We start from the raw sequence: 230686 nt of genomic DNA, 5'->3' as shown, positions 1-230686 counted from the left end.
TACGGCCCTGAATTGCTGCGCTTCAAGGATCGCCACGGTCGCGACTTCTGCGCCGGCCCGACCCACGAAGAAGTCATTACCGACCTGATGCGCAATGAGCTGAGCAGCTACAAACAGCTGCCGATCAACCTGTATCAGATCCAGACCAAATTCCGCGACGAAATCCGCCCACGCTTCGGTTTGATGCGCGGCCGTGAGTTCATCATGAAGGATGCCTATTCGTTCCACGCTGACCAGGCATCGCTGCAGATCACCTACGACCGCATGCACCAGGCGTACTGCAACGTGTTCACCCGCCTGGGTCTGAAATTCCGTCCGGTTGAAGCCGACAACGGCTCAATCGGTGGCGCCGGCTCCCACGAATTCCACGTGCTGGCCGAATCCGGCGAAGACGACATCGTCTTCAGCAACGGTTCCGATTACGCCGCGAACATCGAGAAAGCCGAAGCCGTGCCGCGTGAAACCTCCCGCGCCGCGCCAAGCGAAGAGCTGCGCCTGGTCGACACGCCGAACGCCAAAACCATTGCGCAACTGGTCGACGGCTTCAATCTGCCGATCGAAAAGACCATCAAGACGCTGGTGGTGCACGCTGAAGAGCAAGGCAAACTGATTGCCCTGATCATCCGTGGCGACCACGAGCTGAACGAAATCAAGGCCGCCAACCAGCCTGGCGTTGCCAGCCCGCTGGTCATGGCTTCCGAAGCCGAACTGCGCGACGCCATTGGCGCCGGCGCCGGCTCCCTTGGCCCGCTGAACCTGCCACTGCCGATCATCATCGACCGTTCCGTCGAGCTGATGAGCGACTTCGGCATCGGCGCCAACATCGACGATAAGCACTATTTCGGCGTGAACTGGGAGCGTGATCTGCCGGTTCCGACCGTTGCCGACCTGCGCAATGTCGTGGCCGGTGATCCGAGCCCTGACGGCAAAGGCACCCTGGAAATCAAGCGCGGCATCGAAGTCGGGCACATCTTCCAGCTGGGCAACAAATACAGCAAAGCGATGAAGTGCGAAGTGCTGGGCGACAACGGCAAGCCGGTCACCCTCGAAATGGGCTGCTACGGTATTGGCGTGTCTCGCGTGGTGGCTGCCGCCATTGAACAGAACAACGACCAGAACGGGATTATCTGGAGCGACGCTCTGGCTCCGTTCCAGGTTGCCCTGGTTCCGCTGCGCTACGAAACCGAACAGGTTCGCGACGCCACCGACAAGCTCTATGCAGAACTGACTGCCGCGGGCTTCGACGTGCTGCTGGACGACCGCGACAAAAAAACCAGCCCGGGCATCAAGTTCGCGGACATGGAGCTGATCGGCATTCCACACCGGATCGTGGTCAGTGACCGTGGCCTCGCCGACGGCAATCTGGAATACAAGAGCCGCACCGAGGCCGAGGCGCAAGCGCTGCCGGTCGCTGATGTGTTGTCTTTCCTCCAGGCCCGTATCCGCCGCTGACACCAGATAGAGACGTCATGTTCAAGCGAAACACCTTAGGCCTCGGTGGCACCGCCCTGTGCGGCGCCCTGCTGGTCAGCGGCTGTGCCAATCAGATGTCACAACGCAGCGAGCACGAGGAACGGGTCGAGCGCAAATTGCTCGATCACAGCCTGCAGATCGATGTCGGCGAGCCCAAGGTGCTTGAGCTGCCGCAACGTCGGGTGAAAATCCACGAGCAGAAGACCTTCGAAGTCACCGAGTTCGAAGTCACGCGTCACTACGATCGCTACACGCCTTACCAACCCTGGCGGGAGGTCTACGAGATTCCGCTGGGCGCGGTGGCAGTGGTGGCCGGTGTCGGTGCGAACGTGGTCAACGTGTTCGCCCTCGGCAATCTGTCCGACAGCGTGACGAAGGATTGGCTCAGCTATGGTTTCGCCGGGCTCAACCCGTTCATGAACGTGCAGTCCCATGGTCGGGCGCAACAGAACCTGGCGGGCATCGACGAAGTCCAGCGCGACAAGCGCACGGAATACTCGAGCCTGCCGTGGAGCGAGCGTCCGGTGCAAGTCAAGGCCGGCAAGAACACCTTCGAGTTGAGCACCGACCGTAACGGCGTGTTGCGCTTGAACCTGCTGGACAGCCCTTTCGCTGAACATGATCTCAGTCATCTGGGCAAGCTGCAGATCAGTGTCGAGGACAACAAGGACGATGCGCACACCGACTCGTCCCTGGCGATCAGCAGCACGTTGCGTGGCAAACTGCTCGAAGCGCATGGGCTGATTTACGACGACCTCGAAGACGACGAAGTGAGCCAGTGGGTACACCGGGTCAAACGTCTGTCGGAACTGGGTCTGGAAGAAGAAGCCAGTGAGCTGGAACAGAGCCTGATCGAACTGACCCGCAACGATCCCGAGCTGCAGACCGAATTCCTCAAGTCATTGACCAAGGATGCCGGGCGACTGGTGGCGGATCCGGGGCAGAACTAAACGCTTAAAAGCATCGCGGGCAAGTCGGATCGCCGCATCGCCGCTCCCACAAGGACGATGCAGTACCTGTGGGAGCGGCGGTGCGGCGATCCGACTTGCCCGCGATGACGCCATTACATTCACTGCAAAACTACCGCTCAAACAACTCCATCTGCTCAAACCCACCCCGCAAATCCTCCAGCCTCACCCCAATCCCCAACAACCGCACCGGTTTCCCGCCCCGGTTGAAGGCCTGGGTCAGCAGCAACTGATAACTCCCCAGATCCCGCCCCGCCCCGGCCTGCTCCAACGTAGTCTGGGTAAAGTCATGAAATTTCACTTTGACGAACGGCTTGCCCGGGCGATAGCTGCTGTCGATCCGTGCCATGCGGCTATTCAGGGACTCCAGCAACTCGGGCAATTTATCCAGACAGCTCACCAAATCAGGCAAGTCCACGTCGTAGGTATTTTCGACGCTGATCGACTGCCGGCGACTGTCGTTGTGCACCAACCGCTCGTCAATCCCACGCGCCAGGCTCCAGAGTCGCTCGCCGAAGCTGCCGAATTCGCGCACCAGCGCCAACTTGTCCCATTCGCGCAAATGCGAGCAATCGACGATGCCAAGCCTGCCCAGTTTATCGGCGGTCACTTTGCCAACGCCGTGCAGCTTGCTCACTGGCAAACCACTGACAAAGTCTTCCACCTGATCCGGCGTGATCACGAACAAGCCGTTGGGCTTCTTCCAGTCGCTGGCGATTTTGGCGAGAAACTTGTTCGGCGCCACGCCGGCCGACACGGTGATGTGCAACTGATTGGAGACCCGGCGACGAATGTCCTGGGCGATTCGCGTGGCGCTGCCGCCGAAATGCGCGCTCTCCGACACGTCGAGGTAGGCCTCATCCAGGGAAAGCGGCTCGATCAGGTCGGTGTAATCGCGAAAGATCGTATGAATTTCCTTCGATGCTTCGCGATAGGCTTCCATGCGCGGCTTGACGATGGTCAGGTCCGGACACAGTTTCAAGGCATGTCCGGAAGACATGGCCGAACGTACACCATAAGCCCGCGCTTCATAGTTACAGGTGGCAATCACTCCCCGCCGATCCGCCGAGCCGCCCACCGCCAATGGCTTACCGGCCAGGCGCGGGTCGTCACGCATCTCGATGGCGGCGTAAAAACAGTCACAATCGACGTGGATGATTTTTCGCTGCGTCATATAAAAGCAGTGTTCATGGCGAAGAAATGGTGTGTGGGTGAGTCGTACCGGCAGTATCTCACTGACACCTGTATATAGCACCAGTACTCTGAATGTTCTTTTCCCCTTGTAGGAAAAGCACCGCAGGAATTTATTTTCTCAATCGAAAGAGCCCGCCCGATAGAGCCACAGGCCTTGCCCTGCCTGCGTTTCAGACCGGCCAGCCGTGGCTTTTTTCACCTAAGCGCTTGAACAGGAAGAGGTTTTATCGAGATTGAAGGTTGACAGCCCGGCGATCCTCTGTAGAATGCCGACACACAGACGCGGGATGGAGCAGTCTGGTAGCTCGTCGGGCTCATAACCCGAAGGTCGTCGGTTCAAATCCGGCTCCCGCAACCAAACATCAAAAAAGGCTACTCGAAAGAGTGGCCTTTTTTGTGCGCGCCTGTTTTTAATTAGCGCTCTTGCCTTACCGCACAAAAAAAGAAAACCGTTCTGATTCTGAAACTTAGGTTTCCCCTTCAACCGTTCACCGTCGCTTTACACTTATTTGAGCCATACTTGGATTAACGGTTGACACTCCGGCGTTCGCCTGTAGAATGCCGCCACACAGACGCGGGATGGAGCAGTCTGGTAGCTCGTCGGGCTCATAACCCGAAGGTCGTCGGTTCAAATCCGGCTCCCGCAACCAAACATCAAAAAAGGCTGCTCGAAAGAGTGGCCTTTTTTGTACCTGTCGAAAAAGTCCTTTCGCAACAATGATCTGTCACTGTGCAGTGAGCCATTCAGGGGTCACCAGAATGTCACTTCAGATCAGGCTGAACCGCAGACTGAACCCTCTACAATGGGCGATGCGCCATCGCCGCTGCCCGGTGAGACGCGTTAATATTTGTGATTATTTTTTTCTACAGGGATTGGTAACTTGGCTGGATACCTCCATCCTGTCGCGCACAATCCAAGAGGTGATTGATGCGCGCCAACTCGTCTGATTCACAAGACACCGTCACAGCGACACAACCGATCAAAGCCGAGCGTCTGCGCTTGCTGGATCGAATCAGCAAATACCGTCAACCCATCGGTCTGGCGGTTACATTGCTGTTGTTCGCCATTGCGCTGATTGCCTGTCGTCACCTGCTCAGCGAACTCGATCTGTACGCGCTGCACGACTCGATTCTGGAAGTGCCGAAACCGGCCTTGCTGGGTGCGCTCGGTGCGACCGTGATCGGCTTCATCATTCTGCTGGGTTACGAATGGTCGGCCAGCCGTTATGCCGGCGTGACGCTGGCGCCGCGAGTATTGGCATTGGGCGGCTTCACCGCGTTCGCCATTGGCAATGCCATCGGCCTTTCGCTGTTATCGGGCGGCTCGGTTCGCTACCGTTTATATGCACGTCATGGTGTGGGGGCTTCAGAAGTCGCGCACATGACCCTGTTCGCCAGCCTCTCGCTCGGTTGCGCCCTTCCGCCCCTGGCCGCCCTCGCCACCCTCAGCAACCTGCCCGCCGCCTCCGTGGCCCTGGGTTTCTCCGAGACGTTGCTGGGTGCGATTGCAGTGGCTGTGCTGCTGCTCGCCACGGTACTGGCCATCGGCATCTATCGCCGTCGCGTGCCGGAACAGCCTTACCCGGATAACCTGCTGGTCAAGGTCGGCCGCCGCACCTTGCGCCTGCCGGGTCGCCGCCTGACGTTCCTGCAACTGGTCATCACTGCCCTGGACGTGGCCGCCGCCGCGACCGTGCTCTATCTGTTGCTGCCGGAAGCGCCGCCTTTCGGCGCGTTCCTGCTGGTCTATCTATTGGCCTTGGCCGCTGGCGTGCTCAGCCATGTACCGGGCGGTGTCGGGGTGTTCGAAGCGATTTTGCTCGCTGCCTTCGCCGACAAAATCGGTGCCGCGCCACTGGCCGCCGCGCTGCTGCTCTACCGCCTGATCTACGTGGTGTTGCCGCTGCTGGTGGCTTGCGTACTGCTGCTGATCAACGAAGGCCAGCGCCTGTTTCAGACACGCCAGTCGCTACGTGCCACCTCTGGCATGGCCGCGCCGATTCTGGCGGTGCTGGTGTTTCTTTCTGGCGTGGTGCTACTGTTTTCCGGCGTGACGCCAGAAATCGATACCCGCCTTGAACACATCGGTTTTCTGATTCCGCATCGATTGGTCGACGCCTCGCACTTCGGCGCCAGCCTGGTGGGCGTGCTCTGCCTGCTGCTGGCTCAGGGGCTGCGTCGCCGCCTGTCGGCCGCGTGGATGCTGACCACCATTTTGCTGTTGGTCGGCGCCCTGCTCTCTCTGCTTAAAGGGTTCGACTGGGAAGAGGCATGCCTGATGACCCTGACGGCGAGTTTGCTGGGGGTTTTCCGACGTTCGTTCTATCGCCCCAGTCGCCTGACCGAAGTGCCGTTTTCGCCGCTGTACCTGGTGGCCAGTCTCTGCGTACTCGGCGCGTCGATCTGGCTGCTGCTGTTCGCCTATCAGGACGTTCCCTACAGCCATCAACTCTGGTGGCAGTTCACCCTCGACGCCGATGCCCCGCGAGGCCTGCGCTCGTTGCTCGGCGCCGCGGTCCTGCTGGTGGTAGTGTCCCTGACCTGGCTGCTGCGCACCGCGCGCCCGGTGATCCATCTGCCAACGCCCGATGAGCTGGACCGCGCGGTAAAGATTCTCATGGCCTCGTCCCAGCCAGATGGCGGCCTGGCCCTGACCGGTGACAAGGCGCTGCTGTTTCACCCCAACGACGAGGCGTTTCTGATGTATGCCCGCCGTGGCCGCAGCCTGGTGGCGTTGTATGACCCGATCGGCCCGACCCAGCAACGGGCGGAAATGATCTGGCAGTTCCGCGACCTCTGCGATATCCATCACGCCCGCCCTGTGTTTTATCAAGTACGTGCCGAGAACCTGCCGTACTACATGGACATCGGCCTGACCGCGATCAAGCTCGGCGAAGAAGCCCGGGTCGATTTGCACCGCTTTGATCTCGAAGCCAAAGGCAAAGAGATGAAGGACCTGCGCTACACCTGGAATCGTGGCACCCGTGATGGTCTGTCGCTGGAAATCCATGAGCCGGGGCAAGCGCCGATGGATGAGCTCAAGGTGATTTCCGATGCCTGGCTGACTGGTAAAAACGTGCGCGAGAAAGGCTTCTCGCTCGGGCGTTTCAGTGATGATTACCTCAAGCACTTCCGAGTTGCGGTGATTCGTTTCGAAGGACGCCCGGTGGCGTTCGCCAACCTGCTCGAGACCTACGGCCATGACCTGGCCAGCCTCGACCTGATGCGCGCGCACCCCGACGCCCCGAAGCTGACCATGGAGTACATGATGGTCGGCCTGATTCAACATTATAAAAATCATGGATACGCGCGCTTCAGCCTGGGCATGGTGCCGTTGTCGGGGTTGCAACCCCGGCGCGGCGCACCACTGACCCAGCGCTTGGGCTCGATGGTATTCCGCCGTGGTGAGCAGCTGTACAACTTCCAAGGTTTGCGCCGCTTCAAAGACAAGTTCCAGCCCGACTGGGAACCCCGTTATATGGCCGTGCCCGCCGGACTCGATCCGCTGGTGGCGCTGGCCGACACTGCCGCCCTGATTGCGGGTGGCTTGACTGGATTGGTGAAACGCTGATGATTCAACGCTCCCTGCGGTACGTACTGGCCACACTGGTAGTGCTGGCCCTGATGGTCGGTGGCGGTTACTGGTACCTGAAACGCCCGGCTCCGGAACCGACCCTCGAACGGCTGACGCCGGCCGATGGCGCCGCGATGACCCGCGTCATCCCCGGCAACGCGCCGAAGGCTCAGGTACTGGTGGCGGTCAATGAAGAGCAGAAGCTCAATGACAAGCAATTGACCACCCTGAGCCGCAGCGCCTCGGCGCAGATCGTCCAGGTGATTCTGCCCAAAGACTGCCTGCTGCAAAGCCGCGCCCTGCAAGCGGGCCTGCGCGAACTGAAAGGCCCGGCTACCCTGGTCAGCGGCATTGGCCCTGGCGCCGTGCTGGCATGGCGCTGGCTGGCCGAGCAGAAGGACGACAAGGCCCAGGCCATTTCGGTTGACCTGGCCCTGGAAAAACCCGAGGGCTGCACTCACCTGCTGCCAAAAAGCGCCGCCCACGGCCACTGGCTGGTGGCCTGGAACGACAACCCGGACGACACCAGCGCCGGCTTCGTGCGTGACCAGCCCAATGCCGAAACCAGCATCAGCGACTACGACATCAATCTGCCGCAAGTGCTGAACAACGAACTGCGCAAGATCCTCGTCGGTGGCGATAAAGCCGCCGGTGGCTTGCAGATTCCGGTGGTCGAAGTACCGGCCGGTCAGGCCAAGGATACCGTCACCCTGTTCCTCTCCGGCGACGGCGGCTGGCGCGACCTGGACCGCGACGTGGCCGGTGAAATGGCGAAGATCGGCTACCCGGTGGTCGGCATCGACACCCTGCGCTACTACTGGCAACACAAGAGCCCGGAACAAAGCGCGCTGGACCTGACCGAACTGATGCAGCACTACCGGCAGAAATGGGGCACCAAGCGCTTCATCCTGACCGGTTACTCGTTCGGCGCGGACGTACTGCCCGCCATCTACAACCGCCTGCCGGAAGCCGAACAGCAGCGCGTCGACGCAATCATCCTGCTGGCCTTCGCCCGCACCGGCAGCTTCGAAATCGAAGTCGAAGGCTGGCTCGGCAACGCCGGCAAAGAAGCCGCCACCGGCCCGGAAATGGCCAAGCTGCCGCCGGCAAAAGTGGTGTGCATCTACGGTGAAGAAGAAGTCGACGAAAGTGGCTGCACCGACAAGACCGCCGTGGGCGAAGCGATGAAACTGCCTGGCGGCCATCACTTCGACGAGAACTACCCGGCTTTGGCCCAGCGGTTGGTGGACGCCATCGAGAAGCGTCAAACGAAGGAGACGGCTGCTCAGGAGTGATCTGAACCGTCTACAGAAAGCCCCCGCTGCCGTAAGGCAGCGAGGGCTTTTTTACATGTACAAACATGAAGTGCTACCAGCTAGCCGGACTTCATGTGGATATTCTGTGCTTCCAAGGCTAAAGCTGAACATCTATCCACGTTACATCATCTTCAACAGCGATAAAGTCGCTATCCGGTGCTGCCAGCAAGCTGCTTTGCTGCGACTCCGTTAACTCCGCCCAGAAGCCATCGGTTACGAACACCAGTCGCTCACCGACGGCCAATTGGTGAAAAACAAAGTCAGGGTCTGGGGCACGATTAACCTTCAGGCATCGGGTTACCCAGTTTCGAGCCGGATCTTGCGCCAGCTCACGGTGCGAACGGTCGCGCCTCCAATTGGCCTTGCAGTGGGGCGGCGTAATCCACTCGATCGTGCCTGCCGGTGTTACTACACCGCACGAACAGTCACCCTCATACGCAAGCGTGAGCTTCCCATGAGCAGCGAAACCGATCAGGTAACACGTGGCCCCAGTCTGGTCCGCAAACAAAGCGGGGTGAAGCTCGGCCAGCACTGAACCAAGTACTTGCTCAACTGCTCCATGCTCAGTGATATCGCCCCCCTGATCTATGTGCTTCGGGTAGGCCGCTAAAACACCTTTTACGAAGCATTCAGCCAGCTGACCACTGCCGGGCCTCGACGTACCGTCCGTGATAACGAATAGCCCTCTGTCCCCATCGCAGAGAGCTCCAGCACAGTCATGATTGGCTTTCCTGGTCCGCCCTATTACTGATCTGGTGCCGTATCTCATGCGTTGCCCAGGTCCTTCATGCGCTTGTGAATGATTCGCCCTCTACCCGGATTAGCCTGCACCGAGCCCGAGCTTTCAATCACGTAGTCGATACCACTGAGCACCGTGAGTTCTCGAATTCCAGTCGTGATGAATTCTTTGAGCTCAGACTCAGCTTGGCGAACTTCCTCCAAAAGCTCTGGACGACCATCAATCAAGATGATGATGTCTTCGACGTCTTTGTGGTAGGGGTCACCCTCACCGCGACCGCTAAAGGCCTCTAGTTTCGTCGCAAGAAAGTAGGTCGGTTTAAATATCTGGATTACGGTACCGCTGGGCAACGTAAATTTATCAGCCCTCGCCAGCCCCTCCACGAACCAACGGTTGGCATATCCGAGAACTTCGGGGTCAGAAGGCATCACGTCAACGACGACGTCGTTGAAGCGGAAACGACAGTTGACTTCATCCTCACCGGTGATCTTGAAGTGCTTGGTCGCCAGCCGTTCTGTGAGGTGCTGCCAGGCGCTAATGCCTGCCAGCTCGATCACCAAGTCAACATCATCGGTGAAACGAATGTCGTCCAGCACCGCAGTGTCAGTGACCAGCATGGCCGTGGTGCAACCGCCGACAAAGGCAACCTCAGCGAGAAACGCCTCTCCCAAGCCGTCTGCAACAAATTCTATGAGCTCATAATTGTGATCAGCGTTTGATGACATGTTATTTCAGCCCCATCCCTGCTTTTAGAATGTTAACCGCCACACCACACTCTCGCGGGCCACCAAGACGGATCGCATCAACAAGCGCAAGATAGTGATAAAGGGTTCTATCCCTCTTCACCGCTTCCGGCACTGTCTTGTAGAGCGGCTCTATCGCCTGACCACGCTCAGTTCCGAGTGCATCAGGCCAAACCGGAATCAACCCGCCAGCGCTCTTGATGCTTTTGGACAGGGCTGGCGCTGCGAAGCCTGTTGGAATACCGCGAACCATCGCGCCCGGCTTCACGGGAAAAAAGTATTTCAGAGCGTGCTCGGTGATTTTCAGCAGCTCTCGCCGATTAACTTTCGGAAGCCCGGTGTCGTAGTCATTGGTGAGAATTCCGGACTCACGACACCTGGCGATAGAGTTTGAAACCTCGCTTTTGCTTAGCCCAAGAGACGCAGACAACGCACGCAACGAGTAACCCTCACTCCAGCTCGCCAGCGGCGGAGAAGGTACAGGCTCCGACCACCCTTCCCACCCATCCTCATCGCCCAAGGGTGAGTCGAACTCTTGGCGGTGGAATACAGTTTCTTCACCATCAGCGGGGTAGGTGACTAGCGGCTGCCCCACTCGCCCCGCTGCCGTCATTCGATTTATCTGCTGGGGCCTCAACAATTCCTCAACCCTGTTCGAATTCGACTCAGATTCCATCTTCCCAAAGAGATTTTCTTCCTGGGCGTGCAGGCTGGCCATCTTGAACAAAAGCAAAATGTCTTGACTCTTCATGAAGCTAAAAACTCCAAGTGTCCACATTCCATAAAACGTGGACACTTGTCTCATTGGAAATATCGAGCCGTCAAGTCCTTTCGATGTCTATCAGTTTTCACTGGGAAACCCTGCAAAAAATCTAGCGACTTGTATAATCGCCGCCGCGTTTAGTTTCGTTTACTACAAGGTGTCGCAATATCGGATGACGTCCGCAGACCTTGTAGGCAAACTCCGAATCTCGCGTTTGGGCACTTTGCCGCCTTGTTGCGCTTTTCTTCGACGGGATACTCTCCGGACGTCGCTGACCATTCAGCGATCGGGCTTGGAAACCCGTCGAGCGAATAGCAACAACGTGCCCAACATGACCGCAGACCTTTACGGCTGCAATCTTGTGTCATGGCGGTTGTGCGTGGAACGTCTTCGGACGTGCCGGTTTCCTAGGCTCCCGGTTTTCCAACCTGCGCACAGCTGCCACCCATTCGCTTGGAAACGAACATGGCAGCTCCTCAAGCCTAGGGAATACACCATGACTAAAACAGATTCATCCGCGATTTCAGAACTAAAAACCATCGGCTTCACCCCGCTCATCTACTGCTCGGATCAGGCGTTATTCAACGTCCGCGCCGGCGTCCCCATCGTCGAAGCATTGTCCCAAGCCTCCGACCTACTGTTCCTCGCCAAATCATTTACCGAGGATGCAGCCTACATAAAAGACACCGACCGCCACGCCTGGGCCGCGCATTATCTGACGGCTATGTCCAAGGCAGTGATTGATGATGTGGTGAAGGTGCTGACACCGCGACCTGCCCGGACAAAGACCGAATCTGAAGAAGAGCTGCCTGAAAGCCAGTAAAGGTGCCAACACCGCAGATCCCTTGTCAGTGGATTCAAGTCACCGGACACAAAAAAGCCCCCGCTACCTTCATGGCAACGGGGGCTTTTTTCATGTGGCTTACATCTCGACTTGCGTACCCAACTCAATCACCCGATTCAACGGCAGATTGAAGAACCGCAGATTGCCGTTGGCATTCTTCAACATGAAGGCAAACAACGCCTCGCGCCAACGGGCCATGCCTTCGAGTTTGGAGGCTATGACTGTCTCGCGACTGAGGAAGTACGTGGTGCGCATCGGACTGAAACTCAGGTCATCCAGATGGCACAGCTTCAAGGCCTCAGGCACGTCCGGCTCGTCGGTGAAGCCGAAGTGCAGGATCACCCGAAAGAACCCTTCGCCGTAGGAATCGACATCGAAACGCCGTTGTGGCGGGACGCGCGGGATGTCTTCGTACACCACCGTCAGCAACACCACTTGCTCGTGCAGCACCTGGTTGTGCAGCAGGTTGTGCAACAGCGCGTGAGGCACGGCATCCGGGCGGGCGGTGAGGAACACGGCGGTACCCTGGACTCGATGCGGCGGTTGCACGCGGATACTGCTGATGAAGATCGGCAACGGCAGTCCGCCTTCGTCCAGGCGATCCACCAGCAATTGCTTGCCGCGTTTCCAGGTGGTCATCAACACGAACAGCGCGATACCGGCGATTACCGGGAACGCACCGCCCTGAATGATTTTTGGCACGTTGGCGGCGAAGTAAAGACCATCCACCAACAGGAAACCCAGCAACACCGGAACCGCGAGGATCGGTGGCCACTTCCACAACAGCAACATCACCGCCGACACCAAAATCGTGGTCATCAGCATGGTCCCGGTCACTGCCACGCCGTAGGCCGAAGCCAGCGCGCCGGAGGACTCAAAGCCTATTACCAGCAGGATCACGCCAACCATCAGCGCCCAGTTCACAGCACCGATATAGATCTGGCCCTGCTCGGCACTGGATGTGTGCTGAATGTGCATGCGCGGAATGTAGCCGAGCTGGATCGCCTGACGGGTCAGGGAGAACGCACCGGAAATGACCGCTTGCGAGGCAATCACCGTGGCCATGGTCGACAATCCCACCAACGGGATCAACGCCCAGCTTGGCGCCAGCAGATAGAACGGGTTACGGGCGGCTTCCGGATCACCGAGCAGCAATGCGCCCTGGCCGAAGTAGTTCAGCACCAGGGCCGGCAGAACCAGAATGAACCAGGCCCGGGCGATCGGCTTGCGACCGAAGTGGCCCATGTCGGCGTACAACGCCTCGGCACCGGTCAATGCCAGCACCACAGCGCCAAGAATTGCGATCCCCATGCCCGGATGGACCATGAAGAAACGTACGCCCCACACCGGATTCATCGCCTGCAACACTTCCGGATGCTGACTGATGCCATACACGCCCAGCGCGCCGAGCACCAGAAACCAGGTGACCATGATCGGCCCGAACAGAATGCCGATCCGCGCCGTACCGTGGCGCTGAATCAGGAACAACGCCACCAGCACGATCAACGACAGCGGCACCACCCAATGGTCGATGCCCTCGAATGCCAGCCCCAGGCCTTCAATCGCCGAGAGAACGGAAATTGCCGGGGTGATCATGCTGTCGCCATAGAACAGCGCCGCACCGATCAGCCCGCAGACCACGAGCAACGTGCGCAACTTTGCATGCCCCGCCGCAGCTCGTCGGGCCAGCGCGGTCAAGGCCATGATCCCGCCTTCGCCCTGGTTGTCGGCACGTAGCACGAACATCATGTATTTGATTGAGACGACCCAGATCAGCGACCAGAAAATCAGCGCCAGAATGCCCAGCACGCCGTCATGGTTGACGGGCACGCCATAGCCACCGGAAAACACTTCTTTGAGGGTGTACAGCGGGCTCGTACCGATATCGCCATACACCACCCCGACCGCCGCAACCAGCATGCCGATCGGTTTTGCTGCCGAATGCTCGGCGCCCGCCGCTTGACTACTTGCCTGCCCCATCCAAAACTCCTACTACTCAAACCCGGACTTCTTATGAGAAGCACTATGCTTTGCCGTGCAGCATGCGCTGTTTTACATCACGTTACAGACGTTTTGTTGACTGTAAAAATTCGGTAAAGCGTAACGGCGCGAAGCATAGCGCAGCACTCGTCGTATTTCCCTGCATAAAGCTGGTCAAGTGCGCCTCTCACCGCTAGAATTGCGCACTTTTTGACCAGAGGCGCAACATAGCGCCCGTCTGTCGCCTTGCCGTTCTCGGCTGGAGGCGTCCCAAAACACCGAGGTTAGACATGTCCACCACTCCTGCGCCGGCCAATCCAAAGGTTGGCTTCGTTTCCCTGGGTTGCCCCAAAGCACTGGTCGACTCCGAGCGCATCCTTACCCAGCTGCGCATGGAAGGCTATGACGTTGTGTCCACTTATCAGGACGCCGACGTCGTGGTGGTCAACACCTGCGGCTTTATCGACTCGGCCAAGGCTGAGTCCCTGGAAGTGATCGGCGAAGCCATCAAGGAAAACGGCAAGGTCATCGTGACCGGCTGCATGGGCGTCGAAGAAGGCAACATCCGCAACGTGCACCCAAGCGTATTGGCCGTGACCGGTCCGCAGCAATACGAGCAAGTGGTCAACGCCGTGCACGACGCCGTGCCGCCGCGTCAGGATCACAACCCGCTGATCGACCTGGTGCCGCCACAAGGGATCAAACTGACCCCGCGCCACTACGCCTACCTGAAGATTTCCGAAGGCTGCAACCACAGCTGCAGCTTCTGCATCATCCCGTCGATGCGCGGCAAACTGGTCAGCCGCCCGGTCGGTGACGTGCTCGACGAGGCCCAGCGCTTGGTCAAGGCCGGCGTCAAAGAGCTGTTGGTGATTTCCCAGGACACCAGCGCCTACGGCGTCGACGTGAAATACCGCACCGGCTTCTGGAACGGCGCGCCGGTGAAAACCCGCATGACCGAACTCTGCGAAGCACTGAGCACCCTCGGTGTCTGGGTGCGTCTGCACTACGTTTACCCGTACCCGCACGTTGACGAGTTGATCCCGCTGATGGCCGCCGGGAAAATCCTGCCGTACCTGGACATCCCGTTCCAGCACGCCAGCCCGAAAGTCCTGAAAGCGATGAAACGCCCGGCCTTCGAAGACAAGACCCTGGCGCGGATCAAGAACTGGCGCGAGATCTGCCCGGACCTGATCATCCGCTCGACCTTCATCGTCGGCTTCCCAGGCGAAACCGAAGAAGACTTCCAGTACCTGCTGAACTGGCTGACCGAAGCGCAGCTGGACCGCGTTGGCTGCTTCCAGTACTCGCCGGTCGAAGGCGCACCGGCCAACCTGCTGGACGCGGCCATCGTGCCGGACGACGTCAAGCAAGACCGTTGGGACCGCTTCATGGCTCACCAACAAGCCATCAGCTCGGCGCGCCTGCAAATGCGCGTTGGCCGTGAAATCGAAGTGCTGGTCGATGAAGTCGACGAGCAAGGCGCGGTTGGCCGTTGCTTCTTCGATGCCCCGGAAATCGACGGCAATGTGTTCATCGACAACGGCAGCAACTTGAAGCCAGGCGACAAGGTCTGGTGCAAAGTGACCGACGCCGACGAATACGATCTGTGGGCTGAACAGATCTAAGCGCAAAAAATACAAAAAGCCCCGCTCTCTTGACGAGATGCGGGGCTTTTTTACGTCTATCGTTTTGTGGGAGAAAGGATTCGCAACATTACGGGAACGGCTCTAAAAAAGAAGGAGCAAGCAGGCATGCGCCAACACTCGGTTATTCACACACCGAAACAGAGCGACTACGAAGAACTCACCCAAGTGTGGGAAGCCTCGGTGCGCGCCACCCATGACTTTCTGCCCGACAGCTACATCGACCTGCTGAAGAATCTGGTGCTGACCCGCTACCTCGACGCGGTGATGCTGATCTGCACCAAAGACTCACGCCAGCGCATCACCGGGTTCGCCGGCGTCGCGGCGGGCAAGATCGAAATGCTCTTCATCGACCCGGCGCATCGCGGCAAAGGCCTGGGCAAGCAATTGCTGCGCTATGCCCTGGAACACCTGAACGCCGATGAACTGGACGTCAACGAGCAAAACCCGCAGGCCTTGGGCTTTTACTTCAAACAGGGCTTTGAGGTGATCGGCCGCTCCGAGCATGACGGCATGGGCCAGCCCTATCCGTTGCTGCACATGCGTTTACGCCAGTCTCAACAACTGACGCGTAATGGTTAATGGCTGACCCGACATAGAACAATGTGGGAGCTGGCTTGCCTGCGACGCGGTCTGCCTGTCTGTCAGGTCGCAGCGATGCTATCGCAGCGGTGCGGCGATCCGACAAGCCCGCCCCCACAAAAAAGCCACACGGCGCAAATGGATTCGCGATTAACCGGCGCCAGGCAGGTACAATGCTCACCCCTTTTTTGTTACGGCCCTGTCATGACTGACCCGATTCGTCTCTCCAAACGCCTCATCGAACTCGTCGGCTGTTCCCGTCGGGAGGCTGAGCTGTTCATCGAGGGCGGCTGGGTCACCGTGGACGGTGAAGTCATCGACGAGCCGCAGTTCAAGGTCGAGAACCAGAAAGTCGAGCTTGATCCTGAAGCCAAGGCCACTGCGCCGGAACCGGTGACTATCCTGCTGAACGTGCCCGTGGGCATGGATGCGGAAACGGCCATGGCAACCATCAGCGCCGAGACCCTGAGCGAAGAACACCGCTACGGCAAACGCCCGCTCAAGGGCCACTTCCTGCGCCTGACCGCCAGCACCGATCTGCAGGCCAATGCCAGCGGTCTGCTGGTGTTCACCCAGGACTGGAAAATCCTGCGCAAACTCACTGCGGACTCCGCCAAGATCGAGCAAGAGTATGTGGTCGAAGTTGAAGGCGACATGGTGGCTCACGGCCTCAACCGCCTGAATCACGGCCTGACCTACAAGGGCAAGGAACTGCCGCCAGTCAAAGCCAGCTGGCAGAACGAAAACCGCCTGCGTTTTGCGATGAAGAACCCACAACCAGGCGTGATCGCCCTGTTTTGCCAGGCTGTAGGCCTGAAGGTCATCGCCATCCGCCGCATCCGCATCGGCGGCGTGTCCATCGGCAAAGTGCCGTTGGGGCAATGGCGCTACCTGTCCGGCAAAGAGAAGTTCTAAGACTTTTCACGCCGCCATACATTTCGGCGCCGCTGTTTATGCGGCGCCCACTGCTGAATATCAGGACTGCACACCATGATTCATAACGACGTACTGCGCAGCGTGCGCTACATGCTCGACATCAGCGACAAGAAAGTCATCGAGATCATCAAGCTCGGCGGCATGGACGTGTCCATGGAAGACCTGCTGACGTACCTCGACAAGAAAGAGGAAGACGAGGAAGGCTTCGTACGCTGCCCGGACGAGGTCATGGCGCATTTCCTCGATGGCCTGGTGATCTTCAAGCGCGGCAAGGACGAAAGCCGTCCACCGCAGCCGATCGAAGTGCCGGTGACCAACAACATCATCCTGAAGAAACTGCGTGTGGCCTTCGAACTGAAAGAAGACGACATGCACGCGATCCTCAAGGCCGCCGAGTTCCCGGTGTCCAAGCCAGAGCTGAGCGCGCTGTTCCGCAAGTTCGGCCACACCAACTACCGTCCGTGCGGCGACCAGTTGCTGCGCAACTTCCTCAAGGGGCTCACTCTTCGAGTGAGAGTGTAAAGCAGCGGCAAACTACAAGCTGCAAGCCGATTTTGTTCAGCTTGCAGCTTGAGACTTGAGACTTGTAGCTGGGCCCCACAATGACCTACAGCGTTTCCCCCATCGGCTTCGTACGCTCCTGTTTCAAGGAGAAGTTCGCCATTCCGCGCCAGCCGCAACTGGCCCCGGCCGCTCGAGGCGTGCTGGAGTTGGTGGCGCCGTTCGATCAGGGTGATGCGGTGCAGGGATTGGAACAGGTCAGCCATGTCTGGCTGTTGTTCCTGTTCCATCAGGCTCTGGAAGAAAAGCCACGCCTGAAAGTCCGCCCTCCGCGCCTGGGCGGCAACAAATCCATGGGCGTGTTTGCCACTCGCGCGACGCATCGACCCAATGGCATCGGTCAATCAGTGGTCAAGCTGGACAAGGTCGAAGCCAATCGGCTGTGGATCTCCGGCATCGACCTACTCGACGGGACGCCGATTCTCGACATCAAACCTTACGTGCCCTACGCCGACATTATCGACACGGCGTCCAACAGCATCGCCAGCGCCCCGCCACAGTTGATTTCTGTGCAATGGACAGACTCAGCGCTGCAACAGGCTCATGACCATGCTCAGCGCCTTGATGAGCCCTTGGTCGAACTGATCGAGCAATGCCTGGCGCAAGACCCACGCCCGGCGTATCAGATTCCTGCACCAGAAAGGGAATACGGTGCGCAGTTCTGGGATGTGGACGTGCGCTGGCATTACCCCACGCCGGACCTGATCCGTGTCCTCGAAGTCATTCCCGTCTCCAACGTGTATTAGCTGCCGAGTGAAACGAGGCTGCGATCTTTTGATGTTGCTTTAAAAAACAGGATCAAAAGATCGCAGCCTCGTTTCACTCGACAGCGCCTACAAGGTTTGCGTCGGGCATAAAAAAGCCCCCATTGCCTGCACAGGCAATGGGGGCTGATCGTTCCCACGCTCCGCGTGGGAATGCATCCAGTGACGCTCTGCGTCACCCAAACAACGTCTTACTTCTCGACGAACGCACGCTCGATCAGGTAATCACCCGGCTCGCGCATCCGCGGCGAAACTTTCAGGCCGAAGCTGTTCAACACTTCGCTGGTCTCGTCGAGCATGCTCGGGCTGCCGCACAGCATGGCACGGTCGTCCTGCGAGTTGATCGGTGGCAGACCGATGTCGCTGAACAGCTTGCCGCTGCGCATCAGGTCGGTCAGGCGACCTTCGTTCTCGAACGGCTCGCGGGTCACGGTCGGGTAATAGATCAACTTGTCACGCAGCGCCTCGCCGAAGAATTCGTTCTGCGGCAGGTGCTCGGTGATGAACTCGCGGTAAGCGACTTCATTGACGTAACGCACGCCGTGGCACAGGATCACTTTTTCGAAACGCTCGTAGGTTTCCGGGTCCTGGATGACGCTCATGAACGGCGCCAGACCGGTACCGGTACTGAGCAGGTACAAATGTTTGCCAGGCTTCAAGTCATCCAGCACCAGCGTGCCGGTAGGCTTTTTGCTGATGATGATCTCGTCGCCTTCCTTCAGATGCTGCAACTGGGAAGTCAGCGGGCCATCAGGCACCTTGATGCTGAAGAACTCGAGATGCTCTTCCCAGTTCGGGCTGGCTATCGAGTAAGCACGCATAAGCGGGCGGCCGTTGGGCTGTTGCAGGCCGATCATCACGAACTGACCGTTCTCGAAGCGCAGGCCCGGATCGCGGGTGCACTTGAAGCTGAACAGAGTGTCGTTCCAGTGGTGAACACTGAGGACACGCTCGTGGTTCATGTTGCTCATGTACGTGGGACTCCTGGAGATTTGCCTGCGCCGATGATGTGCGCAATTGCAGCGCATTCTAATGGCAGCGACAATATCTGTTAACTGGATTATTAAGATAAGGGTTATCGGTTATATCGATATGCGATTTACTCTCCGTCAACTTCAAGTATTCGTCGCCGTCGCCCAGCAGGAAAGCGTATCCCGTGCTGCATTGACGCTCAACCTCTCACAATCGGCGGCGAGCACCTCAATCACCGAGCTAGAGCGCCAGTGCAGCTGTCAGCTGTTCGATCGCGCCGGCAAACGGCTGAGCCTCAATGCCCTCGGCAAACAGCTGTTGCCGCAGGCGGTGGCCCTGCTCGACCAAGCCAAGGAGATCGAAGACCTGCTTAACGGCAAGTCCGGTTTCGGCTCGCTGGCGGTCGGCGCGACGCTGACCATCGGCAATTATCTGGCCACCCTGCTGATCGGCAGCTTCATGCAGCGCCATCCGGAAAGCCAGGTGAAGCTGCATGTGCAGAACACCGCCAACATCGTGCAACAGGTCGCGCACTATGAAATTGATCTGGGTCTAATCGAAGGCGACTGCAGCCATCCGGACATCGAAGTGCAGAGTTGGGTCGAGGATGAGCTGGTGGTGTTCTGTGCACCTCAGCATCCGCTGGCCAAACGCGGCATCGCGACCATGGAGGAGTTGAGTCATGAGGCGTGGATTCTTCGCGAGCAAGGTTCGGGCACACGGCTGACGTTCGACCAGGCCATGCGACACCATCGCAGCGCACTGAACATTCGCCTGGAACTGGAACACACCGAAGCGATCAAGCGCGCGGTGGAATCAGGCTTGGGGATTGGCTGCATTTCGCGCCTGGCGCTGCGCGATGCGTTCCGCCGCGGCAGCCTGGTGCCGGTGGAAACACCGGATCTGGACCTGGCGCGGCAGTTCTATTTCATTTGGCACAAACAGAAATATCAGACATCGGCAATGCGTGAGTTCCTCGAACTCTGCCGCGCGTTCACCGCCGGGGTTCAGCGCAGCGACGAGATCGTCCTGCCTACCATCGCTTAAAGCAGAATGACCGCCCACACCAGCGCGATCATACTCAATGCCACCAATTGAGCGGCGCTGCCCATGTCCTTGGCGTTCTTGGACAGTGGATGCAACTCAAGGGAAATGCGGTCAATGGCCGCTTCCACCGCCGAATTGAGCAACTCGACGATCAACGCCAACAGGCAGACCGCAATCAGCAGCGCCTGCTCGACGCGACTGACGTTCAGGAAGAACGACAGCGGTATCAGGATGACGTTAAGCAGCACCAGTTGCCGGAAAGCCGCTTCACCGGTGAAAGCCGCGCGCAGGCCGTCCAGTGAGTAGCCGGAGGCGTTGAGGATGCGTTTGAGGCCGGTCTGGCCTTTGAAAGGTGACATAAAGTAGGCAACTGACAAAAAAGGAGTGGGAAAGCTAGATCAAGCAAAGTCAAAAAAGCGTGAACACGTAGCACCTTAGTGGCTCGAAATTGACTCAAGTTGTTGCAAGAGCAGCGCCGCCTGAGTCCGGGTTCGCACATTCAGCTTACGGAAAATGGCCGTGACGTGGGCTTTGATCGTTGCTTCGGAAACGCTCAACTCGTAAGCAATCTGCTTGTTCAACAAACCTTCACAGACCATGGTCAACACACGGAACTGCTGGGGTGTCAGGCTGGCAAGGCCTTCGCTGGCGGCCTTGGCTTCGGCGGAAACGCTGACCGCTTCGAAGGCCTGGGGCGGCCAGAAAACGTCGCCATCGAGCACCGCGCGCACGGCTTTCTGAATGACGCTCAAATCACTGGACTTGGGTATGAAGCCACTGGCGCCGAATTCACGGGATTTCACCATGATCGACGCTTCTTCCTGAGCCGAGATCATCACCACCGGAATTTGCGGGTACTGCCCACGCAACAACACCAACCCGGAAAAACCGTAAGCTCCCGGCATGTTCAGGTCCAGCAATACCAGATCCCAGTCGGCCTTTTCGTCCAGACGGGTTTCCAGCTCGGCAATGCTCGCCACTTCCACCAGACGGACATCCGGGCCCAGGCCTAGGGTCAACGCTTGATGCAGGGCACTACGAAAAAGAGGATGGTCATCGGCAATCAGGATTTCGTATGTGGCCATTTTTCAAATGATCCTGTTTTTTTATGGGACGCCTGACGCATTCAAGCCTCGCCAAAACAACTCGAGGTGCAGCCACGCAACGGCACCAACAGGGCACGTTCAACGCCAATTACGTAAAAAAAGCAGCGTTTCAAACCTTGGCCGCGCCCTAATCGGCGCCAAGCATGCCCAGCGAAGCCGGGGTGGTCAAGTTGCAGGCCCTGCCCGCGAGTCAGGCTCTTTGCAGTATGGGCGACGCTCAGCAGATGACGGGCGCCTTGTTCTGCACAAAGGGCATCAGCTCGGCGTGAGCCGGTGTTGCGACATTCATATCCAATTGACGTTTGGCGTCCAGGTAGTGCTGGCTGAACACATCAAAGTAAGCATCCAGCGCCGAGGCAGCGTCTGTATCACCGGCAAGATCGAGGCACAGCGCCGCCACTTCGGCCGTGCACAGGTGCTCGCTGCGGGTGGACCTGCGTAAGCGGTACCGTGAAAGCTTTTCGGGGAGCAGGCTCAGAATCGGCAACGCATCAAAATAGGGGCTTTTTCGGAAAATTTTCCGGGCTTCGGTCCAGGTGGCGTCCAGCAGAATGAACAATGGACGCTTGGTGCTATCGACCTCGACGCTGTGGGTAACTCGCTCGGGCTCGACGTACTCGCCCGGAAACACCAGATACGGTTGCCATTGCGGGTCGGCCAACAACGCCAGCAGTTGCTCATCGACTTCGGTGCGCGACCAGATGAATGCATGGTTGTCGCGCACCACATCGGCAATCAGCCACCCGGTGTTGCTTGGTTTAAACACTTCTTTATTGGTCATGATCAGGCACACGCCGCTACGCGTGTCGACCTGCGGGCGCCAGTCACACAGACAGTGGCTCTCGATCACGCGGCAGGCACGGCAACGGGTTGCCCGCCAGCCACGGGCCTGAATCGGCTTGATGCCCGCCTCTTCGCGCTGATCGCGCAAGCGGGCTACGGCGTTTGTCGTAAAGTACACAGGGGTCATCACAGGCAACGCCGACGGCTAGGGAAAATCGACACAAAAACACTCGGCAGGGCAAAAAGTAGCAGCAGTTTATCAGAGCGACCGGCGCAAGCCTGTACCGTCCAGGCCACCTCCCCTATAATTCGCCGCCACTGAACGCACAGTCACGTGACGGGTCGAACCACCTGTCACTGAACCAGGAGAGTTTCATGCTGCGCCTTATCGTCCCAACCGCTGCCATTGTGCTGGCGTCGTCCTTCAGTGCTCAGGCTGCGTCCTTGAGTGAGCAGAATCTGAACAGAGAGCTGCGAAATGTCGCCGTACAAAGCAGTGTCGGTACACCACGGGCGATCAACGAAGACATTCTCGATCAGGGCTATACCGTCGAAGGCAAAGAACTGATTAACCACCTCAGCGTACAGAGCAGCCACGCCAGCAAGATGCGCGCCGATCCTAAAGCGGTGTACTTCCAGCTTGGCGCCTCCGTATGTAACAACCCATCGTTCCGCAAGCTGATGGCCAAGGGCGCAATCATGCGTTACGACTTCACAGAGGTGAAGACCAATCGTCCCGTCGGCTCCGCAAGCTATCAGGAGTCGGATTGCCCAAAAGCGACACCGGCCAAGAAAAAGTAATCACGGGGAATTTGCGCGCCGCTGCTCATCCTCGGCGCGCAGTTCCGCCAACAACGCTTGTAAGTAGCGCGAACGTCGCTCCCCGCCCTCCAGACGTCGGCAGCACTCCTCTTCAAGACTCAAATGATGGGTCTCGGCCGATGCTTTCAGTAATCGATACAGTTGCGCATCGATCTCCAGAGTGACTCTGGGCATGGTTTACCGCCTCCCTGCACGCATTGATCATCGTTGATCACGCGATTAAATCCCTGAATTGCTTGAACGTTGCGTCCTGTCATTGACGCAACGTTGTCGTGTCACGCCTGTAACTTAGTAAATCAGAGCGCGGGACATACGGCATGCGTTCAGACGAGCGGTGAAAGCACCTTGCAAATCATCAATAAGCGGTTGCCAGGAAAGACTTTGCGGCGCAATGATCAAGCAGCGAAAATCGTTGCAAGGGTCTAAATTCAAAGTGTTCACGTTGATTTTTTCAGGGCAGAAAAGGGGCTGCCCATTGCGCGGCTTATTGTTCGAACGTTTCTTTCATTCAAGGGATAGACAGAGCCCGTATGGATGGCTCGATTGCAACCGAGTCAGAGGGAGCGCCCAGGCAAGGGCTTGGGCAGACAGCGACACAAGGGGTGTCGCGGCGCCGACGACTGTTTTGTCGGGCCAAGGGTTCTGTGCAGAAGGAGAAGTTGAATGCCTTACCAACCGAATGACCTCCTGAGCCGTCATTTTCAAGAAAGCGGCCACGACCTCACCAGCAAGGTCGAAGAACAACTCAACCTGGTTTCACCCAACAGCCCCAACATCCCGATTTACCGCGACATGATCCTGACTGTGCTGCGCATGGCCCAGGAAGATCACAACCGCTGGAATGCCAAGATCACCCTGCAAGCCTTGCGCGAACTCGAGCATGCCTTCCGTGTGATGGAGCAGTTCAAGGGACGACGCAAAGTCACTGTTTTCGGCTCGGCCCGTACACCGATAGAACACCCACTGTATGGTTTGGCCCGAGAACTTGGCGCCGCCCTTGCGCGCTCGGACATGATGGTCATCACAGGTGCCGGCGGCGGCATCATGGCAGCGGCCCATGAAGGTGCCGGTCTGGAACACAGCTTGGGATTCAACATCACCCTGCCCTTCGAGCAGCATGCCAATCCCACCGTCAATGGCACCGCCAACCTGCTGCCTTTCCACTTCTTCTTTACCCGCAAGCTGTTCTTCGTCAAGGAGGCCGATGCACTGGTCCTGTGCCCAGGCGGTTTCGGTACGCTGGATGAAGCGCTGGAGGTGCTGACCCTGATTCAGACCGGCAAAAGCCCGTTGGTGCCCGTGGTGCTACTGGATGCGCCGGGCGGCAAGTTCTGGCAAGGCGCGCTGGACTTCATTCACCATCAACTGGAGGAAAATCGCTACATCCTGCCAACCGACATGAAGCTATTGAGTCTGGTCTACAGTGCCGAAGAGGCAGTGGAGCAGATCAATCAGTTCTACAGCAACTTCCACTCCAGCCGCTGGCTCAAGCATCAGTTCGTGATTCGCATGAACCACAAACTCAGCGATCGGGCACTCGAACACATGCAGGAGGCATTTGCCGACCTGTGCCTGAGCGATCATTTCCATCAGCACGCCTACAGCGGTGAGGAGCACGACGAACCGCAGTTCAGCCATCTGGCGCGACTTTCCTTCACCTTCAACGCTCGTGATCATGGCCGTCTACGGGAGTTGGTGGATTACATCAACCTGCCGGAAAACTGGGTCCAGTCCAAACCCCACGCGCAACAACGCGCGCGTGAGCCATTCAAGGTGACATGAAACAAAAAAACGGCCCGCTATCGAAATAGCGGACCGTTTTATTTAATCGTCCATCTCTCGGCCGCTGAACAAGCGGCTGATCATTTCCATGGAATACCCCCGATAACTCAGGAACCTGCCCTGTTTGGCTCGTTCCCTGGCATCTATCGGTAGGTGCCCAGCAAATTTGCGCCGCCAGGTGTCTTCCAGTTGTTCCTGCCAGTTGATACCGCTCTCGCGTAACGCCAGTTCGATGTCGGTACGTTGCAGACCACGCTGGCTCAACTCTTCACGAATTCGCAAAGGGCCATAACCGGAACGGGCACGGTAAGAAACAAAGCTCTCGAGGTAACGGGATTCGGACAACAGGCCCTCTTCCGTCAAGCGGTCGAGTGCTGTGTCGATCATTTCAGGGAGGGCGCCGCGCTGACGCAGTTTACGCGTCAGCTCGACTCGACCGTGCTCGCGTCGCGCGAGCAGGTCCATTGCGGTTCGCCGCACCGCGACGAGTGTATCGAGTACGGCGGTCATCGGATCAATCAGATATCAGCGTCAGCCAGGTCATCAGCCGTCTCTTTGACTGGCGATGCTTTGACGTCCGGCGCTGGAGTCAACAGCTTGTCGCGCAGTTGCTTCTCAAGTTTCGCGGCGATCTCCGGGTTGTCCGCCAGGAACTTGGCCGAGTTGGCCTTGCCCTGACCGATCTTGGTGCCTTCGTAGGCATACCATGCACCGGATTTCTCGACGAAACCGTGCAGAACACCTAGGTCGATCATCTCACCGTTGAGGTAGATGCCCTTGCCGTAAAGAATCTGGAACTCGGCCTGACGGAACGGCGAAGCCACCTTGTTCTTCACGACCTTGACGCGGGTTTCGCTACCGACGACTTCATCACCTTCTTTCACCGCGCCAGTACGGCGGATGTCCAGACGAACCGATGCGTAGAACTTCAGCGCGTTACCACCGGTGGTGGTTTCCGGGCTGCCGAACATCACGCCGATCTTCATGCGGATCTGGTTGATGAAGATCACCAGGCAGTTGGCGTTCTTGATGTTACCGGTGATTTTACGCAGCGCCTGGGACATCAGACGGGCTTGCAGGCCCACGTGCATGTCGCCCATTTCGCCTTCGATTTCAGCCTTTGGCACCAGAGCAGCCACGGAGTCGACGATGATCACGTCAACCGCGTTTGAACGCACCAGCATGTCGGTGATTTCCAGGGCCTGCTCGCCGGTGTCCGGTTGGGAAACCAGCAGATCGTCGACGTTGACGCCCAGTTTGCCGGCGTACTCAGGGTCGAGGGCATGTTCGGCGTCGACGAATGCGCAGGTCGCACCGGCTTTTTGAGCCTGGGCGATCACCGACAGTGTCAGGGTGGTTTTACCGGAGGATTCAGGACCGTAGATCTCAACGATACGGCCTTTTGGCAGACCGCCAATGCCGAGCGCGATGTCCAGACCCAGAGAGCCAGTGGAAATAGCCGGGATCGCCTGACGGTCCTGATCGCCCATACGCATTACGGCACCCTTGCCGAATTGACGTTCGATCTGACCCAGGGCCGCAGCCAAGGCTTTCTTCTTGTTGTCGTCCATTAAAGTCCTCACGTAATCAATAAGGCCTGACGGCCAACACCTGTATAAGTAGCCAGTATTATTCCACAGCGTTTCAGGATCGCCTACCCCTGATTTGAGATTTCTCCAGCGGCATGCCGCAACAGCCCCTCTAGCGCGGCCTTCACCGTTTGTCGGCGGACCTCGTCACGATTCCCGGGAAAGTACTGCACCTCGCTGAACACCTGCTCACCGACGCCCCAGGCCAGCCATACCGTGCCCACCGGCTTGCTCGGTGACCCGCCATCCGGCCCTGCCACACCGCTGACCGCCACGGCAAAACGCGCCCGACTTTTTTCCTGCGCGCCGCGGACCATGGCCTCGACCACCTCGCGACTGACCGCCCCGACGGTTGGAAACAACTCGGCCGGGACGTCCAATTGCTGGGTTTTCTGGCAGTTGGAATACGTGACATAACCGGCCTCGAACCAGGCCGAACTCCCCGGAATGCGGGTGATCGCCTCGGCAATCCCACCACCGGTACAGGATTCGGCGGTGGTGACGTGGGCATTAAGAACCTGCAAGCGTCTGCCAAGTTCAGCGGCCAGCTGAGTGATATCTTTCACGGCTCTCTCCTGATCGAGCGGAATGAGGCCTACCGTACACGAGCCGATCACGCTTGCAAGGTTCAGGATCGATCAAAATGTTAGCGAGCGAGGGCTCTGACATAGGCCTGACGCGCCTGCTGGGCAATCAGTGCGCTATCGCCTGCATCGGTGATGGCGATAATTCGCTGAGCATCAGATTCTTTAGGTGGCAGGCATCAGTGCCCCCCCCTACAGCAACGCGAAGATCAGCGATGCAGCCTCACCGTTGATCGGAACGAGAATCGCGCGGCGGCATTTCGCAAACGCCAATCCGCTTGGCGGCCCAGCGCTCGTAAAGCCCGATGGCCACGTCCGCACCGGCCATCGCCGTGAGGCAGCCGAAGGCACCTGCGGCCCAGATCGATACGCCGGCGGCGTATAGCAACATGATTGCCGAGATCCCGCAGATCACGCAGGCCCCAGAACGCAGTGCCAGGCGTCGCAACAGCGACCAACCCCTAGCCCCCTCCTTGTCAGCGCGCCACATTTCGCCGGACACCCCGCCCACCAGGGCGAGACCGATGCCCAGCCAGATCGGCATGTCCAGCAACGCTTGTTGCTCGTTTGCCATGTCGCGCCTCCCGGAGGTAGTGGGTGAGTGATGTGAGTTGGGTTCAAACTATGTCTCTTTAAGCAGGTACCACAAAAAGCTTGCTCATCCAGGCGTTTCAGTAAATATAGTCCTTGCCGACAGCCCTTTATTAACGGCTTGAGATAGAGAGTATGCACAGACGCATATCAGGTCAATGCACAAATGCATTTATTTTTGCCAAAAATGCACTTAAGTGCCCAATAGACAAAGGGCGTTTGGTCGGTTTTCGGCAGGCGAAAAAAACTGTCTGGTAGTAGGTTTTAAGCTGACAGCGGTGCAGTTAACGGGCGTACATTCCCCACCAGAAGACATGACCGAGGATGACAATCTGCTCCTGGATTTCCTGAAAGGTATAATCCTCGTCCGGATGCTCATCGCGATTGAAGCTGCGCAGGCGGATCCCTGTCGGCAGGCGATAAAGCTGTTTCACCCGCAACTGGCCGTTGTGGTTAATGGCGTACAGGTCGCCGTCGACGATGTCGCCAATCCCGCATTTACCGGCATTTACCCCGACCGTGGCGCCATCGCGCAGCACTGGCAACATGCTGTTGCCGCGCACAGTCACGCATTTAGCCTGGTCGAACTGCACGCCGTTGTGGCGCAAGCTGCGCTTGCCGAAGCGCAGGCTAGAGCGTTCGCTCTCTTCGATGACGAATCTTCCTGATCCAGCAGCCAATTCAACCTCGCGAAGAAAGGGGACTGACACTTCGTCGTCATCGACAGGCGTATCGTCGTCCCACAGGCTTATGTCCTTGAGTTCCGAATGCAATTCATCGCGCCCGACGCCGGCGGCCGGCGCGACATCCGCGCGCCCTCGCAATTGATCGGTACTCACGCCGAAATATTCGGCAATCTTCGAGATGTGCTTATCCGAAGGGTCGACAATCTTCCCGCTGAGGATCCGCGAGAGAGTGGATTGAGGCACGCCGGTGCGACGGTGAAGCTCCGTGGGGGAGATCCCGTGCTGATCGAGCAGCGCTCTTAAGACGGTAGAAACATTGCGTTTTTGCATAATGCGCATAGTGCTTGATCTTTTTTCGGAAGACAAATGCTGATTTGCATAGATCGTGCATAGAAATGTGCCTTGGAGCTTTCATGCCTGTGTAGGTCCGACTGCCCATGTTAACCTTGCGCCCATCGCGGAAAAGCCGGGCCGATGCCCCTCCTTTGCCCTACACCTTTCAACGAGTTTTCCTGAATTTCCGATGAATAAAGCCCTCTCCGATCTGTCCTCCCACACCCCGATGATGCAGCAATACTGGCGCCTGAAGAACCAGCACCCTGACCAGCTGATGTTCTACCGCATGGGCGACTTCTACGAGATCTTCTATGAAGACGCGAAGAAGGCCGCCAAGTTGCTGGACATCACCCTGACGGCTCGTGGGCAATCGGCGGGTCAGGCGATTCCGATGTGTGGGATTCCTTACCACGCCGCGGAAGGTTACCTGGCGAAACTGGTCAAGCTCGGCGAGTCGGTGGTGATTTGTGAACAGGTCGGCGATCCAGCCACCAGCAAGGGTCCGGTGGATCGTCAGGTGGTGCGGATCATCACGCCGGGTACGGTCAGCGATGAAGCGCTGCTGGATGAGCGTCGGGACAATCTGATCGCGGCGGTGCTGGGTGACGAACGTCTGTTTGGTCTGGCCGTGCTGGACATCACCAGCGGCAACTTCACCGTGCTGGAAATCAAAGGCTGGGAAAACCTGCTGGCGGAACTGGAGCGGGTCAATCCGGTGGAGCTGATGATTCCGGATGACTGGCCGAAGGACTTGCCGGCAGAGAAACGCCGTGGGGTTCGTCGCCGTGCGCCGTGGGATTTCGAACGCGACTCGGCACTGAAAAGCCTTTGCCAGCAGTTCTCCACACAGGACCTCAAAGGTTTCGGCTGCGAGAACCTGACCCTGGCCATCGGTGCCGCCGGTTGCCTGCTCAGCTACGCCAAGGAAACCCAGCGCACCGCCCTGCCGCACTTGCGCAGCCTGCGGCATGAACGCCTGGACGACACCGTGGTGCTGGATGGCGCGAGCCGTCGCAACCTGGAACTGGACACCAACCTGGCCGGTGGGCGTGACAACACGCTGCAATCGGTGGTTGATCGTTGCCAGACGGCGATGGGCAGTCGTCTGCTGACCCGCTGGTTGAACCGGCCGTTGCGCGATCTGAAGGTTTTGCTGGCACGCCAGACCTCGATCACGTGCCTGCTCGACGGCTACCGTTTCGAAAAGCTGCAACCGCAGCTCAAGGAAATCGGTGACATCGAGCGGATCCTGGCGCGAATCGGTTTGCGTAATGCCCGTCCTCGCGACCTCGCTCGTCTGCGCGATGCCCTCGGTGCACTGCCTGAGTTGCAAGTGGCGATGACCGAGTTGGAAGCGCCGCACATCATTCAACTGGCGAAGACCACCAGCACCTACCCGGAGCTCGCGGCGTTGCTGGAAAAAGCCATCATCGACAACCCGCCGGCGGTGATCCGTGACGGCGGCGTGTTGAAAACCGGTTACGACAGCGAACTCGACGAACTGCAATCGCTCAGCGAAAACGCCGGGCAATTCCTGATCGATCTCGAAGCGCGTGAGAAGGCCCGCACCGGCCTGTCGCACTTGAAGGTCGGCTACAACCGGATTCACGGCTACTTCATCGAGTTGCCGAGCAAGCAGGCCGAATCGGCGCCCGCGGACTATATTCGCCGGCAGACCCTCAAAGGCGCCGAGCGCTTCATCACGCCGGAACTGAAGGCGTTCGAAGACAAGGCGCTGTCCGCCAAGAGCCGCGCCCTGGCTCGCGAGAAGATGCTCTACGAAGCGCTGCTCGAAGACCTGATCGCGCAGTTGCCACCCTTGCAAGACACGGCCGCCGCACTGGCCGAGCTGGACGTGTTGAGCAACCTCGCCGAGCGTGCACTGAATCTGGACCTGAACTGCCCGCGTTTCGTCAGCGAGCCGTGCATGCGCATCACCCAGGGTCGTCACCCGGTGGTCGAGCAAGTACTCACCACGCCGTTCGTGGCCAACGACCTTAGCCTCGACGACAGCACCCGCATGCTGGTGATCACCGGTCCGAACATGGGCGGTAAATCCACCTACATGCGTCAGACCGCATTGATCGTGTTACTAGCGCATATCGGCAGTTTCGTGCCGGCGGCCAGTTGCGAATTGTCCTTGGTCGACCGAATCTTCACCCGGATCGGTTCCAGCGATGACCTGGCGGGCGGACGATCGACCTTCATGGTCGAAATGAGCGAAACCGCGAACATCCTGCACAACGCCACTGAACGCAGCCTGGTGCTGATGGACGAAGTCGGTCGCGGCACCAGCACCTTTGACGGCCTGTCTCTGGCCTGGGCCGCGGCAGAACGCTTGGCGCAACTGCGGGCCTACACACTGTTCGCTACCCACTATTTCGAGCTGACAGTGCTGCCGGAAGCCCAGCCGCTGGTGAGCAACGTGCACCTCAATGCCACTGAGCACAACGAACGCATCGTGTTCCTGCACCACGTGTTGCCTGGGCCTGCCAGCCAGAGCTATGGCCTGGCGGTTGCGCAGTTGGCCGGTGTGCCGAGCGAAGTGATCGTGCGTGCTCGCGAGCATCTGAGCCGACTGGAATCCACAGCGCTGCCTCATGAAGTTCCAAAGCCATCCAAAGGCAAACCGGCCGCGCCGCAGCAGAGCGACCTGTTCGCCAGCCTGCCGCACCCGGTGCTGGATGAACTGGCCAAACTTGATCTGGACGACATGTCACCGCGTCGTGCGCTCGAAATGCTCTATACACTAAAGACACGGATCTAACGCACTTGCCTGCAAGCTGTTAGAATCTCGCGCGGTTTGGGATGCTGCAGGCCAATAGCCTGACCTGCAGACTATCGCTCCCAAACCTGGCGACCCCAACGTGAAGGGGCTCCGCTGCCGCCGCCTGAGGAGAAAATTAGAAATGACCTTCGTCGTCACCGACAACTGCATCAAGTGCAAGTACACCGACTGCGTAGAAGTCTGTCCGGTGGACTGCTTTTACGAAGGCCCGAACTTCCTGGTGATTCACCCGGATGAGTGCATCGACTGCGCACTGTGCGAACCCGAATGCCCTGCCGTGGCCATCTTCTCTGAAGATGAAGTGCCGGAAGATATGCAGGAATTCATTCAGCTGAACGTTGAGCTGGCTGAAATCTGGCCCAACATCACCGAGAAGAAAGAATCGTTGCCTGATGCCGAAGAGTGGGATGGCGTCAAAGGCAAGATCAAAGACCTCGAACGCTGATTACCCGGTGTTCTTGAAAAGGCCCCTTGTGGGCCTTTTTGCTTTTCTGCAGGCAAAAAAAGGGGCGGTATGACCCGCCCACATTTTTTCCCTATTCCTTGTGTTCCTTTTCATCGTCCTGATGAACCGCTTCCTGCGATGTCCGTTCCCCTCTTCCTTGAAGGGCGTGTCTATCCGTCGACACAGTTCAGATACTAGAGAATTCCCCACTAAGGGCAATCGGCCTATGTCGCTGAAATCGCCTGTCACACGCCGTTAATCTAAAAAAATACTCACACAAATCAATAACATAAATAGACACCACAGATTAAATAGACAACTGCCAGGGTGTAAAAATAACGAACACTTACGAAAGAGTAAGCAAAGACTTACAACACGAGACTACAAACCTGAGGTGGCGCAAAAAACAACGCACCTCTCATATTTCCGGCCACAAAAAAACCCCGAACAAGTCGAGGCTTTTTGTTACCGGTTGAACAAGTTGCCTATTGGAACAGCGACTCGCTCGACAGGCCGTTCTTCTCGAGAATCTCCCGAAGACGCTTGAGGCCTTCAACCTGAATTTGCCGGACCCGCTCCCGGGTCAAGCCGATTTCCAGGCCTACGTCTTCAAGCGTGCTGCTCTCGTGACCTCGCAAGCCGAAGCGGCGTACGACCACCTCGCGTTGTTTGTCGGTCAGCTCCGAGAGCCACTGATCGATGCTCTGTGACAGGTCGTCGTCCTGCAACAGTTCGCATGGATCGGTCGGTCGATCGTCGGTCAGGGTGTCCAGCAGGGTTTTATCCGAATCCGGACCCAGCGAGACGTCGACCGAAGAAACCCGCTCGTTCAGGCCGAGCATGCGCTTGACCTCGCCTACCGGTTTCTCCAGCAGATTGGCGATTTCTTCGGGTGAGGGTTCGTGATCGAGCTTTTGAGTCAGCTCTCGTGCAGCCCGCAAGTACACGTTGAGCTCTTTGACCACATGGATCGGCAACCGGATGGTCCGGGTCTGATTCATGATCGCGCGCTCGATGGTCTGACGAATCCACCAAGTGGCGTAAGTCGAAAAGCGGAAGCCACGTTCTGGATCGAACTTTTCCACTGCCCGGATCAAGCCGAGGTTGCCCTCTTCGATCAGGTCCAGCAGCGACAGCCCACGATTGACGTAACGTCGGGCGATTTTCACCACCAGCCGCAGGTTGCTTTCAATCATGCGTTTGCGCCCGGCCGGATCGCCACTTTGCGACAAGCGCGCAAAATGAACTTCTTCTTCCGGGGAGAGCAATGGGGAAAAGCCGATTTCGTTGAGGTACAGCTGTGTGGCATCGAGTGCCCGCGTGTAGTCGATGTACTTGTGTTGCTTAAGCGAAGCGGAGTGTTTGGATTTGGCGCGAACGGAAGGTGGTGCATCCCCTTCATCATTCGACATCGAATCCGTAGCGATGCCGGTCTCCATCAGGAGAACCTCATCGTCGATGTCAAACTCCGGCACTTCTTTACTGAGAGCCATTGTTATAGTCCTTTGGTGAGTTCGACCTCAAGCTCAAGCGACGCCTTTATCCCTGGCAACGCTGGAGCCTGTTCCCTCTACGTGACGGAACAGGCTGGCTAACAAATCAACGACGTGGCAGGAATTGCAGCGGATCGACTGGTTTACCTTGTCGGCGAATCTCAAAATGCAGTTTCACCCGGTCTGTACCCGTTGACCCCATTTCGGCAATTGTCTGTCCGACTTTGACCTGCTGCCCCTCCCGAACCAACAGCCTGCGGTTATGTCCGTAGGCACTGACGTAGGTATCGCTGTGTTTGATGATGACTAATTCGCCGTAGCCCCTTAAGCCACTCCCGGCGTATACCACCGTCCCATCAGACGCAGCTAAAACAGGCTGTCCCAAATCTCCGGCGATATCAATTCCTTTATTCAAACTACCGTTTGAAGAGAATTTTCCAATCAGAATGCCACCAGAAGGCCACCCCCAGCCCGTCGGGGCCGGACCAGCGGGAGGCAATGGCGCGGGTGCCGGCTTGCTGGCGACGGACGGTGCAAGCACTGTTGTACTGGTCGTCGTGCCGTTTGCCTGGCGCCGAATGACCGTGGTTTTACTCGACGATGAAGGCGAGGAACTGGACGAACTCACTATCGCCGTCGGCGTTGAACCGCTGCGGCCGTCGAAGCGAATTGTCTGACCCGGATGGATCGTGTAAGGCGTAGGAATGTTGTTCCGTGCCGCGAGGGCTTTGTAGTCCCAACCGTAGCGAAAAGCGATAGAGAACAAGGTGTCTTTGGGTCGGACCACGTACTGTCCGGTGGTCACGGCCGGACGCTGGGCGACCGTGTTATTACGCTCGACGACGCTCGTACTACCTGATGGGGTACTGGAGCAACCAACCAGCAAAGTACTCAAGACAAGGCCAGTCACCAGACGCTGAAAACTCGTTATACCTATTCGCTGCGCAATGACTGTGAGACTCACCCGCCGCTCCCTTTGTGGTGGCTGAAAATATGGATTGCCGTGCTTCGGCACGAAATGTCGCAAGTATAACGGGCCAAACAGGCTTTACCTTTAATGAAGCGAATTCGTTTCGCCCTCGTTTGCTGTCTGAGGATGAATTCCGTTTAACCAATCGATGCCGCCGTAAGACCCGGGCATTCGAAGAGAATTCAGCGTGTTGAAACAAATGCTCAGGCCAACGGCCCATTGAGCAATGGCACAAAACGCACCGCCCCCAGAACGCGCCTGGAAAAGCCCTGCTCTTCACGGATGATCAACATTAATTGTTGAACTTCACCGGAACCGACCGGAATGACCAAGCGCCCGCCCGGCGCCAACTGATCGAGCAAAGCTTGAGGCACGTCGGTGGCGACGGCAGTGACAATGATGCCATTGTATGGCGCCAATGCCGGCCACCCTTCCCAGCCATCGCCCCAGCGAAATACCACGTTGCGCAGGTTCAGTTCCACCAGACGCTCCTTGGCCCGGTCTTGCAGAATTTTGATGCGCTCCACGGAAAAAACCCGCTCGACCAGTTGCGACAGTACTGCCGTCTGGTAACCCGAACCGGTGCCGATTTCCATCACCTTGTCCAACGGACCGGCTTCCAGCAGCAGCTCGCTCATGCGCGCCACCATATAAGGCTGGGAAATGGTCTGGTTATGCCCGATCGGCAGCGCCGTATCTTCATAGGCGCGATGAGCCAGCGCTTCATCAACAAACAGATGACGCGGGGTGCGACGGATGACGTCCAGCACCTTGGCGTTGGATATTCCCTCTTCATAGAGGCGCTGAATCAGACGCTCACGGGTCCGTTGAGAGGTCATCCCGATACCGCGATGCAGAATATCGTCTTGCTCACGAGCCATTAGCGCAGTCCCTCCAGCCAGCCATCGAGACTTCTGAAGGCATCATTAAAGGTGCGATCCAGTTGCAGTGGCGTGATTGAAACATAGCCTTGCATCACCGCATGGAAATCAGTACCCGGGCCACCATCTTCAGCGTCCCCGGCCGCAGCGATCCAGTAACCGGATTTACCGCGCGGATCGACCACTTTCATTGGCGCGGCGGCCCGGGCGCGATGGCCGAGGCGGGTTAGCTGGATACCGCGGATATGCTCCAGCGGCAAGTTGGGAATGTTCACGTTCAGTACCGTACGCGGTGGCAGATCAAGGTCCGCGTGAGCCTCTACCAGTTTGCGCGCAAAATAAGCGGCTGTGGGAAGGTTCTCTACTTGCCGTGAGACGAATGAGAAAGCAAACGAAGGACGCCCAAGGAAACGTCCCTCGAGGGCCGCCGCCACGGTGCCGGAATACAGCACGTCATCCCCCAGGTTGGCCCCAAGGTTGATGCCGGAAACCACCATGTCCGGCTCGAACTCCAGCAAACCGTTAAGGCCCAGATGCACGCAGTCGGTGGGTGTGCCGTTGAGGCTGATAAAGCCATTGGCTAAGGTTTGCGGGTGCAACGGACGGTCGAGCGTCAGCGAACTGCTGGCGCCGCTTTTGTCCTGGTCCGGGGCGATAACCACGCATTCGGTAAAATCCGCCAGCGCGGCATAAAGCGCGGCGAGACCGGGTGCGGTTACCCCATCGTCGTTAGAAATCAGAATACGCATGGGCTGTCCGTCTGCCCCACCGGCACCAGATCGACGAGTTCACGCACCAAAACGGTGGCGAAGCATCCGGCCGGCAGGACGAATTCCAGTTGCAGAATGTCAGGCTCGGGATAATGCCACGTCAACCCGCCAATGGGCAGCCGCAGAATGCGACGTTCGTGGCTCATTCCGGCGTTAATCAACCAATCGCGCAGATCCGCTTCGCGCGCGGCGATTGCCTGCTCCAATTCATGGACAGCGCCTGACGTCGGCAAGTCACCTTCGCCCCACTGCGGGCCGGTCGGGTGCAGGTCGAGAATCGCCAAGCGTGGGTCGCTGCATTCAGCTTCACCTGCCGGGAAAAAACTGCGGCTGTCGGTGAACGCCAACAGATCGCCCACCTGAGCGCGCTGCCAGGTGCCATCGGCGACACGCGCCGCCAACACTTGATTGAACAGAAAACTGCGCGCGGTGGAGAGCAGCCGCGAACGCACATTGCGCTGCTCAGGCAGGGCCTTGCGCGCGGCCCAGGCACGGGCGTCGACCACGTTGCCGCCGTCAAAGCCGAAACGCTGAGCGCCGAAATAATTGGGAATACCTTGCTTGGCGATCAGTTGCAGACGCTCTTCAATCGCCGCCTTGTCACCGGCGAACTGGGTCAAGCGCAAGGTGAAGCCGTTGGCCGAGTGGGCGCCGCGTTGCAGTTTGCGTTTATGCCGACCGGTCTTGAGTATTTTCAGCGTGTCGTTTTCCGCCGCCGACAGATCAGGATCGGCCTTGCCCGGCAGTTGCACGCTGAACCACTGACGCGTCAACGCCTGGCGGTCCTTGAGGCCGGCATAGCTGACGGTGCGCAACGGCACACCCGCCGCCTTGGCGATGCGCCGTGCCGCTTCTTCGGTATTCAGACCGCGCTTTTCCACCCAGATCCACAGGTGCTCGCCATCGCCACTGAGGGGGATATTGAGCACTTCATCGACCTGAAAATCTTCCGCCGTGGCTTTCAGTACCGCGCTGCCGAGGGCTTGACCATAGGCCCGCGGGCCGAGCAACTGCAATTCGTTCATGCGCGCAGCAACAGGGCAACGGAGTGCACGGCGACGCCTTCTTCGCGACCGACAAAGCCGAGCTTTTCGGTGGTGGTAGCTTTCACGTTCACTTGATCCAACTCAACTTGAAGATCCGCGGCAATCAGCGCGCGCATCGATTCGATATGCGGGGCCATTTTCGGGGCCTGGGCGACGATGGTGTTATCGACGTTGCCGACTTTCCAGCCTTTGGCATGGATCAGTGCGACGACGTGACGCAACAGCACACGGCTGTCGGCGCCCTTGAACTGCGGGTCGGTGTCCGGAAAATGCTTGCCGATATCACCCAGCGCGGCAGCGCCGAGCAACGCGTCGCTCAAGGCGTGCAACAGGACATCACCGTCGGAATGGGCGAGCAGCCCGAAGCTGTGTGCAATCCGCACGCCGCCCAGTGTGATGAAATCGCCTTCAGCGAAACGGTGCACATCGTAGCCGTGGCCAATACGCATAAAAAAACGCCCCGATTTTTGTCAGGGCGTGATTCTACCTGCATTAGGCGTAGGGGGCGCTCTCAATTAGCTTCCCCGCCGCGTAGGGAGACTAACCGACCGCGCCTCCTAAAGCGCGTGCGTGATGCTGCAAGTGGTCGTTAATGAAGCTGGCGATGAAGAAATAGCTGTGGTCGTAGCCCGGTTGCAGTCGCAACGTCAGCGGATGACCCGCCAGTTTGGCGGCCTGTTGCAAGGCTTCAGGCTTGAGCTGGGTGGCCAGGAAATCATCGCGATCACCCTGATCGACCAGCAGCGCCAGCTTCTCGTCAGCCTCGGCAATCAATGCACAGGCATCCCATTCGCGCCACTTCGAACGGTCTTCTCCCAAGTAACGGGAAAAGGCTTTCTGGCCCCAAGGGCAATCCATCGGATTGTTGATCGGCGAGAATGCCGACACTGACCGATAACGCCCGGGATTGCGCAACGCACAGACCAACGCACCGTGACCGCCCATGGAGTGACCGCTGATGCCACGCTTGTCCGATGTCGGGAAATGCGCTTCGACCAATGCAGGCAATTCCTGCACGACATAGTCATGCATCCGATAGTGCCGGGACCACGGTTCCTGCGTGGCATTCAGATAAAACCCGGCACCGAGACCGAAGTCCCAGGCACCCTCCGGATCATCCGGCACATCAGGGCCGCGCGGACTGGTATCCGGTGCGACGATGATCAGCCCAAGCTCGGCGGCCATGCGCATGGCGCCGGCCTTTTGCATGAAGTTCTCGTCGGTGCAGGTCAGGCCGGACAACCAGTACAGCACCGGCAGTTTACCGCCCTGCTCCGCTTGCGGCGGCAGGTACACGGCAAACACCATGTCGCAACCGAGCACTTCCGAGCGATGACGATAGCGCTTGTGCCAGCCGCCGAAGCTTTTCTGGCAGGAGATATTTTCCAGGCTCATGGGCTTTTTTCAGCTGCAAGCTTCAAGCTCTAAGCTGCAAGAGGGCGTCGAACCCACTTGCAGCTTGCGGCTTGAAGCTTTCTGCTGCTCCTTTAGAAATGAATGACGCTACGGATGCTTTTGCCTTCGTGCATCAGGTCAAACGCCTTGTTGATATCTTCCAGGCCCATCGTGTGGGTGATGAAGGTATCCAGCGGAATCTCGCCGGTCTGGGCCATTTCGACATAGCTCGGCAACTCGGTACGCCCACGCACACCACCGAACGCCGAACCGCGCCAGACGCGACCGGTCACCAACTGGAACGGACGGGTGGAGATTTCCTGACCGGCACCGGCCACGCCAATGATCACCGACTCACCCCAACCTTTGTGGCAGCACTCAAGTGCAGCACGCATCAGCTGGACGTTGCCAATGCATTCGAAGGAAAAGTCGACGCCGCCATCGGTCATGTCGACGATCACTTCCTGAATCGGACGATCGAAGTCTTTCGGGTTTACACAATCGGTAGCGCCCAATTGCTTGGCGATCTCGAACTTGGCCGGGTTGATGTCGATGGCGATGATCCGCCCTGCCTTGGCTTTGACCGCGCCAATCACAGCCGACAGACCGATGCCGCCCAGCCCGAAGATGGCGACGGTGTCACCTGGTTTGACCTTGGCGGTGTTGATTACCGCGCCGATGCCCGTGGTGACGCCACAACCCAGCAGGCAGACTTTTTCCAATGGCGCTTCTTTAGGGATTTTGGCGACGGAGATTTCCGGTAGCACGGTGTACTCGGAAAAGGTCGAGGTGCCCATGTAGTGGAAAATCGTTTCGCCCTTGTAGGAAAAACGCGAAGTACCATCCGGCATCAGACCTTTACCCTGAGTCGCGCGAATCGCCTGACATAGGTTGGTTTTGCCCGACAGACAGAATTTGCACTTGCCACATTCCGGGGTGTACAGCGGGATCACATGATCGCCGACCACGACCGAAGTCACACCCTCGCCAATCGCTTCGACCACCGCACCACCTTCGTGACCCAGGATCGACGGGAAGATACCTTCCGGGTCAGCGCCCGAGAGGGTGTAGGCATCGGTATGGCAAACACCGGAGGCGACGACGCGCAGCAGGACTTCACCAGCCTTGGGCATGGCGACATCGACTTCAACGATCTCGAGGGGTTTCTTGGCCTCGAAGGCAACGGCGGCGCGCGACTTGATCATGCTGACTCTCCAGTGAATAAAAACGAGACAAGGAGTGTAATACAGCGACATACGATGAATAATCAGAACAAAAGCAAAACATTATTGCCATACAGGGATAATCCCGATGTCCGAAAACCGCTGGGAAGGCATCGACGAGTTCGTTGCCGTGGCCGAGTGCAGCCAATTCACCGCTGCGGCTGAACGCCTTGGGGTGTCTTCCTCTCACATCAGTCGCCAAATCGTACGACTGGAAGAGCGCCTGCAAACCCGTTTGCTCTATCGCAGCACCCGCCGGGTCACGCTGACCGAGGCCGGGCAAACCTTTTTGCAGCATTGCCAGCGTCTACAGGACGGTCGCGAAGAAGCGTTGCGCGCTGTCGGTGACTTGACCAGCGAACCCAAGGGCATGCTGCGCATGACGTGTGCCGTGGCCTACGGCGAACGATTCATCGTGCCACTGGTGACACGCTTCATGGGGTTGTATCCGCAACTGCGCGTCGACATTGAACTGAGCAACCGACCGCTCGACCTGGTGCATGAAGGGCTGGACCTGGCCATCCGCCTCGGCCGCCTGCAGGATTCAAGATTGGTCGCCACACGTCTGGCACCACGGCGCATGTACCTGTGCGCCTCGCCGTCCTACCTGGAACGGTATGGTCGCCCACACAGCTTGTCGGAACTGAGTCGCCATAACTGCCTCATTGGCAGTTCGGACATCTGGCAACTGGAACAGAACGGGCGGGAATTTTCCCAGCGTGTACAGGGAAACTGGCGCTGCAACAGTGGGCAGGCCGTGCTGGATGCGGCGCTACAGGGGGTTGGGTTGTGTCAGTTACCGGATTACTACGTGCTGGAATACCTGAAAAACGGCGAATTGATTTCGCTGCTGGAAGCCCATCAACCGCCAAACACAGCAGTTTGGGCGCTTTATCCACAGCAACGGCATCTGTCGCCGAAGGTGCGCAAGTTGGTGGATTATTTGAAGGAAGGGTTGGCCGAACGGCCGGAGTACCGGGTTTGAGATCAAAAGATTGTAGGCTGCGATCTTTTAGCGGCGGTTAGCCCAACGCTGGCGCAACCATTCAAGGTCTTCAGGGCGAGTGACTTTGATGTTATCGGATCGCCCCTCAATCAAGCGCGGCGCCTGGCCCGACCATTCCATGGCCGAGGCTTCATCGGTGACGACAACGTCCGCCACCAGACTGTCCGCCAACGCCCGATGCAACGCGCCAAGGCGAAACATTTGCGGCGTATACGCCTGCCAGATCACGCTGCGATCCACTGTTTCCAGCACGCGCCCATGCTGGTCGACCCGCTTGAGAGTGTCCCGCGCAGGCACCGCCAACAGACCGCCTACCGGATCGTCAGCGAGTTCACTGAGCAATTTATCGAGATCATCACGTGCCAGATTCGGTCGTGCGGCATCGTGAACCAACACCCAATCCTCATCGTCAGCGCCTTGAGCATGCAGATGCAGCAAGGCATTGAGCACCGACCCGGAGCGCTCTGCGCCACCCTCAACCCGCTGAATACGCGGATCGGTGGCACACGCCAGATTCGGCCAGTAAGGATCGTCGATTGCAAGACTGACCACCAACCCTTTCAGGGCAGGATGATCGAGGAAACAGCCGAGGCTGTGTTCGAGAATAGTGCGCCCGCCCAGTTGCAAGTATTGCTTGGGACGGTCCGCGGCCATACGGGCACCGACGCCCGCGGCAGGAATCACGGCCCAGAAGGCCGGTAACGAATTAATCATTGGGCCAACTGGTAAAGGGTTTCACCGTCCTTGACCATGCCCAACTCATGACGAGCCCGTTCTTCAACGGTCTCCATGCCCTTTTTCAATTCACTGACTTCGGCGTCCATCACCCGATTGCGCTCCAGCAACGCCTCATTCTCGGCGTGTTGATCCGCAATCTGCTGCTTCAGTTCGGCCACTTGCGCCAGACTGCCATTGCCCACCCACAGGCGATACTGCAGGCCGGCCAGCAGCAAGAGCAAGACAAGGAACAACCAATTGGGACTGCGCATCGAATATCAGGTATCCAGTGAAAAAAGACAGCCATGCCAAAACTTTGAAGCTTCTGATAGCACGAAGCCTGGAAGAACCAGGCTTGTGCTCTTAAGGCATCAGATTAGTGGCAAATCCATCGCTGCTGCGATTTTTCCGACACAATCCGGTGTCTTTTTACCAGTTTCCGCTTAACCGCGGAACTCGTTGCGACCGTTGTATTTGGCTTTGCCATTCAACTGCTCTTCGATACGCAGCAGTTGGTTGTACTTGGAAACGCGGTCGGAACGGCACAGGGAGCCGGTCTTGATCTGGCCAGCCGCAGTGCCCACCGCCAGGTCGGCAATGGTCGAGTCTTCGGTTTCGCCGGAGCGGTGCGAGATCACAGCGGTGTAACCAGCGGCCTTGGCCATCTGGATCGCTTCCAGAGTTTCGGTCAGGGTGCCGATCTGGTTGAACTTGATCAGGATCGAGTTGGCGATCTTTTTATCGATGCCTTCTTTCAGGATCTTGGTGTTGGTCACGAACAGGTCGTCGCCTACCAGCTGAGTCTTCTCGCCGATCTTGTCGGTGAGGATTTTCCAGCCAGCCCAGTCGGACTCGTCCAGACCGTCTTCGATGGAGATGATCGGGTAACGCTCGGTCAAACCTTTCAGGTAATCGGCGAAACCTTCAGCGGTGAACACCTGGCCTTCGCCGGACAGGTTGTACTTGCCGTCTTCGTAGAATTCGCTGGCGGCGCAGTCCAGAGCCAGGGTCACGTCGGTGCCCAACTTGTAACCGGCGTTGGCCACGGCTTCGGAGATCACTTTCAGAGCGTCTTCGTTGGAAGCCAGGTTCGGCGCGAAACCACCTTCGTCACCCACGGCAGTGCTCAGGCCGCGAGCCTTCAGAACGGCTTTGAGGTGATGGAAAATCTCGGTGCCCATGCGCAGACCTTCCGAGAAAGACTTGGCGCCAACTGGCTGAACCATGAATTCCTGGATGTCGACGTTGTTATCGGCGTGCTCGCCACCGTTGATGATGTTCATCATCGGAACCGGCATCGAGTAAACACCCGGGGTGCCGTTCAGGTTAGCGATGTGAGCGTACAGCGGCAGGTCCTGGTCCTGTGCTGCTGCCTTGGCTGCGGCCAGGGAAACGGCGAGGATTGCGTTGGCGCCCAGGGAACCTTTGTTTTCGGTGCCGTCCAGCTTGATCATCGCGTGATCCAGCGCTTTCTGGTCGCTTGGATCTGCCCCCAGCAACAGGTCGCGGATCGGACCGTTGATGTTGCCGACAGCTTTCAGAACGCCTTTGCCCAGGTAACGGCTCTTGTCGCCATCACGCAGCTCGAGTGCTTCACGCGAGCCAGTGGAAGCACCGGATGGCGCGCACGCGCTGCCGATGATGCCGTTATCGAGAAGCACATCGGCTTCCACAGTGGGATTGCCACGGGAGTCGAGAACTTCACGACCTTTGATGTCGACGATTTTTGCCATTGTTGTAAACACTCCAAAGTTGACGAAAACGACGCAGCTGAAGGAAATTTTTTATCGTCGGCAAGTGACAGACAGCGGGCACGCTTGCGGACGATAAGGCTCAAGCCCGAGGGCCTGAGCATTAAACCGTGCGGTACTTTACCGGAGATTTGAGGTTTACGCGGTTTCTACTGTCGGAAAACTCTTCACCAGTTCGTCCAGTGCTTTGAGCTGGGCCAGGAAGGGCTCCAGTTTGTCCAGACGCAAGGCACAAGGGCCGTCGCATTTGGCGTTATCCGGGTCCGGGTGCGCTTCAAGGAACAGACCGGCCAGCGACTGGCTCATGCCGGCCTTGGCCAGGTCGGTGACCTGGGCACGACGACCGCCAGCAGAATCGGAGCGACCACCAGGCATCTGCAGCGCGTGGGTCACATCGAAGAACACCGGGTATTCGAACTGCTTCATGACGCCGAAACCAAGCATGTCGACCACCAGGTTGTTATAGCCGAAGCTCGAACCACGCTCGCAGAGGATCAACTGATCGTTACCGGCTTCTACGCATTTGTTCAGGATGTGTTTCATTTCCTGAGGCGCGAGGAACTGGGCTTTCTTGATGTTGATCACTGCGCCGGTCTTGGCCATCGCGACCACGAGGTCGGTCTGGCGCGACAGGAAGGCCGGCAACTGGATGATGTCGCAAACTTCAGCGACGACAGCGGCCTGGTCAGGCTCGTGGACGTCAGTAATGACCGGCACGCCGAAGGCTTGCTTGATGTCCTGGAAAATCCGCATGCCCTCTTCCAGGCCGGGGCCACGGTAAGAGGTCACAGAAGAACGGTTGGCCTTATCGAAACTGGCCTTGAACACGTAAGGGATACCGAGTTTCTCGGTGACCTTTACGTACTCTTCGCAGACCTGCATCGCCATGTCGCGGCTTTCCAGGACATTCATGCCACCGAACAGCACCATTGGCTTGTCGTTGGCAATCTCGATATCGCCTACGCGGATGATCTTCTGCGCCATCAGGATTACGCCTTCTTCTGGTGTTGAGCCAAAGCGGCTTTAACGAAACCGCTGAACAACGGGTGACCGTCGCGTGGCGTCGAGGTGAACTCTGGGTGGAACTGGCAAGCGACGAACCATGGATGATCCGGTGCTTCGACCACTTCAACCAACGCGCCATCACCGGAACGACCGGAGATTTTCAGACCGGCCTCGATGATTTGCGGCAGCAGGTTGTTGTTCACTTCGTAGCGGTGACGGTGACGCTCGACGATCACGTCCTTGGCGTAGCAATCGTGCACCAGGGAACCTGGCTCAAGCAGGCAATCCTGAGCACCAAGGCGCATGGTGCCGCCCAGATCGGAGGTTTCGGTACGGGTTTCGACTGCACCGGTGGCATCTTCCCACTCGGTGATCAGACCCACGACCGGGTGACCGCTGGTGCGATCGAACTCGGTGGAGTTGGCGTCTTTCCAGCCCATGACGTTACGAGCGAACTCGATCACCGCCACTTGCATGCCCAGGCAGATACCCAGGTATGGAACCTTGTTTTCGCGAGCGTATTGAACGGCAGTGATCTTGCCTTCAACGCCACGCAGACCAAACCCGCCCGGTACCAGAATCGCGTCAACGCCTTCCAGCAGCGCGGTGCCCTGGTTTTCGATGTCTTCGGAATCGATGTAGCGCAGGTTGACCTTGGTGCGGTTGCTGATGCCGGCGTGACTCATCGCTTCGATCAGCGATTTGTAGGCGTCCAGCAGTTCCATGTACTTGCCGACCATCGCGATGGTGACTTCGTGTTCCGGGTTCAGCTTGGCATCGACCACCGCTTCCCACTCGGACAGATCGGCGCTGTCACATTGCAGGCCGAAACGCTCAACAACGAAATCATCCAGGCCCTGGGAGTGCAGAATGCCCGGGATCTTGTAGATGGTGTCGGCGTCTTCCAGCGCGATCACCGCACGTTCTTCAACGTTGGTGAACTGGGCGATCTTGCGACGCGAAGAGATGTCGATCGGGTGATCGGAGCGGCACACCAGCACGTCTGGCTGCAGGCCAATGGAACGCAGTTCCTTGACCGAGTGCTGAGTCGGCTTGGTTTTGGTTTCGCCGGCAGTGGCGATGTACGGCACCAGCGTCAGGTGCATCAGCATCGCGCGCTTGGCGCCGACTTCGAAACGCAATTGACGGATCGCTTCGAGGAACGGTTGCGACTCGATGTCACCCACGGTGCCACCGATCTCGACCATGGCCACGTCGGCATCGCCGGCGCCCTTGATGATCCGGCGCTTGATTTCGTCGGTGATGTGCGGGATCACCTGAATGGTTGCGCCCAGGTAATCACCACGGCGCTCTTTGCGCAGGACGTGTTCGTAAACACGGCCGGTGGTGAAGTTGTTGTTCTGGGTCATGGTCGTGCGGATGAACCGCTCGTAGTGGCCCAGGTCCAGGTCGGTCTCGGCGCCGTCGTGGGTGACGAACACTTCACCGTGCTGGAACGGGCTCATGGTGCCCGGGTCAACGTTGATGTACGGGTCCAGCTTCAGCATGGTGACCTTAAGTCCCCGCGCCTCCAGGATGGCCGCCAATGAAGCCGAGGCAATGCCTTTCCCCAATGAAGAAACAACACCGCCCGTGACGAATATGTAGCGCGTCATGAAAAACCCTAGAAGTCTGCGTTAAAGCGGTCCGAGCCGCCGGGGAAAGCGAAGGAAGGCCGAAGCCCCCGATCACCTGCATTAATCACAGTGCACCTTTCAAAAAAACCGCCGCGTTGGGACAGACCGGTAGATGAAACACCGGTAGGTTGCTCGCTACACATTTTTTGGAATCGCCCAGCAAAGACTGCTTGGTAATCGGCAACTCCTGCGATTCAGGCGAATCCACAGAAGTTGTATCAAGAAGGGAGCGTAGTCTACCGGAAAGCCCCTTTCAGCTCAAACCTTGATCTTCGATCAGCGGCTGCCAATGCAAATACCAACCACCTTGCTCACCGCCATTTAGCCCCCGCAGGTTCGCCACCGCCAGCAATTGCTGGCCTCTGTAGACCAGCGGCAATCTGCCACGGGCGAAGCCCGGAATGCCGCTTTCGTTGAGTAAACGCTTCAAGTCACGGTGGCCGCGATCGGGCAGGTTCATGATCTCGCCTCCCTCACGATAGCGGATTTGCAGCGGGCCATCGGGGGGCTGACCGGCGAACGTAAGGACGCCGTTATCCGGCAACGCCAGTGATACCGCGGGATCAGCCCAAGACACTGGGGATGGCGGAATGCGCAGCCAACCACCAGACAACCACCAGAGACGCCCGCCCGCGCGATGCAATTCACCCGCTGCGAGTCGCCAGACCGGACGCGCATCGCCGGTCGCATCACGCAAATTTTCCCAACCCGACCAATGGTCACTGTCCGGCAAAGTCGTCAGCGGTTTTAGCCAATAACTTAACGCGTTGCGCTGGCGCGCATCAGACAGTTTTTCCAGGGGTGCCAGCTCCAGCGACGGCAACCCCAGCCAATCGAAATCACTGACCGTGGTGGCGTGGGCCAGATCGATTTGCGCCAACTCGTCGAGCAGTCCCTGCGCTTCGCTCAGATGCGCAGCGCTGCGGGCCATGGTCGCCACCGCTTGCGGCCAGCGCGCGGTCAACACGGGGAACACCTGATGACGCAGGTAATTGCGCGAGAACTGGCGGTCCTGGTTCGACGGATCCTCGATCCAGCTCAACTGATATTCCGTCGCGTAGGCCTCAAGCTCGGCGCGCGTGACGTCGAGCAAGGGTCGCAGCAGATGCCCCCGGCCCAAAGGACGCTCGCTCGGCATCCCCGACAACCCTCTCACTCCTGCCCCACGCATCAGCCGAAACAATAGAGTTTCCGCCTGATCGTCACGGTGTTGGCCGGTGAGCAGCACTTCGCCAGCGTGAGTCGCCGCGATGAAGGCGCCATAACGCGCATCCCGCGCCGCACGCTCAAGGCTGGCGCCGGGTTCAACCTGAACGCGCACGATCTCTAGCGGCACTCCCAACGCACCACAGACCGACTGACAATGTTCCGGCCACGCATCAGCCGCAGCCTGGAGGCCATGGTGGACATGGATGGCGGTCAGCGCTGGCAGGGATTGGGTGTTCGCAAGGTGCGCGAGAAGGTGCAGCAGGACGGTGGAATCGAGACCACCGGAGAACGCGATGCGCCAGGTTGTGGCGGTGCGCCAAGGCGTGAGGTTGCGCAGGAGTCGGGTAGGCAAATCAATCGTGGGCTGACTCATATCAATCACTTCGCACAAATCAAATGTGGGAGCGAGCAAGCCCGCTCCCACATTGGTTATCCAGCATTTGCCGAAGCAGCGTCAGATCAGAGACCGTAGCTCATCAGACGCTCGTAACGACGGGCCAACAGCGCCTCGTTATCGAACTTCTTCAGCATCGCCAGTTGCGAGCTCAGCTCGGCGCGGATCGAGGCTGCCGCGGCGGCCGGATCACGATGAGCGCCGCCCAATGGCTCGCCGATCACTTTATCGACAATGCCCAGGCCCTTCAGACGCTCGGCAGTAATGCCCATGGCTTCAGCGGCATCCGGCGCCTTCTCGGCAGTTTTCCACAGAATCGAGGCGCAACCTTCCGGCGAAATCACCGCGTAGGTCGAGTATTGCAGCATGTTCAACTGATCGCAGACCCCGATCGCCAATGCACCACCGGAACCACCCTCACCGATCACGGTGGCGATGATGGGGGTTTTCAGGCGAGCCATGACACGCAGGTTCCAGGCAATCGCTTCGCTCTGGTTGCGCTCTTCGGCGTCGATGCCAGGGTAAGCACCCGGGGTGTCGATGAAGGTCAGGATCGGCATTTTGAAACGCTCGGCCATTTCCATCAAACGGCACGCCTTGCGATAGCCTTCCGGACGCGGCATACCGAAGTTGCGACGAACCTTCTCGCGCACTTCGCGGCCTTTCTGGTGACCGATGATCATCACCGGCTGATCGTCCAGACGGGCAATGCCGCCAACGATGGCTGCGTCGTCGGAGAAGTGACGGTCGCCGTGCAGTTCGTCGAACTCGGTGAAGATGTGTTCGATGTAGTCCAGGGTATACGGACGTTTCGGATGACGCGCCATACGTGCGATCTGCCAGCTGGTCAGCTTGCCGAAGATGTCTTCGGTCAGCGTGCTGCTCTTGTCCTGCAGGCGGGAAATCTCATCGCCGATATTCAGCGAATTGTCATTACCGACCAAGCGCAACTCTTCGATCTTGGCTTGCAGGTCGGCGATCGGCTGTTCGAAATCTAGAAAATTCGGGTTCATAGGCGTCCGTCTTGGGTCGACCTTCCAAGAGAGCTTGGGCCGGCCGGTTGTCTATTCGCGCCCTACCTTAAGGGACAGGCGCGTTCAGGTCGAGATTAAAAAATTGGGTCGGGATCAGGCGCGTTCCAATGGTAAGGAATGCCGCCTGACCGTCAACGGTATTGGAGGAAGACGTTGTCTCGCCCGAACTGGTCACGCAAGGCTTGAATCAAGGCATCCGCCGGATCGATCCGCCAGGTCTCACCGAACTGCAACAAGGCCTTCGCATCGGGACTGGTGTACTCCATGGTGATCGGGCACGCGCCGCGGTGGCGCTTGAACAGCTCACCCAGCCAGCGTAGCTGATCGCCCTTCAAATCCTTGGTGTGCAATTTCAGGCGCAGGCTTTCGGCCAGGTTGGTGCGCGCATCTTCCATGCTCATCACCCGCTTGACCCGCAGCCGCAGGCCGCCAGAGAAATCGTCGTTGCTGACTTCGCCCTCGACCACCACCATCGCGTCGGTCTGCAACAGCGACTGCGCGGAATGGAAGGCATCGGCGAACAACGAGGCTTCGATCCGCCCGGAGCGGTCATCGAGGGTGATGAACCCCATCTTGTCGCCCTTTTTGTTCTTCATCACTCGCAGGGCGATGATCATGCCCGCGACCGTCTGCGTATCGCGAGCCGGCTTCAGGTCGATGATGCGCTGACGGGCGAAACGACGGATTTCGCCTTCGTATTCGTCGATCGGGTGACCGGTCAGGTACAGGCCCAAGGTGTCTTTCTCCCCTTTCAGGCGTTCCTTGAGGGTCAGTTCCTTGGCCTTGCGATGATTGGCGTAGACATCCGCGTCTTCCTCGACGAACAAGCCGCCAAACAGATCGGCGTGGCCACTGTCGTGGGTGCGCGCGGTTTGTTCGGCAGCCTTGATCGCCCCTTCCATCGCATTCAACAAGACCGCGCGGTTCTGGTCGATGCTGGCTTGATAGGCTTTGGGTTCGTCATGGAAATACGGGCCCAGACGATCCAGCGCGCCGCTGCGGATCAAACCGTCCAGGGTGCGCTTGTTGATCCGCTTGAGATCGACACGGGCGCAGAAATCGAACAGATCCTTGAACGGTCCGTCCTGACGCGCCTCGGTGATCGCTTCCACCGGCCCTTCGCCCACACCCTTGATTGCGCCGAGGCCATAGATAATGCGGCCTTCGTCATTCACCGTGAACTTGAACTCCGAAGTATTCACATCCGGCGCGTCGAGACGCAGCTTCATGGTGCGAATTTCTTCGATCAAGGTCACGACCTTGTCGGTGTTGTGCATATCCGCCGACAGTACCGCGGCCATGAACGGCGCCGGGTAGTGGGTTTTCAGCCACGCGGTCTGGTACGACACTAGGCCATACGCGGCGGAGTGGGATTTGTTGAAGCCGTAACCGGCGAACTTTTCTACCAGGTCGAAGATGTTACCGGCCAGGTCGGCGTCGATATTGTTGGTGGCGCAACCTTCAATGAAACCGCCACGTTGCTTGGCCATTTCTTCGGGTTTTTTCTTACCCATGGCTCGACGCAGCATGTCTGCACCGCCAAGGGTATAACCGGCCATGACCTGGGCAATCTGCATCACCTGTTCCTGATACAGGATGATGCCGTACGTCGGCGCCAGGACTGGTTTGAGGCCTTCGTACTGGTAATCCGAGTGCGGGTACGCGAGCTCCGCGCGACCGTGCTTACGGTTGATAAAGTCGTCAACCATGCCTGATTGCAACGGGCCCGGACGGAACAGGGCCACCAATGCGATCAAGTCTTCCAGGCAGTCGGGCTTGAGCTTTTTGATCAGCTCTTTCATACCGCGCGACTCGAGCTGGAACACCGCGGTGGTTTCAGCTTTTTGCAGCAACGTGTAGGTCGGTTTGTCGTCCAGCGGGATAAAGGCGATATCCAGCGGCGGCTCGTTGACCTTGGCGCGATCGCGGTTGATGGTTTTCAGCGCCCAGTCGATGACCGTCAGGGTCCGCAGGCCGAGGAAGTCGAACTTCACCAGACCGGCAGCCTCGACGTCATCCTTGTCGAACTGGGTTACCAGGCCATCGCCCGCTTCGTCGCAATAAATCGGCGAGAAGTCGGTCAGCTTGGTCGGCGCGATTACCACACCACCGGCGTGCTTGCCGACGTTACGCACAACGCCTTCGAGCTTGCGCGCCATCTCCCAGATTTCCGCAGCCTCTTCATCGACCTTGATGAAATCGCGCAGGATTTCTTCCTGCTCGTAGGCCTTTTCCAGGGTCATGCCGACTTCGAACGGAATCATCTTCGACAGACGATCCGCCAAGCCGTAGGACTTGCCCTGCACCCGCGCCACGTCACGGACCACCGCTTTCGCCGCCATGGAACCGAAGGTGATGATCTGGCTCACCGCGTTACGGCCGTATTTCTCGGCCACGTAATCGATCACCCGGTCACGGCCGTCCATGCAGAAGTCGACGTCGAAGTCGGGCATGGATACCCGTTCCGGGTTAAGGAAACGTTCGAACAGCAGGTCATATTCCAGCGGGTCGAGGTCGGTGATCTTCTGCACATAGGCCACCAGCGACCCGGCACCCGACCCACGACCCGGACCTACCGGCACGCCGTTGCTCTTGGCCCACTGGATAAAGTCCATCACGATCAGGAAGTAACCGGGAAAGCCCATCTGGATGATGATATCCAGCTCGAAATTCAGCCGGTCGACATAGACTTGGCGCTTGGTTTCATAGTCTTCGGTGGTGTCTTTGGGCAGCAGAACGGTCAGGCGTTCTTCCAGACCGTCGAAGGAAACCTTGCGGAAGTACTCGTCGATGGTCATGCCATCGGGAATCGGGAAGTTGGGCAGGAAGTGCTTGCCCAGTTTCACGTCGATGTTGCAGCGCTTGGCGATTTCGACGGTGTTTTCCAGCGCCTCGGGCAAGTCGCTGAACAGCTCGGCCATTTCCTCGGCGCTTTTGAGGTATTGCTGATCGCTGTAATTCTTCGAACGCCGCGGATCGTCGAGGGCGCGGCCCTCACCGATGCAAACGCGGGTTTCGTGGGCCTCGAAGTCTTCCTGCTTGATGAAGCGCACGTCGTTGGTCGCCACCAGCGGCGCGCCGATCTTCGCCGCCAGCGCCACGGCGCCGTGCAGTTGCTCTTCGTCATTGGGGCGGCTGGTGCGCTGGACTTCCAGATAGAAACGATCCGGGAACACCGCCATCCACTCGCGTGCCAGGGTTTCGGCTTCATCCGGGTTGCCGCTGAGCATCGCCAGACCGATCTCGCCCTCTTTCGCCGCCGACAGCATGATCAAGCCTTCGCTGGCTTCGGCCACCCACTGACGCTCGATGATGATCGAGCCATTGCGCTGACCGTCGATGAAACCACGGGAGATCAGTTCGGTCAGGTTACGATAACCCACGGCGTTCATCGCCAGCAGGCTGATCCGGCTCAAGGCGTTGTCCGGATCCTTGTTCGACAGCCACAGGTCGGCGCCGCAGATCGGCTTGATCCCCGCGCCCATGGCAGCTTTATAGAATTTGACCAGGGAACACATGTTGTTCTGGTCGGTGACCGCCACGGCAGGCATGTTCATGCCGACCAGGGTCTTGACCAGCGGTTTGATCCGCACCAGACCGTCGACCAGGGAATATTCAGTGTGCAGGCGTAGATGAACGAATGAAGCCGGCATAGTGATCCTGTCTAGAAACTAGAAACGTAAAGACAACAAGGCCCGGATTGTACCGGGCCTTGAGTAAAACATCAGCCTTGCGACTAACTACCGATCAGGTTTTCCCGCGCTTCATACGCCAAGCGTACCGGGGCGAACGAGCGGCGATGGATTGGGGTCGGCCCCAAGCGGGCCAACGCTTCCAGATGAACGGGCGTCGGGTAGCCTTTATGGCCTCCGATCCCGTAACCCGGATAAATCAATTCGAACGCGGCCATTTCTCGATCACGGCTGACCTTGGCCAGAATCGATGCCGCGGCAATGGCTGGCACCTTGCCGTCGCCCTGAATTACCGCTTCGGCGCGCATAGAGAGTTTCGGGCAACGGTTGCCGTCGATCATCGCCAGTTTCGGCTGAATGTGCAGCCCCTCGACGGCACGCTGCATGGCCAGCATGGTGGCGTGAAGGATGTTCAGTTCGTCGATTTCTTCTACTTCAGCGCGAGCGACATACCAGCTCAGGGCCTTTTCGCAGATTTCGTCATAAAGCGCATCACGGCGAGCTTCGGTGAGTTTCTTCGAGTCGTTGAGGCCCAGGATGGGGCGGCTCGGATCAAGGATCACCGCCGCCGTCACCACCGCACCGCACAGCGGGCCGCGACCGACTTCATCGACACCCGCCACCAGATCTTCAAGTTCATCGACTAGCATAAAATCCAGGCCCAGCTGCTTGCTTGCTTTGCTCATTATGCTCTGCCAATCAGGTTCAGTACCGCGTCCGCTGCCTGATTGGAGGCGTCCAAGCGCAGGGTTCGGTGGATTTCGTCAAAGCCTCGGGTCTGCTCCTGGCCACCTTCGATCAGTGGCGACAGGGTCTGGGCCAAGGCTTCGACCGTCGCATCGTCCTGCAACAACTCCGGCACCAGCAGGCGCTGGGCCAGCAAATTTGGCAAGGAGACGTAGGGACTTTTCACCATCCGTTTGAGAATCCAGAACGTCAGCGGTGCCAAGCGATAAGCGACCACCATTGGCCGCTTGTACAACAAGGCTTCCAGCGTAGCCGTGCCCGAAGCGATCAACACGGCGTCGCAAGCAGCCAGGGCCAGATGGGATTTACCCTCGAGCAAGGTCAGCGGTAAATCGCGACCGACCAGCAGCTCTTCAAGCTGAGCCCGGCGCTGCGGGCTCGCGCATGGCAAGACGAACCGTACGCCGGGACGCATGGCCCGCAGCCGCTGGGCGGTGTCGAGAAATAACGCGCCGAGACGCCCGACCTCTCCACCACGGCTCCCCGGCATCAAGGCAACCAGCGGCCCGTCCGGCAAACCCAGTTCGGCCCGCGCGGCGGCGCGATCAGCCTCAAGCGGAATCGCATCGGCCAGGGAATGCCCGACAAACCGCACCGGCACGCCCTTCTCTTCATAAAATTTAGCTTCGAACGGAAACAGCGTCAGCATCAGGTCGCAACCTTCGCGAATCTTCAGCACCCGCTTCTGCCGCCAGGCCCAGACCGACGGGCTGACGTAATGCACGGTCTTGATCCCGGCCTGACGCAGCTTGAGTTCGATATTGAGGTTGAAGTCCGGGGCATCGATACCGATGAACACGTCCGGCTTCTCGGCGATCAGGTCCGCGATCAGTTTCTTGCGACGTGCCAACAGCTCCCGCAAACGGCCCAGCACTTCCACCAGCCCCATGACAGAAAGGCGTTCCATCGGGAAATACGAGGTCAGGCCTTCGGCCTGCATCAGCGGACCGCCGACACCGATGAACTCGACCGCCGGGTGCTGAGCTTTGAGCGCGCGCATGAGGCCCGCACCCAGAATGTCACCGGAAGCCTCTCCCGCCACCAGCGCAATACGCAGATTGGCCATGGTTAACGGGTGATGCCGCGAGTCGAAGACTGGATGGAATCACGGAACACCGCGACTTCCGGGAACTGAAGCGAAGGTTCGGCCAGCTCGGCGAGCGCCTGTTCGACTGTCAGGCCCTGGCGGTAAACCACCTTGTAGGCACGTCGCAGGGCGTGGATCGCATCTTCGCTGAAACCGCGACGGCGCAGGCCTTCGAAGTTCATGCTGCGGGCTTCGGCGGGGTTGCCGAATACCGTGACGTAGGCGGGAACGTCCTTGCCAATGGCAGTGCCCATGCCGGAAAAGCTGTGGGCGCCAATGTGGCAATACTGGTGAACCAAGGTAAAACCGGACAGGATCGCCCAGTCTTCAACATGCACATGGCCCGCCAACGCGGTGTTGTTGACCAGAATGCAGTGATTGCCGATAACGCTGTCGTGACCGATGTGGGCATAGGCCATGATCAGGTTGTGATCGCCCAGGGTCGTTTCAGAACGGTCCTGAATGGTCCCGCGATGAATCGTCACGCCTTCGCGAATAACGTTATGGTCACCGATGACCAGACGGGTTTCTTCGCCCTTGTATTTCAAATCGGGCGTGTCCTCACCTACCGAAGAAAACTGGTAGATGCGGTTGTGCTTACCGATTCGGGTCGGGCCCTTGAGAATCACATGCGGCCCGATCACTGTCCCCTCGCCGATTTCCACACCTGCGCCGATGATCGACCAAGGGCCGACCTCGACGTCGTCGGCCAGAATGGCCGTCGGATCGATGATTGCGCGAGGGTCAATCAAACTCATAGTTTGCGTTCCGCGCAAATGATTTCAGCGGAGCAGACTGGCTTGCCGTCGACCGAAGCCTGGCACTCGAACTTCCAGATCTGACGCTTGCAGCTCAGGAACTTGGCTTCGAGGATCAACTGATCGCCCGGCAGCACGGGCTGACGGAAGCGCAGTTTGTCGGAGCCAACGAAGTAATAAAGCGTGCCGTCGGCAGGTTTCACGTCAAGCATTTTGAAACCAAGGATCCCGGCAGCCTGAGCCATCGCTTCGATGATCAAAACGCCCGGCATGATTGGATGCGCAGGGAAGTGACCATTGAAGAACGGTTCGTTGATGCTGACATTCTTGTAGGCGCGAATGCGCTTGCCTTCCACATCCAGATCCACGACCCGGTCCACTAGCAGGAACGGGTAACGGTGAGGCAGGTATTCGCGAATCTCGTTGATGTCCATCATTTCGGGGGGAAGCCTATGTAAAGATTGGGAGCGCGCGACTGACGCGCACCCCTCTAGCAAATCAAGGAGGCAGTCTAACGGCCGTGCACACTTGATATGGAAATGGTATCAGCCATCTGATGAGGCATTACCGTCAGGGGTCACGTCCCCTACACGCTTTTCCAGCTGTCGCAGACGTCGCGCGATGTCATCGAGCTGACGGATTCGTGCCGCGCTTTTGCGCCATTCGGCTGCCGGTTGCATCGCCGTACCGGAAGAATAGGAACCCGGCTCGGTAATCGAGTGGGTCACCATGGTCATCCCGGTCAGGAAAACGTTGTCGCAAATTTCGATATGCCCCACCAGCCCTACGCCACCGGCGAGCATGCAATGCTTGCCGATTTTGGTGCTGCCGGAGATCCCCACACACGCGGCCATGGCGGTGTGGTCACCGACCTGGACGTTGTGCGCGATCTGAATCTGGTTGTCGAGCTTCACACCATTGCCGATTACGGTATCGGCCAGTGCGCCGCGATCGATAGCGGTATTTACGCCAATCTCCACGTCATCGCCGATCGAGACACCGCCGATCTGGGCGATTTTCTGCCAGATACCTTTCTCGTTGGCAAAACCGAAGCCTTCACCGCCGAGCACGGCACCGGATTGAATGACCACCCGTTTGCCGATGCGCACATCGTGATACAGCGTGACCCGCGGGGCCAACCAGCCGCCCTCGCCGATTTCGCAGCGCGCACCGATGAAGCAATGAGCCCCGACGGTCACACCTGCGCCAATACGCGCTGCACTTTCGATCACCGCAAAAGCACCGATGCTCGCCGCCGGGTCGACCACTGCATCCACTGCCACCACCGCTGTCGGATGAATACCGGCAGGCGCTTTGGGCTTGGGATCGAACAGGTGGGAAACGCGCGCGTAGGCCAGATACGGATCCGGCACCACCAATGCATCACCGGCAAAACCTTCAGCGTCAGCGGCCTTCAGCAATACAGCTGCGGCCTGACTGTCAGCCAGGTATTTACGGTATTGAGGATTTGCCAGAAAGCTCAACTGAGCTGGGCCAGCCTCTTGCAAAGTGGCTAGCCCAGTAATTTCTTTCTTCGGGTCGCCACGTAAGGTGGCGCCGAGGAACTCGGCCAACTGGCCGAGCTTTATAGTCGCTGTCATGGGTTACTTCAGCTGATTCATGCGCTCGATAACCTGGCGAGTGATGTCGTACTGAGGCTTGACATCAATCACTGCGCCACGCTCGAAGACCAGGTCAAAAGCACCTTTCTTGATGACTTCTTCCACAGCGCTGTCCAGTTTCGGCTTGAGCTGTTTCAGCATTTCACGGTCGGCAACGGCCTTGGCTTCGTTCAGTTCCTTGGACTGGAACTGGAAATCACGAGCCTTTTGCTTGAACTCGAGTTCCAGGCGTTCACGCTCGCCTTGCTGCATTTTGTCGCCGCCGGCCATCAGACGGTCCTGGATACCCTTGGCGCTGCTTTCCAGGCTCTTGAGCTTGGTCAGTTGCGGGCCGAATTTTTTCTCGGCATCCACGGCGTATTTTTTCGCCGCGTCGGATTCCAGCAATGCCATTTGATAATTCAGCACGGCGATTTTCATGTCGGCAAAAGCCGGACCTGCTACCAGTACGGTCGCCAGGAGAACCAATTGAGTCAACTTACGCACGATGCACTCCTACAAAATCCATTGTCGTTATCTTGGGTCAGACGCTTAGAACGTCTGGCCGAGGGAGAATTGGAACACTTGAGTCTCAGCGTCATCCGGTTTCTTGATCGGCATGGCCAACGCGAAGCTCAAAGGACCCAGTGCGGTAACCCAGGTCACGCCGACACCGACGGAGCTGGCCATGTTGCTCAGGCTGATGTCGTTGCACTGCGTATTGGACTTCGAACCGTCAGCGTTCCTGGTCTCTTTGCACGTCGAGTCGAACACGTTACCCACGTCCCAGAATACCGAAGTACGCAGGGAGCGCTGATCCTTGACGAACGGCAGAGGGAACAGAACCTCAACACCGCCCTGGATCAGGACATTACCACCGAATGGCAGTGGATCCTGGTCCGGGTCGACCGACGTCCCCGGGTTTTTACCGGTACTTGGTGTACTGCGAGGCCCCAGAGTACTGTCCTTGAAGCCACGCACCGAGTTGAAACCACCGGCGTAATAGTTTTCATAGAACGGCAAGCCATCGGTCGAACCGTAACCATCGCCATAGCCCAGCTCGGTGTGCAGACGCATGGTGTAGTTTTCGGACAATGGCTGGAACAGCTGGCCACGGTAATCGAGCTTGAAGAACGACAAGTCGCTGCCAGGGGTGGTGGTTTCCAGAGTCAGGCTCTGAGAACGACCACGGGTCGCCAGCACGCCTTTGTTCAGGGTGGACTCGGACCAACCGGCCGAAGCCTTGAAGTTCAGGTAGCTGTCGCCCTCGCGGTTAACGAAGTCGAAAATCTCGTCAACGGTGTACTGGCCGGTCTTGATATCGTCCTGTTGCGCGGTCAGGCCGAAGGTCAGGCGCGAAGTCTCGCTGATCGGGTAGCCGACGCTCACGCCCGCACCCAGGCTGTCTACGGCATAGCTGGCCACGTCGACATCGAGGTCGTCATAGTCTGTGGTGCGATAGAAAGCGTTGTAACCCAGGCTCACACCATCAGCAGTCCAGTAGGGGTCGACATAACCGAAGTTATAGCGGCTCTGGTATTCACTACGAGTCAAACCGATGCTGACCTTGTTACCGGTACCCAGGAAGTTGTTCTGGGTGATCGAACCACCGAGGATCAGACCGGCACTCTGGGCGAAACCGACGCTCGCGGTAATCGAGCCGGAGGCCTGTTCTTCAACGCTGTAGTTCACATCAACCTGGTCATCGACACCCGGTACGGCCGGCGTCTCGACGTTGACTTCCTTGAAGAAGCCCAGACGTTCCAGGCGCGTCTTGGATTGATCGATCAGGTAAGTCGAAGCCCAACCGCCTTCCATCTGACGCATTTCACGGCGCAGCACTTCGTCTTCGGACTTGGTGTTGCCACGGAAGTTGATGCGGTTCACGTATGCACGCTTGCCCGGATCGACAGCGAACGTGATGTCGACCGTGTGGTCGTCATCGTGAGGCTGAGGCACGCCGTTGACGTTGGCGAAGGTGTAACCCTCGTTACCCAGGCGACGGGTAATCAGTTCGGACGTGGTGGTCATCAGCTTGCGCGAGAACACCTGGCCTTTTTGAACCAGCAGCAGGGACTTGACCTGGTCTTCAGGCACTTTCAGGTCACCGCTGAGCTTGACGTCACGAACGGTGTACTTCTCGCCTTCGTTGACGTTGACGGTGATGTAGACGTGTTTCTTGTCCGGGGTGATGGACACCTGGGTCGAAGCGATATCCATATTGATATAGCCGCGATCCAGATAGTAGGAACGCAGACGCTCCAGGTCACCGGAGAGTTTTTCACGAGCGTATTTGTCATCGTTCTTGAAGAACGACAGCCAGTTGGTGGTCTTGAGCTCGAACAGGTCGATCAGGTCTTCATCAGGGAAGACCGTGTTACCCACCACGTTGATGTGCTGGATAGCTGCAACGGTGCCTTCGTTGATGTTGACCTTCAGGCCCACGCGGTTACGCGGCTGCGGCACCACTTCGGTATCGACGGTGGCCGAGTATCGGCCCTGAGCGACATATTGACGCTGCAGCTCGTTACGCACACCCTCAAGGGTGGCGCGCTGGAAGATCTCGCCTTCGGCCAGACCGGATTGTTTGAGGCCTTTCATCAGGTCTTCGGTGGAGATCGCCTTGTTGCCTTCGATCTCGATACTGGCGACCGACGGTCGCTCGACTACAGTGATGACGAGGACGTTGCCATCGCGACCCAGCTGGATATCTTGAAAGAACCCGGTTTTGAACAGCGCACGAGTGGATTCCACCAGGCGACGATCATCCGCCTGTTCGCCGACGTTCAACGGCAAGGCACCAAAGACGCTACCCGCGGAGACCCGCTGGAGGCCATTGACGCGAATATCAGAGATAGTGAAGGACTCGGCGTGAACTTCGGCGATCATCAATACGGTGAGAACCGCAGTTAGCAGCAGACGTTTCATGAAGTCCTTTCTTATTCCAACTGGCAATAAAAACTGCCGCAAAATGCGGCAGATTCGCAATTCAGCGAAGCGTTACAGTCGACCCAGATCATTGACCAGAGCAAGCAACATCACCCCGACCACCAAACTGATGCCGATCTGTATCCCCCAACCTTGCACCCGATCCGACAAGGGACGACCACGCGCCCACTCGATCAGATAAAACAACAAATGCCCCCCATCCAGTACAGGAATGGGCAACAAATTCAGAACACCCAGGCTAATACTCAGATAAGCAAGGAAATTCAGGAAATCAGCGGCGCCCGACTGGGCAGAAGCGCCCGCCACTTTAGCAATGGTTATCGGTCCACTCAAGTTTTTTACCGAGAGCTCGCCGAACAACATTTTCTTGAGCGAATCGAGGGTCAATACACTCATGGTCCAGGTACGCCGGGCACCCTCGCCAATCGCGGCTATCGGACCGTAACTGACTTCGCGCATCATCTCTGGTGGCCAATCGACCGCTTTCACCCCGGCGCCCAGATAACCGTTGGGTGCCTTGCTCTCGCCGCGAGAAGCTAATGTCACCGGGAGGTCGATTTGAGCACTATCGCGCTCAACGCGCAGCATGATTTTAGTATCCGGATGCATACGGACGATGTCGACTACCTGCTGCCAGTCGTCCAGCGCCTTGCCATCGAGAGCCAACAAGCGATCACCGGGCTTGAGGCCCGCAGCCTTCGCCGGCCCTTTCGGATCAAATTCGGCCAGGACCAGCGGTAATGCCGGACGCCAGGGACGAATACCCAGCGAGCGAATCGGATCCGGCTCATCAGCACCCTTGAGCCATTTGTCCAGCACTAGCTCACGGGGCGAGTCGACCGTGGAGCCCTGTTCGCGGACCAGCAATTGAAGAGAGCCGCTCTCACCCAGACGACGAATCAACTGCAGATTCACCGCGGCCCAGCCGGAAGTTGGCTCGCCATCGATGGCCATAATTTCCTGACCGGGGCTCAAACCGGCCTTGGAGGCCATACTGCCGGCCTCCACCGCACCGATAACCGGCCGAACCTGCTCGCTGCCCAGCATTGCCAAGGCCCAGAAAAACACCATCGCCAATAAGAAATTGGCGATCGGACCGGCCGCGACAATGGCGACGCGTTGACGGACAGATTTGCGATTGAAGGCTTGATCGAGCTGATCGCCCGGCACTTCGCCTTCACGCTCGTCGAGCATCTTCACGTAGCCACCCAGCGGAATGGCGGCGATCACGAATTCAGTGCCTTTACTGTCGTGCCAGCGCAGCAGCGGCATGCCGAAGCCCACGGAGAAACGCAGCACTTTGACCCCACAGCGACGTGCAACCCAGAAATGGCCGAATTCGTGGAAGGTGACCAGCACGCCCAGTGCCACCAGGGTGCCGACAATCATATAGAGCGCGCTCATGTACTTTCTCCGCAATCCTGTCAGTGCTGCATGGGGCAACGTATTGCAGCACTTATCGCCCGTGACGACTCAACCATTGCCCGGCCAGTACCCGTGCTTTCGCATCAGCCGTAAACACTGCCTCGAGATCATCTACCGCAACCACAGGCTCGAGGTTCAACACTTCCTCGATAATACTCGCGATTTCCAGGTAGCGAGCCCGTCCGTCGAGAAAGGCAGCCACAGCTACCTCATTCGCGGCATTGAGCATGGCCGGCGCGCTATTGCCCGCCTCGGCGGCTTGACGTGCAAGGCGCAGGCACGGGAAACGCTCTTCATCGGGCGACTGGAAATCCAGGCGAGCGATGGCAAACAGGTCCAGCGGCGCAACACCCGAGTCGATTCGCTCTGGCCAGGCCAAGGCATTGGCAATCGGCGTGCGCATGTCCGGATTACCCAACTGCGCCAGTACCGAGCCGTCGATGTAGTCGACCAGCGAATGAATCACGCTCTGCGGGTGAATCACCACTTCGACCTGGGAGGGTGTGGCGTCGAACAGCCAGCAGGCCTCGATCAGCTCGAGCCCTTTGTTCATCATGCTGGCCGAATCCACCGAAATCTTGCGTCCCATGGACCAATTCGGGTGCGCGCACGCTTGCTCGGGAGAAACATGCGCCAGTTCGGCCATGGGTGTCTGCCGGAACGGGCCGCCAGAGGCTGTAAGCAAAATCCGACGCACACCGACCGCACCAAGCCCACGGGCGAAATCCCGTGGCATGCACTGGAAAATCGCGTTGTGCTCGCTGTCGATCGGCAGCAACACCGAACCGCTTTTACGCACGGCCTGCATAAACAGGGCACCGGACATCACCAGTGCTTCTTTGTTGGCCAGAAGAATTTTCTTGCCGGCCTCGACCGCCGCCAAGGTCGGACGCAAGCCCGCCGCACCGACAATGGCCGCCATCACCGCATCGACTTGCGGATCGGAGGCAATCTGACACAAGCCCTCCTCCCCCACCAGAACGCGCGTCGACAGACCGGCCGCGCGCAAATCGTCCTGCAAGCCTCGGGCAGCGCCAGATTCCGGCACAACGGCGAAGCGCGGCGTATGACGTACGCACAGCGCCAGCAACTCACTCAAACGAGTGAAACCGCTCAAGGCGAAAACCTGATAACGCTCGGGATGACGGGCAATGACGTCGAGGGTGCTCAGACCGATCGAACCGGTAGCTCCCAGCACGGTAATCTGTTGCGGGCGGCTCACGGTGCCGCCATCCACAACAGCACGGCGAATACAGGTATCGCCGCTGTCAGGCTGTCGATGCGGTCCAGCACGCCACCATGACCGGGCAGCAGATTACTGCTGTCCTTAATCCCCGACTGGCGCTTGAACATGCTTTCGGTGAGGTCGCCCACGACTGAAATGAATACGATAGTTGCGGCACCGAACAGCCCCGTCAGCATCTGAACGAAACTCCAGTCCCGCACAAAACCGACGACTGCTGTAATCACCAGACTCAGCAGCAAGCCGCCGTACACGCCTTCCCAACTCTTCCCGGGGCTGACCTGTGGCGCCAGCTTGCGCTTGCCGAAGGCCCGACCGGAAAAGTACGCACCGATATCGGCCCCCCAGACCAGCACCATCACCGCCATGATCAGCCAGTTACCCAAGGGTTCCTGCTTGATCAACACCAGACCCTGCCAGGCCGGCAACAGAATCAACAAACCGATCATCAGTTTGCAGGCTGCGCTGGCCCAGTGCTCGCTGGACTGTGGATAGGTCAATACCAAATAGGTAGCCGCGCCCCACCAGAGTACTGAAGCGCCCAACACCCAAGGCGCGAGCCCCGGCACGATATGCATGACAAACAGCACCAACGCGACCACAGCCGCATAGGCAATGCGAATCGACTGAGCAGCGAAACCTGCCAGGCGCGCCCACTCCCACGCCCCGAGCGTTACCACCAGCCCGATGAACAGCGCAAAACCGGACCCTTCGAGCAGGAAAAACCCGCACAAGGCAATCGGCAGCAGGATCAGCGCCGTGATGATTCGTTGTTTAAGCATTAAACCCGGGCTCCAGCCTCGACCTGCTCGCCCGTTTTACCGAAGCGACGCTGGCGAGAAGCGAAATCGGCCAGCGCATTGCGCATGGCGTCGTGTTTGAAGTCCGGCCAGAACAGGTCGGAGAAGTACAATTCGGCGTAAGCCAGTTGCCACAGCAAAAAGTTGCTGATGCGACGCTCGCCACCGGTACGGATGCACAAATCCGGCAACGGTAGATCACCGGTCGCCAGACAGGTTTGCAACAGCTCGGGGGTAATGTCTTCCGGACGCAGATGTCCAGCCTGAACTTCCCGCGCCAGACGCTGCGCGGCTTGCGCAATGTCCCACTGACCGCCGTAGTTGGCGGCGATCTGCAGGATAAAGCGGTTAGCGCCGACCGTCATCGCCTCGACTTCGCGCATGGCAGCCTGAAGCTCCGGATGAAAACGCGAGCGGTCGCCAATGATGCGCAAGCTGATGTTGTTGTCGTTGAGGCGCTTGGCCTCACGACGCAGTGCCTTGAAGAACAGGTCCATCAAGGCACTGACCTCATCGGCCGGGCGCTGCCAGTTCTCGCTGGAGAAGGCGAACAGGGTCAGCACTTCGACCTTGGCCTCGGCACATACCTCGATCACCGCCCGCACGGCATCCACACCCGCTTTATGCCCGGCGACACCCGGCATAAAGCGTTTTTTCGCCCAGCGATTATTACCATCCATGATGATCGCGACATGGCGCGGCACCGCGGACGGTGCAGTCTGCTTTGTCTTATCCATTAAAACGTGACCCTTATACGGCCATCAGGTCTTTTTCTTTCTGCGCCAAATTCGCGTCGATTTCAGCCACGTACTTTTTGGTCAGATCATCAATTTCGCCAGTCGCGCGACGCTCTTCGTCTTCGCTGATTTCCTTTTCCTTGACCAGATCCTTGAGCTGGCTGTTCGCATCACGACGGATGTTACGCACCGCAACACGGGCATCTTCAGCGACATCACGAGCCTGCTTGGTGAAGCCCTTACGGGTTTCTTCGGTCAGGGCCGGCATGGAAATCAGCAACAACTCACCCAGATTGGTCGGGTTGAGGTTCAGACCCGCGCTACCGATGGCCTTGTCGACGGCACCCAGCATATTGCGCTCAAAGGCAACCACTTGCAGGGTGCGGGCGTCTTTAACGGTGATGTTCGCCACTTGCTTGATCGGAGTGTCGGAACCGTAATACGGCACCATTACGCCTTCCAGAATGCTTGGGTGCGCCTGGCCGGTACGAATACGGCCAAAGTTGTGCGCCAGCGATTCGACGGATTTTTTCATGCGCTCTTGAGCGTCTTTCTTGATTTCGTTGATCATTGTTGGCCTTCCTCGATCAGGGTCCCTTCAGCGCCGCCATGCACGATGTTCAGCAGGGCGCCGGGCTTGTTCATGTTAAATACGCGCAGCGGCATTTTGTGGTCGCGGCACAGGCAAATGGCCGTCAAATCCATTACACCCAGCTTGCGATCCAGCACTTCATCATAAGTCAGATGATCGAACTTCTCGGCATGCGGGTCTTTGAATGGATCAGCCGTGTAAACGCCATCGACCTTGGTCGCCTTGAGCACAACGTCAGCGTCGATTTCGATCGCACGCAAGCAGGCTGCCGAATCCGTGGTGAAGAACGGATTACCGGTACCGGCCGCAAAAATCACCACTTCCTTGGCATTCAGGTGGCGCATGGCTTTGCGGCGATCGTAGTGATCGGTCACGCCCACCATGGAAATGGCCGACATCACGATGGCCGAGATATTGGCACGTTCCAGCGCATCGCGCATCGCCAGGGCGTTCATCACAGTGGCCAGCATCCCCATATGGTCGCCAGTCACCCGATCCATGCCCGCCGCGCTTAGCGCCGCGCCGCGGAACAGGTTGCCGCCACCGATCACCAGACCGACCTGAACACCGATGCCGACCAGTTGGCCGACTTCCAGCGCCATGCGATCCAGGACTTTCGGGTCGATCCCGAACTCTTCCGAGCCCATCAGGGCCTCGCCGCTAAGTTTGAGTAGAATGCGTTTATAGCGAGCCTGATAACCACTGCCCTGCTGAGCCATTGCGAATCTCTCCTGCGGCGTATTTTAAAAATTCTTTGCGAGCTGTTTACAGCTGGCGTTCACTCTAACTTGGCGCTGCTTCAGCGCCATCGGAACATGGCTTTGTAAGCCAGTTCCAAAAGGAAGCCAATTAAAATTGGCAACCCCATCTGAAAAGAGGCTGCGCGCGTGAGCGGGCAGCCTCTTCAGGGCGACAGTTAAAAAACCGTCTTACTGCTTGGCAGCAGCCAGTTGAGCGGCAACTTCTTCAGCGAAGTTGTCGACCGGCTTCTCGATGCCTTCGCCGACTTTGAAGTAGGTGAAGGAAACGATTTCAGCACCGGCTTTCTTGGCCAGGTCGCCGACCTTGATTTCAGGGTTCTTGACGAACGCCTGCTCAACCAGGCTGGCTTCGGCCAGGAACTTGCTGATACGGCCTTTGACCATGTTTTCAACGATGTTTTCTGGCTTGCCGGCGATCTTGTCAGCGTTCAGCGTCAGGAACACGCCTTTCTCACGCTCGACCGCTTCAGCGGAAACTTCCGATGGCAGCAGGAACTCAGGGTTGGTGGCCGCTACGTGCATAGCGATGTCCTTGGCCAACTCAACGTCGCCGCCTTTCAGGACAACGGTAACACCGATCTTGTTACCGTGCAGGTAACCACCGACAACGTCACCTTCAACGCGCGCCAGGCGACGGATGTTGACGTTTTCGCCAACCTTGCCGACCAGTACCAGGCGAGCAGCTTCTTGAGCTTCGATCAGCGGAGCAACGTCAGTCAGCTTGTCGGCGAACGCTTTTTCAACGCTTGCAGCAACAAATGCCTTGAAGTCGTCCTGCAGGGCCAGGAAGTCGGTCTGCGAGTTCACTTCCAGCAGAACGGCGGATTTACCGTCTTCCTTCAGAGCGATAGCACCTTCAGCAGCCACGTTGCCTGCTTTCTTGGCAGCCTTGATGGCGCCCGAAGCACGCATGTCATCAATGGCTTTTTCGATGTCGCCGCCAGCCTTGGTCAAGGCCTTTTTGCAGTCCATCATGCCTTCGCCAGTACGCTCGCGCAGTTCTTTGACCAACGCTGCAGTAATCTCTGCCATTTCAAAATCCTCTTGGATAGGTTTTCAACCATTCCACCCGATCGAACGGGCGTTCAATTCTTCCCGAACCACCCTTGTAAGCCGCTGCTCGTTACAACGTTGCAACTGCGGGGCCGACAAACGGTTTTCGAGGTGGCAAAAAGGGGGCCAAGCCCCCTTTTTGCTTACTGAGTCAACGCCAGGGCGTCAATTACTCAGCTGCAGCTGCCGGAGCTTCTTCAACGAACTGCTCGGTGCCGCCAGCAACGTGGTTGCGACCGCGGATTACAGCGTCAGCCATCGAACCCATGTACAGCTGGATAGCGCGGATTGCGTCATCGTTGCCTGGGATGATGTAGTCAACGCCTTCCGGGCTGCTGTTGGTATCGACTACGCCGATAACCGGGATGCCCAGCTTGTTGGCTTCGGTGATCGCGATGCGCTCGTGATCAACGTCGATAACGAACAGAGCGTCTGGCAGACCGCCCATGTCCTTGATACCACCCAGGGAACGATCCAGCTTTTCCAGGTCACGGGAGCGCATCAGCGCTTCTTTCTTGGTCAGCTTGGCGAAAGTACCGTCTTCGGCTTGCACTTCAAGGTCACGCAGACGCTTGATGGAAGCACGGATGGTTTTGAAGTTGGTCAGCATGCCGCCCAACCAGCGGTGATCGACGTACGGCGAACCGCAACGTGCTGCTTCTTCAGCAACGATCTTGCCAGCGGAACGCTTGGTGCCGACGAACAGGATCTTGTTTTTGCCCTGGGCCAGACGCTCTACGAAAGTCAGAGCTTCGTTGAACATTGGCAGGGTTTTTTCAAGGTTGATGATGTGGATCTTGTTACGCGCGCCGAAAATGTATTTACCCATTTTCGGGTTCCAGTAACGGGTCTGGTGACCGAAGTGCACACCGGCCTTCAGCATATCGCGCATGTTGACTTGGGACATGATAGTTCCTTAATAAGTCGGGTTTGGCCTCCACGTATCCCAATGACCAACCAGCAGCATCAGCTGAAGGCACCCAGGTCATCGTGTCGACACGTGTGTGGATTTAAGCTTTCAGGGGATCCCCGGAAAGCGGCGCATTTTATACCACAAGGCAGAAAAAAACGGAACCCGGATTCTGAAAACCTGGCGAATGCTTTTGCCCCCCGCCTTGGAATCTCCCCGGAATGCGCCATCCTATAGAGAGAAGCGATACACAGAGGCTCAGATTTGCCCTGATCGTCTGGTAGAATCGCGCTTTTCAGGGCCGCGACAATTGTTCGCGCAATGCCCATTCCGTTTTAGAAGGCGCCGTTGAGCGCAGAGAGAGCCTGTATGACTATCACCCTCAAAACCCCAGAGGACATCGCAAAAATGCGTATCGCCGGCAAATTGGCCGCCGATGTGCTGGAAATGATTGCCGATTATGTCAAACCGGGTGTCACCACCGAAGAGCTGGACCGCATCTGCCATGACTATATCGTCAATGAGCAGAAAGCCATTCCTGCCCCACTCAACTACAAGGGCTTCCCGAAGTCGATCTGCACCTCGATCAACCATGTGGTCTGCCACGGCATCCCGAACGAGAAGCCGCTTAAAGATGGCGACACCGTGAATATCGACGTGACAGTGATCAAGGACGGCTACCACGGCGACACTAGCCGCATGTTCCACGTCGGTACCGTGCCGGTCTGGGCCGAGCGCTTGTCCCAGGTGACCCAAGAATGCATGTACAAGGCCATCGAGCTGGTCAAACCCGGCTGCCGCCTGGGCGATATCGGTGAAGTGATCCAGAAGCACGCGGAAAAAAATGGTTTCTCGGTGGTTCGCGAGTTCTGCGGCCACGGCATCGGCAAAGTCTTCCACGAAGAACCGCAGATCCTGCACTACGGCCGCGCCGGCACCGGCATGGAACTGAAAGCCGGCATGACCTTCACCATCGAGCCGATGATCAACCAGGGCAAGGCCGACACCAAGGTGCTGGGCGACGGCTGGACCGCGATTACCAAGGACCGCAAGCTGTCGGCACAATGGGAACACACCCTGCTGGTGACCGAAACCGGTTACGAGATCTTCACTTTGCGCAGCGACGATACCATCCCTCGCGTTTCGGCCTGATCCCGCCCGCTCCGTTCCCAGCCTTATAGAAAGGAAAGCCAATCGATGCCGCAGGTGGATCCCGAACTCTTCGACCGCGGCCAGTTCCAGGCTGAACTGGCCTTGAAGGCAAGCCCTATTGCTGCTTTCAAGAAGGCGATCCGTCAGGCTCGCGAGGTGCTCGACGAGCGGTTCCGCAGTGGCCGGGACATTCGCCGGCTGATCGAGGATCGCGCCTGGTTTATCGACAACATCCTGCAGCAGGCCTGGGAGCAGTTTAACTGGAGCGAAGATGCCGATATCGCTCTGGTGGCGGTCGGCGGCTACGGTCGCGGCGAGTTACACCCTTACTCCGATATCGATCTGCTGATTTTGCTGGACAATGCCGATCACGAAATCTTTCGAGATTCCATCGAACGTTTTCTGACGTTGCTGTGGGACATCGGCCTGGAAGTCGGCCAGAGCGTTCGCTCGGTGGACGAATGCGCCGAGGAATCCCGCGCTGACCTGACGGTGGTCACCAACTTGATGGAAAGCCGCACTATCTGCGGCCCTGAACGTTTGCGTCAGCGCATGCTGGACGTCACCAGCACCGAGCATATGTGGCCCAGCAAGGAGTTCTTCCTGGCCAAACGCGCTGAGCAAAAAGCCCGTCATCACAAGTACAACGACACCGAATACAACCTGGAACCCAACGTCAAGGGTTCGCCCGGCGGATTGCGGGATATTCAAACGATTCTCTGGGTCGCCCGTCGTCAGTACGGCACCCTGAACCTGCGGGCCCTGGCGGGTGAAGGCTTCCTGGTGGAGAGCGAAAATGCCCTGCTGGCCTCGTCCCAGGAGTTTCTGTGGAAGGTCCGTTACGCCCTGCACATGCTCGCCGGTCGCTCCGAAGACCGCCTGCTGTTCGATCACCAGCGCACGATTGCCGGGCTGTTGGGTTTCGCGGGCAATGATGCCAAACAAGCCATCGAAAACTTCATGCAGCAGTATTACCGGGTGGTCATGAGCATTGCCCAGCTCAGCGACCTGATCATCCAGCACTTCGAAGAAGTGATCCTCGCGCCCGAAGATGAAGCACCACCACAACCGATCAACTCGCGGTTCCAGCTGCATGACGGCTACATCGAGGCGCGTAGCGACAACGTGTTCCGCCGTACGCCATTCGCCATGCTCGAGATCTTTGTGCTGATGACCCAGCAACCGGAGATCAAAGGCGTACGCGCCGATACCATCCGCCTGCTGCGCGAGAATCGTCATCTGATCGATGACGACTTCCGCAACGATATTCGTAATACCAGCCTGTTCATCGAGCTGTTCAAGTGCAAGATCGGCATCCACCGCAATCTGCGACGAATGAACCGTTACGGCATCCTTGGGCGCTATCTGCCGGAGTTCGGCTTCATTGTCGGGCAGATGCAGCATGACCTGTTTCACATCTATACGGTCGACGCGCATACCCTGAACCTGATCAAGCACCTGCGTAAGCTGCAGTACACCCAGGTGTCGGAAAAATTCCCGCTGGCCAGCAAACTCATGGCCAAACTGCCCAAACCCGAACTGATTTACCTGGCCGGCCTGTACCACGACATCGGCAAGGGCCGGCATGGCGATCATTCGGAAATCGGCGCCGTGGATGCCGAAGCCTTTTGCCAGCGCCACCAGTTGCCGATCTGGGACAGCCGCCTGATCGTGTGGCTGGTGCAGAACCACTTGATGATGTCGACCACGGCCCAGCGCAAGGATCTGTCCGACCCGCAAGTGATCCATGATTTCGCGCAGACCGTCGGCGATGAAACCCGCCTCGATTATCTGTATGTATTGACCGTTGCGGACATCAACGCAACCAACCCGACGCTGTGGAACTCCTGGCGCGCGAGCCTGTTGCGCCAGCTCTACACCGAGACCAAGCGCGCCTTGCGCCGTGGCCTGGAGAACCCGGTGGATCGCGAAGAGCAGATCCGCCAGACCCAAAGCGCGGCGCTGGACATCCTGGTACGCGGCGGCAACGATCCGGACGATGTCGAGCAGCTTTGGGCGCAATTGGGCGATGACTATTTCCTGCGCCACACTGCCGGCGACGTGGCCTGGCACACTGATGCGATCCTGCAGCAGCCGGCCGACGGTGGCCCGCTGGTGTTGATCAAGGAAACCACCCAGCGCGAGTTCGAGGGCGGTACGCAGATATTCATCTATGCACCGGACCAGCACGACTTCTTCGCCGTGACCGTGGCGGCGATGGACCAGCTCAATCTGAACATTCACGACGCCCGGGTCATCACCTCCAGCAGCCAGTTCACCCTCGACACCTATATCGTGCTCGACACCGATGGCGACTCGATCGGCGACAACCCGGCACGGGTCAAGCAGATCCGCGAAGGCCTGACCGAAGCCCTGCGCAACCCGGACAACTACCCGACCATCATCCAGCGTCGGGTGCCGCGCCAGCTCAAGCATTTCGCGTTTGCGCCTCAGGTGACGATCCACAACGACGCTCAGCGTCCGGTGACGGTGCTGGAACTCAGCGCCCCCGACCGCCCCGGCCTGCTGGCGCGGATCGGCACGATTTTCCTTGAGTTCGACCTGTCGTTGCAGAACGCCAAGATCGCCACCCTGGGCGAGCGCGTGGAAGACGTGTTCTTCATCACCGACGCCAACAATCAGCCGCTGTCCGACCCATTGCTGTGCAGCCGCTTGCAGGATGCAATCGTCAAACAGCTGAGCGTCAGCCAGGAACCCGATATCAAACTTTCGCGCATCAGCATCTGAATTAATAAATGTCCCCCTGTGGGAGCAGATTTCCTGTGGTGAGGGGGCTTGTTGTGTCGAGGGGGCTTGCCCCCTCACCACAAAAGCCCCCTGCACCACATTAGTCCTCCCACATTGAACGAGGCCCCCATGAACAACGCTCTGAACCAGTTGCAGCCCTACCCGTTCGAAAAGCTCCGCGCTCTGCTCGGCAGCGTCACGCCAAACCCGGATAAACGCGCCATTGCACTGTCCATCGGCGAGCCAAAACACCGTTCACCGAGCTTCGTCGCCGAAGCGCTGGCGAGCAATCTGGATCAGATGGCCGTGTACCCGACCACCCTTGGCATTCCGGCCTTGCGTGAAGCCATTGCCGCCTGGTGCGAACGTCGCTTCAGCGTCCCGAACGGCTGGCTCGACCCGGAGCGCAACGTGTTGCCGGTCAATGGCACCCGTGAAGCGCTGTTCGCCTTCACCCAGACCGTGGTCAACCGTAGCGACGATGCCTTGGTGGTCAGCCCGAACCCGTTCTATCAAATCTACGAAGGCGCGGCGTTCCTGGCCGGGGCCAAGCCGCATTACCTGCCGTGCCTGGACGAAAACGGCTTCAACCCGGACTTCGACGCCGTTTCACCGGACATCTGGAAACGCTGCCAGATCCTGTTCCTGTGCTCACCAGGTAATCCAACGGGTGCGCTGATTCCGGTCGACACCCTGAAAAATCTGATCGCCCTGGCTGACCAATACGATTTCGTGATCGCTGCCGATGAGTGCTACAGCGAGCTGTACTTCGACGAACAGACCCCTCCGCCCGGCCTGCTCAGCGCGTGCGTGGAACTGGGCCGCAAGGACTTCAAACGCTGCGTGGTGTTCCACAGCCTGTCCAAGCGCTCCAACTTGCCTGGCCTGCGCTCGGGCTTTGTCGCCGGTGACGCGGATATTCTCAAAGGCTTCCTGCTGTACCGCACCTACCACGGCTGCGCGATGCCGGTTCAGACACAACTGGCCAGCGTTGCTGCATGGAATGATGAAGTGCATGTACGAGCCAACCGTACGCTGTACCGCGAAAAATATGATGCGGTATTGGAAATCCTCAGCCCGGTAATGGATGTGCAACGTCCGGATGGCGGTTTCTACCTGTGGCCTAATGTGGCGGGAGATGATGCTACGTTCTGTCGCGATCTGTTCGAACAGGAGCATGTGACCGTGGTGCCGGGCTCTTACTTGTCCCGCGACGTGGATGGCGTCAATCCAGGCGCCGGGCGTGTGCGGATGGCGCTGGTCGCGCCGCTGGCGGAGTGCGTGGAAGCCGCCGAGCGAATTCGCAATTTCGTGCAGCGCCGTAAATAACAGCCTCGCGCCTACATAAATGCGCTGCACCCGCAGCGCTTTCAAGCGCAAGCGCCGCTCCCGAAAATCACTGCGCGCTTGTGCTTGAGCCGACCATTGAAGTGCCACATTCGCCGCTTGGAATGCAGGCCGACTGCTGCACCTATGTCCTATGGAACAGCGGCTATCCAAGTCAAAAAGACAAACCCGACCACAGCCGTCGCGAAACCGTCCGGTCATGGCATAATCCGTCACCTTTTATGTTCAGCACCTGCAAAGGGGGCAATTCCTTGACCGCTTCAAGCAAAACGTTGCACCTTTTCGGCATCAAAGCCTGCGACACCATGAAAAAGGCGCGCACCTGGCTCGATGAACACGCTGTCAGCTATGACTTCCATGATTACAAAACGGTTGGAATCGACCGTAAACACCTGAGCCAATGGTGCGACGAGCACGGCTGGCAAGTGGTGCTGAACCGTGCAGGCACGACCTTTCGCAAGCTCGACGACGAACGCAAAGCCGATCTCGACCAGCCGAAAGCCATCGAACTGATGCTCGCACAACCCTCGATGATCAAGCGCCCGGTGCTCGATCTCGGTGACCGAACCCTGATTGGCTTCAAGCCAGATATCTACGCGGCAGCGCTCAAGTAAGCCAGCCCGTTCCATTTTGTTAGAGGTGTCAACATGTCCACTACCCTGTTCAGCCTGGCCTTTGGTGTCGGCACTCAAAACCGTCAAGGCGCATGGCTGGAAGTGTTTTACGCGCAGCCATTGCTCAATCCGTCGGCCGAACTGGTCGCTGCCATTGCACCGGCTCTGGGCTACACCGAAGGCAATCAAGCCATCGCCTTCAGCACCGCTCAGGCGTCGCAATTGGCCGAAGCGCTGAAAAGCGTCGACGCTGCACAAGCGGCACTGCTGACCCGTCTGGCCGAGAGCCACAAGCCGCTGGTCGCCACTATTTTGGCCGAAGACGCTCAGCTGACCTCCACGCCTGAGGCTTACCTCAAGCTGCATTTGCTGTCCCATCGCCTGGTCAAGCCGCATGGCCTGAACCTGGCCGGCGTGTTCCCGCTGCTGCCAAACGTGGCCTGGACCAGCCAGGGCGCGATCGACCTGGCCGAACTGGCCGAGCATCAACTGGAAGCCCGCCTGCGCGGCGAGCTGCTGGAAGTGTTCTCGGTGGACAAGTTCCCGAAAATGACCGACTACGTGGTACCGGCCGGCGTGCGTATCGCTGACGCGGCGCGTATTCGTCTGGGCGCTTACGTGGGCGAAGGCACCACCGTGATGCACGAAGGTTTCGTCAACTTCAACGCCGGCACTGAAGGCCCGGGCATGATCGAAGGTCGTGTGTCGGCGGGCGTGTTCGTCGGCAAGGGTTCGGACTTGGGCGGCGGTTGCTCGACCATGGGCACCCTATCGGGTGGCGGCAACATCGTGATCAAGGTTGGCGAAGGCTGCCTGATCGGCGCCAACGCCGGTATCGGTATCCCGTTGGGCGACCGCAACACTGTTGAGTCGGGGCTGTACGTGACGGCCGGCACCAAGGTGGCGTTGCTGGACGAGCACAACAAACTGGTCAAAGTCGTTAAGGCCCGTGAACTGGCTGGTCAGCCTGACCTATTGTTCCGCCGCAATTCGGAGACCGGTGCCGTGGAGTGCAAAACCCACAAATCGGCCATCGAACTGAACGAAGCGCTGCACGCTCACAACTAAGCAGGGCGTCACAGGATCACCTGATCTTGTAGGAGCGAGCGATGCGGCGTTCCTACAAGGTTTGGCGTTCCACCCGCCCATGTTCACCAGGGCCCGATAGCATGATGATTCCCTCTCCCTGGCGCGCCGATTTTCCGGCCATCGCCGCATTGCAACGGCAAGACCAGACTTATCTGGACAACGCCGCCACCACGCAAAAACCTCAAGCCCTGCTGGATGCCCTGGCGCATTACTACGCCAATGGCGCGGCCAACGTGCATCGGGCTCAACACTTGCCCGGCGCTCATGCCACCCAGGCGTTCGAGGACAGCCGCAGCAAAGTTGCGCAATGGCTCAATACCGGCGATTGCGGGCAGATCATCTTTACCCACGGCGCGACGTCCGCGCTGAACCTCCTGGCCTATGGCCTGGAACACGTATTCAATCCGGGCGATGAAATTGTCATCAGCGCTCTGGAGCACCACGCCAACCTGTTGCCGTGGCAGCAACTGGCCCACCGTCGCGACTTGAAGCTGGTGATCCTGCCGCTGGATGCCGACGGTTTGATTGACCTTGAAGCCGCCGCTCGCCTGATCGGCCCACGTACCCGCCTGCTGGCGGTCAGTCAGCTGTCCAACGTGCTCGGCGCCTGGCAGCCGTTGCCCGCGTTATTGGCGATGGCCAAAGCGCACAACGCGCTGACCGTGGTCGACGGCGCTCAAGGCGTGGTGCATGGCCGGCATGACGTGCAGGCGTTGGGTTGCGACTTCTATGTATTTTCCAGCCATAAGCTCTACGGCCCCGATGGCCTGGGTGTGCTGTTCGGTCGTCATGAAGCGCTTGAGCAGTTGCGTCCGTGGCAGTTCGGTGGCGAAATGGTGCTGGATGCCAACTACCACGACGCACGCTTTCGTCCCGCACCACTGGGATTCGAGGCGGGTACGCCGCCGATTTCCAGCGTGATTGGCCTGGGTGCGACCCTGGATTATCTGGCGGGGCTCGAGCAGGACGCCGTGTCTGCCCATGAAGCGGCGCTGCATGACTATTTGCTCAAAGGCCTTGAAGCGCGCAATGGCATTCGCCTGCTGGGCAAGCCGCAACTGGCCCTGGCCAGTTTTGTCGTCGAGGGTGTGCATAACTCGGATCTGGCGCATTTGCTGACCGAACAAGGAATCGCCGTACGCGCCGGTCATCATTGCGCCATGCCGTTGCTCAAGAGCTTTGAACTGGCTGGGGCGGTTCGGGTGTCGTTGGCGTTGTACAACGATTCCGAAGACCTCGAGCGCTTTTTTGAAGCGCTGGATCAAGCCCTGGAGTTGTTGAGATGACCTTGCCCGCCGATGCCGTCACCGCGCTGGATACTTTTCAGCAAGCGGCGAGTTGGGAACAGCGGGCTCGGTTGCTGATGCAATGGGGCGACCGCCTGCCGGCGTTGAGCGATGTGGATAAAGTCGAGGCCAACCGCGTGCATGGCTGTGAAAGCCAGGTCTGGCTGGTGGGTGCGCTGCAGGACGATCATTGGCAGTTCAGCGCCAGCAGCGATGCGCGGTTGATTCGCGGGTTGGTGGCGCTGTTGCTGGCGCGGGTCAATGGTTTGTCCGCCGCCGAGTTGCAAGAGGTGGATTTGCCGGAGTGGTTTAATCAGCTGGGGCTGTCGCGGCAGTTATCGTCGTCGCGCAGTAATGGCCTCAATGCCGTGTTGCAGCGGATGCGTGAGCTGGCGCACTGATCGTTCCCACGCTCCGCGTGGGAATGCCTCCACGGACGCTCCGCGTTCGGCTGTGAAGGGACGCAGAGCGTCCCGGGCTGCATTCCCACGCAGAGCGTGGGAACGATCGGTGTCAGGCAGGCTTGACCCGATCCGCCGGGCGCCGAACCCCCGCCACAATCTTATCCACAGCCTTGGTCGCCGCGACCATGCCGAACGTCGCCGTTACCATCATCACCGCGCCAAAGCCCCCGGCGCAGTCGAGCTTCACGCCGTCACCGACAAAACTCTTTTGCAGGCAAATGCTGCCATCCGGTTTCGGGTAGCGCAGTTGCTCGGTGGAAAACACGCAGGGCACGCTGTAGTGGCGGGTCACGGTGCGGGAGAAGCCGTAGTCGCGACGCAATGTAGAGCGTACTTTCGACGCCAGCGGATCGTTGAACGTGCGGTTCAAGTCGCAGACCTGGATCAGTGTCGGGTCGATCTGCCCGCCCGCGCCGCCGGTGGTGATGATCTGAATCTTGCGTCGCTTGCACCAGGCGATCAGCGCGGCTTTGGCATTGACGCTGTCGATGCAATCGATCACGCAGTCGATGTTCGGCGTGATGTACTCGGCCATGGTTTCACGGGTGACGAAGTCCGCCACCGCGTGCACCGTGCAGTCCGGGTTGATCCCGCGCAGGCGCTCGGCCATCACCTCGACCTTGGGCTTGCCGACAGTGCTGTCCAGCGCATGCAGTTGCCGATTGACGTTGCTGACACAGACGTCATCCAGGTCGAACAGCGAAATCTCGCCCACGCCACACCGGGCAACCGCTTCCGCCGCCCAGGAACCGACGCCACCGACGCCGACGATCGCCACATGGGCCGCGCGCAAACGCTCAAGGCCGTCGATACCATACAAGCGGGCGATGCCAGCAAACCGTGGATCTTCTGTACTCATGACCATTACCCCAAAAACCGGCGCGCATTATAGGACGAATGCAGCGGCAAGTTTTAAGCTTCAAGCGACAAGAGTAAGAACTTAAGTGAAAGTTAACTGCCCAATATCGGGCATTTCCCTGTCCGCTGTACGATCAGTGAATGCCCAGTGTAGGATGCGCGCCCCCGCCCCTTGGCAGCCGGCCGCCGACCGTTCCTTCGTTCAGCAGCCCCTGGAACCTGAAATAGCTATGTCATCGCGTAAATTTGGACTCAACCTGGTCGTGGTTCTTGCAATCGCCGCCTTGTTCACCGGTTTCTGGGCGCTGGTCAATCGCCCCGTCACCGCCCCCAACTGGCCGGAACAGATCTCCGGCTTTTCGTACTCGCCGTTCCAGCAAGGCCAGTACCCACAGAAAGAGCAGTATCCGAGCGACGATGAAATGCGTCGTGACCTGGAGATCATGAGCAAGCTGACGGACAACATCCGTACTTACTCGGTCGATGGCACGTTGCAAGACATTCCCAAACTGGCCGAAGAGTTCGGTCTGCGAGTGACCCTCGGGATCTGGATCAGCCCGGACCAGGAACGCAACGAGCGCGAGATTCTGCGCGCCATTGAACTGGCTAACACTTCCCGCAGCGTGGTTCGCGTGGTTGTAGGTAACGAGGCGATCTTCCGTAAGGAAATTACCGCCAAGGATCTGAGCGTAATCCTCGATCGTGTCCGTGCCGCCGTGAAAGTGCCCGTGACCACGTCCGAGCAGTGGCACGTCTGGGAAGAAAACCCTAGCCTGGCCAAGCACGTCGACCTGATCGCGGCTCACGTTCTGCCCTACTGGGAGTTCGTTCCGGTGGACAAGGCCGGTCAGTTCGTTCTCGACCGCGCCCGTGATCTGAAAAAAATGTTCCCGAAAAAGCCGCTGCTGCTCTCCGAGGTCGGCTGGCCGAGCAACGGCCGCATGCGCGGTGGCGCCGATGCGTCGCCGGCAGACCAGGCGATTTACCTGCGCACATTGGTCAACAAGCTCAACCGTCAGGGTTTCAACTACTTCGTGATCGAAGCGTTCGACCAACCGTGGAAGGCCAGTGACGAAGGTTCGGTGGGCGCGTACTGGGGCGTGTTCAACGCCGCGCGTCAGCAGAAATTCAACTTCGAAGGTCCGGTCGTCGCGATCCCGCAATGGCGGGTGCTGGCTATCGGTTCAGTAGTGTTGGCATTGCTGTCGCTGACCCTGCTGATGATCGACGGCTCGGCCCTGCGCCAACGTGGCCGCACCTTCCTGACTTTTATCGCGTTCCTCTGCGGTTCGGTATTGGTTTGGATCGGTTATGACTACAGCCAGCAATACAGCACCTGGTTCAGCCTGACGGTGGGTTTCTTGCTTGCCCTCGGTGCACTCGGGGTGTTTATCGTTCTGCTGACCGAGGCCCATGAATTGGCCGAAGCGGTCTGGACCCACAAACGCCGGCGCGAATTCCTGCCGGTCGTGGGCGAATCGGACTACCGACCGAAAGTGTCGATTCACGTACCTTGCTACAACGAGCCGCCGGAGATGGTCAAACAGACCCTCAACGCCCTGGCCAACCTCGACTATCCGGACTTCGAAGTCCTGATCATCGACAACAACACCAAAGACCCGGCGGTCTGGGAACCGGTGCGCGATTATTGCGAAACCCTCGGCCCGCGCTTCAAGTTCTTCCACGTGGCACCGTTGGCCGGTTTCAAGGGTGGCGCGCTGAATTACCTGATTCCGCACACCGCCAAAGATGCCGAAGTGATTGCGGTGATCGACTCGGACTACTGCGTCGACCCGAACTGGCTCAAGCACATGGTGCCGCACTTCGCCGATCCGAAAATCGCCGTGGTGCAGTCGCCACAGGATTACCGCGACCAGAACGAAAGCACCTTCAAGAAGCTTTGCTACGCGGAGTACAAAGGCTTCTTCCACATCGGCATGGTCACCCGCAACGACCGTGACGCGATCATTCAGCACGGCACCATGACCATGACCCGGCGCTCCGTGCTCGAGGAACTGGGCTGGGCCGACTGGTGCATCTGTGAAGACGCCGAGTTGGGTCTGCGCGTGTTCGAAAAAGGCCTGTCGGCGGCGTACTACCACGACAGTTACGGCAAAGGCCTGATGCCCGATACCTTTATCGACTTCAAGAAGCAGCGTTTCCGCTGGGCCTACGGGGCGATTCAGATCATCAAGCGCCATACCGCCAGCCTGCTGCGCGGCAAGGACACCGAACTGACCCGTGGCCAGCGTTACCACTTCCTCGCGGGCTGGTTGCCGTGGGTCGCGGATGGCATGAACATCTTCTTCACCATCGGCGCGTTGTTGTGGTCGTCGGCGATGATCATCGTGCCGCAACGGGTCGATCCACCACTGCTGATTTTCGCGATCCCGCCATTGGCGTTGTTCGTGTTCAAGGTCGGCAAGATCATCTTCTTGTACCGCCGTGCGGTCGGGGTCAACCTCAAGGATGCGTTCTGCGCGGCATTGGCCGGGTTGGCGTTGTCGCACACCATCGCCAAAGCGGTGCTGTACGGTTTCTTCACCAGCAGCATTCCGTTCTTCCGTACCCCGAAAAACGCCGATAACCACGGCTTCTGGGTAGCCATTTCGGAAGCGCGCGAAGAGATGTTCATCATGCTGCTGTTGTGGGGCGCGGCGTTGGGGATCTTCCTGGTGCAAGGCCTGCCGAGCAACGACATGCGCTTCTGGGTGACCATGTTGCTGGTGCAGTCGCTGCCATACCTGGCGGCGCTGATTATGGCGTTCTTGTCTTCGCTACCAAAACCGGTGGCTAAGCCAGAACCTGCAACGGCGTAATCCGTTATTAGATAACGTCAAACGGCGGCCTTCGGGTCGCCGTTTTGCTTTAGAATGATCGCCCTTTTCAATGCCAACACACTCGGTAGGAGCTGCCGAAGGCTGCGATCTTTTGATTTTCAGAATCAGGATCAAAAGATCGCAGCCTTCGGCAGCTCCTACAGGTTTATCGTGCTGTACACATCGGAGCTTTCCATGACGGCCCACGCCGACCTTTCGCCGACCCTTCAACTCGCCATCGACCTGATCCGCCGTCCGTCCGTGACGCCGGTCGACGCCGATTGCCAGAAGCAGATGATGCAGCGCCTGGGCGATGCCGGTTTCACACTGGAACCGATGCGCATAGAAGATGTGGATAACTTCTGGGCGACTCACGGTAAACAGGAAGGTCCGGTGCTGTGCTTCGCCGGTCATACCGACGTAGTGCCGACCGGCCCGGTAAGCGCCTGGCAGATTGAGCCGTTCAACGCGGTGATCGACGAGCATGGCATGCTCTGTGGCCGTGGCGCGGCAGACATGAAAGGCAGCCTCGCCTCCATGACGGTGGCGGCCGAGCGCTTTGTCGCCGACTACCCGGACCACAAGGGCAAGGTTGCGTTCCTGATCACCAGCGACGAGGAAGGCCCGGCCCATCACGGCACCAAGGCTGTGATCGAACGCCTCGCCGCCCGTAAGGAACGTCTGGACTGGTGCATCGTCGGCGAACCGTCGAGCACTACCCTGGTGGGTGACGTGGTCAAGAATGGCCGTCGCGGCTCCCTCGGCGCCAAATTGACCGTGCGCGGTGTGCAGGGTCACGTGGCTTATCCACACCTGGCGAAGAACCCGATCCACCTCGCTGCCCCGGCGCTGGCCGAATTGGCCGCCGAGCATTGGGACCACGGCAACGACTTCTTCCCGCCGACCAGCTTCCAGATTTCCAACGTGAATTCCGGCACTGGCGCGACCAACGTGATTCCGGGTGAATTGGTGGCGGTGTTCAACTTCCGTTTTTCCACCGAGTCCACCGTCGAAGGCCTGCAAAAACGCGTCGCCGACATTCTCGACAAGCACGGTCTGGACTGGCACATCGACTGGGCGCTGTCCGGCCTGCCGTTCCTCACCGAACCGGGCGCCCTGCTCGACGCCGTGTCGGCGAGCATCAAGGACATTACCGGTCGCGAAACCACAGCCTCCACCAGCGGCGGTACTTCCGATGGGCGTTTCATCGCGACCATGGGTACTCAGGTGGTCGAACTGGGCCCGGTCAATGCGACGATCCACCAGGTCAACGAGCGCGTACTGGCGGCCGATCTCGATGTGCTGACCGAAATCTACTACCAGACCCTGATCAAGTTGCTCGCCTGATGCTTGCGTGTCCGATCTGCAGCGAACCGCTGAACGCGGTGGACAACGGCGTGGCTTGCCCCGCCGGGCATCGTTTCGACCGTGCGCGACAGGGTTATTTGAACCTGTTGCCAGTGCAGCACAAAAACAGCCGCGACCCTGGGGATAACCTGGCGATGGTCGAAGCCCGTCGCGACTTTTTGAACGCCGGCCATTACGCGCCGGTGGCCAAGCGTCTGGCGGAACTGGCGGCGCAGTACGCGCCCCAGCGCTGGCTGGACATCGGTTGTGGCGAGGGTTACTACACCGCGCAAATCGCCGAAGCGTTGCCCAATGCCGACGGATACGCCCTGGACATTTCCCGCGAAGCGGTCAAACGCGCCTGCAAACGCAATCCGCAGCTGACCTGGTTGATCGCGAGCATGGCGCGGGTGCCGTTGACCTCAGGCAGCTGCCAGTTTCTCGCCAGCGTTTTCAGCCCGCTGGACTGGGAAGAGGCCAAACGCTTGCTCAGCCCCGGCGGCGGCTTGATGAAAGTCGGGCCGACCAGCGGCCATCTGATGGAATTGCGCGAGCGACTGTACGACGAAGTGCGCGAGTACACCGACAACAAGCATTTGGCGCTGGTGCCGGAAGGCATGGCGCTGCAGCACAGCGAAACCCTGGAATTCAAACTGACGCTGGAAAGTGGTCAGGATCGTGCGAACCTGTTGGCCATGACACCCCACGGCTGGCGCGCGAGTGCCGAACGCCGGACGGCGGTTATCGAACAGGTCGAGCCGTTCGAGGTCACCGTGTCGATGCGCTACGATTATTTTGTTCTTCAATAACCCCAAATTTTGACCCGCTAAATCCGCGAATGGATTTTTCAGACCCGCAGTGAGGACATCCATGCGCCAACCCGATATCGAGATTTACCTGAAAGACGCCGACGTCGACTACAAGGCCATCGCGGCCTGGCTCGGCGCGGCTTTAGGCCCGTGCACCGACTGGGTGCAGAAAGGCCAGACTTACAAGTGCAAGGCCGGCAACGTGCCGGTCACCTGGCTGCCGAAAGCCGTCGGCAAATGGAACAGCCTGTACCTGGAAAGCGACCAGACCCCATGGGAAGACGACATCGCCTGCGCCCGCGCCGCGTTTGCCGCACTGAACGTCGAAGTGCGTTGCGCACCGGGCACTTGGGTCGAGGAAGAAGGTGAAGAGACGGCGGATCGCTGGATGCGCATCAGTGCTGATGGTGAAGAAGAAATCACCTGGAAAACCGCGTAATCCACGTTCCCATTTGATCGTTCCCACGCTCTGCGTGGGAATGCAACCCGGGACGCTCCGCGTCCCTTCAAAAGCCGAACGCAGAGCGTCCGTTGAGGCATTCCCACGCAGAGCGTGGGAACGATCTTCAGGAATGGGTTTACAAACCCACCACATCCTCAGCCTGCAAGCCCTTCTCGCCGGTCACCACTGCATACTCAACCTGCTGACCTTCAGTCAGCGAGCGATGCCCTTCGCCGCGGATCGCGCGGTAGTGCACGAACACGTCCACCCCGTCCTCGCGCTGAATGAAGCCATAGCCCTTGGCGTCGTTGAACCACTTCACATTGCCGGTTTCGCGTGTTGCCATTTGTTCATACTCCCTTTTTATTATTGATCGGGCTTTTCGCAGGAAAGCCTCGGGAACGTCAGCCTGCGCATACCGGTCCCATGAAGGCAACGGCGACAGAGCGCCGAGTATATGACAGGCACCAAAACTCTCAATAGGAGTTTACTTCGCTGCTTTTTTGCCGATTTTCGACGAATCCGGCACACTGTCGGCCTCCCGAGCAACTGCTCGGTTTAATTCACTCACGCAGAAGCCGTATGACCCGTTCCCCGTTCCGCCGTCTTGTGTTTGGCACCCTGCGCCGACTGCTGTACCTCTGGGTTCGCTCGGAGACGATCAACCAGTCGTCGTTCACCCTCAACCTCGACCGCAGCCGGCCGGTGTTTTACGTCCTGCAAAATCCTTCACTGACCGACCTCGCCGTGGTCGATACAGAATGCAGCAAGGCCGGCCTGCCCCGACCGGTATTACCGGTATCGGTGGGTGCGTTGGTGGAACCCGCCGCGTTCTTTTACCTGACGCCGGAGCCCGACTGGCTCGGCCGTCAGGACAAGCGCGGTGCGCCACCGACCCTCACTCGTCTGGTCAGCGCCCTGAGCCAGAACGCCGCCGAAGACGCGCAGATCATTCCGGTCAGCGTGTTCTGGGGCCAGTCGCCGGACAGCGAGTCGAGCCCGTGGAAACTGTTGTTCGCCGACAGTTGGGCGGTCACCGGGCGTTTGCGTCGGCTGCTGAGCATCATCGTGTTGGGGCGCAAGACCCGGGTGCAGTTCTCGGCACCGATTCATTTGCGTGAACTGATCGCTCACAATAAAGGCCACGAGCGCACCGTGCGCATGGCCCAGCGGATCCTGCGGGTGCACTTTCGCAACCTGAAAGCCGCGGTGATCGGCCCGGATATTTCCCACCGTCGCAACCTGGTCAAAGGCCTGCTCAATCAGCCGCTGGTCAAGCAAGCGATCCTTGACGAAGCCGAACGCGAAAACATTTCCCCGGAAAAAGCCAAGGCCCAGGCCCTGCGCTACGGCAACGAGATCGCCTCGGACTATACCTACACCGCGATCCGCTTTCTGGAAGTGGTGCTGAGCTGGTTCTGGAACAAGATCTACGACGGGATCAAGGTCAACCATATCGAAGGTGTGCAAAAAGTCGCCCAAGGTCACGAAGTGATCTACGTGCCATGCCACCGCAGCCACATCGACTATTTGCTGCTCTCCTATCTGCTGTTCCGCAACGGCCTGACCCCGCCGCACGTTGCCGCCGGGATCAACCTCAACATGCCGGTGATCGGCAGCCTGCTGCGCCGTGGCGGCGCGTTCTTCATGCGCCGTACCTTCAAGGGCAACCCGCTTTACACCTCAGTGTTCAACGAATACCTGCATACCCTGTTCACCAAAGGCTTCCCGGTCGAGTACTTCGTCGAGGGCGGCCGCTCGCGCACCGGGCGCATGCTGCAACCGAAAACCGGGATGCTCGCGATCACTCTGCGCAGCTTCCTGCGTTCGTCGCGCATGCCGATCGTCTTCGTGCCGGTGTACATCGGCTACGAGCGCGTGCTGGAAGGCCGCACCTACCTCGGCGAATTGCGTGGCGCGAGCAAGAAGAAAGAATCGATCTTCGACATCTTCAAAGTCATCGGCGCGCTCAAGCAGCGCTTCGGTCAGGTTGCGGTCAACTTCGGTGAGCCGATCAAACTGGCGGAATTCCTCGACAGCGAACAGCCAGATTGGCGCCAACAGGAACTTGGTCCGCAGTTCAAACCGGTCTGGCTCAACGAAACCACTAACCGCCTCGGCGAGAAAGTCGCACAGCATTTGAATGAAGCGGCGGCGATCAACCCGGTGAATCTGGTGGCCCTGGCGTTGTTGTCCACCAGCCGTCTGGCCCTGGACGATCGCGCCATGGCGCGGGTACTCGATCTGTATCTGGCGCTGTTGCGCAAGGTTCCCTACTCCTCGCACACCACCCTGCCGGAGGGCGACGGTCGGGCGCTGATCGAGCACGTGAAGGACATGGATCTGTTGTCCGAGCAAAGCGATGCGCTGGGCAAGATTCTGTACCTGGACGAACAGAACGCCGTCCTGATGACCTACTACCGCAACAACGTGCTGCACATCTTCGCGTTGCCGTCGTTGCTGGCGAGTTTTTTCCAGAGCACCTCGCGCATGAGCCGCGAGCAGATCCTGCGCTACACCCACGCGCTGTACCCGTACTTGCAAGCGGAGCTGTTCATTCGCTGGTCGCTGGACGAACTCGATGGCATGGTCGATCAATGGCTCGAAGCCTTCGTCGAGCAAGGCCTGCTGCGTTTCGAGAAAGACGTGTACCTGCGTCCGGCGCCGAGCTCGCGGCATTTCGTGCTGCTGACGCTGCTGTCGAAAAGCATTGCCCAGACCTTGCAGCGCTTCTACATGACCGTTTCCTTGCTGCTCAACAGCGGCCAGAACAGCCTCAGCGCCGAAGAACTTGAAGACCTCTGCACCGTCATGGCCCAGCGCCTGTCGATCCTCCACGGCCTGAACGCCCCGGAGTTCTTCGACAAGAGCCTGTTCCGTCACTTCATCCAGACCATGCTGGACCTCGACGTGCTGCGTCGCGACGAGGCCGGCAAGTTGAGCTATCACAAACTGCTCGGTGAACTGGCCGAAGGCGCGGCCAAACGGGTATTGCCGGCCGAGATTCGCTTGTCGATCCGTCAGGTGGCGTTGCATCGCAGTGAAGATGCTGCGGACCAAGTCGCGACTCCAGCGCAGAGCGTCTAAATTCCTACAGGCGCCAGGCTTCTTCTGGCGCCTTTGATACGGAGATCTTCGATGAAAAAACGCTCTCTTGTCCTGCTGACTGCCCTGCTCGGTGCCTGCCAGTCGACACAACCGACCGCCAACGCCAGCCTCGACGGCGAAGTGTTCTACCTGCAACGCATTGCTCTGCCACCGAGCGCGATCTTGAGCGTCAGCTTGCAAGATGTGTCTCTGGCCGACGCACCGGCGGTAGTGCTCGACGAGCAGAAAGGCCCGGTCAAAGGCCAGGTGCCGTTGCCGTTCCATTTGAGCGACGATCCGGCGCAGGTCAAACCCGGCCATCGCTATTCGGTCAGCGCGCGTATCGAAGTGGACGGCAAGCTGATGTTCATCACCACTGAAAATCATGCCGTGCAACTGGATGGCAAAGACCCGCAACCCCTGAAAATCCGCGTCGATGCAGCCCGCTAACGCTTTTTTCTGAACCTTTTTTAAGAACAAGGAAGCCGCCATGCTCCGCCCTACCCTTCGCTTCGCCGGCCTGTGCGCAGGCTTGATGATCTGCGCCAACGCCCTGGCAGTGTCTCTCAGCGACCTGTCGCAACAAGACGCCACCGGCGGTCTCAAGGACGCCCTCACCCAAGGCGCGCAACTGGCCGTCAAACAACTCGGCACACCCGGCGGCTTCAGCAACAACCCGGACGTGAAGATCGAACTGCCAGGCAAGTTGGGCAAAGTCGCCAAAAAAATGAAACAGTTCGGCATGGGCGATCAGGTCGATCAACTGGAAACCAGCATGAACAAAGCGGCTGAAACGGCCGTGACGCAGGCTCAGCCGATTCTGGTGGATGCGGTGAAGAAGATGACCGTGGAAGATGCCAAGGGGATCCTCAGCGGCGGCAAGGACTCGGCCACTCAGTACCTGAGCAAAACCAGCCGCGAGCAGATCCGCACCAAGTTCCTGCCGATCGTCAAACAAGCCACCGACCAGGTCGGCCTGGCCCAGCAATACAACTCGTTCGCCGGGCAAGCGGCGACACTGGGTGTGCTGGATGCAAAAAGCGCCAACATCGAAAGCTACGTGACCGAGCAGGCGTTGAACGGTTTGTTCGAGATGATCGGCAAGCAGGAAGAAACCATTCGCCAGAACCCTGCGGCGGCGGCGACCAGTTTGGCGAAGAAGGTGTTTGGTACGTTGTAATTTTCCAAGTGCAACTCATCACGAAAAGCCCGCTGACCTTTAAAGGTTCAGCGGGCTTTTTTTTGCGCTACTGTTGCGGATCCAGATTATCCAGCACGCGATTTACCGACAACTCCGCCAGTGAAATCATCTGTTGAATCCCCAGCACCAAGTTGCACGTGGGGCCGGTCAGGTCGAAGGCTAACTCACTGGCCATGACATTGGCTGTGGCAAGGGTTTCACAGGCATGAGCCAGGAGAGTTTCGGAATCGACGTTTGGACCGATGACGAAAATCGTACTGGGACGACGATCGGCTTTGGCCTTTTTTTCGGCCGCAGGGGCGAGGTAGTGATCGAGCGCGCGGATTGCCGCGTCGTGGAGTTTCCTGGAATTGAGGAAAGCGTAGGGAGAAACGGGATCAGTTTCTGTTTCTATTTCTGGTTCTGCTTCGGGGGGATTTGGACTGTCTTTGATCATTGTGTAGCTCCTGAAGTAATGGAGCTGCCACCGATCGCTGCGAAACGAATTTAAGGTGGCAGCTGTACGCAGGTTCGCAGACCGGGACTTCAGGAACCCGGCATACCCGAAGGTATCCCGCGCACAGCCGCCATAACACAGGCATAAAAAGCGCCCGCTTTCGGATGGTGGACGCTGAGCGTCTGAAGTTTAACCGGGCTGCGAAACCCGGTCGCTGCTTTTTGCAGCGACGGTCCAAGGCTAGGGGTCGCGCTTCCGACAGACAACCTGAAAAACTTGTCGGATGTTTCCTTTATGTTTGATCGTTTATAAACAATGCCTGGAGCGATGAGCTATCAAACTGGTTGGCTGTCAGGCCGCCTTCGCGGGCAAGCCTCGCTCCTACAAGTGGGGTGGCGTATGTCTGAGAGAGATTGGTCGGTTGTCAGGCCGTCTTCGCGGGCAAGCCCGCTTGTATGGTAGGACTTGAAGGGAGGAGGAGGGGAGGTGTTCATCTGGGGATTGGCGCGCAGCGCCGTTCGACGCAGTCGAACCCATCGCATGTAGGTCGTAGCGAAGCAGACCGTAGGGCGATGCCCCCAGATGGATACCGGAGCGAAGGAACGCCGAGCCTCAGCGAGGGCCGGACGCTTGGGGCGAGACCTTTTGGTTCCTTTTGGCTGGGCCGGCATTCCGGGCGTTTGCCAAAAGGGACTCGCCGTAGAGGGTGTCCTGAGGTTTGTGTAAACGGTCATTAGGCGCACACTGCCTTTCCCAAGGAGTCTCAATGACCGAGCCCAAGCGCACTAAACGAGTCAAACCCGATCCTGAACTGGTAAAGCTGGCCGACAGCCTGTTGGCCAACTACCGAAAACCCGAAGATCTGATCGGCGAAAATGGCCTGCTCAAGCAGCTCACCAAGATGCTCGTCGAACGAGCCCTGGAAGCTGAAATGACCGAGCACCTGGGGCATGACAAAAGCGCAGCCGTTACCAATGCCGAAGGAAATGCTCGCAACGGCCATAGCGGTAAGACGCTCAAGGGCGACTTTGGCGAGCTACCGCTGGAGATTCCCCGTGATCGCCAGGGAATGTTCGAGCCCCAGCTAGTTTCCAAGCACCAGACGCGTTGGACCGGCTTCGATGACAAGGTCATTTCGCTGTACGCCCGAGGGATGACTGTTCGGGAAATTCAGGGGCACCTGCAGGAGATGTACGGCACAGAGGTCTCTCCTAGCCTCATCTCGGCGATTACCGACGCCGTTAGCGAAGAGGTCAAAGTCTGGCAATCGCGTCCTCTGGACGAGCTCTATCCGATCCTCTACCTCGATTGCATTCACGTCAAAGTGCGCGACAGTGGCGCGGTCAGAACCAAGGCGGTTTACTTGGCCATTGGCGTCAATATGGACGGTCGAAAAGAAGTTCTAGGATTGTGGATCGCACAGACTGAAGGTGCCAAATTCTGGCTGCAAGTAGTCACAGAGCTTAAAACACGCGGGGTAAAAGACATCTTTATCGCCTGCGTGGATGGGCTCAAGGGCTTTCCTGAGGCGATCGAAGTGGTCTATCCGCAAGCCTCGGTTCAACTGTGCATCGTGCATATGGTGCGCAACAGCTTGAAGTTCGTATCGTGGAAGCATCAACGCGAAGCCGCTGCCGACCTCAAGCTTATTTACCGCTCGACGACGGTTGAAATGGCCGAGCAAAAGCTGACCGATTTCGAGGCCAAATGGGATGATCGATACCCTCTGATCAGCCAGTCATGGCGCAAAAACTGGGCGAGGGTCATACCTCTATTCGATTATCCACCTGAGATACGGACGGTGATCTATACCACCAACGCCATCGAGTCGATCAACATGAGCTTGCGCAAGGTCACCAAAAGCAGAGCCTCATTCCCGACTGATGACGCGGTTATGAAGCTCTTTTATCTGGCGCTGAATAACATCAGCAAGAAGTGGACAATGCCAATCAGGGACTGGGCGGGGGCCTTGAACCGGTTCAGTATCCAGTTCGAAGACCGGCTTTTGCAGGATTAACAGCAACGCCGTTTACACAGAATCCCGTACACCCCCTCGCCGTAGGGGCGAAACAATAAGCCGCCATCACCGCAGCAACGGATATGCCCCCCACCAACAACAGCATGGTCGGCCCGAAGGCCGCCAAGATCAAAGATCACACCGGCTCTTGCTTGACCCTGAACCAAGCCGCATACAACGCCGGCAAAAACAGCAACGTCAACGCCGTCGCCACAATCAGCCCACCCATGATCGCCACCGCCATCGGCCCGAAAAACACACTGCGCGACAATGGAATCATCGCCAACACCGCCGCCAACGCCGTCAGCACAATGGGTCGGAACCGCCGCACCGTCGCCTCGATAATCGCCTGCCAAGGCTTAAGCCCGGCAGCGATATCCTGCTCGATCTGATCCACCAGAATCACCGAGTTACGCATGATCATCCCGGACAAGGCGATCGTCCCGAGCATTGCCACAAAACCGAACGGCTGGCGGAACACCATCAGAAACAGCGTCACACCAATCAGCCCCAGTGGCGCCGTCAGAAATACCATCACCGTGCGTGAGAAACTGCGCAGTTGCAGCATCAGCAACGTCAGCACCACCACGATAAACAGCGGCACGCCAGCGTTCACCGAATCCTGCCCGCGCGTCGAGTCTTCCACCGTACCGCCGACGTCCAGCAGATAGCCGTCCGGCAGTTCGGCGCGAATCGGATCGAGGGTCGGCATGATCTGTTGCACCAGTGTCGCCGGTTGTTCCTTGTCATAGATATCGGCGCGAACCGTCACATTGGGCAGACGGTTACGGTGCCAGATGATGCCTTCCTCAAAGCCATATTCCAGCGTGGCAATCTGCGACAGCGCCACACTGCGACCATTGTCGGTCGGCACGGCCAGACTTGGTAGCAACCCCAGCTCGGTGCGCTCATGCACAGTGCCGCGCAACAGGATCTCGATCAACTCGTTGTCTTCGCGGTACTGGCTGACGCTGGCACCGGTCAGCGAGCTTCGCAGAAACGCCGAGAGGTTCGCCGTGCTCACACCCAGCGCCCGCGCGCGGTCCTGATCGACGTTCAGGTAAACGACTTTGCTCGGTTCCTCCCAGTCCAGATGCACGTTAACCACGTGTGGGTTTTCGCGAACCTTGGCCGCGACTTTGCGCGCCAATGCGCGGACTTCCTCGATGTGTTCACCGGTGACCCGAAATTGCACCGGATAGCCAACCGGCGGGCCATTCTCCAGCCGCGTGACTCGCGAGCGCAGGGCCGGGAACTGCTCATTGAGGGTTTCAATCAGCCAGGTGCGCAGGATTTCGCGATCCTCGATGGTCTTGGCCAGCACAACAAACTGCGCAAAGCTCGCCGCCGGAAGTTGCTGATCCAATGGCAGGTAGAAACGCGGCGAACCGGTGCCGACATACGCCACGTAGTTGTCGATCCCGGCGTGATCCTTGAGCAGGCCTTCGAGGCGTTTGACCTCATCGCTGGTGTTGCTCAACGACGCACCTTCGGCCAGTTTCAGGTCGACCATCAACTCCAGTCGCCCCGAAGCCGGGAAGAACTGCTGCGGCACGAAACGGAACAGCACCACTGATGCGACGAACATCACGATGGTCAGGACGATCACCGTTTTGCGCCGGCGCACGCACCATTCCACCAGCCGTCTGACACGCTGGTAGAACGGCGTGCCATAAGGGTCGGGTTGGCCGTCGCCGATGCCATGTTTGGCGGCGTGAATTTTCGCCAGGTCCGGCAGGAGTTTTTCCCCCAGATAAGGCACAAAGACCACGGCCGCCACCCACGACGCCAACAACGCGATGGTCACCACCTGGAAGATCGAACGGGTGTATTCGCCGGTGCCCGATTGCGCGATGGCAATCGGCAGGAAACCGGCAGCAGTTATCAACGTACCAGTGAGCATCGGGAACGCGGTGCTGGTCCAGGCATAGCTGGCGGCTTTGACCCGGTCGAAGCCCTGCTCCATTTTGATCGCCATCATTTCCACGGCGATGATCGCATCGTCCACCAGCAACCCCAGCGCCAGCACCAGCGCGCCAAGGGAAATCTTGTGCAGGCCGATCCCCAGGTAATACATGCAGGCGAAAGTCATCGCCAACACCAGCGGAATTGCCAGCGCCACGACCATGCCGGTGCGCACACCGAGGGAGAAGAAACTCACCAGCAATACAATTGCCAGGGCCTCCACCAACACCTGAACGAACTCGCCGACACCGGTTTTCACCGCGGCGGGTTGATCAGACACTTTGCGCAACTGCATGCCGGCCGGGAGGTTTTTCTGGATTCGGGCGAATTCGACTTCCAACGCCTTGCCCAGTATCAGAATGTCGCCCCCCTCCTTCATGGCCACGGCCAGACCGATGGCGTCTTCAGCCATGAAACGCATGCGCGGTGCCGGTGGATCGTTGAAGCCACGACGCACATTCGCCACATCGCCGATACGGAACGTGCGATCGTCGACGCGGATCGGGAAGTTCTTGATCTCATCGACCGTCTGAAAATTCCCCGAGACCCGTAGCTGCAAACGCTCGCTGGTGGTTTCGAAGAAGCCAGCGGTGGACATCGCGTTCTGCTCTTCAAGTGCCTGCTGCACCACCGTCAACGGCAACCCGAGGGTGGCCAGTTTGACGTTGGACAGTTCGATCCAGATCTTCTCGTCCTGCAGTCCGAGCAGGTCGACCTTGCCCACATCCTTGACCCGTTGCAGCTGAATCTGGACACGGTCGGCGTAGTCCTTGAGCACCGCGTAATCAAAACCTTCGCCGGTCAGGGCGTAGATGTTGCCGAAGGTGGTGCCGAACTCATCGTTGAAGAAGGGTCCCTGGATGCCCGGTGGCAGGGTGTGGCGAATGTCGCTGATTTTTTTGCGGACTTGATACCAGAGCTCCGGGATTTCCACCGAGTGCATGGAGTCCCGAGCCATGAACGTCACCTGGGACTCGCCCGGGCGGGAGAACGAGGCGATCCGTTCGTACTCGCCGGTTTCCATCAGTTTCTTTTCAATACGCTCGGTGACCTGACGCGACACCTCCTCGGCCGTGGCCCCTGGCCAGTTGGTGCGGATCACCATGGCTTTGAAGGTGAACGGCGGGTCTTCGCTTTGGCCGAGCTTGGTGTAGGACAACGCGCCGACGACGGCCAGCAAGAGCATCAGGAACAGGACGATCTGGCGGTTACGCAGCGCCCATTCGGAAAGATTGAAACCCATCGGGGATTACTCCTTGTGCGCCAGATTGACCACGCGGTTGGAGCGATCCACCGGGCGCACTTGCTGCCCGTCGTGAAGCACATGAACACCGGCCACCACCACCCAGTCGCTGGCGTTCAGGCCTTCGAGCACCGGCACGGTTTTCTCGCCGAATGCACCGACCCGCACCGGGGCTTTTTTCAAGGTATTGTTGGCACCGAGTACCCACACATAAGTAGCACCATTTTCCGCGGTGACCGCCGACAGTGGCACCGACAACGCCACTACTTCGGCGGTCCGGATAAACACCCGGGCGCTCTGGCCAAGTTCAGCCGGAACCTTGCCGGCGGTGAATGCAACGCGGGCAGCAAAGGTGCGGGATTTCGGATCGGCCGCTGGCGACAATTCACGGATGTGTCCGGGGAAACGTTGATCGGGCTGGGTCCAGAGTTCCACCGAGACGGGCTGACCGACCTTGAAGCGACCGAAGCTCTGCTCCGGCAAACTGATCACTACTTCACGCTCGCCATCGGTGGCAAGGGTAAATACGGTTTGCCCGGCCGCCACCACCTGCCCGACTTCAACTGCACGTTTGGCCACCACGCCGTCCTGCGGCGCGCGCAGCACCGCGTAACTGGCCTGATTGGTCGAGACATTGAATTCGGCTTTGATTTGCTTGAGGCGTGCTTCACCGGAGCGGTAGAGGTTTTCCGCGTTGTCATACTGCGAACGGCTGACCATCTGCCGCTCCATCAGGGTTTTGTAGCGATCACGCTCGGCGCGCACCAGGCTCAGGTTGGCTTCGGCGGCCGCGACCTGCGCACGGGTGGCTTCCAGTTGCAGGCGCACGTCTTGAGGATCGAGCTCCGCCAAGGGTTGGTCAGCCTTGACCCGCTGCCCCTCTTCGACCAGTCGTCGGCTGACTTTGCCGCCAATACGGAAGGCCAGGTCCGGCTCATAGCGCGCGCGAACTTCACCGGGAAAACTTTCCATGGCCTGGGCCGAAGGCTCTGGCTGTACGACCATGGCCGGGTGGACGGTGGTTTGAGGCGACTCTTCATGACCACACGCAGACAATAAAAAAGCCAGACTGACCGGCAATGCGAGGGACAAGGCATAGCGGAACATGGTGAAGGACCTTTCGCTAATGGAGCTTGGAATATTTATACTGGCCGGTATGTTATTAATAGCAAACTCACCAGTCCAGTATTAAAGCGAAGAATGTCGAACAATCTTTCAACACCCAATGGTCCTGGCCGTCCCAAAGATCTGGCCAAGCGCCAGGCAATCCTCGATGCGGCGAAAATCCTGTTTCTGAGTAAGGGTTACGCGAACACCAGCATGGACGCCGTGGCGGCCGAGGCCGGCGTGTCGAAGTTGACGGTCTACAGCCATTTCAATGACAAAGAGACGCTGTTTGCCTCCGCGGTAATGGCCAAGTGCGAGGAGCAACTGCCAACGCTATTTTTCGAATTGCCGGACGGCATTGAGGTGGAAACCGTGCTGCTGAATATCGCGCGCGGTTTTCATCAATTGGTTAACAGCGACGAATCGGTGAACCTGAGCCGGCTGATGATAACGTTGGGCAGCCAGGACCCGAAACTCTCGGTAATCTTCTTCGAGGCCGGGCCGGAGCGCGTACTGCACGGCATGGAGGGGTTGTTGAGCAAGGTTAATCAGAGCGGCGCGTTGAGCATCGATAAACCGCGTAATGCGGCTGAGCATTTCTTTTGTCTGCTCAAGGGTGCGGGTAATTTCCGGTTGCTGTATGGCTGCGGCGAGCCGGTGACCGGGGATGCGGCGGAAGCCCATGTACGGGACGTGGTGGGGTTATTTATGCGGGCTTATCGGCCCTGATTCGGCGTGATGATCGTTCCCACGCTCTGCGTGGGAATGCAGCCCGGGACGCTCCGCGTCCCTTTCGGAGCGGACGCAGAGCGTCCATTGAGGCATTCCCACGCAGAGCGTGGGAACGATCAGTATCGAATCAGGGCTTGAGCGCTTTCTTCGGGTAAATGTCGTATCGGCTGGACTTGCCATCCAGCGCATGACTCGGCTTCGGCCCGTCGATGCACGGCGCCTTGCGCGGGCGTTTGACCACCACCCGATGACTGGCCAGGGCCAACGCCGCTTCGAGCAATGCAGGGGCATCCGGATCATCGCCTACCAACGGCCGGAACAGGCGCATTTCCTTCTTCACCAACGCCGTTTTCTCGCGATGGGGAAACATCGGGTCGAGGTAGATCACCTGCGGCGGCTCGCCTTCCCAGTTGCGCATTACCTCGATCGAATTGCCCTTGAGCAAACGCATGCGCGCCACGATCGGCGCCACGTCGAAATCCTCCGCGCCGCGCGCCAGGCCATCCTCAAGCAAGGCACCGATCAGCGGCTGGCGCTCGATCAGGCTCATCTCGCAGCCCAGGCTGGCCAGCACGAAAGCGTCCTTGCCCAACCCCGCCGTGGCGTCCAGCACGCGCGGGCGCACGCCTTGGGCGACACCGACCGCTTTGGCGATCATCTGACCGCTGCCGCCACCGTATAGCCGACGATGGGCCGCGCCGCCCTCGACGAAGTCCACCCGCACCGGTCCCGGTGCATCCGGCCCCAGTTGTTGCAGCTGCAACCCCTGCTCGCCCACCTGCAAGGCAAACTCGCCGTCGTCCACCTGCAACGGCAATCCCAGGCGCTCGGCCCATTGTTCGGCCTGTGGCTGGAAGGTCGTGCCCAAGGCCTCGACATGGATGCGGCAGACCGCAGGTTGCTCAATCATGGGGAAACACGCTCAAAAAATTAATGATCGGCAAAAACGGCCGATAACCAAACTATCGAGCATTTTGCCAGAGCTGAGCGTCGACCGAGAGAAATGTCAGACATTCAACGCACATCGATAGGTTACATCTCGCCCCACGGCGATTTTGGCCTGCGAAATTCCCAAGCACTGAGCGGCGTCAGTCACCTGTGGCAGGATTTTTTTGCCCAGGCCCTGGCCGATCAGTCGGGCGATGTCGTGCCGGAGTCTCTCAACTTTCCGCCGGTCGATCTCGACAGCCCGGTCGAACCGACCGTTGGCAGCGAGCTGCTGGCGCACATCGTTTCCCAGCGCGAATGTGATGTGACAGAAACCGTAGTCCGCCCGCCAGAGCCACTGTTCCTGCCGATTGCCGAGTTCGAAATGGACCTGGCCGACAAACCGTTCCCGCCGTTCCCGCCGCAAGAAATCGTCGCGCAACAGAAACAACAGGACTTCGACAGCGGCTGGGTACGCCCGATCGTGCTCACCGCCGGTCAACCGCTGCCAGAACCTGGCACCGCAGCGCAACCACGTGCGCTGCACTTGCCGATCGCCGAGTTCGAACTCGAGCTGCTGGACAAGCCGTTCCCGCCGTTCTCACCGGAAGAATTGGTGGAACAACAGAAACAATTCGATTTCGATAACGGCTGGGCACGCCCGATCGTTCTGCAGAACCTGCGCATCGCCGCATAATCCTTCGGCGGCCCGACTTCGTCAGCCTTTGAACAATTGATTAGCCTTCTGGAACGGCATCGACCGGGAGGTGAAGCCGAAAGTTCCGTGCTGCTGGATTTCCTCGGCGGCGCGCAAGAATTCGCCATACGCCGCCAGGGCCAGGGCCGAACCGACGCTGATGCGTTTGACGCCCATTTCACTCAACTGCTCCACCGTCAGCTTGAGCCCGCCGGACATCAACACATTGACCGGTTTCGGCGCCACGGCACGGACCACCGCCAAGACCTCTTCAGCGCTGCGCAGGCCCGGGGCGTAAAGCACGTCGGCCCCTGCCTCGGCGAACGCCTGCAAGCGGCGAAGGGTATCGTCGAGGTCAGGATTGCCGTGCAGAAAGTTCTCGGCACGCGCCGTCAGCACGAAGGGAAAAGGCAAACTGCGAGCCGCCGCGACGGCCGCTTCGATACGCGCCACGGCATGCTCGAAGCAGTAGATCGGACCGTCCTCACGCCCGGTGGCATCTTCGATCGAACCGCCGACGGCACCGGCCTTTGCCGCACGCAGAATACTTTGAGCGCAGTCGGCAGGGGCGTCGGCAAAACCGTTTTCGAGGTCCACCGCGACCGGCAGGTCAGTGGCCGCGACGATTGCTTCAACGTTCGCCAGGGTTTCGTCGAGCGTCAGCCCACCATCGGGACGGCCCCGGGAGAAGGCATAACCGGCGCTGGTGGTCGCCAGTGCCTCGAAGCCAAGGCTGGCGAGCATCTTCGCCGAGCCGGCGTCCCAAGGGTTGGGAATGACAAAAGCGCCCTGGCGTTCGTGCAATGCTTTGAACGCCAGGGCTCGAAGGGTTTGCGCATCCATTGGCAAGCTCCTGAAAAGGGAAAAGATAAACCGCTTTTTGTAGAAGCCAGCGGTGCGGCAAGTCGGATCGCCGCACCGCTGGCTCCTACAGGTCCGACTTGCCCGTAATTGACACGCATTGGGAAAAAACCCGCTTCAGAGCAAGTCAAGTTGCTCGGCGGCGGGCTCTCTGTATAGCTCAGGCAGCGGCGGCAAGCCAGGCAAACGCAGCATCAGTTGTGCGTGAAAACGTTGTGCCAGTTTCGCTGCCAGCAGGTTATCGGCGGTGTGCAGGAAGATATAGGGCGTGCGGCCCTCTTCGATCCAGACGGCGATTTTCTCGACCCACGGCACCAGGAACGGATCGTTGGCTTCCAACTGCGGATGGCCGATGAAACGCACCTGTGGGAATTGAGTAAATGCAGCAGGTCGAGGCGGCACCCTGGGCTTTTTCGATTGGGCGTGGAGCACCGAAGGATCGGTCGAGGTGCAGCTGAACAACGCTCGTGGATCGAGGCAGATGCGCTCGACACCGCGGTCCAGCAATAGGCGATTGAGCATCCGTTCGGCATCGCCCTTGGCGAAGAATTCGTCGTGTCGCACTTCGACTGCCAAGGGCCGGTCCAGCGCGTCGATAAAACCGGCCAGCTCGGACAAGCGCTGAGGCGTGAAGCTTTTCGATAATTGCAGCCAGAGGGGAGAAACCCGTCCACCCAGAGGGCTGAGCAAATGCAGGAAGGTTTCGGCGGCGGTCAGTTGTTCGCGCAGGTCGCCGCTGTGACTGATGTCGCCAGGGAACTTGGCGGTGAAGCGGAAGTGTTCGGGCATGGTTTCGGCCCAGCGCTGCACGGTGGCGGCAGAGGGGCTCGCGTAGAAGGTCGTATTGCCTTCCACGGCGTTGAACACTTGGGAGTAAAGATTGAGAAACTCGGCGGGCCTGGCGTCTTGCGGATACAAGTAATTACGCCAGGCGTTTTCACTCCAGGACGGGCAGCCGAGGTAGTAAGGCAGCATCAGATGTACAGGTCGAGACCCAGTACATCCGCATCCCAATCGACAAACGTGGCGGTGCTCAGGTAACTGGCCAGTGCCATCGCCACGCTTTTGCTCATCGCGCGGTGATAGATCATGTCTTGTTGCCGCGCGGGCAGATTGCTCAGGCGTTGCGCGGAGGCTTTGGCGGTGCGGGCGGCCAATTGCTCTTCGGTGGGGAATTCCAGCTCGCCGTCGATATCAACGTAGTCGTCATCCGCCACAGGGCCTTTGCGGGGCTTGCGCTTGATGGGGTAGGACTGGGAGGAAACGCCGTCTATACGCATGAGTACATGTCCGGTATCAATGATGGCAGCTTAGTGGCACATCGCCCACTTCGCAAACTGCCGAGTGATAACTAGAACACATAAAAGCGAAAAGGTTTAAAAGCGGGGGGTAGAAAACTGACGATTGGCTGCGGTTGGAACGGGGGTGTACGGGATTCTGTGTAAACGGCGTTGCTGTTAATCCTGCAAAAGCCGGTCTTCGAACTGGATACTGAACCGGTTCAAGGCCCCCGCCCAGTCCCTGATTGGCATTGTCCACTTCTTGCTGATGTTATTCAGCGCCAGATAAAAGAGCTTCATAACCGCGTCATCAGTCGGGAATGAGGCTCTGCTTTTGGTGACCTTGCGCAAGCTCATGTTGATCGACTCGATGGCGTTGGTGGTATAGATCACCGTCCGTATCTCAGGTGGATAATCGAATAGAGGTATGACCCTCGCCCAGTTTTTGCGCCATGACTGGCTGATCAGAGGGTATCGATCATCCCATTTGGCCTCGAAATCGGTCAGCTTTTGCTCGGCCATTTCAACCGTCGTCGAGCGGTAAATAAGCTTGAGGTCGGCAGCGGCTTCGCGTTGATGCTTCCACGATACGAACTTCAAGCTGTTGCGCACCATATGCACGATGCACAGTTGAACCGAGGCTTGCGGATAGACCACTTCGATCGCCTCAGGAAAGCCCTTGAGCCCATCCACGCAGGCGATAAAGATGTCTTTTACCCCGCGTGTTTTAAGCTCTGTGACTACTTGCAGCCAGAATTTGGCACCTTCAGTCTGTGCGATCCACAATCCTAGAACTTCTTTTCGACCGTCCATATTGACGCCAATGGCCAAGTAAACCGCCTTGGTTCTGACCGCGCCACTGTCGCGCACTTTGACGTGAATGCAATCGAGGTAGAGGATCGGATAGAGCTCGTCCAGAGGACGCGATTGCCAGACTTTGACCTCTTCGCTAACGGCGTCGGTAATCGCCGAGATGAGGCTAGGAGAGACCTCTGTGCCGTACATCTCCTGCAGGTGCCCCTGAATTTCCCGAACAGTCATCCCTCGGGCGTACAGCGAAATGACCTTGTCATCGAAGCCGGTCCAACGCGTCTGGTGCTTGGAAACTAGCTGGGGCTCGAACATTCCCTGGCGATCACGGGGAATCTCCAGCGGTAGCTCGCCAAAGTCGCCCTTGAGCGTCTTACCGCTATGGCCGTTGCGAGCATTTCCTTCGGCATTGGTAACGGCTGCGCTTTTGTCATGCCCCAGGTGCTCGGTCATTTCAGCTTCCAGCGCTCGTTCGACGAGCATCTTGGTGAGCTGCTTGAGCAGGCCATTTTCGCCGATCAGATCTTCGGGTTTTCGGTAGTTGGTCAACAGGCTGTCGGCCAGCTTTACCAGTTCAGGATCGGGTTTGACTCGTTTAGTGCGCTTGGGCTCGGTCATTGAGACTCCTTGGGAAAGGCAGTGTGCGCCTAATGACCGTTTACACAAACCTCAGGACACCCTCGTTGGAACACTTTGTGGCGAGGGAGCTTGCTCCCTCGCCACAGGAATTAACGCGCTTTCGGGGTCGCAACTTTATCGCGCAGATACACCGGCTGCGCCTCATCAGCCACGATCGCTTCACCGCGTTCCCAGGCGAAACGCGCCAGGGTCAACAGGTCTTCGGCGTGGGGCAGCATGCCCGCATCCTGCCCGCTCAGGTTGACGGCAATGCGCTCGGAATATCCCCAACCGGTGCCCGCGCCGAACCACTCGCCACTGGCATCGGCCGGCAACGCAGCGGCTTCCGGTGGCAATACAGCTTCGTTGCCCACCAACCGCATCTCCCCCGCCGTTTCGCGGTAGCAACCCCAATACACCTCATCCATGCGCGCATCGATGGCCGCTGCGACCTGGCTGACGCCGTGTTCGCGATAAGCCCGCTGGGCGAGTACGGCGAGATTGGAGACCGGCAACACCGGACGATCCAACGCAAATGCCAGACCTTGCACAACGCCAATGGCGATCCGCACACCGGTGAACGCGCCCGGCCCACGGCCGAACGCAATGGCATCGACCGCTTGCAGCGTGGTGCCGGCATCGGCCAGCAGTTGCTGGATCATCGGCAGCAGCTTCTGCGCATGCAGGCGCGGGATCACCTCGTAATGACTCGTGACTTTGCCGTCATGCAGCAAGGCAACGGAGCAAGCTTCAGTCGCGGTGTCCAGGGCCAGCAAGGTGCTCATCGATGTTTCCGTAAGAGAGGTCAGAAAAAGTGCGCCAGTATAAACAACTACGGCCCGCAAGCGGGCCGTAGAAGATGAAGCCGATCAGACTTTTCAGCTCAGTGCTTCAAGCACCTTGCCAGTGATCGCTTCAACCGAGCCAACACCCGGGATATGGCTGTATTTCGGTTTGCCCTTATCAGCGGCCAGACCTTGGTAGAACTCCACCAGTGGTTTGGTCTGGGAGTGGTAGACGGACAGGCGATGACGCACGGTTTCTTCGGTGTCGTCCTTGCGCTGCACCAGCTCTTCGCCGGTGATGTCGTCTTTGCCGGCAATTTTTGGCGGGTTGTAGACGGTGTGGTACACGCGGCCGCTGGCCTCGTGAACGCGACGACCGGCGATACGCTGAACGATTTCTTCGTCATCGACGGCGATTTCGACCACGTTGTCCAGCTCCACGCCAGCTTCTACCAGCGCTTCAGCTTGCGGAATGGTGCGCGGGAAACCGTCGAACAGGAAACCGTTGGCACAGTCAGGCTGCGCGATACGGTCCTTGACCAGGGCGATGATCAGATCATCGGAGACCAGACCACCGGCATCCATGATGCCTTTGGCTTTAACACCCAGCTCGGTACCGGCTTTTACAGCAGCACGCAGCATGTCGCCGGTGGAGATTTGTGGAATGCCGAATTTCTCGGTGATGAACTTAGCCTGAGTACCTTTACCGGCCCCGGGAGCTCCCAGCAGAATGACGCGCATCGATGTGCTCCTCAATTTTTTATATAGATAACGTCAGATTCGCCTCGTGGGGCCAATCTCAAAAATAGGATCGCGACCGCCCAAACGGCCAAAGGCTGATCAAGATACACAGCAGGCCCGGCCCACACAAGCCGCCGAAAGTCGGAGAAACCCGCATCTGACGAGCCCCTGCGAAGGGGTAACCCAAGTCGCAACCCCATCATTAACTGTCGCGTGACAGACCTTTTCGACCGCTCGCCAGCAGGCACTCGACGCTCGCGCCGGGTGCCTCACCCCACGACGAAAACCTTAGCCGGTATTTCGCAAACCGGCGGCAATCCCCGCCACAGACACCAGCAACGCCTGTTCTACCGGGCTGCCCTGAGCCACGTCCCGCAGCCGGGAACGCGCCAACAGTTCGGCCTGCAATAGATGCAGCGGGTCGAGGTAAGTGTTGCGCAGGCGGATGAATTCCAGGGTGGCAGGGCTATGTGCCAGTAGCTGCGACTGACCGGTCAACCCCAAGACCACCGCACAGGCCTGCGACAATAGGTCGCGTAAATGCGCACCCAAAGGGAGCAGATCCGGCTCGACCAGACGCTCGTCGTAAGACTGGGCGATATCGGCGTCGGCCTTGGCCAACACCATTTCCAGCATATCGATGCGGGTACGGAAGAACGGCCACTGCTCGCGCATCTGCCCCAACAACGCCCCTTCACCGCGCTCCAGCGCCTTGCTCAATGCCGCTTCCCAGCCAAGCCAGGCCGGCAGCATCAGACGCGTCTGGGTCCAGCCGAAGATCCATGGAATGGCACGCAGGCTTTCAATTCCGCCAGCGCGGCGCTTGGCCGGGCGGCTGCCCAAAGGCAAACGCCCCAACTCTTGCTCCGGGGTGGACTGGCGAAAATACTCAACGAACTGCGGATTTTCCCGTACCACGGCGCGGTAAGCCTTGACGCCATCGGCGGCCAATTCGTCCATCAAATGCCGCCAGGCAGGCTCAGGCGGAGGCGGTGGCAACAAGGTCGCTTCCAGCACCGCCGCCAGGTACAGATTGAGGTTTTGCTCGGCGATGTCCGGCAGGCCGAATTTGAAACGAATCATTTCTCCCTGCTCGGTGGTGCGGAAACGCCCCGCCACCGACCCCGGCGGCTGCGACAGAATCGCCGCGTGCGCCGGACCGCCCCCACGGCCCACGGTGCCACCGCGACCGTGGAACAACAGCAGCTCGACTTGTTGCTCGCGGCAGATGTCGACCAAGCGCTCCTGCGCCCGATACTGCGCCCAGGCCGCTGCGGTGGTGCCAGCGTCCTTGGCCGAGTCGGAATAACCGATCATCACTTCCTGCGGCCCTTGCAGGCGTGAGCGATAGCCCGGCAGCAGCAAGAGTTTTTCAATCACCGGGCCGGCGTTATCGAGGTCGGCGAGGGTTTCGAACAGCGGCACCACGCGCATCGGCCGCAATACGCCGGACTCTTTGAGCAGCAGTTGCACGGCCAACACGTCGGAAGCGGCGCCGGCCATGGAAATCACATACGAGCCGAGGGACGCCGCCGGTGCCGCGGCGACTTCCCGACACGTCGCCAGCACTTCGGCGGTGTCGGCAGATGGCTTGAAGTATGCTGGCAGCAATGGCCGGCGATTGTTCAGCTCGCGCATCAGGAAGGCAATGCGTTCCTCTTCACTCCAGTCTTCATAACGGCCCAGGCCGAGGTAATCGGTGATTTCGGTCATGGCTGCCGTATGGCGCGAAGAGTCCTGGCGCACATCGAGGCGCACCAGAAACAGCCCGAACGTCACCGCGCGGCGCAGGCAATCGAGCAGCGGACCGTCGGCGATGACGCCCATGCCACATTCATGCAGCGAGTGATAGCACAGCTCCAACGGGTCCAGCAGGTCGCGATTATTTTGCAGCACATCGGCCGACGCGGGCGTGGTTGCCGTCAAGGAGACATGGGCCCAATTACGGGTCGCGCGCAGGCGTTCACGCAATTGTTTGAGCACTGCGCGGTAAGGCTCGGCGCTGTCACCGGCCTTGGCCTTCAGTGCGTCACTGGCTTGCTGCATCGACAACTCGGCAGCGAGGTGATCAACATCGCGCAGATACAAATCAGCGGCCATCCAGCGCGCCAACAGCAACACCTCGCGGGTCACGGCGGCGGTGACGTTGGGGTTGCCGTCGCGGTCGCCGCCCATCCATGAGGCAAAGCGAATCGGTGCGGCTTCCAGTGGCAGGTGCAGGCCGGTGGCGGCATGCAGGGCTTGATCGGCCTTGCGCAAATAATTGGGAATCGCCTGCCACAGCGAATGCTCGATCACCGCAAAACCCCACTTGGCTTCGTCCACGGGTGTCGGGCGAGTGCGGCGGATTTCCTCGGTGTGCCAGGCTTCGGCGATCAGGCGCTGCAACTTCACTTTGATCTGCTCACGCTCGGCGGTGATCAGGTCACGGTGATCCTGGGCGGCCAGTTGCGCGGCGATCGCATCGTACTTCTGGATCAGCGTGCGACGCGCCACTTCGGTCGGGTGCGCGGTCAATACCAGCTCGATTTCCAGCCGCCCCAATTGCCGCGCCAGGGACTCGGCGTCATGCCCCGCCGTCAGCAGGCGGGCGAGCAGTTCCGGCAACACCCGGGCCTCGAACGGTGCGGGCTGCGACTCTTCGCGACGATGAATCAGCTGATATTGCTCGGCGATATTGGCCAGGTTGAGGAACTGGTTGAACGCCCGCGCCACCGGCAGCAATTCGTCTTCGCTCAACTGGTTGAGGCTGGCGCTGAGTTCGGCGTCCATCGAACCGCGACGATCAGCCTTGGCGCCTTTGCGGATCTGCTCGATCTTGTCGAGAAAGTCGTCCCCGTACTGTTCACGAATGGTGTTGCCCAACAGTTCGCCCAACAGGTGAACGTCCTCGCGTAAGCGTGCATCAATATCGGTCATCAGCAGTTCTCCAGCGAAAATCCGGGCGGCTATGCTTGGTTATTAGAGGCTCTGATATAGGGCTCTGATATAGAGAGTGCCGTCGTACAGCGCTTCTTACAAGCAGACGACCAAGGGACTTCAACTGAAGCTAGTCTCAACAATAAGCCGTACAACGGCTTGCCGCCGGCCACCGCCGGACACTCACCCGGCCTGCCACGAGCAGGTGCGCAATGAGGTCATCATGAAAATCCGCGAACTCGCCAAGCACTGGGAAGAAAACGCCAAGGGTCGCCTGACCGACTCGGGCTACACGATTCGTCTGGACGTGGAAGCCGCCGCGCGGCTGGCGGCGATTATCGAAATGTACCCCAAGCGGCACCCCGAAGAATTGCTCGGCGAGCTGATCGGCGCCGCCCTCGAGGAGCTCGAAGCGAGCTTTCCGTACGTGAAAGGGTCAACGGTGGTGGCTACCGACGAAGAAGGCGATCCGCTGTACGAAGACGTCGGCCCGACCCCGCGTTTTCTCGCCTTGTCCCGTCGTCATTTGCACGATTTATCGACCGATTGACAAGCAAAAACACTGAATTTTCCGCCGAACTTGGGAGCGGGCTTGCTCGCGAAAGCGGTGTGTCAGACAACAGAGATGTTGAATGTTAAGCCGCTTTCGCGAGCAAGCCCGCTCCCACATTGGCTTGCATATTCCTTCGATAATTGCATGTTCCCGGGGCCATGAAATGCTCGGGCATACCGCTGCGCATCGCTAAAATTCCCGATTTGGAGCCTTGTCCGCTCGGTCAAAGTTTTTCGGGCGAAAAGCCATCTTATCTGAACTTTTAAAAAAAACTTCGGGTCAACCCAATAACCACGCCTGGGACGGCCGTTTAAAAACGCTCTGGAAATTGAAGGTTGCGGCTCCTTGCCCAGGATGGATTCAGATGTTTTTCAGGAGTTATCCAATGGAGTTGAAGACCATGAAGACCAGCACTGCCCCATCCTCGTTCACCCATCTGCGCAGTCTCAAACTGGCCGCCCTGGCCATAGGCAGCAGCTTCGTTCTGGCCGGTTGCGCCGGCAATCCGCCGAGCGAGCAATATGCGGTGACCCAATCTGCCGTGAACAACGCCGTCAGCGCCGGTGGTACCGAATTCGCCGCCGTAGAAATGAAGGCCGCTCAAGACAAACTCAAGCAAGCCGAAATCGCCATGCACGACAAACAGTATGACGAAGCCAGAATGCTGGCCGAGCAAGCCGAGTGGGACGCGCGCGTCGCCGAGCGCAAGGCCCAGGCGATGAAAGCCGAACAGGCTGTGAAGGACGCCCAGAAAGGTGTTCAGGAACTGCGTCAGGAAAGCCAGCGCACCGTGCAATAAGCGCGCATCCGATTTCCGAACCTGAAACGCTTGTCGATAGAAAGGACGAACCATTATGCGCAATCAATTGATAATCCCCGCCCTCCTGGCCGTCAGCGTTGCACTGGCTGCCTGCTCCACACCGCCCAACGCGAATCTGGAGCAAGCCCGTACTAACTACGCCGGCCTGCAAGCCAACCCGCAAGCCAGCAAAGTCGCGGCGCTGGAAACCAAAGATGCCAGCGAATACCTGGACAAGGCCGACAAGGCTTACCTGGACCGGGAAGACCAGGCCAAGGTCGACCAACTGGCTTACCTGACCAATCAGCGTGTTGAAGTGGCCAAACAGACCATCGCCCTGCGCACCGCTGAAAACAACCTGAAAAATGCCGCGGCACAACGGGCCCAGGCTCGTCTGGATGCCCGCGACCAGCAGATCAAACAACTGCAAGACAGCCTGAATGCCAAACAGACCGATCGCGGCACGCTGGTGACGTTTGGTGATGTGCTGTTCGCCACCGACAAGGCCGACCTGAAGTCCAACGGCCTGGTGAATATCAACAAACTGGCGCAGTTCCTTCAGGAAAACCCGGACCGCAAAGTGATTGTCGAAGGCTACACCGACAGCACCGGTTCGGCGTCGTATAACCAGTCGCTGTCCGAGCGGCGTGCGACCTCGGTGCAAGTGGCCCTGGTCAAGATGGGGGTAGACCCGGCACGCATCGTGGTCCAGGGGTATGGCAAGGAATACCCGGTTGCGGAGAACTCCAGCATTTCGGGCCGTGCGATGAACCGTCGGGTGGAAGTGACGATTTCCAATGACAACCAGCCTGTTGTCCCGCGCTCGTCGATCAGCGCCAAGTAAGCTGGCCACGCTGAAACTTAAAAGCCCCGCCTGAATTGATCAGGCGGGGCTTTTAATTGGCTGAACACTCAATCTACGGGTAAACAACACCCTGTGGTTGCCAACGGATGTGGAGGTTACTGCTCAAGTTTTTGCGGCGTTTCCTGACCCATGCAGCGCACGGCTTTTTTCTTGCTGTTGATCAGCACGCCGGTCAGGCCTTTCTGGTCGGTGTCGAACAGCACCAGCACGCCATCGATGCACTGGGCCACTTGCGGGGCCGGTTCCAGGGAGACTTTATAGTCTTCGCCCGGCACGGTCTTGAGCATGGTGAAGTCGCTGAGCAGCAGCGCATCTTCGGGTTTGGCGAAGTGCAGGTAGCCGTACCACCACAGGGCGCCAACGGTGCCGAGGATGCTGCAAATACCGGTGATGATCAGCGGGATAGCGTTACGTTCTTCACTCATTGCGGACTCTCTGGTGGCTCATCTTCAGAATTCGGGGGTGCCGGGTAATTGGGGACTTCACCCAGGCGACGCAGGCCGTCGAAATGCTGCGGGTCTTCGAGGTAGCGCAGCATGACCTTTCGCCAGGCCGGGTCGGCGAAGGTTTGCACATGACCGCCCCGGGTCAGTTGCAGCACTCGCGGCGGCGGCGCAGCTTGATACAGACGGATGCCATTGGAAAGGGGCACCAGTTGATCATCGATACTGTGATAGATCAGTTTCGGTACGTCGTTGAGCTGCTTCATGGAATGGATCGCGCTGTCACCGTCCGGGACCAACCAGGACAACGGCACCTGAAACGGCCAGGTCATCCATGACGTGCTCAGGGCAAAACGCCCGACATCGCGGTAACTGGCAGGCACACCATCGAGCACAAACGCCTTGAGTTGCCGCTGGCGCTCGGGATGCTGGGCCAGGAAATGCACGGCCATCGAACCGCCAAGGCTCTGACCGAGAAGGATCAGCGGCTTGCCCTTGACCTCTGGGGCCTGGTCGAGCCATTTGAACGCGGCATCGATGTCCTGATAGATCGCCGGCAACGCGGCTTTACCTTCGGACCAACCGTACCCGCGATAGTCCACCAACAGCACTTGATAGCCCTGCTCCGGCAACCACCAGCTCCCACCCAGATGCCACGCCAGGTTGCCGCCGTTGCCGTGCAGATGCAGCACCGTGCCTTTGACCTCGACACCTTTTTTCGCCGGCAGCCACCAGCCATGCAGCTTGAGGCCATCGGCAGTAGTCAGGGTGACGTCGCGGAACTCGAGTTTGGCTTTTGCCGGGGTGAACGGCTGACCGGGCTCGGGGTAGAACAGCAGAGAGTCGCAACCGCCGAGGGTCAGGAGCAGGCAAAAGATGCCGAGGATTCTCATCCGGTGAAGCCTCGCAGTGATGTACGAAATCGATCGTTCCCATGCTCCGCGTGGGAATGCATCCCGTGACGCTCTGCGTCACAGAGGACGCAGAGCGTCCATGGCGGCATTCCCACGCAGAGCGTGGGAACGATCAGTGGGTGATTTACAGGATATTGGAATAATCCGCTTCGATCCGGTCCAGGCTCAGGTGGTTGAGGAAGTTGGAGAAGCACATCCAGGCCGACAGCGCGTTCATGTCACGGAATTGGTCGGGCAGGTACTTGGGCGGCACCACCAGGCCTTCGTCCACCAATTGGCGCAAGGTCCGCATGTCTTCCAGCGTGGTCTTGCCACAAAACAATAGCGGTATCTGCTCCAGCTTGCCTTTACGCACGGCCAACTGAATGTAGTTGTAAACCATGATAAAGCCCTTGAGGTAGGACAAGTCTTTGGTGAATGGCAGACCGGTCGGTACCGAGCCGCGGAAAACCCGACTGGCATTACCATAGCTTTCGGCCATTTCGAAACCTTGCTCACAGAAGAAATCGTAGATCTGCAAGAAGTCCGCGCCCTCCTCCACCATATGAATGGCACGGGTGCGGTTGGTCAGTTTGCGCAGGCGGCTCGGGTAGGAGGCGAAGGTGATGATTTCCATCAGGATCGCCAGGCCTTCCTGGGTCACGGTGGACGACGGCGGGCCTTTGGACAGGAAGGTGCAGATTGGCTGATTCAGGCCGTTGAGCGTGGTGCCCACATGCACCAGCCCTTCGTGGACTTCCAGCGCACGCACATCACGGTCGTTGAACATCGCGTCGGCGCGGATCTTGATGTAGTCGGCGCCGGCTGCGGCATCGGCGACGATCCCGTCGGATTCGAATACCCGAATGGTTTCCTCGTTTTCGCCAAACACCTTGTTCAACCGATGTTGCAGCAGGTCGACGGCTTCCTTGGCGGTGAGAAGTTTCGGTTCGTCCTTGAGGTCGCCACGGCCATCGATGTTGTTCAGGTAATCGGAGAGCATCAGGCCCAGGTCGGCCAGGGTCGGGTCACCGGCGTGAAACGCATCGGACGCCGCGCCATACAATTCCTGGGAAATCAGCCCGAAATCCTCGGTGCCGCGCGCTTCGAGCATGCGCACCACCATCCGGTATTCCTTGCACATGCGGCGCATGATCTGGCCGACCGGGTTGAACTGGCCGAGCTGGCGGGTGATGTCGCGCTCGATGTTCTGGAATTCCAGCTTCACTCTGCTGGAATCAAATGCCAGCGGTCGATTGAGGTAATAGTCGCGGTCCACGGCCGGCATTTCCTTGCCCTTGCCTTTGAGGAACCCCTTGCGAATGCTGTCATCCCACTTGACCGCATCCAGAACGCGAATCGGCGTCTGCGCCAGCACTATGCGATCGGACAAAATGCGTATCGTCTGCTGGTATTCGTCCACCCGAAACTCCTGTAGTAAAACCGTTACGTCTGGATTTATTTGGTTTTGGCCAGGCGCTGGTAGCGCACCGCTTCGACGAAAACATCGGAATTGGCCGGGTCGTCGAGGTAGGCAAACACCTGATCCAGGCTGCTGTTGATCAACACCCCATCGCCGTCGTCGGTCCGGAAGCCTTGGCCACTGAGGGCTTCTTGGCCCATGGCTTGTTTGATCTGCTCGAGGTCGAGGTTGTAGACCACCAGTTCGTGTTTATCGTTGAGCTCGAAACCTGTGATAGTGAAATTCCCGCCGAACTGCGCCGGCACCTTCGCCGACAAGTACCAGCGATTGCCGTGGCGCGACACGGTAAAGGGATAGGCCTCACGCTCATGGGGCTTGGCCTTGAAGTAGCTGACCGCCTGATAGCGATTGTCGCCAATGCGCGTCAGTTCCAGGTTCATCGGCTCGCCCCAGGCATTGGTGCTGGTCCATTTGCCGAGCAGCCCTTTGGGCGCGGGCTCGCTGGCGGGCAGCGGCTCCTTGAAGGTCACCAGACAGCCACTGAGCAGCAGGATCGACAAGGCGATCACCATGACGCGCCAGGCTTTCATTCAACACTCCCTATCGATGCACGATGACTTTTGATCGTTCCCACGCTCTGCGTGGGAACGGTCGGAGTACCGGGTTACACCGACGCCAACACCAAATGCATGTAGCGGTTGAGGATGCCGAGCATTTCGGCTTCGGCCGCAGGCTCGGTGTCGTTGAGCAGGCCCTGATATTCCATCCGTCCGATAATCGCCGTCAACACTTTGGCATCTTGTTGCGGCTCACGGGAACCCAATACCTCGAAAAAATGGCAGGTACCCTGCAGCAGAATTTGCTGATGGGAGCGCACCAACTCCGCCAGACGCGGGTTCAACAGCGCCTCCTGACGGAACGCCTGCTCGGCCATCAAGTGCTCACGACGGTTGTGCAGCTGGCGCTGTACGTAATCGGCCGTCAACCGCGCAATATCGTCCGCCAGTTGTGAGCGAGACTCGGCGCTGCCATCGCCGTAAGCGACCATCTCGCGCAGCACGCCTTCATTGTTGGCCCACAACTTGGCCATGAACGCCGCGCTGCGCTCCACGTATTGGGCGAAGGTATCGGTGAGCAGGTCATCGATGTCCTTGAAATAGTAGGTGGTGGCCGATAGCGGCACACAGGCCTCGGCGGCCACCGCACGGTGTCGCACAGCCCGCACGCCATCGCGCACGACAATGCGCATCGCCGCGTCGAGAATCTCCTGCCGACGCTGTTCGCTGCCCTGTCGGCTGGCCTTGCGACCCTGGTACTGAACACTTTCAGCGACCGCAGTGGCGATACCCGCTGCACCTTCTTGAGCCATTGCACGATTCACGACAGGTATTCCTCTCTAAACGTCAAAAGTAACCAATTGATACGTTTGTACCAGACAGGCAATAAAAAGCCGCCTGTTATCGGCGGCTTTTTAATTGAAACACTTACGCTTGTGGCCGCATGTGCGGGAACAGGATCACGTCGCGGATCGACGGAGAGTTGGTCAGCAACATCACCAGACGATCGATGCCGATCCCTTCACCGGCGGTCGGCGGCATGCCGTACTCCAGCGCACGAACGAAGTCGGCATCGTAGTGCATGGCTTCGTCGTCGCCGGCGTCCTTGTCGGCCACCTGCGCCATGAAACGCTCAGCCTGGTCTTCCGCGTCGTTCAACTCGGAATAGGCGTTGGCGATTTCACGACCACCGATGAACAGCTCGAAACGGTCGGTGACGTTCGGGTTCTCGTCGTTACGACGGGCCAGCGGCGACACTTCGAATGGGTACTGGGTGATGAAGTGCGGCTGCTCCAGTTTGTGCTCGACCAGCTCTTCGAAAATCATCACCTGCAGTTTGCCCAGACCTTCAAAGCCCAGCACCTTGGCGCCGGCCTTCTTGGCGATGGTGCGGGCCTTGTCGATGTCAGTCAGGTCGTCAGCAGTCAGCTCGGGGTTGTACTTGAGGATCGAGTCGAACACCGACAGACGCACGAACGGCTCGCCGAAGTGGAACACCTTGTCGCCGTAAGGCACGTCGGTGCTGCCCAGAACCAGCTGAGCCAGTTCGCGGAACAGCTCTTCGGTCAGGTCCATGTTGTCTTCGTAGTCGGCGTAAGCCTGGTAGAACTCCAACATGGTGAACTCAGGGTTGTGACGCGTCGAAACGCCTTCGTTACGGAAGTTGCGGTTGATCTCGAAGACTTTTTCGAAACCGCCAACCACCAGACGCTTCAGATAAAGCTCAGGCGCGATACGCAGGAACATTTCCATGTCCAGCGCGTTGTGGTGAGTCTCGAACGGCTTGGCCGCCGCGCCGCCTGGAATGGTTTGCAGCATCGGCGTTTCCACTTCCAGAAAGTCGCGCTTCATCAGGAAGCTGCGGATGTGCGCAATCACTTGCGAGCGAACGCGGAAGGTCTGGCGCACATCTTCGTTGACGATCAGGTCGACGTAACGCTGACGGTAGCGCTGTTCGGTGTCGGTCAGGCCATGGTGCTTGTCCGGCAGCGGGCGCAGGGATTTGGTCAGCAGACGCACGCTGGTCATTTCGACGTACAGGTCGCCTTTGCCGGAACGTGCCAGGGTGCCAACGGCTGCAATGATGTCGCCCATGTCCCAGGTTTTCACCGCGGCCAGGGTGTCTTCGGACAGGGTTTTACGGTTGACGTAAACCTGAATCCGCCCGGACATGTCCTGGATCACCATGAACGAGCCACGGTTGAGCATGATGCGACCCGCCACCTTGACCGGGATTGCAGCCTCTGCCAGCTCTTCCTTGGTCTTGTCCGCGTACTGTTTCTGCAAGTCTTCGCAGTAATTGTCGCGGCGGAAGTCGTTGGGGAAGGCATTGCCCTTGGCGCGCTCGGCAGCAAGCTTTTCCTTGCGCAGGGCGATCAGGGAGTTTTCTTCCTGTTGCAGGGCTTGCGGGTCGAGTTGTAGGTCGCTCATGTCTTTAAATATTCCATCAGGTTCGTTGCCCCCAGCCTTCGGCTGGGGATCGCGGGCAAGTCGGGTCGCCGCATCGCTCGCTCCTACAGGGTCGTATTGACCCCCGCAGGGCGTGCGTTAAAGCCCTTGTTTCAAGCTGGCCACCAGGTATTCGTCGATGTCGCCGTCGAGCACCTTGTCGCAGTCGCTGCGTTCGATGTTGGTCCGCAGATCCTTGATCCGCGAGGCATCGAGCACGTACGAACGGATCTGATGACCCCAGCCGATGTCCGACTTGGTGTCTTCCAGAGCCTGGGAAGCAGCGTTGCGCTTCTGCACTTCCTGCTCATACAAACGCGCCCGCAACATTTTCATCGCGGTGTCTTTGTTCGCATGCTGGGAACGTTCGTTCTGGCAGCTGACCACGGTGTTGGTCGGTACGTGAGTAATCCGTACGGCCGAGTCGGTGGTGTTAACGTGCTGACCACCGGCACCGGAGGAGCGGTAGGTGTCGATGCGCAGGTCCGACGGGTTGATGTCGATTTCAATGTTGTCATCGATTTCCGGCGAAACGAACACGGCCGAGAACGAGGTGTGACGACGGTTGCCGGAGTCGAACGGGCTCTTGCGCACCAGACGGTGCACGCCGATTTCGGTACGCAGCCAGCCAAAGGCGTATTCGCCCTTGATGTGCACGGTAGCGCCTTTGATACCGGCGACTTCACCGGCCGACAGCTCCATGATGGTCGCGTCGAAACCGCGTTTGTCAGCCCAACGCAGATACATGCGCAGCAGGATGTTGGCCCAGTCCTGAGCCTCGGTACCGCCGGAGCCGGCCTGGATGTCCAGGTAGGCGTTGTTGGCGTCCATCTCACCGCTGAACATGCGACGGAATTCGAGTTTTTCCAGGGACTCGCGCAAGCGCTCGACTTCGGCGGCGACGTCATCGACGGCGGCCTGGTCTTCTTCTTCGGCGGACATCAGCAGCAGGTCTTTGGCATCGGCCAGGCCACTGTGCATTTCGTCGAGGGTTTCGACGATCTGAGCCAGCAGCGACCGCTCGCGGCCCAGCTCCTGAGCGTACGACGGGTTGTTCCAGACACTCGGATCTTCAAGCTCGCGATTGACTTCAGTCAGACGCTCATGCTTTTGATCGTAGTCAAAGATACCCCCGAATAGTTTCGGAGCGCTCGGACAGGTCCTTGATACTGTTAAGGATCGGGTTGATTTCCATGGCGGGCAGCACTCGTTGGCGAACTTTTGAAAGCCGGCGAGTATAACGTAATCAAGCTGTCAAGGCAGCCCGCCTGGCGGCTTTAGCGGCGAATGGTTTTTGGCTGAACATCATGTAGACGTTGCGCTCCGAAGGGCAGTTTCAGCGCCTTATTCGATTCCGACCTGATTGCGCCCATTGTTCTTCGCCAGGTACAGCCCCTTGTCCGCCGCCGAGATCAATTGACGGCAATCGCTGCCCGGCTGCGGGATCAAGGTCGACAGGCCGATGCTGATGGTCAGGCTCGAACCTTCAGTCGGGAAAATGTGCGGGATCTTCAGCGCAGCCACGGTCAGGCGGAGTTTTTCCGCCACCAGCCGCGCACCGCCCGGCGAGGTGTTGGGCAGGACCAGAACGAACTCTTCGCCGCCGTAACGGGCCGGCAGGTCCGATGGCCTGGCGCTGGCATCGCGAATCGCCGTGGCGACTTTGCGCAGGGCCTCATCGCCTTCAAGGTGGCCGAAGCTGTCATTGAAGGACTTGAAGTAGTCAACGTCGATCATCAGCAACGACAGTTGGGTCTGGTCACGCAGCGAACGCCGCCACTCCAGCTCCAGGTATTCGTCGAAATGCCGGCGGTTCGACAGCCCGGTCAGGCCGTCGGAGTTCATCAAGCGTTGCAGCACCAGGTTGGTGTCGAGCAACTGCTGTTGGCTGACCCGCAGCGCGCGGTACGCCGCGTCACGCTGCAGCAGGGTCATGTAGGAGCGCGAGTGATAGCGGATGCGCGCCACCAGTTCGATGTTGTCCGGCAGTTTGACCAGGTAATCATTGGCACCGGCGGCAAACGCCGCGCTCTTGATCAGTGGGTCTTCCTTGGTCGACAGGACAATGATCGGAATGTCCTTGGTCGCCGGATGGTTACGGTATTCGCGCACCAGGCTCAGGCCGTCGAGGCCGGGCATGACCAGATCCTGAAGGATTACCGTCGGCTTGATGCGGATCGCCTGGGCGATGGCCTGGTGCGGGTCGGCACAGAAATGGAAGTCGATGTTTTCTTCGTTCGACAAACCACGCCGCACCGCCTCGCCGATCATCGCCTGATCGTCCACCAACAACACCATCGCGGCGTTTTCGTCGGTTTTGAAGTCGTCGAGCTGTAAATCATTCATGTGCGGTCACCTGAATACTGCTTGGGCCACGATTGCTGCTAATGATAGTCATTTTTGGAAAATCTCCAGCAATCGTGGCGCTATCTTGTCCAGTGGGCGAATTTCCACAGCCGCGTTGATGGCTGCGGCCGCTTTGGGCATTCCGTACACGGCACTGCTGTTCTGGTCTTGAGCGATGGTCAGGTAGCCCTGTTGGCGCATGAGTTTAAGCCCCTGCGCGCCGTCGCGCCCCATCCCGGTCAGCAGCACGCCCACGGCATCACCGCTCCAGTAACTGGCGACACTTTCGAAAAACACATCGATCGAAGGCCGATAGATCTCGTTGACCGGTTCGGCGGTGTAGGCCAGCGTGCCGTTTTTCAGCAAGCGAATATGATGATTGGTCCCGGCCAGCAGGACCGTGCCGCTTTGCGGTGCCTCGCCTTCCTGGGCCAGGCGCACGTCCAGGCCACTGGCGCTGGCCAGCCATTCGGCCATGCCGGCGGCGAACACCTGATCCACATGCTGGACCAGTACGATGGCCGCCGAAAAATTCCGTGGCAGGCCTTTGAGCAGCACTTCCAGCGCCGCCGGCCCGCCTGCGGATGAACCGATGGCCACCAAATGCTGGCGCGAGGAGGAGTGGCGGTGCGAGCTCAGTGCCGGTCGCATCCGATTGCTCTTGTCGCCAATCAGCCAGCCAATGTTCATGATCTTGCGCAGCAGCGGTGCGGCGGCTTCCTGAGGATTGCCGCCCCCGATAGCCGGGGTATCAACCACATCCAGCGCGCCGTAGCCCATGGCTTCGAACACCCGGTGCACATTCTGCTCGCGGTCAACAGTGACAATGACAATCGCGCACGGGGTCTCGGCCATGATTCGCCGGGTCGCTTCCACACCGTCCATCAACGGCATGATCAAATCCATCAGGATCAGATCCGGAGTGTATTCGGCGCAACGTTGCACCGCCTCGGCCCCATTGCCGGCGACCCAGACCACCTCGTGTGCCGGTTCGAACGCCAAAGCGCGGCGCAAAGCCTCTACCGCCATGGGCATGTCGTTGACGATAGCGATTTTCATGCCCGCGCGCCTCCAATGAGCTCAACCACTGCATCCAGCAAAGCGTCATCATGAAAACTCGCTTTGGCTAGATAATAGTCGGCCCCGGCGTCCAGTCCACGGCGGCGGTCTTCTTCACGGTCCTTGTAGGACACCACCATCACCGGCAGGGATTGCAGGCGGTTATCGCGGCGCAATAAAGACACCAGCTCGATGCCATCCATGCGCGGCATGTCGATGTCGGTGATCAGCAGATCGAAATCCTCCGAACGCAGGGCGTTCCAGCCATCCATACCGTCCACCGCCACCGCGACGTCATAGCCGCGATTGAGCAGCAATTTGCGCTGCAACTCCCGAACGGTCAGCGAGTCATCCACCACCAGAATCCGTTTACGCGCCGCTTCGACGGCCTGATTGGCATGCCGGGCAATGCGCTCCAGACGGCCGGTATTGAGCAGTTTGTCCACCGAACGCAGCATGTCTTCGACGTCGACGATCAGCACCACCGAGCCGTCGTCGAGCAAGGCCCCGGCGGAAATGTCCTGCACTTTGCCCAAGCGCTCGTCCAGCGGCAGCACCACCAACGTCCGCTCGCCGATAAACCGCTCGACCGCTACCCCGTAGATCGCCTCGCGCTCGCGGATGACCACGACTTTGAGGGTTTGCGCGCTGTTCTGGCTCGCCGGGCGATGCAACAGCTGACTGGCGGCGACCAGCCCGACATGCCGGCCTTCATGCCAGAAATGCTGGCGCCCTTCGACCTGCACGATGTCCGACGGCGCCAGGTCGCACATGCGCTCGATGTGCGCCAGCGGGAAGGCATACGCCTCGTCACCGACTTCCACCACCAGGCTGCGCACCACCGACAGCGTCAGCGGCACCTCGAGATGAAAGCGACTGCCCTCGCCCGCCGTCTGCTCCAGCACCACGGCGCCGCGCAATTGGCGAACCATGTGCTGAACCGCATCCAGCCCGACACCGCGCCCGGAGACTTCAGTGACGGAGTCGCGCAGGCTGAAACCCGGTAGAAACAGGAACGTCAGCAGCTCCTCTTCGCTCAACTGGGCGGCGGTTTCGGCTGGGGATAACTGCCGCTCGACGATGTTGCGACGGAGTTTTTCCAGATCGACGCCATTGCCGTCATCGCTGAGCTCCAACACCAGCAGACCGGCTTGATGGGACGCGCGCAGACGGATCACGCCCTCCTCCGGTTTACCGGCCAATAGCCGTTGTTCCCGGGTTTCGATGCCGTGATCCACCGCATTGCGCAGCAGGTGCGTCAGCGGCGCTTCGAGTTTCTCCAGTACGTCGCGGTCGACTTGAGTCTTATCGCCCTCGATCTCCAGCCGCACCTGTTTGCCAAGGTTGCGGCCGAGATCACGGACCATGCGCACTTGCCCGCTCAGCACGTCGGCGAATGGCCGCATGCGACAGGCCAGCGCCGTGTCATACAACACCTGCGCGCGCTGGCTGGCATGCCAGGCGAACTCATCCAGTTCGGCATTCTTTTCCGCCAGCAATTGCTGGGACTCCGCCAGTAACCGACGGGCATCGCCCAAGGCTTCCTGGGCTTCGAGACTCAAGGCATGGTCCTTGAGATGGACGTTAAGGTTTTCCAACGCCCGCAGGCCGTTGCTCTGCATGCGCTTAAGGCGCTGCATAGTGGCCAGATGCGGCTTGAGCCGCTGGGTTTCCACCAGTGATTTACTGGACAAATCGAGCAGGCTGTTCAAGCGCTCGGCCGTGACGCGCAATACGCGTTCGCCACTTTCGGTGGTGCGTTTGGCCATGGGCGCTGGTTCGGCGGGCGCTGCCGGGGGAGCTTCGGTGGTGGCCGGCATAGGCGGCTCAACCTTGGGCGTCGGCGGTTCCAGCTGAAGTTCTGCCATCGGCGGCGTCATGGGGGCAGTGGCCGCCATGTGATCAAGCAACCGTCCCATCAAGACGACATAAGCGTCGATATCCGCGGGCGCCGGAGCGTTGCCCGGCGTCGCAATCCGCATCAGCAGATCGGTGCCTTGCAACAATGCATCGATGTGTTCGGGCCGCAGGTACAGGCGCCCTTCCTGGGCGCTGACCAGGTAATCTTCCATCACATGGGCGACGCTGACCCCGGCATCGACACCGACAATCCGTGCCGCGCCCTTGAGCGAATGGGCCGCGCGCATGCACGACTCAAGGTAATCGGCCTGGGTCGGATCGCGCTCAAGCGCCAAAAGACCTGCGCTCAGCACCAGGGTCTGGGCCTCGGCTTCGAGGCTGAACAGCTCCAGCAAAGAGGCGTCACGCATTTGCTCGGGGGTCATGTGAGGCTCCGGGTCACGGCGGACAGCAGCTGTTCTTCATCCAGCCAACGCAGGCTGCGACCTTTGAATTGCAAGACGCCACGGGTGTATTTGGCGCTGGTTTGAGTGCCGGACCGGGACGCCCCATCGAGAATGCGCTCGTCGATGGCGTGAATTCCGTCCACTTCGTCCACTGGCACCACCACCGGCCCGCCGTGGGCAGCGATGATCAGCATCCGCGGCGTCACCCGCGCGCCGGACGCCACGCCACTGGTGGCGTCGAGCCCCAGCAGTTCCACCAGCGACAGGCACGCCACCAAGGCACCACGCACATTCGCCACGCCGAGCAACGCCCGGGAGCGCTGATGCGGCAACGAGTGAATCGCCTGCAGCGGCGCCACTTCGACCAGGCTGCGGGTGGCCAGGCCCAACCATTCTTCGCCGAGGCGAAACATCAGCAGCGAGCGGGTTTTCACATCGCTCTCGGCCACTGTGGAAACTTGCTCGCGGTCGTCCTGCTGCAACGCATAGCGGTCGAGCAAGCGCGTGGCCGCGGCCGAATACACTGCGCAATTGCGGCAATGAATGTGCTCGCTCAGCAGCGGGCAGGACTGGTCGCCGTGGATACCGATGCGGTTCCAGCAGTCATCGATGGCCTGGGCATCTTCATGGGTGACGCGCAAGGTGTCGGCGGCGTTCATCGTTTACGCTCACTGTCAGCGGCGCGCTCGCTGCGGGCGGCGCGGGCCTGCAATCGTCTGGCACCGGCCGTGTCGCCCTGGGACTGCAGCAAGGCGGCCAGATGCATCAACGCGTCGGGATGTTGCGGTTCGAGGTACAACGCCTTGCGATAAAAACCCTGGGCCTCGAGGGCGCTGCCGGCGACATCGCTGAGCAGCCCCAACCAATAGAACACCTGCGCCACCGGCTCGTGACTGCGCAAAAAACTTTCGCACGCGGCGCGGGCCTCGGCGCTTTTACCTTCATTGGCCAGCGCGGTGATGTTCGCCAGCAGCGTGGCGGCGTCCGAAGGTGTGGTTTTCGAAGGGCTGGCGGCGACCTGAGGCATCGGCACGACCGTCGCGAAAGGCCGACTGCGCACTGGCGGCGGTATCACGCTGCGCACCGGATGTTGCACCGGAAGCGGCGTCGGCGTCGGCACGAAGGTTGCCACCGGGTCCGACGCACTTTGACGACTGAAGGCAAACGACTGCGGGATACCAATCGAGCGCATGCCGAAACGCCCCAACAGACTCCCCTCCGCCGGGCCGATAAACAGCACGCCGTCGACGTGGGTCAGGCGCTTGAGTACTTCGAACACTTGCTGCTGGGTCGGCTGATCGAAATAGATCAGCAAATTGCGGCAGAACACGAAGTCATAAGGTGGCTCACTGGCCAGCAAGGCCGGATCGAGCAAATTGCCGACCTGCAAACGCACCTGCTCAAGCACGCGCCCGCTAAGACGATAGTGGTCGTTTTCAGCCGTAAAATGCCGCTCGCGGAAGTCGATGTCCTGACCACGAAACGAATTTTTGCCATACAGCGCGAGCCTGGCTTTTTCCACCGACAGCGGGCTGACATCCATGCCGTCGACCTTGAACTGGTGCGGCGCCAGCCCGGCATCGAGCAATGCCATGGCGATGGAGTACGGTTCTTCCCCGGTGGAACACGGCAGACTGAGAATCCGCAGGGCGCGCATGTTATTGATCGCCGCCAGCCGCTTGGTCGCCAGTTTCGCCAGCGTGGCGAAGGATTCCGGGTAACGGAAAAACCAGGTCTCGGGGACGATTACCGCTTCGATCAGCGCTTGTTGTTCGTCGCGCGAGCCCAGCAAGGTGTGCCAGTACTCATCGGCCGTCAGCGCACGCGCCGCCGTGCAGCGCTGGCGCACAGCGCGTTCGATGATCGCCGGGCCGACCGAGCCCACATCAAGGCCGATACGCTCTTTGAGGAAATCGAAAAACCTTTGATCGCTGCTCATCCCTGCTCCTCAAACTGCGCCAGGTCCAACGGCGGCGAGGGAAACAACAAGGCGCGGACCTGTTCGTCCAGCAAATCGGCAACCCGCACCCATTGCAGTAAACCCTGGGCATCTTCGCGCACCGGCCCGAGGTACGGCGCCTGGCGATTGTCCAGGCCATAAGGCTGAAAGTCCGCCGGGTTGCAGCGCAACGTGTCGGTGGCCTGTTCCAGAATCAGCCCGAGCAATTGCGCAGGCGTCGCCTCATCCGGCCGATAGTGCACCAGCACCAGACGCGTGCTGGTGCGAGCCTGGGCCGGTTGGCCGAACGTCAGGGCGCTGAGGTCGATCACCGGCACTACCGCGCCGCGATAGGCGAACACCCCGGCCATCCAGTCCGGCGCCCGGGGAATGGGTTTCAACGGCAGTTGCGGCAGCACTTCGGCCACCTCGATGGCCTGCAAGGCGTAACGCTCATTGCCGATGCGGAACACCAGAAACAACGACTGTTTCACTGGCATCACCGCGCCGCGTTTGACCGCGAGCTCGCTCATCAGACTTTGAATCGCGAGACGCCGCCACGCAGCCCCACGGCCACCTGACTCAGTTCATCGATGGCGAAACTGGCCTGACGCAGGGACTCGACGGTCTGGCTGCTGGCATCACCCAACTGCACCAACGCGTGGTTGATCTGCTCGGCGCCGGTGGCCTGGGCCTGCATGCCTTCATTGACCATCAACACCCGTGGCGCCAGCGCCTGAACCTGATGGATGATCTGCGACAGCTGCTCGCCCACCGACTGCACCTCGGACATGCCACGACGCACTTCTTCGGAAAACTTGTCCATGCCCATGACCCCGGCCGACACCGCCGACTGGATCTCACGCACCATCTGCTCGATGTCGTAGGTGGCCACAGCGGTTTGGTCCGCCAGACGCCGCACTTCGGTGGCGACCACGGCAAACCCGCGACCGTATTCACCAGCCTTCTCGGCTTCGATCGCGGCGTTCAGGGACAGCAGGTTGGTCTGGTCGGCAACTTTGACGATGGTCACCACCACCTGATTGATATTGCCCGCCTTCTCGTTGAGGATCGCCAGTTTGGCGTTCACCAGATCCGCCGCGCCCATCACCGAGTGCATGGTGTCTTCCATGCGCGCCAGGCCTTGCTGACCGGAACCGGCCAGCACCGACGCCTGATCGGCGGCGGTGGAGACTTCGGTCATGGTGCGCACCAGGTCCCGCGAGGTGGCGGCAATTTCACGCGATGTCGCGCCGATCTCGGTGGTGGTGGCCGCGGTTTCGGTGGCGGTGGCCTGCTGCTGCTTGGACGACGCGGCAATTTCCGTGACCGACGTGGTGACCTGCACCGAGGAGCGCTGGGCCTGGGACACCAGCGACGTGAGCTCGGTCATCATGTCGTTGAAGCCGGTTTCCACCGCGCCGAACTCGTCCTTGCGATCAAGATCCAGGCGACTGCTGAGATCGCCGGTGCGCATGATTTCGAGGATCTGCACAATGCGGTTCATCGGCGCCATGATCGCGCGCATCAACAGCAGGCCGCAGAGGCCGGCAACGATGATCGCGACCAGCAAAGAGACGCCCATGCTGATTTTGGCGGCCGTTACCGCATCACTGATGGCCAGCGTGGATTGTTCAGCCAGGGCGTGATTATTTTCAAGAAGGCTGCTCACTTGCTTGCGCCCATTGGCCCATGCCGGCGTGAGCTTTTGCTCCAGGGCAAGACGCGCGGCCTCGTACTCTTTGCGCTGATAGAGGTCGAGGACATTGCTCAATTCTTGATTGTAGAGCCGATGACGCACTTCGAACTCCTCGAAGAGGGCCTGATCGTCCGGTGTGAAAATGGTCTTGCGGTAGTGGGCCATCTGCTCGTCCAAGCGCTCTTCGAAGCTCTTGTACATGGCTTGATCGGCGGCGGTGATTTCGCGACGCCCCGAAAGGCCGACAATCTGCTGGGTGAGGTTAAAACTGTCGACCCAGGCACCACGGATCATTGAACTGAAATACACACCGGGCACTGCATCGATACGGACCCTGTCTGCACCGGCGTCGATCTTCATCAGCCGAGAAAAAGACACCACGACCATCAACAGCATGATCGCGATAATTACCGCAAAGCTCGCCAAAATGCGTTGGCGCAACGTCCAGTTCTTCACAGTCAGTCCTCGGTGCGGGTCAAATTGCGGGCTAGTATAGCCGAGGGCGGTGTTTCATTTCTCAGACGCTGAGCTCCGCTTCTCATTCGGCCTGCAAAAAGCCGGGATTCGGCAGAAACGGACCGTGAATCGGTCATTGGGGAAAGCTGTCGCAGCCGAAGACGCCATCGCGAGCAGGCCCCACACCTTGATTACTGTCGCGCACAGACTATGTGCACGGCAGATCTATTGTGGGGGCTTACCCGCGAAAGCGATCGAAAGACCTACATAAGCATCTAGAAAGCCACCGGCCTGGATCGAAAGCGCCGACGCCTCTCGATGAGAGTGCTTGAGGATGTTGCGCAACGGTCAGGCAAACAGGCTGCAAAGCCCTCACGAATCTATTTCATCGAATCCAGCCTTGAAGATTTGTCGACCGTGAAACCGCGCACCAGGCTGGATAAACCCATAAGACAACCCGGCCTCAATCTGCCCCTCACAAAGCGCACTAAGCTAATAACAAGCCACTCACGGTGCATCACCCGTTCAACACTGCCCCGACCATAATTTAAACAAGAGGGTTCACCCATGCTCGTGCACAAGACCGCACTGCTCAGTGCAATCACCACAGCGCTGTTGACCAGCGCCAGCCTGCAGGCCGCCGAACCGCTGAAAGCCGTCGGTGCCGGGGAAGGTCAGCTGGATATCGTCGCCTGGCCTGGCTATATCGAACGGGGCGAAACCGACAAGGCCTACGACTGGGTGACTGGTTTCGAGAAGGAAACCGGCTGTAAGGTCAACGTCAAGACGGCCGGCACGTCCGATGAAATGGTCAGCCTGATGGCCAAGGGCGGTTACGACCTGGTGACGGCGTCCGGCGACGCCTCCCTGCGTCTGATCGCCGGCAAACGTGTGCAGCCGATTAACACGGCATTGATCCCCAACTGGAAGAATCTCGATCCACGCCTGAAGGATGCACCATGGTATGTGGTCAACAAGCAGACTTATGGCACCCCGTATCAATGGGGTCCGAACGTGCTGATGTACAACACCAAAGTGTTCACGCAACCGCCGACCAGTTGGGGCGTGCTGTTCGAAGAGCAGAAGCTGTCCGACGGCAAATCCAACAAGGGCCGCGTGCAAGCGTATGACGGCCCGATCTACATCGCGGACGCGGCGCTGTACCTGAAAACCGCCAAGCCGGAACTGGGCATTACGGATCCGTACCTGCTCGACGAAAAACAATACCAGGCTGTTCTCGACTTGCTGCGCGCCCAGCAAAAGTTGATCCACCGCTACTGGCATGACACCACCGTGCAGATGAGTGACTTCAAGAACGAAGGCGTGGTGGCTTCCAGCGCTTGGCCCTATCAGGTCAACGGCCTGATGAACGAGAAACAGCCGATCGCCTCGACCATCCCGAAAGAAGGCGCTACCGGGTGGGCCGACACCACTATGTTGCACGCCGAGGCCAAGCACCCGAACTGTGCCTACAAGTGGATGGACTGGTCGCTCACGCCAAAGGTCCAGGGTGATGTGGCGGCGTGGTTCGGTTCGTTGCCGGCGGTTCCGGCGGCGTGCACAGGCAGCGAATTGTTGGGCGCCGAGGGTTGCAAGACCAACGGTTTCGACCAGTTCGAGAAGATCGCCTTCTGGAAAACCCCGCAGGCCGAGGGTGGCAAGTTTGTGCCTTATAGCCGCTGGACCCAGGATTACATCGCGATTATGGGAGGCCGCTAACACCAACTGATCATTCCCACGCAGAGCGTGGGAACGATCATCAATAAAGATTTCAGAAGTCCAGGCAAGACCACTGTGACGATCCTCGCCTTTTCGGAGCACCGCACCATGACGCTTGCAGTCCAGTTCACTAACGTTTCCCGTCAATTCGGCGAAGTGAAGGCCGTTGACCGGGTTTCTATCGATATCCAGGACGGCGAGTTCTTTTCCATGCTGGGTCCCTCCGGTTCGGGCAAAACCACTTGCCTGCGCCTGATCGCCGGTTTCGAACAACCGAGCGCCGGCTCCATCCGCATTCATGGCGCCGAAGCCGCCGGGCTGCCGCCGTATCAGCGCGACGTGAACACCGTGTTCCAGGATTACGCGCTGTTCCCGCACATGGACGTACTCGACAACGTCGCCTACGGTTTGAAAGTCAAAGGCGTCAGCAAGTCCGAACGCCAAAAACGCGCCGAAGAAGCCCTCGACATGGTCGCTCTCGGCGGCTACGGCGAGCGCAAACCGGTACAACTCTCCGGCGGCCAGCGCCAGCGTGTGGCCTTGGCCCGCGCGTTGGTCAATCGCCCTCGTGTGTTGTTGCTCGACGAGCCCTTGGGCGCCCTCGATCTGAAACTGCGCGAGCAAATGCAAGGCGAGCTGAAGAAGCTGCAACGCCAGCTCGGCATCACTTTTATCTTCGTCACCCACGACCAGACCGAAGCGCTGTCGATGTCCGACCGCGTGGCGGTGTTCAATAAGGGCCGCATCGAACAGGTCGACACACCGCGCAACCTCTATATGAAGCCGGCAACCACGTTCGTCGCCGAATTCGTCGGCACCTCCAACGTGATTCGCGGCGATCTGGCGCAGCAGTTGATCGGCAATCCACAGCCGTTTTCGATCCGCCCGGAACACGTGCGTTTCGCCGAAGGCCCGCTGGCCAGCCATGAAATCGAAGTCAGCGGTCTGCTGCATGACATCCAGTATCAAGGCAGTGCGACACGCTATGAACTGAAGCTGGAAAACGGCCAGACCCTGAACATCAGCCATGCCAATGTCCAGTGGCTGGATGTCAGCACGCAACATCAGACCGGGCAACGCATCAGCGCTCGTTGGGCGCGCGAGGCGATGATCCCGCTGCACGACAATGTTGTGGGCGGGGTGTGAGATGAACAGCGTGGCCGCGCCTCACCCCCCCAGCTCGCCATTGCGCTGGTTTTCCAACCTGCTGTACCGCCGGCCGAACCTGTATTTATCGATGCTATTGGTGCCGCCGTTGCTCTGGTTTGGCGCAATCTATCTCGGCTCGCTGCTGACCCTGTTGTGGCAAGGTTTCTACACCTTCGACGACTTCACCATGGCGGTCACGCCCGACCTGACCCTGGCGAATTTCACCGCACTGTTCCAGCCGTCAAACTTCGACATCATCCTGCGCACCCTGAGCATGGCCATCGTCGTGTCGATCGCCAGTGCAATCGTGGCGTTCCCGATTGCCTACTACATGGCGCGCTACACCAGCGGCAAGACCAAGGCGTTTTTCTACATCGCGGTGATGATGCCAATGTGGGCCAGTTACATCGTCAAGGCGTACGCCTGGACCTTGCTGCTGGCCAAGGGTGGCGTGGCGCAGTGGTTCGTTCAGCACTTGGGGTTGGAGCCGGTGTTGCAGTTCGTGCTCGGGATTCCGGGAGTGGGCGGCAGCACCTTGTCGACCTCGCATCTGGGACGGTTCATGGTGTTTGTCTACATCTGGCTGCCGTTCATGATCCTGCCGATTCAGGCGTCACTGGAACGCCTGCCGCCGTCCTTGCTGCAAGCCTCGGCGGATCTTGGCGCCAAGCCGCGTCAGACCTTCATGCAAGTGATTCTGCCGCTGTCGATTCCGGGCATCGCAGCCGGTTCGATCTTCACCTTTTCGCTGACCCTGGGCGACTTCATCGTGCCGCAACTGGTGGGCCCACCGGGCTACTTCATCGGCAGCATGGTCTACGCCCAGCAAGGGGCAATTGGCAACATGCCGATGGCGGCGGCCTTCACACTGGTGCCGATCGTGCTGATCGCCATTTACCTGTCCATCGTCAAACGTCTGGGGGCTTTCGATGCGCTCTGATGCGTCATCTCAAGATCGGGCATCCCTGGGCCTGCGCATCGCCGCCTGGGGCGGATTGGTGTTCTTGCACTTCCCGATCCTGATCATCTTCCTCTACGCCTTCAACACCGAAGACGCGGCGTTCAGCTTTCCGCCCAAGGGCTTCACCCTGAAGTGGATCGGCGTGGCGTTCTCCCGGCCCGATGTGCTGGAAGCGATCAAGCTGTCGTTGCAAATCGCCGCCGTCGCAACGCTGATTGCGATGGTCCTCGGCACCCTCGCGTCGGCGGCGTTGTACCGACGGGATTTCTTCGGCAAGCAAGGCATCTCGCTGATGCTGATCCTGCCGATTGCCCTGCCCGGGATCATCACCGGGATCGCGCTGCTGGCGACTTTCAAAACGCTGGGGATTGAACCGGGGATATTCACCATCATCGTCGGTCACGCGACCTTCTGTGTGGTGATCGTCTACAACAACGTCATCGCCCGCTTGCGCCGAACGCCATACAGTTTGATTGAAGCCTCGATGGACCTCGGCGCCGACGGTTGGCAGACCTTTCGCTACATCGTCCTGCCGAACCTTGGCTCGGCGATGCTGGCTGGTGGCATGCTGGCGTTTGCCCTGTCGTTCGACGAAATCATCGTCACCACCTTCACCGCCGGCCATGAACGCACCTTGCCGCTGTGGCTGCTCAACCAGCTCAGCCGCCCACGGGACGTGCCGGTGACCAACGTTGTCGCGATGCTGGTGATGATGGTGACCATGTTGCCGATCCTCGGCGCCTATTACCTGACCCGGGGTGGCGAAAGCGTTGCGGGCAGTGGCGGGAAATAGATCAGGAACAGACAACCACTATCTCTTGTAGGATTCGGTTCCGACAGAAAAACAACAGCTTCGGAGGACATAGCCATGCAAACCAAACTCTTGATCAACGGCCAACTCGTCAATGGCGACGGCCCCGCCCAAGCCGTGTTCAACCCAGCCCTCGGCCGTGTACTGGTGGAAATCAACGAAGCCAGCGAAGCCCAGGTCGATGCCGCCGTGCGAGCCGCCGATACCGCCTTCGAAACCTGGTCGCAAACCACGCCGAAAGAGCGCTCGCTACTGCTGCTCAAACTTGCCGACATCATCGAAGCCCATGGCGAAGAGCTGGCCAAACTGGAATCGGATAACTGCGGCAAACCTTACAATGCCGCATTGAACGACGAGATCCCGGCGATTGCCGACGTGTTCCGTTTCTTCGCCGGCGCCAGCCGTTGCATGAGCGGTGCGATGGGCGGTGAATACCTGCCCGGCCACACCTCGATGATCCGCCGCGACCCGGTGGGCGTGGTTGCCTCCATCGCGCCGTGGAACTACCCGCTGATGATGGTCGCCTGGAAAATCGCCCCGGCCCTGGCCGCCGGTAATACCGTGGTGCTCAAGCCGTCGGAACAAACCCCGCTGACCGCCCTGCGCCTGGCAGAACTGGCGTCGGACATCTTCCCGGCGGGCGTGCTTAACCTGGTGTTCGGTCGTGGTCCTACGGTCGGCAGCTTATTGGTTACACATCCGAAAGTGCGCATGGTGTCCCTGACCGGCTCGATCGCCACTGGCTCGAACATCATTTCCAGCGCCGCCAACAGCATCAAACGCATGCACATGGAACTGGGCGGCAAGGCGCCGGTGATCATCTTCGACGATGCCGACATCGATGCCGCCGTGGAAGGCATTCGCACCTTCGGTTTCTACAACGCTGGTCAGGATTGCACCGCTGCCTGCCGCATTTACGCGCAGGCGGGCATCTACGACCAATTCGTCGAGAAGCTCGGTGCGGCCGTCAGCAGTATCAAGTACGGCTTGCAGGACGATCCATCGACGGAGCTTGGCCCGTTGATCAGCGCACAACATCGCGACCGCGTGACCGCGCTGGTCGAACGTGCCACGGCGCAACCGCACATTCGTTTGATCACTGGCGGTAAAGCGGTGGAAGGCAACGGCTTCTTCTTTGAGCCGACGGTGCTGGCCGACGTGCAACAGGACGACGAGATCGTGCGCCGCGAAGTGTTCGGACCGGTAGTGTCGGTCACCCAGTTCACCGATGAAGCGCAAGCACTGGCCTGGGCCAACGATTCAGACTACGGCTTGGCGTCATCGGTCTGGACCACGGACGTCGGCCGCGCGCATCGGCTGTCTGCTCGTTTGCAGTACGGCTGCACGTGGGTGAACACCCACTTCATGCTAGTCAGCGAAATGCCTCACGGCGGTCAGAAACTGTCCGGTTATGGAAAAGACATGTCGATGTATGGGCTGGAGGACTACACCGTGGTGCGACATGTGATGTTCAAGCATTAAAAGCTTCGCGGGCAAGTCGGACCGCCGCATCGCTCTCTCCTACAGGAACTGCGTTCAACCTGTGGGAGCGTGCGATGCGACGACCCGACTTGCCCGCGATGCACCGCATGTTTATCCGTGGAAACACAGAGCTCTCAGACCGGCACTATCAACTCAACCGATGGAAAATAGCTACGGTAGCGCTTGGCATCCCGCGTCAATAACGGCAACTTTTTCACAGCAGCATGAGCCCCGATGAGAAAATCCGCCAAAACATTATTTTTCCCACCACCCACTTTACGGTAACGAACGAAAGCCTTTCCTGCCAAAAACAAAGCGGGGCGCGGGACTTCTTGCACCGCAAGACCAAGCTGAGTGACGACATCATCCAACGCCTCGAAACTGGAAAATGTCTGTGACAGTTCGGCGTAAATAATCGGATTGATGGCCAATTCATGGATCTGGGATTGGGCGCGAAGCTGTTGTATGGACCAATCAGCCCAGACAGGCTCGTCCTCCAAGACATCAATCAACACGTTCGTGTCGACCAATATCATCAGTCGTCACCCCGTAATAGCGCCATCAAATCGTCAGTTCGCCATTTTATATCCGCCTTTCCACGCACGGCTTCGAAGCGGTCGATTGTGACTGCCTTACCCATTTTGGGTTTACCGCTGTGCAGTACCACTTCACCTTGCGCGTTGACACTGAACTCAATTGCCGCACCTGGCTTCAGATGCAATGCGTCACGAATAGGCTTGGGAATGGTGACTTGCCCTTTACTGGTCATGGTCGTCGTCATGATGATCTCCTGAAGTATTACTCTATAGGCAAACGTAATACTTAGCGTGCGAGCCTGCAACCGCCACTCATCGTAGGCAAGTTCTCTTCGTTCTGAAGGATCCGACCACGACCACGCTGTCATGGCCGAATCCTTCACCTCCTCAAAACCGCGAAACACTGCGCATCGCATCCACCAGATACCGCATCGCAATCCGGTCACTCTCCGACAGCTCGCGATACCGCTCCACCAACTTCAACTCCTCCGAACTGAGCCGACGCCTTCGCCGACCGATGGCCAGGCAAGGGAAAATTCCTAATATTTCAGTGATGCCTTGTACTTTCGACATGGACGATGTCCTTCTATACGTCAGAGAAAACTGCAAAACCGCATCGCCCTATCACTTTCAGCGGTCACCTAGTGCCTGCTGAACCCACCGGCCTGAAGGGCCGAAACCGGTCATGCCCATAGAATAGAAATTAAATCGGCGCTGAAAAGAGGTTTTAGAGTAATTAGTCGAAAAAAGCAGATATGCCCTATAAATCAGAACGTGCTGTGAGAAACGTTACCCTACATGCCGTGTTTCATTGCCGCGCTGTCGTGGTGCCATTAACCAATTTTGCTCTGCAACCGAACGGTTTAAAGTATTTGGCATCTCTTTAAGGTCCGTTGCGTTTGGCCAAGGCATGTCCGAACCGTTATTTCTGATCCAGCACGTGCCAGGAACGGCGCGGGATTGTTCACGACAGGTTGTACTTATGCACCGCAGGAATTTGCTCAAAGCCTCCATGGCCATCGCGGCTTACACCGGTCTTTCGGCCACCGGCTTATTGGCGACACACACCTGGGCTGGCAGCAGCACCGCTGATGGCGACGCTGTGGCGTTTGACTTCGAAGCGCTGAAGAACCAGGCCAAACAGCTCGCCGGCAAGCCGTATCAGGACACCAAACAGGTGCTGCCGCCAACGCTGGCGACCATGACGCCACAGAACTTCAATGCGATCCGCTACGACGGCAATCACTCGCTGTGGAAGGACCTGAAAGGTCTGCTGGACGTGCAGTTTTTCCACGTCGGCATGGGTTTCAAGCAACCGGTGCGCATGTACAGCGTCGATCCCAAGACTCGACTGGCGCGCGAGGTGCATTTCCGCCCGTCGCTGTTCAACTACGAAAAAACCACCGTCGACACTAAGCAGCTCAAAGGCGATCTGGGTTTCGCCGGGTTCAAGCTGTTCAAGGCCCCGGAGCTGGATAAGCACGACGTGTTGTCGTTCCTCGGCGCCAGCTATTTCCGCGCGGTGGACGCCACCGGCCAGTACGGTTTGTCAGCCCGCGGCCTGGCGATCGACACCTACGCCAAGAAGCGCGAAGAATTCCCGGACTTCACCAAGTTCTGGTTTGAGACCCCGGACAAGGACAGCACCCGCTTCGTGGTTTATGCCTTGCTCGATTCACCGAGCGCCACCGGTGCCTACCGTTTTGACATCGATTGCCAGGCCGAGCGTGTGGTGATGGAAGTCGACGCCCACGTCAATGCCCGCACCGCCATCGAGCAGTTGGGCATTGCGCCGATGACCAGCATGTTCAGCTGCGGAACCCATGAGCGGCGCATGTGCGACACGATTCACCCGCAAATCCACGACTCCGATCGCCTGGCCATGTGGCGCGGCAATGGCGAGTGGATCTGCCGTCCGCTGAACAACCCAGGCACCCTGCAATTCAATGCCTTTGCCGATACAGATCCGAAAGGCTTTGGTCTGGTGCAGACCGATCACGAGTTCGCCAATTATCAGGACACCGTCGACTGGTACAGTAAGCGCCCGAGTCTGTGGGTAGAACCTACAACCGCGTGGGGCGAAGGCTCTATCGATTTGCTGGAAATTCCTACAACTGGCGAAACCCTGGATAACATCGTCGCGTTCTGGACACCGAAAAAACCGGTCGCGGCCGGGGACTCCCTCAATTACGGCTACAAGCTCTATTGGAGTGCTCTGCCACCGGTGAGCACGCCGCTGGCACGGGTCCACGCGACCCGTTCGGGCATGGGCGGTTTCATTGAAGGCTGGGCGCCGGGCGAGCATTATCCAGAGGTATGGGCGCGACGCTTTGCCGTGGACTTCACCGGCGGCGGTCTGGACCGCCTGCCCGAAGGCGCGGGGATCGAACCAGTGGTGACCTGTTCGAACGGCGAAGTGAAGGGTTTCAATGTGTTGGTACTGGATGACATCAAGGGCTACCGCATTACCTTCGACTGGTACCCGACCAATGACAGCGTGGCGCCGGTGGAGCTGCGGTTGTTCATTCGCACCAATGACCGGACGTTGAGTGAAACCTGGCTGTACCAGTATTTCCCGCCGGCACCGGAGAAGCGTAAATACACCTGAAAGTAAGAGGTTGTCTGGGCGGTCCCCTTCGCGGGCAGACAACAAACATCTCAGCACAGAAACGCAAAAAGCCCCGGTCAACACGACCGGGGCTTTTTGGTTTTACAGCAGCATTCAATCACGCAAATCCGATTCATGAATCGGCTGGTCACGATGGGTGGCTCGCTGGTATTGCGCCGGCCAGATCGCCTTGTGCCCGCCCAAGTCGTCATCGGCATGCAGCGGCCAATACGGATCACGCAACAACTCTCGGGCGAGGAAGATGATGTCGGCCTGACAGGTGCGCAGAATGTGCTCGGCCTGAGCCGGTTCGGTAATCATTCCTACAGTGCCGGTGGCAATGCCTGACTCCTTGCGTACGCGCTCGGCAAAACGCGTCTGATAACCGGGCCCTGTAGGAATCTCGGCGTTTACAGCCGTCCCCCCCGATGAGACATCGATCAGGTCCACGCCCAGGTCTTTGAGGCGTCGCGCCAGCTCCACGGTTTCATCGGGGTTCCAGCCATCCTCCACCCAATCGGTGGCCGACACCCGCACAAACACCGGCAGCTCTTCAGGCCACACGGCCCGCACCGCTTCGGTGACTTGCAGTACCAGCCGAATCCGATTCTCGAACGAACCACCATACAGATCGCGCCGCTGATTGCTCAGGGGTGAAAGAAATTGGTGCAACAGGTAACCGTGGGCGGCGTGTACTTCGACCACTTGGAAACCGGCGGTCAGCGCCCGTTTGGCCGAATCGACGAAGGCCTGAATGACGTCAGCGATCTCGCCCTCATCGAGTTGCTTGGGTGGTGTGTGCTGGGGGTCGAAAGCGATCGGCGAAGGGCCGACCGGGATCCAGCCACCGTCCTCCGGCTTGACGCTGCCATGCTTGCCGAGCCACGGTCGATGCGTGCTGGCCTTGCGCCCGGCATGGGCCAATTGAATGCCGGCAACGGCGCCCTGTGCAGCAATAAAGCGGGTAATACGTTGCAAGGGCTCAATCTGCTCATCGTTCCACAGACCAAGATCCTGGGCGGTGATGCGCCCGTCGGCGGTGATCGCCGTGGCTTCGGTAAATACCAGCCCCGCCCCGCCGATGGCACGGCTACCGAGGTGGACCAGATGCCAGTCATTGGCCAGCCCATCCACGCTGGAATACTGGCACATCGGTGATACCGCAATGCGGTTAAGCAAGGTCAATTGACGAAGGGTATAGGGTTCAAGCAGCAGACTCATGGGGCACCTCTCGAATCAGTGGGCAGGCTCCAGGGTTCTGTTTGAATAGTCGACGAGTGACAGGAAAAAGATGCAGCACCCGCCCCCGCGGGCAAAAAATTCGACAAGACGTCACAAGGATAATCAAGCAGTGCTTAGAGCCTAGTCGACATCGGGGGATGAGGGAGGGTTCGGAGAGATTCGGTGTGACGAAAATAGCTTTCGCGGGCAAGCCTCGCTCCTACGGATCACCGATACCCTGTAGGAGCGAGCGGTGCGGCGATCCGACTTGCCCGCGAAGGATTCAACGCGGTTCGATGTGGGCAATCATCAACTGAACGGTCTCGTTCCCACGGAACTCATTGAGGTCGAGTTTGTAGGCCAATTCAACCCACTTGATGGTCGGATTCGGCCAGATATCACGGTCGATACCGAAGGCAATGCCGTCGAGCTTCACCGAACCACATTCACTCTTCAGCACTACTTTGAGGTGCCGCTCACCCACGACGCGTTGCTCAACTAACTGGAACACCCCATGAAACAGCGGCTCCGGAAAGTGTTGCCCCCAAGGCCCGGCGTGGCGCAGGGCGCGGGCCAGTTCCAGGTGAAACTCTTCGACCGCCAACGTGCCGTCTGACAACAGGCGCCCGGTCAGGTCTTCTTCGCGCATTTGCCTACGCACTTCAGCGTCGAAGGCTTCGGCGAATAACGGAAAATTCGCTTCTGGCAAGGTCAGACCGGCCGCCATGGCGTGGCCGCCGTATTTGCTGATCAGGTTAGGATGCTGCGCCGCGACCACGCTCAAGGCATCGCGAATGTGAAAACCCTGAACCGAACGCCCCGAGCCCTTGAGCAGGCCATTGCCGGCATCGGCAAAGGCAATAGTCGGACGGAAATAGCGCTCTTTCATACGCGAGGCGAGGATACCGATGACGCCCTGGTGCCACTCGGGATCGAACAGGCACAGGCCGAATGGCATCGATTCCACCGGTAAATCCTTGAGCTGGGCCAGCGCCTCACGCTGCATGCCCTGCTCGATGGATTTACGGTCCTGGTTCATGCCATCCAGCTGAATGGCCATCTCACGGGCAGCGCCCGCGTCTTCGGTGAGCAGGCATTCGATACCCAGGCTCATGTCATCCAGACGCCCCGCCGCGTTCAGACGTGGGCCGAGGATGAAGCCCAGGTCGGTGGAGGTGATGCGCGAATGGTCGCGCTTGGCCACTTCAAGGATCGCCTTGATTCCCGGCCGCGCGCGCCCGGCGCGAATCCGCTCCAGGCCCTGATGCACCAGAATCCGGTTGTTGGCATCCAGCGGCACCACGTCGGCGACGCTGCCCAGCGCCACCAGGTCCAGCAGTTCGCCAATGTTCGGCTGCGGCTTGCTCTCATACCAACCCAGGCTGCGCAAGCGCGCGCGCAGGGCCATCAGCACATAGAAGATCACCCCGACACCGGCCAAAGCTTTGCTCGGAAACTCGCAACCCGGCTGGTTCGGATTGACGATAGCATCGGCCAACGGCAGTTCATCGCCGGGCAAGTGGTGATCGGTGACCAGCACCTTGAGCCCGGCCTTTTTCGCCGCCGCCACGCCTTCGACGCTGGAGATGCCGTTGTCCACAGTGATCAGCAGGTGCGGCTCGCGGGTCAGCGCCACTTCGACGATCTCCGGCGTCAGGCCGTAGCCGTACTCGAACCGGTTCGGCACCAGATAGTCGACATGCGCCGCGCCCAACAGGCGCAACCCCAGCATGCCCACGGTACTGGCCGTCGCACCATCGGCGTCGAAATCGCCGACGATCAGAATCCGCTGACGTTGCTCCAGGGCCGTCACCAGCAAATCCACCGCCGCATCGATGCCTTTGAGCTGCTGGTACGGAATCAGCCGCGCCAGGCTCTTGTCCAGTTCAGCCTCGGACTGCACGCCCCGCGCTGCGTAAAGGCGAGTCAGCAGCGGTGGAATATCACCGAGGAATGGCAGGGTGTCGGGCAACAGGCGAGGTTCGATGCGCATGGGGTGACAGGTGCTTCTCTTGAATACGTAGGATAAAACCGGGTAACGCGGTTCAGTGGCGAATAATCAGCCGCGTTCGCCACTCAGCCATTGCAACTGGACTTCGTGCTGACCACGGTCGTCGGTGACGAAAATCGTTCCTTCACTGATCATCACATCCCACTTGATAACGCGCGGCATGTCCTTGGCCAGGGTTTCCAGCACTTCCTGAGGCACAGCGGCGATGTGAACGTTTTTGAGGTTTTTGATCGCCGGGATCACTTTGGTTTCCCAGACACGCAGGCTGCCGTAGGCCAGCAGGCTGGTGCGCTCGGTGCGGCGCGAGCACCAGGTCAGGCGATCGGCGTCTGGCTGGCCGACTTCGATCCAGTGCAGGACACGATCATCCAGGCTTTTTTCCCACAGCGCCGGTTCATCCACGTCTGACAGACCGCGACCGAAGGACAGCTGCTCGTTGTACCAGAAGGCGTAGGCCAGCAGCCGCACGGTCATGCGCTCTTCGGTTTCCGAAGGGTGACGGGCGATGGTCTGCTTCACGCTCTCGTAGACGCTGCGGTCAAGGTCGGTGAGGTTCAGTTCAAACTTGTAGGTCGTGGACGGCTGGGCCATGAACGGGCTTCTTGATACGAGGAAAGGCGGCAAGTCTAACCGATGCAACAAGCAATCAACGAATTGAAGGCGATCAACTTTGGGCTATGGACGTCGGCCTATGTTAAAACTCTGCATCCGCTCAGCCTTTGTCCTACAGGATTCAGCATGCCGTTCTCCAACAAACCGCTCTCCGGTCTGAAAGTCATCGAATTGGGTACGTTGATTGCCGGGCCGTTTGCCTCGCGTATTTGCGGCGAGTTCGGCGCCGAAGTGATCAAGATCGAGTCACCGGACGGCGGTGATCCGTTGCGCAAATGGCGCAAACTGTACGAAGGCACTTCGCTGTGGTGGTTCGTTCAGGCGCGTAACAAGAAGTCTCTGACCCTGAACCTGAAACACCCGGACGGCCTGGCGATACTGAAACAGCTGCTCAGCGAAGCAGACATCCTGATCGAGAATTTTCGCCCCGGCGTGCTGGAAAAGCTCGGCCTGGGCTGGGAAGTCTTACACGCACTGAACCCGAAACTGGTGATGGTGCGGCTCTCGGGCTTTGGCCAGACCGGGCCGATGAAAGATCAGCCCGGCTTCGGCGCGGTCGGTGAATCCATGGGCGGCCTGCGCTACATCACCGGCTTCGAGGACCGGCCGCCGGTGCGCACCGGGATTTCCATTGGCGACTCGATTGCCGCGCTCTGGGGCGTGATTGGCGCGCTGATGGCCTTGCGTCATCGCGAGGTCAACGGCGGCTTGGGACAAGTGGTGGATGTGGCGCTGTACGAAGCGATCTTCGCCATGATGGAAAGCATGGTCCCGGAGTTCGATGTGTTCGGCTTCATCCGCGAACGCACCGGCAACATCATGCCGGGTATCACGCCCTCCTCCATCCACACCAGCGCCGACGGCAAACACGTGCAGATCGGCGCCAATGGCGATGCGATCTTCAAGCGTTTCATGCTGATCATCGGTCGCGAAGACCTGGCCAATGATCCTGTGCTGGCCAGCAACGACGGACGCGACAGCCGTCGCGACGAGATTTATGGGGTGATCGATCGCTGGGTCAACTCACTGCCGCTGGACACGGTGATCGAACGACTGAACCAGGCCGACGTTCCCGCCAGCCGGATCTTCAGTGCCGAAGACATGTTCAGCGATCCGCAGTACCTGGCCCGGGAAATGTTCCTACAAGCCAAGCTGCCCGACGGCAAGGACTTCAAGATGCCCGGCATTGTGCCAAAACTCTCTGAAACACCCGGCAGCTCCGAATGGGTCGGGCCACAGTTGGGCGAACACAATGCCCAGGTCCTCCACGATCTGGGCTACGACCCGGCACAGATCGCGCGGCTGCGTGAAGACGGGGCCATCTAAGCTGAATCGACTGCTTTCATTAGCAATGACAAATCGCAGGCAAAAAGAAACCCCGAGAAGTGGGGAGTCAACTCGGGGTTAAACGTGGCCTGAATAAAGGCCAGTGACAACAAGCTACAAGCACCGGAGCACAATGCTTGATCCTGCTGTTACATGGTCTGACTGACCTTGGCGCAGGAAGGTTCCCACAAAAAGCAATTCAATTTCGGCTGGCCAGGATCTTGTCTTGAGCAGCATTGCGCAACGCCGCAATGACACAGGGCTCCAGACGTCCTTCAGCGATCAGCACGTCGCGGTGCAGCCCATCGGCGACATCGGTCAGTAGACGTTTATCGGATAACTGGGCTTGATTGAACAGCCGTTCGATCACAATAGTGCCGCTCGCACTCTTCAGCGTCACCAGGCATTCGCCTTGGGCACCCGACGGGGTCAACGTAACCTGATACGGGCTCAGAGCCTCACCGAGTAATAAACTGATACGTTCCATCTCGATCACCACTCAATAGTCCGAAACAAAGTGCCTGGGACGTGTCCACATCACATGCCCCAAGCCCGAGAAGAAAGCTCTGGATTCCAACGGCAGGCGCACCGGCGCCTCTGGTAGATAGAGCATGCACGGTAAAGATGACAGCAAAAAAACAGCTGATTCGCGCTTAATGCCAGCCAGTGAAGAAAGGACGCCACAGGTCTTGGCCTTCACTTGACTGACAGGCATTGCCCATTCACATCTGCCTTGTACGCTTGCCGATATCGCTCCATCCGCCCAGCAGTCCTCGCAATTGACCGTCTGCACTGTAAAATGGCACCGTCCACTGGTAGATGTCCCTGACGCCATCCTTGAATGTCAACTGACGTTCGCTGAAGCGGGTTTTGCGAGTACCTAGCTGGGCCATGAACTCGGCGTGCAGCTGTTCGGCAGTCTCTTTGGGCAAAACGTCGAGTTCAATCAGTTGTCGCCCCTGAACCTGGTCGAAACGGGTCGACAAGCGCTCCTCATAACTTTTGTTGCACATGATCAAACGCCCTTCCAGATCACGCACGAACATCGGATCGGGCATGGCGTCTATCAACGCGTGCTGGAATGCGAGCTGGTCATTGAGGTCTTTCTCGGCGTCCCGCCGTTGCTTGATCAGTGCAGCGAGCCGACGGTTCCAAAGCAATGAGAGCAAGCCGAACAGACTAACGACGAACATGCTCCAGCAACCCCACTGGGTTATCCGCTGCCAGGCCGAGGGCGCGTGTACCGGTGCAATTCCGTTCAGCCATTGCAGCCGTATGGCGCGTAACTCGGCGGGTGGAAATGCCTCCAGCGCCTTGTTGAGGATGCTCAATAACTGCGGCTGTCCTTTGCGGACAGCCAAATGATCAGCCTCCCATTTGCCTTCCACTGCATGCCCTACCTTGAGCCGGCCCAAGGGATAGAGCTGCGCTCCGATTTCGTTTTCAATGGTGGCGTAGGCCTCGCCACTTTCCACCAGCGCTCGGGCTTCAGCGTAGGTTTTGACCGAGCGCAGCTCGATCGCCGGGTAGTCACGACGAATTACACCCTCCAGGGCGTGCCGGGTCGGCAGCACCAGGACTCTTTTCGAAAGCTGTTCCAGGGACTGTAACGCTGGCGTACCTGCCAGCCCCACGAGCACCCAGCCCGCCCCGCCGAACGCATGACTGAAATCCAGAAACACCTTGCGCTCGTCATTCATTGCCAGCGTCGTACTCATGTCCGCCGCGCCGCTTTCCAGTCGCTCCAGCAGTTGGTCGGTGGAAAACGACTCTTCATGGACGAACCGCAACCCTGTCATGGCGCTGATGCGGTTGAGCACATCGTTGTTCAAACCGCTCCAGTGACCGTGCTCATCCTTGAACAGATACAGCGGGTACTGCGCCGACGCCACGATAACCATCGGATGTTCAGCGATCCATTGCCGCTCCTGAGCGTCCAGCTCAATGCGTGCGACGGTGGCAGACTCCCGGGATTCATGTGTCGCCAATTGTGCGGCCTTTACCCATTGCCCAAAGCCCAGGGCGCCCAGCAAAAACATCCAGCATATGGCTGGTTTAAACCCTCTAAAAAACAGCATTGCCACTTCCTTGGTGATCGTCTCGCCCGTCCTTCATGGGCGGCTCTTCTTTTACGAAACCCGACAAGTGTGGCATGCAGAAATGAGAAAGCCCGTCAGGAGACGGGCTTCAAAATGTGACAGCTTTTACCGGTTACAGCGGCTTGCCGCGGTTGCCATGCTGACTGACAAAGGCCTGCACGGCTTTCAGGTCGTTCGGCAACACGGTGCAACGCTCATCTCGCTCAAACAAATCAGAAAGATGTGCAGGTAGTTCGAGCGCTTTTCCTACACCGGCTTTTTCCACTGCGTCCGGGAATTTGACCGGATGGGCCGTGCCGAGGATCACCATCGGAATATCCAGGCTGCGACGGCATTCGCGCGCGGCCTTCACGCCGATGGCGGTGTGCGGGTCCAGCAGCTCGCCGGTTTGCTCAAAGACTTCAGCAATGGTTTCGCACGTTTGGGCGTCGTCCACGGCCAGCGAATCGAACAGTTTGCGTGCCTCGGTCCAGCGTTCCTCTTCGACGCTAAAACCGCCGCCCTGCTTGAAGGTGTCCATCAAACCGGCAATCGCCGCGCCGTTGCGACCGTGCAGGTCGAACAGCAGGCGTTCGAAGTTCGACGAGACCATGATGTCCATGGACGGCGACAGCGTGGCGTGCAGGGTTTCCTTGACGTACTGATTGCCGCTCATGAAGCGGTGCAGGATGTCGTTGCGGTTGGTGGCGACGATCAACTGGTTGATCGGCAGGCCCATGTTGCGCGCCAGGTAACCGGCGAAGATATCGCCAAAGTTGCCGGTCGGCACCGAGAACGACACCGAACGCGCCGGGCCGCCCAGTTGCAGGGCTGCGTGGAAGTAGTAAACGATCTGGGCCATGATCCGCGCCCAGTTGATCGAGTTAACCGCCACCAGGCGTGTGCCCTTGAGGAAGCTCTGGTCGGCGAAGCTGGCCTTGACCATTTCCTGGCAGTCATCGAAGTTGCCTTCGATGGCGATGTTATGGATGTTCTCGCCGAAGATGGTGGTCATCTGGCGACGCTGCACTTCGGACACACGGTTGTGCGGGTGCAGGATGAAGATGTCGACGTTTTCGCAGTGCTTGCAACCTTCGATTGCCGCCGAACCGGTGTCGCCGGAGGTAGCGCCAACAATCACCACGCGCTCGCCACGCTTTTCCAGCACGTAGTCGAGCAGACGACCCAGCAGTTGCAGGGCGAAGTCCTTGAACGCCAGGGTTGGGCCGTGAAACAGCTCCAGTACCCATTCGTTGCCATTCAGCTGACGCAGTGGTGCCACGGCGTTGTGGGAAAACACGCCGTACGTTTCTTCAAGAATTTTTTTGAAATCGGCATCCGGAATACTGCCGGTGACGAACGGGCGCATCACCCGGAAGGCCAGCTCGTGATACGGCAGGCCGGCCCAGGATGCGATTTCTTCCTGGGTGAAACGTGGCAGGTTTTCCGGGACGTACAGACCGCCGTCGGTGGCGAGACCGGCCAGCAGGACATCTTCGAAATTCAGGGCCGGTGCCTGGCCGCGGGTACTGATATAACGCATAGGGGCAAACCTTTGGTTTGAGCTTCGAGCCACAAGCTACAAGCTGCAAGTAAAGGCCGAACTGCCGTTGACTTGCCGCTTGAAGCTTGCCACTTGCTGCTGTGTTAATTCAAATGTTCGACACGGATCCGTACGACCGGGCCGACCACGCCTTCCAAGGCCTCCAGGGCGGTGATCGCGTCGTTCATGTGCTGCTCCAGCACACGGTGCGTCAGCAGGATCATTGGCACCAGACCGTCATGCTCCTCGACTTCTTTCTGCATGATCGATTCGATGTTGATGCCGCGCTCCGACAGGATGCTCGCCACCTGAGCCAACACGCCCGGATGGTCCTTGGCCTGAATGCGCAGGTAGTACGCGCTTTCGCAGGCTTCGATCGGCAGAATCGGATGGGCCGACAGCGAATCCGGCTGGAAAGCCAGGTGCGGCACACGGTTTTCCGGGTCGGAAGTCATGGCGCGAACCACGTCCACCAGGTCAGCGATCACCGACGAAGCGGTCGGCTCCATGCCGGCGCCGGCGCCGTAGAACAGCGTCGAACCGGCAGCATCGCCGTTGACCATCACCGCGTTCATCACGCCGTTGACGTTGGCGATCAAGCGATCGGCCGGGATCAGCGTCGGGTGCACACGCAGCTCGATACCGGCCGCGGTGCTGCGCGCCACGCCCAGGTGCTTGATGCGATAGCCCAGCGCTTCGGCGTAATTCACGTCAGCGGTGGTCAGTTTGGTGATGCCTTCGGTGTAAGCCTTATCGAATTGCAGCGGAATGCCGAACGCGATGGACGCCAGGATCGTCAGCTTGTGGGCCGCGTCGATGCCTTCGACGTCGAAGGTCGGATCGGCTTCGGCGTAACCCAGGGCTTGCGCCTCGGCGAGTACGTCTTCGAAGGTGCGACCCTTCTCACGCATTTCGGTGAGGATGAAGTTACCGGTGCCGTTGATGATACCGGCCACCCAGTTGATGCGGTTGGCGGACAAACCTTCACGGATCGCTTTGATCACCGGGATGCCGCCGGCCACGGCCGCTTCGAACGCAACGATCACGCCCTTCTCGCGAGCCTTGGCGAAAATTTCATTACCGTGAACGGCGATCAGTGCCTTGTTCGCGGTGACCACATGCTTGCCATTCTCGATGGCCTTGAGTACCAGCTCGCGGGCAACGGTGTAGCCGCCCATCAGCTCTATAACGATGTCGATCTCAGGGTTCGTGGCCACTTCGAAGACATCGTTGGTAATCGCAATACCGGTCGTCTGGAACTGAGGCTTTGGCGTGCGCATGGCAATTTGTGCCACTTCGATTCCACGCCCGGCACGACGAGCAATTTCCTCGGCGTTGCGCTGAAGTACGTTGAAGGTACCGCCACCGACGGTCCCTAACCCACAGATGCCTACTTTGACCGGTTTCACTGTGAACTCCCCATAAAACGGCCGACTCAAGGCCGGCCGTGAAAACAACCGCATACTCGCGGCTCTCTATTAATGGCCCGACAATATTGCCGCCGAACCATGATCGTCAAAGGCTGACCATGACGATGCGAAATTATTTCGCGCCCAGTGCCAGTTTGGCGACTTGTGGCGCAGGCTGGTAGCCCGGAATGACCTGTCCGTCGGCCAAAACGATGGCCGGTGTACCGTTCACGCCAATCGACTGACCGAGAGCAAACTGCTTGGAAACCGGGTTATCGCACTTGGCGGCCTTGATTTCCTTGCCATCGACCATTTTGTCCATGGCCGCTTTCTTGTCCTTGGAGCACCACACGGCTTGCAGTTGCTCGTCACCCGGCGAGCCCAGGCCCTGGCGCGGGAATGCAACATAACGCACTTCGATACCCAGCTTGTTCAGCTCCGGCACTTCGGCGTGCAGCTTGTGGCAGTACGGGCAGGTAGTGTCGGTGAAGACGGTGATGTGCGACTTGGTTTCGCCGATAGCCGGGTAGACCACGGTTTCAGCCACTGGAATGTTGTTGATCAGCTTGGAAATGCCCAGGCGCTCGGTCTTCTCGGTCAGGTTGACCGGTTTGCCGTCCTTTAGCTGGAACATGTAGCCCTGAACAACGTACTGGCCGTCGGCGCTGGCGTAAAGCACGCGGCTGCCCTTGAGTTTGACTTCGTACAGACCTGGCAGCGGGCTGGCGGTGATGGTTTCGACCGGCACGTCGAGATCGAGGTTTTCCAGGCTTTTACGAATGGCTTTGTCGGCCGCGTCATCGGCGACGGCAAAGGTGCTGACCAACGCAATGGCTGCGGCGGCGAAAATCTGGGTCAGACGCATGAGAACTCCTGAAGGCGGACAAATGGGACGATCAGAACACCCGTACCGAAACACCGGGTCATAACCGCCCATCGTACAAACCGGCAAAGCCTACCACATAAGGCCCCTGTGGCTGAATGCGGGTGACGTGAGACGCTCATCCCCGACTGACACCCATTATTGTGGCGAGGGAGCTTGCTCCCTCGCCACAGGGTTTGCGCTAGCCTCTGGGGTGATGTTTGGCGTGCAGGTCCTGCAAGCGTGCGCGGGCGACGTGAGTATAGATCTGGGTGGTCGAAAGATCGCTGTGGCCGAGCAGCATTTGCACCACTCGAAGGTCGGCACCGTGGTTGAGCAAGTGCGTGGCGAAGGCATGACGCAGGGTGTGCGGCGACAGCGACTTGCCGATACCGGCGACCTTGGCCTGGTGCTTGATGCGATGCCAGAAGGTCTGGCGGGTCATCTGCTCGCCGCGCAGGCTGGGGAACAGCACATCGCTGGGACGCCCGCTCAGCAACTCGCCACGAGCGTCACGCATGTAGCGCTCGACCCAGACAATCGCCTCCTCGCCCATCGGCACCAGCCGCTCCTTGCTGCCCTTGCCCATCACTCGCAGCACGCCCTGGCGCAGGTTGACCTGTTCCAGCGTCAGGCTGATCAGCTCCGTCACCCGCAAACCACAGGCATAAAGCACCTCAAGCATGGCGCGGTCACGCTGACCGATGGCTTCGCTCAAGTCTGGCGCGGCCAACAGCGCGTCTACATCGGCCTCTGACAAGGATTTGGGCAACGGCCTGCCCAGTTGCGGCATATCGATGCGCAAGGTCGGATCGACAGCAATCAGCTTTTCCCGCAGCAAATAGCGATAGAAACCACGCACACCGGAAAGAAACCGCGCCGTAGAACGGGGCTTGTAGTTTTGCGCCAGGCGCCAGGCCAAGTGATCGAGAATCAACTCGCGGCCGGCGCTGATCAGCTCCAGGCCCTTCTCCTGCAACCAGCCGTTGAACAAGGCCAAGTCGCTGCGATAGGCATCGCGGGTGTTATCGGAAAGGCCTTTTTCCAGCCACAGGGCGTCGAGGAACTGGTCTATCAGGGGATGATCGATGGCAGGCATGGAGTCTCAGACAGGCAGGCGTAAGGCCGCGAAAAATAAAGAGTCTTTCATAGCACGTTGGCGGTGAACATAAAATTCAAGCACAAAAAAAGCATCCCTCTCGGGATGCTTCTTTTTGCTTGAGGCGCTCAGCTTATTGTTGAGCCGGTTCGTTTTGCCCCAGGATCAACTTGCCTTCCTTGTCGACCGGAATCTGGTTGCCCGGATCGCGATCCATCCGCACTTTGCCTTCCTTGCCATCCAGCGAATAGCGAACGTCGTAGCCTACAACTTTGTCGCTGATGTCATTCACGGTGTTACAGCGGGTTTGAGTGGTGGTGTAGGTATCACGCTCCTGCATGCCTTCCTGCACCTTGTTGCCCGCATAACCGCCGCCGACCGCACCGGCCACTGTGGCGATTTTCTTGCCTGTACCGCCGCCGATCTGGTTGCCCAACAGGCCACCGGCCAGCGCGCCGACCACCGTACCGGCGATCTGGTGTTGATCTTTTACCGGCGCTTGCCGGGTAACCGTAACGTCCTTGCACACTTCACGTGGAGTCTTGATTTGTGTCTTGACCGGTTCAACGGCCAGCACTTGCGCATACTCAGGGCCGCTTTTAACCAGGTTGTAAGTGGCAACAGCACCCCCGGCAGTGACACCGACAGCACCCAATACCGCACCAACCAGCAACGACTTGTTCACATGAACCTCCTGGCTATTACAGGCGGGACAGACCCGCGCTTCTCCCAGCCTTGGAGCATAAAAAAAGGCGCGAGTTCAATACTCGCGCCTTCTCGGCTTATAGCTGGAAAAGCGATAACCGTTATGGACGGTCGTCGACTTCCGTCTCTACCGCCGCAGCAGGAATCAGGTCCTCGCTGCTCAGGTTCAGCCAGATCAGCACCACGTTCGCGATGTAGATCGACGAGTAAGTACCCGCCAGAACACCGATGAACAGGGCAATGGAGAAGCCGAACAGGTTGTCGCCACCGAAGAACAACAGGGCCGCGATCGCCAGCAAAGTGGAGATCGACGTCGCCATGGTCCGCAGCAGGGTTTGCGTGGTCGAGATGTTGATGTTCTCGATCAGGCTGGCCTTGCGCAGTACCCGGAAGTTCTCACGAACCCGGTCGAATACCACGATGGTGTCATTGAGCGAGTAACCGATGATCGCCAGTACTGCCGCCAATACCGTCAGGTCGAAGGTGATCTGGAAGAACGACAGGATACCGATGGTCACGATCACGTCGTGGATCAAGGATACGATCGCACCGACCGCAAACTTCCACTGAAAGCGGAAAGCCAGGTAGATCAAAATGCCGCCCAGCGCCATCAGCATGCCGAGGCCGCCCTGGTCGCGCAGTTCTTCACCGACCTGAGGGCCGACGAATTCGACGCGCTTGACCACCGCAGGGTTGTCGCCACCGACCTTCTGCAAGGCCTCGGCCACCTGATGACCCAACTGCGGGTCTTCACCTGGCATACGCACCAGCAAATCGGTAGTCGCACCGAAGCTCTGCACGATTGCCTCGTGATAACCCGATGTAACCAGCTGCTCACGCACCTTGGTGACATCGGCCGGACGCTCGTAGGTCAGCTCGATGAGCGTACCGCCGGTGAAGTCCAGGCCCCAGTTCATGCCCTTGGTGGCAACGCTGAACAAAGCCAGCACGGTAAGGAACAATGTGACGCCGAACGCGAAGTTGCGAACGCCCATGAAGTTGATTGTACGTAACATGGCAGCCCCTTAAATCCACAACTTCTTGAAGTCACGACCGCCGAAGATCAGGTTGACCATCGCGCGGGTCACCATGATGGCCGTGAACATCGAGGTAAAGATCCCGAGGGACATGGTCACTGCGAAGCCTTTGACCGGGCCGGTGCCCATGGCAAAGAGAATCCCGCCGACCAACAAGGTTGTCAGGTTGGCGTCGAGAATCGCGGTGAATGCCCGGCCGAAGCCTTCGTTGATTGCCCGCTGCACGGTCATGCCGGCCGCGATCTCTTCACGTATCCGCGAGAAGATCAGTACGTTGGCGTCGACCGCCATACCCATGGTCAACACGATACCGGCGATACCCGGCAGGGTCAGCGTTGCACCCAGCAGCGACATCAGGGCCAGCAGCATCACCATGTTCACCGTCAGCGCGACGGTGGCGATGAGGCCGAAGAAGCGGTAGATGGCCATGATGAACAGCGAGACAAACAGCATGCCCCACAGCGATGCATCGATACCTTTGGTGATGTTGTCAGCACCCAGGCTTGGGCCGATGGTACGTTCTTCAGCGAAGTACATCGGTGCCGCCAGACCACCGGCACGCAGCAGCAGCGCCAGTTCGGACGACTCGCCCTGGCCGTTCAGGCCAGTGATGCGGAACTGGGCACCCAGTGGCGACTGGATGGTCGCCAGGCTGATGATCTTCTTCTCTTCTTTAAACGTCTGAACCGGTACGTCTTTCTCGACACCGTTGACCACTTGCTTGACGTAAGTGGTGACCGGACGTTGCTCGATGAAGATCACCGCCATGCTGCGACCGACGTTGTTGCGAGTCGCACGACTCATCAGCTCGCCACCATGGCCATCCAGACGGATGTTCACTTCTGGCGTGCCTTGCTCGCCGAAGCCAGCCTTGGCGTCAGTCACCTGGTCACCGGTGATGATCAAGCCGCGCTCGATCAGCGCCGCAGGACGATTGCCTTCACGGAACTCGAACGATTCGGAAGTGGCTTTCGAAGCGCCTGGCTCAGCCGCCAGACGGAACTCAAGGTTGGCCGTCTTGCCGAGGATACGCTTGGCTTCTGCAGTGTCTTGCACGCCCGGCAGCTCAACCACGATGCGGTTGGCGCCCTGGCGCTGAACGATAGGTTCGGCAACACCCAGCTCGTTGACGCGGTTACGTACCGTGGTCAAGTTCTGCTTGATGGAGTATTCGCGGATTTCCGCCAGCTTGGCCGGGGTCATCGCCAGACGCAGTACCGGTTGGCCATTGAGGTCGGCCGGAACAATGTCGAAATCGTTGAAGTTCTTGCGGATCAGCACGCGGGCCTGTTCGCGGGCCGCTTCATCAGTGAAACCCAGCTGAATGGCACCGCCCACTTGCGGCAGGCTGCGATAGCGCAGTTTTTCTTTGCGCAACAGGCTCTTGACGTCGCCTTCGTAGACTTTCAGGCGTGCGTCGAGGGCTTTGTCCATGTCCACTTCCAGCAGGAAGTGCACACCACCGGACAAGTCCAGACCCAGCTTCATCGGGTGCGCGCCAAGGCTGCGCAGCCATTGCGGGGTGGTTTGTGCCAGGTTCAGTGCAACGACGTAGTCATCACCCAATGCCTTGCGCACGACGTCTTTGGCTGGCAGCTGATCTTCAGCTTTGGTCAGACGGATCAGACCGCCCTTGCCGCCCGCAGCCAGGGTGGCCGCCTTGACGTTGATCCCGGATTCCTTGAGCGCGGTGCTCACACGATCCAGATCTGCCTGAGTGACCTGCAGCGCCGTGCTGGCACCGCTGACCTGAATGGCCGGGTCATCAGGATAAAGATTGGGAGCGGAATAAATCAGACCGATCGCCAGCACCGCCAGGATCAGAATGTATTTCCACAGAGGGTATTTGTTCAGCATCACGCCGCCCGCTTATGACGCGGGGCGCCTTGCGCGCCCCGTCGATTGAGTAGAAGTTGAAACTTAGATCGCTTTGAGCGTGCCTTTTGGCAGCGTGGCGGCGATGGCGCCTTTCTGGAATTTCATTTCGACGGTGTCGGAGACTTCCAGAACAACGAAGTCATCGGACACTTTGGTGATCTTGCCGGCGATACCACCGGTGGTCACAACTTCGTCACCTTTTTGCAGGCTGCCCAGCAGGGTTTTCTGCTCTTTGGCGCGCTTGGCCTGTGGACGCCAGATCATCAGGTAGAAGATGACCAGGAAACCGACCAGGAAAATCCACTCAAAGCCGCCACCCATTGGGCCTGCCGCAGGTGCAGCAGCGTCAGCCATGGCATTAGAGATAAAAAAGCTCATTTAGCACTCCAGTTGCAAATGTTGAATCTTGGGGTCAGAAAACTCAGTCCAAAGGCGGAACAGGTAACCCGCGTTTGGCGTAGAAGGCATCGACAAAGGCGGCCAATGTACCCTGTTGAATAGCCTCGCGCAAACCAGCCATAAGCACCTGGTAATGGCGCAAATTATGGATGGTATTCAACATGCTACCCAACATTTCACCGCATTTGTCCAGGTGATGCAGATAAGCGCGGGAGAAGTTCTGGCAGGTATAGCAATCGCAAGTCGGATCTAGCGGCGAATCATCATGGCGATGGAACGCGTTACGGATCTTCAGCACGCCTGTATCAATGAACAGATGCCCATTGCGGGCATTACGGGTTGGCATCACGCAATCGAACATGTCCACACCGCGGCGCACACCCTCAACCAGATCTTCCGGTTTGCCAACGCCCATAAGGTAACGAGGTTTGTCAGCCGGCATCTGGCCCGGCAGGTAATCCAGCACCTTGATCATCTCGTGCTTGGGCTCGCCCACCGACAGACCGCCGATGGCCAAGCCGTCGAAGCCGATCTTGTCGAGGCCTTCCAGGGAGCGCATGCGCAAATCCTGGTGCATACCGCCCTGAACAATGCCGAACAGCGCCGCCGTGTTGTCGCCATGGGCTTCTTTCGAGCGCTTGGCCCAACGCAACGAGAGCTCCATCGAGACACGAGCGACGTCTTCATCGGCCGGATACGGGGTGCATTCGTCGAAAATCATCACGATGTCCGAGCCCAGATCGCGCTGGACCTGCATCGACTCTTCCGGCCCCATGAATACTTTGGCGCCATCGACAGGAGAAGCGAAGGTCACGCCCTCCTCCTTGATCTTGCGCATCGCGCCCAGGCTGAACACCTGAAAACCGCCGGAGTCGGTCAGAATCGGGCCTTTCCACTGCATGAAATCGTGCAGGTCGCCGTGCTTCTTGATCACTTCGGTGCCAGGACGCAGCCACAAGTGGAAGGTGTTGCCCAGAATGATTTCCGCGCCAGTGGCGACGATATCCCGCGGCAGCATGCCCTTGACCGTGCCGTACGTGCCCACCGGCATGAAGGCTGGGGTCTCGACGGTACCGCGCGGAAAGGTCAAACGACCGCGACGAGCCTTGCCGTCTGTGGCAAGGAGCTCAAAAGACATACGACTTTGGCGACTCATTCTGTTTCCTCAGGGCCTGTTTCTTTAGGGGCAGTAGGCGCGGGGTTACGGGTGATAAACATCGCATCACCGTAGCTGAAAAAGCGGTATTCGTTGTCGACGGCGGCTTTATAGGCGGCCATGGTCTCGGGATAACCGGCGAATGCCGAAACCAGCATCAACAACGTGGATTCAGGCAAATGGAAGTTGGTGACCAGGGCATCGACCACATGAAACGGCCGGCCCGGGTAGATAAAGATGTCGGTGTCGCCACTGAACGGCTTGAGCACGCCATCGCGCGCGGCACTTTCCAGAGAACGCACGCTGGTGGTCCCCACAGCCACTACGCGACCACCGCGAGCGCGGCACGCTTCGACTGCATCGACCACGTCCTGACCGACTTCCAGCCACTCACTGTGCATGTGGTGATCTTCGATCTTCTCGACACGCACTGGCTGGAACGTGCCCGCACCCACGTGCAAGGTCACGAACGCAGTCTCGATGCCCTTGGCGGCAATCGCCTCCATCAGCAGCTGATCGAAATGCAGCCCCGCCGTCGGCGCCGCCACCGCGCCCAGGCGCTCGGCGTACACCGTCTGATAACGCTCGCGGTCCGAACCTTCATCCGGGCGGTCTATATAAGGCGGCAACGGCATGTGCCCGACGCGATCGAGCAGCGGCAACACCTCTTCGGCAAACCCCAGCTCGAACAACGCATCATGACGCGCCAGCATCTCGGCTTCGCCACCGCCGTCGATCAGGATCTTCGAACCCGGCTTGGGCGACTTGCTGGAACGCACATGGGCCAGCACGCGATGACTGTCGAGCACCCGCTCCACCAGAATTTCCAGCTTGCCGCCGGAAGCCTTCTGGCCAAACAGCCGCGCCGGAATCACCCGGGTATTGTTGAACACCATCAAATCGCCCGGGCGCAAATGCTCGAGCAAATCAGTGAATTGACGGTGTGCCAGGGCGCCGCTGACCCCATCAAGGGTCAACAGGCGACTGTTGCGACGCTCGGCCAAAGGGTGGCGAGCGATCAGCGAATCAGGGAGTTCGAAAGTAAAGTCAGCAACGCGCATGATGGGGTTCGTCTAGCAGGGGCCGGAAGTCTAGCCGAAATAGTGAAAATTCTCTATGTACCTGATTGACCGACGGTAATCTCATCTCTATACTTCGCCGCCATTGAGCCCTGATGGCGGAATTGGTAGACGCGGCGGATTCAAAATCCGTTTTCGAAAGGAGTGGGAGTTCGAGTCTCCCTCGGGGCACCAAAATTAAGAAAGGTCTTGCTTTGCAAGGCCTTTTTTTTCGCCTGTAGAAAAGCCATCTCGCCCGTGTGATAGCTGCCGAAGGCTGCGATCTTTTGATCTTGCTCTTCAACGCCTCCCGTACCGGTGGAACATTTTACAAGGATTCCCCTCATGGAATTGCTGCTGGAAACCGTCGCCCTGTTCTGCCTCAAGCTCGCTTACGAGACGGAAGATTCAAGCCCGATTCTTCGGGATGATTCGATGATGAGTGATTATGAGCAGGAGCTGTTTGGGTTGCTGGTACGCAGGGCGGATGTCGGAGCTATCAAGCAAAAAGTGGATGAGTGCCTGGGATTGGCGTCGGATGCTTTAGGTGGCGTGGGTAAACCGCTGGGGCGGGAGCTGAATAAGCTAGCCGTTGTTTTCCGTAGTGCACAGACGGTGGAACAGCTGGGGGCACCTCTTATTGCGATCAAAAATTACTTGAAAGATATTTTGTGAGTGGCGGGGCTCATGAGCAGGCCCGCCACAGAGCGGAAGTAGGCAATCAGTCAAGTGGACATTACACTACTGACGCCGAGTCGCCACCTGATTGGTGCGAAGATTTTGCACGTGTGCGGGTTTTGAGCTGGACTAGTTCCTGAGGTCGGTACTTCTCAAAAAGTGACTCGCTTCAGCGTCAGAGACAACATAAAGATACGAAGGGAATCATAGGGAATGATGACTCCGATACTAGATGACTTGCTCGACGACAGCCGACTGGCTCGATTGTTCTCGAAGGATGACCGTCACTGCGCGCTGCAGCTATGGGTCCTACAGATCAAGTACGAACAATCGATTGAAAACCGCATAGTTTACGGCCGACTACTTCCCTACAGCCATTCCAGTGATCGCTGGTCTTCCAGCGACGACAATAGCTTCCAATTCTTCGGGCAAGTCAAAGCCCAGATTATCCGACTCAACTTATACGTAAAAAGCGCCCACTGCACCGAACTCCTACGGTTATTCAGCGCCGGCAAAACCATCTTCGAAATCAGCGAACGTCTGAAACTCGGACTTTCGGATCAAATGAAAGCACGGTTCGGAGCGACTGCGCTCGCCGCCGATGAACTGGCCTATCGACCCGTAGCCTACCTACTCAACCGCGATGCGCATGACCGGCATTCGCCAGCTAGCCCGCATGATGGAGCCGGAGCCTTCAGTGCTTCGATCACCCAAATCAACAAGGGAGCACTATTCCGCGTAGGTGAGGATTACGACATCGCCTTGACCAAATCGGTGGTAAAACACCTCAACGCGGATACAGGGCTGGACTTCGGTAACGCGGACACCGCTCGTTTCGGCGACCTTGAACTACTAGTTTTCCCTGCGCTGGACGACGATGAGCGACGCTTGCTGAGCGTTAACTGGAGCGATACCCCTCTCGCCTTGGTCGTCCGATTTAATTCGTTGCAGGTAGCGCACTTTAACCACTTCCAGTTCCGCCTGAACATCGAGAATGACGGGCAAATAGCCTACTCGAAGATCGCCACAGCGGAATGCGACGAGAACAATGAGTTTGAGTGCAAGTTCGAGCTGAGCGAACAGTTGCGCGCAAGGACTGACAGTACTGAACTGGAGGTCTTCGGTTTCCAGGGTGACCTTTCCCGGGAGGGCATACTGTGCTGCCGGTGGCGGATCGGATACGTTCGAGAGATCCACGTCCAGGGTCACTTGATGGGCCATCGGGCAACCCCGGTTAAATTCGACTGGCTGGAAAAAGCCACTCGGCCGTCCGTTTCGGCGCGAGTGAAGACAGCCTTAACGATCAATCCAGGCAATCAGGGATTCGTCAGCCGCATTGGCGGGCGTGAGATAGACCCCTGGGTCCCCGCCAACCGTGACCTAGCATCCACTTTTGCGCGACTCCATCCGCCGAAATCGGAGGGGGGGTTCTTCATGCGCTGGAGTCAAGGCGACGGCGAGGGGAGGCTGCAATTCGTTGAGTGGTTCAGGGCTCTGTTGGCGAAGTACCAGCAGCACCAAGTAGTCATTTTCGATCCGTATTTCGAAGCCGCCGGTTTGGGGCTGATGTTGCTCTGCGCCGCACCAGAGGCCGAATACATTGTCTTCACATCCCTATCCAAGCCATCAAAGAATGATGGAGCAACTCCGGGCGAATCCAACAAGCCCAATTCGGATCGGATTAATAACTTGATGGCGAGCTGCGAACAAAACCGCCGCCTATTGGAACGCATCAGGCTGCGCGTCTATGGCCTTAAAGAAGGGCGGCTACATGATCGCTACATATTGGTTATGGCACCGGATAATTTACCGATTGCAGGTTTCAACCTTTCCAACTCACTTCAAAAAGCAGCCGAAAACTACCCCTTGCTGATCACCCCGATTCCTGCAGATATCCTGCTGGAGGTGGAGCAGTACAAGTCTGGACTGGTGCAGGAGGCGGAGGCTGCTCAGCCCAAAGACGAGACTGAGTATCCATCCATACGACCTCTCTTCGACTCTACTACGGTGCCGACAGCAAAAGCGGCTCAACGCTATGAGCCTCTACGTTTCCTCGAAAAAGCCCGAGCCGGAGACGTACTGAGCGCATGGGCAAGTAAGCCGTCGCTACAAGGACTAAGTGGAGACTCATTGAAGAGGCGCATGGGGTCTCTGGGTCTGCTCAAGGGTGACTCGCTATCGTTGCCCGAAACGGCAGGCTTGCATAATTGCCTTGCCCAGCAAATGGAAGACTTCGCGGAGTTCACCGCGATTTGGGAGGTGCTCGGCGACATGCTCGCGCATTCACGCACCGAAGACCGCTACTTCAGTGAGCTTCAACCCGATCGTGGCTTTCTGGAGTTCTTGGCGCGATTCCTCAAAACATCATTCAGCCGCGCGATTGAGGAGGAGGACAACAAATCTGCCGTTATCGACGCCCAGCTATTTCAGAAATCAGTAGATCACCTTTTACATAGTTCCTATCACCCTCATCACTTGTTTCATGCAATGAAATACTCAGCCCTGACCTGGTCAGAGTACTTCGCAATCAAGTTACTATGGCGGTACGCGCCAAATGCTCTGCTGGTGATCGCCGAGGCCCAGATGGCCAACGTGCCAATGGAGCCTCAAGGTCAAGATACCGTGCGGCTGTCCCTGTTGAGCCAGATCGTTAGCGAAATCTCACTGACGATGGAGTTCGACATCAGCGAGGTGCAACGGGACAGCCTCTTATGCAGCAACAATGGACTGCTGCAGTGGATAGGTCTGAACGTGGTAGAGCGGCAACTGGCAAAACCGGAAGGGCTTTCCACCGTGCTGCAACTGGTCGCCACCTTTTCCTACCCCAAGCAAGTGCAGGCTCTCGGCTGGATGCTTCATCGTGCGGCAAGGAAATCAAAGTCAGACCAGATTTATAACGGCTTGGTCGCAGCACTGCATGGTGCACTGCCGGCTACTATCCCCACGGACGAGCTCGGGCGCATGGTCGACTCTATGCGCGGACATATGCGTCAATTGGCCTGGGCCGAACCATGGCTCTTTCAGGATGTAGTATTACCTTTGTTGCGCGATGATCGCGCTAACACTGACGATGCCTGCGAAATCTGGGTAAATGAACTGGCTGCTGAACTGGGAGACTCGTCGCTGTTGTTTGAACGAGAGCGCGAAGGTCAGACGACTAACATCGCTGCATTCCTCTTCGCATACAGCAGTTCCGAACGCCAGCTTGCTAGTCTGAAGTCGATAAAGACTATCTTGAAGCGGCAGCAGCGAATCGTGCAACAGCCCCTCGCCAGCACCTCCGACTGGAACCGGTGGGACGGCGCCGTGGTGGTTTCAATGTGGATTCTGACCTTTACCCGCTGGAGTCAGTACTACCTGCATGGGCGCGGTAGGACACACATTGAGTTAGAGGAGCTGTCGCGGGCTGCCCGCGAACTTGCAATGGTTAGAACGATGGACGAATGGCGGTCGGAGGGCAGCAGTAAACAGGCCGAGTTCGCCGCGTTCCTCGACCAAGTGGAGGAACTGCTATCCTCGAACGAAGAGTCGTAAATTAAATAGAGAGTCAGTAGTCGGATTGCGGATTGTTGCGGAAGCGGCACTATACTGAGCTGATCGCGGCTTCCGGCGGCAGCAACCCAATGTCGGGAATATCAACTTAAGCAGGCAACACAAACCTTGCTTCAAGCCTATGCAGCAGCTCAAACGTATTCAAAAAAGGAACGTTAAGTTGCTCGCAAATATTAGGGATAATAAATTTTCGTTTCGCGTCGAAATTCAACACTTCATGAGTAACAACTGTAGCCCCAGTAGTCATAGCTTTCGCGATTAACCAAGGATCTGCCCCACCCAAGAACTCCTCCATAGCTCCTACTTTCATATTCGGGGCTTGATTTGCTACAAGTCCAGCGACCTGAGCAAATGCAGCTTGCGTAGCTTGATCGGTAGTGGAGTGGAAGAAATCCAGATTCTCCTTCGCCCAATCCGCCAAGTCGTCGTTTCCTCTGCTCAGCTCATCCTTTACAGGTGAAATGCTGGCTAAAGCCAATGCTTTATTTTTCAGCAATAACCATTGCCAAAACCCAGGACAGATAGCCATCCCGTAGTAACGGTTCTTTGCTTCGATCAGCGTGTTAGCGTCGAGTAAATGATTCATTCCGTAATCATGCTGGCGAGAGTCCTTAATTTGGCAGGTTGCACGCCGAGCAAATGTCCCGCATCGCGCAGCAGCATCCGGCCACTCATTGCTTCAGTCAGCACCGCCTTGCTTAGGCTAGGGCTATTTTTCGCGGTGGCGTTGCGGTAGTAGTTACCCGCGCCACCTTTATCATCCTGAAAAGCCTTGAGGATCATTCGATAGTAAGCGCTGTATTGGGCCTGGCTTATGTATCCAAGATCTAATGCGCGGCGACCAATCGCCAGTTTACTGATGTGAAACCGAGTTGCCAGCGGAGCTAGGTTGTCTTCCCAGCTAACATCGGCGTCCCACTGGGCGCGGAACTGGGCTTCGGGAGCCAGAAACTCACCTGCAACTGCATTGCAGAATCGCTCTTCGTCTCGACCATTAGCGGTGTTTCCGTCAGACACTCCACTGCTACCAATCCAGATATGGGCCAGCTCGTGAAGTAAGGTGAACAGCCGGGCAGTGGGGGCATCGGAACTGTTGACGAATACAACGGGGGCGTGGGCATTACTGATGGCAAAACCCCGGAACTCGCTGACTTCAAGTTTGCGATGAGTATTTCCTAGAGCAATGCCACTGCGCATAACCAAAATGCCAGCCGCTTCTGCTGCTTCGATCAAGGCACGGCTGTACTTGTCGTAATCCAATCGAGCAGCGTCAGGGTTTACGCCGAGCGTCCGGCGGATATCGTCCACCACCTCTGCGACTCGAGATCGGCTATCGAAGCGACCGACAAATGCCAGCGGCTGATGCTCCTGGTGTTGCAGATACTCCAGGTACCAGTCCTGCTTACGCATGGAGTCCCTGACGGTGTCCAACAATTCCAGGCTTGGACGTTGAGGCGCAATACCACCGACGGTCCGAAGATCAGGTAAAGGCAGTTGTTCGACTGGCGGGCGCGGAAGAAACAGGAAGCCAAAAGGGATGTGAGCGAGACTCGCCCACTTTTGAGCCTGAAGGAATGTTGGCTTGGTCTCGCCAGCCTCCCATTCCTCTACTCGATCAGGTTTCACTGGCAGTTTTTTAGCGACCTGCTCAGTGGAGAGACCTGCGCGCTCACGAGACCATGTGAGCAGGCTTGGATTGACTAAGGCGGCTTGGCTCATAGGGTCACAGGCAAATCAGATGGGTCCAGAAAACGTTCGAGAGCATCCTTGGCAGATGCAGCCGACTGACGCTGGTTCCGGTTATCTGGCATTGCCTTTCTCCTTGGCTGTTTAAGATCGGATTGTAGCGACTACAGATTAGTCGAGAAGCAGAGCTACCGAAGGTAGGAGCGCGCGATTATGGGGTAAATACGCAACGACCCGAAGCGCAAATATGTAACCTGCAGACAGATGGTATTGACCTGTTTCAATGCGCTTCATGACGCAAGTACACCTCTTTGCAGCCCCCCGTCTCCTCATCACCCGAGTATCCGCGATGATTGGCCACGTAGCCTCCAGCGCCCTCGAAGGTTGCAGGAAAAGGGTCTGCACGATACCCTCCTACCGTCGCTGCCAATTCAGCGACCGGGTGTGGAAACCCGTGTAATTCAAGGCGCAACAGCGCCCCCATCACGTCTGCCGGCGCTTTTTTTTATGCCTGCGGCGTGCGTTATGGCGGCTGTGCGTGGGACGTCTTCGGGCGTGCCGGTTTCCTTGATTCCCGGTTTTCCACCCCGCGCACAGCTGTCACCCATTCGTGTGGAAACGAACGTGGCAGCTCCCCATATCAAGGAGTCTGATAATGCGCAGCATCAATCCGTACGAAATTTGGCTTTTCCCTCTACGCAATTTCCAATCGCGTAATTCCCCACCGTCCACCCTCTCCCACCGCCTCTCCATCATTGGAGGTGGCAAATGACCGATCAATCAGAACTCAAAACCATCGGCTTAACCCCTGCCATCTACTGCTCCGATCAACCACTCTTCCACGTCACTCGCGGCGTCCCCCTCGGCGATGCGTTAGCCATGGCCTCTGACTTTCTGTTTCTCGCCAAAAAGCTGAACGAAGATGCCGCCTACGCCACAGACACCGACCGCCACGCCTGGGCCGCGCATTATTTGACGGCGATGAGTAAGGCTGTGGTTGATGATGCGGTAAAGGTGCTTAGGCGGGATGGTTCTGATGCCAGTCGGTAAGGCATAAGGCCTGTGGGAGCGAAACGCTAGCGATGACGGCAGTGCACTCCGCATTGATGTTGGCTGACCTGGCGCTTTCGCGGGCAAGCCCGCTCCCACAGGGATTGCGCTAACGGACAGGCATTATTAGCCCCGAGATTGTCGGGGCTTTCGATCACTCAGCTCACGGCTCAAGGGTTACCTGAAAACTATTCAGTGAGCGAACGCCTCGGCCTGCGCTCTTCTAGACTTAATAGGTAGTCGTAGACAGAATCGAACACGTCGCTTTGGTGCAGATGAATCAAAGGCAGCATGGCAAGCTGCCTGTTATGCCCTGAAGAGGTGCGGCAAAGATCGCACCGGGCCCAACAAGATGCCCGCTCAGGGTGCCTGGCCAACGGCCTGAAAATGCCACGATACCGTGACGTGGTGTGACTGCCGCAGCCGACACTTTCGGACAACCAACAACAGCTTGGTTTGTCCGTGATCGTGAGGAATGCTGTATGCCTGATGAGATGTTGCACCTGCCTATGGTCAACAGCCTGCTGGAGCGCCACAAGCGCTCCCCGGGCGCACTGTTGCCCATCCTTCATGAGATTCAGGAGGGCATCGGCTACATTCCCGATGCCGCCATCCCCGAGATTGCCCACGCGCTCAACCTGAGTCAGGCCGAGGTTCGTGGGGTGATCAGCTTCTACCATGACTTCCGCACCGCGCCTCCGGCCCGGCATATTCTGCGTCTGTGTCGGGCTGAGTCCTGCCAGAGCCGCGGCGCCGAGCAGCTCGCGGCGCAATTGCGCGAACGCCTGCAACTGGACGATCACGGCAGTAGCGCCGACGGCAGCATCAGCCTGCGTCCGGTGTATTGCCTCGGCGCCTGCGCCTGTTCGCCGGCTCTGGAGCTGGATGGTCGGGTGCATGCGCGGCTCAGTGCCGAGCGTCTGGATGCATTGCTCGATGCTTGCCGGGAGGACGCATGATGCCGCGCCTCTATCTGCCCTGTGATTCCCTCGCCCGCGCCGTGGGCGCCGATGAGGTGGCCGTGGCCCTTGCCACTCAGGCCCGGGAACGCAATCTGCCGCTGGACCTGCAACGCACCAGTTCTCGCGGCCTGTACTGGCTGGAACCGCTGCTGGAAGTGGATAGCCCGCAAGGCCGTATCGGCTTTGGCCCGCTGACCGCTGCCGATGTGTCGTCCGTGCTCGATGCGCTACAAAGCGAGGCGACTGCTCATCCACTGGCCTTGGGTCTGGTGGAAGAGTTGCCTTATCTCAAGACTCAACAACGCCTGCTGTTCGCCCGCGCCGGCATTACCCGGCCGCTGTCCCTGGAGGATTACCGGACCCACGGCGGCTTCGAGGGCTTGACCCAGGCCATCGCCCTGGGCGGCGAGCAGACTGCGACCGCTGTGTTCGATTCAGGCCTGCGCGGCCGTGGCGGTGCGGCCTTCCCTGCCGGGATCAAGTGGCGCACGGTGCGCGGCACCCAGGCTGCGCAGAAATACATCGTATGCAACGCCGACGAAGGCGACTCCGGCACTTTCGCCGACCGTATGTTGATGGAAGGTGACCCCTTCCTGCTGATCGAAGGCATGGCGATTGCCGGCATTACCGTCGGCGCCACCTACGGCTACATCTATGTGCGTTCGGAATATCCGGATGCCGTGGCCACGCTGCGTGCAGCGTTGAACATCGCCCGAGATGCCGGTTACCTCGGCGCCAATGTCGGCGGCAGCGGTCTGGCCTTCGATATGGAAGTGCGAGTCGGTGCCGGCGCTTACATCTGCGGTGAAGAAACCGCGCTGCTGGACTCACTCGAAGGCAAGCGCGGGATCGTCCGCGCCAAGCCACCGATCCCCGCCTTGCAGGGTTTGTTCGGCCTGCCGACGCTGGTGCACAACGTGCTGACCCTGGCCTCGGTGCCGCTGATTCTGGCCAAGGGCGCGCAGTTCTATCGCGATTACGGCATGGGCCGCTCACTGGGCACCATGCCCTTCCAGCTGGCGGGCAATATTCGTCATGGTGGTTTGGTGGAACGGGCCTTTGGCTTGACCTTGCGCGAACTGGTAGAAGACTACGGCGGCGGGACCGCCAGTGGCCGGCCGCTGAAGGCTGCACAAGTGGGCGGCCCGCTTGGCGCCTGGGTGCCACCGTCGCAATTCGACACACCGCTGGATTACGAAGCCTTTATGGCCATTGGCGCGATGCTCGGTCACGGCGGTGTGGTAGTGGCTGACGACAGCCTGGACATGGCCCGCATGGCGCGCTTCGCGATGCAGTTCTGTGCCGAGGAATCCTGTGGAAAATGCACCCCATGCCGCATCGGCTCGACCCGGGGTGTGGAGGTGATCGACCGCCTGCTGGCTGCGCCGGACCAGAACAGTCGTGATGAGCAGGTGATCATCCTCAAGGACCTGTGCGACACCCTGCAATACGGTTCGCTGTGCGCGTTGGGCGGCATGACGTCCTATCCGGTGGCCAGCGCCCTCAAGTATTTCCCCGCCGACTTCGGTCTGCAGTCCTCGGAGGCCGACCAATGATCACCCTCTTCGACCCGAATACAGATATCGACCTCGGAACCCCAGCCCGCGAAAGTCAGGTGCAGGTCACCGTGAACATCGACGGCCGCAGCATCAGCGTGCCCGAAGGTACCTCGGTGATGCGCGCCGCCGCGCTGCTGGGTACCACCATTCCGAAACTGTGCGCCACCGACAGCCTGGAAGCCTTCGGTTCCTGCCGCATGTGCCTGGTTGAAATCGACGGCATGCGCGGCTACCCCGCCTCCTGCACCACGCCGGTCAGCGAAGGCATGAGCGTGCACACCCAGACGCCGAAGCTCGCCACCCTGCGCCGCAATGTCATGGAGTTGTACATCTCCGATCACCCGCTGGACTGCCTGACCTGCTCGGCCAACGGCAACTGCGAACTGCAAACCGTGGCCGGCCAGGTCGGTCTGCGGGAAGTGCGTTATGGCTATGAAGGCGACAACCATCTGGCCGACGTGAAGGACACTTCAAACCCCTATTTTGATTACGACCCGAGCAAGTGCATCGTCTGCAACCGCTGCGTGCGCGCCTGCGAAGAAACCCAAGGCACCTTTGCCCTGACCATTACCGGGCGCGGTTTCGAATCCCGGGTCGCGGCCGCTGGTGGCGACAACTTCCTCGATTCGGAATGCGTGTCCTGCGGTGCCTGTGTGCAAGCCTGTCCTACCGCGACCCTGATGGAAAAAAGCGTGGTCGAACTGGGTCAACCCGAACGTAGCGTGATCACTACCTGTGCCTATTGCGGCGTGGGCTGCTCGTTCCGCGCCGAGATGAAAGGCGACCAACTGGTGCGCATGGTTCCAGACAAGAACGGCCAGGCCAACCACGGCCACTCTTGCGTTAAAGGGCGCTTTGCCTGGGGCTACGCCACCCACCCGGATCGCATCACCAAGCCGATGATCCGCAAACACATCAACGATCCTTGGCAGGAAGTCAGCTGGGATGAAGCGGTGACCTACGCCGCCAGCGAATTCCGTCGGCTGCAGCAAAAATACGGCCGCGACTCCATTGGTGGCATCACTTCCAGCCGCTGCACCAACGAAGAAACCTACCTGGTGCAAAAACTGGTGCGCGCCGCGTTCGGCAACAACAACGTCGACACCTGTGCGCGGGTCTGCCACTCGCCGACCGGTTATGGCCTGAAACAAACCCTTGGCGAGTCCGCCGGCACCCAGAGTTTCGATTCGGTGATGCAGGCCGATGTGATCCTGGTGATGGGCGCCAACCCCAGCGACGCCCACCCGGTGTTCGCCTCCCAGCTCAAACGCCGCCTGCGTGAAGGCGCGCGACTGATCGTCATCGACCCACGTCGCATTGATCTGGTGGATTCGGTGCATGCCCGCGCCGAACTGCACCTGGCCCTGCGCCCGGGCACCAACGTCGCCATGCTCAACGCCCTGGCCCACGTCATCGTCACCGAAGGCCTGCTCAATCAGCCCTTCATCGACGCCCGTTGCGAGGGAACGGATTTCGCCCACTGGAGCGAGTTCGTCAGCCGCGCGGAAAACTCGCCGGAAGTCCTTGGCGCCATCTGCGGCGTAGACCCTGCCGACATCCGCGCCGCCGCCCGCCTGTATGCCACCGGCGGCAATGCCGCGATCTACTACGGTTTGGGCGTCACCGAGCACAGCCAGGGCAGCACCGCGGTGATGGGCATCGCCAACCTGGCCATGGCCACTGGCAACATCGGCCGCGAAGGCGTGGGCGTGAACCCGCTGCGTGGGCAGAATAACGTTCAAGGGTCCTGTGACATGGGTTCCTTCCCCCACGAGCTTCCCGGCTACCGGCATGTCTCCAACGAAACGGTACGGGCGCAATTCGAGCAAGCCTGGAATGTCACCTTGCAACCCGACCCGGGCTTGCGCATCCCCAACATGTTTGAAGCAGCCTTGGGCGGCAGTTTCAAGGGTTTGTATTGCCAGGGCGAAGACATCGCCCAGAGCGACCCCAATACTCAGCACGTCACTGCGGCTCTATCGGCCATGGAGTGCATCGTGGTGCAGGACATTTTCCTCAACGAAACCGCCAAGTTCGCCCACGTGTTCCTGCCGGGGTGCTCGTTCCTGGAAAAAGACGGCACCTTCACCAACGCCGAGCGGCGCATTTCCCGGGTGCGCAAGGTCATGGAGCCGCTGGGCGGCAAGGCCGACTGGGAAGGCACAGTGGCCTTGGCCAATGCATTGGGTTACCCGATGAACTACCAGCACCCGTCAGAAATCATGGATGAAATCGCCAGCCTGACGCCGACCTTCACCAACGTCAGCTACGCCGAACTGGATCGCCATGGCAGCCTGCAATGGCCGTGCAACGCCGCGGCACCGGATGGCACGCCGACCATGCACATCGAGGAGTTCGTGCGCGGCAAAGGGCGCTTCATGCTCACCGGCTACGTGCCCACCGAGGAAAAGGTCAACAGTCGCTATCCGCTTCTGCTGACCACCGGGCGCATCCTCAGCCAGTACAACGTGGGCGCCCAGACCCGGCGTACCGATAACGTTGCCTGGCACGACGAAGACCGCCTGGAAATCCACCCGACCGACGCCGAGAGCCGTGGCATCAACGAAGGTGACTGGGTCGGCATCGGCAGCCGCGCCGGACAAACAGTACTCCGTGCACGAGTCTCCGAACGGGTCGCCCCAGGCGTGGTGTACACCACCTTCCACTTCCCTGAATCGGGGGCCAACGTCATCACCACCGACAACTCCGACTGGGCCACCAACTGTCCGGAGTACAAGGTCACCGCCGTGGAAGTCAGCCGCGTCTATCATCCTTCCGAGTGGCAAAAGCGTTACCAGGCATTCAGCGACGAACAACAACGCCTGCTCAACGAACGCCGCCAGGCACGCACCGCCGGAACAAAAGCCGAGGTACGCCGATGAGCACTGACAACCTGATCAAAATGGCCAACCAGATCGCCCAGTACTTCGCCAGCGAACCGGATCAGCAACAGGCCGTGCTCGGCGTGCGTAATCACCTGCAGATGTACTGGACGCCCGGCATGCGCAAGGAGTTGCTGGCCTGGCAGACCGCGCATCAGGGGGCAGACTTGCACCCACTGGCGCAGGCAGCGGTCAGTGGGGCGGGCTGGGAGGCTTAGGTTCACACGATCCAATGGATTGCCCCTTGGTCTGTGAAGACAGGCCAAGGGGCGTTTTATTTTAAGTCGAGCGGTGTAGAGCCCCCATACCCAAGCGCGTACGCCCGGATATTCAATGAATGATGATTGTGAATAAACCGAACATATATCTACTGGCAGCGATTCATTCGCTCAATAAACAATTTCACTCCGAATAGCCTGGATAATAATGTTCGACAATCTTTCCGTCAGCGGATCGGGGTTAGCCTCTCGTCTATGCAGCGTCAAGTCTATAGAGGGTAACGATGGCAACCCCCGTTCGCGGGCACTTAAAATCTCGGTGCCGGGCTGCAACCCCAAAGCCGTTCTTATCGAGTAACCCAGGCCAGCCTCGGTCGCCGCGGACAAGCCATTGAGGCTGGAACTGGTGAACGACAGCAACCAGGGAATCCCTTCGCGGGTCAGTGCATCAGTGGCCATCGAATGAAACGGACAGGGCGCATCGAACGCGATGATGGGCAGCGGCAATCCTGACTCGATACGCCAATCGAGGTACTGGTGAGAAGAACCGATCCATTGCACGGGCAGTTCCGCCACCCTTTGCCGATACCCGCCTTCTTTTACATTGCCCCAGACCAGCGCCAAGTCGAGGGAGCCACTTTCGATCCTGCCGAGCAGGTCGGCATTACGCGCAATGCGCGCTTCGACTCGAACATCGGGATGAGCTCTGGCGAACTGGCCCAACACGGCAGGCAGGAAGCCGCTGAAATCCTCCTGAATCCCAAGACGTACCCAGCCTTTGAGCTTGAGTTCGGAAACAGCCGCAATCGTCTCATCGTTGAGGCTCAAAAGACGTCGCGCATAATTCAGCAGCACCTCTCCAACGTCCGTCAGGGCTAGCGTGCGACCTGACTTTTTGAACAGCGGTGATCCGACCTGAGCTTCCAGCTTCTTCAATTGAGCGCTGATGGCTGACGTCGAACGAGCGAGCTTTGGCGCTGCCTTGGCAAAACTGCCCAGTTCGACGCCGGTGACGAAGCTGCGCATAGCATCCAGGTCCAAATTTAACGGCCGCATGATCATCCTGCTTTTCGGGACAAATACGAAAAATAATACGATATTCGACACGATACGCTCATGACAGTCTTGGTCCCACTATCAAATGAACAAGTGGGATGTTTATGCCTGTGGATAACAATCATCGTTGGAAAGTACTCGGCGCTGGCGTTGCGGCCAATGCAAGTTTTTCCAGTGTGGTGGGGGGACTGCCTGCGACAGCAGTCTACATGCGCGCGACGTATCACCTCGATAACGCTGAGCTGGGGCTTGTTTTGGGGGTTTTAGGGCTGGGCATCGCCGTCAGCGAGATCCCATGGGGACTTCTGACTGACCGCTGGGGTGATCGTCCTGTGTTGCTGATGGGGCTTCTCAGTTCCGGGATCGCCTTGCTGGTATTGGCGATGCTTGCTTTGTATGCACCCACGGTCGTTTTGCTGGCAGTAGGCCTGTTCGTGGTGGGCTTGCTTGGAAGCAGTGTCAACGGCGCCAGTGGTCGAGCCATCATGGCCTGGTTCAAAGAGGGCGAACGAGGGTTGGCCATGAGCATTCGGCAAACGGCTGTGCCGGGGGGTTACGCCATAGGTGCGGTGGTGCTGCCCTATCTCGCTCACACATACGGATTTCTCGAAGTCTTCACGGCTTCGGCCCTGTTCTGCTTCGTCGCTGGCCTGTTTGCGTGGTTCTGGCTATATGAGCCCGACTTCTCCAGTAATGCAGCGAAAAAGCAGAGCCTGGAAGCTAGTACCAGCCCGTTGAAAGACTCGAGAGTCTGGCGAATCGTTTTGGCCATCGGCCTGCTCTGCGCCCCGCAGTTTGCCATTCTCACTTATGCAGCCGTGTTTTTTCATGACGTTGGCAACATCAACATCACGTTGATTTCCACTGCATTGGCCGTCATACAAATTGGCGCGATCGTTAGCAGAATCTGGAGCGGACACTGGACCGACAAAAATAAAAATCGACGCAGTTACCTTAAAGCCTGCGCCTGGTTGAGTGCTCTGACCTTTTTGTGGCTGGGTGGCACGGTATCGGCAGCGAGCTTCTACGGCATGAGCGAAACTCCACTGGTCAGCGCCCTGATCATCGGCGTGATGGTCATCGCCGGGATCAGCGTGTCCGCCTGGCATGGCGTTGCCTACACAGAACTTGCCACACTGGCAGGCGCAAATCGGGCAGGCACAGCCCTGGCCATGGGCAATACCTGCGTCTTTGTCGTGCTGTTCGCGACGCCCATCGTTGCCTCCGCCCTCATGACTCATTTCTCCTGGGGCGTGGTGTGGCTGGCCGCTGCCTTTTGTGCATTGTTGACGGTGCCGCTCTTTTCCAGCATTGAAAAAGATATACCCATAGCTCCCACTCGGGTTACTGCTCCGCCTGCCCTTGCAGGTGTCGGTACCCCGCCGCCTGAATGAAATCGGCCAAATGCCAAATCGCTCCATTGGCTGCCCAGAAGCCGTCTTTGATTTCATCAAGGATGATCGACGTCATGATGATCCGCTGGTCGTCCGCTGCTCGCGACCGGCTTACTGCTTGATGCAAACGCTGTACATAGTCGTCCCGCATGACCTCATTCAGCACACCGCAGGGAACCTTGACCTGCACGATGCAGGGGATGGCTTGAGCACTGATATCCACTGTGCCGCATGTCCAGGAGCCAGAAGCCACTTCGTCAATGAGAGTCCAGCACAGGCTCCGCTGACGTGGATCGTCACCGATTTGCTCGACCGCCAGAGCCACTTTCGTAATCTCTTCGCAAAGCAGTGCTCGTTGTTCGGAAGTAAATGAACCTTGAGGCACCTTGATCAGGATATTAGGCATACAGATTAACGCTCGATGAAATGGAAGCGTTATTAAGCCAGCCATGGAACAGTGCAACCAGCGACCGATTCGACATCTTTCGTGCATAATCAGCCAATGAATGACTTTACGATTTTGGTAACTCATGGCGCCTTTACCTCCAGTGTCGCACTGACCCTGGATATCCTTTCAACGGCGGCCACACTTGCCCTGCGACTGGGCACTGCTGTACCACGCTGGCAGGTCTGCGGGGTGAACACGGATTGCGTGACGCTCGGCTACGGAATGCAAATGGCGGTTCAGCCCTTGGCTATTAGACCCGATGACCGTTCTTGCTGGATCATTCCCGGCATGGGAGTGGCTGACGCCCTCATGATCGAGCACCGATTACAACAGCCGGATATTGCTCTGCTGATTCCGGCATTACGTGCGCATGTGCAGGGCGGGGGTAATGTAGCCGCATCATGTTCTGCGGTATTCGTGCTGCAGGCCGCGAACCTGCTCGCTGGGCGCTGTGTAACCACTTCTTGGTGGTTGGCGCCCTTGCTTCAGCAGTGGACGCCTGAGTGCAGGGTAGATGCCGACCGTATGGTCATCGTCGACCCGCCATTGATTACCGCGGGCGCAGCGCTAGGTCATAGCGATCTAATGTTGCATCTTCTGCGAAGCCGTTTCTCCCCAGCTTTGGCAGATGCCGTTGCACAAGCGCTACTGATAGATGGTCGGCAACTGCAATCGCCCTTTATGGTTCCGGCAATGATGGCTCAGGGGAACGAATTGATCGCGCAATTGACGGCTCATATTGAAGCCTCGCTACCGGCGACTATCAGCGTCAGTACACTTGCATCCGACTTTGGCCTGTCAGAGCGGACCTTGTCTCGACACATCCACAAGGCCATCGGTTATAGCCCATTGCGGCTGATCCAGCGAGTCCAGGCCAATAAAGCCCGGGAGCTGTTGGCAAACAGTAAGTACTCAATCGACACCATTGCCGAACAGGTTGGATACCGAGACGCCACATCCCTGCGGCGACTGATGAAAAAAATGCTGAACGCAACGCCACGGCAATTGCGTTAACTGCTGCGACTGTACTTTTTCCATTTTGCCCTCCTGCTGATTGTTTCAACCCCACCTTCAAGGACCGAACCTGTGATCGCACCTCCCAAAAAACTCCTCTTCCTGCCCGGAGCCTCAGGTAACACTCAGTTTTGGCGTCCAGTTGCCGAGCGCCTGGCCCACCCGGCGCAGCAGGTCCATATCGGGTGGCCCGGGTTTGGAGACACTCCGTCCTCGCCAAGCGTGGCCGGTATGGATGATTTGATAGCTGGCGTGTTGGCCGAAATCGATCGGCCCACAGCGCTGGTGGCGCAGTCCATGGGCGGTATAGTCGCTGTGAACGCGGCGCTTGGGCGCCCCGAATTGATTACGCACCTGACGCTGACCGTTACCTCCGGCGGGGTGGATATGTCCGCCTTGGGCGCGCAGGACTGGCGCCCGGATTTTGCCGCCGCCAACCCGACATTGCCGAGCTGGTTTCTCGACGACTGCACCGACCTCACCCTCCGGCTGGCTGAGTTGCACATGCCAGTCCTGCTCCTATGGGGAGACTCTGATCCAATCAGCCCTGTTTGCGTCGGCCAACACCTTGCTCAACTGCTACCCAGCACTGAACTTCATGTGTTCCCTGGTGCCGATCACAATCTGGGCTTTTCTCATGCTACCGAGGTGGCCAGGTTGATCGATAGGCACTTGGCCTGATAAGCGGGACACTTGTTACTACCGTATCGGACTGGTAGGCACCGCTGCGCAGGATGAAGTCAATACGTCCTGCATCGGCCAGGGTGAACGTAGCCGTTGAGGTCGAGATCGAGATCGGTTGGCATTAGCCGGGAGCGGTCCGATAATGCTGTACGAACTCCTGCGGACAAAACAAAACCCCTACCTGCAGACGCAGATAGGGGTTTCGGAATTCAATCTTGACGATGACCTACTCTCACATGGGGAAACCCCACACTACCATCGGCGATGCATCGTTTCACTGCTGAGTTCGGGATGGGATCAGGTGGTTCCAATGCTCTATGGTCGTCAAGAAATTCGGGTACTGAGTCGTGACCAGCTGGCCTCGCTTCAGCAAATTGGGTATGTAATAGATTTGTGTGTTTGTTTCTCGAACTTTCGGTTCGTTGCGTCTTCACACACCGCAATCTGGCCTTTCGACGCAAATTGCTTGGGTGTTATATGGTCAAGCCTCACGGGCAATTAGTATTGGTTAGCTCAACGCCTCACAGCGCTTACACACCCAACCTATCAACGTCGTAGTCTTCGACGGCCCTTCAGGGGACTCAAGGTCCCAGTGAGATCTCATCTTGAGGCTAGTTTCCCGCTTAGATGCTTTCAGCGGTTATCTATTCCGAACATAGCTACCCGGCAATGCCACTGGCGTGACAACCGGAACACCAGAGGTTCGTCCACTCCGGTCCTCTCGTACTAGGAGCAGCCCCTCTCAAATCTCAAACGTCCACGGCAGATAGGGACCGAACTGTCTCACGACGTTCTAAACCCAGCTCGCGTACCACTTTAAATGGCGAACAGCCATACCCTTGGGACCGGCTTCAGCCCCAGGATGTGATGAGCCGACATCGAGGTGCCAAACACCGCCGTCGATATGAACTCTTGGGCGGTATCAGCCTGTTATCCCCGGAGTACCTTTTATCCGTTGAGCGATGGCCCTTCCATACAGAACCACCGGATCACTAAGACCTACTTTCGTACCTGCTCGACGTGTCTGTCTCGCAGTCAAGCGCGCTTTTGCCTTTATACTCTACGACCGATTTCCGACCGGTCTGAGCGCACCTTCGTACTCCTCCGTTACTCTTTAGGAGGAGACCGCCCCAGTCAAACTACCCACCATACACTGTCCTCGATCCGGATAACGGACCTGAGTTAGAACCTCAAAGTTGCCAGGGTGGTATTTCAAGGTTGGCTCCACGCGAACTGGCGTCCACGCTTCAAAGCCTCCCACCTATCCTACACAAGCAAATTCAAAGTCCAGTGCAAAGCTATAGTAAAGGTTCACGGGGTCTTTCCGTCTAGCCGCGGATACACTGCATCTTCACAGCGATTTCAATTTCACTGAGTCTCGGGTGGAGACAGCGCCGCCATCGTTACGCCATTCGTGCAGGTCGGAACTTACCCGACAAGGAATTTCGCTACCTTAGGACCGTTATAGTTACGGCCGCCGTTTACCGGGGCTTCGATCAAGAGCTTCGCGTTAGCTAACCCCATCAATTAACCTTCCGGCACCGGGCAGGCGTCACACCCTATACGTCCACTTTCGTGTTTGCAGAGTGCTGTGTTTTTAATAAACAGTCGCAGCGGCCTGGTATCTTCGACCGGCATGGGCTTACGCAGTAAATGCTTCACCCTCACCGGCGCACCTTCTCCCGAAGTTACGGTGCCATTTTGCCTAGTTCCTTCACCCGAGTTCTCTCAAGCGCCTTGGTATTCTCTACCCAACCACCTGTGTCGGTTTGGGGTACGGTTCCTGGTTACCTGAAGCTTAGAAGCTTTTCTTGGAAGCATGGCATCAACCACTTCGTGTTCTAAAAGAACACTCGTCATCAGCTCTCGGCCTTAGAATCCCGGATTTACCTAAGATTCCAGCCTACCACCTTAAACTTGGACAACCAACGCCAAGCTGGCCTAGCCTTCTCCGTCCCTCCATCGCAATAACCAGAAGTACAGGAATATTAACCTGTTTTCCATCGACTACGCTTTTCAGCCTCGCCTTAGGGACCGACTAACCCTGCGTCGATTAACGTTGCGCAGGAAACCTTGGTCTTTCGGCGTGGGTGTTTTTCACACCCATTGTCGTTACTCATGTCAGCATTCGCACTTCTGATACCTCCAGCAAGCTTCTCAACTCACCTTCACAGGCTTACAGAACGCTCCTCTACCGCATCACCTAAGTGATACCCGTAGCTTCGGTGTATGGTTTGAGCCCCGTTACATCTTCCGCGCAGGCCGACTCGACTAGTGAGCTATTACGCTTTCTTTAAAGGGTGGCTGCTTCTAAGCCAACCTCCTAGCTGTCTAAGCCTTCCCACATCGTTTCCCACTTAACCATAACTTTGGGACCTTAGCTGACGGTCTGGGTTGTTTCCCTTTTCACGACGGACGTTAGCACCCGCCGTGTGTCTCCCATGCTCGGCACTTGTAGGTATTCGGAGTTTGCATCGGTTTGGTAAGTCGGGATGACCCCCTAGCCGAAACAGTGCTCTACCCCCTACAGTGATACATGAGGCGCTACCTAAATAGCTTTCGAGGAGAACCAGCTATCTCCGAGCTTGATTAGCCTTTCACTCCGATCCACAGGTCATCCGCTAACTTTTCAACGGTAGTCGGTTCGGTCCTCCAGTTAGTGTTACCCAACCTTCAACCTGCCCATGGATAGATCGCCCGGTTTCGGGTCTATTCCCAGCGACTAGACGCCCTATTAAGACTCGCTTTCGCTACGCCTCCCCTATTCGGTTAAGCTCGCCACTGAAAATAAGTCGCTGACCCATTATACAAAAGGTACGCAGTCACCCAACAAAGTGGGCTCCCACTGCTTGTACGCATACGGTTTCAGGATCTATTTCACTCCCCTCTCCGGGGTTCTTTTCGCCTTTCCCTCACGGTACTAGTTCACTATCGGTCAGTCAGTAGTATTTAGCCTTGGAGGATGGTCCCCCCATATTCAGACAAAGTTTCTCGTGCTCCGTCCTACTCGATTTCATGACTAAGAGATTTTCGCGTACAGGGCTATCACCCACTATGGCCGCACTTTCCAGAGCGTTCCGCTAATCTCAAAGCCACTTAAGGGCTAGTCCCCGTTCGCTCGCCACTACTAAGGGAATCTCGGTTGATTTCTTTTCCTCAGGGTACTTAGATGTTTCAGTTCCCCTGGTTCGCTTCTTAAGCCTATGTATTCAGCTTAAGATACCTAACTTATGTTAGGTGGGTTCCCCCATTCAGACATCTCCGGATCAAAGTCTGTTTGCCGACTCCCCGAAGCTTTTCGCAGGCTACCACGTCTTTCATCGCCTCTGACTGCCAAGGCATCCACCGTATGCGCTTCTTCACTTGACCATATAACCCCAAGCAATCTGGTTATACTGTGAAGACGACATTCGCCGAAAATTCGCGATTAAACTCACAAATTTTACCTTAGCCTGAACAACACCAGTGAAAGTGCCATCCAGTCTATCTTTCTATCACATACCCAAATTTTTAAAGAACGATCTAATCAAAGACTAGAAATCAACATTCAACACCGTCTTGGTGGAATGCTCATTTCTAAGCTTTCAACAAACAGAAGCAGTAGTGGTGGAGCCAAACGGGATCGAACCGTTGACCTCCTGCGTGCAAGGCAGGCGCTCTCCCAGCTGAGCTATGGCCCCGTATTTCTACAGGCGTTTCCCACACAAAATTGGTGGGTCTGGGCAGATTCGAACTGCCGACCTCACCCTTATCAGGGGTGCGCTCTAACCAACTGAGCTACAGACCCAATTTCGGGCTGCTTCTTATCGTCTTCTTCAATGAATCAAGCAATTCGTGTGGGAACTTATGGAGCAGCTGATGTCGTCGATTAAGGAGGTGATCCAGCCGCAGGTTCCCCTACGGCTACCTTGTTACGACTTCACCCCAGTCATGAATCACACCGTGGTAACCGTCCTCCCGAAGGTTAGACTAGCTACTTCTGGTGCAACCCACTCCCATGGTGTGACGGGCGGTGTGTACAAGGCCCGGGAACGTATTCACCGCGACATTCTGATTCGCGATTACTAGCGATTCCGACTTCACGCAGTCGAGTTGCAGACTGCGATCCGGACTACGATCGGTTTTATGGGATTAGCTCCACCTCGCGGCTTGGCAACCCTCTGTACCGACCATTGTAGCACGTGTGTAGCCCAGGCCGTAAGGGCCATGATGACTTGACGTCATCCCCACCTTCCTCCGGTTTGTCACCGGCAGTCTCCTTAGAGTGCCCACCATGACGTGCTGGTAACTAAGGACAAGGGTTGCGCTCGTTACGGGACTTAACCCAACATCTCACGACACGAGCTGACGACAGCCATGCAGCACCTGTCTCAATGTTCCCGAAGGCACCCTTCCATCTCTGGAAAGTTCATTGGATGTCAAGGCCTGGTAAGGTTCTTCGCGTTGCTTCGAATTAAACCACATGCTCCACCGCTTGTGCGGGCCCCCGTCAATTCATTTGAGTTTTAACCTTGCGGCCGTACTCCCCAGGCGGTCAACTTAATGCGTTAGCTGCGCCACTAAGAGCTCAAGGCTCCCAACGGCTAGTTGACATCGTTTACGGCGTGGACTACCAGGGTATCTAATCCTGTTTGCTCCCCACGCTTTCGCACCTCAGTGTCAGTATCAGTCCAGGTGGTCGCCTTCGCCACTGGTGTTCCTTCCTATATCTACGCATTTCACCGCTACACAGGAAATTCCACCACCCTCTACCATACTCTAGCTCGTCAGTTTTGAATGCAGTTCCCAGGTTGAGCCCGGGGATTTCACATCCAACTTAACGAACCACCTACGCGCGCTTTACGCCCAGTAATTCCGATTAACGCTTGCACCCTCTGTATTACCGCGGCTGCTGGCACAGAGTTAGCCGGTGCTTATTCTGTCGGTAACGTCAAAACAATTACGTATTAGGTAACTGCCCTTCCTCCCAACTTAAAGTGCTTTACAATCCGAAGACCTTCTTCACACACGCGGCATGGCTGGATCAGGCTTTCGCCCATTGTCCAATATTCCCCACTGCTGCCTCCCGTAGGAGTCTGGACCGTGTCTCAGTTCCAGTGTGACTGATCATCCTCTCAGACCAGTTACGGATCGTCGCCTTGGTGAGCCATTACCTCACCAACTAGCTAATCCGACCTAGGCTCATCTGATAGCGCAAGGCCCGAAGGTCCCCTGCTTTCTCCCGTAGGACGTATGCGGTATTAGCGTCCGTTTCCGAGCGTTATCCCCCACTACCAGGCAGATTCCTAGGCATTACTCACCCGTCCGCCGCTCTCAAGAGGTGCAAGCACCTCTCTACCGCTCGACTTGCATGTGTTAGGCCTGCCGCCAGCGTTCAATCTGAGCCATGATCAAACTCTTCAGTTCAAACATCTTTGGGTTTTTAAGAAACCCTAAACTTGGCTCAGCAATCGTTGGTTACATCTTTGATTTCTCGCGGAGTAACTTGTGATGCTGATAATCTTGTTGACTATCAGTCTGACTCCACAAGCACCCACACGAATTGCTTGATTCAGTTGTTAAAGAGCGGTTGGTTAAGATCTTTCGTCTCAACCGAGGCGCGCATTCTACAGCAGCCTCTGTTGCTGTCAAGCGGTTATTTTCAGAAGTTTTCAAGGTTTTCCTTAACAACTTCAACCACTTGCGCTTTCGATCTCTCGTTAGCGGGAGGCGAATTCTACAGCGTTACTCGCTGCTGTCAACACCTCTTTTTTTCCGCTTTCGACCGAGAAGATCGAACCGTCAAAAGAGCCAAACAACACCGCCCTTTCAACTCCTTCTGGCTTCGATGAACTGAAGCGTAACCACTGTCGAAAACTGCGTAACTCATTGTTTACCAAGGAGTTTTTCGTTTCGACTGCGCCGGAAGTGGGGCGAATTATAGGCTTTCAGAATCTGCCGTCAACCCCTGATTACACTTTTCTATCAATAACTTGCGCAAAGCAGGAAAACAGCGCATTCCCCTTCTATATAGGAGAGTTAACCAGAATATAACGCGGACTTGGCTTGCCTTCCCGCTGCGTTATCATCGCCGCCCCATGCGCTAAGAGTCTTGAACCTGGATGTCCGTATCTTTGCCATCGCCCGCCAATCACTCTCCATTGCCACCAGTCCTCGTCGGCCCGCTATTACGGCGCCTGGAACCCACGCGACTGCTGCTGTGGCTGGTGGGGTCGCGTGCGCTGCCGCTGACGCTACGACTGCAAGGAATCGACATCCGTCTCGACGCGGGTCAATGCACGATCATCCCGGTCGGTACTCATGCCTTCGTTCATTTGATTGATGTGCCACTGGATGCCGCCCTCCCCTGCGACACGTTGATCGAGTACGACCTGCTGATCACCGAGGCGGATGGCGCTCAGTCGGGCATCCGCGAATGGGCGCCTCATCTATTATATGGCGAAGCGCATTGCCCGAGTTTCGTGCTGCGCTCGCGCATCGATCAGTTGCTGCATGGCTCCTGCCGTAAACCTCATCATCCGGCTGCCGATGGTTTGCTGTGCGTCGATCGGTTGCTGGAGTCCGAGCCGGACGCTTGCAAGCGCCCCGCGCTATTAATAATGAGCGGCGATCAGGTGTATGCGGATGATGTCTCGGGGCCGATGTTGCGAGCAATTCATGCCTTGATCGAGCGTCTAGGACTGTTCGACGAACACCTCGACGGTGCGGTGGTCAGCGACAGTGCCAGACTCTATGAACATCCGGCCACTTACTACCATCGTGCGGATTTGTTACCGGCGCTTGAAAGCAACGAAACCCTGCGCGAACGATTTTTCGGTGGAGCGCGTAAGCCGATTTTTACCAGTAGCAGCGCCGACAATCATTTGGTGACCTTCGCCGAAGTCATGGCCATGTACCTATTAGTATGGTCGCCAACGTCCTGGACACTGATCGCGCCGCAACCACCGGCACTGACGCCCGAACGACACAGGCGCTATGCCCTGGAGCAGACACGCATCGATGCGTTCAAGACGGGGCTGGGGGGTGTGGGGCGAGCGATGGCGCACCTGCCGTGCCTGATGATTTTCGACGACCACGACATTACTGATGACTGGAATCTTTCCGCGCAATGGGAGGAAACGGCCTACGGCCATCCTTTCTCCAAGCGCATCATCGGCAACGCGCTGCTCGCTTATATGTTGTGTCAGGGTTGGGGCAATAACCCCGACGCGTTTGGCAGCATGCTGGAAAAAACCCGTCTATTGAGTGACACGGGGCAAGACCATTACCTCGACAGCGATGTCCAGGATGGGTTGATCGATGAGCTGCTGAGCTTTCAGAAGTGGCATTACGTGCTGCCCACCCGCCCGGCGCTGGTGGTGCTCGATACCCGCACTCGGCGCTGGCGCAGCGAAATGAATCTCAAGCAACCGTCGGGGCTGCTGGATTGGGAAGCGCTCAGTGAGTTGCAGCAGGAATTGCTCGATCATCCCTCGGCAATCATCGTTTCACCGGCGCCGATCTTCGGCGTCAAACTGATCGAAACCGTGCAGCGGGTGTTTAGCTGGTGCGGTTATCCACTGTTGGTGGACGCCGAAAACTGGATGGCCCATCGCGGCGCGGCCCAAGTAATCCTGAACATTTTCCGACACTCCCGCACACCCGGTAACTACGTGGTGCTGTCCGGTGATGTGCATTATTCCTTCGTCTACGAAGTATTGATCCGACACCGCAAGGCCGGCCCGCGCATCTGGCAGATCACCAGCAGCGGCATCAAAAACGAATTCCCGCCCGCCCTGCTCGAATGGTTCGACCGCCTCAACCGCTGGCTCTACTCGCCCCGCTCGCCCCTCAATTGGCTGACCAAGCGCCGGCGCATGCACATCGTTCCGCACATTCCCGCACACGCCGAAGCAGGGGAACGGCTGTGGAACTCAGCAGGAGTCGGCCAAGTGTTCTTCAATGAAAAGGGCCAGCCGCAGGATATTTATCAATTCAATGCGGATGGATCGCCGAAGACGCGGATGATTGCGCCTGAAATTTCCGAAGCGGTTGAATGACTTTGCCCGAGTTGCCATGAGCAATTATTACCTGCACAGCATAAACCTCACCCGAACCTTGATCATCGGCAACTCCGGCTCGGGCAAGAGTTGGCTGGCCAAACGACTGGCCGAGCATCTACAAGTGCCCTGGATCGATCTCGACCTGATTCACTGGATATCCGATGAACACAGCATCGCTCGTCCACGTGCCGAAGCATTGAAAATGGCGAAAATGGCAGCGAATGAGGAGCGCTGGATTATCGAGGGTGTGTATGGATGGATGGTCAGTGAATTGGTGGAACAGGCGACAGCCCTGATTTGGCTGTGTCCGGAGGACGAAGACTGTGTCAGCCATATTCGCCAGCGAGAGGCGAAGCGAAACGATAGTGACGAGTTGTTGATAGCGCTACAGGAATGGGCGAAGACCTACCGCATCCGCGAAGGATCCAGTGGGTTTGCCGCGCATAGGCATTTGTTCAAAGCGTTTCGCAGCTCGAAACTTCAACTGATGAACCGGGCCGAAGTCACGGCTTTCGTCAGCACGATGCAAAAAATCGACTGATCGCCTCCGCCATTTTCTTTGGCAGATTTGTTCCACTGACCCAGACATCGACTCTGCAGGAGCTGCCGAAGGCTGCTCCTGCAGACAGAGTGCGGTCAAACTACGCTTATCGCCCCACAAATCCCTCTGACAATCATCTCCACTTCCCGCTCATCAATAGTCAGCGGTGGCAGCAGGCGAATGGTCTTGCCCCGTGTCACGTTGATCAACAGTCCGTGATCCCGAGCAGCTATCAGGGTCAGGTCGCGAATCGGCTGTTTGAGTTCGATGCCGATCATCAAACCCTGGCCGCGAATTGCCAGGACGTTGGGGTCATCGGCCAATTCGATGCGCAATCTGGCGAGCAAGCGTTCTCCCTGCAGTTTGGCGTTCTCCAGCAACCCTTGTTCTTTAACGATATCCAGCACGGTGCAACCGACGCGGCATGCCAAAGGATTGCCACCGAACGTACTGCCGTGGCTGCCGGGGGTAAACAGGTCGGCTGCTTTGCCCCGGGCCAGGCAAGCTCCGATGGGAATTCCGTTGCCCAAGCCTTTGGCCAGGGTCATGACGTCCGGGGTGATGCCTTCGTGCTGGAACGCAAACCACTGGCCGGTGCGGCCGATGCCAGTCTGGATTTCATCGAGCATCAGCAGCCAGGCGCGCCGGTTGCACAGTTCGCGCACCGCTTTGAGATAACCGGGCGGCGCCACTTGCACACCGCTTTCTCCCTGAATCGGCTCCATCAAGATCGCCACAATGCGCGAGCCGTGGGCGTGTTGCACCGCGTCCAGCGCCGCAAGATCGCCGAACGGCACTTTAATGAAATCACCCGGCAATCCACTAAACCCCAGGCGCACCGCCGGGCCGTCACTGGCGGACAAGGTGCCAAGAGTACGACCGTGAAAGGCGTTTCCCATGACCACCACCAGCGGCTGCTCGATGCCTTTATGCCAGCCGTAAAGCCGCGCGAGTTTCAGCGCGGTTTCATTGGCTTCGGCGCCAGAGTTGCTGAAGAACGCCCGGTCCATGCCAGACAACCGAACCAGTTTCTGTGCCAGCCGCTGTTGCCAGTCGATGCTGTACAGGTTGGATGTATGCAACAGCAGCCCGGCCTGTTCGCTGATGGCCGCCACAATTCGCGGATGGGAATGGCCGACGTTGGTCACCGCTACGCCCGCCACCGCGTCCAGATATTCGCGACCGTCCTGATCCCAGAGGCGCGTGCCCAAGCCTTTGCTGAAACTCAGGGCCAAGGGTTGGTAGGTGCTCATCAGGCAGGCGGCGGTCATGACATCAAACTCCATTAATAGTCGGTGTTTTTGCAGTATGGTTAGCCACCTGAGCTGGATAAACACTGCAACACTTCAATCATTTTAAAGCAGAGCTTGATAATGGATTTGTTCCAGGCAATGACCGTTTACGTAAGAGTGGTGGAAGCCGGCAGCATGACCGCCGCCGCTTTGCAGTGCGAAATGTCGACGACCATGGTCGGCAATCATCTTCGAGCCCTGGAACAACGTCTGGGTGTGCGCCTGCTCAACCGTACGACACGGCGTCAGCGGCTGACGGAATTCGGCACGGCGTACTATCAGCGTTGCCTTGAAGTGCTGGGGCTGGTGGCCGATTCCGAACGCCTGGCCGAACAGACCCTGGACGAACCGAGCGGCACTCTGCGCATCACTGCCCCGCTGACCTTCGGCACCGAACGGCTGGCACCGGCCTTGAGCGAATTCGCGCTGCGCTGTCCGCAGGTCAAACTCGACGTTGTGTTGACCAACCAGCGCCTGGATCTGCTCGACAACGGTTTCGATGTGGCGATTCGCTTGGGCACTACCGAGATGTCCAACATGATCGCCCGCCCGCTCATCGACTACACAATGACTCTGTGTGCTTCGAAGAACTATCTGGCACGCCGAGGCACTCCGGAAAAACCTGCCGACCTGCAACACCATGACTGCCTGGCCTTCGCCTACCCGGCCGGAGATGACTGGCACTCGGTAGCAAAACTATGGCGCCTGAGGGGACCCGAAGGCGAAGTCATGGTGGAGGTCAGCGGACCGATGCTGATCAACAGCTCGGCGGGGCTGCATCAAGCGGCGCGAACCGGGATGGGCATTGTGATGGTGCCCGATGCGTTGGTGGAGCAGGATCTTCAGGACGGAAAACTGGTGGCCTTGATGCAGGACTACCAATTGCCGAGTCGGCCAATGAACCTGGTGTACGCCCAGGACCGCTACCGTCTGCCGAAATTACGCAGCTTCGTCGACTTTGCACTGCAGAGGTGGGGCAAACACTAGCCGGGGCAATACGCCATGAACTAATCTTCTCGACGGGCGAGTCACGTTGATATCAGGACGGCAGGGAGACCGATGATGGGTGAGGCATCGAATATCGAGCCGTTGAAGTTCAATCTGTCAGATTTTAACCAAGACATGCTGCATACCATTCTGGAACTGGTCAGCGATGGCATCTGGGACTGGAATGCCAACACCGGGTTCGTCTATCGCAACCCAGGGTGGTACGAGATGCTCGGCTATCCGCCTCATTCCCTGGATAACAACGTGCTGACCTGGGAAAACGTGATCCATCCCGATGATTTTTCGCGGGTCATGGCACTGTTTGATGACTACCTGAATCAGCGCGCCCCCGGTTATCAAGCCGAGTATCGCTGCCGCATGCGCGACGGCACTTACATCTGGATCGAAGATCGCGGCTACATACTGGCACGTAATGCCGACGGTTCGGTGGCACGAATGGTCGGCGCGCACCGCAGTGTCGAAGACAAGAAACGCCTGTTCGAAGAAATGGAACGGCGCAATCAATCCCTCGAAGCCATCGTCGAAGAACGCACCCGGGAGTTGTCCAGGGTCAATCAGCAGTTGCAGATTCAACTCGAAGAGAATCGCAAACTGGCGGAAACCGATATGCTCACCTCCATCGCCAATCGCTATCGACTGGAAAAGGCCCTGCCCCAGGAATGCGACCGAGCCCAACGCTTTCGCCACCCCCTGTCGCTGATCGCCATGGACATCGATGACTTCAAAAACATCAACGATCACTACGGCCATGCCCTGGGTGATGCGGCGTTGGTGCAGGTGATCGAAAGCGTTAAGCACTACGTGCGTGAAGGTGATTTGTTGGCCCGTTGGGGAGGCGACGAATTCATCATGATCCTGCCTAATACCTTGTTGGCCGACGCCAGGGCGCTCGCTGAAAGTATCCGCCATGGACTGTCGAGTCTGCTGCCGGTCGGGGATTATCAAGTGACCATGAGTTTTGGCGTGGTGCAACGTTTTGAAGAAGAGCAACAGACCGGGTTCCTGGCAAGGGCCGATCAGGCGCTGTATCGGTCGAAGATTGCGGGCAAGAATGTGATTTCGGGATGAATACTCCCGTGCTTATTCGTGATGTGCGGCCCTCGGACGTGGAATCCGTGCGTCTTTTTCTTGGCGAGAATGGTTGGGCTCACCGCACCGGCTCAGCTGAGCATTTCGCGCAGTTGATCGCTAATTCCCAACGTACAGCTCTTGCGATAAAGGACTCCCGCATCGTCGGGTTTGCTCGAGGTATCACCGATGGTTTATCCAACGGTTATCTGTCGATGGTTGTCGTGTGTGGGCAGCATCGACGTGAAGGCGTCGGTCGCGCACTGGTTGAGCATGTCATGGGCGACAACACCGCCATTACCTGGGTTCTGCGAGCAGGCCGTGAAGGCGCTTCGGATTTCTTTTCAGAGCTGGGCTTTGAAACGTCGACCATTGCGATGGAGCGCTCGCGCTCGAAGTAGCCAATCACTATTGACCAGCCTTCACCAACACTGGCTTTTCCCGATACCGATCCGGATACAACTGCTTCAACTGCGCCACCTTCGGCAGATCATTGATCACGATGTAGGGATACGTCGGGTGCTCGGTCAAGAAGTCCTGATGCTCCTCCTCCGCCGGGTAGAAGCCGTTGTAGGTCTCCAGTCTGGTGACGATGGGTTTGTTGAACGAATGGGCGGCATCGAGTTGCGCGATATAGGCCTGGGCGACGCGTTGCTGTTCAGCGTTTTTCAGGAAAAGGGCCGATCGATACTGGGTGCCGCTGTCCGGGCCCTGGCGGTTGAGTTCGGTAGGGTTGTGAGCCACCGAGAAATAGATCTGCAACAAACTGCCATAGCTGACTTGAGCCGGATCGTAGGTGACTTCGACGACCTCAGCATGACCGGTATCGCCATTGCTGACCCGCTCGTATTGAGCGGTGTCAGCGGTGCCGCCCGCGTAGCCGGAGACGGCATTCTTCACCCCTTTGACGTGTTGAAACACCCCTTGGACGCCCCAGAAGCAACCGCCGGCAAAAATTGCCGTTTCACTGCGCGCTTGAGTGTTCTCGTCGAGCGTTGGTGGCGGAATGATGACCGCCTCTTCGGCGCCTCCAAAAGAGAACGCTACGCACTGACCGATAACACTAGCGGCGGCCAATCCCATCAGGGTACGACGCCAGTTGAATGGGGTTTTCATGGGTTGTCTCCTAGTGAATGGGGCTATCAACCGAACGTAAACGCATACGCCGACACACCGGGATCGAGAAACTCAATGCTGAATGTCCGGTCCTTTACGCCTGCGGTCTGGCGTACCAGTTGATACAACCGCTGCTCGGTGACGCTGCCGCTGCCATCGGGCGCCACGTCGACACCGTGGGCATCACCTGGGGGCTTGCCGTCAATCAACACTTTGAAACGCACCGTTTTACCGTCAGCACCGGGGCCCAATACCAGATGCAGATCGCGAGCGTGGAAGCGGTAGACGATACGGCTGGCCGGTGCGTTTGAAACGGCCCGCTCCGGACCGACAGTCCATTGACCGTCCAGGCTCCAGTTATTGAGGGCCAATTGTGACGGCGGGCTATAGGCCGCCACCTTGTCTGGCGCCAGATCGGTTTCAGCAACGAAATGCTCCGCCCGTCGGTAGCCGACATAGGTTTCCGGCGATTGCACTTCACTCATGTTCGGGGCGAGCTGGACACCCTCGGCGCGAGCATTGATCAGCCCGTCCGCGACCTTCGCGGCGCCCGCCTCACGCAGCAGTTGCTGAATCACTCGCTCCGATTCGGCGTATTTTCCTTCACCAAAGTGGTGATAACGAATGCGCCCCTGAGCATCGGCAAAATAGTGGGCTGGCCAGTATTGGTTGCTGAAAGCACGCCAGACCTTATAGTCGTTATCGATTGCCACCGGATAAGTGATGCCCAGGTCTTTCATGGCTTTGGTGACGTTGCCTGCATCACGCTCGAAGGCAAACTCGGGCGTATGGACGCCGATCACCACCAATCCCTGATCGCGATACTTCTCGGCCCAGGCCTTCACATACGGCAGGGTGCGCAGGCAGTTAATGCAGGAGTAAGTCCAGAAATCCACCAGCACAACCTTGCCCTTCAAGGCCTGGGCGGTAAGTGGGGGTGAATTGAGCCATTGCACAGCGCCGTCCAGCGATGGAAGGTTGCCTTCAATCAGTAGTTCGCCCGGTATCTTGGCGGTCATTTTCATACTGCCGGCGGGTTGATCGCCGCCCCGTGGAATCTGCGACATCATCGCCCCACTGTCGGTCGGCAACTTACCGGCGAATCGGCTTACCAACGCCTGCTCGATACCGCCGGTGGAGGCTGTCGAGACCCGCGCCAGAATCCCGGTATCCAGCCCCAAAGCGATTGCCGCCACACCGGCCAGCATCGCGACTCCCAAGCCTCGGCGCAGCCACTCACCCGCGCCTATCGAGCGCTTCATCGCGGCGAAGACTTTACCGCCCAGCAGCAGTGCCGCGGCGAGAGAGGTGGCGGCGCCAGCCGCGTAAGCCAGTAGCAACAGGGTGGTGGCGATGTTTGCCCCTTGCAGCGCCGCGCCAGTCAACAGCAGGCCCAGAATCGGCCCGGCGCAGGGCGCCCAGAGCAGGCCCGTGGCGACACCGATCAGCAACGAAGCGCCGGGGCGCGGCCGGGTATCGGCAGCCGCGGCTTCCGACAGCCGACCGCCGGCCGCCACCAGCGGACGCGTCAGGCGCTCGGCCAACCGGGGCAGCAACAGCGTCAGCCCGAACAGTGCAACGAACAGCAACGCGAGCCAGCGACCGTACTGATTGACTTGCACCACCCAACCGCCGCCCACCGCCGCCAACGAGGCGACGAGCGCGAAGGTCAGCGCCATCCCCGCCAGCAGCGGCAAGCCACTCCTCATAAACGGCTGCCCGGTGCGAGCGAAGACAAAGGGCAATACCGGCAGAATGCACGGGCTGACGATCGTCAGCACACCACCGAGATAAGCAAGGACCAGAAGCCACATAACGTCGACCTGCGTGAAGTGAGTGAAAGGAAGTGCCCATGGATTACGCCTGTGGCTTGAACGTCAGCGCCAGGCCGTTCATGCAGTAGCGCAGGCCGGTGGGCTTTGGCCCGTCCTCGAAGACATGCCCCAGATGACCGCCGCAACGACGGCAGTGGACCTCTTCGCGCAGCACGCCGAAGGAGCGGTCCTGACGGGTGGCGACCGCGTTGCCCAGTGGCGCCCAGAAACTCGGCCAGCCAGTGCGGCTGTCGAACTTGGTGTCGGAAGAAAACAACGGCAGATCACAACCGGCGCAGGCAAAAACGCCCTCCCGATGCTCGTTGTTCAGCGGGCTGCTGTAGGCCCGTTCGGTGCCCTCTTCACGCAGGATCTCGTACTGCTCGGCGCTGAGCATGGCGCGCCATTCGCTGTCGCTGTGGGTCACCTCGAAAACCTCTGCCGCGCGGGCCTCATCGATCAGCGCGACGCTTGCGGAAAATTTTGGCAATACACCGATCACCAGGGCTGCAGCCCCCAGCCCGCCGCTCGCTACAAGAAACTGTCGCCGTGAAAACATGGGCCTTCTCCAAAATTCCAGATGCCTTGCATGGAACACAGCCTAGGCTTGAGTTGATCGCCAAATCCTCACGAGAAGTTAAATAATTCGTGATAACTCAGCCTCAGGAAAACCCGCACAATGTGTTCATTGCGCCACAAAGGATTGAGCTCCATGGAACAGACCAAACGCGTCCTGGTGGTCGAGGACGACCTGCCTATCGCCGACCTTATCTGCCTGCATCTTCGCGATGAGCAGTTCGAGGTGGTGCACTGCGCCGACGGCGATGAGGGCATGCGACTGTTGCAGCAAGGAAGCTGGGACGCACTGATCCTCGACCTGATGTTGCCCGGCGTCGACGGCCTGGAAATCTGCCGCCGCGCCCGGGCCATGGCCCGCTACACACCGATCATCATCACCAGTGCGCGTTCCAGTGAAGTCCATCGGATTCTGGGGCTGGAACTCGGTGCCGACGATTACCTGGCCAAACCCTTTTCCATGCTAGAGCTGGTGGCGCGGGTCAAGGCACTACTGCGACGGGTCGACGCCATGGCCCGTAACCTGAAAATGGACGCTGGCAGTCTGAGCAGCGATGGCCTGTCCATCGACCCGATCACACGTGAAGTTTCCCTCGATGGCCGGCGTCTTGACCTCACGCCGCGGGAGTTCGACCTGCTGTACTTTTTCGTCCGTCAGCCCGGCAAGGTCTTCTCGCGCATGGACCTGCTCAACGCGGTATGGGGCTACAGCCACGAAGGCTACGAGCACACGGTCAACACCCACATCAACCGCCTGCGGGCCAAGATCGAGGCCGATCCGGCGCAACCGGCGCGCATCCTCACCGTGTGGGGTCGTGGTTACAAATTCGCCACGAGCGAAGAGCAGCCATGAGATTGACCCTGACCCAACGCCTGTCCCTGGTGTTCGCCGTGCTGTTGCTGGTGTGCTGCGGCACCTCGGCATGGATGCAGGTGCGCTCCAACCACATGCATGAACTGGAAGTGGTGCAGGGGTTGTCGCGGGATCTGGCGCAACACATCGCCCACGACACCGTGCTGATGGACCGCAATGGCCCGATGCCCAATGCCGTGCGCGAATTGTTCAGCCAGCTGATGCTGGTCAACCCCAGTGTCGAGGTTTATCTGCTGGACACCGAAGGCCGAATTGTCGGCAGCGCCGCACCCGAAGGCCGGATTCGCCGGGAACGGGTCGATCTGGCGCCGATCCAGCGTTTGCTCAAAGGCGAGGCCCTGCCGATTCTCGGCGACGATCCGCGCAGCGTCGATGGCAGCAAGGTATTCAGCGCCGCGCCATTGCGGGTCAATGGTCAACCGGCCGGTTATCTCTATGTGGTGTTGCTCAGCGAAGAGCACGACCGCTTCGCCGAACGCGGCGCCACCAGCGCGGCGCTCAATACCGCATTGTTATCCATTGGGCTGGTAGCGTTGCTCTGCCTGATTGCCGGCCTCACGGCATTTGGCCTGATCACCCGGCCATTGCGCCGTTTGACCGAAAAAGTCAGTCAGTTCGATATCAACGGCGTTCCGTCGGTGCCGCCCGCCTTGCCCGAGCCAGAGCCGGTAGAAAAAGCCGCCAGCCACGATGAAATTGCCGTACTCGACGCCGCCTTCCGACAGATGCAAGCGCGCCTCGGCGAACAATGGCGCTCGCTGACCCGCCAGGATCAGGAGCGTCGCGAACTAGTGGCGAACATCTCCCACGACCTGCGCACACCACTGGCTTCGCTGCACGGTTACCTGGAAACCCTATCACTCAAGGACGCCACGTTGTCCCCCGCCGATCGCCGCCGTTATCTGGGGATCGCCCTGGATCAAAGCCGCAAGGTCGGCGGCTTGGCGCAATCGCTGCTGGAACTGGTGCGGCTGGAGCACGGTTTCGTGCAACCGGTGCTGGAGCGCTTCTCCCTGACCGATCTGGTGCAGGACATCTTTCAGAAATTCGAACTCAGCGCCGAAGCACGCCAGATCGAACTCAAGGCCACCTTCTCCCCCAACGTTGCCGTGGCCTGCGCAGATCTGGGGTTGATCGAGCGGGTGCTGACCAATCTGTTCGACAACGCCCTGCGCCATACGCCTCAAGGTGGAGAGGTCGAACTCAGCCTGCGCCCACAAGGACCTTTTATCGAAGTGACCGTCAGCGACACCGGCCCGGGAATCGCTCCCGAACTGCGCGAAAGTCTGTTCCTGCGCCCGTTCAACATTGGCGGCGCCAGGCGCGATGGCGGACTGGGGCTGCGGATCGTGCACCGGATCCTGCAATTGCACGGGCGCGAGATCGAACTGATCGATGTGCCCGGACGCGGCGCGACCTTTCGTTTCTCTTTGCCGGTGGATGAGCAAACAGCAGAACAATATGTGGTTCGCTCGATGAATATAAATTCGATGGGGAAATAGTCGACAGCGCGGGCAAAAATGCTGACCAGCCGCCTGTTCATCCGTGACAACGCAGCCTCGGTCCAATAGATTAGGCGGCCTGAAAAGGCCTCGTGCTTTCTCGCCTCAATCCAAGTTAAAAGAAGTAGTGAAATTTCAATGTCTGATTCCAATACCGCTGAATCCGTAATCACCTTGTCGTCCAAAGCGGAATACGAAAACTCCATCAATCTTTCACAGCATGTGCCTCAGGCCAAGACCATCAGCGAAATGGTTCTGGACGCTTTTCAATCCACCCGGGAAAGCGACCAGATCCGCGAGCTGCGCGCCGCGATTCGCCAGGCTCATGACAGCTTCGACGACGACAAAGCCTACGATTTGATGGGCGAACTCAAGCAACTGAAAGACGCCGAAGCAGCCGACATCGCTGCCCTGGAAGATCTGAGCAGCAAATTCTCGATCAGCCGCATTCTGTCCAGCTTCAAGGACGACCCGGCGTTCCAGGAAATCGTTTATGGCCTGGCGCTGAAGGTGCTGAACCAGACTCACCAGGCCATCAGCAACCCGAGCAGCGGCAAGAGCAAAGCGGCTCGCGCCAAGAAAGAAGTCGAAGTGTTCACCATCAGCAAGGATGGCATCAGCGTCACCCTGCCCCTGCGCACCCCGCGCTCGCGCCTGAATGTGGACCGTGAAGCGCTGGAATTCCTGGGCTTCACTTTCGTCGGCGAAGGCGAAGAAGCGGAGCTGGAAAGCGAAACGTTCCTGGACAACGCCGGGGCCGAACAAGCGGTCAACCGCAAGAACATCATCACCGCGCTTCAGCAGCAAACCGCGTTCGACGGCTACAGCATCGCCGCGCAGTAACGCTAAACGCTAAACAAAAAAAGCCCCGCTCTTCTCTCGAAGGCGGGGCTTTTCTTTACAGCATCCGACGCTTAAGGCGCGTAAGTCAGCAACAGCTCACTCGGCACTTTAAAATCCAGCGACATCATCACGCTCAAGGCAGTAATGGTGAAGATCGAGAACACAAACAGCTTGCGTGCCCAGACCGTGTCATCCACTGCCTTGTAACCGGTCCAGGCCATGTACAACCAGTACATGCCCATGGCCGCGGCGACGGCAAGGTAGCTCATGCCGGCGTAGCCGCTGAAGGTCAGCATCAAGGTCGCCACGAGGAACGCCAGGATGTAGAGCAGGATGTGCTTCTTGGCCACTTGAATCCCGCGCTTCACTGGCAACACCGGAATCGATGCGGCCAGGTAATCGTTGAAGCGGAAAATTGCGATGGCGTAGGAATGCGGCATCTGCCACAGGCTGAACATCACCAGCAGCGTCAGCGCGGCCATGTCGAAGCTGTTAGTCACAGCCACGTAGCCAATCACCGGCGGCATTGCCCCCGACAGACTGCCCACCAGCGTGCCGTGAACCGACTTGCGCTTGAGGTACAGGCTGTAGAAGCCGACGTAGATGACAAAACCGATCACCGCGAACAGTGCAGCCAATGGGTTGGCCACCTTGTACAACAGTGCAACGCCGAAAACACCAAGGATGGTCGCAAAAGCCAGGGCCAGTTTCAGGGAGATCAAACCCTGGACCAGCACCCGGTTCTTGGTGCGCTCCATCTTCAGGTCGATGTCGCGGTCGATGCAGTTGTTGAACACGCAACCGGAGGCCACCACCAGGGACGTGCCGATCATCGCAGCCAGGAAGATGGCCAGATCGACATGCCCTTTGGAGGCCAGGAAAAATCCGCCCGCCACTGAAAGCACGTTACCGAAAATGATCCCCGGTTTGGTGATTTGGATAAAGTGCTTCAAGGACATCCGGACTTACCTCAGTGCGCCATCATGTTGGTGTGGATGCTGAACATGATCCACAGCGACAGGCCTACCAACAGGACAATTACAATCGCGGCGAAAACAAACGCAATGACGTTATTACGCTGCGCCGCCGAACGGTCCAGGTGGAGGAAGTACACCAAGTGCACCAGCACCTGGATAACTGCGAAGGCCAGTACGATCCACAGGGTCAGGGCTTTGGGCAGCGATGGGTACATCACCAGGCCGAAAGGAATGACGGTCAGGATCACCGACAGGATAAAACCGATGGCGTAGGACTTGACGCTGCCGTGGCCGGCGTCGTGGCTATCGTGGCCATTGTGGGAGTGAGCTGCGTTAGCCATTTACAGAGTCCCCATCAGATAAACAACGGTGAATACGCAGATCCACACCACGTCCAGGAAGTGCCAGAACAGGCTCAGGCAGCTCAGGCGAGTCTTGTTGGTCGCTGTCAGGCCGTTTTTCTGCACCTGATACATCATGATCGCCATCCAGATCAGACCGCTGGTCACGTGCAGACCGTGGGTGCCGACCAGGGTGAAGAACCCGGACAGGAAGCCGCTGCGGCTAGGGCCGAAGCCTTCGGAGATCAGTACGTGGAACTCGTTGATCTCCATGCCGATGAAGCCGGCGCCGAACATGAAGGTCAGGGCCAGCCAGCCCAGGACCTGGTTCTTCTTGCCCTTGAACAACGCCAGCATGGCGAAGCCGTAGGTGATCGAACTGAACAGCAGCAGGGCGGTTTCGCCCAGTACGTATGGCAGTTCGAAGATGTCGTGGCCCGACGGGCCACCCGCTACGTTGTTAACCAGTACCGCGTACGCCGCGAAGATCGACGCAAACAGGATGCAGTCGGTCATCAGGTAGAGCCAGAAACCGAATACGGTCATCTCGCCCGAGTCGTGGTGATGGTCATCATGCCCATGTCCATCGACATGGGTGTGTCCAGCATTGGTCACTAAGTTCGACATGGTTTAAGCCTGTTCCAACGAGGTTTCAACACGGGTGGCGGTGGCTGGAACTTTCCCGGCCGCTACCAGACGCTTGTGCTGCTCGGCTTCGATGCGCTCGATCACGTCGACCGGCACCATATAGCCTTGATCATCACGTGCAGCGTGGATCACGAAGTAGATCACGGTGCCGGCCAGACCAGCGATTGCCAGCCACCAGATGTGCCAGATCATCGCGAAACCGAACACGGTCAACAGCGCGCCCATGACCACACCGGTCGCGGTGTTGTTTGGCATGTGGATCGGCTCGTAACGGGCCGGGGCCTTGTACGCGGTGCCGTTTTCCTTGGCTTCGGTGAACGGGTCGATGCTGTCTGCTTTCGGCAGCACGGCAAAGTTGTAGAACGGTGGTGGCGACGAGGTCGACCATTCCAGGGTATGGGCATTCCACGGGTCGCCGTGTTCGCACATGTTTTCTGGCTTGTTGCGATCACGCACGCTGACGTACAGCTGGATCAGCTGGCAGGCGATACCGAAGGCAATCATCACCGCACCAAACATGGCAACGTACAGGTACGGCACCCACTCAGGGTTGGTGGTGGCGTTCAGACGACGGGTCATGCCCATGAAGCCCAGTACGTAGAGCGGCATGAAAGCGACGAAGAAGCCGGTGATCCAGAACCAGAACGCTGCCTTGCCCCAGCCTTCGTGCAGCTTGAAGCCGAACGCTTTAGGGAAGTAGAAGGCGAAACCGGCGATGTAACCGAATACCGCGCCGCCGATGATCACGTTATGGAAGTGCGCGATCACGAACAGGCTGTTGTGCAGAACGAAGTCAGCACCCGGGATGGCCAGCAGTACGCCGGTCATGCCGCCGATGGCGAAGGTCACCATGAAGCCCAGGGTCCACAGCACCTGGCTGGTGAAACGCAGACGGCCCTGGTAGATGGTGAACAGCCAGTTGAATAGCTTCACCCCCGTCGGGATCGAAATCAGCATCGTCGCCAGACCGAAGAAGGCGTTGACGCTGGCACCCGAACCCATGGTGAAGAAGTGGTGCAGCCAGACCATGAAGCCCAGGATCGAGATCGCGCCGCTGGCGTAGATCATCGAGTGGTGGCCGAACAGACGCTTGCCGGTGAAGGTCGAGATGACTTCGGAGAAGATCCCGAACGCCGGCAGAATCAGGATGTAAACCTCGGGGTGACCCCAGGCCCAGAACAAGTTGACGTACATCATCGGATTGCCACCAAGTTCATTGGTGAAAATGTGGAAATCCATGTAACGGTCAAGCGTCAGCAGTGCCAGGGTAGCGGTCAGGATCGGGAACGAAGCCACGATCAGGACGTTGGCCCAGGTGCAGGTCCAGGTGAAGATCGGCATGTCCATCAGCTTCATGCCCGGGGTACGCATTTTCAGCACGGTGGCCAGGAAGTTGACCCCCGTCAGCGTCGTACCCAACCCGGATAGCTGCAGCGCCCAGATGTAGTAATCCATCCCCACGCCCGGGCTGTATTGCAGGCCCGACAGCGGTGGATAGGCAACCCAGCCGGTCTTGGCGAACTCGCCAACGCCCAGAGACAGGTTGATCAGCACTACGCCGGAAACCAGCAGCCAGAAGCTCAGGGAGTTCAGGAATGGGTAGGCAACGTCACGCGCGCCGATCTGCAGCGGCACTGCAAGGTTCATCAGGCCGGTGAAGAATGGCATCGCCATGAAGATGATCATGATCACACCGTGAGCGGTGAAGATCTGGTCATAGTGTTCAGGCGGCAGGTAGCCAGGCGAACCCTCGGTGGCCATGGCCAACTGGGTACGCATCATGATGGCGTCGGCAAAGCCGCGCAGCAGCATGACCATGGCGACGATGATGTACATCACGCCGATTTTCTTGTGGTCGACCGAGGTCAGCCACTCGGTCCACAAATAAGTCCACTTCTTGAAGTAGGTGATTGCAGCGAACAGCGCCAGACCACCGAGCGCGATCATGGCGATGGTTATCATCACGATCGGTTCGTGGAACGGGACCGCTTCCCAACTTAATTTACCAAACATCGTTTACTCCTCTGCCCCGGCAGCTGAATGCGAGTTCATGTCCATTCCTTGCGTAGCGGCCACTTCTTTCTCTTTCTTCTCGTGCTTGACCTTCGGACCCGGTTTCATGCCTTCGTACTTGTCTACGATGATCTGGAACAGGTTCGGCGTTACCGAGGAGTAGAGCTCGACTGGGTTGTTCTGGCTCTGCTTGGCAAGGGCTGCGTATTCAGCTTGTTCAAGCTGTTTAGGTGCCTTTTTGACTTCGCTTACCCAAGCGTCGAAATCTTCCTGGGAAGTGGCGATCGCTTTGAATTTCATACCGGTGAAACCCGCGCCGCTGTAGTTGGCGGAGATACCGTCCATTTCAGCGTTCTCATTGGCGATCAGGTGCAGTTTGGTCTGCATGCCCGCCATCGCGTAGATCTGGCCGCCCAGAGCAGGGATGAAGAACGAGTTCATCACGGCGTCGGAAGTGATCTTGAAGTTGATCGGGGTGTGCGCTGGGAACACGATCTTGTTGACGGTGGCGATGCCTTGTTCCGGGTAGATGAACAGCCACTTCCAGTCCAGCGCGACCACTTCAATGGTGATCGGCTTGACGTCTGATTCCAGCGGCTTGTAAGGATCCAGTGCGTGGGTCGACTTGTAGGTGACGTAACCCAGGGCAATGATGATCAGCACCGGAATAGTCCACACCGCGATTTCGATCTTGGTGGAGTGGGACCATTTTGGCGTGTAGACGGCGTCCTTGTTGGAAGCGCGGTATTTCCAGGCGAACGCGAAGGTCATGAAGATGACCGGCACAACGACCAACAGCATCAGCAGCGTTGCGGTGATGATCAGGTTTCGCTCATCCAGGCCAACCTGGCCCTTGGGATCGAGCAAGGTCATGTTGCAGCCTCCCAGCAACAACGTGCCGAGCAGCGGCAATAAGCCTAGTAGTCTGGGGTACCTGTTTTTACTCATCTCACGACCTCTAAAGCAGCTTGCGCAATGCAGTTGGGTTTTGATCGCCAACACTTCACCCTGCCAAGGGTTGGCATTTTTCTTGGATTGAATAAGGGCCTGCCCGTCGCGCGTCAGACGCTGTTCGACAATTGCTGGGCCTGCGGTGAGTTCTTATTCGAATTCGTGGTCAAGGGCCTTGTTACAGACCAATTCCATTTGGTGCGGATAGTCGGAAGGCACCGACATCTGGGGCCTCGCATGAAGCCATCAGGCCTCGCGATACCCGTTGCGCTCATGCACCTGTGTAAGGGCGAGCAGTGCCGGGAATTCAGTGCGGGCGATTGTAGATACGTAATGATTCATAAACCATGTCTCATCCCGAAATAATTTTTATCCGATTCAGCAACAGTCATTAACGGCTTTTGCAAAAACGCGCCATGGTATCGAAATTAATTCTCAACAAAAACACCAAAAAATGTAGGGCTAACAGGCGAATTTCAGACAGCTTCCAAGGCGCCGCCCTTGCCTTCGACCCCGCTCTACCCCTATGTGACAAGGGGTTTGGCAGTATGCGGAGGCCTGTTAAAACCGCCTGTAATGACTGACGAGCACAGGCGCCGAAGGCTGCTGGGTGGATCCGTTTCTGGTACAAAGCAACGCCCCGAACCAGCGACATAAAATGCCTTGCGAGACCCAAGCTGTGACAACATGTCGCACACGTGTCGCACCCTTTCTTGTCGAGCATCAAGGTCTTTTTACCTGCCCTGCGAATATGCAAAACGCCCCGGCCTCTCAACGAGAACCGGGGCGTTTTCTGTTTCTTGCAACGGTACGGCGAACAGCCTCAGCGCAGCGCTTTGCGATTACGCGAAGTGAGCAGCGGCACCAGCACCACAATCAGCACGAATGCCAGTAGCGCCCACTGTGCCAGGGACAAACCGAGGATCGGCGGGTACGGTGTAGAGCAAAAGCCATCGACCTGGAAGCCCAGCGGGAAGATCTTTGCCAGCGGCAGACCGTCGACAATCGGTTGCAGCACATCGATGCCGCAACTGACCGCCGGGTAAAACTGGGTATAGACGTGATGCCCCGCCACTCCGGCGCCCGCAATGGCGCAAATCACCACCAACACTTCGAACAGCGTGATGCCGCGGCGGGTGCGCATCGCCGCGCCGATAAAGGCGAACAGCGCGATCAGCAACAACGCATAACGTTGCAGGATACACAGCGGGCATGGCGCCTCGCCCAGAGCCACTTGCATGTACAGCGCGCCACCGATCAGCGCCAGGCAGATAATGCCCAACAACACCAGATAGCGCCGTTCACGCCCCAACCGCATTGTTTCCTCGCTCATCGCGCTTCCCTTTTGTGTCCGTGGATCAGCTCGCCGGCAGTTGCGCTTGCAGCGGCTGCATCAGGCTGATGTTGTCTTCTATATGCCAATTGGCGGCGATGCGATCGTTGTCGATTGATATCGGTTGCCCGAAAGTCTACACGCTGGCCCGACCTTGAGAGCCTTGAAGGGCCATTGGCCAAGGTCAGGAAATAAACGACAAACCGGTTAAGGACGGATTAATGTTCAAATGTTTTTCACCCATTGAGCCCGTGAAGATGGAACGTGCTTACTGCTTCCAGCGATCTGCCGCCGCGTGATCGCTGTCACGCCCTTCCACCCAACGCGGCCCATCAAGCGTGTTTTCTTTCTTCCAGAACGGCGCGCGGGTTTTCAGGTAATCCATGACAAAAGCACAAGCATCGAACGCCGCCTGACGGTGAGCGCTGGCGACGCCGACGAAGACGATCGGCTCGCCCGGCTCCAGCGCGCCGATGCGATGCAATACTTCCAGCTTCAACAGCGGCCAGCGCTGTTCGGCTTCCACGACAATCTTGCCCAGGGCTTTTTCGGTCATGCCCGGGTAGTGTTCCAGAAACATTCCGGCGACGTCGAGGCCCTCATTGAAGTCGCGCACGTAGCCGACAAAACTCACCACCGCACCGACGCCCACATTGGCGGCGTGCATGGCGTTGACTTCAGTGCCCGGGTCGAACGGTGTGGATTGCACGCGAATCGCCATGGCTCAGCCTCCGGTCACGGTCGGAAAAAACGCCACTTCATCGCCATCGCTCACAGGTTCGTCGAGCAGGCAGAGGTCTTCGTTGCGGGCGCACATCAGGTTCTGCTCGCCCAGCACTTCGGCGCCGTCGCGTTGAGCCAGCAGCGCGCGCACATCGTCGACCGTGGAAAAATCACCTTCGACCTTCACCGAGTCCACGCCGAGCGCTTCACGGTAACGGGCGAAAAACTTCACCGTAATATTCATGACTGATCCGCCCGAAAATGGCCGCTCTTGCCGCCGAGTTTCTCCAGCAGCCGCACGCTCTCGATGGTCATGCCACGATCCACGGCCTTGCACATGTCGTAGATGGTCAGCGCGGCGACGCTGGCGGCGGTCAGCGCTTCCATTTCGACGCCGGTCTGCCCGGACAATTTGCAGCACGCCATAATGCGCACGGTGTCGTTGCCTTCGGCACTGAGTTCGACTTTCACACCGGTGAGCATCAACGGGTGGCACAGAGGAATCAGATCGCTGGTTTTCTTCGCCGCCTGGATGCCGGCGATCCGCGCTACGGCGAACACGTCACCCTTGGGATGGCCGCCATTGACGATCATCTGCAGGGTTTCGGGCAGCATGCGCACCAGCGCCTGGGCCGTCGCTTCGCGGAACGTCACGGTTTTTTCGGTGACGTCGACCATATGGGCGCGACCTTGGGAATCGAGATGAGTCAGCACAGAGTTACTCCTGATCAGGAGCACCGATTGTAAACCTGTGGGTCAATTGTTCGCACGTTTGATTATCGGATCAGCGCAATCCCACTGAGCTGCCGAAGCTGCGATCTTTTGATTTTCGGTGCCGGCCAGATCGCTGACGATCAAAAGATCGCAGCTTCAGCAGCTCCTACAGAGATTTTCGTCGGGCATAAAAAAGGGCGACCATTAGGCCGCCCGGTTTTGGTGAGGATTTACAGATGCGATTCGGCGTATTCGGCCAGAATCGAGCGTGGCACCCCTTGCAGGGTGATGTGTACACCGTTGGGGAAGTCCTTGAAGCGCTCGGTCAGATAGGTCAGCCCGGAACTGGTCGCGGACAGATAAGGGGTATCGATCTGCGCCAGGTTGCCCAGGCACACCACTTTGGAACCGGCGCCGGCACGGGTGATGATGGTTTTCATCTGATGCGGCGTGAGGTTCTGGCATTCATCGATCAGGATCAGGCTTTGCTGGAAGCTGCGGCCTCGAATGTAGTTGAGGGATTTAAACTGCAACGGCACTTTGCTGAGGATGTAGTCGACGCTGCCATGGGTGTTTTCATCATCCATGTGCAACGCTTCGAGGTTGTCGGTGATGGCGCCCAGCCAAGGCTCCATTTTTTCCGCTTCGGTGCCGGGCAGGAAACCGATTTCCTGGTCCAGCCCCTGCACGCTGCGGGTGGCGATGATGCGCCGGTAACGTTTGCTGACCATGGTCTGCTCGATGGCCGCCGCCAGGGCCAGAATGGTTTTACCGGAACCGGCCGCGCCAGACAGGTTGACCAGGTGAATGTCCGGATCGAGCAAGGCATACAGCGCCAGGCTTTGATAGATGTCACGCGGTTTCAGGCCCCAGGCTTCCTGGTGCAACAGAGGTTCCTGATGCAGATCGAGGATCAGCAACTTGTCGACCTGGATTTCCTTGATCCAGCCGACAAAGCCCTGTTCGTCGATGATGAATTCGTTGACGTGTACGGCGGGCAGGTTGTCGGTCAGCTGCACCTGGTGCCAGGTGCGACCATGATCCTGCCGGGTTTCGACTTTGCTCACCCGATCCCAGAACGAACCGGTCATGGTGTGATAACCGTTGGGCAGCAACGAAACGTCGTCGACCAACTGGTCGGTGCTGTAGTCCTCGGCCGCGATCCCGCAAGCCCGGGCCTTGAGGCGCATGTTGATGTCTTTTGTGACGAGCACCACGGGCAGTTTTGCATCGCGTGCGCGCAGGTCGATCAACTGGTTGATGATGATGTTGTCGTTCAGATGCTCGGGCAGAATGATGTTCGGCTCGGTGCGCTTGCTCATCAGAATTGACAGCAAACCCTTGGGCCCACTCTTGCCGCGCTGGATCGGTACGCCCAGTTCAACGTCTTCGGGGCTAGCATCGCCCAAAGTCTTGTCGATCAGGCGAATCGCTTGGCGGCATTCGGCAGCAACGCTGTGATGCCCGCTCTTGAGCTTGTCCAGCTCTTCAAGCACGGTCATCGGGATGGCGACGTGGTGTTCTTCGAAATTAAGCAGGGCGTTTGGATCGTGAATCAATACGTTGGTATCGAGTACATAAAGGATTGGCTGGTTGGAAGAAGAGCTACGTCCGTGATCATCCATACTCGGTCACCTTTGTGGGAGCCAGTCGACGCAATACCATGACAGTGCTGCGCCTCGAAGTGGCCACCGAAATCACCTGCAAAGACTCAAGTGATTGCAACTCAAACGGAGTCTTGGAAGACGCCACCTGTGTTGCAGGTTTCGGCGGTCTGTCTTCGTAATACTCCAAAACCTGTGACAGAAAAAAGCACTTTGACGTTTTTTTGAAGTTTATTTTGCAGAGTGACCAATAGCACTTGGCGGACTGCCACCATCCCGCTAAAGTCAGAAGTCCGCCTGCATCGAAATCACTCCCAAAAACGCCTCCGCCTCAATGTTTACGGGCTCTCCTTGTTTCAGCGAAACGCGTTCTGACAGTCTTCCCAACCGATCCCGCTTGGCGCCGTTTGTGTGATGAGCCAAGGTATCGCTGTTTTTACTCCGTCCTGCTTCACATTGAAGTTGATCACCCCGTGCCGCCATAGCAGCATGAGGGTCAAGACTCGTTGTGCGCTTTGGCTGCCCTTGAGCTTGCCGGCGCCATCCTGGGCATCGATATCCCATAGCGCCACTTGCACCCCCTGAGAAGCGAAGAAGCCTTCAGCGTCGGACCGGCGCTGGCCATCGGGCGGGCGGAACAGCGGCACGTCATTCTCCGGCAGCTTGCCTTTGACCAACTCGACGCTGCGTCGCACCGAGTCCTGCCAGTCCTGCCAATGGCTGTGGGAGCGGAACTCCCAGCCTTGCACGCCCACGCATTGCTGCGAATAAGTCCCTTGCAGGCTGGCCACCGAACGTTCGGCCAGACGGGCCTGGATATCCTTGCCGAGGACGAAAAACGTAGCGCTCATGTTCGATTTGCGCAGGTACTCAGTGACCCAGGTCGTGTTATCTGGCGCGGCGTTGGCGGCGCTGTCGAAGGTCAGCAGGAACAGCCGATCATGCATGGCGTCGCCATTGCGCTCATAGTCGCCAAAACGATCGACTTCGCTAGTGGTCTGCGGAAACAGTGCGGCCTTGCGCAACTGCTCGTCCAGGTACTGGGCGTGGAACAACCGGCTCGGTTCGGCCCACTTGATGTAATAGCTATCATCACTGATCTGAAACTTGGCCGCTTGCTCACGCAAGGTGGCCATGTCCTCGACCAGGAAACAGAAGGAAGCATCCTGATCACAACTCTGCTGGGCGAAGTTGTAATTGGTCAGCAAACGCTGCCACAGGCGCTGGCGCAGTTGATTGATCGACTCCAGATTGACGGTACGCAGGCCCAGGCGCTGAGTCAGGCTCGCTTCATCCAGAGATTCACTGGCCAGCAGGACGCGGGCAAACATGAGAATTTCGGCCCGTGATGCGACGTCAAACAGCGTCGGGCTGCCGAGCGGTTCAGGCCAGGTACTGCGATCCAGCCTCGCCACATCGCCCGGCGCCGCCATGGCGCCGAAGCTCAAGAGCCAGGCCGAGAATAAAAAAATGATACGCAATGGGATGTCTCCATAACAAAACCCGCGCGGCACTATAGCCGATCGCGGCTCACATCCCCGCGGCAGCACCGAAATCATTGTGGCGAGGGAGCTTGCTCCCGCTGGGCTGCGAAGCAGCCCTCATCCTCAGAAAAACACATGCGCCCGTATTGTGACCGCTTCGCGCTCGAGCGGGAGCAAGCTCCCTCGCCACAGGATCTTCCTCTGCCAAAAAATCCGGTTACACCACCGATCACCTATGGACTTGATAGCTGGAGTGAACAAGGACAACCCCCTAGAATCGCACCCACGATTAAAGGAGACGACTTCATGCTGATGGTGATTTCCCCCGCCAAGACTCTCGATTACGAAACACCGCCGGCGACCCAGCGCTTCACTCAGCCGCAATACCTTGACCATTCCCAGGAGCTGATCCTGCAACTGCGTGACCTGACGCCCGCGCAGATCAGCGAGCTGATGCACGTCTCCGACAAAATTGGCGGCCTCAATGCCGCGCGATTTGGCGGTTGGAACCCGGCCTTCACCCCAGCCAACGCCAAGCAGGCGTTGCTGGCATTCAAGGGCGATGTGTACACCGGCCTGAATGCACAAACGTTCAGCGAAGCCGACTTCGATTATGCCCAACAGCATTTGCGCATGCTCTCCGGCCTGTATGGCCTGCTGCGCCCCTTGGACCTGATGCAGCCCTATCGGCTGGAGATGGGCACCAAGCTGGACAATGCCCGAGGCAAGGACTTGTACGCTTTCTGGGGGACGCGCATCAGCGAATGGCTGAACGAAGCCTTGGCCGACCAGGGCGATGACGTGCTGCTGAACCTGGCCTCCAACGAGTACTTCTCGGCGGTCAAACGCAGCGCCTTGAAGGCGCGCATCATCAACACCGAATTCAAGGACCTGAAAAACGGCCAGTACAAGATCATCAGCTTCTACGCGAAGAAGGCTCGAGGGATGATGAGCCGCTTCGTCATCGAAGAACGCATCAATGACCCGGCCGCCCTCAAGCAGTTCGACGTTCAGGGTTATCGCTATAGCAGCGAGCAGTCTAAACCGGACAATCTGGTGTTCCTGCGCGATCACGTACCCGCGTAAAAAGACCCGCACTCAGTGAGCGCACGACATCGATAACTGCGTCGTGCGCCCCCTCTTGATCCTCGAAAAATCCCTCGCCTTTTCGCCGATTTATTGGCGCCAAAAAACAAGCGATCAATTTTCTAACTTTTGTTTCACTCGACTTTGATCATTTTTTTCAGTAGTGGCACTGAAAATTTTTACTCGTAGTGGCAAAAAAATATCCAACGCAATAATCACCCTATATATAAAGGGCGAAACGGCAAGTGCTATCAATATGAGAGCAGTGCCATCTTTTTCAATATTTCAAAAAATTTCAACATTCGCGATGGGTGGACAGGAACTATGTCCCAATGCGCCGCTCATACCACCGGTAACGATTCTCTCGGTGATTGTGCGAGATGACTTACACAGACAAGAGATTCATGTAGCGAAGTTGTCATACCTACTTTGGCTTACTGATCGCTTATTTGGGCAACACATGAAGGACAGGAGATAACGCACCATTACTATCCCCTACAAGGCCACGGCTGCGCCCCTATAAACGTGCTCACCTGAGCACCCAACCGCTTGATTTACTGGCTTTATGGCCTGGCATTGAGCGCGCAAGACCTTTGCACGGAAGTCTTCAGAACAGAGGATCGGCTGCATAACAGGGCACGTCATAACAATAAGGCCTGGCTGCGCACATCTTGAGTGCACTTATTAGACACTCGGAACTTAGTATGCCTGCACACGGCATTGTGGCGTCTTTAAGTCGCACTTGCGAGTGCACTATGCCCGCTGAACACCATTAACTCCGGCCATGTAATGGCTTGATGAAAACAGGTTTGATTAACTGAGAGGTAATTGCGATGCGCATCAGCATATTTGGTTTGGGTTACGTCGGCGCCGTCTGTGCCGGTTGCCTGTCTGCACGGGGCCATGACGTCGTTGGCGTCGATGTTGCCAAAGACAAAATCGATATGATCAACGCAGGTCGTTCGCCCATCGTTGAACCGGGTCTGGGCGAGCTTCTGCAGAAGGGCATCGAGACTGGCCGTCTGCGCGGCACGACTAACTTCGCCGAGGCGATTCGCGACACGGACCTGTCGATGATCTGCGTCGGCACGCCGAGCAAGAAGAACGGCGACCTGGAACTGAACTACATCGAAGCCGTGTGCCGCGAGATCGGTTTTGTCCTGCGTGACAAGACCACCCGCCACACCATCGTGGTTCGCAGCACCGTACTGCCGGGCACTGTGGCCAACGTGGTGATCCCGATCCTCGAAGATTGCTCCGGCAAAAAGGCCGGCGTCGATTTCGGCGTGGCAGTCAACCCTGAGTTCCTGCGTGAAAGCACCGCGATCGCAGACTACGACCAGCCGCCAATGACCGTCATCGGCGAGTTCGACAAGGCCTCGGGCGATGTTCTGCAGTCGCTGTACGAAGAGCTCGACGCGCCGATCATCCGCAAGGACATCGCCGTTGCCGAGATGATCAAGTACACCTGCAACGTGTGGCACGCCACCAAGGTGACCTTCGCCAACGAGATCGGCAACATCGCCAAGGCCGTCGGTGTCGACGGTCGCGAAGTGATGGAAGTGGTCTGCCAGGACAAGACACTGAACCTGTCCCAGTACTACATGCGCCCAGGCTTCGCATTCGGCGGCTCCTGCCTGCCAAAAGACGTCCGCGCCCTGACCTACCGCGCCGGTTCCCTGGACGTGGAAGCACCCCTGCTCAACTCGCTGATGCGCAGTAACGAGTCCCAGGTGCAGAACGCGTTCGACATCGTCTCCAGCCACGACAAGCGCAAAGTTGCCCTGCTGGGTCTGAGCTTCAAGGCCGGCACCGACGACCTGCGCGAAAGCCCACTGGTTGATCTGGCGGAAATGCTGATCGGCAAGGGTTACGACCTGAGCATCTACGACAGCAACGTCGAGTACGCCCGCGTCCACGGTGCGAACAAGGATTACATCGAGTCGAAGATCCCTCACGTCTCGTCCTTGCTCAACGCCGACTTCGACGACGTGATCGCAAACTCCGACGTGATCATCCTCGGCAACCGTGACGAGAAATTCCGCGCACTGGCGCAGGAAGCTCCACACGGCAAACAAGTGGTCGACCTGGTTGGCTTCATGTCCAAAGCCACCAGCGTGAGTGGCCGGACTGAAGGCATCTGCTGGTAACGCTGCATCCGTGTAGGAGCTGGCGAAGCCTGCGATCTTTTGATTTTCAGCGATCTCACTGACACCAAAAGATCGCAGCCTGCGGCAGCTCCTACCGGGATTTCTGGCGTCACCCAGAGCGGGTGACGTCAGTTTTCACAGGCCTGCCTTAACCCCATCGGGCCACCCCACAGGCTCGCCCGAGATCGAGACGGATGCAGATTATGCACAGGCTAAAGCACGGCCTACTTCAGGCCGCCGGTTGGCTGTTTTACCTAAGTTTATTAATGGGCATCGCCATGGCGTTGCCTGTGTCCACGTTCGACTCCGAGTCGAAGGACTTCATCTTCCTGATCGGTATCGTCGGTATCTGGCGTTACTCGATGGGTGCCACGCACTTTCTGCGCGGCATGCTGTTTCTGTACGTGGTCTACCCGCACCTGCGACGCAAAGTGCGCAAGCTGGGCAAAGCGGCAGATCCGTCCCATGTATTTCTGATGGTCACCAGCTTTCGTATCGACGCGCTGACCACCGCTCAGGTCTACAGCTCGGTAATCCGCGAGGCCATCGACTGCGAACTGCCGACCACCGTGGTCTGCTCCATCGTGGAAATGTCCGATGAGCTGCTGGTCAAGAGCCTCTGGAAACGCATGAACCCACCGCCACGGGTCAAGCTCGACTTCGTGCGCATTCCCGGCACCGGCAAACGCGATGGCCTTGCCTACGGTTTCCGCGCCATCTCACGCCACCTGCCGGACGACCGCGCCGTGGTTGCCGTGATCGATGGCGACACCGTATTGGCCGAAGGCGTTGTGCTCAAGACCGTGCCGTGGTTCCAGCTGTTCGGCAATGTCGGCGGCCTGACCACCAACGAGTTCTGTGAAGTGCGCGGCGGCTACATCATGAGCGAATGGCACAAACTGCGATTCGCCCAGCGCCACATCAACATGTGCTCCATGGCCTTGTCCAAGCGCGTGCTGACCATGACCGGCCGGATGTCGGTATTCCGCGCCACCGTGGTCACCAACCCGGACTTCATCGCCGATGTGGAAAGCGACTCGCTGCAACACTGGCGCCTGGGCCGCTTCAAGTTCCTGACCGGTGACGACAAGTCGAGCTGGTTCAGCCTGATGCGCCTGGGCTATGACACGTTTTACGTGCCGGATGCCGCGATCCACACCGTGGAACACCCGCCGGAAAAGAGCTTCATCAAGGCCAGTCGCAAACTGATGTTCCGCTGGTATGGCAACAACCTGCGGCAGAACTCTCGCGCCCTGGGCCTGGGGATGAAACGCCTCGGCCTGTTCACGTCGGTGGTGCTGTTCGATCAGCGCGTGTCGATGTGGACGTCCTTGCTGGGCCTGACTGTGGCACTCATCGCCACCTTCAAGTACGGCACTGCGTTCATCCTGGTTTACCTGCTGTGGATCGGCATCACCCGCCTGATCCTGACCGTGCTGCTGTCCTGCTCCGGTCACCGGATCGGCCCGGCCTACCCGGCGATTCTCTATTACAACCAGATCGTCGGCGCGCTGGTGAAGATCTACGTGTTCTTCCGCCTCGATCAACAGTCCTGGACTCGCCAGCCCACTTCTCTGACCCGTGATCTCGCCAGCTTTCAACGTTGGTTCAACACTTGGTCGTCTCGGACCATGACCTTCTCCGCCGGCAGCATTTTTGTCGCCGTGCTGCTGCTGATGGTCTGACCGAACTCGCCTGAATTAACTAGGAAATCGTCCATATGAATACCGCCGTCAACTCCAACGTAGTGCATGAATCCGAAGCCCAGCGCCAACACGCCCGCGTGAAAATCCCGGCCAAGCTGCGTTTCTTCGGCCCTGACCGGACTCCGGTTGAAGCCCGGGTCATCGACCTTTCCGCAGGCGGCCTGGCGTTCAACGCCGGTCAGCTGCCGCTGAAGGTCGGCGACGTGCACAAGGCCCGACTGCAATTCGTCATCGATAACCTCGGCCTGGCCATGGACGTGGAATTGCAAATCCGCTCCGTCGATCGCCAGACCGGTCGTACCGGTTGCCAATTCCAGAACCTGGAACCCCGGGACATTTCCACCCTGCGCCACCTGATCACCTCGCACCTGGCCGGCGACATTGTCAGTGTGGGTGAAATGCTCGCGACCCTGCAGCGCGACAACTTCACCAAGGCGCGCAAGGTCAAGGATGGGGGCCACGGCATGACCCCGCTCGGCCGTCTGAAAGCGGTGACCTTCAGCGCCGGTATCTTCGTGGTCGGCCTGGTGGCGTTCGGTTTTATTTTCAAATCGGTGTACGGCATGTACTTCGTCAGCCACGCCCAGGCCGGCCTGGTCAGCGTGCAGGGCATGAACATCACCATGCCGCGCGACGGCACCGTACAGAGCCTGATCAAGGCTGACGGCGTTGCCGCCAAAGGCGCACCGCTGGCGACCTTCAGCACCAGCATGCTCGACGTACTCAAGGGCCATCTGGACGAAGGTCAATTGCAACCGTCCAAGGTTGAAGAACTGTTCGGCAAGCAAATGACCGGCACCCTGACGTCGCCGTGCGATTGCACCGTGTCTCAGCAACTGGTGGCTAACGGTCAGTACGCCAGCAAAGGCGACGTGATCTTCCAACTGGTGCCGCGCAACACCGAAGCCAACGTTGAAGCTCGCTTCTCCTATCGCCAGTTCAGCGACGTGCGTCCAGGCACCTCGGTCAGCTTCCAGATCGCCGGTGAAGACCAAACCCGTACCGGCAAGATTGTCAGCAGCACCAGCCTGAAAAGCGCCGACCTGTCGTCCGACATCCGCGTGCAGATCAAACCTGACGAGCCACTGGACAGCGCCTTCGCCGGTCGCCCGGTGGAAGTGAACAGCACTCGTGGCCCGAACCTGAACTGGCTGATCAACAAAGCCATGGCCGCCGGTCTTTAAACAGAGGACATGCCCGTGACGATCATCAGTCTCCTGAAAACACCGCGAATCCTGTGGGAGCGGGCTTGCCCGCGATTGGATAAACGCGGTCTTTCTGAAGCACCGAGCCGCCTGAATCGCGGGCAAGTCGGAATGCCGCACCACCGCTCCCACAGTGGTTATGTGGTGTGCTCGCTGGCTTTGGCCGTGAGCCTGGCCGGTTGCGCCGGTCTGCCCGACCAGCGTCTGGCCAATGAAGCCCTCAAGCGTGGCGACACCACGCTGGCGGCGCAGAATTACCAGCAACTGGCGGACCTGGGTTACAGCGAAGCTCAGGTCGGCCTGGCCGATCTGCAGGTCGACAGCCGTGACCCGGCGCAAATCAAAAAGGCCGAGGCGACTTACCGCGCCGCGGCCAGCGTCTCGCCGCGGGCTCAGGCTCGCCTGGGTCGCTTGCTGGTGGCCAAACCCGGCGCCACCGAAGCCGAACACCAAGAAGCCGAAGCACTGTTGAAAAAAGCCGCGGCCAATGGCGAAGGCAACACCCTGATCCCGCTGGCGATGCTGTACCTGCAACACCCGAACAGTTTCCCCAACGTCAACGCACAGCAGCAGATCAGCCAATGGCGCGCCGAAGGCAAACCGGAAGCGGGTCTGGCGCAAGTGCTGCTCTATCGCACCCAGGGCACGTACGACCAGCACCTGGATGACGTGGAGAAAGTCTGCAAAGCGGCGTTGAACACCACCGACATCTGCTACGTCGAACTGGCCACGGTCTATCAAAAACGCGGCCAGCCAGAGCAACAAGCCGAGCTGATCAAGCAGATGCAGGCCGCCCACAGCCGTGGCGCCGTCTCTGCGCAACGGGTGGACAGCGTGGCCCGCGTGCTGGGCGATGCGAGCCTGGGCAAGACCGACGAGAAAACCGCTCAGTCGCTGCTCGAAGGCATCGCTCCCGGCTATCCGGCGTCCTGGGTCAGCCTGGCGCAATTGCTCTATGACTTCCCTGAACTGGGCGACGTCGACGCCATGATGAAGTACCTGGACAACGGTCGCGCCGCTGACCAGCCACGCGCCGAACTGTTGCTGGGCAAGCTCTACTTCGAAGGCAAAATGGTGCCGGCCGACGCCAAGGTCGCCGAAGAGCACTTCCAGAAAGCCGTTGGCAAGGAAGTCGCCGCCGACTACTACCTCGGCCAGATTTATCGCCGTGGTTACCTGGGCAAGGTCTATCCGCAGAAAGCCCTGGATCACCTGCTGACCGCTGCGCGCAACGGCCAGAACAGCGCCGATTTCGCCATTGCCCAACTGTTCTCCCAAGGCAAAGGCACCCGGCCCGACCCGGTCAACGCTTACGTCTTCAGCCAATTGGCCAAGGCTCAAGGCACCCCGCAAGCCAATGAGCTTGCGCAAACACTCGAAGCGCAACTGCCGCCTGACCGGCTGGCCGAGGCCCAACGTCTGCTCAAACAAGAGCAGGCCATTCGTAGCACCGTGAGTCCGGACACGCTGGAACTGCACGCCCTGCAAGAAGAAGACGGCGAGGAATCCCTATGAAACTCAATCCTTTCGTGAAGGCCGGTATTGGCCTGACATTCGCCCTGCTGTGGTCGTGCCCGACCCTGGCAGCCCTGACCGAAGACAAGAACTTCGGCCTCGAAGTCAAAGTTACCGGCCAGTCCGAAGACGACCGTGACCTGGGCACTGCCAGTGGCGGCGACGTTAACGGCGTTGGCCTCGACCTGCGTCCATGGGTATACGGCGAAAGCGGCGCGTGGAGCGCCTACGCCATGGGCCAGGCCGTGACGTCCACCGACATTATCGAAACGGACACCCTGCAACAGTCCGACAGCGATGGTACCCAGACCACCGACAACGGTGATCGCAAAACCAAGAAGAACTACCTGGCGATGCGCGAGTTCTGGGTCGGCTACAGCGGCCTCACGCCCTACCCTGGCGAGATCCTCAAGCTCGGTCGCCAACGCCTGCGCAACGACGACGGCCAATGGCGCGACACCAACATCGAAGCCCTGAACTGGACCTTCGACACCACCCTGTTGCGCGCCAACGTCGGTGTCGCCGAACGCTTCAGCGAATACCGCACCGACTTGAAAGAGCTGGCGCCCAAGGACAAGGATCGCCTGCACGTTTTCGGCGACGTGGCCACTCAATGGTCGCCGGGTAACTGGGTCGGCATTCGCGGTCATCACACCCACGATGACGGCAAACTCGACTACCCGGAACCGGGCGTGGCCGGCGATTCGCTGGATAAAAAACAGAACGGCGACATCAGTTGGCTCGGCCTCACCGCCGACAGCGACGCCTATAACTGGCGCAACACCAACACCGTCAACTACTGGGGCAGCATCACCGGCATGAGCGGCGACACCGACACGGTCAACCCGCTGAACGCCGATGGCACGCGTCCGACCGAAGCCAAACGCGGTGAAGACCTCAATGGCTGGGCCACCGATATCGGCCTGCGTTTGCGCCTCGATCCGCAGTGGCAAGTCGGTGCAGCGTATGCCCGTGCCAGCGCCGAGTACGAACAGACCGGCCTGGAAAGCAACCGCTCGAACTACACCGGTACACGCTCGCGGGTTCACCGTTTCGGCGAAGCCTTCCGTGGCGAAATGAACAACATGCAAACCGCTACCCTGTTCGGCTCGTGGATGCTCAACGACGAATACGACGCCAGTCTGATCTACCACAAGTTCTGGCGCGTCGACGGCAACAAGCCGGTGGGCAGCAACGGCATCAACGCCGTCGAAAACAACACCGACGACGTAACCGGCGCGATCCTCTCCAGCACCTCTCTGCCGCTGGAAGATGGCAACAAAGACCTCGGTCAGGAAATGGACGTGGTCGTCACCAAGTACTTCAAGCAAGGCCTGCTGCCTGCGTCGTTGAGCCAGTCGATCGATGAGCCTTCGGCTCTGGTGCGGTTCCGTGGCGGTGTGTTCAAGCCTGGCGATGCGTATGGCAAAGAAGTCGACTCGTACATGCACCGCGCATTTGTCGACGTGGTCTGGCGCTTCTGATGCAAACCGCGAAGGGAGTGCCCGACATGAACAGTGCCAAGAAAGGCTCGATCAGCCTGCTGGCCGGCGCGCTGCTGCTGGCCAGCGCAGCCGCCTTCGCCACCGTCGAACCGGCCAAGCCTGTGCAACAGGGCAAATCGGCGACCATGGCCAAGGGACTGCAACAGGCCAAGACCTACACCGTCAGCGACGCGCCCACCGCGCCGCTGGAGCTGGCCAAGCCGCAATTGCCGGACACCTCTGGCTACACCGCCGACGCCATCGCCGCGAAAATCGTGCGCAGCAAGCCCGGCAAAATCAGCGTGCGCCGGATGATGCAGGAAGACGCCCTGAAGGACTTCATCGGCGGCGACAACAAGATGGCCGAGTGGGTGGTGCGTCAGCATGGCATCCCGCAGGCGATCTTCGTCGACGACGGCTACATGAACCTCAAGGACCTGGCGAAGAAGCTGCCCAAGCAGTACTTCAGCGAAACCTCGCCGGGCGTGTTCCTGGCGAAGTTGCCGATCGTGGTGGGTAACAAGGGCATTCTGGAAATCGACAAGCAGACCCAGGAATTGCGCCTGTCCCAGGAGGCCGGTTCGTTCCTGGTCAACGACGGCCAGTTGTTCGTGCGTGATACCAGAATCACTGGCTGGAGCGAGAAGGCCAACGGCCCGGCGGCCTTCAAGTCGCCCAAGGAGTTCCGTCCGTTCCTGCTGGCCTGGGGTGGCACCGAGACCTACATCGCCGACAGCAAGATCGCCAGTTTCGGTTACGCCAACAGTAAGTCTTACGGCGTGAGTATTTCCCAATACACGCCGAACATGGCCAAGGTGCTCAAGCGCCCTGAACCGTCCGGCTGGATCGTCGGCTCCGAGTTCTCGGACATGTGGTACGGCTTCTACTGCTACGAAACCCGCGACTTCGTGGTCAAGGGCAACACCTACAAAGACAACATCGTCTACGGCATCGACCCGCATGACCGGTCGCATGGCCTGATCATCGCCGACAACACAGTGTTCGGTACCAAGAAGAAGCACGGGATCATTATTTCCCGTGAGGTCAACGACAGCTTCATCTTCAACAACCGCAGCTACGACAACAAGTTGTCGGGCCTGGTGATCGACCGTAACAGTGTGAACAACCTGATCGCCTACAACGAGATCTACAAGAACCACACCGACGGCATCACCCTCTACGAGAGTGCCGACAACCTGTTGTGGGGCAACAAGGTAATCAGCAACCGACGCCACGGCATCCGTATTCGTAACAGCGTGAACATTCGCCTGTATGAAAACGTCTCGATGGCCAACGGCCTGACCGGTGTCTACGGGCACATTAAAGACCTGACCGATACCGACCGGGACATCAAGCTCGACCCGTTCGACGCCCAGGTGTCGCTGATCGTGGTCGGCGGTGAACTGGCCGCCAATGGCAGCGGACCGCTGTCCATCGACTCGCCGCTGAGCGTGGAGTTGTATCGCGTGTCGATGCTCGCGCCGACCAAATCCAGTGGCATCAGCTTCTCGGGGATTCTCGGCGAGCGCCAGGATGAAATTCTCGACCTGCTGGTGCGCCAGCAGAAAGCCGTGCTGATCGACCCTGTCGAACGCCAGACCGAAATGCGGGACTGAGGATAATTTTATGCACCCACACTTGATCAAATTACTCAGCCTGTCGGCCCTGACCGCGGGCATTCTCGCGGCCAGTGGTGGCGTACGTGCCGAAGACGCCAAAGCACCCAGCTTCAAGGCCGAGGATTGCTGCAGCCTGTGCCCCGCCGCCCATGACGCGAAGAACTACACCACCCGCTATCAGCAGAACTTCACCACGCTGGTGCAGGCGCAGGGCGATTGGCTGTTCCGTACGCAAGAAGACTTGCGCACCGAGTTCGACACTACACCCGCCGGCTACAAACGCATGAAACAACTGCACGATGCATTCAAGAGCAAAGGCGTGGAACTGGTCATCGTTTACCAGCCGACCCGTGGCCTGGTAAACCGCAACAAGCTGAACCCGGCAGAGAAGGCGAGCTACGACTTCGACAAGGCGCTGAAGAACTACAAAACCATGCTCGGGCGTTTCGCGCAGATGGGTTACGTGGTCCCGGACCTGTCGCCGCTGACCAACGAATCGCTGCCCGAGACCCTGCCGGCTCACGATTTCTATTTCCGCGGCGACCAGCACTGGACGCCGTACGGCGCCCAGCGCACGGCGAAGATCGTCGCCGAGAAGGTCAAGCAATTGCCGGCCTTCGCCGACGTGCCCAAGCGTGAATTCGAGACCCATAAGTCGGGTCGCATGGGCAAGACCGGAACGTTACACAACATGGCTGGTCAACTCTGTGGCACCAGCTACGCGATCCAGTACATGGATCAGTTCACCACCGAGCCCAAAGGCGAAGCGGGCGATGGCGATCTGTTCAGTGATTCCGGCAATCCGGAAATCACCCTGGTCGGCACCAGCCACAGTGGCAAGAACTACAACTTCGCCGGTTTCCTCGAAGAGGCCATCGGCGCCGACATCCTCAACGTAGCATTCCCCGGTGGTGGCTTCGAAGGTTCGATGCTGCAGTACCTGGGCAGCGAAGAGTTCCAGAGCAAACCGCCGAAAATCCTCATCTGGGAATTCTCGCCGCTTTATCGCCTCGATCAGGAAACCATCTACCGCCAAATGATGGCGCTGCTGGACAACGGTTGCGAAGGCAAAGAGGCACAGATGAGCGCCAGCGCCACGCTGAAACCGGGCAAAAACGAATTGATGGTCAACAGCAAGAACCTGGACCTGCGCAACAGCAGTCACCAGGTCGATATCCGCTTCGCCGACACCTCGGTGAAAACCTTGCAAGCCACCCTCTGGTACATGAATGGGCGCCACGAGGACATCAAAATCGACAAACCGGAAACCTCCGACACCGACGGGCGTTTCGCCTTCGAGTTGCGCACCGACGAAGACTGGGCCTCGCAGAATCTGCTGGCCGTCGAAGTCCAGGGACCTGAACAAGCAGGTACCACGCCTCAGAAAGTCGAAGCGAAAATCTGCAAACGCAACGTGTTCTCCGGCGCCGGGCAGCGTACCGCTCAAGCCGGGCAATGAGGCTACCTCTTATGAACTGCATGCAAACCCGAACGCTGAAAAAGTTACTCGCGCCCTCCCTGCTGACGCTGGCGATGTTCGCCGGCGCCACCCAGGCCGCCGCGCCACTGCGCCCGCCTCAGGGTTACTTTGCACCGATTGAAAAAGTCAAAACCGGCGACAAGAGCGAAGGCTGTGACGCGATGCCGACGCCCTATACCGGCGCCCTGCAATTTCGCAGCAAATACGAAGGCTCCGACAAGGCCCGTTCGACCCTGAACGAGGCATCGGAAAAAGCCTTCCGCGACACCACCGCCGACATCACCAAGATCGAGCGCGCCACCAGCAAGCAGGTGATGCAGTTCATGCGTGACGGTCGTCCGGAACAACTGGAGTGCACGCTCAACTGGCTAACGGCCTGGGCCAAGGCCGATGCGTTGATGTCCAAGGACTTCAACCATACCGGCAAGTCCATGCGCAAATGGGCGTTGGGCAGCATGGCTTCGTCCTATGTTCGCCTGAAGTTCTCTGACTCGCATCCACTGGCTACCCACCAGGAAGAAGCGCAAGTGATTGAAGCCTGGTTCAGCAAAATGGCTGATCAGGTGGTCAGCGATTGGGACAACCTGCCGCTCGAGCAAACCAACAACCACTCGTACTGGGCAGCCTGGTCGGTGATGGCCACGTCGGTCGCCACCAACCGCCGCGACCTGTTCGATTGGGCCGTCAAGGAATACAAGGTCGGCGTCAATCAGGTCGACGCCCAAGGCTTCCTGCCCAACGAGCTCAAGCGCCAACAACGCGCCCTCGCCTATCACAACTACGCCCTGCCGCCACTGGCGATGATCGCCAGTTTCGCTCAGGTCAACGGTGTGGATCTGCGTCAGGAAAACAATGGTGCCTTGAAACGCCTGGGTGATCGCGTGCTTGCAGGCGTGGAAGACCCGGATGAATTCGAGGAGAAGAACGGTAAAGAGCAGGACATGACCGACCTCAAGGTCGATTCGAAATTCGCCTGGCTCGAACCGTTCTGCTCGCTCTACACCTGCACGCCGGATGTGCTGGCGCAGAAACACAAAATGCAGCCGTTCAAGACCTTCCGCCTCGGCGGGGATTTGACCAAGGTCTATGACCCGGCCAGCGAGAAAGGCAAAGGTTCCTAGGAACAATACAAAACCCTGTGGGAGCGGGCTTGCCCGCGATTGCAATCTGACATTCAGCATTGATGTCGACTGGCCCACCGCTATCGCGGGCAAGCCCGCTCCCACAGGGTCGGTGTCGAGTTTGAGTTTTGTGAGTTAGCCCTCCGGTTTTCGGTGGGGGGTTTGGGGGGGCCGTTGGCCCTTGACTGTTGGTTAAACATGGAGAGATCGGGATGGTATTTTCATCCAACGTGTTCCTGTTTCTGTTCTTGCCGATCTTTCTCGGCATGTACTACTTGAGCGGAATACGCTATCGCAACTTGCTGCTGCTGATTGCCAGCTACGTGTTCTACGCCTGGTGGCGTGTGGACTTCCTTGCGCTGTTCGCAGCCGTCACGCTGTGGAACTACTGGATCGGCCTGAAAGTTGGCGCCGCAGGCGTTCGGACCAAACCGGCCCAGCGCTGGCTGCTACTCGGCGTCGCGGTGGATCTGTGCATCCTCGGCTACTTCAAGTACGCCAACTTCGGCGTGGACAGCATCAACGCGATGATGACCTCGGTCGGTCTGTCGCCGTTCATCCTGACCCACGTGCTGTTGCCGATCGGGATCTCGTTCTACATCTTCGAATCCATCAGCTACATCATCGACGTCTACCGCGGTGATACCCCGGCGACCCGCAACCTGATCGACTTTGCCGCATTCGTGGCAATCTTCCCGCACTTGATCGCGGGCCCTGTGTTGCGTTTCCGTGATCTGGCCGACCAGTTCAACAACCGCACCCACACCCTCGACAAGTTCTCCGAAGGTGCCACGCGGTTCATGCAGGGCTTCATCAAGAAGGTCTTCATCGCCGACACCCTGGCGGTGGTGGCCGACCATTGCTTCGCCTTGCAGAACCCGACCACGGGTGATGCCTGGCTCGGCGCCCTGGCCTACACCGCGCAGCTGTACTTCGACTTCTCCGGCTACAGCGACATGGCGATTGGTCTGGGCTTGATGATGGGTTTCCGCTTCATGGAAAACTTCAAACAGCCGTACATCAGCCAGTCGATCACCGAGTTCTGGCGGCGCTGGCACATCAGCCTCTCCACCTGGCTGCGTGACTACCTCTACATCACCCTCGGCGGTAACCGTAAAGGCACGCTGATGACCTATCGCAACCTGTTCCTGACCATGCTGCTCGGTGGTCTGTGGCACGGCGCGAACATCACCTACATCATCTGGGGTGCCTGGCACGGCATGTGGCTGGCGATCGAAAAAGCCATCGGCCTGGACACTTCGCCGCGCAGCTTCAACCCGGTCCGCTGGGCCCTGACCTTCCTGCTGGTGGTGATGGGTTGGGTGATCTTCCGCGCAGAGAACCTGCACGTCGCCGGTCGCATGTACGGCGCCATGTTCAGCTTCGGCGAATGGTCGTTGTCGGAACTCAACCAGGCCAGCCTCACCGGTCTGCAAGTGGCAACCCTGGTGGTGGCTTACGCAACCCTGGCGTTCTTCGGTCTGCGTGATTTCTACACCAACCGGCCACCGGCCAAGACCAAGCCTGCGGCGAACACCGAGACCGATGGCCCGGCCGCGGCTACGCCTGGAATGATCAAAGCCGTACCGGGCGACAACCCGGGCAGCATCCACGAACCGGGTTACACCGTCGGTGTTGAAGCGACTGTGCAACCGGCCTACTGGACCGCTAACTGGTCCCGTTACGTGATGCGCGCTCTGGTACTGCTGCTGTTCATCGCCTCGATTCTCAAACTCTCGGCGCAAAGCTTTTCGCCGTTCCTTTACTTCCAGTTCTGAGGGATCTGACTATGACCCGCTCATTACGCATCTTCTACATCGCCCTGTTCCTAGTGACCTTGTTGGCCTTGGGCGTGTGGTCGGTACGCAGCTTCTTCGGCTTCAGTACCAACGCCGATGCGACCGTGCTCAACGGTCGCTGGAGCAAAGCCGTCGAGACGCACTACGACGACGAGTTCCCGATCAAACGCCTGGGCACCAACCTTTGGGCCGCGCTGGATTTCAAACTGTTCAACGAAGGTCGTCCGGGCGTAGTGCTCGGTCGCGATCAGTGGCTCTACAGCGATGAAGAGTTCCACCCGATCGTCAACGAAGAGTTGAACCTGCAAGGTAACTACGCGCTGGTCGAAGGCGTGCGCCAGACTCTGAAAAAGCAAGGCGTGCAACTGGTGATGGCAATTGTCCCGGCCAAGACGCGTCTGTACCCGGAACATCTGGGTGAAGTGAAGCCGGCGAGTATCCACGCCAATCTGTACCAGGACTTCCACGCTCGTGTGGCGGCCGACAAGATCCTCGCCCCCGACCTGCTCGGCCCGCTGCAAAAGGGTAAGCAAGACGGTCAGCAAGTGTTCCTGCGCACCGACACCCACTGGACCCCGGAAGGCGCGCAAATCGCCGCCCAGACCCTGGCCAAAACCATTGCCGACAAGGCTCCGCTCAGTGGCGAACCGCAAAACTTCGTCACCGAACCTGCGGAGAAGGTGACGCACAAGGGTGACCTGCGGTTGTTCCTGCCGCTGGACCCGTTGTTCGAAAACCTGATGCCGGCGCAAGAGCCTTTGCAGAAGCGCAACACCGTGGCTGCCCAAGATCAGCCTGCCGGTGATGACGCCCTGTTCGCCAACACTGAAGTGCCGGTGGCCCTGATCGGCACCAGCTACAGCGCCAACCCGAACTGGAACTTCATCGGTGCGCTGAAAGAGGCACTGCACAGCGACGTGGTCAGCTACGCCGAAGACGGCCATGGCCCGATTCTGCCGATGCTCAGCTACCTGAAAAGCGATGCTTTCAAGAACAGCCCGCCACAAGTGCTGATCTGGGAGTTCCCTGAACGATATCTGCCTGTGAACAACGAAATCGGTGACGCCGACCCGCAGTGGGTCGCAGAGCTTAAACAAGCCGGCGCACGCCAACAAAACGTAGCTGCAAACACTAAATCCGAGACGCCCGACCGGGCGCAAAACTGAAAGAGAGGTACACCATGACTTTCACTACTACTCCTCGCCGTCTCGCTAAGACCTTTGCCCTCGTCGCTGGCATGAGCGTATTGTCCTTGCAGGCCTTCGCCGGTGACGGCGCGCTCTACGGCCCGACCGCACCGAAAGGCTCCAGCTTCGTGCGGGTCTACAACGCCGGTAACGCTGAAGTCAGCGCCACCGTTGGCACCACCAACCTGAGCGAAGTCGCGCCGCTGTCCAGCACAGACTTCAGCTTCATGCCGGGCGGCGATTACAGCGCCAAGGTCGGCAGCCAGACCCTGCCGGTGAAATTGGCCGGCGACCACTATTACACCCTGGTCAACAACGCCAGCGGCGCGCCACAACTGATCGAAGAGCCGCCGTTCAAGAACAAACAGAAATCCCTGGTACGCGTACAAAACCTGAGCGACAAGGCCCTGACCCTGAAAACCGCCGATGGCAAGACCGAAGTGGTCCCGTCCGTGGCGGCCAAGGGCCGTGGCGAGCGTGAAATCAACCCGGTGAAAGTCAGCCTGGCACTGTACGACGGCGCCACCAAAGTCGGCGACGTAAAACCGGTTGCCCTGGAACGAGGCGAAGCCGCGGTGCTGTACGTCACCGGCAGCGGCAGCAGCCTGTCGCCAGTGTGGGTCAAGCGCCCGGTGTCGACGCGCTAATCGCGCGAGCTATCAGCTATAAGCCTCAAGCTGCAAGTGAAGCGCTTCTAACTTGCCACTTGCAGCTTGCAGCTCCCAACTGCATTTATAGGAGTAACAACATGATTCCGGTGATCTTGTCAGGTGGTAGCGGCTCACGTCTTTGGCCGCTTTCGCGTAAGCAATTCCCCAAGCAATTCCTCGCCCTGACCGGCGAACAAACGCTGTTCCAGCAAACCCTGGAACGCCTGGTGTTCGAAGGCATGGACACCCCGATCGTGGTCTGCAACAAGGAACACCGTTTCATCGTCAACGAGCAGCTGAGCGCCCGCAACCTGGACGTGCAGCGCGTGCTGATGGAACCCTTCGGCCGCAATACCTCGCCAGCAGTGGCCCTGACCGCGATGATGCTGGTCAATGAAGGTCGCGACGAGTTGATGCTGGTGCTGCCGGCCGACCACGTGCTGGAAGACCAGAAAGCCCTGCAGCGCGCCCTGGCCCTGGCCACTGTGGCGGCCGAGCGTGGCGAGATGGTGCTGTTCGGCGTGCCGGCGACCAAACCGGAAACCGGTTACGGCTACATCAAATCCACCAACGATGCCCTGCTGCCGGAAGGCGTCAGCCGTGTCTCGCACTTCGTCGAAAAACCGGATGTGAAACGCGCCACTGAGTTCGTCCAGTCCGGTGGTTACTTCTGGAACAGCGGCATGTTCCTGTTCCGTGCCAGCCGCTTCCTCGAAGAGCTGAAAAAACACGATCCGGACATCTACGACACCTGCGTGCTGACGCTGGAACGTAGCGCACAGGATGCCGACACCGTCGATATCGACCCTGCCACCTTCGCCTGCTGCCCGGACAATTCCATCGACTATTCGGTGATGGAAAAAACCCAGCGCGCCTGCGTAGTACCACTGACCGCAGGCTGGAGCGATGTCGGTTGCTGGTCGTCGCTGTGGGAAGTCAATGAAAAAGACGCCAACGGTAACGTCACCAAAGGCGACGTGGTCATCCAGGACAGCAAAAACTGCATGATCCACGGCAACGGCAAACTGGTGTCGGTGATCGGCCTGGAAAACATCGTGGTCGTCGAAACCAAAGACGCCATGATGATCGCCCACAAGGACAAGGTCCAAGGCGTGAAACAGATGGTCAACACCCTCAACGAGCAGGGTCGCAGCGAAACCCAGACCCACTGCGAAGTCTATCGTCCGTGGGGCTCCTATGACTCGGTGGACATGGGTGGCCGCTTCCAGGTCAAGCGCATCTCGGTCAAGCCGGGCGCGTGCCTGTCGCTGCAAATGCATCACCACCGCGCCGAACACTGGATCGTGGTCAGCGGCACTGCCGAAGTGACCTGCGACGAAAACGTGTTCCTGCTGACTGAAAACCAGTCGACCTACATCCCGATCGCCTCGGTTCACCGTCTGCGCAACCCGGGCAAGATTCCACTCGAGATCATCGAAGTGCAATCGGGCAGCTACCTGGGTGAAGACGATATCGAGCGGTTCGAAGATATCTACGGTCGCTCTACCCCGATCGAACGCGGCGTGTCGGTGAAAACCATCGCGCAGTGATTTGACCGGTAAGAAATAAAAAGCCCCCGTCCAGCCCGCTGCGTCCCTATCCGCAGTGGGTTGGGCGGGGGCTTTTTTTTGGTTCTTCACGGAATCCCGGGAAACACAGAAACAAGAACGCCGATTTGATTGATGATGTTCGTGCGAGCAAACACATCTAACAAACCGGCGTTCTTATGCGCGATATTAATACTTTCCTTCCTTTTTGGGAGGGCTTTTCTGTTGTCACCATCAAGCCTGATGGCGATACGCTACAAATCGATCTAACCCCTCATGCCACCCGGTTCCCCTCCTGTGGCGGGTGCCAAAAGCCCTGTTCAACCACTCATGAGTATTGCGAGCGAACCGTTCGTGATTTACCCATCCTCGGCCGTGCGGTGCGTCTCAGTGTGTTGCTCAGACGTGTGGGCTGCCGTGATTGCGGTAAACGTATGGAGGCCGTCAGTTGGCTGGATCGCTATGCCCGCATGACGCGCCGCCTGGCTGAGGCCGTCATTCAAGCCTGCGAGCGCCTTCCCACGCTGCACGTGGCTCAACTGTTTGGGCTGCATTGGGACACCGTTCGGTTGCTGGAGCGTCGAGCCTTGCAAGCGGCGTTGAGTGTTTTGCCAAAGGCGCAGCCACGGCGCTTGGTAATGGACGAATTCGCGCTGTTCAAAGGTCATCGTTACGCCAGCGTTGTGCTGGACGCCGATACCCGGCGAGTGCTGTGGATTGGCGAAGGCCGCAGCCGTGCAGCGATCAGGCCGTTCTTCGAAGAGCTGGGGCCAGAGGGTTGCGCTCGAATAGAAGCGGTGGCGATGGACATGAACACTGCCTTTGACCTGGAGGTTCGTCAGCACTGCCCAAAAGCGCGAGTGGTCTACGACCTCTTCCATGTGGTGGCCAAATATGGAAGAGAGGTGATTGATCGGGTCCGCGTCGACGAAGCTAATCGGCTACGTCATGACAAGCCTGCACGAAAGGTCATCAAGCAAGCGCGATGGCTGCTTCTGCGCAACCCGGAGAACCTGAAAACGCCGGCGCAACAGGTCCGTTTGGAGGATCTGCTGGCGGCCAACCAAGCGTTGATGACGGTCTATTTGATGAAGGCTGAACTCAAAACGCTCTGGACGCCGAGTACCGCCTGGGGCTGGCGATCAGCCTGGAAGCAATGGCTGCGCCATGCTCATGAAAGCGGAATACCGGCGCTGATCCAGTTTGCAAAACGACTAAAGGGTTACTGGCGGGGCATCGTCAGCCGTGTTCGCTGGCCGATGCACACGGGGCAGCTGGAAGGCATAAACAATCGAATAAAGGTCATCAAGCGGATGGCGTACGGTTACCGGGATAGCGAATTCTTTTTCATGAAGATCAAGAGCGTCTTTCCCGGTAATCCGTGAAGAACCTTTTTTTTGGGCTTTTCTTGCCTCCACTGGCCTCATCGCGAGCAGGCTCGCTCCCACAGGGGATTTGCGTCGTTCACCGAATCAGCGTCCGAACTCGGTCAATGTGGGAGCGAGCCTGCTCGCGATGGGGCCTGACCAGCCACCGCTGAATGAATGCCCATCGCCAATCCCACCTACGCTTAGGTAGGATGCTCTTTCCCTTCCCGAGGTTTCGCGTCATGTTCATCGGCGTCCTGCTAGTCATCACCTGGCTGATCCTGCTGCTGCGCTACCCGTCCAAGGCCGTGCCGGTTTCCATGGCCGCCGCTGTCGGATTGGGCCTGGTGGCGGTGTGGGTATTCTGGCTGGACACCCGCGAGGTCAAGCAACTGGCGCGCCTTGAGCTGCGTATCACCTACGCGCCCGAACACTGCCCGGCGGATCGCCCCTTGAAGCTGACGATGAACAACGGCAACGACGTGCCGCTGACCGAACTGCGCTGGCGCATCGCCGCTTATGCACCGGGCGATACGGTCAATCTGGCTGACAATCAATACGCCGCACCGCGTTATCGCGGCCCCGGCGAATTGCAGGCCGGCGGCAATTGGGAAGACTGCTTGCCAATGCCGCCCCTGCGCCCCGGTTATCGCCCGCAAACCCTGGAGTTTCGCGCCGAGCGCTTGCAGGGTAGCTTCTCCGACTGATCCTCCCTTTTTTTTGCACAAGGACCGCGCCATGCCCGTTGCGTTGATTACCGGTTGTTCCAGCGGCATTGGCCGCGCCCTCGCCGACGCTTTCAAAAGTGCTGGTTACGAAGTCTGGGCCAGCGCCCGCAAGGCTGAAGACGTAGCCACTCTAACCGCTGCCGGTTTCACCGCCGTGCAATTGGACGTGAACGATGGCCCGGCCCTCGAACAACTGAGTGAGCGGATCAATCAGCAACGCGGCGGCCTTGATGTGCTGATCAACAACGCCGGCTATGGCGCCATGGGCCCCCTGCTCGATGGCGGTGTGCCGGCCATGCAGCGGCAATTCGAAACCAACGTGTTTGCAATCGTTGGCGTCACTCGCGCGATGTTCCCGGTGCTGCGTCGCGCCAGGGGCTTGGTAGTGAATATCGGCAGTGTTTCCGGGGTTCTGGTCACGCCGTTTGCCGGTGCTTACTGTGCTTCGAAAGCAGCCGTGCATGCCTTGAGCGATGCATTGCGCATGGAACTGGCGCCGTTTGGCGTGCGGGTCATGGAAGTTCAGCCAGGGGCCATCGCCTCCAGCTTCGCCAAGAATGCCGGTCAAGAGGCTGAGCAACTGATCACCGAGCAATCGCCATGGTGGCCGTTGCGTGAAGGCATTCGTGCACGGGCCAAAGCGTCTCAGGACAAGCCGACGCCGGCCAGTGAATTTGCCGCCGGTTTGCTCAAGGCTGTGCAGCAGAGCAAGCCGCCGCGTCTGGTTCGCTTGGGCAATGGCAGCCGGGCGTTGCCGTTGATGGCAGGGTTGTTGCCCAAGGGGCTGCTGGAGTCGGGGTTGATGAAGCGGTTCGGATTGCGCGGGCAACTCTGATACCGGGTCGACGCCTTCGCGAGCAAGCCCGCTGCCACATGGATTGCGCTTAACTGACTGGTATTGAGGCTTGCCCGCGAAGGCGTCGGCACAATCATCGAAAATCCCGAAACTTTTCTGAAATCCATTAAGTGATCGAACGTCCCATGACCGACTACACCGAGTACTTTGACGAAGTGATCCAGGCCCACATAGCCATCGAGCAATGGTTGGCCGAGGAACAAGATGTGTCTGCGCTTGAACAGTTGCTCACACGTTTTTCACCGCAGTTTTCCATGATCTCGCCGTTGGGCCGGGTGCTGGATTTCGAGGCGTTGAATGAATTGTTTCTGCTGGCGGGCGGAAAGAAGCTCGGGTTCAGGATTGAGCTCAGCGAGTTGCGAGGTGTCGCGCTGTATGACGGTGGCGCAGTGGTGAGTTACCGCGAGCAGCAGACCGATGCGACGGGGCTGCATTCTGATCGGCGATCCTCGGTGGTGTTTGAGAAACAGGCCGATGGCAAGGTGCTTTGGCGGCATTTGCATGAGACGTTTTGCAAGGAGTGAGACCGAGTTGCGTCCATCGCGAGCAGGCTCGCTCCCACGGGGGATTTTCGTCGTTCACCGAATCAGCGTCCGAACCCCATCAATGTGGGAGCGAGCCTGCTCGCGATGGGCGCGACTCGGTCTAACGGTTAGTTAACAACCACCGTACACGTAATCCCCGCCGCCAACAGCACGCCCTCTGGCACTTCATCAATGTGAATCCGCACCGGCACCCGCTGCGCCAAACGCACCCAGTTAAACGTCGGGTTCACATCGGCAATCAGCTCGCGGCTTTGCGGGTTGTCGCGGTCGTAGATGCCGCGAGAAATGCTTTCCACATGCCCCTTGAGCACTTCGCCGCTCATCAATTGCATGTCGGCTTTATCGCCCACGCGCACATGAGGCAGTTTGGTTTCTTCGAAGAAGCCATAAACCCAGAACGAGTTCATATCGACCACCGCCATCTTCGCTTCGCCGATGCGCGCATAGTCGCCACGATGGACGTTGAGGTTGGTCACATAGCCATCCACCGCCGCGCGCACTTCAGTGCGTTTGAGGTTCAGTTCGGCCGCTTCCAGTTGCGCTTGGGCGTGCTGGTAATCGGCCAGGGCCGAGTCGGCGATGTTGGTGGCGTCGTCGCGGTTTTCCCTGGAGATCACCAGGTTGTCGAGGTCGGCACGGCGATGGGCGTTGACCTTGCGCATCTCCCACGTGGCTTTGCGCGAGGCCACCAGCGACTGTGCCTGTTTCACTGCGATGCGGTAATGCTCGGGGTCGATGCGCATCAGCAAATCGCCCTTCTTCACTAGCTGGTTGTCGTGCACCGGCACGTCCACCACTTCACCGGTAACGTCGGCGGCGACGTTGATGATATCGGCGCGCACCCGGCCGTCGCGAGTCCAGGGCGTGTTCATGTAATGCACCCACAGGGTCCGGCCGATCCACAGGGCAAGGGCCAACACCAGCAGGGTCGCGAGCAGGCTGAAGAGCTTTTTCATCACGGTGTTCTCAACGGTAAACAGTCAGCGCCAGGGCGCCGAACAGACAGGTAAACAGACTCAGGCGCAGCAGCGCCGGGTGCCAGAAGAAGCGGTACAGATCGAACCCGGACAGGAACCGGTCCAGCGCCCAGGCCAGCGCCGCCGCAATGAAAAACATCAGGGTCATGGTGGGCATGTACACGCCGTGGAAGGCGATTTCACGAGGCATGTTCAAGTCCTTGGGGCTTGGCGATGGCGTTGGCATTGGCATTTATGTAACCGCCAAGCGGCGATTGCGGGTCGAGCAGCGAGGTGCGGATGAAGTGCAGGTAGCTCTTCACTCGGCGCAAGGCAGAGGTATCGAAGTGCGGCGCGAAGGGTTCGTCGGTGGCCTGCACGCAACTGATCGCGTGGTCGACCGCAACCAGAGCACGTTCCAGATTGCTCTGGCTCGGCTGCAGAAACAGTCGCACCAGCGAACGCCCCATCACCCGGATTGACTGACGCCACGGCTGGGATTCGGCGTACGCCGGATGCACCGGCAAAATCGCCTGCTCCTTGCGCAACTCGATGATCGCGTGGCCGACTTCCAGCACCACGAACATCCAGCGCAGCAAGTCCCGTTGCACCTGCGGCTGTCCCGCTGCGAGGCCGTAGGCCTGATGCAGCAAGTCCCGTGTGCGGCTTTCGAAACTTGACGCCAAACCTTTGAGTTTGCCGCTGATGGCATACACCACTTGCCCGCGCAAATCCTGCTCCAACCGCCGCCATAACCAGCGGCTGTTGGGCGGCAGAATGATCGCCCCGGCCGCCGCGCACACCAGCATGCCCATGATCATCGCGATGTAGTCGTTGATGAAGGCGTAAGGGTTGTAAACCGTGAGGTTGTCCGGCACCGAACCGGTGCTGAAGAAGATCAGCAATCCCAGGCCAACCCCCGCGTATTGCGGCCGTGAAGTCAGGAACGCCCCGATCACGATCACTGGCGCGAGCATCACGCAGAGCAACGGAAACCCGTCGATCAAAGGGAAGATGAAAAACATCTCGACGAAGCCGATCAGCGCCCCGAGCAACGTCCCGCAGGCCATCTGAAACGCCATGCGTTTGGGGTTCGGTGTCGCCGCTGAAAGGCCGACGGTGGCGGCAGCGATCAGGGTCATGGTCGCCCCGCTCGGCCACGCGGTGGCCACCCAATAACTGCCGAGCACCACCAGGATGAATGCTGCGCGAATACCCGATGCCGCCGAGGCCAACCCGTTGGTTTGCGGGGTGAAGGGCTCGTCCCAACGTTCCCGTTCGTGACTGTGATCGGCCAGGGACGCGTGGGTCTGTGCATAACTGTGCAGGTCGTCGACGAAGCGATAAAGCAGCTCATAGGCGGTGTGAAAATCCAGCTGCTCGGCGTCGCTCGGATCACTCTCCTGAAAGGTCGCCCGCAGGCTGCGGACGCGCGCTGGCAGGTTTTCCTTATAGGTCGCCAAAGCGATCGCCAGGCGTGCAGCGTCGGGGCTGGTCAAGGCGCGACCGCTGAAGCCGTCGAGCACTTCGGCCAGATCCTGTAACCCCGGTTTGATCGCCGCGACAACGTGATCAGTGCCGCTCCTGCGCAGGCGTTCGAGCAACTGATGCAGCGCATTGAATCGCGTAGTAATGCCCATGAACTCGCTGTTCAAGCGACTGAGCCGCCCATTACGCCGACGCATGTGCGGGTCTTCGAACACCGTGACGCTGCGCAGCCCTTCCAGGCCCACCGCCTCGGCGATAAACCGCACATTGTTCGCTTCAAACGCCTCGCGCCGGCTGCGACCGCGCAAGCCATCGGTGACGAACAAGGCGAACACGCCGAAGCGCTGATACAAGGCGTTGCGCATTGCCGCGCTGGCGGTTTGCGGCAGGATCGCGGCGCTGACCAGCGTCGAGCAGAGAATCCCCAAGGAGATTTCCAACACACGCCAGACTGCTGCCATGAACGCGCCATCGGGGTGAGCCAATGCAGGCAGCCCGACCATCGCCGCCGTATAACCGGCGAGCACAAATCCATAAGCGCGGAAATTGCGATAACGTGCCGCGCCGGCCGAGCAGAGGCCGACCCAGATCGCCAGCGAGCCGAGGAACAGTTCGGTGTTCTGCGCAAACAAGGCAATCAACGCGACCATCACCGCCGACCCGGCCAAGGTGCCAAGGAAGCGATAAAAGCTCTTGGCAAAGACCTGGCCGCTTTGCGGTTGCATGACGATGAACACGGTGATCATCGCGGTGCGCGGTTGCGGCAACTCCAGACGCATGGCCAGCCACAGGGTCAGGAACGCGGCGAACAGCACCTTGAAAATGTACACCCAGGTCACGCCGTCGCTGCGTGCCCAGTCGAAGAAACCCCGGCGCCATTCAAGGGAATACAGCCAGCGCAAAGGTGCGGGCAAGGGAGTCATGGAATTTTGCTCAATGAAATTCAGTCAGGTCGCGGAACCGGTGGGAGCGAGCCTGCTCGCGATGGCGATTTCACATTCAACATTGATGTCGACTGACACACCGCTATCGCGAGCAGGCTCGCTCCCACAGATTTTGTGTTCAACGCAAAAGAACCGGAGTTTTCGGGGGCTGGGTTTTCTCGGCATTCGGCACGTCGTTGCCAGCGCCGAGGCCTCCGCCCAAAGCAGTCACCAATTCCGCATGAGCGCTCAACCGGGCGGCCTGAACTTGCTGCTGCACTTGTTGCAGCTTGAACAACAACGTCTGCGCATTGAGCACGTTGAGGTAATCGGTGAGCCCGCGCTGATACGCGATCATCGCGATGTCGTAGGTCTTCTGCGCCGTGGCCACCGACTCGGCGGCGAAGGCTTGTTGCTTGTCCATCGACTCGCGGCGAATCAACTGGTCGGAGATGTTCTTCAGCGCGTTGACCAGCGTCTGGTCGTACCTGGCCACGGCGACGTCATAACCCGCCGAGGCTTCGCCCAGTTCCGCACGCAAGCGGCCGCCGTCGAAGATCGGCAATGAAATCGCCGGGCCGACGCTGTAGTTGAGCTTCTTGCCGGTCAAAAACTCCAGCGCCCCGCCGCCGGTGGCCATATAGCCGAGGCTGCCGACCAGATCGACGTTGGGGTAGAAGCCGGCGTGGGCAACATCGATGCCCCGCGCCTGCGCCGCCACTTGCCAGCGACTGGCGACCACGTCCGGGCGCTGGCCGAGCAATTGCGCCGGCAAAGACGACGGCAACTTCAGCGCCGCGCCCAGCGACAGCGTCGGGCGTTGCAATTGCGCGCCCTCACCCGGTCCCTTACCGGCCAGCGCGGCGAGTTGGTTGCGGCTTAGGGCAATTTCTTCGTCCAGCGCATCGATTTGCCGATGGGTTTCCGGCAATGGTGTTTCAGCCTGGCTGACTTCGAAATGAGTGCCGATGCCGCCATTCAGGCGTTTCTGTGCCAAATCGAGAATTTGCTGTTGCTGCTTCAACGTTGCCGCGACGATATCCCGCTGCGCGTAATGCAACGAAAGCTCGATATAGGCGCGCACGATGTTGTTCTGCAATTCGAGCTGGGCCTGCCGCGCCTCGGCGGCGCTCACGTGAGCCATGTCCACGGCGCGCTCGGTGGCGTTGCTTTCGCGCCCCCAAAGGTCGAGGGCATAGCTGAAGCCAAGCGCGGCGTTGTTGTCCCAGGTGGTGGTGTTGGCCAACTCGCCGGGGCCGTAGAACTGATCGGTGGGCCAGTTGTGGCGTTTGAGGGTGGATTGGCTATTGATCTGCAACGATTCGGTAGACTCGGCAATGCCGGCCATGGACCGCGCCTGACGCACTCGCGCCGCGGCCATGGCCATGCTCGGGCTGCCTTGCAGGGCGAGGTCGATCCAGCGGTTCAGTTGCGGGTCGCCGTAGGCTTGCCACCATTGGGTGGTGGGCCAATGAGCGTCTTGCGCGGCGCTCTGAATGGCTTTATCGGTGGCCAATGAATTGGCCTCCAGTGCCTTGCCTTGTGGGGCAATACCGGCGGTGCCGATGCAGCCGCTGATTGCCAGAGTTAAAGCCAAAACACTGAGCGTCTTGAGCGCTCTGTTGATGCGACGCGGCACTGCTGCAAATTCCTGAAAGGGAGAGGACTGAGCCCCCGTAGGAGCAATTCTAGGGGTGGGCCTTGTTGGCGATAAGCCGGGATTCCTGTGAATCTTTGTTACCGTTAACGCGATAATCCCTGGGTTGCCTCTTAAGTCGACTGTAAAAAAGCAGAAACTTCGTGTCACAATTTGCCATCGCACTCGAGAGCACCCCATGGACACTTTGCAAAACATGCGCGCCTTCAGTTACGTGGCCGAGGCCGGCAGCTTCACCGCCGCCGCCGTGCAACTCGACACCACCACGGCCAACGTCTCGCGCGCGGTCTCCAACCTGGAAGCCCACCTGCAAACCCGTCTGCTCAACCGCACCACCCGCCGCATCGCCCTGACCGAGGCCGGCAAGCGCTATCTATTGCGTTGCGAGCAGATCCTGGCCTACGTCGAAGAAGCCGAAGCCGAGGCCAGCGACGCCCACGCCCGCCCGGCCGGGCAACTCAAGGTGCACACCATGACCGGTATCGGTCAGCACTTCGTGATCGATGCCATCGCCCGCTACCGCAAAACCCACCCGGACGTGACCTTCGACCTGACCATGGCCAACCGTGTGCCGGACCTGCTGGACGAGGGCTACGACGTGTCCATCGTGCTCGCCAGCGAACTGCCCGACTCGGGCTTCGTCTCCCAACGGTTGGGCATCACCTACAGCATCGTTTGCGCATCGCCCGCCTATGTAAAAGCCAACGGCTGCGCGCACAAACCCAGCGACCTGCTCAACCACGCCTGCCTGCGCCTGGTGAGCCCGGTCATCCCGCTGGAAAAATGGACCTTCGACGGCCCTGAAGGCCAGGAAATGGTCACCATCAACAGTTCACCGTTTTTGGTGAACTCCGCTGATGCAATGAAGACTGCGATCACCAGTGGCATGGGGGTTGGCGTTTTGCCGGTGTATGCGGCGATTGAAGGGCTGCGCAACGGCACGCTGGTGCGGGTGATGGCGAATTACCGTTCGCAGGAACTGAATCTGTATGCGATTTATCCGTCGCGGCAGTACCTGGATGCGAAGATCAAGACGTGGGTCGAGTACTTGCGTGGGTCATTGCCGGAGATCCTCGCGGCGCATCAGGCGGAATTGGCGGCGTATGAATTGAGTGGGAGTTTGGGTGGGGTTCGAGTGGCGAATTGAGCTACAGACAGTCCTACAAATCGCCGAAATCCAGGGATGTTTCCGACATGTTTTGACGGTTGGTGTGTGGGACGGGAGATGGGTAGGCTTTGGGGGTCGCTGACGCATCAGCGATCAGGTCTGGAAAACCTGACATCCTTTACACACACCTCATGGCATACTGCGGCGCTTTTTTGTGCACGCAGTTCCTTGTTATGGCGGCTGTGCGCGGGAGACCTTCGGGTCTGCCGGTTTGGAAGGTGTCCGGTTTTTCCAGTCCGCGCGCAGTTGCCACCTTTTCGTCTGGAAAACGGAAGGTGGCGACCCTAATACACCGTCCATAGGAATAGCCCTCATGTTTAAGCCAACACCGAATCCGCCCCACACTCCCAGCCATCTGTTCATCGTCGCCCCCAACGCCAATACCGAAAACCTGTTGGCCTACGCCAGCGAATCCCTCGCCTCGGCCAGCGTCATGGCCAGTGACTTCGCCGGGTTTCTCGAAGGCACTCATCGCAACACCATGCTCGGCATCCAGCAGGTCATCATGCTGGGCGAACTGGCGGTGAATCGGGTGCTGGATAACGTCGACATACCTAAGCCTGCGCCACACAGCTAATCCCTTGTAGGAGCGAGGCTTGCCCGCGAAGACTTTCTAACATTCAACATCTATGTCACCTGACACACCGCTTTCGCGAGCAAGCTCAGCTCCTACAGTTTTGAATGGCGTACACCCGGCGGTCCGAGACTCGCAAAATGTCCGGGAAGAATGTTAGCGTGCTTGGCATTCTCCAAGCCCGACGAGCCGCCTCCAATGAAAAAAACCGTCCTCGCCTTCAGCCGCATCACCCCACCGATGATCGAACGTCTGCAAACAGACTTCGACGTGATCGTGCCGACCCCGAAAAACGGCGACATCAACGCCCAGTTCAATGAAGCCCTGCCCCACGCCCACGGCCTGATCGGCGTCGGCCGCAAACTCGGTCGCGCGCAGCTGGAAAATGCCGCCAAACTGGAAGTGGTCTCCAGCGTCTCGGTTGGCTACGACAATTACGACCTCGCCTACTTCAACGAACGGGGGATCATGCTCACCAACACCCCCGACGTCCTCACCGAAAGCACCGCCGACCTGGCCTTTGCCTTGCTCATGAGCAGCGCCCGCCGCGTCGCCGAGCTGGACGCCTGGACCAAGGCCGGCCAATGGCAAGCCACCGTCGGCGCGCCGTTGTTCGGTAGCGATGTGCATGGCAAAACCTTAGGGATTGTCGGCATGGGCAACATCGGCGAGGCTATCGCCCGTCGTGGGCGGTTGGGCTTCAACATGCCGATTATCTACAGTGGCAACAGCCGCAAGACCGAACTGGAACAGGAGCTCGGTGCACAGTTCCGCAGCCTCGACCAGCTGCTGGCCGAGGCCGATTTCGTCTGCCTGGTGGTGCCGCTCAGCGAAAAAACCAGACACTTGATCAGCCACCGTGAACTGGCGCTGATGAAACCGAGCGCCATTCTGGTGAACATCGCCCGCGGCCCCGTAGTGGACGAACCGGCGTTGATCGAAGCGCTGCAAAACAACCGGATTCGCGGCGCCGGCCTGGACGTCTACGAGAAAGAACCGCTGGCCGAATCGCCATTGTTCCAGCTGAAAAACGCCGTGACCTTGCCGCACATCGGCTCGGCTACCCACGAAACCCGTGAAGCCATGGCCAACCGCGCCTTGGCTAACTTGCGCAGTGCCTTGCTGGGTGAACGGCCGCAGGACCTGGTGAATCCACAAGTCTGGAATCGTTGAAATAACGGGCAGGCTTTCAACGTCTGCCCGCATCAAGCTCAATGAATAAAACACTTGGTGACCAACTTCTAAAGTCGCCCCTCTAACCTTTACACAACTTGCAATTCAGTAAGCAACTTAAATAACGACCCACACGATAAACTCTCTTCAGTCATTTGCCATAACAGGCACTCACTCTGGAGAATCAAAACCGTGAACAACCTGACAACAAACCAAACCATCAGATTCAGCAAGCTCGCATTAATGGCTTTTATTAGTTTTTTTGGCTTGCTCATGATGTACAGCAACTTGGCCGACTACCCCACCAATTACGAGTATGTCGCGCACATATTGAGCATGGACACCACCAAAGACCAGACGAAATATGCCAATCGGGCCATTACATCGCCCATGCTTCATCATCGAATTTACTGGTTCATCATTACACTTGAAGTTATCTACACCGTGCTTTGCCTGATGGGCACCTATCAGCTTTATAGAAAACTCAATGCCAGCGCCGACGACTTCCACGAGGCCAAGAGTTATGCACTGATGGGGTTATTGATGGCCATATTCGTCTACTTCGTCTGCATACAGGTGGTCGGTGTCGAATGGTTTAACATGGACCAATCGGAAATCTGGAACTATGGTGAGTGGGCCCAGATAATTCTAAACTTCATATTCCCCTCACTCATTTATATAAGCATCAGAATCGAGAATGATTAACTTTGCGCCCTGCCGTATTTATCAGGCGCGTCTACGCCTGCGCGTAATCGAAGTCCCCCAGGTTTACGGAACACCAACACATTCCCCAACATCACCAGCACCAGCCCCACCAGTGCCGGCGCCGTCCATTGATAGCCTTCGACGAACGCCGACACATTTAGCGCCACCACCGGAAAGAGTACGGTGCAATACGCCGCCCGCTCCGGCCCCATGCGCCCGACCAGCGTCAGGTAGGCGGTGAAGCCGATCACCGAGCCGGGAATTACCAGGTACAACAACGACCCGATGTAGCGGGCATTCCATTCCATGTCGAACGGGATGCCTTTGACCAGGCACCACGCCGACAACATCGCCGCGCCGTAAGCCATGCCCCAGGCATTGGTGGTCAGGGGTTTCAGGCCCGCCTTCTGTTGCAGACTCGACAGCATGTTGCCGGCCGAGAAACACAAGGTTCCGAGCAGCGCCAGACCCAACCCGAGCAAGGTTTCCGGGCTGGTGGTATGACCGGCCAGCTCCGGCCAGAACAGCAGGCCAAGCCCGAGCAAGCCCAATGCGCCGCCCATCAGCACGTTACGGGCAATTTTCTGGCCGAAGAACACCCGTGCGTTGAAGGCGTTCCACAGGGTGGCGGTGGAAAACACCACGGCGACCAGACCACTGGGGATCCATTGGCTGGCGGTGAGAAAGCACATGAAATTGATGCAGAACAGGCACAGCCCCTGAGCCAGGCAAATCAGATGCCCGCGACGGTTCATCACTTGCAAGCGCCGGCTAAGCAGCAACATCACGAACAGCACTAGCGCGGCAAGGCCGAAGCGATAGACGATCGACACCGGAATCGCCACCACGCCCAGTTGCCATTTCAAGGCAATCCAGGTGGTGCCCCAGATCAGCACGGTCAGCAGGTATAACGAGAGGTTCATGGCCAGACTCCTGAATAGGCCTTCAGTGTCCGACGCGCAATCCTTTTGCACTTGCATAAACTTGCGCTTTTGTCGGCCGGCGGGCTGGCAGGCCAACGTCTACGGAGTAGGATGCAAAGCGTTGGAGAGAACCGATCATGGCCGCACTGGATACCCTGCAAGTCTTTCAAGCGCTTAACCGCTCGCCCAATGCTCGTCTGGAGCATAGCGCCGAGCTCGGTGACGGCATGGCTGCAGCTTTGTGGAGCAACCACCACGACGCCCAGGACTACGAAGCGCCGAGCCATCACACCTTGTCCTGCTACATCGCCGGCGGCACCGGCACCTTTCGCCGCGACCAGCCCGGTACCAAGGGCGGCCCGGACAAGCTGTGCATTCTGCCGGCCGATCATCAGTCAGGCTGGGTGATCAATGGCGATATTCGCCTGGCCCACCTGTATTTCAGCTCCGAACAATTTGCCCTTGGCTGCGTCACGCTGCTGGATCGCGAACCTCGGGAATTGCAGTTGCGCGAGCGCACGTTCCTTGAAGATCCGCAGCAAGCCCGGCGCTTTCGGCAGTTGATTACCCTCAACTGGGACGAACCCGGCGAACGCCTTCTCACCAGCAGCCTGGCTCATGAAATGCTCAGCCATGCCCTACTCAGCCAGGTCGGCGTGCGTGAGGGCCTGCGCCTCAAGGGTGGGTTGGCGGCACATCAACGACGGCAGTTGGTGGAGTTCATCGATCATCAATTGGCGGAAGCGATCAGCCTTGGGCAGTTGGCGGCATTGTGTGCGTTGTCTGAATATCATTTTGCGCGGATGTTTCGTGTGAGCTTCGGTTTGCCGCCGCATCAGTATGTGTTGGCTAGACGACTGAGTCGGGCGCAGGAGTTGTTGCGCGGGACGTCGCAGCCGTTGGGGGAGATTGCATTGGCCTGTGGGTTTGCCAGCGCGAGCCATTTCACCAACCGGTTTCGTCAGGCTTTGGGTGGGACGCCCGGGGAATATCGGCAGGCATTCTTGCGGTAAAGCAAGATCAAAAGATCGTCCGAACGCGGCCCGAGCCTTCGGCAGCTCCTTGGAGCATGCGTTCGGCCCGGTTGACTAGCCTGGTGGTGGGGCACCGATGGATGCTGAAACAAAAACGGGCCTGCATAAGCAGGCCCGTTTTCAGGTGGAGAGAACGTGGGAAGGTAAAAAGTGAATCAGGCCTCAGCCGTTTTGTGCAGCCTGTTCGTTCTCGAGAAACTCGTCTTCCAGCAGCGCATCGGCCGTAGGCCTTTCGAACGGCACCACAGCGGCACGTGGTTTGCCCCGCAGTTTGCCGAACAGATGTTCAAGCGCATGTTCGAGTTTTTCGGCCGCACCGTCGATCGCCAGTTCCAGGTTAGCGGCTTTATGAGTGACAGAAATCGGTTGGTGGCCTTTTGGCCGCGCTTCCAGCTGGCAGCGCATATCGTGGGGACCGGGCTTGTCGCCGTTCTCGTCCCGCAGATGGACCTCGACGCGGGTCAGGTCCTCTTCATAACGTTCGAGCGTGCTCTCAATGGTCGTACGTACCCACTCCTCCAGTCGGATGCTGCTTTGAATATGGTTATCGCTATTGACTTGGATTTGCATAGTTCATCCCTTATTTCAGCTAGCTCGCGAGAGGCCGGTCAGCTAGCCCCTTGGGCGTCATCACCGTGACCTCTTGGTTACACAATCGGTGTGTACGCTGGATAATTCAACCCCTAAAAAAAGATAAATATTCATACGTAAAAAAAGCCGGACAACGGGCAAAAGCGCTGTTAATGTCGGGAGTTCGGTCGCCCCTGCTTGATGTCTTAGCTGCTCACATCTGCCGCTCCGCCAGCGGATGCAGACTACGAAATATCCCCGCCTCTTCCACCAGCCAGTCATGCACCGCGCGTACGCCCGGATGACTCAGCGCGCCCGGCGCATAGAGCAGCACGTAACGCTTGTGATTGGGCACCGCCAAGCCAAACGGCACGATCAACGTCCCACGCTCCAGTTCATCGTTGAGCAGCGTTCGCCGCGCAATCGCCACGCCCATCCCGGCAATGGCCGCTTCGATGGTCAGGTGATTGCGATTGAAAGTATGCCCGCGCCGCACATCCGCGCCTGCAAAGCCGATGGCGTTGAGATAAAACTCCCACTCCGCATATTCAAAACTACCACGCCAGGCGGTGATATCGTGCAGCAACGGAAAATGCATCAGATCCGCCGGGCCGTGCAGTGGCGGTCTTGCGCGCAACAGGCTGGGGGCACACACCGGAAAGATCTGCTCATCCAACAAGGCTGTGGATAACAATCCAGGATAACTGCCGTCATTGAGGTCGATGGCCAAATCGAAATCCCCTTCATGCAACGGCACGCTGCTGTCCTCGGCCACCAGCCGCAACTGAATGTCCGGAAAGCGCTGTTGTAAACGCGGCAGGCGCGGGGTCAGCCATTTGCTCAGGAACGAGGGAATCGAGCGTAACCGCAAAATCCCGCTGATCATTCCCGCATCCAATCGTCGCAATTCCGCATCGATGCTGCCGTAGGCTTCGTTAACGGTGATAGCCAATCGCTGGCCTTCGGCGCTCAATTCCACGCCCCGGGCGCGACGATGAAACAGGCGAAAACCCAGCCGCTCTTCCAGTTGCCGAATTTGCTGACTGACTGCCCCCGGCGTGATGTGCAGTTCTTCGGCGCAACGGGTGAAGGACAAGTGCCGCGCGGCACACGAAAACACGTGCAGCCAGACGTAAGTCTGGGCATGCAATTGGCGACTCATTGTTTAGTCCTGCTAAAGGCTGTCTTAGAAAGTTTCGTTGGTCACGTAGGACCGAGAGAGGCAGTATCGCCGACATTGCGCTCGGCCTACAAAAATGGCAGCGATTTCTCTTCCATTGCTTGTATAGGCTTTAGCATGGCTATCAGTGTTTTTGATCTTTTCAAAGTCGGCATCGGCCCGTCCAGTTCCCACACCGTCGGCCCGATGCGCGCCGCCGCAACCTTCGCCCAAGCACTGATTGAGCAACATTTACTGGCCGACGTACGGCGGGTAGAAATCCGCCTCTACGGCTCCCTTTCGGCCACTGGCGTCGGCCACGCAACCGACCGTGCCTGCGTCATAGGCCTGATGGGCGAATGGCCAGACAGCATTGATCCGACCTCCATCGACAGCCGAATCCAGACCTTGCGTGAAACCGGCGAACTGAGTCTGGCCGGTAAATCGACCATTGCCTTCAACTGGCAGCACGATCTCCTGTTGCTGGACGAGAGCCTGCCCTACCACCCCAACGCCATGTCGCTGACAGCCTTCGGCGAAACCGATGAATTGTTCGAGCAAACGTACTACTCGGTGGGCGGTGGTTTCATCATCGAAGCCGCTGAAGCCGAGTCCGGCATTGCGCCGACCAGCGATGTAGTCCTGCCGTACGATTTCTCCAGCGCCGCCGAATTGCTCAAGCTCTGCAACCAGCACGGCCTGCGGGTTTCCGAGCTGATGATGGCCAACGAACGGGCCTGGCGCAGTGACGCCGAGATCCGCCAGGGGTTGCTGCATATCTGGTCGGTGATGCGTGAATGCGTCGAGCAAGGCTTGCGTCACGAAGGCATCCTGCCCGGCGGTCTGAATGTGCCGCGCCGCGCCGCGAAATTGCACCGCAGCCTGTTGGAAATCGGCAAACCCAATGTCATCAGCTCCACCCTGTCAGCCATGGAGTGGGTCAACCTGTTCGCCCTCGCCGTGAACGAAGAAAACGCGGCGGGCGGACGCATGGTGACCGCGCCTACAAACGGGGCGGCAGGGATCATTCCCGCCGTGCTGCACTACTACATGAAATTCAACCCGGACGCGTCAGACGATGACGTCGTGGCGTTCTTTTTGGGCGCTGCCGCTGTAGGCATTCTCTGCAAGAAAAACGCCTCGATCTCCGGCGCCGAAGTCGGCTGTCAGGGTGAAGTCGGTTCCGCCTGCGCCATGGCTGCCGCCGGTTTGGCGGACGTGCTCGGAGCGACTCCCGAGCAACTGGAAAACGCCGCCGAAATCGGCCTGGAACACAACCTCGGCCTGACCTGCGATCCGGTCGGCGGCCTGGTGCAG

General features: G+C 58.6%; 200 protein-coding genes, 5 tRNA genes, 3 rRNA genes and 1 pseudogene (2 of these 209 only partly in view). 87 read left to right on the top strand and 122 right to left on the bottom strand.

Annotation, left to right across the window (positions count from 1 at the left end; all coding sequences use genetic code 11):
* Positions 1–1452, top strand: partial view of a proline--tRNA ligase gene (locus tag LOY56_RS05410; protein WP_258620380.1) — the 3' portion only. The gene continues 264 nt to the left of window position 1, outside the view; the window shows 1452 of its 1716 coding nt (coding positions 265–1716); its start codon lies off the left edge, out of view; its stop codon occupies positions 1450–1452.
* A 17-nt stretch (positions 1453–1469) separates the two neighbouring features.
* Positions 1470–2423, top strand: coding sequence for a hypothetical protein (locus LOY56_RS05405; protein WP_258620379.1), 954 nt, complete (start codon positions 1470–1472; stop codon positions 2421–2423).
* Between the two features lie 130 nt (positions 2424–2553).
* Here LOY56_RS05405 and dinB read toward each other — a convergent pair whose 3' ends face one another.
* Positions 2554–3615, bottom strand: coding sequence for a DNA polymerase IV (dinB, locus tag LOY56_RS05400; RefSeq protein WP_258620377.1), 1062 nt, complete (start codon positions 3613–3615; stop codon positions 2554–2556).
* A 301-nt stretch (positions 3616–3916) separates the two neighbouring features.
* On the opposite strand from dinB, the gene LOY56_RS05395 reads away from it, so the two are divergent.
* The 4 genes from LOY56_RS05395 (at position 3917) to LOY56_RS05380 (ending at position 8504) form a co-directional block, all read left to right on the top strand.
* Positions 3917–3993: transfer RNA gene (locus tag LOY56_RS05395), tRNA-Met, on the top strand.
* A 215-nt stretch (positions 3994–4208) separates the two neighbouring features.
* A tRNA-Met gene (locus LOY56_RS05390) sits at positions 4209–4285 on the top strand.
* Between the two features lie 278 nt (positions 4286–4563).
* Positions 4564–7206, top strand: a complete 2643-nt coding sequence (gene mprF / locus LOY56_RS05385) for a bifunctional lysylphosphatidylglycerol flippase/synthetase MprF (protein ID WP_258620375.1) — start codon at positions 4564–4566, stop codon at positions 7204–7206.
* The gene (locus LOY56_RS05380) at positions 7206–8504 is read left to right on the top strand and encodes a virulence factor family protein (RefSeq protein ID WP_258620373.1); all 1299 of its coding nucleotides are present in this window, start codon (positions 7206–7208) and stop codon (positions 8502–8504) included. Before mprF ends, LOY56_RS05380 begins: the two co-directional genes overlap by 1 nt.
* Positions 8505–9290: 786 nt before the next feature.
* On the opposite strand, the gene LOY56_RS05375 is transcribed toward LOY56_RS05380, so the two are convergent.
* Both LOY56_RS05375 and LOY56_RS05370 read right to left on the bottom strand, forming a co-directional pair.
* On the bottom strand, positions 9291–9989 hold the full coding sequence (locus LOY56_RS05375; RefSeq protein ID WP_258620371.1) for a hypothetical protein: 699 nt from the start codon (positions 9987–9989) through the stop codon (positions 9291–9293).
* Position 9990: 1 nt separating this feature from the next.
* Positions 9991–10758, bottom strand: coding sequence for a MarR family transcriptional regulator (locus tag LOY56_RS05370; RefSeq protein ID WP_258620370.1), 768 nt, complete (start codon positions 10756–10758; stop codon positions 9991–9993).
* 508 nt (positions 10759–11266) lie between these two features.
* Between LOY56_RS05370 and LOY56_RS05365 the strand changes: the two genes are divergently transcribed.
* Positions 11267–11593: a DUF3077 domain-containing protein gene (locus LOY56_RS05365; RefSeq protein WP_258620368.1), complete on the top strand. Its 327-nt coding sequence runs from the start codon at positions 11267–11269 to the stop codon at positions 11591–11593.
* A 99-nt stretch (positions 11594–11692) separates the two neighbouring features.
* On the opposite strand, the gene LOY56_RS05360 is transcribed toward LOY56_RS05365, so the two are convergent.
* Complete coding sequence (locus tag LOY56_RS05360) at positions 11693–13594, bottom strand: potassium transporter Kup (protein ID WP_258620366.1); 1902 nt, start codon at positions 13592–13594, stop codon at positions 11693–11695.
* A 290-nt stretch (positions 13595–13884) separates the two neighbouring features.
* On the opposite strand from LOY56_RS05360, the gene rimO reads away from it, so the two are divergent.
* The 5 genes from rimO to tsaA all read left to right on the top strand — a co-directional run bounded on the left by rimO (position 13885) and on the right by tsaA (position 18065).
* Complete coding sequence (rimO, locus tag LOY56_RS05355; RefSeq protein WP_048393845.1) at positions 13885–15222, top strand: 30S ribosomal protein S12 methylthiotransferase RimO; 1338 nt, start codon at positions 13885–13887, stop codon at positions 15220–15222.
* A gap of 126 nt (positions 15223–15348) precedes the next feature.
* Positions 15349–15822 carry a GNAT family N-acetyltransferase gene (locus LOY56_RS05350; protein WP_007907294.1) on the top strand — a complete coding sequence of 158 codons (474 nt, stop codon included), beginning with the start codon at positions 15349–15351 and terminating at the stop codon, positions 15820–15822.
* Positions 15823–16026: 204 nt separating this feature from the next.
* Positions 16027–16737 (top strand): rRNA pseudouridine synthase, encoded by a 711-nt coding sequence (locus LOY56_RS05345; RefSeq protein WP_258620361.1) that lies wholly within the window; start codon positions 16027–16029, stop codon positions 16735–16737.
* Positions 16738–16812: 75 nt separating this feature from the next.
* Entirely contained in the window at positions 16813–17280 is a 468-nt protein-coding gene (locus LOY56_RS05340) for a DUF1456 family protein (protein ID WP_258620359.1), read from the top strand.
* Positions 17281–17360: 80 nt separating this feature from the next.
* Positions 17361–18065 carry a tRNA (N6-threonylcarbamoyladenosine(37)-N6)-methyltransferase TrmO gene (gene tsaA, locus LOY56_RS05335; protein ID WP_258620357.1) on the top strand — a complete coding sequence of 235 codons (705 nt, stop codon included), beginning with the start codon at positions 17361–17363 and terminating at the stop codon, positions 18063–18065.
* A 209-nt stretch (positions 18066–18274) separates the two neighbouring features.
* On the opposite strand, the gene fpr is transcribed toward tsaA, so the two are convergent.
* On the bottom strand, positions 18275–19054 hold the full coding sequence (fpr, locus tag LOY56_RS05330) for a ferredoxin-NADP reductase (RefSeq protein WP_258620355.1): 780 nt from the start codon (positions 19052–19054) through the stop codon (positions 18275–18277).
* Between the two features lie 121 nt (positions 19055–19175).
* Between fpr and LOY56_RS05325 the strand changes: the two genes are divergently transcribed.
* Positions 19176–20102, top strand: a complete 927-nt coding sequence (locus LOY56_RS05325) for a LysR family transcriptional regulator (RefSeq protein WP_007907288.1) — start codon at positions 19176–19178, stop codon at positions 20100–20102.
* Here the strand turns inward: LOY56_RS05325 and LOY56_RS05320 are convergent.
* The 3 genes from LOY56_RS05320 to LOY56_RS05310 form a co-directional block, all read right to left on the bottom strand.
* Positions 20099–20461: a diacylglycerol kinase gene (locus tag LOY56_RS05320; protein ID WP_008153979.1), complete on the bottom strand. Its 363-nt coding sequence runs from the start codon at positions 20459–20461 to the stop codon at positions 20099–20101. The genes LOY56_RS05325 and LOY56_RS05320 overlap by 4 nt on opposite strands.
* Before the next feature lie 75 nt (positions 20462–20536).
* The gene (erdR, locus tag LOY56_RS05315) at positions 20537–21187 is read right to left on the bottom strand and encodes a response regulator transcription factor ErdR (RefSeq protein ID WP_258620353.1); all 651 of its coding nucleotides are present in this window, start codon (positions 21185–21187) and stop codon (positions 20537–20539) included.
* Positions 21188–21425: 238 nt separating this feature from the next.
* Entirely contained in the window at positions 21426–22178 is a 753-nt protein-coding gene (locus tag LOY56_RS05310; protein ID WP_258620352.1) for a tRNA-uridine aminocarboxypropyltransferase, read from the bottom strand.
* A 188-nt stretch (positions 22179–22366) separates the two neighbouring features.
* On the opposite strand from LOY56_RS05310, the gene LOY56_RS05305 reads away from it, so the two are divergent.
* The gene (locus tag LOY56_RS05305; RefSeq protein WP_258620350.1) at positions 22367–22792 is read left to right on the top strand and encodes a quorum-sensing-regulated virulence factor family protein; all 426 of its coding nucleotides are present in this window, start codon (positions 22367–22369) and stop codon (positions 22790–22792) included.
* Here the strand turns inward: LOY56_RS05305 and LOY56_RS05300 are convergent, their stop codons facing one another.
* Positions 22793–22987, bottom strand: a complete 195-nt coding sequence (locus LOY56_RS05300) for a hypothetical protein (RefSeq protein WP_258620348.1) — start codon at positions 22985–22987, stop codon at positions 22793–22795.
* A 489-nt stretch (positions 22988–23476) separates the two neighbouring features.
* Here LOY56_RS05300 and LOY56_RS05295 point away from each other — a divergent pair, with 489 nt between their 5' ends.
* Positions 23477–24595 carry a TIGR00730 family Rossman fold protein gene (locus tag LOY56_RS05295; protein ID WP_258620346.1) on the top strand — a complete coding sequence of 373 codons (1119 nt, stop codon included), beginning with the start codon at positions 23477–23479 and terminating at the stop codon, positions 24593–24595.
* Between the two features lie 42 nt (positions 24596–24637).
* On the opposite strand, the gene recX is transcribed toward LOY56_RS05295, so the two are convergent.
* From recX to LOY56_RS05265, 6 genes and pseudogenes are all read right to left on the bottom strand, one after another.
* Entirely contained in the window at positions 24638–25105 is a 468-nt protein-coding gene (gene recX, locus LOY56_RS05290; protein ID WP_258620344.1) for a recombination regulator RecX, read from the bottom strand.
* An 8-nt stretch (positions 25106–25113) separates the two neighbouring features.
* Positions 25114–26166 (bottom strand): recombinase RecA, encoded by a 1053-nt coding sequence (gene recA / locus LOY56_RS05285; protein WP_007907270.1) that lies wholly within the window; start codon positions 26164–26166, stop codon positions 25114–25116.
* 83 nt (positions 26167–26249) lie between these two features.
* Positions 26250–26750, bottom strand: coding sequence for a CinA family protein (locus tag LOY56_RS05280; RefSeq protein ID WP_258620342.1), 501 nt, complete (start codon positions 26748–26750; stop codon positions 26250–26252).
* Between the two features lie 80 nt (positions 26751–26830).
* Positions 26831–26923: pseudogene (locus LOY56_RS05275) on the bottom strand (lysis protein); the annotation flags it as partial.
* Between the two features lie 68 nt (positions 26924–26991).
* Complete coding sequence (locus LOY56_RS05270) at positions 26992–27342, bottom strand: phage holin family protein (RefSeq protein ID WP_258620340.1); 351 nt, start codon at positions 27340–27342, stop codon at positions 26992–26994.
* 301 nt (positions 27343–27643) lie between these two features.
* Positions 27644–28375: an XRE family transcriptional regulator gene (locus LOY56_RS05265; RefSeq protein ID WP_258622569.1), complete on the bottom strand. Its 732-nt coding sequence runs from the start codon at positions 28373–28375 to the stop codon at positions 27644–27646.
* Between the two features lie 193 nt (positions 28376–28568).
* Between LOY56_RS05265 and mutS the strand changes: the two genes are divergently transcribed.
* A complete protein-coding gene (mutS, locus tag LOY56_RS05260; protein WP_258620338.1) occupies positions 28569–31148 on the top strand; it encodes a DNA mismatch repair protein MutS in 2580 nt (859 codons plus the stop codon).
* Between the two features lie 142 nt (positions 31149–31290).
* The gene (gene fdxA / locus LOY56_RS05255) at positions 31291–31614 is read left to right on the top strand and encodes a ferredoxin FdxA (RefSeq protein WP_003222178.1); all 324 of its coding nucleotides are present in this window, start codon (positions 31291–31293) and stop codon (positions 31612–31614) included.
* 485 nt (positions 31615–32099) lie between these two features.
* On the opposite strand, the gene rpoS is transcribed toward fdxA, so the two are convergent.
* From rpoS to LOY56_RS05215, 8 genes are all read right to left on the bottom strand, one after another.
* Positions 32100–33107 carry an RNA polymerase sigma factor RpoS gene (rpoS, locus tag LOY56_RS05250; RefSeq protein WP_007907200.1) on the bottom strand — a complete coding sequence of 336 codons (1008 nt, stop codon included), beginning with the start codon at positions 33105–33107 and terminating at the stop codon, positions 32100–32102.
* A gap of 106 nt (positions 33108–33213) precedes the next feature.
* Positions 33214–34071 (bottom strand): peptidoglycan DD-metalloendopeptidase family protein, encoded by an 858-nt coding sequence (locus tag LOY56_RS05245; protein ID WP_258620336.1) that lies wholly within the window; start codon positions 34069–34071, stop codon positions 33214–33216.
* Between the two features lie 209 nt (positions 34072–34280).
* Positions 34281–34916, bottom strand: coding sequence for a protein-L-isoaspartate(D-aspartate) O-methyltransferase (locus LOY56_RS05240; protein WP_258622568.1), 636 nt, complete (start codon positions 34914–34916; stop codon positions 34281–34283).
* 41 nt (positions 34917–34957) lie between these two features.
* On the bottom strand, positions 34958–35707 hold the full coding sequence (surE, locus tag LOY56_RS05235; protein ID WP_258620335.1) for a 5'/3'-nucleotidase SurE: 750 nt from the start codon (positions 35705–35707) through the stop codon (positions 34958–34960).
* On the bottom strand, positions 35695–36753 hold the full coding sequence (gene truD / locus LOY56_RS05230) for a tRNA pseudouridine(13) synthase TruD (protein WP_258620334.1): 1059 nt from the start codon (positions 36751–36753) through the stop codon (positions 35695–35697). The genes surE and truD overlap by 13 nt, the downstream gene beginning before the upstream one ends.
* Positions 36750–37223, bottom strand: a complete 474-nt coding sequence (gene ispF, locus LOY56_RS05225) for a 2-C-methyl-D-erythritol 2,4-cyclodiphosphate synthase (RefSeq protein WP_258620333.1) — start codon at positions 37221–37223, stop codon at positions 36750–36752. Before ispF ends, truD begins: the two co-directional genes overlap by 4 nt.
* A 91-nt stretch (positions 37224–37314) precedes the next feature.
* Positions 37315–38169, bottom strand: coding sequence for an S-formylglutathione hydrolase (gene fghA / locus LOY56_RS05220; RefSeq protein ID WP_258620332.1), 855 nt, complete (start codon positions 38167–38169; stop codon positions 37315–37317).
* Between the two features lie 92 nt (positions 38170–38261).
* Positions 38262–39374, bottom strand: coding sequence for an S-(hydroxymethyl)glutathione dehydrogenase/class III alcohol dehydrogenase (locus LOY56_RS05215; RefSeq protein WP_258620331.1), 1113 nt, complete (start codon positions 39372–39374; stop codon positions 38262–38264).
* A gap of 106 nt (positions 39375–39480) precedes the next feature.
* On the opposite strand from LOY56_RS05215, the gene LOY56_RS05210 reads away from it, so the two are divergent.
* Positions 39481–40377 carry a LysR substrate-binding domain-containing protein gene (locus tag LOY56_RS05210; RefSeq protein WP_258620330.1) on the top strand — a complete coding sequence of 299 codons (897 nt, stop codon included), beginning with the start codon at positions 39481–39483 and terminating at the stop codon, positions 40375–40377.
* A 27-nt stretch (positions 40378–40404) separates the two neighbouring features.
* Here LOY56_RS05210 and ispD read toward each other — a convergent pair whose 3' ends face one another.
* The 23 genes from ispD to rpsB form a co-directional block, all read right to left on the bottom strand.
* Positions 40405–41112, bottom strand: coding sequence for a 2-C-methyl-D-erythritol 4-phosphate cytidylyltransferase (gene ispD, locus LOY56_RS05205; protein WP_258620329.1), 708 nt, complete (start codon positions 41110–41112; stop codon positions 40405–40407).
* Positions 41109–41387 (bottom strand): cell division protein FtsB, encoded by a 279-nt coding sequence (ftsB, locus tag LOY56_RS05200; RefSeq protein ID WP_007907178.1) that lies wholly within the window; start codon positions 41385–41387, stop codon positions 41109–41111. The genes ispD and ftsB overlap by 4 nt, the downstream gene beginning before the upstream one ends.
* A 171-nt stretch (positions 41388–41558) precedes the next feature.
* On the bottom strand, positions 41559–42848 hold the full coding sequence (gene eno, locus LOY56_RS05195) for a phosphopyruvate hydratase (protein WP_258620327.1): 1290 nt from the start codon (positions 42846–42848) through the stop codon (positions 41559–41561).
* 156 nt (positions 42849–43004) lie between these two features.
* Positions 43005–43850 (bottom strand): 3-deoxy-8-phosphooctulonate synthase, encoded by an 846-nt coding sequence (gene kdsA, locus LOY56_RS05190; RefSeq protein WP_258620325.1) that lies wholly within the window; start codon positions 43848–43850, stop codon positions 43005–43007.
* A gap of 5 nt (positions 43851–43855) precedes the next feature.
* Positions 43856–45487 carry a CTP synthase gene (locus LOY56_RS05185; RefSeq protein WP_030127979.1) on the bottom strand — a complete coding sequence of 544 codons (1632 nt, stop codon included), beginning with the start codon at positions 45485–45487 and terminating at the stop codon, positions 43856–43858.
* A gap of 274 nt (positions 45488–45761) precedes the next feature.
* Positions 45762–47090, bottom strand: coding sequence for a tRNA lysidine(34) synthetase TilS (gene tilS, locus LOY56_RS05180; protein ID WP_258620323.1), 1329 nt, complete (start codon positions 47088–47090; stop codon positions 45762–45764).
* 86 nt (positions 47091–47176) lie between these two features.
* Positions 47177–48124 (bottom strand): acetyl-CoA carboxylase carboxyltransferase subunit alpha, encoded by a 948-nt coding sequence (locus tag LOY56_RS05175; RefSeq protein WP_258620321.1) that lies wholly within the window; start codon positions 48122–48124, stop codon positions 47177–47179.
* A 152-nt stretch (positions 48125–48276) separates the two neighbouring features.
* On the bottom strand, positions 48277–51798 hold the full coding sequence (gene dnaE / locus LOY56_RS05170; RefSeq protein ID WP_258620319.1) for a DNA polymerase III subunit alpha: 3522 nt from the start codon (positions 51796–51798) through the stop codon (positions 48277–48279).
* Between the two features lie 83 nt (positions 51799–51881).
* The gene (rnhB, locus tag LOY56_RS05165; protein ID WP_008072671.1) at positions 51882–52523 is read right to left on the bottom strand and encodes a ribonuclease HII; all 642 of its coding nucleotides are present in this window, start codon (positions 52521–52523) and stop codon (positions 51882–51884) included.
* On the bottom strand, positions 52523–53650 hold the full coding sequence (gene lpxB, locus LOY56_RS05160; protein ID WP_258620317.1) for a lipid-A-disaccharide synthase: 1128 nt from the start codon (positions 53648–53650) through the stop codon (positions 52523–52525). Before lpxB ends, rnhB begins: the two co-directional genes overlap by 1 nt.
* Before the next feature lie 2 nt (positions 53651–53652).
* Positions 53653–54429, bottom strand: a complete 777-nt coding sequence (gene lpxA, locus LOY56_RS05155; RefSeq protein ID WP_008010226.1) for an acyl-ACP--UDP-N-acetylglucosamine O-acyltransferase — start codon at positions 54427–54429, stop codon at positions 53653–53655.
* Entirely contained in the window at positions 54426–54866 is a 441-nt protein-coding gene (gene fabZ / locus LOY56_RS05150; RefSeq protein ID WP_007907157.1) for a 3-hydroxyacyl-ACP dehydratase FabZ, read from the bottom strand. The genes lpxA and fabZ overlap by 4 nt, the downstream gene beginning before the upstream one ends.
* A gap of 108 nt (positions 54867–54974) precedes the next feature.
* The gene (gene lpxD, locus LOY56_RS05145) at positions 54975–56030 is read right to left on the bottom strand and encodes a UDP-3-O-(3-hydroxymyristoyl)glucosamine N-acyltransferase (protein WP_258620315.1); all 1056 of its coding nucleotides are present in this window, start codon (positions 56028–56030) and stop codon (positions 54975–54977) included.
* Positions 56031–56033: 3 nt separating this feature from the next.
* Positions 56034–56537, bottom strand: a complete 504-nt coding sequence (locus tag LOY56_RS05140) for an OmpH family outer membrane protein (RefSeq protein WP_007907155.1) — start codon at positions 56535–56537, stop codon at positions 56034–56036.
* 45 nt (positions 56538–56582) lie between these two features.
* Positions 56583–58958: an outer membrane protein assembly factor BamA gene (gene bamA / locus LOY56_RS05135; RefSeq protein WP_258620314.1), complete on the bottom strand. Its 2376-nt coding sequence runs from the start codon at positions 58956–58958 to the stop codon at positions 56583–56585.
* A 72-nt stretch (positions 58959–59030) separates the two neighbouring features.
* Entirely contained in the window at positions 59031–60383 is a 1353-nt protein-coding gene (rseP, locus tag LOY56_RS05130) for an RIP metalloprotease RseP (protein ID WP_258620312.1), read from the bottom strand.
* Positions 60384–60435: 52 nt separating this feature from the next.
* Positions 60436–61626 (bottom strand): 1-deoxy-D-xylulose-5-phosphate reductoisomerase, encoded by a 1191-nt coding sequence (gene ispC, locus LOY56_RS05125; RefSeq protein ID WP_258620311.1) that lies wholly within the window; start codon positions 61624–61626, stop codon positions 60436–60438.
* On the bottom strand, positions 61623–62429 hold the full coding sequence (locus LOY56_RS05120; protein WP_258620309.1) for a phosphatidate cytidylyltransferase: 807 nt from the start codon (positions 62427–62429) through the stop codon (positions 61623–61625). The genes ispC and LOY56_RS05120 overlap by 4 nt, the downstream gene beginning before the upstream one ends.
* Positions 62429–63184, bottom strand: a complete 756-nt coding sequence (uppS, locus tag LOY56_RS05115; RefSeq protein ID WP_258620308.1) for a polyprenyl diphosphate synthase — start codon at positions 63182–63184, stop codon at positions 62429–62431. Before uppS ends, LOY56_RS05120 begins: the two co-directional genes overlap by 1 nt.
* A 13-nt stretch (positions 63185–63197) precedes the next feature.
* A complete protein-coding gene (gene frr, locus LOY56_RS05110; protein WP_007907979.1) occupies positions 63198–63755 on the bottom strand; it encodes a ribosome recycling factor in 558 nt (185 codons plus the stop codon).
* Positions 63752–64495 (bottom strand): UMP kinase, encoded by a 744-nt coding sequence (gene pyrH / locus LOY56_RS05105; RefSeq protein ID WP_003172271.1) that lies wholly within the window; start codon positions 64493–64495, stop codon positions 63752–63754. The genes frr and pyrH overlap by 4 nt, the downstream gene beginning before the upstream one ends.
* 210 nt (positions 64496–64705) lie before the next feature.
* The gene (tsf, locus tag LOY56_RS05100) at positions 64706–65569 is read right to left on the bottom strand and encodes a translation elongation factor Ts (protein WP_258620307.1); all 864 of its coding nucleotides are present in this window, start codon (positions 65567–65569) and stop codon (positions 64706–64708) included.
* A gap of 190 nt (positions 65570–65759) precedes the next feature.
* Positions 65760–66497 (bottom strand): 30S ribosomal protein S2, encoded by a 738-nt coding sequence (gene rpsB / locus LOY56_RS05095; protein ID WP_008028964.1) that lies wholly within the window; start codon positions 66495–66497, stop codon positions 65760–65762.
* A gap of 372 nt (positions 66498–66869) precedes the next feature.
* Here rpsB and map point away from each other — a divergent pair, with 372 nt between their 5' ends.
* The 7 genes from map to LOY56_RS05060 all read left to right on the top strand — a co-directional run bounded on the left by map (position 66870) and on the right by LOY56_RS05060 (position 75137).
* Positions 66870–67652, top strand: coding sequence for a type I methionyl aminopeptidase (gene map, locus LOY56_RS05090; protein ID WP_258620306.1), 783 nt, complete (start codon positions 66870–66872; stop codon positions 67650–67652).
* Between the two features lie 45 nt (positions 67653–67697).
* A complete protein-coding gene (locus tag LOY56_RS05085) occupies positions 67698–70400 on the top strand; it encodes a [protein-PII] uridylyltransferase (protein WP_258620305.1) in 2703 nt (900 codons plus the stop codon).
* Between the two features lie 129 nt (positions 70401–70529).
* Positions 70530–71729, top strand: a complete 1200-nt coding sequence (gene dapC / locus LOY56_RS05080) for a succinyldiaminopimelate transaminase (RefSeq protein WP_258620304.1) — start codon at positions 70530–70532, stop codon at positions 71727–71729.
* A 239-nt stretch (positions 71730–71968) separates the two neighbouring features.
* Positions 71969–72361 carry an ArsC family reductase gene (locus LOY56_RS05075; protein WP_258622567.1) on the top strand — a complete coding sequence of 131 codons (393 nt, stop codon included), beginning with the start codon at positions 71969–71971 and terminating at the stop codon, positions 72359–72361.
* 33 nt (positions 72362–72394) lie between these two features.
* A complete protein-coding gene (dapD, locus tag LOY56_RS05070; RefSeq protein WP_258620303.1) occupies positions 72395–73429 on the top strand; it encodes a 2,3,4,5-tetrahydropyridine-2,6-dicarboxylate N-succinyltransferase in 1035 nt (344 codons plus the stop codon).
* 101 nt (positions 73430–73530) lie between these two features.
* On the top strand, positions 73531–74736 hold the full coding sequence (locus LOY56_RS05065; RefSeq protein WP_258620302.1) for an aminotransferase class V-fold PLP-dependent enzyme: 1206 nt from the start codon (positions 73531–73533) through the stop codon (positions 74734–74736).
* Positions 74733–75137: a SufE family protein gene (locus LOY56_RS05060; protein WP_258620300.1), complete on the top strand. Its 405-nt coding sequence runs from the start codon at positions 74733–74735 to the stop codon at positions 75135–75137. The genes LOY56_RS05065 and LOY56_RS05060 overlap by 4 nt, the downstream gene beginning before the upstream one ends.
* Positions 75138–75249: 112 nt before the next feature.
* On the opposite strand, the gene tcdA is transcribed toward LOY56_RS05060, so the two are convergent.
* Complete coding sequence (tcdA, locus tag LOY56_RS05055; protein ID WP_408980352.1) at positions 75250–76059, bottom strand: tRNA cyclic N6-threonylcarbamoyladenosine(37) synthase TcdA; 810 nt, start codon at positions 76057–76059, stop codon at positions 75250–75252.
* A gap of 229 nt (positions 76060–76288) precedes the next feature.
* Between tcdA and LOY56_RS05050 the strand changes: the two genes are divergently transcribed.
* From LOY56_RS05050 to LOY56_RS05035, 4 genes are all read left to right on the top strand, one after another.
* A complete protein-coding gene (locus LOY56_RS05050; protein ID WP_258620296.1) occupies positions 76289–78877 on the top strand; it encodes a glycosyltransferase in 2589 nt (862 codons plus the stop codon).
* 195 nt (positions 78878–79072) lie between these two features.
* Positions 79073–80224, top strand: a complete 1152-nt coding sequence (gene dapE, locus LOY56_RS05045) for a succinyl-diaminopimelate desuccinylase (RefSeq protein WP_258620294.1) — start codon at positions 79073–79075, stop codon at positions 80222–80224.
* The gene (locus LOY56_RS05040; protein ID WP_258620292.1) at positions 80224–81033 is read left to right on the top strand and encodes a putative RNA methyltransferase; all 810 of its coding nucleotides are present in this window, start codon (positions 80224–80226) and stop codon (positions 81031–81033) included. The genes dapE and LOY56_RS05040 overlap by 1 nt, the downstream gene beginning before the upstream one ends.
* Positions 81034–81094: 61 nt before the next feature.
* The gene (locus LOY56_RS05035) at positions 81095–81472 is read left to right on the top strand and encodes a hypothetical protein (RefSeq protein ID WP_258620291.1); all 378 of its coding nucleotides are present in this window, start codon (positions 81095–81097) and stop codon (positions 81470–81472) included.
* 139 nt (positions 81473–81611) lie between these two features.
* Here LOY56_RS05035 and LOY56_RS05030 read toward each other — a convergent pair whose 3' ends face one another.
* Positions 81612–81821: a cold-shock protein gene (locus tag LOY56_RS05030; protein WP_007964248.1), complete on the bottom strand. Its 210-nt coding sequence runs from the start codon at positions 81819–81821 to the stop codon at positions 81612–81614.
* 236 nt (positions 81822–82057) lie between these two features.
* On the opposite strand from LOY56_RS05030, the gene plsB reads away from it, so the two are divergent.
* The 3 genes from plsB to LOY56_RS05015 are packed head-to-tail and all read left to right on the top strand — an operon-like array spanning position 82058 to position 85742.
* Positions 82058–84562, top strand: coding sequence for a glycerol-3-phosphate 1-O-acyltransferase PlsB (gene plsB, locus LOY56_RS05025; RefSeq protein ID WP_258620288.1), 2505 nt, complete (start codon positions 82058–82060; stop codon positions 84560–84562).
* A gap of 51 nt (positions 84563–84613) precedes the next feature.
* Entirely contained in the window at positions 84614–85012 is a 399-nt protein-coding gene (locus LOY56_RS05020) for a YbaY family lipoprotein (protein WP_258620287.1), read from the top strand.
* A gap of 40 nt (positions 85013–85052) precedes the next feature.
* Complete coding sequence (locus LOY56_RS05015) at positions 85053–85742, top strand: DUF4197 domain-containing protein (RefSeq protein WP_258620286.1); 690 nt, start codon at positions 85053–85055, stop codon at positions 85740–85742.
* Between the two features lie 67 nt (positions 85743–85809).
* On the opposite strand, the gene LOY56_RS05010 is transcribed toward LOY56_RS05015, so the two are convergent.
* Complete coding sequence (locus LOY56_RS05010; protein WP_063342627.1) at positions 85810–86199, bottom strand: DUF6124 family protein; 390 nt, start codon at positions 86197–86199, stop codon at positions 85810–85812.
* A gap of 766 nt (positions 86200–86965) precedes the next feature.
* Between LOY56_RS05010 and LOY56_RS05005 the strand changes: the two genes are divergently transcribed.
* Positions 86966–88216, top strand: a complete 1251-nt coding sequence (locus LOY56_RS05005; protein ID WP_258615961.1) for an IS256 family transposase — start codon at positions 86966–86968, stop codon at positions 88214–88216.
* Between the two features lie 136 nt (positions 88217–88352).
* On the opposite strand, the gene LOY56_RS05000 is transcribed toward LOY56_RS05005, so the two are convergent.
* Entirely contained in the window at positions 88353–91424 is a 3072-nt protein-coding gene (locus tag LOY56_RS05000) for an efflux RND transporter permease subunit (RefSeq protein WP_258620285.1), read from the bottom strand.
* 6 nt (positions 91425–91430) lie between these two features.
* Entirely contained in the window at positions 91431–92531 is a 1101-nt protein-coding gene (locus tag LOY56_RS04995; RefSeq protein ID WP_258620284.1) for an efflux RND transporter periplasmic adaptor subunit, read from the bottom strand.
* Between the two features lie 93 nt (positions 92532–92624).
* Here LOY56_RS04995 and LOY56_RS04990 point away from each other — a divergent pair, with 93 nt between their 5' ends.
* Positions 92625–93260, top strand: coding sequence for a TetR/AcrR family transcriptional regulator (locus LOY56_RS04990; RefSeq protein ID WP_258620283.1), 636 nt, complete (start codon positions 92625–92627; stop codon positions 93258–93260).
* A gap of 130 nt (positions 93261–93390) precedes the next feature.
* Here the strand turns inward: LOY56_RS04990 and LOY56_RS04985 are convergent, their stop codons facing one another.
* Positions 93391–94173: a class I SAM-dependent methyltransferase gene (locus LOY56_RS04985; RefSeq protein ID WP_258620282.1), complete on the bottom strand. Its 783-nt coding sequence runs from the start codon at positions 94171–94173 to the stop codon at positions 93391–93393.
* 93 nt (positions 94174–94266) lie between these two features.
* Between LOY56_RS04985 and LOY56_RS04980 the strand changes: the two genes are divergently transcribed.
* Positions 94267–94887, top strand: a complete 621-nt coding sequence (locus LOY56_RS04980) for an energy transducer TonB (RefSeq protein WP_258620281.1) — start codon at positions 94267–94269, stop codon at positions 94885–94887.
* A gap of 21 nt (positions 94888–94908) precedes the next feature.
* On the opposite strand, the gene LOY56_RS04975 is transcribed toward LOY56_RS04980, so the two are convergent.
* The 7 genes from LOY56_RS04975 to ppc all read right to left on the bottom strand — a co-directional run bounded on the left by LOY56_RS04975 (position 94909) and on the right by ppc (position 102901).
* Positions 94909–95730 (bottom strand): oxaloacetate decarboxylase, encoded by an 822-nt coding sequence (locus tag LOY56_RS04975; protein ID WP_258620280.1) that lies wholly within the window; start codon positions 95728–95730, stop codon positions 94909–94911.
* 135 nt (positions 95731–95865) lie between these two features.
* Positions 95866–96726: a DUF72 domain-containing protein gene (locus LOY56_RS04970; RefSeq protein ID WP_258622566.1), complete on the bottom strand. Its 861-nt coding sequence runs from the start codon at positions 96724–96726 to the stop codon at positions 95866–95868.
* Positions 96723–97028 carry a hypothetical protein gene (locus LOY56_RS04965; protein WP_258620279.1) on the bottom strand — a complete coding sequence of 102 codons (306 nt, stop codon included), beginning with the start codon at positions 97026–97028 and terminating at the stop codon, positions 96723–96725. The genes LOY56_RS04970 and LOY56_RS04965 overlap by 4 nt, the downstream gene beginning before the upstream one ends.
* Before the next feature lie 177 nt (positions 97029–97205).
* Positions 97206–98456 carry an IS256 family transposase gene (locus tag LOY56_RS04960; protein WP_258617963.1) on the bottom strand — a complete coding sequence of 417 codons (1251 nt, stop codon included), beginning with the start codon at positions 98454–98456 and terminating at the stop codon, positions 97206–97208.
* A gap of 110 nt (positions 98457–98566) precedes the next feature.
* The gene (gene tsaB / locus LOY56_RS04955) at positions 98567–99241 is read right to left on the bottom strand and encodes a tRNA (adenosine(37)-N6)-threonylcarbamoyltransferase complex dimerization subunit type 1 TsaB (RefSeq protein WP_258620278.1); all 675 of its coding nucleotides are present in this window, start codon (positions 99239–99241) and stop codon (positions 98567–98569) included.
* A gap of 93 nt (positions 99242–99334) precedes the next feature.
* On the bottom strand, positions 99335–99982 hold the full coding sequence (adk, locus tag LOY56_RS04950) for an adenylate kinase (protein ID WP_038979124.1): 648 nt from the start codon (positions 99980–99982) through the stop codon (positions 99335–99337).
* A gap of 288 nt (positions 99983–100270) precedes the next feature.
* Positions 100271–102901, bottom strand: a complete 2631-nt coding sequence (gene ppc, locus LOY56_RS04945) for a phosphoenolpyruvate carboxylase (protein WP_258620277.1) — start codon at positions 102899–102901, stop codon at positions 100271–100273.
* Between the two features lie 223 nt (positions 102902–103124).
* On the opposite strand from ppc, the gene LOY56_RS04940 reads away from it, so the two are divergent.
* The 3 genes from LOY56_RS04940 (at position 103125) to LOY56_RS04930 (ending at position 105097) form a co-directional block, all read left to right on the top strand.
* Positions 103125–103451 (top strand): hypothetical protein, encoded by a 327-nt coding sequence (locus tag LOY56_RS04940; protein WP_038979122.1) that lies wholly within the window; start codon positions 103125–103127, stop codon positions 103449–103451.
* A 388-nt stretch (positions 103452–103839) separates the two neighbouring features.
* Positions 103840–104253, top strand: coding sequence for a DUF4398 domain-containing protein (locus tag LOY56_RS04935; protein ID WP_258620276.1), 414 nt, complete (start codon positions 103840–103842; stop codon positions 104251–104253).
* A 55-nt stretch (positions 104254–104308) separates the two neighbouring features.
* Positions 104309–105097, top strand: a complete 789-nt coding sequence (locus LOY56_RS04930) for an OmpA family protein (RefSeq protein WP_258620275.1) — start codon at positions 104309–104311, stop codon at positions 105095–105097.
* 116 nt (positions 105098–105213) lie between these two features.
* Here LOY56_RS04930 and LOY56_RS04925 read toward each other — a convergent pair whose 3' ends face one another.
* The 14 genes from LOY56_RS04925 to LOY56_RS04860 all read right to left on the bottom strand — a co-directional run bounded on the left by LOY56_RS04925 (position 105214) and on the right by LOY56_RS04860 (position 120687).
* Entirely contained in the window at positions 105214–105543 is a 330-nt protein-coding gene (locus LOY56_RS04925; protein ID WP_008014068.1) for a hypothetical protein, read from the bottom strand.
* A complete protein-coding gene (locus tag LOY56_RS04920) occupies positions 105540–106454 on the bottom strand; it encodes an alpha/beta hydrolase (RefSeq protein ID WP_258620274.1) in 915 nt (304 codons plus the stop codon). The genes LOY56_RS04925 and LOY56_RS04920 overlap by 4 nt, the downstream gene beginning before the upstream one ends.
* Positions 106455–106599: 145 nt before the next feature.
* A complete protein-coding gene (locus LOY56_RS04915) occupies positions 106600–107877 on the bottom strand; it encodes a flavohemoglobin expression-modulating QEGLA motif protein (protein ID WP_258620273.1) in 1278 nt (425 codons plus the stop codon).
* Between the two features lie 35 nt (positions 107878–107912).
* Positions 107913–108467: a hypothetical protein gene (locus LOY56_RS04910; RefSeq protein WP_258620272.1), complete on the bottom strand. Its 555-nt coding sequence runs from the start codon at positions 108465–108467 to the stop codon at positions 107913–107915.
* 74 nt (positions 108468–108541) lie between these two features.
* A complete protein-coding gene (locus LOY56_RS04905; protein WP_258620271.1) occupies positions 108542–109258 on the bottom strand; it encodes a TetR/AcrR family transcriptional regulator in 717 nt (238 codons plus the stop codon).
* A gap of 103 nt (positions 109259–109361) precedes the next feature.
* Positions 109362–110864, bottom strand: coding sequence for a lysine--tRNA ligase (gene lysS, locus LOY56_RS04900; RefSeq protein WP_258620270.1), 1503 nt, complete (start codon positions 110862–110864; stop codon positions 109362–109364).
* Positions 110865–110981: 117 nt separating this feature from the next.
* Positions 110982–112077 (bottom strand): peptide chain release factor 2 gene (prfB, locus tag LOY56_RS04895; protein ID WP_095920368.1). Its coding sequence is split into 2 segments (ribosomal slippage): positions 110982–112004 and positions 112006–112077, totalling 1095 coding nucleotides; the frame shifts between segments, so codons are not numbered across the junction.
* A 149-nt stretch (positions 112078–112226) separates the two neighbouring features.
* Positions 112227–113228, bottom strand: coding sequence for a diguanylate cyclase domain-containing protein (locus LOY56_RS04890; protein WP_258620269.1), 1002 nt, complete (start codon positions 113226–113228; stop codon positions 112227–112229).
* A gap of 48 nt (positions 113229–113276) precedes the next feature.
* Positions 113277–114287 carry a chemotaxis response regulator protein-glutamate methylesterase gene (locus LOY56_RS04885; protein ID WP_258620268.1) on the bottom strand — a complete coding sequence of 337 codons (1011 nt, stop codon included), beginning with the start codon at positions 114285–114287 and terminating at the stop codon, positions 113277–113279.
* Positions 114284–116572 carry a hybrid sensor histidine kinase/response regulator gene (locus LOY56_RS04880; protein ID WP_258620267.1) on the bottom strand — a complete coding sequence of 763 codons (2289 nt, stop codon included), beginning with the start codon at positions 116570–116572 and terminating at the stop codon, positions 114284–114286. The genes LOY56_RS04885 and LOY56_RS04880 overlap by 4 nt, the downstream gene beginning before the upstream one ends.
* Positions 116569–117252: a chemotaxis protein CheW gene (locus LOY56_RS04875; RefSeq protein WP_258620266.1), complete on the bottom strand. Its 684-nt coding sequence runs from the start codon at positions 117250–117252 to the stop codon at positions 116569–116571. The genes LOY56_RS04880 and LOY56_RS04875 overlap by 4 nt, the downstream gene beginning before the upstream one ends.
* Complete coding sequence (locus tag LOY56_RS04870) at positions 117249–118532, bottom strand: protein-glutamate O-methyltransferase CheR (RefSeq protein ID WP_258620265.1); 1284 nt, start codon at positions 118530–118532, stop codon at positions 117249–117251. The genes LOY56_RS04875 and LOY56_RS04870 overlap by 4 nt, the downstream gene beginning before the upstream one ends.
* Positions 118529–119065: a chemotaxis protein CheW gene (locus tag LOY56_RS04865; protein WP_258620264.1), complete on the bottom strand. Its 537-nt coding sequence runs from the start codon at positions 119063–119065 to the stop codon at positions 118529–118531. Before LOY56_RS04865 ends, LOY56_RS04870 begins: the two co-directional genes overlap by 4 nt.
* Positions 119065–120687, bottom strand: a complete 1623-nt coding sequence (locus LOY56_RS04860) for a methyl-accepting chemotaxis protein (RefSeq protein ID WP_258620263.1) — start codon at positions 120685–120687, stop codon at positions 119065–119067. The genes LOY56_RS04865 and LOY56_RS04860 overlap by 1 nt, the downstream gene beginning before the upstream one ends.
* A 567-nt stretch (positions 120688–121254) precedes the next feature.
* Between LOY56_RS04860 and ydcS the strand changes: the two genes are divergently transcribed.
* From ydcS to LOY56_RS04835, 5 genes are all read left to right on the top strand, one after another.
* Positions 121255–122406: a putative ABC transporter substrate-binding protein YdcS gene (gene ydcS / locus LOY56_RS04855; protein ID WP_258620262.1), complete on the top strand. Its 1152-nt coding sequence runs from the start codon at positions 121255–121257 to the stop codon at positions 122404–122406.
* 108 nt (positions 122407–122514) lie between these two features.
* Positions 122515–123552 (top strand): ABC transporter ATP-binding protein, encoded by a 1038-nt coding sequence (locus LOY56_RS04850; protein WP_258620261.1) that lies wholly within the window; start codon positions 122515–122517, stop codon positions 123550–123552.
* 1 nt (position 123553) lies between these two features.
* Entirely contained in the window at positions 123554–124495 is a 942-nt protein-coding gene (locus LOY56_RS04845; protein ID WP_258620260.1) for an ABC transporter permease, read from the top strand.
* Positions 124485–125309, top strand: coding sequence for an ABC transporter permease (locus tag LOY56_RS04840; RefSeq protein WP_258620258.1), 825 nt, complete (start codon positions 124485–124487; stop codon positions 125307–125309). Before LOY56_RS04845 ends, LOY56_RS04840 begins: the two co-directional genes overlap by 11 nt.
* A 75-nt stretch (positions 125310–125384) precedes the next feature.
* The gene (locus LOY56_RS04835; protein WP_258620257.1) at positions 125385–126809 is read left to right on the top strand and encodes a gamma-aminobutyraldehyde dehydrogenase; all 1425 of its coding nucleotides are present in this window, start codon (positions 125385–125387) and stop codon (positions 126807–126809) included.
* Positions 126810–126943: 134 nt separating this feature from the next.
* On the opposite strand, the gene LOY56_RS04830 is transcribed toward LOY56_RS04835, so the two are convergent.
* From LOY56_RS04830 to LOY56_RS04820, 3 genes are all read right to left on the bottom strand, one after another.
* Positions 126944–127345: a type II toxin-antitoxin system VapC family toxin gene (locus LOY56_RS04830; protein ID WP_258620255.1), complete on the bottom strand. Its 402-nt coding sequence runs from the start codon at positions 127343–127345 to the stop codon at positions 126944–126946.
* Complete coding sequence (locus tag LOY56_RS04825; RefSeq protein ID WP_030131147.1) at positions 127345–127590, bottom strand: AbrB/MazE/SpoVT family DNA-binding domain-containing protein; 246 nt, start codon at positions 127588–127590, stop codon at positions 127345–127347. Before LOY56_RS04825 ends, LOY56_RS04830 begins: the two co-directional genes overlap by 1 nt.
* Before the next feature lie 142 nt (positions 127591–127732).
* The gene (locus tag LOY56_RS04820; RefSeq protein ID WP_123360676.1) at positions 127733–127918 is read right to left on the bottom strand and encodes a hypothetical protein; all 186 of its coding nucleotides are present in this window, start codon (positions 127916–127918) and stop codon (positions 127733–127735) included.
* Positions 127919–128327: 409 nt separating this feature from the next.
* Between LOY56_RS04820 and LOY56_RS04815 the strand changes: the two genes are divergently transcribed.
* Positions 128328–129953 carry a glucan biosynthesis protein D gene (locus LOY56_RS04815; protein WP_258620252.1) on the top strand — a complete coding sequence of 542 codons (1626 nt, stop codon included), beginning with the start codon at positions 128328–128330 and terminating at the stop codon, positions 129951–129953.
* 114 nt (positions 129954–130067) lie between these two features.
* On the opposite strand, the gene LOY56_RS04810 is transcribed toward LOY56_RS04815, so the two are convergent.
* The 3 genes from LOY56_RS04810 to LOY56_RS04800 all read right to left on the bottom strand — a co-directional run bounded on the left by LOY56_RS04810 (position 130068) and on the right by LOY56_RS04800 (position 133776).
* The gene (locus tag LOY56_RS04810) at positions 130068–131174 is read right to left on the bottom strand and encodes an NADH:flavin oxidoreductase/NADH oxidase (protein WP_258620251.1); all 1107 of its coding nucleotides are present in this window, start codon (positions 131172–131174) and stop codon (positions 130068–130070) included.
* 283 nt (positions 131175–131457) lie between these two features.
* Complete coding sequence (recJ, locus tag LOY56_RS04805; protein ID WP_258620250.1) at positions 131458–133167, bottom strand: single-stranded-DNA-specific exonuclease RecJ; 1710 nt, start codon at positions 133165–133167, stop codon at positions 131458–131460.
* Between the two features lie 66 nt (positions 133168–133233).
* Positions 133234–133776, bottom strand: a complete 543-nt coding sequence (locus LOY56_RS04800) for a YaeQ family protein (protein ID WP_007897614.1) — start codon at positions 133774–133776, stop codon at positions 133234–133236.
* Positions 133777–133923: 147 nt separating this feature from the next.
* Between LOY56_RS04800 and LOY56_RS04795 the strand changes: the two genes are divergently transcribed.
* Positions 133924–135123, top strand: coding sequence for a CaiB/BaiF CoA-transferase family protein (locus tag LOY56_RS04795; RefSeq protein WP_258620245.1), 1200 nt, complete (start codon positions 133924–133926; stop codon positions 135121–135123).
* 199 nt (positions 135124–135322) lie between these two features.
* On the opposite strand, the gene LOY56_RS04790 is transcribed toward LOY56_RS04795, so the two are convergent.
* The 12 genes from LOY56_RS04790 to queA form a co-directional block, all read right to left on the bottom strand.
* Positions 135323–135610, bottom strand: coding sequence for a DUF3509 domain-containing protein (locus LOY56_RS04790; protein WP_258620243.1), 288 nt, complete (start codon positions 135608–135610; stop codon positions 135323–135325).
* A gap of 235 nt (positions 135611–135845) precedes the next feature.
* A complete protein-coding gene (locus LOY56_RS04785; RefSeq protein WP_258620242.1) occupies positions 135846–137201 on the bottom strand; it encodes a transporter substrate-binding domain-containing protein in 1356 nt (451 codons plus the stop codon).
* A gap of 133 nt (positions 137202–137334) precedes the next feature.
* Positions 137335–138744: a threonine synthase gene (thrC, locus tag LOY56_RS04780; RefSeq protein WP_038979090.1), complete on the bottom strand. Its 1410-nt coding sequence runs from the start codon at positions 138742–138744 to the stop codon at positions 137335–137337.
* A 104-nt stretch (positions 138745–138848) separates the two neighbouring features.
* Positions 138849–140153 carry a homoserine dehydrogenase gene (locus LOY56_RS04775; RefSeq protein WP_052964768.1) on the bottom strand — a complete coding sequence of 435 codons (1305 nt, stop codon included), beginning with the start codon at positions 140151–140153 and terminating at the stop codon, positions 138849–138851.
* 133 nt (positions 140154–140286) lie between these two features.
* A complete protein-coding gene (gene dsbC, locus LOY56_RS04770) occupies positions 140287–141018 on the bottom strand; it encodes a bifunctional protein-disulfide isomerase/oxidoreductase DsbC (RefSeq protein WP_258620238.1) in 732 nt (243 codons plus the stop codon).
* Between the two features lie 199 nt (positions 141019–141217).
* Positions 141218–142114: a site-specific tyrosine recombinase XerD gene (xerD, locus tag LOY56_RS04765; protein ID WP_258620237.1), complete on the bottom strand. Its 897-nt coding sequence runs from the start codon at positions 142112–142114 to the stop codon at positions 141218–141220.
* A gap of 133 nt (positions 142115–142247) precedes the next feature.
* Positions 142248–142799 carry a glycine zipper 2TM domain-containing protein gene (locus LOY56_RS04760; RefSeq protein WP_123498043.1) on the bottom strand — a complete coding sequence of 184 codons (552 nt, stop codon included), beginning with the start codon at positions 142797–142799 and terminating at the stop codon, positions 142248–142250.
* A gap of 121 nt (positions 142800–142920) precedes the next feature.
* Positions 142921–143835 carry a protein translocase subunit SecF gene (gene secF / locus LOY56_RS04755; protein ID WP_258620236.1) on the bottom strand — a complete coding sequence of 305 codons (915 nt, stop codon included), beginning with the start codon at positions 143833–143835 and terminating at the stop codon, positions 142921–142923.
* 9 nt (positions 143836–143844) lie between these two features.
* On the bottom strand, positions 143845–145713 hold the full coding sequence (gene secD, locus LOY56_RS04750) for a protein translocase subunit SecD (RefSeq protein ID WP_258620233.1): 1869 nt from the start codon (positions 145711–145713) through the stop codon (positions 143845–143847).
* A 63-nt stretch (positions 145714–145776) separates the two neighbouring features.
* The gene (yajC, locus tag LOY56_RS04745; RefSeq protein WP_007903559.1) at positions 145777–146112 is read right to left on the bottom strand and encodes a preprotein translocase subunit YajC; all 336 of its coding nucleotides are present in this window, start codon (positions 146110–146112) and stop codon (positions 145777–145779) included.
* Positions 146113–146155: 43 nt separating this feature from the next.
* Positions 146156–147271 (bottom strand): tRNA guanosine(34) transglycosylase Tgt, encoded by a 1116-nt coding sequence (tgt, locus tag LOY56_RS04740; RefSeq protein ID WP_176466924.1) that lies wholly within the window; start codon positions 147269–147271, stop codon positions 146156–146158.
* A gap of 14 nt (positions 147272–147285) precedes the next feature.
* Positions 147286–148350, bottom strand: a complete 1065-nt coding sequence (queA, locus tag LOY56_RS04735; RefSeq protein WP_258620231.1) for a tRNA preQ1(34) S-adenosylmethionine ribosyltransferase-isomerase QueA — start codon at positions 148348–148350, stop codon at positions 147286–147288.
* 107 nt (positions 148351–148457) lie between these two features.
* Here queA and LOY56_RS04730 point away from each other — a divergent pair.
* The 3 genes from LOY56_RS04730 (at position 148458) to LOY56_RS04720 (ending at position 152559) form a co-directional block, all read left to right on the top strand.
* A tRNA-Leu gene (locus LOY56_RS04730) sits at positions 148458–148542 on the top strand.
* A 150-nt stretch (positions 148543–148692) separates the two neighbouring features.
* Positions 148693–149022: a hypothetical protein gene (locus LOY56_RS04725; RefSeq protein WP_258620229.1), complete on the top strand. Its 330-nt coding sequence runs from the start codon at positions 148693–148695 to the stop codon at positions 149020–149022.
* A gap of 216 nt (positions 149023–149238) precedes the next feature.
* Positions 149239–152559 carry a VPA1262 family protein gene (locus LOY56_RS04720; RefSeq protein ID WP_258620227.1) on the top strand — a complete coding sequence of 1107 codons (3321 nt, stop codon included), beginning with the start codon at positions 149239–149241 and terminating at the stop codon, positions 152557–152559.
* Between the two features lie 106 nt (positions 152560–152665).
* Here LOY56_RS04720 and LOY56_RS04715 read toward each other — a convergent pair whose 3' ends face one another.
* Both LOY56_RS04715 and LOY56_RS04710 read right to left on the bottom strand, forming a co-directional pair.
* The gene (locus LOY56_RS04715; protein ID WP_258620225.1) at positions 152666–153163 is read right to left on the bottom strand and encodes a DUF4411 family protein; all 498 of its coding nucleotides are present in this window, start codon (positions 153161–153163) and stop codon (positions 152666–152668) included.
* Positions 153160–154296, bottom strand: coding sequence for an XRE family transcriptional regulator (locus LOY56_RS04710; protein ID WP_258620223.1), 1137 nt, complete (start codon positions 154294–154296; stop codon positions 153160–153162). Before LOY56_RS04710 ends, LOY56_RS04715 begins: the two co-directional genes overlap by 4 nt.
* A 735-nt stretch (positions 154297–155031) precedes the next feature.
* Here LOY56_RS04710 and LOY56_RS04705 point away from each other — a divergent pair.
* The 5 genes from LOY56_RS04705 (at position 155032) to LOY56_RS04685 (ending at position 160934) form a co-directional block, all read left to right on the top strand.
* Positions 155032–155313, top strand: a complete 282-nt coding sequence (locus LOY56_RS04705; RefSeq protein WP_258620221.1) for a DUF3077 domain-containing protein — start codon at positions 155032–155034, stop codon at positions 155311–155313.
* A gap of 482 nt (positions 155314–155795) precedes the next feature.
* A complete protein-coding gene (locus tag LOY56_RS04700; protein ID WP_258620220.1) occupies positions 155796–156272 on the top strand; it encodes a formate dehydrogenase subunit gamma in 477 nt (158 codons plus the stop codon).
* Positions 156269–157831 (top strand): NADH-quinone oxidoreductase subunit NuoF, encoded by a 1563-nt coding sequence (locus tag LOY56_RS04695; protein WP_258620218.1) that lies wholly within the window; start codon positions 156269–156271, stop codon positions 157829–157831. Before LOY56_RS04700 ends, LOY56_RS04695 begins: the two co-directional genes overlap by 4 nt.
* Complete coding sequence (gene fdhF, locus LOY56_RS04690) at positions 157828–160716, top strand: formate dehydrogenase subunit alpha (RefSeq protein WP_258620216.1); 2889 nt, start codon at positions 157828–157830, stop codon at positions 160714–160716. The genes LOY56_RS04695 and fdhF overlap by 4 nt, the downstream gene beginning before the upstream one ends.
* A complete protein-coding gene (locus LOY56_RS04685) occupies positions 160713–160934 on the top strand; it encodes a formate dehydrogenase subunit delta (RefSeq protein ID WP_095054230.1) in 222 nt (73 codons plus the stop codon). Before fdhF ends, LOY56_RS04685 begins: the two co-directional genes overlap by 4 nt.
* 171 nt (positions 160935–161105) lie before the next feature.
* Here LOY56_RS04685 and LOY56_RS04680 read toward each other — a convergent pair whose 3' ends face one another.
* Entirely contained in the window at positions 161106–161990 is an 885-nt protein-coding gene (locus LOY56_RS04680) for a LysR substrate-binding domain-containing protein (RefSeq protein ID WP_408980375.1), read from the bottom strand.
* Positions 161991–162088: 98 nt separating this feature from the next.
* Here LOY56_RS04680 and LOY56_RS04675 point away from each other — a divergent pair, with 98 nt between their 5' ends.
* Positions 162089–163384, top strand: coding sequence for an MFS transporter (locus tag LOY56_RS04675; protein ID WP_258620212.1), 1296 nt, complete (start codon positions 162089–162091; stop codon positions 163382–163384).
* Here the strand turns inward: LOY56_RS04675 and LOY56_RS04670 are convergent.
* Complete coding sequence (locus LOY56_RS04670) at positions 163335–163790, bottom strand: tautomerase family protein (RefSeq protein ID WP_258620207.1); 456 nt, start codon at positions 163788–163790, stop codon at positions 163335–163337. The genes LOY56_RS04675 and LOY56_RS04670 overlap by 50 nt on opposite strands.
* A gap of 96 nt (positions 163791–163886) precedes the next feature.
* Between LOY56_RS04670 and LOY56_RS04665 the strand changes: the two genes are divergently transcribed.
* Together LOY56_RS04665 and LOY56_RS04660 are read left to right on the top strand one after the other, a co-directional pair.
* Complete coding sequence (locus LOY56_RS04665) at positions 163887–164846, top strand: GlxA family transcriptional regulator (RefSeq protein WP_258620205.1); 960 nt, start codon at positions 163887–163889, stop codon at positions 164844–164846.
* Between the two features lie 72 nt (positions 164847–164918).
* Positions 164919–165527, top strand: coding sequence for an alpha/beta fold hydrolase (locus LOY56_RS04660; protein WP_258620199.1), 609 nt, complete (start codon positions 164919–164921; stop codon positions 165525–165527).
* Between the two features lie 216 nt (positions 165528–165743).
* Here the strand turns inward: LOY56_RS04660 and rrf are convergent.
* From rrf to LOY56_RS04635, 5 genes are all read right to left on the bottom strand, one after another.
* Positions 165744–165859: ribosomal RNA gene (rrf, locus tag LOY56_RS04655) — 5S ribosomal RNA — on the bottom strand.
* A gap of 148 nt (positions 165860–166007) precedes the next feature.
* Positions 166008–168899, bottom strand: a 23S ribosomal RNA gene (locus tag LOY56_RS04650).
* Between the two features lie 235 nt (positions 168900–169134).
* Positions 169135–169210, bottom strand: a tRNA-Ala gene (locus tag LOY56_RS04645).
* A 30-nt stretch (positions 169211–169240) separates the two neighbouring features.
* Positions 169241–169317: transfer RNA gene (locus LOY56_RS04640), tRNA-Ile, on the bottom strand.
* A gap of 82 nt (positions 169318–169399) precedes the next feature.
* Positions 169400–170936: ribosomal RNA gene (locus tag LOY56_RS04635) — 16S ribosomal RNA — on the bottom strand.
* The 16S, 23S and 5S rRNA genes sit together here with 2 tRNA genes alongside, the layout of an rRNA operon.
* Positions 170937–171631: 695 nt before the next feature.
* Between LOY56_RS04635 and LOY56_RS04630 the strand changes: the two genes are divergently transcribed.
* Both LOY56_RS04630 and LOY56_RS04625 read left to right on the top strand, forming a co-directional pair.
* The gene (locus tag LOY56_RS04630) at positions 171632–173569 is read left to right on the top strand and encodes an alkaline phosphatase D family protein (protein WP_258620198.1); all 1938 of its coding nucleotides are present in this window, start codon (positions 171632–171634) and stop codon (positions 173567–173569) included.
* Between the two features lie 16 nt (positions 173570–173585).
* Positions 173586–174113, top strand: a complete 528-nt coding sequence (locus LOY56_RS04625) for an adenylate kinase (protein ID WP_258620197.1) — start codon at positions 173586–173588, stop codon at positions 174111–174113.
* 95 nt (positions 174114–174208) lie between these two features.
* Here LOY56_RS04625 and LOY56_RS04620 read toward each other — a convergent pair whose 3' ends face one another.
* Positions 174209–175384, bottom strand: coding sequence for an aspartate aminotransferase family protein (locus tag LOY56_RS04620; RefSeq protein ID WP_258620195.1), 1176 nt, complete (start codon positions 175382–175384; stop codon positions 174209–174211).
* Positions 175385–175486: 102 nt separating this feature from the next.
* On the opposite strand from LOY56_RS04620, the gene LOY56_RS04615 reads away from it, so the two are divergent.
* The 3 genes from LOY56_RS04615 (at position 175487) to LOY56_RS04605 (ending at position 177882) form a co-directional block, all read left to right on the top strand.
* The gene (locus tag LOY56_RS04615; RefSeq protein ID WP_258620193.1) at positions 175487–176392 is read left to right on the top strand and encodes a LysR family transcriptional regulator; all 906 of its coding nucleotides are present in this window, start codon (positions 175487–175489) and stop codon (positions 176390–176392) included.
* Between the two features lie 75 nt (positions 176393–176467).
* Positions 176468–177481: a sensor domain-containing diguanylate cyclase gene (locus tag LOY56_RS04610; RefSeq protein WP_258622565.1), complete on the top strand. Its 1014-nt coding sequence runs from the start codon at positions 176468–176470 to the stop codon at positions 177479–177481.
* Entirely contained in the window at positions 177478–177882 is a 405-nt protein-coding gene (locus tag LOY56_RS04605; protein WP_258620191.1) for a GNAT family N-acetyltransferase, read from the top strand. Before LOY56_RS04610 ends, LOY56_RS04605 begins: the two co-directional genes overlap by 4 nt.
* A gap of 7 nt (positions 177883–177889) precedes the next feature.
* Here LOY56_RS04605 and msrA read toward each other — a convergent pair whose 3' ends face one another.
* The 3 genes from msrA to msrB are packed head-to-tail and all read right to left on the bottom strand — an operon-like array spanning position 177890 to position 180970.
* Positions 177890–178597, bottom strand: a complete 708-nt coding sequence (msrA, locus tag LOY56_RS04600; RefSeq protein ID WP_258620190.1) for a peptide-methionine (S)-S-oxide reductase MsrA — start codon at positions 178595–178597, stop codon at positions 177890–177892.
* Between the two features lie 26 nt (positions 178598–178623).
* Positions 178624–180411, bottom strand: coding sequence for a cytochrome c biogenesis protein DipZ (locus tag LOY56_RS04595; protein ID WP_258620189.1), 1788 nt, complete (start codon positions 180409–180411; stop codon positions 178624–178626).
* A 43-nt stretch (positions 180412–180454) separates the two neighbouring features.
* Positions 180455–180970, bottom strand: coding sequence for a peptide-methionine (R)-S-oxide reductase MsrB (gene msrB, locus LOY56_RS04590; protein WP_258620188.1), 516 nt, complete (start codon positions 180968–180970; stop codon positions 180455–180457).
* Between the two features lie 153 nt (positions 180971–181123).
* On the opposite strand from msrB, the gene LOY56_RS04585 reads away from it, so the two are divergent.
* From LOY56_RS04585 to LOY56_RS04575, 3 genes are all read left to right on the top strand, one after another.
* On the top strand, positions 181124–181840 hold the full coding sequence (locus tag LOY56_RS04585; protein ID WP_258620187.1) for a response regulator transcription factor: 717 nt from the start codon (positions 181124–181126) through the stop codon (positions 181838–181840).
* Entirely contained in the window at positions 181837–183363 is a 1527-nt protein-coding gene (locus LOY56_RS04580; protein ID WP_258620186.1) for a HAMP domain-containing sensor histidine kinase, read from the top strand. Before LOY56_RS04585 ends, LOY56_RS04580 begins: the two co-directional genes overlap by 4 nt.
* Positions 183364–183501: 138 nt before the next feature.
* Positions 183502–184206: a hypothetical protein gene (locus LOY56_RS04575; protein ID WP_258620185.1), complete on the top strand. Its 705-nt coding sequence runs from the start codon at positions 183502–183504 to the stop codon at positions 184204–184206.
* A gap of 71 nt (positions 184207–184277) precedes the next feature.
* On the opposite strand, the gene cyoE is transcribed toward LOY56_RS04575, so the two are convergent.
* The 11 genes from cyoE to LOY56_RS04515 form a co-directional block, all read right to left on the bottom strand.
* Entirely contained in the window at positions 184278–185165 is an 888-nt protein-coding gene (cyoE, locus tag LOY56_RS04570) for a heme o synthase (protein WP_095055612.1), read from the bottom strand.
* A gap of 11 nt (positions 185166–185176) precedes the next feature.
* Complete coding sequence (cyoD, locus tag LOY56_RS04565; RefSeq protein WP_258620182.1) at positions 185177–185524, bottom strand: cytochrome o ubiquinol oxidase subunit IV; 348 nt, start codon at positions 185522–185524, stop codon at positions 185177–185179.
* Positions 185525–186151, bottom strand: a complete 627-nt coding sequence (locus LOY56_RS04560; protein WP_258620180.1) for a cytochrome o ubiquinol oxidase subunit III — start codon at positions 186149–186151, stop codon at positions 185525–185527.
* Positions 186152–186154: 3 nt separating this feature from the next.
* On the bottom strand, positions 186155–188185 hold the full coding sequence (gene cyoB / locus LOY56_RS04555) for a cytochrome o ubiquinol oxidase subunit I (protein WP_258620178.1): 2031 nt from the start codon (positions 188183–188185) through the stop codon (positions 186155–186157).
* Between the two features lie 3 nt (positions 188186–188188).
* Entirely contained in the window at positions 188189–189133 is a 945-nt protein-coding gene (cyoA, locus tag LOY56_RS04550; RefSeq protein WP_258620176.1) for a ubiquinol oxidase subunit II, read from the bottom strand.
* A gap of 826 nt (positions 189134–189959) precedes the next feature.
* The gene (locus LOY56_RS04545) at positions 189960–190469 is read right to left on the bottom strand and encodes a disulfide bond formation protein B (protein WP_258620174.1); all 510 of its coding nucleotides are present in this window, start codon (positions 190467–190469) and stop codon (positions 189960–189962) included.
* 268 nt (positions 190470–190737) lie between these two features.
* On the bottom strand, positions 190738–191190 hold the full coding sequence (gene moaE / locus LOY56_RS04535) for a molybdopterin synthase catalytic subunit MoaE (RefSeq protein WP_258620172.1): 453 nt from the start codon (positions 191188–191190) through the stop codon (positions 190738–190740).
* 3 nt (positions 191191–191193) lie between these two features.
* Positions 191194–191436: a MoaD/ThiS family protein gene (locus LOY56_RS04530; protein WP_258620171.1), complete on the bottom strand. Its 243-nt coding sequence runs from the start codon at positions 191434–191436 to the stop codon at positions 191194–191196.
* Positions 191433–191906: a cyclic pyranopterin monophosphate synthase MoaC gene (gene moaC / locus LOY56_RS04525; RefSeq protein ID WP_258620170.1), complete on the bottom strand. Its 474-nt coding sequence runs from the start codon at positions 191904–191906 to the stop codon at positions 191433–191435. The genes LOY56_RS04530 and moaC overlap by 4 nt, the downstream gene beginning before the upstream one ends.
* 230 nt (positions 191907–192136) lie before the next feature.
* Positions 192137–193531, bottom strand: a complete 1395-nt coding sequence (locus tag LOY56_RS04520) for a PhoH family protein (RefSeq protein WP_258620169.1) — start codon at positions 193529–193531, stop codon at positions 192137–192139.
* 335 nt (positions 193532–193866) lie between these two features.
* Positions 193867–194991: a polysaccharide deacetylase family protein gene (locus LOY56_RS04515; RefSeq protein ID WP_258620168.1), complete on the bottom strand. Its 1125-nt coding sequence runs from the start codon at positions 194989–194991 to the stop codon at positions 193867–193869.
* Positions 194992–195300: 309 nt separating this feature from the next.
* Here LOY56_RS04515 and yaaA point away from each other — a divergent pair, with 309 nt between their 5' ends.
* From yaaA to LOY56_RS04430, 17 genes are all read left to right on the top strand, one after another.
* Complete coding sequence (yaaA, locus tag LOY56_RS04510; RefSeq protein WP_258620167.1) at positions 195301–196080, top strand: peroxide stress protein YaaA; 780 nt, start codon at positions 195301–195303, stop codon at positions 196078–196080.
* Positions 196081–196913: 833 nt separating this feature from the next.
* Positions 196914–198230 carry a nucleotide sugar dehydrogenase gene (locus LOY56_RS04505; RefSeq protein ID WP_258620166.1) on the top strand — a complete coding sequence of 439 codons (1317 nt, stop codon included), beginning with the start codon at positions 196914–196916 and terminating at the stop codon, positions 198228–198230.
* 203 nt (positions 198231–198433) lie between these two features.
* On the top strand, positions 198434–199915 hold the full coding sequence (alg8, locus tag LOY56_RS04500; protein WP_408980351.1) for a mannuronan synthase: 1482 nt from the start codon (positions 198434–198436) through the stop codon (positions 199913–199915).
* A gap of 35 nt (positions 199916–199950) precedes the next feature.
* Positions 199951–201120: an alginate biosynthesis protein Alg44 gene (locus LOY56_RS04495; protein ID WP_258620165.1), complete on the top strand. Its 1170-nt coding sequence runs from the start codon at positions 199951–199953 to the stop codon at positions 201118–201120.
* Positions 201121–201252: 132 nt separating this feature from the next.
* Positions 201253–202656, top strand: coding sequence for an alginate biosynthesis TPR repeat lipoprotein AlgK (algK, locus tag LOY56_RS04490; protein WP_408980374.1), 1404 nt, complete (start codon positions 201253–201255; stop codon positions 202654–202656).
* Positions 202653–204140: an alginate export family protein gene (locus tag LOY56_RS04485; protein WP_258620162.1), complete on the top strand. Its 1488-nt coding sequence runs from the start codon at positions 202653–202655 to the stop codon at positions 204138–204140. Before algK ends, LOY56_RS04485 begins: the two co-directional genes overlap by 4 nt.
* A 26-nt stretch (positions 204141–204166) precedes the next feature.
* Entirely contained in the window at positions 204167–205756 is a 1590-nt protein-coding gene (gene algG / locus LOY56_RS04480; RefSeq protein ID WP_258620161.1) for a mannuronan 5-epimerase AlgG, read from the top strand.
* Positions 205757–205766: 10 nt separating this feature from the next.
* Positions 205767–207218 carry an alginate O-acetyltransferase gene (locus tag LOY56_RS04475; RefSeq protein ID WP_258620160.1) on the top strand — a complete coding sequence of 484 codons (1452 nt, stop codon included), beginning with the start codon at positions 205767–205769 and terminating at the stop codon, positions 207216–207218.
* An 11-nt stretch (positions 207219–207229) separates the two neighbouring features.
* The gene (locus tag LOY56_RS04470) at positions 207230–208360 is read left to right on the top strand and encodes a mannuronate-specific alginate lyase (RefSeq protein ID WP_258620158.1); all 1131 of its coding nucleotides are present in this window, start codon (positions 207230–207232) and stop codon (positions 208358–208360) included.
* Positions 208361–208572: 212 nt separating this feature from the next.
* A complete protein-coding gene (locus LOY56_RS04465; protein WP_258620156.1) occupies positions 208573–210138 on the top strand; it encodes an MBOAT family protein in 1566 nt (521 codons plus the stop codon).
* Between the two features lie 11 nt (positions 210139–210149).
* Positions 210150–211325 (top strand): alginate O-acetyltransferase, encoded by a 1176-nt coding sequence (locus LOY56_RS04460; protein ID WP_258620154.1) that lies wholly within the window; start codon positions 210150–210152, stop codon positions 211323–211325.
* Positions 211326–211339: 14 nt separating this feature from the next.
* A complete protein-coding gene (locus LOY56_RS04455; protein WP_258620153.1) occupies positions 211340–211993 on the top strand; it encodes an alginate O-acetyltransferase AlgF in 654 nt (217 codons plus the stop codon).
* A 101-nt stretch (positions 211994–212094) separates the two neighbouring features.
* Positions 212095–213546 carry a mannose-1-phosphate guanylyltransferase/mannose-6-phosphate isomerase gene (locus LOY56_RS04450; protein WP_223486113.1) on the top strand — a complete coding sequence of 484 codons (1452 nt, stop codon included), beginning with the start codon at positions 212095–212097 and terminating at the stop codon, positions 213544–213546.
* Between the two features lie 176 nt (positions 213547–213722).
* Positions 213723–214928 (top strand): ISL3 family transposase, encoded by a 1206-nt coding sequence (locus LOY56_RS04445; RefSeq protein ID WP_258620151.1) that lies wholly within the window; start codon positions 213723–213725, stop codon positions 214926–214928.
* Positions 214929–215152: 224 nt separating this feature from the next.
* Complete coding sequence (locus tag LOY56_RS04440; RefSeq protein ID WP_008070465.1) at positions 215153–215617, top strand: hypothetical protein; 465 nt, start codon at positions 215153–215155, stop codon at positions 215615–215617.
* Between the two features lie 31 nt (positions 215618–215648).
* Complete coding sequence (locus LOY56_RS04435; protein WP_258620150.1) at positions 215649–216473, top strand: SDR family oxidoreductase; 825 nt, start codon at positions 215649–215651, stop codon at positions 216471–216473.
* 146 nt (positions 216474–216619) lie between these two features.
* Positions 216620–217018 (top strand): DUF4440 domain-containing protein, encoded by a 399-nt coding sequence (locus tag LOY56_RS04430; protein ID WP_052966662.1) that lies wholly within the window; start codon positions 216620–216622, stop codon positions 217016–217018.
* 128 nt (positions 217019–217146) lie between these two features.
* Here LOY56_RS04430 and LOY56_RS04425 read toward each other — a convergent pair whose 3' ends face one another.
* The 4 genes from LOY56_RS04425 to LOY56_RS04410 all read right to left on the bottom strand — a co-directional run bounded on the left by LOY56_RS04425 (position 217147) and on the right by LOY56_RS04410 (position 222045).
* Complete coding sequence (locus LOY56_RS04425; protein ID WP_258620149.1) at positions 217147–217995, bottom strand: HlyD family secretion protein; 849 nt, start codon at positions 217993–217995, stop codon at positions 217147–217149.
* Positions 217996–218005: 10 nt separating this feature from the next.
* Complete coding sequence (locus LOY56_RS04420) at positions 218006–218206, bottom strand: DUF1656 domain-containing protein (RefSeq protein ID WP_007896379.1); 201 nt, start codon at positions 218204–218206, stop codon at positions 218006–218008.
* Positions 218196–220406, bottom strand: coding sequence for an FUSC family protein (locus LOY56_RS04415; RefSeq protein ID WP_258620148.1), 2211 nt, complete (start codon positions 220404–220406; stop codon positions 218196–218198). Before LOY56_RS04415 ends, LOY56_RS04420 begins: the two co-directional genes overlap by 11 nt.
* A 139-nt stretch (positions 220407–220545) precedes the next feature.
* Complete coding sequence (locus tag LOY56_RS04410; RefSeq protein WP_258620147.1) at positions 220546–222045, bottom strand: efflux transporter outer membrane subunit; 1500 nt, start codon at positions 222043–222045, stop codon at positions 220546–220548.
* Between the two features lie 196 nt (positions 222046–222241).
* On the opposite strand from LOY56_RS04410, the gene LOY56_RS04405 reads away from it, so the two are divergent.
* The 4 genes from LOY56_RS04405 to LOY56_RS04390 all read left to right on the top strand — a co-directional run bounded on the left by LOY56_RS04405 (position 222242) and on the right by LOY56_RS04390 (position 225683).
* The gene (locus tag LOY56_RS04405) at positions 222242–223210 is read left to right on the top strand and encodes a LysR family transcriptional regulator (protein WP_258620146.1); all 969 of its coding nucleotides are present in this window, start codon (positions 222242–222244) and stop codon (positions 223208–223210) included.
* A 334-nt stretch (positions 223211–223544) separates the two neighbouring features.
* Positions 223545–223808: a DUF6124 family protein gene (locus LOY56_RS04400; protein ID WP_258620144.1), complete on the top strand. Its 264-nt coding sequence runs from the start codon at positions 223545–223547 to the stop codon at positions 223806–223808.
* 195 nt (positions 223809–224003) lie between these two features.
* On the top strand, positions 224004–224978 hold the full coding sequence (locus tag LOY56_RS04395) for a D-glycerate dehydrogenase (protein WP_258620142.1): 975 nt from the start codon (positions 224004–224006) through the stop codon (positions 224976–224978).
* Between the two features lie 192 nt (positions 224979–225170).
* Positions 225171–225683: a DUF2165 family protein gene (locus tag LOY56_RS04390; protein WP_258620140.1), complete on the top strand. Its 513-nt coding sequence runs from the start codon at positions 225171–225173 to the stop codon at positions 225681–225683.
* Here LOY56_RS04390 and LOY56_RS04385 read toward each other — a convergent pair.
* Entirely contained in the window at positions 225680–226606 is a 927-nt protein-coding gene (locus tag LOY56_RS04385; RefSeq protein WP_258620139.1) for a DMT family transporter, read from the bottom strand. The two genes, LOY56_RS04390 and LOY56_RS04385, sit on opposite strands and share 4 nt — an antisense overlap.
* 137 nt (positions 226607–226743) lie before the next feature.
* On the opposite strand from LOY56_RS04385, the gene LOY56_RS04380 reads away from it, so the two are divergent.
* A complete protein-coding gene (locus LOY56_RS04380) occupies positions 226744–227619 on the top strand; it encodes a helix-turn-helix domain-containing protein (RefSeq protein ID WP_258620138.1) in 876 nt (291 codons plus the stop codon).
* A gap of 183 nt (positions 227620–227802) precedes the next feature.
* On the opposite strand, the gene LOY56_RS04375 is transcribed toward LOY56_RS04380, so the two are convergent.
* Positions 227803–228210 carry an HPF/RaiA family ribosome-associated protein gene (locus tag LOY56_RS04375; RefSeq protein WP_008070486.1) on the bottom strand — a complete coding sequence of 136 codons (408 nt, stop codon included), beginning with the start codon at positions 228208–228210 and terminating at the stop codon, positions 227803–227805.
* Positions 228211–228424: 214 nt separating this feature from the next.
* Positions 228425–229372, bottom strand: coding sequence for a LysR substrate-binding domain-containing protein (locus LOY56_RS04370; RefSeq protein WP_258620137.1), 948 nt, complete (start codon positions 229370–229372; stop codon positions 228425–228427).
* Between the two features lie 135 nt (positions 229373–229507).
* On the opposite strand from LOY56_RS04370, the gene LOY56_RS04365 reads away from it, so the two are divergent.
* Positions 229508–230686 carry the 5' portion of an L-serine ammonia-lyase gene (locus tag LOY56_RS04365; protein ID WP_258620136.1) on the top strand. 198 nt of this gene lie beyond the right edge of the window, so 1179 of the gene's 1377 nt are visible here — the first part of the coding sequence; its start codon is at positions 229508–229510; the stop codon falls past the right edge of the window.

Source organism: Pseudomonas sp. B21-048 (assembly GCF_024748615.1).
Lineage (GTDB): Bacteria > Pseudomonadota > Gammaproteobacteria > Pseudomonadales > Pseudomonadaceae > Aquipseudomonas.
This window is presented reverse-complemented; position numbering and strand designations above follow the sequence as displayed.

Bases quoted from the DNA above. Each gene is read 5' to 3' on its own strand.
- cyoA (WP_258620176.1), bottom strand. From the start codon at position 189,133: ATGAGTAAAAACAGGTACCCCAGACTACTAGGCTTATTGCCGCTGCTC.
- xerD (WP_258620237.1), bottom strand. From the start codon at position 142,114: ATGCCTGCCATCGATCATCCCCTGATAGACCAGTTCCTCGACGCCCTG.
- LOY56_RS04420 (WP_007896379.1), bottom strand. From the start codon at position 218,206: ATGCCTCGTGAAATCGCCTTCCACGGCGTGTACATGCCCACCATGACC.
- LOY56_RS04840 (WP_258620258.1), top strand. From the start codon at position 124,485: ATGCGCTCTGATGCGTCATCTCAAGATCGGGCATCCCTGGGCCTGCGC.
- tsaB (WP_258620278.1), bottom strand. From the start codon at position 99,241: ATGAGCACCTTGCTGGCCCTGGACACCGCGACTGAAGCTTGCTCCGTT.
- LOY56_RS04385 (WP_258620139.1), bottom strand. From the start codon at position 226,606: ATGAACCTCTCGTTATACCTGCTGACCGTGCTGATCTGGGGCACCACC.
- kdsA (WP_258620325.1), bottom strand. From the start codon at position 43,850: ATGGCGCAGAAGATCATCCGCGTAGGCGATATCGAGATTGCCAACGAC.
- LOY56_RS04530 (WP_258620171.1), bottom strand. From the start codon at position 191,436: ATGAATATTACGGTGAAGTTTTTCGCCCGTTACCGTGAAGCGCTCGGC.
- LOY56_RS04520 (WP_258620169.1), bottom strand. From the start codon at position 193,531: ATGGATGATCACGGACGTAGCTCTTCTTCCAACCAGCCAATCCTTTAT.
- LOY56_RS05305 (WP_258620350.1), top strand. From the start codon at position 22,367: ATGCTGCGCCTTATCGTCCCAACCGCTGCCATTGTGCTGGCGTCGTCC.
- tsaA (WP_258620357.1), top strand. From the start codon at position 17,361: ATGACCTACAGCGTTTCCCCCATCGGCTTCGTACGCTCCTGTTTCAAG.
- LOY56_RS05060 (WP_258620300.1), top strand. From the start codon at position 74,733: ATGACCTTGCCCGCCGATGCCGTCACCGCGCTGGATACTTTTCAGCAA.
- LOY56_RS04450 (WP_223486113.1), top strand. From the start codon at position 212,095: ATGATTCCGGTGATCTTGTCAGGTGGTAGCGGCTCACGTCTTTGGCCG.
- frr (WP_007907979.1), bottom strand. From the start codon at position 63,755: ATGATCAACGAAATCAAGAAAGACGCTCAAGAGCGCATGAAAAAATCC.
- LOY56_RS04725 (WP_258620229.1), top strand. From the start codon at position 148,693: ATGGAATTGCTGCTGGAAACCGTCGCCCTGTTCTGCCTCAAGCTCGCT.
- LOY56_RS04935 (WP_258620276.1), top strand. From the start codon at position 103,840: ATGGAGTTGAAGACCATGAAGACCAGCACTGCCCCATCCTCGTTCACC.
- rpoS (WP_007907200.1), bottom strand. From the start codon at position 33,107: ATGGCTCTCAGTAAAGAAGTGCCGGAGTTTGACATCGACGATGAGGTT.
- plsB (WP_258620288.1), top strand. From the start codon at position 82,058: ATGACCCGTTCCCCGTTCCGCCGTCTTGTGTTTGGCACCCTGCGCCGA.
- LOY56_RS05030 (WP_007964248.1), bottom strand. From the start codon at position 81,821: ATGGCAACACGCGAAACCGGCAATGTGAAGTGGTTCAACGACGCCAAG.
- LOY56_RS04620 (WP_258620195.1), bottom strand. From the start codon at position 175,384: ATGACCGCCGCCTGCCTGATGAGCACCTACCAACCCTTGGCCCTGAGT.
- secF (WP_258620236.1), bottom strand. From the start codon at position 143,835: ATGTTACGTACAATCAACTTCATGGGCGTTCGCAACTTCGCGTTCGGC.
- LOY56_RS04995 (WP_258620284.1), bottom strand. From the start codon at position 92,531: ATGTTCCGCTATGCCTTGTCCCTCGCATTGCCGGTCAGTCTGGCTTTT.
- LOY56_RS04880 (WP_258620267.1), bottom strand. From the start codon at position 116,572: ATGACCCCCGAGCAAATGCGTGACGCCTCTTTGCTGGAGCTGTTCAGC.
- LOY56_RS05035 (WP_258620291.1), top strand. From the start codon at position 81,095: ATGCGCCAACCCGATATCGAGATTTACCTGAAAGACGCCGACGTCGAC.
- LOY56_RS05210 (WP_258620330.1), top strand. From the start codon at position 39,481: ATGTCCGAAAACCGCTGGGAAGGCATCGACGAGTTCGTTGCCGTGGCC.
- LOY56_RS04800 (WP_007897614.1), bottom strand. From the start codon at position 133,776: ATGGCCCAGCCGTCCACGACCTACAAGTTTGAACTGAACCTCACCGAC.
- yaaA (WP_258620167.1), top strand. From the start codon at position 195,301: ATGCTGATGGTGATTTCCCCCGCCAAGACTCTCGATTACGAAACACCG.
- LOY56_RS05380 (WP_258620373.1), top strand. From the start codon at position 7,206: ATGATTCAACGCTCCCTGCGGTACGTACTGGCCACACTGGTAGTGCTG.
- LOY56_RS04625 (WP_258620197.1), top strand. From the start codon at position 173,586: ATGAGCAATTATTACCTGCACAGCATAAACCTCACCCGAACCTTGATC.
- queA (WP_258620231.1), bottom strand. From the start codon at position 148,350: ATGCGCGTTGCTGACTTTACTTTCGAACTCCCTGATTCGCTGATCGCT.
- pyrH (WP_003172271.1), bottom strand. From the start codon at position 64,495: ATGGCTCAGCAGGGCAGTGGTTATCAGGCTCGCTATAAACGCATTCTA.
- bamA (WP_258620314.1), bottom strand. From the start codon at position 58,958: ATGAAACGTCTGCTGCTAACTGCGGTTCTCACCGTATTGATGATCGCC.
- LOY56_RS05405 (WP_258620379.1), top strand. From the start codon at position 1,470: ATGTTCAAGCGAAACACCTTAGGCCTCGGTGGCACCGCCCTGTGCGGC.
- LOY56_RS05015 (WP_258620286.1), top strand. From the start codon at position 85,053: ATGCTCCGCCCTACCCTTCGCTTCGCCGGCCTGTGCGCAGGCTTGATG.
- mutS (WP_258620338.1), top strand. From the start codon at position 28,569: ATGAATAAAGCCCTCTCCGATCTGTCCTCCCACACCCCGATGATGCAG.
- rpsB (WP_008028964.1), bottom strand. From the start codon at position 66,497: ATGTCCCAAGTCAACATGCGCGATATGCTGAAGGCCGGTGTGCACTTC.
- fabZ (WP_007907157.1), bottom strand. From the start codon at position 54,866: ATGATGGACATCAACGAGATTCGCGAATACCTGCCTCACCGTTACCCG.
- dsbC (WP_258620238.1), bottom strand. From the start codon at position 141,018: ATGCGTCTGACCCAGATTTTCGCCGCCGCAGCCATTGCGTTGGTCAGC.
- surE (WP_258620335.1), bottom strand. From the start codon at position 35,707: ATGCGTATTCTGATTTCTAACGACGATGGGGTAACCGCACCCGGTCTC.
- LOY56_RS05325 (WP_007907288.1), top strand. From the start codon at position 19,176: ATGCGATTTACTCTCCGTCAACTTCAAGTATTCGTCGCCGTCGCCCAG.
- LOY56_RS05345 (WP_258620361.1), top strand. From the start codon at position 16,027: ATGACTGACCCGATTCGTCTCTCCAAACGCCTCATCGAACTCGTCGGC.
- LOY56_RS04925 (WP_008014068.1), bottom strand. From the start codon at position 105,543: ATGAGTGAAGAACGTAACGCTATCCCGCTGATCATCACCGGTATTTGC.
- LOY56_RS04870 (WP_258620265.1), bottom strand. From the start codon at position 118,532: ATGAGCAGCGATCAAAGGTTTTTCGATTTCCTCAAAGAGCGTATCGGC.
- LOY56_RS04485 (WP_258620162.1), top strand. From the start codon at position 202,653: ATGAAACTCAATCCTTTCGTGAAGGCCGGTATTGGCCTGACATTCGCC.
- LOY56_RS05020 (WP_258620287.1), top strand. From the start codon at position 84,614: ATGAAAAAACGCTCTCTTGTCCTGCTGACTGCCCTGCTCGGTGCCTGC.
- LOY56_RS04380 (WP_258620138.1), top strand. From the start codon at position 226,744: ATGGCCGCACTGGATACCCTGCAAGTCTTTCAAGCGCTTAACCGCTCG.
- LOY56_RS04695 (WP_258620218.1), top strand. From the start codon at position 156,269: ATGATGCCGCGCCTCTATCTGCCCTGTGATTCCCTCGCCCGCGCCGTG.
- cyoE (WP_095055612.1), bottom strand. From the start codon at position 185,165: ATGTCCTTGAAGCACTTTATCCAAATCACCAAACCGGGGATCATTTTC.
- yajC (WP_007903559.1), bottom strand. From the start codon at position 146,112: ATGAGCTTTTTTATCTCTAATGCCATGGCTGACGCTGCTGCACCTGCG.
- ydcS (WP_258620262.1), top strand. From the start codon at position 121,255: ATGCTCGTGCACAAGACCGCACTGCTCAGTGCAATCACCACAGCGCTG.
- LOY56_RS05365 (WP_258620368.1), top strand. From the start codon at position 11,267: ATGACTAAAACAGATTCATCCGCGATTTCAGAACTAAAAACCATCGGC.
- tcdA (WP_408980352.1), bottom strand. From the start codon at position 76,059: ATGAGTACAGAAGATCCACGGTTTGCTGGCATCGCCCGCTTGTATGGT.
- LOY56_RS04720 (WP_258620227.1), top strand. From the start codon at position 149,239: ATGATGACTCCGATACTAGATGACTTGCTCGACGACAGCCGACTGGCT.
- LOY56_RS05295 (WP_258620346.1), top strand. From the start codon at position 23,477: ATGCCTTACCAACCGAATGACCTCCTGAGCCGTCATTTTCAAGAAAGC.
- thrC (WP_038979090.1), bottom strand. From the start codon at position 138,744: ATGCGTTATATCAGTACCCGCGGCCAGGCACCGGCCCTGAATTTCGAA.
- lpxD (WP_258620315.1), bottom strand. From the start codon at position 56,030: ATGACAGCGACTATAAAGCTCGGCCAGTTGGCCGAGTTCCTCGGCGCC.
- dnaE (WP_258620319.1), bottom strand. From the start codon at position 51,798: ATGCCGGCTTCATTCGTTCATCTACGCCTGCACACTGAATATTCCCTG.
- LOY56_RS05360 (WP_258620366.1), bottom strand. From the start codon at position 13,594: ATGGGGCAGGCAAGTAGTCAAGCGGCGGGCGCCGAGCATTCGGCAGCA.
- LOY56_RS04715 (WP_258620225.1), bottom strand. From the start codon at position 153,163: ATGAATCATTTACTCGACGCTAACACGCTGATCGAAGCAAAGAACCGT.
- LOY56_RS04810 (WP_258620251.1), bottom strand. From the start codon at position 131,174: ATGAGTCTGCTGCTTGAACCCTATACCCTTCGTCAATTGACCTTGCTT.
- LOY56_RS04960 (WP_258617963.1), bottom strand. From the start codon at position 98,456: ATGACCGAGCCCAAGCGCACTAAACGAGTCAAACCCGATCCTGAACTG.
- LOY56_RS04595 (WP_258620189.1), bottom strand. From the start codon at position 180,411: ATGTGGCTTCTGGTCCTTGCTTATCTCGGTGGTGTGCTGACGATCGTC.
- adk (WP_038979124.1), bottom strand. From the start codon at position 99,982: ATGCGCGTCATTCTGCTGGGAGCTCCCGGGGCCGGTAAAGGTACTCAG.
- LOY56_RS04630 (WP_258620198.1), top strand. From the start codon at position 171,632: ATGTCCGTATCTTTGCCATCGCCCGCCAATCACTCTCCATTGCCACCA.
- cyoD (WP_258620182.1), bottom strand. From the start codon at position 185,524: ATGGCTAACGCAGCTCACTCCCACAATGGCCACGATAGCCACGACGCC.
- ispD (WP_258620329.1), bottom strand. From the start codon at position 41,112: ATGATTAATTCGTTACCGGCCTTCTGGGCCGTGATTCCTGCCGCGGGC.
- LOY56_RS04710 (WP_258620223.1), bottom strand. From the start codon at position 154,296: ATGAGCCAAGCCGCCTTAGTCAATCCAAGCCTGCTCACATGGTCTCGT.
- LOY56_RS05075 (WP_258622567.1), top strand. From the start codon at position 71,969: ATGTTCAGCACCTGCAAAGGGGGCAATTCCTTGACCGCTTCAAGCAAA.
- LOY56_RS04815 (WP_258620252.1), top strand. From the start codon at position 128,328: ATGCACCGCAGGAATTTGCTCAAAGCCTCCATGGCCATCGCGGCTTAC.
- LOY56_RS05350 (WP_007907294.1), top strand. From the start codon at position 15,349: ATGCGCCAACACTCGGTTATTCACACACCGAAACAGAGCGACTACGAA.
- LOY56_RS04785 (WP_258620242.1), bottom strand. From the start codon at position 137,201: ATGCTGTTTTTTAGAGGGTTTAAACCAGCCATATGCTGGATGTTTTTG.
- secD (WP_258620233.1), bottom strand. From the start codon at position 145,713: ATGCTGAACAAATACCCTCTGTGGAAATACATTCTGATCCTGGCGGTG.
- LOY56_RS04465 (WP_258620156.1), top strand. From the start codon at position 208,573: ATGGTATTTTCATCCAACGTGTTCCTGTTTCTGTTCTTGCCGATCTTT.
- LOY56_RS05040 (WP_258620292.1), top strand. From the start codon at position 80,224: ATGCTTGCGTGTCCGATCTGCAGCGAACCGCTGAACGCGGTGGACAAC.
- ppc (WP_258620277.1), bottom strand. From the start codon at position 102,901: ATGACCGATATTGATGCACGCTTACGCGAGGACGTTCACCTGTTGGGC.
- LOY56_RS04580 (WP_258620186.1), top strand. From the start codon at position 181,837: ATGAGATTGACCCTGACCCAACGCCTGTCCCTGGTGTTCGCCGTGCTG.
- LOY56_RS04685 (WP_095054230.1), top strand. From the start codon at position 160,713: ATGAGCACTGACAACCTGATCAAAATGGCCAACCAGATCGCCCAGTAC.
- LOY56_RS04375 (WP_008070486.1), bottom strand. From the start codon at position 228,210: ATGCAAATCCAAGTCAATAGCGATAACCATATTCAAAGCAGCATCCGA.
- LOY56_RS04560 (WP_258620180.1), bottom strand. From the start codon at position 186,151: ATGTCGAACTTAGTGACCAATGCTGGACACACCCATGTCGATGGACAT.
- recX (WP_258620344.1), bottom strand. From the start codon at position 25,105: ATGACCGCCGTACTCGATACACTCGTCGCGGTGCGGCGAACCGCAATG.
- LOY56_RS04405 (WP_258620146.1), top strand. From the start codon at position 222,242: ATGGACACTTTGCAAAACATGCGCGCCTTCAGTTACGTGGCCGAGGCC.
- rnhB (WP_008072671.1), bottom strand. From the start codon at position 52,523: ATGAGCAAAGCAAGCAAGCAGCTGGGCCTGGATTTTATGCTAGTCGAT.
- LOY56_RS04585 (WP_258620187.1), top strand. From the start codon at position 181,124: ATGGAACAGACCAAACGCGTCCTGGTGGTCGAGGACGACCTGCCTATC.
- LOY56_RS05065 (WP_258620302.1), top strand. From the start codon at position 73,531: ATGATGATTCCCTCTCCCTGGCGCGCCGATTTTCCGGCCATCGCCGCA.
- eno (WP_258620327.1), bottom strand. From the start codon at position 42,848: ATGGCAAAAATCGTCGACATCAAAGGTCGTGAAGTTCTCGACTCCCGT.
- LOY56_RS04980 (WP_258620281.1), top strand. From the start codon at position 94,267: ATGTCAGACATTCAACGCACATCGATAGGTTACATCTCGCCCCACGGC.
- tilS (WP_258620323.1), bottom strand. From the start codon at position 47,090: ATGAGTCAGCCCACGATTGATTTGCCTACCCGACTCCTGCGCAACCTC.
- LOY56_RS05340 (WP_258620359.1), top strand. From the start codon at position 16,813: ATGATTCATAACGACGTACTGCGCAGCGTGCGCTACATGCTCGACATC.
- LOY56_RS04665 (WP_258620205.1), top strand. From the start codon at position 163,887: ATGAATGACTTTACGATTTTGGTAACTCATGGCGCCTTTACCTCCAGT.
- LOY56_RS04825 (WP_030131147.1), bottom strand. From the start codon at position 127,590: ATGACGACGACCATGACCAGTAAAGGGCAAGTCACCATTCCCAAGCCT.
- alg8 (WP_408980351.1), top strand. From the start codon at position 198,434: ATGCACAGGCTAAAGCACGGCCTACTTCAGGCCGCCGGTTGGCTGTTT.
- LOY56_RS04440 (WP_008070465.1), top strand. From the start codon at position 215,153: ATGTTCATCGGCGTCCTGCTAGTCATCACCTGGCTGATCCTGCTGCTG.
- LOY56_RS04495 (WP_258620165.1), top strand. From the start codon at position 199,951: ATGAATACCGCCGTCAACTCCAACGTAGTGCATGAATCCGAAGCCCAG.
- algK (WP_408980374.1), top strand. From the start codon at position 201,253: ATGCCGCACCACCGCTCCCACAGTGGTTATGTGGTGTGCTCGCTGGCT.
- LOY56_RS05175 (WP_258620321.1), bottom strand. From the start codon at position 48,124: ATGAACCCGAATTTTCTAGATTTCGAACAGCCGATCGCCGACCTGCAA.
- LOY56_RS04675 (WP_258620212.1), top strand. From the start codon at position 162,089: ATGTTTATGCCTGTGGATAACAATCATCGTTGGAAAGTACTCGGCGCT.
- LOY56_RS05085 (WP_258620305.1), top strand. From the start codon at position 67,698: ATGCCGCAGGTGGATCCCGAACTCTTCGACCGCGGCCAGTTCCAGGCT.
- LOY56_RS04470 (WP_258620158.1), top strand. From the start codon at position 207,230: ATGAACTGCATGCAAACCCGAACGCTGAAAAAGTTACTCGCGCCCTCC.
- LOY56_RS04505 (WP_258620166.1), top strand. From the start codon at position 196,914: ATGCGCATCAGCATATTTGGTTTGGGTTACGTCGGCGCCGTCTGTGCC.
- LOY56_RS04545 (WP_258620174.1), bottom strand. From the start codon at position 190,469: ATGAGCGAGGAAACAATGCGGTTGGGGCGTGAACGGCGCTATCTGGTG.
- LOY56_RS05120 (WP_258620309.1), bottom strand. From the start codon at position 62,429: ATGCTTAAACAACGAATCATCACGGCGCTGATCCTGCTGCCGATTGCC.
- rimO (WP_048393845.1), top strand. From the start codon at position 13,885: ATGTCCACCACTCCTGCGCCGGCCAATCCAAAGGTTGGCTTCGTTTCC.
- ftsB (WP_007907178.1), bottom strand. From the start codon at position 41,387: ATGCGCAGTCCCAATTGGTTGTTCCTTGTCTTGCTCTTGCTGCTGGCC.
- LOY56_RS04425 (WP_258620149.1), bottom strand. From the start codon at position 217,995: ATGAAAAAGCTCTTCAGCCTGCTCGCGACCCTGCTGGTGTTGGCCCTT.
- LOY56_RS05375 (WP_258620371.1), bottom strand. From the start codon at position 9,989: ATGTCATCAAACGCTGATCACAATTATGAGCTCATAGAATTTGTTGCA.
- LOY56_RS04865 (WP_258620264.1), bottom strand. From the start codon at position 119,065: ATGAGCGAGCTCGCGGTCAAACGCGGCGCGGTGATGCCAGTGAAACAG.
- msrB (WP_258620188.1), bottom strand. From the start codon at position 180,970: ATGTTTTCACGGCGACAGTTTCTTGTAGCGAGCGGCGGGCTGGGGGCT.
- LOY56_RS05320 (WP_008153979.1), bottom strand. From the start codon at position 20,461: ATGTCACCTTTCAAAGGCCAGACCGGCCTCAAACGCATCCTCAACGCC.
- LOY56_RS04445 (WP_258620151.1), top strand. From the start codon at position 213,723: ATGCGCGATATTAATACTTTCCTTCCTTTTTGGGAGGGCTTTTCTGTT.
- LOY56_RS04475 (WP_258620160.1), top strand. From the start codon at position 205,767: ATGCACCCACACTTGATCAAATTACTCAGCCTGTCGGCCCTGACCGCG.
- LOY56_RS04930 (WP_258620275.1), top strand. From the start codon at position 104,309: ATGCGCAATCAATTGATAATCCCCGCCCTCCTGGCCGTCAGCGTTGCA.
- lysS (WP_258620270.1), bottom strand. From the start codon at position 110,864: ATGAGCGACCTACAACTCGACCCGCAAGCCCTGCAACAGGAAGAAAAC.
- LOY56_RS04940 (WP_038979122.1), top strand. From the start codon at position 103,125: ATGAAAATCCGCGAACTCGCCAAGCACTGGGAAGAAAACGCCAAGGGT.
- fdxA (WP_003222178.1), top strand. From the start codon at position 31,291: ATGACCTTCGTCGTCACCGACAACTGCATCAAGTGCAAGTACACCGAC.
- uppS (WP_258620308.1), bottom strand. From the start codon at position 63,184: ATGGATAAGACAAAGCAGACTGCACCGTCCGCGGTGCCGCGCCATGTC.
- dapD (WP_258620303.1), top strand. From the start codon at position 72,395: ATGTCCACTACCCTGTTCAGCCTGGCCTTTGGTGTCGGCACTCAAAAC.
- LOY56_RS04455 (WP_258620153.1), top strand. From the start codon at position 211,340: ATGACTTTCACTACTACTCCTCGCCGTCTCGCTAAGACCTTTGCCCTC.
- LOY56_RS04875 (WP_258620266.1), bottom strand. From the start codon at position 117,252: ATGAACGCCGCCGACACCTTGCGCGTCACCCATGAAGATGCCCAGGCC.
- LOY56_RS04885 (WP_258620268.1), bottom strand. From the start codon at position 114,287: ATGAAAATCGCTATCGTCAACGACATGCCCATGGCGGTAGAGGCTTTG.
- LOY56_RS04435 (WP_258620150.1), top strand. From the start codon at position 215,649: ATGCCCGTTGCGTTGATTACCGGTTGTTCCAGCGGCATTGGCCGCGCC.
- LOY56_RS04965 (WP_258620279.1), bottom strand. From the start codon at position 97,028: ATGCGTATAGACGGCGTTTCCTCCCAGTCCTACCCCATCAAGCGCAAG.
- lpxB (WP_258620317.1), bottom strand. From the start codon at position 53,650: ATGGCCAATCTGCGTATTGCGCTGGTGGCGGGAGAGGCTTCCGGTGAC.
- LOY56_RS05310 (WP_258620352.1), bottom strand. From the start codon at position 22,178: ATGACCCCTGTGTACTTTACGACAAACGCCGTAGCCCGCTTGCGCGAT.
- LOY56_RS05215 (WP_258620331.1), bottom strand. From the start codon at position 39,374: ATGATCAAGTCGCGCGCCGCCGTTGCCTTCGAGGCCAAGAAACCCCTC.
- LOY56_RS04370 (WP_258620137.1), bottom strand. From the start codon at position 229,372: ATGAGTCGCCAATTGCATGCCCAGACTTACGTCTGGCTGCACGTGTTT.
- LOY56_RS05000 (WP_258620285.1), bottom strand. From the start codon at position 91,424: ATGGGTTTCAATCTTTCCGAATGGGCGCTGCGTAACCGCCAGATCGTC.
- LOY56_RS04670 (WP_258620207.1), bottom strand. From the start codon at position 163,790: ATGCCTAATATCCTGATCAAGGTGCCTCAAGGTTCATTTACTTCCGAA.
- LOY56_RS04680 (WP_408980375.1), bottom strand. From the start codon at position 161,990: ATGCGGCCGTTAAATTTGGACCTGGATGCTATGCGCAGCTTCGTCACC.
- algG (WP_258620161.1), top strand. From the start codon at position 204,167: ATGAACAGTGCCAAGAAAGGCTCGATCAGCCTGCTGGCCGGCGCGCTG.
- LOY56_RS04910 (WP_258620272.1), bottom strand. From the start codon at position 108,467: ATGAAAGCCTGGCGCGTCATGGTGATCGCCTTGTCGATCCTGCTGCTC.
- LOY56_RS04705 (WP_258620221.1), top strand. From the start codon at position 155,032: ATGACCGATCAATCAGAACTCAAAACCATCGGCTTAACCCCTGCCATC.
- LOY56_RS04975 (WP_258620280.1), bottom strand. From the start codon at position 95,730: ATGGATGCGCAAACCCTTCGAGCCCTGGCGTTCAAAGCATTGCACGAA.
- LOY56_RS05010 (WP_063342627.1), bottom strand. From the start codon at position 86,199: ATGATCAAAGACAGTCCAAATCCCCCCGAAGCAGAACCAGAAATAGAA.
- LOY56_RS04790 (WP_258620243.1), bottom strand. From the start codon at position 135,610: ATGGAACGTATCAGTTTATTACTCGGTGAGGCTCTGAGCCCGTATCAG.
- LOY56_RS04610 (WP_258622565.1), top strand. From the start codon at position 176,468: ATGGGTGAGGCATCGAATATCGAGCCGTTGAAGTTCAATCTGTCAGAT.
- LOY56_RS04430 (WP_052966662.1), top strand. From the start codon at position 216,620: ATGACCGACTACACCGAGTACTTTGACGAAGTGATCCAGGCCCACATA.
- LOY56_RS04985 (WP_258620282.1), bottom strand. From the start codon at position 94,173: ATGATTGAGCAACCTGCGGTCTGCCGCATCCATGTCGAGGCCTTGGGC.
- LOY56_RS04395 (WP_258620142.1), top strand. From the start codon at position 224,004: ATGAAAAAAACCGTCCTCGCCTTCAGCCGCATCACCCCACCGATGATC.
- moaE (WP_258620172.1), bottom strand. From the start codon at position 191,190: ATGGCGATTCGCGTGCAATCCACACCGTTCGACCCGGGCACTGAAGTC.
- LOY56_RS04400 (WP_258620144.1), top strand. From the start codon at position 223,545: ATGTTTAAGCCAACACCGAATCCGCCCCACACTCCCAGCCATCTGTTC.
- fpr (WP_258620355.1), bottom strand. From the start codon at position 19,054: ATGAGCAACATGAACCACGAGCGTGTCCTCAGTGTTCACCACTGGAAC.
- LOY56_RS04820 (WP_123360676.1), bottom strand. From the start codon at position 127,918: ATGTCGAAAGTACAAGGCATCACTGAAATATTAGGAATTTTCCCTTGC.
- LOY56_RS05270 (WP_258620340.1), bottom strand. From the start codon at position 27,342: ATGGCAAACGAGCAACAAGCGTTGCTGGACATGCCGATCTGGCTGGGC.
- LOY56_RS05370 (WP_258620370.1), bottom strand. From the start codon at position 10,758: ATGAAGAGTCAAGACATTTTGCTTTTGTTCAAGATGGCCAGCCTGCAC.
- cyoB (WP_258620178.1), bottom strand. From the start codon at position 188,185: ATGTTTGGTAAATTAAGTTGGGAAGCGGTCCCGTTCCACGAACCGATC.
- LOY56_RS04835 (WP_258620257.1), top strand. From the start codon at position 125,385: ATGCAAACCAAACTCTTGATCAACGGCCAACTCGTCAATGGCGACGGC.
- LOY56_RS04890 (WP_258620269.1), bottom strand. From the start codon at position 113,228: ATGAATGATTTACAGCTCGACGACTTCAAAACCGACGAAAACGCCGCG.
- LOY56_RS04990 (WP_258620283.1), top strand. From the start codon at position 92,625: ATGTCGAACAATCTTTCAACACCCAATGGTCCTGGCCGTCCCAAAGAT.
- LOY56_RS05240 (WP_258622568.1), bottom strand. From the start codon at position 34,916: ATGACCTCTCAACGGACCCGTGAGCGTCTGATTCAGCGCCTCTATGAA.
- LOY56_RS04615 (WP_258620193.1), top strand. From the start codon at position 175,487: ATGGATTTGTTCCAGGCAATGACCGTTTACGTAAGAGTGGTGGAAGCC.
- LOY56_RS05050 (WP_258620296.1), top strand. From the start codon at position 76,289: ATGTCATCGCGTAAATTTGGACTCAACCTGGTCGTGGTTCTTGCAATC.
- LOY56_RS04460 (WP_258620154.1), top strand. From the start codon at position 210,150: ATGACCCGCTCATTACGCATCTTCTACATCGCCCTGTTCCTAGTGACC.
- dinB (WP_258620377.1), bottom strand. From the start codon at position 3,615: ATGACGCAGCGAAAAATCATCCACGTCGATTGTGACTGTTTTTACGCC.
- tsf (WP_258620307.1), bottom strand. From the start codon at position 65,569: ATGGCAGAGATTACTGCAGCGTTGGTCAAAGAACTGCGCGAGCGTACT.
- LOY56_RS04605 (WP_258620191.1), top strand. From the start codon at position 177,478: ATGAATACTCCCGTGCTTATTCGTGATGTGCGGCCCTCGGACGTGGAA.
- LOY56_RS04415 (WP_258620148.1), bottom strand. From the start codon at position 220,406: ATGACTCCCTTGCCCGCACCTTTGCGCTGGCTGTATTCCCTTGAATGG.
- LOY56_RS04850 (WP_258620261.1), top strand. From the start codon at position 122,515: ATGACGCTTGCAGTCCAGTTCACTAACGTTTCCCGTCAATTCGGCGAA.
- fghA (WP_258620332.1), bottom strand. From the start codon at position 38,169: ATGAGCCTGGAAAATATCTCCTGCCAGAAAAGCTTCGGCGGCTGGCAC.
- LOY56_RS05265 (WP_258622569.1), bottom strand. From the start codon at position 28,375: ATGCAAAAACGCAATGTTTCTACCGTCTTAAGAGCGCTGCTCGATCAG.
- LOY56_RS04575 (WP_258620185.1), top strand. From the start codon at position 183,502: ATGTCTGATTCCAATACCGCTGAATCCGTAATCACCTTGTCGTCCAAA.
- truD (WP_258620334.1), bottom strand. From the start codon at position 36,753: ATGAACGAATTGCAGTTGCTCGGCCCGCGGGCCTATGGTCAAGCCCTC.
- tgt (WP_176466924.1), bottom strand. From the start codon at position 147,271: ATGTCTTTTGAGCTCCTTGCCACAGACGGCAAGGCTCGTCGCGGTCGT.
- LOY56_RS05300 (WP_258620348.1), bottom strand. From the start codon at position 22,987: ATGCCCAGAGTCACTCTGGAGATCGATGCGCAACTGTATCGATTACTG.
- dapE (WP_258620294.1), top strand. From the start codon at position 79,073: ATGACGGCCCACGCCGACCTTTCGCCGACCCTTCAACTCGCCATCGAC.
- LOY56_RS04920 (WP_258620274.1), bottom strand. From the start codon at position 106,454: ATGAGAATCCTCGGCATCTTTTGCCTGCTCCTGACCCTCGGCGGTTGC.
- dapC (WP_258620304.1), top strand. From the start codon at position 70,530: ATGAACAACGCTCTGAACCAGTTGCAGCCCTACCCGTTCGAAAAGCTC.
- mprF (WP_258620375.1), top strand. From the start codon at position 4,564: ATGCGCGCCAACTCGTCTGATTCACAAGACACCGTCACAGCGACACAA.
- LOY56_RS04795 (WP_258620245.1), top strand. From the start codon at position 133,924: ATGCCGTTCTCCAACAAACCGCTCTCCGGTCTGAAAGTCATCGAATTG.
- LOY56_RS05185 (WP_030127979.1), bottom strand. From the start codon at position 45,487: ATGACGCGCTACATATTCGTCACGGGCGGTGTTGTTTCTTCATTGGGG.
- recA (WP_007907270.1), bottom strand. From the start codon at position 26,166: ATGGACGACAACAAGAAGAAAGCCTTGGCTGCGGCCCTGGGTCAGATC.
- msrA (WP_258620190.1), bottom strand. From the start codon at position 178,597: ATGAAAACCCCATTCAACTGGCGTCGTACCCTGATGGGATTGGCCGCC.
- LOY56_RS04830 (WP_258620255.1), bottom strand. From the start codon at position 127,345: ATGATATTGGTCGACACGAACGTGTTGATTGATGTCTTGGAGGACGAG.
- ispF (WP_258620333.1), bottom strand. From the start codon at position 37,223: ATGCGTATTGGCCACGGCTACGATGTGCACCGTTTCGCTGAAGGCGAT.
- LOY56_RS05005 (WP_258615961.1), top strand. From the start codon at position 86,966: ATGACCGAGCCCAAGCGCACTAAACGAGTCAAACCCGATCCTGAACTG.
- recJ (WP_258620250.1), bottom strand. From the start codon at position 133,167: ATGCGCATCGAACCTCGCCTGTTGCCCGACACCCTGCCATTCCTCGGT.
- erdR (WP_258620353.1), bottom strand. From the start codon at position 21,187: ATGGCCACATACGAAATCCTGATTGCCGATGACCATCCTCTTTTTCGT.
- LOY56_RS04700 (WP_258620220.1), top strand. From the start codon at position 155,796: ATGCCTGATGAGATGTTGCACCTGCCTATGGTCAACAGCCTGCTGGAG.
- rseP (WP_258620312.1), bottom strand. From the start codon at position 60,383: ATGAGCGCGCTCTATATGATTGTCGGCACCCTGGTGGCACTGGGCGTG.
- fdhF (WP_258620216.1), top strand. From the start codon at position 157,828: ATGATCACCCTCTTCGACCCGAATACAGATATCGACCTCGGAACCCCA.
- LOY56_RS04845 (WP_258620260.1), top strand. From the start codon at position 123,554: ATGAACAGCGTGGCCGCGCCTCACCCCCCCAGCTCGCCATTGCGCTGG.
- lpxA (WP_008010226.1), bottom strand. From the start codon at position 54,429: ATGAGTTTGATTGACCCTCGCGCAATCATCGATCCGACGGCCATTCTG.
- map (WP_258620306.1), top strand. From the start codon at position 66,870: ATGACTATCACCCTCAAAACCCCAGAGGACATCGCAAAAATGCGTATC.